This is a genomic window from Haloferax sp. DFSO52, assembly GCF_048158745.1.
GTDB lineage: Archaea > Halobacteriota > Halobacteria > Halobacteriales > Haloferacaceae > Haloferax.
The window spans coordinates 57,672-288,357 of sequence record NZ_JBLOPB010000003.1; the positions used below are offsets into that span (position 1 = coordinate 57,672).

Genomic DNA, 230,686 nt, shown 5'->3' on the forward strand with positions numbered 1-230,686 from the left:
CGAAGATTTACTGGCAGATTCGAGAGGGTGACCCGAACAGTCGCGGCACCAACCGAAAGAACATCCGTCACCGTATCGACGCTCTCCTCGACCGACTCGACACGGACTACGTCGACGTGCTGTACATCCACCGCTGGGACGACGACACACCCACCCGAGAGATGATGAAGACGCTCAACGGCCTCGTCGAGTCTGGAAAAGTCCACTACCTGGGCGCGTCGACGTTGCGGCCGAATGCGTGGAAAGTCGCGAAAGCAAACGAAATCGCTCGCGAAGAAGGATGGGAACCGTTCACCGTCTCTCAGCCACGCTACAACCTCGTCGACCGTGAAGTCGAAGGAGATTATCTGGAGATGACCCGTTCGTACGGAATGGCTGTCTGTCCATGGAGTCCGCTCGGACAGGGCTTCCTGACCGGGAAGTACACACGCGAAGATGGTCTTACGGGTGAATCCCGTGTCGCAGAGTCCACTCGGTTCGAGGAAGCGTACCTCACTGAAGAGAACTTCGACCTACACGACGAACTCGATGCGGTCGCAGACGAAGTCGGTGCGAGTCCTGCACAGACGGCCCTCGCGTGGCTCATGCACCGTGACGGCGTCACCGCACCGATCGTCGGTGCTCGGACCGTCGACCAACTGACTGAGAACCTCGCCGCTGCGTCGATCGAGCTCTCAGACACACAGGTCGCCCGGCTGACCCAGGCGAAAACTGGTCCGTACGCTGGGTTGTAGACAGCGCCAGTAGTCAGCACTCGGGAGAAGTCTGTTCAATATATAAACATTTTATCCGAAACGGAAGTCCCTATTCAAAATTAAAACCCCATATATATGGGCGTTCGATGGATATTTCGGCAGTTTACATCCGCGAAGCCACCGAGGGGTACGTTTGTATCGAAATTTGTGAGGACGGGAGATACTATGGTCCATCCGGTCTGAACTCTCACCGGTATCGAGATTTCAGAAGTTGGCTCGAACCGAACGACCTGTTATTTGTCGACGTCGAGTTCGAACTGGTTGTTCTCGGAGACAGCGTTGAGCACGACGCTCGTGTTCGACTCTCGGATATCTGCCTCGCTGAGAATCGCCTTGATGTGGTCGTTCATATCCTCTGTGTTTCGGAACTTGCCGATGGCGATAACGTCGTAGTTGCCAGTGACTTCGTAGACAGAGACCATTCGCGGTTGTGCTTTGAGATGGGCAGTGATGTCGGCGAGTGCGTCGCCCTCGACTTTCATTTGAATGACGGCGGTTACGTCGTATCCGAGTGCTTCGTAGTTCACACGCGGAGTGTATCCCTCGATGACGCCTTCGTCTTCGAGGTCGCGCAAGTGGTTCGAAATCGTAGTCACCGACACGTCGAGTTGTTCGGCAAGATTTCGTAGGCTCGTTCGGCCATCGTTGAGAAGAGCGTTGACCAGCTTCGAATCGAGATTTTCGTACGTCATTACAACTACCATCCACTAGGCCCATTAGAACTTTGCGAATGTCCAGCTTCGACTACTTATTGCGGAAGTAATCAACTAGCAGTGAGTTTGCCTCTGTGTGCTACGGTCCAATCGCTGGAAAGACACTGTGTGCCTGTCACACTACTAGACGCACGTTATGAGGTGAAACTACGCACCGAGATGGACACACGGCACCGACGCTACTCACGAACTCAGCCTCGCCGGCCACAGATTGTACTGAACGAAATTACCTGGCTGAGTTCGTATATGAAAGTAGAACACCCAAATATTTGATACATATGAAGTCATTAGACTGAATTTTCGCTCAACCCTGAAAGAGTACTATCCAGGAATATTACAACAAATAACAGGTTTTTGTTTTAGTATTCGAAAGATTTGACAATATTGTTGAGAGTTTCGTGAGATGTACGCGAGATGTGTGAACAAATAATTCGTTACTATCAAACCTATATAATGTATGGCTATTTTATTTGACTTCGTACGTCAGCGGATTGTTGAGGATGGTGACGAGAGAAAACCCTCCCTTCACCTAACAGAGAGGTCGTCGATGATTTTGTCAAAAACCGAGTTAATCCACACTATGTGAATAATTCCACATCCCACTCACGCAGTTTGAGTCACCTCGAGACAGGGATGGAGCAGCCAATAGCGTGTCTGCTGTAATTCATACCGCAAGCAAGAGTCAATATCGTTCTCCTTGTAGACTGTTCCAACAATCATGTCCAGTTTCGTAGCCGCAACAGTTCAGATGGACTCGAAGGACGACAAACGAGCCAACGTGGACAAGGCGCTCGACTTCATCGACGAAGCAGCATCGGCCGGCGCCGACTTCGTCGCACTCCCCGAGATGATGAGTTACATCGGTCCGGCAGACAGGTATCCAGACGTCGCAGAGTCACTCGACGGAGAGATAATCAACCAGTTTGCAGCCAAAGCGCGAGAACACGAGATGTACGTCCACACGGGGAGTTTCTTCGAACGAATCCCTGATTCAGACCGTGTGTACAACACGTCGGTGGTACTCAGCCCTGACGGACGTGTCCTCGACAGTTACCGAAAAGTCCACCTCTTCGACATCGAGATCGACGGGGCAGTCGAGTTTCAAGAATCCGCCACCGTTGCACCGGGTGACGAGGCTGTAACTGTCGAAACCGACCTTGCGACGTTCGGTCTCTCGATTTGCTACGACGTTCGGTTCCCGCTTTTGTACCAGACGATGGCGCATCGTGGGGCGAATGTCATGCTCGTCCCCGCCGCATTCACGATGTTCACCGGCAAGGACCACTGGGAGCCGCTGCTTCGTGCTCGCGCAATCGAGACACAGTCGTACGTTGTCGCACCGGCACAAATTGGTGAGAAGCCGTCAGCACCGACGACGTACGGGCGGTCACTCGTTATCGACCCCTGGGGGAACGTCATCTCGAAAGCAAAGGACACTGAGGAGATGATTGTGACGACGATTGACTTGTCGTATCTCGAAGATAAACGACAGGAGTTCCAGACACTTCGACATGCGCGACCTGAAGTCTACGACCGATTGTGAAGGTTTATCTGACACACATATTACTATAGACCAGTCAGAACACAAATAAAAATGAATATTTAAGGATTTCAATAGAATCAGATGATTCAACAATATGCGGAATAAATATTAAGAATAGATGTAGAATCGGACGTGGGTCTGGCAATTAAATTGAATTTTTAGAACCACCATAGGAATTCCATCATATTATATATCAAATTTATTAGTTACTGTGTAGATACAGTCTTCGATATCGATTACGTGGAAATATTGCCAATCTCCGTGGCTGCTATTCAAGTATGTATCTAGACAATTATTGTTTCCAACGACCAACTAGAGGCCCAGATTACAAACATACTCTTGTAATGACTGAATCTTTAGACTGACCCGCTTCTACGCCCGATGCAGTTAGTATTGCGTCCCGGATAATCGGACAGCCCTGGTTCTCTGACGAGCCGAAACGAAAGGAAATGGAGTGATACTCCATCACGAGAAGGCGATGTTGAGTTCGAGTTCGTTAGCAGCACCCAACAGGAGGTCTGGAAGATCGCTTTCGAAGAGCTCACCCTTCAACCGATGAGACGGACCAGTTACACTGAGACCACCGATTGGCCTTCCATCCGAATCGGTGACTGCAACACCGACGGCATGTGTTCCACACAGCGTCTCCTGATGGTTGAAACTGTACCCACGCTCCCGAATTTCCGCCAGTTCTGCCCGGAGAAGGTCGGGGTCGGTTATCGTCTTATTCGTCAACTGTTCAAATTCTGTCTGTTCGATGTAATCGGACAGTCGTGATTCGGGCAACTCTGCAAGAATCGCTTTCCCAGCAGACGCAGCGTACAGTGGAATACGACTTCCAATCCCCGGGTCAGTTTGTACGGCGTTGTCACCGACTGAACGTGTGAGATAGACTGCATCGTTGTGTTCTTCGACGAAGAACTGACATCGTTCACCAGTGGTTTCGGCGATTTCGGCTACTTTCTGCCGAATCAGGTCGTAGCCAGCGTAGGTGTCTCTCGCATTCATTCCGAGGTCGAGAAACCGCAGTCCGAGATGATAGCCGTCGTCACGGTGAACCAGATACCCGAGATCTTCGAGCGTTCGGAGGTGTCTGTGGACCGTACTTCTGGCGTATTCGAGTTCGGCAGACACCTCAGAGACAGTCAACCCTCGTCCCTTCTTCACACATTCCAGGACATCGAACAGTGTGCGTGCTGATTGGACGTTGGCAGGCACGTCGGGGGAGGCCGAATCTGGCATATAGGTGTGTATCAGATACCCGGATATAACAAGTTCGATATTATCGGACACTCGCGACAACAATACTATCGGTGCGTCCGGACGTCGATCTGCCCAGGTAACAGTGTGGTCGTGTTCGCTGGTTAGCGGACGCTCACTCTCGGCGTGTCACTGGCCACTTTGGCAGCCGTTAGAAAAGCAGGAGTCCGGTTTTAGAACCCGGTCGTGCCTTCGAGGAGGTGTTCTTCGACAACGTCCTCGTCGAGTTCGATGCCCAGACCGGGCGCTTCGGGAACCTCGATGACACCGTCTTGGATCAGTGGGTCGTCTCTGACGAGCAAGTCGTCCCACCAGTCGACTTCGAGCGCGTGGAATTCCAGGAGATCGAAGTTCGGAACGGCCGCACCGAGATGTACACACGCCATCGTCCCCACCGGACTGCACACGTTGTGCGGCGACATCGGGATGTAGTTCTCTTCTGCACGGTCTGCGATACGCATCGTCTCTGCGAGGCCGCCCACAGTCGTCGGGTCGGGCGTGACGATATCGACGCCGTGTTCGTACAGGAGTTCCGAGAGTTCGAACACACGGAATCGGTTCTCACCGGTCGCGACAGGTGTCGCAGTCGAGCGAGTCACCTCGATTTGAGCCGACATGTTTTCCGGCGGAATGAGGTCTTCTAACCACATCAGGTCGAACGGTTCGAGTTCTCGTGCGAGTCGCTTCGCACTCTCGACCGAGTAATCCCAGTGGCAGTCGAACGCGAGGTCGATATCGTATCCGATTTCGTCGCGGACGGCAGCGACGATTTCGCGTTTTTCTGCAATCGCACGGTTCGTCAGCCGGCCGTTGTACGGGTCGTTTTCGTTGTCTGCGGCCAGATCAAGGTCGAACTTTAGCGCGGAAAAGCCCATGTCGACCACTCGTCGGGCCTCCGCTGCGTACGCCTCGGGAGAGTACGCTTCCGCTTCGGCGTAGGCAGTTGCACCGTCTTCGACGGCGTACGCTTCGCCGGCGTGGCAGTCACAGTACATTCTGACTTCGTCGCGGTACTTCGAACCGAGAAGTTGGTAGACCGGGAGGCCGAGAATCTTACCCGTAACGTCCCAGAGCGCCGTCTCGAGACCCGACGCGGCAGTGACGACTTTGCCCGTCGTCCCTCCGTGTCCGGACATCTCCTGGAAGATGTAGCGAACGAGTCGCTCGACGTCGAGTGGGTTCTCACCGATGAGGAACCGTTTCGTGTACTCGACAAGTTCGGGAATGCCACCCCCACGGTACGATTCACCGATACCGTACTCGCCAGCATCAGTCTCGACCTTGATGAGGTTCCACTCGAAGTTTCCTTCGACGACACAGGCTTTGATGTCGGTGATCTGTACGTCTCGCTCGCCGCTTCGGTTCGTCGTCTGCTGTGAATAATTTCTCATACTTTGAATTCCTCAATCGCGTGTTCGTCTAACGGTACGCCGTGGCCCGGTGTCTCTGGGAGTTCGATTTCTCCGTCGGCGTTCGGTCTCAGGGGGTCTACGACGATATCGTCGAACACCTTCACGTCCATATCTCGGTAGAAGTACTCGATGAACAGGCCGTTCTCGATGCCGCCGAGCAAGGACGCGTGGAGATTCCAATTGTAGTGCGGAGCAATGGGAACGTCGTACGCCGCCGCATAGTTCGCAATCTTCAGCCACTCGGTGATGCCACCACACACCGTCGCATCCGGTTGGAGGATGCTCGCCGCCCCACTGTCGTGGAGTCTGGCGAATCGGTGCCGAGTGCCTTCGAGTTCACCCGTCGCGACCGGGTAGGAGAGCGCGTCGTTGACCGTCGCCATCGTCTCGACTTTGTCTATCATCACCGGTTCTTCGATGAAGTATGGGTCGTACGGTTCGAACGCTTGACACGCCCGAATCGCTTCGGTCGGCGACGACCAGACACCGTTCGCGTCGAGAAGCAACGTCCGGTCTGGCCCGATTTCGTCGCGGACGGCAGCGACTCGGTCGACCTCGTCTGAAACAGACCGTCGTCCAACTTTCATCTTGACCGTGTCGTGGCCTTCGCCGAGATATCGACGCATCTCGGCACGCAGCCCTTCGTGGCCTTTGTCGTCACGGTAATACCCACCGCTCGCGTACGTTGGGACTGATTCGGCGTACCCACCGAGAAGTTTGTGGAGTGGTTGGTCTGCCGCCTTCGCCTTCACGTCCCACAGTGCGATATCGACCGTCGAGATGGCGCGAAGAAGTAATCCTGCTCTCCCAATTTGGACGTTTCCGTCGTACATCTCGTGCCAGAGACGCTCTGTGTCTCGCGGGTCTTCGCCAACGAGAAGTGGTGCCAAAAGAGACTCTACTGCGTCCGAGATGAGTCCTGCTCCCTCGTAGCCGAGCGAGTAGCCAACTCCCTCGACACCGCAGTCAGTACGGATATGTGTTATCGCATGGTCTCGAAACGTCAAGGTCCGATTCGAAAACGAAACCGGAGACTCGAGTGGAATCTCGACTGGATACGATTCAACCTCTGTGATTCTCACGGGTTCAGCGGTGTTCCAGCCGCATAAAAGTCCTCACCTCTCGGCAACACGTGTTACCCCCGAACATATGTACACCCACTCCGACACAGGCAAGTATGGACTTCCCCACCCGGAGTGCTGTCGACGGGCTCATCGAGCCGCAGCAACTCCCGACGTTCGCCCGGGTTCGGTACGAACCACCATCTGAGCGTATCGAAGACCCACCGTCGGTTGCCCAGGCGGAACTCGACGACCTCGACGTACTCTCGACCCTCGACGATGGTGCTACCGTCGCCGTCGGCGTTGGAAGTCGAGGAATTCACGCAATCGACTCAGTCGCCAAATCCGTCGTCAGCAGAATCGAAGAGCGGGGGTTCGAGCCAGTTGTCGTACCAGCAATGGGAAGTCACGGGGGGGCAACTTCCGAGGGACAACGAGAGGTGCTGTCCGCATTGGGCATCACTGAGGAGTCGGTCGGTGCCCCAATCGACGCACGAATGGACACCTCCGAACTCGACACCGTAACTGTAGGCGAAACGTCGATGCCAGTCCACTTCTCCACGGCGGCGCTCGAATGCGACGCCATTATCGTCGTGAACCGTATCAAAGCGCACACGAATTTTACTGGCGAAATCGAGAGCGGGTTGTCGAAGATGACCGTCGTCGGCCTCGGCAAACAACACGGTGCAAAGTCCTTCCATTCGACGGCTATCAAAGAAGGCTACGTCGAGTCCCTCACGACCGCACTCGAGACGATTCAATCGACTGCCCCGCCGATTGCAGGTATCGCACTCGTCGAGAACTTCCACGAGGAGATTGCCCACGTCGAAGCGGTCTCGGGTTCGTCGTTCGTCGACCGAGAACCCGAACTCCTTGAGATGGCGTATGTGGAGATGCCGACGTTGCCGTTCGACGAAATCGACCTTCTCGTCGTCGACGAACTCGGAAAGGAAATCTCCGGTGCAGGAATGGATACGAACGTCATCGGCAGATACCGCGTGCTGAACGCACCCGACCCAGAACACCCGAATATCAAACTCATCTACGCGCGAGGACTCACCGAACGAACGAAAGGCAACGGAACAGGTATCGGCCTCGCAGACATCACGCGGAAGGCGGCAATCGACCAACTCGACCTGCAGAAGACCTACGCAAATGCGCTCACGAGTGGGTCGCTCGCGAAGATACAGATACCCGTCGTCTGTCCCGACGACGAGTTTTCGATTCGGACTGCGCTCGCTGCGGTAGGCGGATACGACCCCGAGACGGTGAGAATCGTCTGGATTCAGAATACGCAACTACTCACCGAATTCCGTGTCTCTGAACCCCTCGTCGACGAACTGCCCGAATCGGCGAACATCCGTGCCTCCGAATCACTCGTCTACGATGATGGAACTGCCACATTCACCGATGAAGACGAATGAAGACGAGAGTGCGGCCTTCGGTGCGGCCTCGGACCAGTAGCCCCCGAGTGGTGGATTTCCAACACTCCCTCGACTAGCGTTTCGGGTTGGAGTTCAGGATTGCACCCTTCGGAAACGTTTTCACACACTCTCCTGATTTATCGTTACATGAATTTAGAAATAGAAGGCAATGCGGCACTCGTGACCGCATCGTCGAGTGGACTCGGAAAGGCATCGGCGAAGGCGCTCGCCGAAGAGGGAGTCGACGTCGTCATCAACGGACGCGACGAAGAGCGACTCGCTGAAGCGAAAGCAGAAATCGAGGCAGTCGCAACCGGCGATGTCGTCGCCGTCCCGGGCGACCTGACCGATGCGGACGACACCGAGCGACTCGTCGAGAAGACCATCGAAGAGTTCGGCCGGCTCGACCACCTCGTCACCAGTGCCGGTGGCCCACCGTCTGGAGCGTTCTTGGATACCGACGACGAAGACTGGCAACACGCCTACGACCTCCTCGTCATGAGTGTCGTTCGACTCGCTCGCGCCGCAGAACCGCATCTCCGCGAAGACGGCGGCGGCACCATCGTCAACATCACCTCCCGGAGTGTCAAAGAGGCAATCGACAGTCTCGTCCTCTCGAACGCGGTACGGATGGGTGTCATCGGTCTCGAAAAGACGCTCTCGAAAGAGTTCGCGCCAGAGATTCGCACGAACGCTGTCCTCCCCGGCCCACACGAAACGTCTCGCATCGTTGACCTCGTCAACGCTGCCGTCGACCGTGGCGAGTACGATACCTACGAAGAAGGACTCGCAGACTGGTCGAAGAACCCACTCGAAAAAATCGGTGACCCTGAATCCTTCGGCACCACCGTCGCGTTCCTTTGCTCGCCCAAGTCGGGCCACGTGAACGGAACTGCACTCCCAATCGATGGTGGGACGACGGGCGCGAACCTATGAAGCCCGTTCAGTTCGACGAGGCCGAAAGCTACGAACCCGAAGACGGGTGGCGTCGGGTCTCGATGGCAGGGAGCGACCAGTTCTCGTTCGAGTGGTTCGAAAAGCCACCGGGACACAGTTCGCCGATGCACGACCACGAGAACGAACAGGTCTGCATCTGTCTCAAAGGAGAGCTGACCGTCGCAACCGAAGACGACTCGGTTACCCTCCAGAAGAACGATTCCGTGCTGCTCGAATCGTGGGAAGAACACCGTGTCGAGAACACTGGTGACGAGTTGGCGATCGGGTTAGACGTGTTCGCACCTGGTCGCTCGTTCGACTTCTGGACGGAGCGAGAAGAATGAAATATCTCGCCCGAACCGCGACCGGTCGCCCGTTACTGGGTGACGACGAGGGATTCGTTCCGCTCCGCGCTGTTCATCCAGACGCACAGAGCGTCCACGATGTGCTCTCGCGTGCCGCAGCAGGGACACTCGGTTCCGTCGATGATGCACCAGCGGACAGAGTCGATGCGGCTGACATTACGTTCGGGCCACCGCTCGAACGGTTCGGGAAATTCTGGGGAATCGGGCTGAACTACGCCGAACACGCGGGCGACTTAGACGAAGTTCGCCCAGACGAACCAGCGAGTTTCATGAAACCATCGACTGCGATGACCGGCCCCGGTGGACCGATTCGCCTCCCGCCTCTGTCACAGAGCGAACGAGTGACTGCGGAAGGCGAGTTAGCCGTCATTATGGGTCGCGCGTGTCGAAACGTCTCCGAAGGCGACGTCGACGACGTCGTCGCAGGATACCTCCCGGTCATCGACATGACCGCCGAAGACGTACTGCAACGCAACCCGCGGTTCCTCACGCGTTCAAAGAGTTACGACACGTTCATCGTCGTCGGTCCAGCGATTGCCGTCCCCGAATCACGTATCGAGTTCGACAACTTGACCGTTCAGACGGTCGTCAACGGAACCGTCGAAGCCGAGAATCAGGTCAAGAATATGCTGTTCCCACCGCGTGAAATCGTCTCGTTCCACTCGGACGTGATGACGCTCGAAGCAGGAGACCTGTTCAGCACGGGAACACCGGGGGCAGCGCCGATTTCGCCCGGTGACCACGTCGAAGCAGTCGTCGAGTCGATTGGGTCAGTAGACGCACCAGTGGTTCGGTAACCTCCTCGTCACGTTCCACCGGTCGTTTGTACTCCCGTTTACTCCTCGTTTGCTCTCCTCTCATTTACTCTCGTTTGCTCTCGATTCCTCTTTTTGGACGAAGCGACAGGATGTACAGAGAACCGTTGGGATACTGATGTATATCGAGACCACGGGAGGGGTTGGAGGATGGACATATGTCCGCAAATATCGCCGGATATCTCCAGAGAGCTTAGACATTCACCATAAACTATAAATACAGATATCGGGAATGTGTGTCTGTTAGCTACATACAATCATGGTTGATGATAAAATACAGCGACGGAAGTTTCTCTACGGAGCGGCAACTGCAGGCGTAGCCGGACTGGCCGGTTGTACCGGTTCGAGCGGGGGCAGCGAAGACTCCGGCAGCGACGGTGGCTCCGACGGTGGCTCCGACAGCGAAGACTCCGGCAGCGACGGTGGCTCCGACAGTAACCTGTCTCTCCGCGTCGGTACCTCCGGCGGCGGTACGAAGAACGTCGGTCTCGCAGTCGAGCGTGCTGTCAGCCAGCACAGTGACAGTCTCGACTACGCGACGGTCGAAAGTCCAGGATATGTCGGTACCATCTATCGGATGGAACAGGACCAGTTCAACGGCGGCATCACCGACAACAACTCCCTGAACAAGGCACTCAACGACACGGGGAGCTTCGAAGAGAAGTCGGTCGACGAGATTCCGTACTTCGGGTTCATGGCGTTCCCGTACAGCATCTACATCGTCGCACGTGACGGAACTGGCATCGAGACGTTCGACGACCTCGCAGGCAAGAACGTCTACCCCGCACAGCCAGGATACTCGACTCGTGCAACGACGCTCGACGTCTGGTCGCAAGAACCGACGAAGGAAATCTACGACCAGATGAACATCCAGAACATGGGTGTCAGCGACGCACCCGGTGCGATGGAAGAAGGTCGCATCGACGCCGCGATCGCGTACGGGACGCCCGGTGCCGGCTACACTGGCTGGGTGACCGAGTACGACGCCCGTATCGACGTTCACTACGTCGAACCGACGGACGCACTCAAAGAATCCGCCTCCATGTACGCTGGCGCAGGTTCCTCCACGGTCGCTATCGAGGACTGGAGCATGCAGCAGGACATCGGTACCGACGAAGTGTTCACGTGGGACCTCGAAGTCAACTACACCTTCACGCCCGAAGCGAACCCCGACGCAGTCTACGAACTGTGCCGCGTCGTCGACGAACACAACGACGCAGTCAACGAGGCAGAAGAGCAGTTCATGGACTTCGAGTCCACCTCGGACATGCTCAAGTCTGCCCGGTCGAACATCCCAGTTCACCAGGGTGCCGCACAGTACTACAAGGATAACGACGCGTGGGACGACAGCCTCACTGTCGGCGAATAAACGGAACGCCGAGAGGACGTGAATCCCAATTTTTCAGTAGACACGGGTGGGAAATTACAGCGTACTGAGTGAATATGAGTACACAGACAGACCAACAGAGTAGTTTGATATCGAAGGTCCTCCGGGGATTGGACGTTAGCGTCACAGCCAGTGCGATCGTGTTCTGGCTCATCGTCCTCTGGTGGGCACACTCACAGGAGATGGCACGCACCAAGTTCGGTGTCATCTTCGTCGGGGGAATCATGAGTGTCTACGCCATCGACCAGACACGTCAGGCACTCAAAGAAGGCGACAGAATCGACGCCGCGGTGTTGTTACCGTCGGCAATTATCCTCATCAGCGCATCGGCGTACTTCGCGGCGAACTTCCAGACAGTGTACGTCATGCAACAGGGATACGCGCTTGAACACGAGTATATGCTCGCGCGTATCATCATCCTCTCCATCCTCTACCTCACGTGGCGGGAGTTCGGTAATCTCTTCCTCGGCCTCGTCGGTGGTGCGATGATATACGGGATATACGGCAACTACGCGCCAGGTATCCTGAATCACGGTGGGATGACCGAATTGACGCTCCTGCAGGCACTCGTCACGGACCTCTATGGGTTCTACGGGAGCCTGACGCAACTCACCGCCGCGTGGATTGCACCGTTCTTGCTGTACGCCGGATTGCTGTTCGGCTACGGTGCGTTCGACCTGATTCTTCGGGTCGCCATCCAGTCGGGTAAGTACATCGAGTCCGGTGTCGCACAGACGGCCGTGTTGTCGTCGGCAGTCATCGGTTCGATCAACGGGTCGTACACCGCGAACGCCGCGATGACTGGCTCGTTCACGATTCCGACGATGATAGACAGCGGGATGAAACCCCACCGCGCCGCAGGTATCGAATCTGTGGCTTCGACGTCGGGTCAGGTGCTGCCGCCGGTCATGGGCGCGTCCGCGTTCGTGATGGCGTCGTACCTCGGTGTCTCGTATCTCGACATCGTCACCGCGGGCCTGATTCCCGCGGCGATTCTCGTCGCCTGTATCGGCATCGCCGTTCACTACATCGCGATTAGCGACACCAGCAGTCAGAATATGGACTTCGACGAGTTCTTCGACGACGAACTCTCGGGGCGGCAGAAGATGTTCGAAGGGATCAGGTTCGGAATCCCGTTCCTCGTCCTCATCTACCTGCTGGGTATCGTTCAGTTCACCGTGATGACCGCTGCGCTCTGGACAATCATCTCCATGGTCATCTGTGGCATCACGGTGCCTGTCATTCAGCGACTCGTCGACCGTTCGGAAACGTCGCCTGTAGCTGAGTTCACTCAGCAGGCGAAGAACACTGTCCGCGGGTTCCGCCGTGGGGCAATCATCCTCGCACCCATCGCAATCATCCTCGTGGCAGTCAACGGAGTCATCGACATCTTCAGTGTCACGGGTGTGCCGAACAAGATTGCACTCCTGCTCATCGACCTGTCGGGCGGCGTCCTGCTGTTCGCCGTGCTCCTGGCAATGCTGGTCGCAATCCTGATGGGTGTCGGCATGCCGACTGTCGCCGCGTACGTCATCGTCGCGATCCTCATCGCACCGACGCTCGTCGCCGACTTCGGCATCCCAGACATCACCGCACACTACACGGTGTTCTACGCGGCTATCTTGGCCGGGATCACACCACCAGTCGCGACTGCTGCCGTCGTGACAGCGGGTATCGCAGGCGCGAACTTCTGGCGCGTCTGTGGCGCGGCTATCAAGATTGCCGCACCGTTGTTCATCCTCCCCATCGCGTTCGTCTACAACCCAGCGATGATTTCGATGGACCTCGCGATGCCCGGCATCGTCGCCGGAACGCTGGTCCTCCTGGGAAGTATCTCGATGATTTACGGCCTCAACTACCCGTTCGCAATTAGTGCCGGTCGCCGTGTCGCACTGCGATTGTTCCTGACTGTCCTCGGGATGGTCGTAATGGTCTACCCAGGTCAGGTCGTGAAGTCCGCAGGAATCGTCGTCTTCCTCGGTATCTTCGTCGCCGAGAAGGTGATGACCGATGGCCGCAGCCTTCCGTTCACCTCGGGGGTGGACCAATGAGTGACGCAGACGGGTCCGCAGACAACGTCTCCGGTCTCGAAGAGTTCGTTCCAGAACCACTCATGCCCGTGTGGAACCGGTTCCAGGCGATTCAGGCGTTCCGCGATACCCACGGTGACTCGTACACCAAGGTTCTCGAAGCCATCGTCGCTGTCATCCTGACGGGTGGCTATCTCTACTGGCTCTTCCTCTTCTTTACGGCATAACGCCGTTCGAGGTCTCTGACCTCGGCATTTTTCTTTTTTCGTACGTACAGTTCGAGTAGGGTCACCGCGTCCGAGAGGCTTCGACACGTTCCGAGACACACCCTCGGAGAGAGGAGAGAGGAGAGAGGAGAGAGGAGAGAGGAGAGAGGAGAGAGGAGAGAGAACTGAACTAGTGAACGGTAGAGACTGACGTCAGGTATCGTGCCACGTTGCGGCCCGCTCGATATCGTGCGGAATGTGATTCGATTGTGTCTTCACGTCGTCGAGGTACGACTGTAGCTTCGGCTTAAACGACGGGTGAGCACAGTGTTCGATGATGCACTCAGCGCGTTCGACAGGCGATAGTCCACGCACGTCCGCGACTCCCTGTTCGGTGACGAATACGTCGATGTCGTGTTCGGTGTGGTCGACGTGGAAGGACATGGGAACCACCCGTGAGATATCTTTCCCAGCCAACTTCGACGGAAGCGCACAGACAGAGATCAACGCGTTTCGGTTGTAATCTGCAGAACCACCGACACCGTTCACCATCCGCTTGCCGCCGATGTGTGTCGAGTTGACGTTCCCGTAGATATCGAACTCGATGGCGCTGTTGACGCCGACCACCCCGAACTGGTCGATGAGACCGGGGTGGTTCGCGATATCTGCCGGTCGAAGAACGATATCTTCGGCGTATCGGTCGATATCGTCGAAGAGTCGCTGTTGGCCTTCTGCAGTGAACGCCATCGAAGTTGCACTGGCACACTCCAACCGACCGGAGTCGATCATATCGAGCAAGCCGTCTTGAATCAACTCTCCGAAGTAGACGACGTCTCTGTCACCGAAGTCGAGTTCCTGTAACTCACCCATCAGCGCGTTTCCGAGCGACCCGACACCAAACTGGAGATGGATGGCCTCGTCGAACACCGGCGACCGTTCCATCTCCGCAGAGAGGAACGACCGAAGGTTCGCTGCGATTGCCAGGTCGTCTTCAGTCGGGTCACGGAACGTGTACGTCGAGTCTGCACGGTCTGTTTCGACGACACCAACCAGTTTCGCCGGGTCGAACTCGACGTACGACTCTCCGATTCGCTCGCCCGGGCCAGTGAGTGGAATCGGTTTTCGGTTTGGCGGTGAGTCGGGTCGATAGATGTCGTGAATCGACTGCAGTTCGAGCGGTTGGGAGTGGTTGAGTTCGATGAGTAACTCGTCAGCAGCATCGACGAAGGCCGGAACTTGTCCGATCGAGGTAGACGGGACGAACCACCCCTCGCCGACGGCGACGGCCTCGACGACTGCGATGTCAGCGTCGACCATCCCACCGTACTGCACGTCGTCACCGATTGACGACGCATTTCGGTCGCTGAAGGAAATCTCACGATGGTTCGTCACAGACCGAGCGGTCCGTGAGGATTGATACGAGAATCGCCTGTCGATGGCACCGGACTCGACCAGGTCGACGTCGATTTCGTCGCCGACGTTTCCGCTGTGTACGACGGTCAATCGGAGATTTCGGTCGGAGTCTGCCAGTGTGAGTGGTATCGCTTTCGGATAGCCAACACTGCCAAACCCGCTCATGAGGACCGTCGCGTCTTCGGCGATGGTTGCCGCTGCTGTCTCGGCATCCACGACAGGGACATCGCCCTGTAATCGAGGCTCGATTGGTTCCTCAGGACCGTCTGCCTGCTTACGCACGGCTTCCCTCGACTGCCAGACAGCGGTGTTTTGTTGTCGGTTCGTCCTCGACGTCGATGGTGACTGTTCCGTCACCGGTGGTGAGTCTGCACATCGTCTGCGTAGCGGTAGCTGAGGTGAACGACTGCCGTTCACTCTCGCTGGCGGGGGAGTCTTGCGACTAACCCGAGGTCGATAGGAGACAGTTCTCCCAGTGTGTAATAAACGATGTGGTGGAATCGTCGGTAATCAAAATACGATGTGGTCGGGTCTTTGCTCAGCAGCAGAAGAAGACGATTGGAGAGAGCAGAAGGCGACCAGAAAGTGGTCAGCGTGAACGTCTTGCGGGCTTAGTGGAACGCGGGAATGCCAGTGAGGTCCTTCCCGAGGACGAGCGTGTGGATGTCGTGAGTCCCCTCGTAGGTGTAGACAGTTTCCATATTGGCCATGTGGCGCATCGGCGAGTAATCGCCCGTGATTCCGTTTCCACCAAGTATCTCACGGGCGATTCGCGTCTGGTTTCGGGCCATCCGCACGTTGTTCCGCTTGGCCATCGAGACGTGTTCCGGACGGAGGTTCCCGTCTTCTTTGAGTTCGGCGATTCGGTGGGCCAGCAGTTCAGCGAGCGTGATCTGCGTCGCCATCTCGGCGAGTTTCTGTTGTTGTATCTGGAATCCGCCGATTGGCTGTCCGAACTGTTCTCGGTCAGTTGCGTACTCCTGCGCCTCTCGGAAGGCGTCCTTTGCTGCACCGATGACACCCCAGGCGATGCCGTAGCGCGCCTGTGTGAGACACGACAGCGGCCCTTTCATGCCCTCGACGCCCGGAAGGACGCTGTCGGCCGGAACGCGAACGTTCTGCAGGGCGATTTCGCCAGTAATCGACGCTCGCAGAGACAGTTTGTCGTCGATTTTGTTCGTCGTGACGCCGTCGCGGTCAGTCTCGACGAGGAACCCTCGAACCGGCGCGTCTTCGCTGGACCGGTCACGAGCCCAAACGATTGCCACGTCTGCGATAGGAGAGTTCGTGATCCACGTTTTCGAACCGTTCAGAACGTACTCGTCGCCGTCTCGTTCGGCGTAGGTTTCCATGCTCGAAGGGTCGGAGCCGTGTTCAGGTTCGGTCAGCCCAAAGCACCCGACTGCCTCGCCGGTCCCGAGTTTCGGAAGCCATTCGTCTTTCTGGGCTTCGCTGCCGAAGGCGTGGATCGGGTACATAACGAGCGCACCCTGGACGCTGGCCATCGAACGAAGACCAGAATCGCCCGCTTCGAGTTCCTGCATGATCAGCCCGTACGCACGCTCACTCACGTTGGGAAGTCCGTATCCATCCAAGTTCGGTGCGAACAGGCCGAGTTCGCCGAACTCCCGAATCAGTTCTTTCGGGAACGTGCCTTCGACGAAGTGTTCTGCAATGTCGGGTTTTATTTCGTTTTGAACGAACTCGCGCACAGAGTCACGGATCATTCGTTCTTCGCTGGAGAGTTCACTCTCGAGGTCCGCATAGTCGAGCATTACTGAATCGTTCTGAGAACCAGTTAATAAATCTTGGTACAGGGTTTCGACATCCTGTTTTGACACAGACACGAGAGACGTTGTTGTGTGTATATACGGCCAGTAATAGGGTTCAAATTTTGATAAACTCGTCCGAAATTCGGCAGACAACGGTGCAAATCGTGTTCATGGCGACATATATTTCAGCGAGTCTCCTCTCTGTGGATAGGTAGCAATGATACACCACGACGTCACCATCGTGGGTGGTGGCTGTGTCGGGTTGTCGACAGCGAAGCATCTCTCCGAACAGACCGACCTCGACATTGCCGTCCTCGAGAAGGAACACCACCTCGCCGAACACCAGAGTGGTCGTAACTCAGGTGTTCTCCACCCCGGATTCAACTACCCACCCGATTCGAAAAAGGCACAGTTCGCAACGGAAGGAACGCGCCGGATGAAAGAGTACTGTGCGAAACACGACGTTCCGTGTGACGAACTGGGTGTGCTCGTCGTCGCCAAAACCGACCGGGAAGAAGCACACCTTGACGTACTCGCATCTCAAGCAGACGCGAACGGCGTCGAGTACGAGCGACTCGATTCACAAGCAGCGATAGCGGAACACGAACCTCACGCAGTTGGGCAGGCGGCATTCTACGCACCCGAAGCAGCATCCGTCGATTCACAACAGTATATCTACGCGCTCGCGCGGGAGATACAACAGAACGGTGTCTCACTCTACACTGGGCACGCTGTGGAGCGGATTCGTGAGCGCTCGTCCGGTTACCAACTGACCACGAGCAATAGTAATATCGAAACCACGTATCTCGTGAATGCTGCTGGACTCTACGCCGACACACTCGCACAACAGGTTGGCGTCGGAGACGGCTATCAAGTCATCCCCTTCCGGGGCGAGTACTACGAAGTGACGCCTGACCAATCCGAGCTCTGCAAAACGATGATTTACCCCACACCCGACCCTGAGCTTCCGTTCCTCGGCGTCCACTACACCCGACGGACGGACGGTAAAGTGATTGTCGGGCCAAACGCCGTCTTGGCCTTCGGCCGTGAAGCCTACGAGAACACAGACATCAACCTCTCAGAGTTCAAAGATATACTAGCATACGATGGGTTTAGAAAGCTATTGCAGTCTCAAACGATGCTTTCTGTCGCGTGGTCTGAACTGAACAAATCCTACCGGAAGAAGGCGTTTACGAAGGCTGCACAGCGGTTAGTTCCCGAAGTCGAAAACGACCACCTCCACAAAAGCTACTCTGGGATTCGTGCGCAACTCGTGAGCGACGACGGTGAGCTCGTCAAAGATCCCCTCGCTATCGAAACCGAAGACGCAGTTCACGTTCTCAACGCAGTCTCTCCGGGGCTCACATCCTCACTTCCGTTTGGCGAGTACGTCGCCGAGAAAATTATCGAACTGGACGACCGTTCGTCCTGCTAAAGCGGTAAAACTGATTTAGAGATAGATGTCAAATCTGTTAAAAAGACTATTGTATCAGTTGACAGATGAAATTTGGAATCTATTACTTACTCTCTATATCAGAGACGATAAATCACAGGTGGCCGTTACCACAGAACAATGAACCACGTCCCCGACGAAATTGTCCGGCTGGTTTCGAGCGAACCGTTGATGGCTCACCTCGCAACCTGTTCGGATGGTCGACCGCACGTCGCACCAGTGTGGTTCGACTACCACGAAGAAGACGAGAGTATAGAGCTCCTCACTGCCGGTCGAAAACTCGAGAACATCGGTGAAAACCCACGTGTTTCGCTCTCGATCCAGAAAGATGTCGACGGGGATGCACAGTGGCGAGTGACCATGCTCGGAACTGCGACTGTTATCGAATCTGAAGACGCAATTCGAGAGGCCACGTCTCGTATCAACGAAAAGTACGACGCAGGTGACGAATCGTGGCCTGAGAACAAACTCGTTCGGATATCGATTGGGACCGCAACGTCGGAAGTGTACTGAAAGCAGTAACCGAGCAAAATACGACGCAGTCAGTTTCTCATCGGTGGATGGGTTTATCAGATGGGTGGCCGACATTCGAATATGGCCGACCGTCAACCCTCGACTGATGCCCTCCGTCCGAGCGAGACGTATGACGGGCGGATTACGGTCCGACTGATGGACGACGAAGACGGTGTCGAAGAGGTTCGCTGTTCTTCGTACACTGATGCAATCGAACTAGTCAGAGAGAACCAAGACAATGTAGCGGCGGCGAAAATCATCGACAGAGACGACGATGTCGTCTTTACCTCGGCAGAGATGGATATCGACGTCTGGGAGGCGGCCTGGGAAAACGAAAAACGAAGCATGCGCGTCTCCGTCGAACCCCACGACTGTCCGTACGAGAGTATCTCGTGCTTTGCAAACGACCTGTGCGTCCAGTGCCAGATGGACGAAATTCAGTCGCGATGGTAACGTGAACCCGGTTTGTCGATTGCTGGTTCACTTGAGGCGGTCTGCTGCTCTAAGTACCTCGTAACAGGCGTTTATCTGGTGATATCCTACTTTCACCTCGGGCGTGTCGTCGAGGTCTGCATGGATTTCATTTTCACGAGTGAGTTTGAAGTACCAGTTTCCGTGTCCGCGATTCACCATGTGTTCCCATGCATACGACCAGATCTGGTCGTACCAATCGATGAACCGGTCGTCACCTGTGGTCTCGTGTAGTAGTACCGCCGCACCGATTCCTTCCGCGAGCGGCCAGTAGTACTTGTCTTCGACGATGGATTCTCCATCCCGGTCGAAGTTGTAGATGAACCCACCATACTCGTCGTCCCAGCCATTCTCGACCGCAGCGTCGAAGAAGTGGACTGCTCTTTCGACGAGCCAGTCTTCGTCGCGGTACTGTGATAGCGAGACGAGTAACTTACTCCACTCTAGGAGGTGACCTGGTTGGTATCCCCACGGCCTGAAGAGATGTCCCGGTTGGTCACGGTTGTACTCCCAGTCGAGGGCCCAGTCTTCAGTGTAGTGCTCCCACAGCAAGCCATCGCCCCGGTCTGCGAGCCTGAGAGCGAGGTTTTCTGCAATGGTGTACGCCCTGTCGAGATAGTGCTCGTCGCCAGTGTAATCGTAGGCTGCGAGGTGTGCTTCGCACATGTGCATGTTCGCGTTTTGACCACGATATGTCGATACTGGGTTCCAGTCGGCGTCGAGGTTCGAGCGAAACAGCCCCGGGTCGGGTTCCCAGAACTGTTCTTCGATTGTTTCGGTTACTTCTTCGAGATACTCGTCTACTTTGCCGATTCCTGCAGTTCCTGCAGAAGCCAGCGCGAACAGAACGAATGCGTGGCCGTACGTCGAACGCGTGGAGTCTTCGACAGCTCGGCCGTTCATCAGCCACGCGTACCCCCCAGTCTCTGCGTCTCGGTGCTGGGTTACGAGAAACGAGAGGCCATGTTCTGCTGCTTCTTCACACCACGTGGGACCGTCGAGAATCGAACCGACGCTGTAGTTGAAGATGAGCCGACACGTCGCTGGGAGTATTTTCGCCCGAGAATCGTAGACAGTACCATCGTGGTCACTCAGTTGTGGGATGTATCCTCCATAGGTGGTGTCGATACACGTCGGGTGGTAGAACTTCAGTAGGTTCGTGAGATGTTGGTACACCCAGCGTGGGTCTCTAAACACCGATGCTGACGGTCGAATCGAGTATGATGGGTCAGTCATTGTAATGGGGGCGTCGTGATTATTGTCTGAGGATTAATCAAAGAGGAAAATAAGGTTTTCCGCCCAGTCTGGGTCTTACCCGTGGCATCGCCTAATAACGAATCGTACGTGCTCCGTCTCTCTTGAATTTCGAACATAGCTTCTTTGAACTACACGCCTTATCTCGAAAACGCAATTCGGGGGGTTCGCTCGACGGAGTGCAGTCGGGAATTCGGCATGACTCTATTCGAGGGTCGTGAGACACCACCGACGTCGGTGATCGAAACTGCTGAGTATTCAGAAAACGACCCCTGTAATTTAACATCCGTCAATGTCAAGTAATACACATCATGTCCCACGCCGATGCGATTGAGTCCATCGAGATTCAGAACGTCGTCGCTTCCACTGAGATCGGCCTCGAACTCGATTTAGAGCGTCTATCGCTCGACTGGGAGGGCACGGATTACGATCCAGACAACTTCCCAGGGCTCGTCTACCGGACGAGCAACCCAAAGTCTGCGTGCCTCGTATTTCGGTCCGGGAAAATCGTCTGTACCGGTGCGGACAGCGTCGACGGTGTGAACACAGCGCTCGGGATACTGTTCAACGAATTCTCAGACCTTGGTATCCCGGTTCCAGAGGATCCAGAGATAACTGTCCAGAACATCGTCTCGAGTGCTGATCTCAGACATACACTCAATCTCAACGCTCTCGCAATCGGGCTCGGGCTCGAAGACGTCGAGTACGAACCCGAGCAGTTCCCCGGTCTCGTCTATCGTCTCGATGAACCGAATGTCGTCGTGCTCATGTTCGGGAGCGGAAAAATCGTTATCACGGGTGCGAAAGAAGTAGCCAATGCCGAAGGTGCTGTTGAGGTTGTAAGCGAACGAATTCGTGAGTTGGGGCTTCTCGGGTAACCGTTGAGTTGGACTGTTGGAGTTACGTTATTTTGTCCTCGTCCGTTTCTTCTTGTTCTCTATGTTTATCCCTAGATACTCCATCTAGATTGACTACTAGTCTAGAATACTACACACTTACTACTAGTCTTTGGAACTAGTAAACTAACTACTACTCTAGAATATTAGGCAAGAACTTCAGGAGAAGCGGGAGTTAGTTTAGACGATTGTAGAGATGAAGTGAACACACACACCTGCTTCGCGTTTGTAACAGGTACGAGAGACTCTAGTAATGATGAACACACACACCTGCTTCGCGTTTGTAAAACATCCGGCAACATCTGCCGCAACAGACTTCGTTTGAACCAGACCCCTCCCACTATTTCGCGTTACATTCGCGAGGGTAGTGTGTCTGAACACTGGCTGTTGGTCGGTGAGACCAGTCGAAATTACATTCGCGAGGGTAGTCTCCGACGACTTCGTATCGCTCGCTGACAGAGCTGACGGATCACGAGTGTTCATATTCGCCGGATAAGGGTCGCATTTTACATCCGCGAGGGTGGTCCCCCACGTAGATTGTTACATTCGCGGGTGTACCCTCCCAGCAATCATCGAGATGCTCCAGTTCTCCGTTTACTGACCAGCAGTTCGTGTGATATTCTGTACCCTAGACACGCCATCCTCGTTACAATCGCGAGGGTGGTGTCTGACGGAATACTTGCGCGACACCACTTCTGTTCCCTCTATTTCAAATCGAGTCCATACGGTAACCAATAACCCGAATCCCATCGGAGTTACAAACGCGAGTCTACCCTACTCACTTTTAATAGGAGTGGGTATGAATATCGAACTCATATGACGCCGAACGAGACTGATGGGGGTGGACGGGATCCACTGTTCCGTTACGACCAACCTATCTTCGCGAACGAAGATATCCTCAAAATTTCTCACCTCCCTGGCCCCGACAAGATTGTTGGCCGCGACGAACACATGTCGAAAGTTGCGCAAGCGCTCAACCCTGCAATCTTCGGGCGTGAACCGACTCACCTGTTTATATTCGGAAAGACCGGTTCCGGGAAAACACTCAGTGCTCGTCTCGTGAGCGAACGGTTACAGAGCGAAGCACGACGAGAGGATGTCAACGTCGAGATCGCGATCATCGACTGCGGTGAGCAGCACACTGAAGCGTCGGTCATCAAGACACTTGCATCACAAGTCAACGACCCATCGAAAAGTGGGATGTCGATTCCCGAACGTGGGCTTTCGACGGGTGACTACTACAACCGATTGTGGCGAGTTCTCGATACCTGTTCTGACGTCACTATCGTTATCCTCGACGAGATTGATATGCTTCGCGACGACGAAGTCCTGCGAAAACTTTCGCGCGCGGGAGAAAACCAGAAAATCGTCGATTCTCGGCTCGGAATTATCGGCATTTCCAACAAAATCGACTACCCCGAAGAACTGACTGAACGAGTCAAATCCAGTTTTGCTCACGACGAACTCGTCTTCCCCTCGTACGACGCGAACCAACTCCGCGAAATCCTCGAAAACCGGAAAGACGCGTTCAAGCCCGGGGTCCTCACTGACGACGTTATCCCACTCGCGAGCGCACTCGCCGCACAGGAGCACGGCGACGCGAGAAAGGCTATCGACATTCTCCGGAATGCAGGCCGTATCGCCCGAAAGGAAGGCGCCGAGACCGTCACCGACGACCATGTGAGAGCGGCGAAAGAGAAAAGCGAGGCGGACCGGTTCAGCGAACTTCTCGAGGGAACGGCAACTCAGTCAAAAGCAGTCCTTTACTCACTCGTGCTCCAGACCGGGGGTCGGAAAACTGCCGAGATTACGACGAACAAAATCTACCGCCAGTATCTCACCGTCGCTGAAGATCTCGATATGGACCAGTTGTCCGAGCGCCGTGTTCAAGAATTACTTCAGGAACTCGACTTCCTCAATGTCATCCAATCTGAAGTACGTGGTCGTGGACGCGGACAGGGGGTCCACGGAACACACCGACTTCTCGAAGATCCAGATATTGTGAAACGGGTCTTGCTCAGGGATAGTCGAATATCCACACTCGAATAACTCTCCACACCACTCCTCTTTCTCCTCTCCACACCACTCCTCTTTCTCCTCTCCACACCACTCCTCTTTCTCCTCTTTTCCTCACTACTCTTCGTCCTCCTTTTCCCTCTTTCCTCACGGCATTTGCTCACACTCGCAACATTCAAAGGTGAACCTACCTCTCTCAAAACTCAAATAATCCAAATTATCCAAAAACTCAGGGTAATTTGAATGTTGTAACTGTTTCTATTTCCTCGAACTATTTGGGTCCGTCTGGTAATTTTGAGCCTGTGTATCTCGTAGATACCGCACATGTTCAACACAAGTTAACTACACCGATCGTATTGATTATTCGAATAATTTAGAAAATCTGGACAATCTACATAGCTTGGATACGTGCATTCATAGACGCTATCAGTTAGTCGTTAGTGAATTATCTAAATAATTCACAGTGCCCAAGAGTCGCTTCTACAATGAATGTTCTCCAGTACCTGGCTGTTTTGAATAATATAGGCTGTGTAAATTATTTGGATAATCCACAAGTTCTGGGTATTCTATATAATTCTGATTCTTCAAAGACTTTGAATTCCACACTGAGCATAGGTTGTGTGGAGTATCCAGAGATCTCACTAATTGACGAGGGCGACAAGAATTCGCACAACCTACATCCTGTAAGCTATTCCAATTATTTGGACAAGATAGATACTGTGCGTAATCTGGACCACCCAAATTATTTAAGAAATGTAAATTCTTTCACTACCAGTCTGTGTGTTGAACCTCAGTATGATTTGTCGAGGCGAAGAACAGTGCTACGGTGTCATCAGCCTGCGCATTAAAAATCCCAACTCACCTAATCTACACAATCTGCATAATGTGGATAATCTTCTACTCCTCGTCGAGTTCTCGTTGTTCGAGCACACGTTCAACAATCAGGTCGGGATGTTCTGAGACGACCGAAAGCGCGGCGTTATGAAGCTCGCTCTTTTTGATGTTTTTCAGACCATGCTCACGAGTGAGTTCTCGCTCGACGTCGTAGGTGATGATGTCGTCGAACTCTGCTGCCACTTCTTCGAGGACGTAGAGGGCTTTGTGTACGGTTTCGTCGAATTCGAAAGCTGGTTTTTCTTTCGGAGAGGGATCTGCTTCGACTGCTGCTGATTCTTGTGGTTCGTCTTCCGGTTCTGGCTCGGGCTCAGTCGCAGGCTCAGCCTTCGAACTCGTGGCCGTGCTGTCTCCCATCGCTGCGTCCAGGTCTCCAAATGGATCGCTCATCGGTCTACCTCTCCTGTTTCGATGATTTCTGCTAACTCGTCGTAACACTCGAGTTGGTCACACGAACTGTCGTAATCTCGAAGTGGCATATGCTCACGAATCGAATCGTCGATAGCCGACCGGTGACGGATTCCCGGTTTTGGGAGGTCGTCGTCCCAGGTTCCGTTGTCGACTTCTTCGAAGAACGTTGGGTCGACGTATCCGAAGTTCGGTAGCTTCGAAGAAATATTCGGCTTCGAGACGAGCGCTTCTATGAGACGGCGAGTCGGTCGCGCGTGGTCGAGTCGGTCACGAAGGTCAGTTGGAACGACGGCGAGTATACGGAGTTCGAAGTGCTCTCGAGCTGGTTGAATCAGTCGTTTGACGGTCTTTTCGAGTCCCGAGAGTGCGCCAGATTCAGGCCGCATCGGCAACACCAAGTTCTGCGTTGCATACAGTGCGTTGTCGTTTAGCTTCCCACGCGCTGCAGGGCAATCTACGACGATGTAGTCATATTCGTCACCCAAGAGCGGGTCGACGACTCGCTGTTTGAGACGCGCAGACCCCATCATCACTCCACCGAGGTCGGATTCGACCTGCTCGATACGGTCGTTCGATGGCAACAGGTCGATTTCGAAGTCGGTGTCTAAAATCAGCTCAGTGGGTTCGAGCTCAGCATCGTCGAGGAGTACGTCGCCGAGATGTGCCTCTGAATAGAACTCGTCGCCATAGCCGAGGCCTGTGGTCGTGTGACCGTTTGGGTCCAAATCGATGAGGAGTACGTCGTTCTCTCGGTGGGCAAGTTCCCGTGCGAGGTTGATAGACGTCGTTGATTTTCCGATACCACCTTTCAGGAGACATACACTGACTGCGCGTGACATGGTGAGTGGGAGTTGTATCGCATTCAGTGATTGTCGCCATTCTTGAAATAATTATGGTTATTTTGAATGGGTGAATAATCTAGATAATCTAAATAATTTGAGAAACTCACCACACCTGCGATGCTATTTCACAGAGGAGAACATCCAAAGATGCAGAAATCAATTAATCCGCTGAGTTGGATAATTTGGATAATCTACTCAACCTTTGATTATTTCAATGTGTGCCTGGGGAATATTATTACAGGAGAACAGTCCTGCCAACGGAAAAATTATCCAAATAATCTAGATGTTTCTTGAAGTGATTCTCAAAACAATCACCCCTTGCCCGCTGAACGTTGTCTTCGAACGGCACCCATACTATTCGTATCGTTATTTCGACATTCAATATGATTTAAGCCACTGTTCCCCATATTCGGGATAGTGACAGATATTTCAGACTCTCTTCGGCTCTTGTTCGAAACAACAATCGAGCGCGATGGGAACCGGTACGTGGTCCCGATTCCGAAAGAACTCGTCGAGAATGGGTCGTTTTCGACGGCTGAAACGTATCGGATCGCCCTGTTGACGGCGGCCGCATCCGAAACCACTCAGCAACCCGACACGGTTTCCCCCTCAACTGAACCGGAGACGACACAGTCAGAGCAGGAATGGAACCGGACAGACTCAGCACCAAAACCATCGGCTTCTCACGCATCGGGTGCTCGAAGTCCACCGGTCGAAGAAGGTGACGTCCGAACGGTCACGATCGACACACTCGGTGATCAGGGCGATGGCATCGCGAAAGTCGAACGTGGGTTCGTCATCATCGTGCCGGACGCTCGCCCGGGAGATAAGGCCGAAGTCAAAATCACCGACGTCAAACAGACCGTGGCCTTCGCCGAGATGATCAGTGAGGCAACGGTTCGCTAACTTCGGAGCGTTACGATTTGGAGAGGCGCAACTGAAAACAAGACCCACTTCCACCATTTGCCAGTCAATTCTCACGAAAATCGCGGGTATCGGCGTCTGTTCGATACGGACGCGCTTACCTTTGGGACGGGATTTCCACTCACAAATCAACACGAAGAGCTGCCCGACTCTGTGGAAGAACGTCGACTCGCTTCTCTCGCAGAATCGCTCGGATTTGACGGACTTTGGGTCCGTGACGTGCCGACCTACTGGCCTTCCTTTGGCGATGCAGGCCAGACGTTCGACGTCTGGCCATGGCTTACACACGTCGCGTCGGCGACTGACGAAATCGCACTCGGAACTGCAAGTGTCGTCCTTCCGCTTCGACATCCACTTCACGTCGCAAAGGCAGCAGCGTCCGTAGACCAACTGTCGAACGGGCGGCTCGTTTTGGGTGTTGCATCTGGCGACCGCGACCCTGAATTCCCAGCCTTCGGCATCGACGCAGAAGACCGAGGAATGTTGTTCCGGGAGAGTGTGAACCTCCTCCGAACCGTTTGGCAGGAGGAATACCCGGTGGTGAAATCACCGTGGGGAAATCTCGATGGGGAACTGTCTGTCGTCCCCAATCCCACGACAGAGACGTTGCCACTGCTTCCGACTGGGTACGCCCGTCAGTCTCTCGAATGGATCGCTGACAACGGTGATGGCTGGATTTTTTACCAACTTCCACAGAACACACTGGAACGCTATCTCACAGATTGGCGTGATGCGGCAGGTCAGACGCCATTTACGATGGCCGTTCAAGTCGAACTTGCGGAGAGCCCAGACGCTGGGCCGGAACATATCCATCAGGGGTTCCGTGCCGGTACTGAGTGGTTCCGCGAGTACTTCGACCAGCTCGATGAACTCGGTGTCGACCACGTCATCGTTGGACTGCGTGGTGACGACCCCGAAAACGCGCTGACAACGTTCTCGGAGCAGGTCATGAAACAAATATAGACGTAGACTGCCCCGTTTGAGTGCGGTCAGAGTTCCCTCGTTGATTTGTAATATCGCCTCGATGTTTTGTTAGGCTCGCCCCATCGCGTTATTGGTCTTCGAACGGCGATTTCGCGTGTTCTGGGACCGAATCCGGTCGCGTCACGATATTCTCCCGGCCAATGTTTATCTTCGTGACGTCTCCCTCGTCGGCCATCCGCGAGAGGACACGACTCACTTTCGACTTCGACCACCCAGTGCCTTCGACGACGGCAGATTGTCGGAGCTGGCCGTCGTGCTGGTCGAGCAGTTTGAAGACACGTGCTTCGTCGCTTAGCGGCTCTTCAGGCGACTGTTGTGACTCAGTTGCTGGTTCACCCGACTGCGCTGGTGTTGTTCCTGCGTCTCTCTCAGGGCTCTGGGCAATCCTGACAATTTCATTCGGGAGTCGCACTCTCCCAGACGCGACTGCAAATCCGCCACCGATGAGTGCAACGAGGCTGAGAACGAGGATGACGACCATCGGTTGGATGGTGTCGATTGGGTTGATGTTCGACCCCGGTGCACTGTTCGGGTCCGTCCCTTCTTCGATTTCTGTTCCGTCACCGATACCGTCACCGTCGGTATCTCCTTGGTTTGGATTCGTGTTGGTTACCGTGACTTCTCTCCCATCTTCGAGTCCGTCACCATCGGTGTCGACCTCAGTTGGGTTCGTTTCGTACCGGTTCAGTTCTTCGTTATCGTTGAGTCCGTCACCGTCCGTGTCTTTCGCCGTCGGGCTCGTTTCGTGGATATTGACTTCTGGGCCGTCTTTGAGCCCGTCTTCGTCCGTGTCCTCGCTCGTCGGGTTAGTTTGGTACTGGTGGACTTCTTCGCTGTCGATGAGTCCATCGCCGTCGGTGTCTCCAGTCGTGGGGTCACTTGCGTACGTGGTGACTTCGACCCCGTCTTCCAGGCCATCGCCATCCGTATCGACTTCTGTGGGGTTACTCCCGTGTTCGTTTACTTCGACGCCATCGCTCAGTTCGTCACCGTCTGTATCGGTACTCGTTGGATCTGTCTCGTAGCGATTCACTTCGGCCCCGTCGTTGAGTCCATCAGTATCGGTGTCTGCAACACGGATACTGGTGCCATGTTCCAACTCGCGTTTGTTTCCGAGCGAATCCCCGTCTGCATCTCCTTCGGCAGGGAACACGGTGAGGGGGTGACTGGCAGATGTGACTGTCTCACCGTCTGCAGAATTGTAGACTTCGGCAACCAAGACTTGCTCACCGGTTGCGTTCACCGGCCACTCACTGACGTCGAAATTGGCCCGCTGTTCGGTCCCTGTTGCTTGAATCTGCTGACACCCGAGCGCAGTCGTAGCATCACCGCGTTCCGTGTGGACACAGACATCGTAGACTCCCTCTTGGGCGACCAACACGACGGAGATACTCGAAGGCTGCCACGCCGTAACGAACGTCCGCCCATCTTCGGACGCGACGACACCCGGTCCAGTGTGTTCGAGAGCGCGGATCTCGACGCCTGTCGCGGTTTGAGACACTGCAGGTGCGACACCTGCGATGAGGAGGAGGAAAACCACGATGAGGGTGAATCCAGACCGCGAGGCGCTAAGAGGTGGCATATTCTCGTTCAATGTTTTTCGATTCTCTGACCGTATAATATTTTGTTTATCTGTTTGAGGGCAAATAATCACAAAATAATGAATTTCTTCCCCCAAAGAAGTACATACCTTCCAATAGTTCTACGGGGGTTGCACACTCTCGGCTTCGATCTCAGAGACTAGTGTGTGAATCTGCCTGTTGAAACCGACACGAATCCCAATTCAAACTGCTCGTGGGGTAGTACGTTCGTCTAAAACAGTTCCAAAAACCCCGTGATAGCCTTCACTGAGGCGTTTGATGCCCTTCTGCTGGTTATTGGATACTGTCAACAATCCACTCGTAATCGGGCGTAAATATTCAATTAATCCGACTGAAACAGTCGAAACAGTGCATCGAAACTGTTGTCGGACGGAAAACTGTCGGAACGACTCTCCCCCATTATCATCCCTCCTCCTATAGGTGAGGATGCGATGTGCAACACACTGATTCGACGGCGGTTCAGTGCGGACGCAGCTGCGGTTACAGCCGCGTACGTTAGTTGCACAGACATTGGTCGTACCGACGATGTCGCCAACGGTCCCCAACCGGATCACGAACCCGAAGCTGGCGATACCGAGAACACCGATGCCACCCCCGTACCCGGTGAATTCGGCCCGAAGACTTGGCTGGTACCGCTCCCCGCGAGCAGTCAAGAGACGAAGACAACCTCGGCGTGAAATTCAGCGTAATTTCGATGGCCTCACCCATGGCCCCGAGGTACCCTCCCCAACCGAACCCGCGACAGCACCCTCCTCCAGGGAGTTGACGCGGGTACCCCCCAAAGAGTCCCTAACGGGACTTACCCCTACCCGCAACCCCCCCGCTGACGCAGTCCCCCCCACTGGACTCAACTGACGAAGTCCCCCCAAACGAGTCCACAACGGTATCCCGCTGATGCTGCCCCTCCCAACAAACTACCGCTGACGCAGTTTCTACGAGATTTACGAAAATAGAACCCACGAAGACGTTCAGTGTGGTACTCTATTAAAAAGAAGTTACATTCACGATTCGTGGGTATCGTCCGCAGATTCAACTACTCCGAGAGAGATGTATCCTATACTGAAGCCATGACGAAGCCAGTACTTGTTCACGGGCACGAGACGGAATCGCTCGATTGGGAGAGACTCGACTCCCTTCCACACGAGACACAAACAGTCGCAGTCTCGTGTGCCTCTGGACCCCGTCACGAATCGGAGTGGGTAGGCATCCCCATCGGCGAACTTCTCGATGTTTCCGAGGCCTCCCCAGACACGACGCACCTCGCGGTCACGAGCGACGACGACTGCCACGTCTACGTCGAAATCGGTGACGCGCTCTCTGGGATGCTTGCGCTAGAACAAGACGGAGCGCAGTTAGCGAAACCGAGGCTGGTTGTGCCCGGGATCGACGGAATGCGCTCGGTCAAAGAAGTCGTCGAAGTAGCGGCAGTCTCGTTGGACTCCGACACCGATCCACTGTCGCTCGAACGACATCCGAAGATAGACGACGCGGAGGCGTGATGGGAGTGTCGCCAGACGAAGTACGCGGTGTCGTTCTTGCTGGCGGCAAAAGCACTCGGTTCGGTGACCAGAACAAAGCGCTCGCACGCTTCGACGGAGACCCGCTTATTACACACGTCGTCTCGACGCTTCGTGATGTGACTGGCACGGCACCGATGCTGGCTGTCAGCTCCTCCGAACATGCCGACGATATTCTCGAACTCCACCCGAATGTCCCCTCAGTCTCTGACGACGCCTCCTTCGTGGGGCCGATCGCTGGGCTCTTCGCGCTCGCTGCAGAAGTTCGCACACCGTGGGTTGTCGTCACTGGGTGCGACATGCCGCTCGTCTCGCAAGAAGCAGTACTGACGCTTCTCGACCACGCAACTGCGACCGTCGATGCTGTGGTTCCGACAGCTGGGGGACATCGTGAACCATTGTTTGCCGCGTATCGCACAGCGTCGATTCGAGCATGCCGCCCGGAGATTCCCCATGACGCTGGGCCACAACGTCTCTTGGATGTCCTTCCAACTGTGAGATCCCTTCGTACCGACTCCTGGCCAGAACTGGCGACCGCTGTGACGAACGTCAATACACAGGCAGAACTTGCAGCCCTCACCGAGGAGTCTATTGCAGACAACTGTATTCGGTAGATGCCGGACCGATATTAGAGTCAGAGGCTGTTACGTTCGAGATGCCAGAATCACCCGGGCGATGAGCGGGATATCACGGAGATGCACGAGTTTTGAGAGTGACCGAATACTCCCGCTGTCAGCGCTCTCTAACTCGTCAGCGTCGATACGGCCGAGGTCTCGGATGAACGTGTCGAGTCGGTCGTTGGGCGCACTGTAGAGGATGTGACTGATGAGCAGTCGGATTCTCATCTTCGGTGCGACTTCGGTGTGCCACCGATCGTCGTAGGCTGACAAACTCGCTGCGGAGGTGTCTACTTCGTTGGCGATGAAGCAGTTGTCGGCAGTGATAGCCGCGGCCCGACCTGATTTCATACACGCGTTGATTCCTTCTCCCCAGACAGGGTCGACGGTGGGGACCGTATCTCCGATGGCCATGAAGTTGTCCGTACTCAACCGCTCTGGCAGCTGTAAATGTGCAGACCCACGATGGTGTCGCCCAGCGATGCGCTCTGCGTTCTCGAACCGCGGGTCTGACTCCAGCCAGTACGCTAGGTAGTCGTCGATACGCATCCCGTCGGTGGCGTACTTGCGAAAGGCGTCGTTTTGGAGATAACAGAGGCCGACTTTGGCGGTGTCCCCGCCAGTGTGAAATATCCACGAGTAGCCGCCGGGTGCGATATCGTGGTCGAGACGGAGCATCATCGCATCCGTCAGGTCAGCGTATCCGTCATGGTCGAGGTCGACACCATCCATCTCGTACTCGATGGCGATGGCCTGGTTTTTCCGTTCGAGTGTGCTCACACCGACTTGTTTCGAGAGGACTGCGGCTGGTCCTGTTGCGTCGACGACGATGTCGCCGTACACCTCGTTACTCCCTCCGTACTGGACGCCGACCAGTTCTCCGTTTTCGACGAGTGGCTTGTTGACGCGGGAGCTAAAGCGGTACTCCGCTCCTGCGGACTGGCCGTCTTTCACGAGGAACCGCTTGAACTTGGGGAAATCGAGGACGCCGCCTGGCTGATACTGAACGAAATGGTCGGTTGGGGATTCCAGAACGACGTTGTCGGTGTAGTTCATCACGACGTCGTCAGGAATCCCGAACGACGACAACATCGCCGGAAACGTTCCACCTGTCGATTTGTTGCTCTGCCGAGGGAACTCGTCTTCGCTCTCTGCTTCGAGGACGACGACGTCGTATCCTCGTCTCGCAAGGTCGCGAGCACACTGTGCACCCGCCGGGCCTGCGCCGGCGATTACAACGTCGAAGTGGTCTTGCTGGGAGTTTGGCATCGTTGGTCTCCGGTGAGGTTTGCCACCCACAATCTCTGTCGGTGTTCGAAATCGTGTTAGGGCAACGACGAGAGGGAAATTGAATATTGCGCCTATTCGAGTGTGAGAACGTTCCAATTTCAAAATGGTCAAACAGAACCAAAACTACGTCTCTATCTATATCAAAAAACAGTATAATAGTACAAAAACGAGGTGGCATAATAGTATCAAATTTCAGTATAAATTACCTGTACTGAAATACAGTAGTATAAATCCAAGCCAGATACAGGCCTAAACTACAGTATTCGTTAATGTACCTATCACAGATTTTTGATAGGTATCATGTATATTTCGGTTTGTATATGTGTTTTGAAAATGGATGTTTATCGTCGTCTTGGTGTCCTTTCGAGAACCTTCCACGATTTTGCGTGATTACATACGGGAGAGATACGATGAAAGCCACTCCCGTGTTATCTCGTCGTGCGAAACTGTCGACCCATCGTGTTCGGATGCAAACGATGCCGCATCGTCGACCGACGAAAACGGATGGAGTTCTTTGCCCATCCCGCCGTGAACGTCACTGTTCACGACGTAGGTCATCTCTGTGGCGTCACCAAAGGTATCTGCAGCGGTGTGCGTCGATATGAACGTCTCTCCTGCTTCTTCGACGAGGTCGTATTCGACGGTTGAGTAATCGGTGACGTAGATTGCGAGCGCCTTCCACCCCTGTCGCTCTCGGTCGAAGTGGTACGGGAACAGCCCCATACTCAGCGTGTGGAACCACGCGGGGTTGTCGTGGCCGTCAGGCGAGTTATCACGGTAGAATATCTGCCCGTTTGGACCGAAATGGTCTCCGATTATCATCCCGCCGGCGTCGTCTTGTTTGCCGCCAGAGAGGTCGATAGGCTCGGGAATCTGTTCGTCGTCCGCGCCTCCGCCACCAAGACAGCCAGCGACCCCGGTAACTGCGCCGATGCCGACTGCTTTGAGCAGATTCCGACGGGTTCGGTAGGTCTTACTCACCGAGTCTGTGGTTCTCGCGAAATCTGTAGCACCCGCGCAGTCTCTGGCTCCCGCGTAATCTGTGGCTCCCGCGTAATCTGTTGCCAGCCCATCAGTCGTTTGGGGCTCTGAATTGTTCATGGATGTCATACTCGTCAGAGGCTCCGTCGCCGAATTACCCGCGCCGCAACCCCGACAGGGACGACGACCCACGCCAGCGCACTGGCGACGAGAACTGCCGTCGAAAGGTCGGTTTTGGCGACGACTGCTGCCATCCCGCTGCCGGTCGCGTCGATTCCCGAGAGGACGAACACACGGAAGATATCGATCGGATTCGCGAGCACGAGACCTGTGAGTGCGACGTTCGGGAGATCGGAGGCGGCGATGAGTCCGAGTGCGGCGAGATCGTGACCGAAGACTAGCCACACCCACACGAGGAGCGCTATTCCGAGTGCGTGGGTCTTCTCTGCTGCCACGGTGGAGACGAGGACGCTGATAGCGAGGAACGCCAATCCCAGCGTGACGGCACCGAACAGGACGTTCGCGTACAGACTCCACGGAACCGTGTCGGCGCGGAGAAAGAGTGCGATGCCACCGATTCCGAATCCGATGGCCGTGGCCCCGACGAGAGACGCCGCACGTCCGAGGAACGCACCGGTGACGACCCGACCGCGAGAGACAGGGAGCGCGAACACCATATCGAGCCACCCAGTCTCTTCTGCACCGACGATGGTGTCGTACCCGTAGACCAACGCAGCGAGTGGGACGAGATACGTCGCCAGTGAGGCGAGGCTGACGATGACGGCATCGACCCGGACTGGCCCCGGTGAAGACCCGCCGAATCCGACGACCAGAAGCGAGAGGAGGCCGAACAGTGTCGTCAGCGCCAACGTCCACCGACTCCGAAGCGAGAGTCGGTACTCCAACTGGGCGACTGTGAGTATCTGCCCTGTGACCGGGAACCCGGCCCACCCCGAGGTCTCGGATGTACTGTCCAACGCTGCCGTCACTCCGCCGTCGGGTTCACGAATGGTGGTCGGTGGCTGGTCGTCGCTCATGCGCGTTCACCATCCGTCGTGGGTTGTCGTGATTCCGTCGTGGGTTGTCGTGATTCTGCCGCGGGTTGTCGTGTATTGTCCCCAATGTGGAGTTGGCCGAGGTCACCGTGTTGTTCGAAGTCGGAGAGCACCTGCTCGAAGACGCGTTCGAGCCCGGGTTCGCGGACGTCGTAGCCCTCGATTGGGACGGCCTCGGTGAGTTCGGTCAGCAGGTTCGGAACGTCGTCTGGGTTGCAGTCGACGAAGACCACGTCGCCGTCGTGGTCTGTCGAGTGAATCGACCCCCCGTTAGCAGTGGCGATTGCCTGCACGTCGTCGAGAGATGGTGCGTCCCCGAGACGAATCCGGACGCGAACCTCGTCGGTCAGCTCACGACGCAACTCGTCGATGTCGCCGATGGCTCGGAGTTGTCCATCGTGGAGGATGGCAACCCGCTCACAGAGTGACTCGATTTCCGAGAGGACGTGTGAGGAGATGACGACGGTGAGGTCAGACTGGGCGTCGAGACGCTCGATGACGCGGTGGAAGTCCGCGACTCCTCGCGGGTCGAGCCCTGCGGTCGGCTCGTCCAACAGCAGGATTCGAGGCCGAGAGAGGAGCGCAGCGGCCAGTCCGAGTCGTCGGGTCATCCCGTTGGAGTACCCGCCGACCTGCCGACCTGCCGCGTCCGAGAGTCCGACGACCGAAAGGACGGCGTCGATTCGACTCGCCGCCTCGGACAGCGTGTGCATTCGAGCGTGGAACGCGAGTACTTCTCGACCGGTAAGCGACGAGGGGAACCCCGCGTGTTCAGGCAGGTAGCCGACGATACTCCGAAGTCCCGGCCCGGCGGCCGACACGTCAGTTCCGGCCACCGACACCGTTCCGTCGTCCGGCCGGATGTGACCGACGAGGAGTTTGAACAGTGTCGACTTTCCCGCGCCGTTCGTTCCGAGGAGTCCGAAAGTCGTCCCCGATTCGACGGCGAGCGAAAGCCCGTCGAGTGCCGTTATCTCGCTATACTCCTTTCTTACACCGGAGACTTCAATCGCGTTCATAGTATCGTTTCCATCCTTCGTGGGGTGGTGAGGTGAGCGGGTGGTGGTCGACGATTCCAGGCACCTCGATGACCGGGAACGAACTCTCGGCCAGTCTGAGCGCGTCGAATGCCGGACTCGACGCGAAGACGGTGGCCTGCGGGTGTTCGTACGTGAGGCGTTCGACGAGACCCGACGGTCGATGCCGGATGTCGTTGACGCCGTCGTTGTCGACGTCGGAGTCACGCGCGTCGGACCAGTAGTTCCCTCGCGTGCTTCCGTTCCACTCCATGAGTTCGCCAACGAGTGCGCGAACCTGTTCGTCGTTGTTGATGAAACTGTTCTCGGAGACGTTCTCGCTGATGCTGCCGGCAGTGAAGTAGACGCCGACTCGGTTTTCGAGGAAGAGGTTCTCGGAAATCGTGTTGTTGACTGAGTTGAACACGAACATCCCGTTTTTGTTGCCGACGACCTCGTTTCCGCTGACTACCGAGTGGTCGATTCGTTTGAGGAAGATACCGTGTCCACTCGTTCCGCTGTTGTTCACGGCGACGTTTCCGACGACGTTGATGCGCTCTGAGAGCATCACGGCGTATCCCGCGTCGTTGTCGAACGCGACGTTGTCGACGAGGGTGCAGTCGTCTGAGTACATGTAGTGGACGCCGTACCGGAGGTCCCACAAGGTGTTGTTCCGAGCGGTCACGTCGGATGCCCACGAGTAGTAGATGCCGTCGCGTGCGTCGGTAATGCGGTTGTCGACGATGGTCGCCCCGTCCGATTTCCAGACTTGGATGCCGTTGCCACGGAACGACCGCGGTTCGACGCCCTCACGGCCGACGATGGTGTTGTTCTCGATGTGGACGCCAGAGACGCCGTTGAGCCAGATTCCGAACGTCGCGTCGGTCACGCGACTGTCGCGAATTGTCACGTCTGTTCCGTTGACCCAGATACCCGCATCGTTCGTGGAGGTGTCGTACCCGCCGTTGTACACCCACACGCGTTCGACCGTCACGTCGTCTCCATTGACCGTGAGGACGTTGCCAGACCCGTTTCCGTCGATTCGGGCGGTGAGACCAGGTGCCCCAACGAGCGTGATGTTCGACGTATTGACGACGATGCGCTCGTCGAACTCACCGCTGAGTCGAATTCTGTCACCCGGTTCTGCGGCATCGACAGCGGCCTGTAGTGACGTGTAGGTCTCGGTTCCGATGGTTGCAGTACCAGATTCAGTCGGCCCGTCGAACGAATACTCGTTCGGGACCGGTGCATCGAAGGCGACTGCAGTCTCTGTTTGGGACTGGGACGGGACGGTTGCAACGCCGATGCCGGCAGCGATGAGAACGACACTGGCGACGACGGCGAACAATCGACTCACCGGGATACTCATGTCTGTACTCACCCTTGTTTCGGTTTCACGCTCGTTCCATCGTCTTTCTCGGCACGGTCACTCGGTGAAGCCGTTCGAATCGAGCCCAGACGACGCCGAATCGACCCTGCGGCGGTCGAGAACGTGGCGTCAGTGTCGCGGTAGTAAAACGCGACGACGAGGAGACCTATGGCAACGATCGACATATACGCCCCTATTCCTAAACTGGAGAAGCTCGTGATGTTTGCCACTTCGTACTTCCCAACCAGTGGCGGTGTGAACGGGTCGACACCGATGACTGGCGCTTCCGGGTCGAGGTTGTGACCGGTCTGGTAGAGTCGGTACTGAATGTCGGCTACCATGACGGTAAACACGGTAATCGTCCCGAGGAGCTGGTACGTCAGACCACGCTTCAACTTCTTGATGGTGGGTGCGATTGCAACGAACGCACCGCCTGCAGCGACTGCGACGAACGCGAGCGGTCCGAGGGACCACTCGGGGACGTCGACGGCGGCCTGATGCACTTCGAAGTTGGGCTGCCAGTAGACCGGGTCCGGGTAGTAGAACCCGATGTATTTGTTGAGTCGCGCCATCTCGACGTAGTCTCCACTGATGCGTGGATACGCATACAGGTCCAGATGCAACACCTCGTTCGGATACTGGACCGCGTGAACGTTTATCGACCACATCGGGAACACCAGGGCAGCAACAAATAACAGCGCGGCTAGCACCGGCAACCCCCGGCGCAATTGGGCAAACTCTTCGAGACTCGGTGGTCGGTAGCTCATGGTCTAGCTTCTCGGCTCGACGATCATCCGCGAGCGCATCTCCAGGTGGAGTGCGCTGCAGAAGTACGTACAGTAGATCCAGTACACGCCCGGCTTGTCGGCCGTGAACGTAGCCTGCCGGGTGTCCTGTGGCGCGAGTGCGAGGTGGACGTTGTGTTCAGGGATGGCGAGTCCGTGAACGATGTCCTGACTGCCCTCGATGTTCGTCGCGGTGAGTTTGACCGTGTCACCTTCCTTGACTCTGAAGTCACGGAGACCGTACTCACTCCGCTTGACGGAGGTGTACACTTCGACAGTCTCGTCGTCGATGCGCTCGACCCGCGAGTTGCTCTCGGTGACGTACTCTTTTTCGCCCTCGTAGTCGGCTTTGTCCCACGTCGTCGCTGGCGATATCTTCTCCTTCGACGCGAAGATTGCGTCGTGCGGCTCTGGATACACCGGGTGGTCGGAGACGAGTTCCATGCCGCCGGTCTCGTCGTCCTTGTCGTTGCCGATGTAGATGAGCTGGTCGTTGTCCGGGTAGATCGGGCCGACAGGCAGGAACCTGTCTTTCGAGAGCTTGTTCAGAACGACGAGCCAATCACCGGTCGGCTCGGTCGACATCGCCTGCACCGCCTGGATGTGACCGGGGTTGTAGTGAACGTCTATCTTCCCGAGGATTGCCTCCTCGGACGCTTTCGGCGAGTTGATGGCCGTCTCGATATCCCACTTGACGACCTGCGAGTCGATGAACAGCGAGGTGTAGGCGTGTCCACGTCCGTCGTAGGTCGTGTGGAGTGGGCCGAGACCGACTTTCGGTTGGCCGACGATGACGTTCGCCGGGTCGGGTTCCGTGCTGAGTTTCTCGATGTCGATGATAGACACCGTGGGCGAGAGCTTTCCGGCGACCATTCCGTACTTGCCGTCCGGCGTGACTTCGACACAGTGCGGCGACTTCGGCGTCGGGATGTACCGAACGAGTGGCTCGTCACCCTGGTTGAGCGAACTGTTTTTCGTTCCGTCGACGATTGGAATGCCGTTGACTTCGCGGTAGTTCCCGGCGTCGACGGCAGCCTGAATTGCTGGGATGTTGAACGCCTTGACGAAGTCACGGTCGTTCTTCGTCATCTCTTCGACTTCGACGCCCTCTTCGTCGTTGTAGGCAGACGAGAGCGCCCATTTCCCGTCTTTGTCGGTGTCGATGATGTCGAGGTTGCCGTCGACTTCGACCTGCCAGAGAACCTCCATCGACTCGGGGTCGAGGGCGGACAGCAGCGAGACGTACTTGTCTGGGTTGTCCAGGTCGCGGCCGTCGTTCGGGAGCGGCGTTCGGAACTCGCTGTTGGCCAGAATGTACTCCGTGTCGGGGCTCTGGACACAGCACCCGTGGACCGATTGGACGTTCGGGATGTTGGTGATCGCGTCCGTCTCGAAGTACTTCAGGTTGATACGAGCGACACGTCCGTGTGCCTTGTCGTTGACGTACAGATACCTGCCGTCGTACTTCCCGTCGGTCTCGGAGAGGCCTGGGTGGTGGGAGTCGCCCCACTTGAAGTCACCTGCGTCTTCGAGCAGTTGGGTGGTTTCGTCGTCGAATCCGTAACCCTTCGCTTGCTCGGGGTTGAAGACGGGAATTCGGGTGAGTTCGCGCATCGACGGGAGGCCGTAGATGCGAAGGTCACCGGAGTGACCACCGGACCAGAAGCCATAGTATTCGTCGTGTTCACCCGGCGGGACGAAGTGGTCAGGAACGTCTCCAGAGCCGGTTTGGTTGGTGCCGCCACTGCTTGACCCACCGTTGTTCATGACGCCGGCGCAGCCGGCCATCGAACCGATGGCACCGACAGCGGCCCCTGCTTTCATGAAGTCGCGTCGGCTCAGACCGAGCGAGGGGAGTTCGAGAGAGACGGTACTCTCTCCTGCTGCCGTCTCGTTGGTGTCGGCCAGCACCTCGTTGAGTTGTTCCTCGTATTCGGTTACTGGGTCGCTCAGTTCGTCAGTAGTGTTGTCCGTGGATGAATGTTCAGTCATTTAGACTACCTCGATGGTCCCGACCATCCCGTTCAGCTCGTGGGGGATGCAGTAGTACTCGTACGTGCCTTTGGTTTCGAACGTGTGTTCGTACGTTCCACCTGCTTCGATGTTGCCCTCGTCTGGGTAGCCATCTTTCGCCGCCTGCTCTGAGTCGAACCCGCCGGTCGCGAAGTATTCCGCACCGTCCGGAATCTTGTCTTCGTATGCGGTCACTGTGTGACCGATAGAGCCGACGTTTTCGAACGTGACTGTCGTCCCCGCTGGAACTTCGATGGCAGCTGGTGCGAACTTCAGTTCGTCGTTCATATCGACGACGTCGGTCTGGGTTGCACCACTGTCGCCACCGCCTGATTCTTCGGTGGTGGTCGCCTCAGTCGATTCATTGCCACCGTCGGAATCACCATCACTCGCTGAGCCAGTACACCCTGCAAGTGCGATACTAGTCGCCGCTACGCCAGCGGCACCGAGTCGATGCAACACGTTTCGTCTGGTTCGCTTCCGGGACATCGTACAAGCGACGGTTTGCCTGTGATCTGGTTATATACCGTCCGTGATTCCAGAAGCTGGAGATGGTGGCGAACATGTTCGCCCCCTACTTGTGTCTCTCCGATACTATCGCTGAATTGGAGTGTTATTGTCTCACTCAGAGACTCGGGCCGAATATATTCGGCAGAGAACATAGTTCCATTTCCGATAATCTCCGTGTAGATAGCAGACGCCTCATCAAACGGTACGAGAGATGGCGTCTTCGAGTAATACGACCATGATACCGAATTTGGCCACAGAAAGTCGCACCGCAGGCAGACTCTCGATGCGTCCGACACGTGTTTGGACTGTCGCAGACGTGCCCACCGAGTCCGATAGCGGGCGGACTATCGGACGGGGGTGTCAGGGCCGATGAACAGCCTCGACGTTGCAATCGTCGGGATGAAGACGGCAACGCTGCTCTTCGGCGGTCTGGTGACGTTCGTGACCTACCAAGCGTTCAAGCAACGGGGCACGACAGCGCTGCGGTCACTCTTCGTCGGATTCGGACTCGTTACGTTCGGCTCACTCGCTGCAGGTGTCGTGCACCAACTGACGCCGCTTTCGTTCGATTACGCACAAGTGGTCGAAAGCGCACTCACTGTCGCGGGCTTTGCGGTCATCGCCCACTCGTTGTACACCAGCGCTGAGTGAGTGGTCCCGGGTTCGTGCCCTTCGAACGACTCTCTCGACTCTCGACTCTCTATACTCTCTCGAACGACGACACTTCGTGCTGAGAGTAATCCGAACATCATCGGGTAAAGAGCCAGCTAGGTCGACGCGCTAGTTGCTCTCATGAGTCGCGTTGACACCGGAATCGAGGTGAACACACTCGATGTCAGAGATATCGAGGGAGAACCGTTCGGCCCGATCATGGCCGCAGTCGACGAACTAGGTGCTGACGAGATACTGCTTCTCATCAATCACTTCGAACCCGTTCCACTCTACGATGTTCTCGAACAACGTGGATACGCGTGTACAACAGAACGCGTCGCAGACGACGAGTGGCACATCAAAATCACTTCGCAGTAACTGTCTCTCCCTTCGTCGGCGACACGAACCCACCAGACACAGACGATCAGGTCGCTTGACGTGCTCCAATTTCGACGAGCAATCGGATGAGAAGATATCCATAGCCGATGGCTCCGAGGAGGACCACTCCATCACCGAACGAACTCAGCACTGACCAACCTGCAAGCCGACCGACGACCGAGATGGTGAGTCCCACCACGAGTACGGCGATAGCCATTCGGGCGGTTCGCGCAGTTGCACCACGGAACCGGCCTGCTGTCGGCGGGTAGAACAAGAACGCGAACCCGACGACGACGAGTCCGAGAAATCCGAGTAGATTGAGTTGAAGATGCGCAGACAACGCTCCGGCCGGAACTGGTGAGCTATCGAACAGTGGTCCCGCCGCGACAGTGAGTCCGATACTGACGCCTGCGACGCCACTTCCAACGCCGGCGAGGATGCTCTCTGCCCCGACTCGACGCCGTTCAGAGCGAAAGTAGACGACGAGGTACAACGCCGCAAAGCAGATGAACGCCGTCGCCTCGGCTAGTGCACCGGCGACGAAGACTGACCCAGAACTCAATCCAAACGCGATGAGTACGGGGCCGAGTGCGCCGGCAGGAAGGACGACTGCGGTGAGTTCTTTCGGTGCCGGAACGCCGAGAAAGCGCGGAGCCAGTCGAACACCGAGCGTGAAGACGAGGAGGGCAGCGAATCCAGCGGCTAACAGATGCGTGATGCGAGGGAAATAGCCGTCTGTAAGTCCCGGAAGCGCTGTCGAACGAGCGACCAGTTCGTAGGCTCCAATGGCGAGATACGCGAACGCGACAGGGATGAACCGATTTGCATACCGGTCGACCCACTCGAACTTCGCTCTGTGGGTGCTCGTCCCCGTCTCGCCTCGCCGGAGTTCGTCGCCAACCGACCACAGGAGTGCTGCGATGAACACGCCGACACCGCACCCCCAGAGGAGTGCCCCTACAGTCTCGACCGATGGAGGGCCGACTGCGGATGCAGACAGTGCGAGCAGTATCGTCCCAGAGACGGACGATCCGAGGTGGACGACAGGGAGACGGTCTGTCGCGAGAACCGTGCCGAAGTACGAAGGCACCAGCAGATACGCCATGCCGAAGATGACGTGAAAGACGAATCCGAACAACGCGAGAATGACTTCAGCACGGCGTGAAACCCCTACGAGCGTGCCGAATCGCCAGCAAAGGAGAAACGCGACACTCACCAGTACGAACCACCGAGACCAGCGACTTCGGCTTGCACCAGTCATCGAACGTTTCCTCTCGTGTCTGTTTCCGTGTCGACACCTTGTAGGTTGAGGTGTTGGTGCTGTAGTGATTCACCGACCATCGCTCGGGACAACTAGTGGGGAGAGTAAGAAACAGTTCTACCCGAACACATTCGGGACAATCCTGACGCGGCGTCACTCAGTATCACCGGACATATGCCGAGAATTGACTTCGATGTCGAACGAGACTACGACGAGGACCGATTTTCTGCACAGGCAGTGTTTCGAAGCGACCGAACGAAAGTCATCTGTGGATTCTTCGAGCCGGGTCAGTTCATCCCGGTTCACGCCCCGTCGAGTGACCTCGTCATCACTGTTCAGTCCGGAACCGGGCTCGTCCGGGACGGCGAGACAGACCATCACGTCGCTCCCGGTGACAGTATCGTTGTCCCTGCAGACACGAACCGTGGAATCCGAGCAGGCGACGATTCGAGACTCGAAGTGCTGTTGGTCGTGACTCCTCCTCCGACCGACGAAGAACACGGCCCAGTCCGCCGAGGGTTGGCGACGAACGAGTTCGAGCCTCCGTTGAACGACGGGCAGTAACTGCGTTCACGAGTTTCTGAGAGACCACTGGATAGGGCTGGAAACGATTGGACACGGCTGTAATGGACTGCTTACTTGCCACTGGCGGTCTGTTTTCTCACGTCACTGGCGGTCTGTTCTCTCACATTCGACCACAACTGTGAGAGTTGCTCTGACGCCGACCGGTTCTTCGATGTCACGGACAGTTCGGGTGTTCCCGGACCTCCCGTCACGACTACTTCATCGAACCCGAGCGTGTATCTCGCCACTTACGGTTTGGTTGCCGTAAGCACCCAGTCAGTCGGTGTCTGTCGGTCGACGCTGAACCCATCGATTTCAGCCGGGCTGCAGTCGCTGAGCCCAGCGAGGAACTCTCTGACAGGCGTCGGGTCACGGTCGCTGACGAGTGTGAACGTCGACCCACTCTCGAGCGAGATGAACCTGTCTGCAACCTTCTCTCGTCGACGCTCCGGGGGGTCATCTCTGATATCGACGACGTCGTCGGGAACCTCGATATCCCACGCTGTCTCTGCTGCCTCGACGACTGCATCACCAAGCTGCTGCAATGCCGAGGGTACGTCGCCAGGGACGGGTGTCTCTTGAAACTCCGTCGAGAAAGGGAGGTGCGAGAGAACTGGCGCGTCGAGTTTCTCTTCTGGCGAACTGCCAGGGAACAGGTCGTGAGTGTCGCCGCAGGACGGACAGTCGAACGTTCCCATATTGACGACTGCACCGAGCACCGGGACGTCGTTGTCACGGAAGAGTTCGATACTTCTGGCCGTATCGTCGAGACTCGACTGAAATGGCGTCGTAACGACGACGACACCATCGACCGACACCTCCTGAAGCGTCGTCAAGACCACGTCACCAGTTCCCGGTGGCAAGTCTATGACGAGCGTGTCGTCGGCCCGCCAGGCGGTCGTTTCGAACAGTTCGGTCAGCGCGTCGTGGGCCATCGCCCCCCGCCACGCGAGCGGAGCACCGGACTCCATCAGTCCAACGCTCATTACGTCCAGCGTCGCGTCAGCCCCGGATGCGTTCACAGGCAGTGGGTTTCCGTCGTCGTCTGAGTGGATGGGCCCGGAGAGGTCGAGGAGCGACGGAACGTTCGGCCCGTGAATGTCGGCGTCGAACAGTCCGGTCGACCGGTCCGCAGCGAGCGCACAGGCAAGACCGGTCGAGACGGTGGACTTTCCGACGCCTCCTTTCGCGCTTGCGACAGCGATGATATTGTCGAACCCAGCGACGCCGCCGACTCCATTCGACGATGGAGCGACGGGCTCGACGTGTGCGCTCCCGACGTCTGCCACGTCGCGAACGGCCTGGAGCATCGCTTGCATGATCCCGCGGGCGTTTTCGTCGCCGAACTCGGTGACCGCGGCTTGGACTGTGACGCTTGTGCCGTCGATGTCTATCGATTCGACCAGTCCTGCCTCGAAGACGTTGACGCCGGCGTCGGGGTCTCTGACCGCCCGAAGTGCGGATTCGACACGGTCGTGAAGGGGCGGTTCGTCTTCGGAGTCGGAATCGGCCTGTTGGGGGTCTGTCATACTCAGAGGTTCGGCGTTCGATTGAGGTCGTCTTCACCAGGGAGCGTTCGGTCACGTTCGTCGAGGACGCCGGTGAACTGCCGGCGGAAACTCCCGGCGTCGACGTCTTTGGCACGCACTGCGGTCTCCCTGACGATACTGCGGTCGTCGTCTGCTAATTCGGTCAACGTCTCGGCTGCGAGTTCGTGGTCGATACCTCCGAGAAGGTGGGCGACCCACTCGCGAACCCGTTCACTTGGGTCGTCTGCTGCATCTACCAGAACGTCGAGCGCGCCTTCTCCTCGGAGTTTGAACAGCGAGACGAGTGCGTTTCGACGGACAGCGTGGTGGTCGTCGTCGAGTGTTGCTTCGATTGCGGCTTCGTGTTTCCCACGGTCTAAACGGTCGAGTGAGACCACGGCCTCGGCCCGAACCCACGGGTTTGGGTCTTCGGTCAGCACGCGTGCTGTCTTCGCAGCCAACTCGCCGCCGTGTTTCGTCAGTGCTTCGACGGCGAACTGCCGGACTTCGGCGTCGTCGTCTGTCGTCGCGGCACTGCTGAGCGCACGGACGATTGGGTCCTGCGTCTCTCGTTCGGCGAGTGCGAGTGCGGCACGGCGTCGTTCGACCACGTTCTCACCGGTGAGCGTCTCGAGGAGGTCGGTGAAAGCGTCGTCTTCGACTGGCTCCGTATCGCTCGCACCGAGTTCCTCTAGTGATGCTTCACCGATGGTGATGTCTCGGTCGACTTCGATATCTTCGAGACCCGCCGGCGTCTCACCGAACCCAGGACTCTGTTCTGGGTGTAACTGCGGGTCTGGCGGTCCGTCTGTTGCTTCTTCTTCATCTCTCATCTGTGTTCACCTCTCGAAGCAGTCGCGAAAAGCGCTACTGCGACGAGTACGCCCGATGCCCCGAGGAGTGTCGACGGGACACCGGCCGCGAGCAGTAGCGCCACACCGACTGCACCGTCTGTTCGTGTAGTGCGGAGCGCATGCGTCAAAGCAGTGATGCCTCCACCGACACCGAGTAAGACGAGGACGAGCGGGGTACCGACGACTCCCCCGCCGACGAGGAGGACTGCGCCTGCGACGTACGGCGCACTCGTCGCGAAACTGAACGTCAGAATCGCCGCGAGCGCACCGACGTACAGACTGAGCCTGTCCCACCCGACGAATACGGGCGAGACACCGACGCCCACTAACGCGACAGCGGACCCGAGTGGGCGTAACACCGCAGGTGCGACTCCCACTGTCGCTGCCAGTGAGAACGCGACACCGGCGACGAGGACGCCAGCGCCCCCCAGTTCTCGAACCGAGGAACTCACGTGGCCGTTGTATAGTCGGTCGTTCCACGACCAGACGACTATCCCTCCCCCGACGACGATTCCGATTGCGGCGGGATACCACGCGATGGGAGATGCCACCGAAATCAGGCTAAAGCTGCCGATGAAGGCGAGTCCGACTCGTTCGCTGACTCTATCGCTGCTCGCCGCGAGGAGGAACCCTGCCAGTGCAGGCCCGACGATCGCCACTGGCAGCCAGAGAACCACGGCTTCGGGAAGGCCGGCGGTGAGGTCACCGGGTGCGTTGTGTGCGACGCGATACAGCGTCACCGCCAGAACCGGTATCAACCCAAGCAGCCCGGCGAGGGTACGAATCGACACGTCTGCGGGACGCAGGTGTGACACTGTCGAGGCTAGTGACCCGCCTGCACCGGCCGATTCTTCCACGCGGCGACTACTCACTTCCCACCACCTCCTTCGTATCGCTCGGCGAGGTCCTGCTGGTCTGCGGTGACGAATCGGTCGACGAACGCAGCAACCTCACCGAACAGTGCAGTCCCCGGTTCTTCGGATATCCGCTCTGCGAGGCCACCGGTGACGACGTGGAGATGTCGGTCGCAAAGGTCGAGTCTGGCTTTCGCCACGTCAGCCGCCCCTGCTGCCTCCTGTCGGGCGAGATACCCCGCGAACTCCAACTGGTAGGGGAGGTAGTCGTGGTTATCACGGCTCGATTGGTCGATTTCGACCCCAAAGTAACTGTACGCCCGTGCAAGGTCGAGATTCACGTCGTTCCACGACGCTTCGGGCCGGTACGAGGATTCGTAGAGTGAAACGGCCGGCCCTTCGGCGTTGAGCGACCCATCGGTTCGGTCTTCGTATTCTGCGTATCCAACCGTGAACAGGTCGTTGAACCGCGCGCAGAGCGTGTCGTGGTCGTCTTCGACTGTGAGGTTCGGTGGATCGACAGCCAGGCCGGAGGCGTCGACGAGACGTTCGACCATCTCCTGAATCTCACCGGAGTTCAACCGTTCGTAGGTCGATTCGTCCGGCTCGTCGAGGAGTTTGGCCATGAGCGTGTACACTCCTCCTCGTGCGACGGCCGCTCGGTCGACGTGCTCGGGGTCGACTCGGTCGGCCGCGTCCGAGTCAGCGGTCATGTTGCCGTTTCGTTCAGTGTCTGTGTTCATTTGAGTACCCTCAGTTTTTCCGCACTGCCTGGATGGTCACCAGTGCGACACCCACGATCGCGAGTCCAGCGATGGTCCACAGAATCGACTCGTACGGGGGCCCTTGCGGTCCGGGACCGAACGGGAAGTGGTACCACTCGCTGACCGCTTTGCGGCCCGAGCGCTCCATGTGCGACCCGTTCCAGACGGCGAATGCAACGTCCACGTCGTTGTCACCGTCGAACGACGTGCGGTTTTCTGCGGTGGACTGAATCTCTCGGGACATTACGATGGTCCAGCGACCATCGTCGTAGTTCGTGGTCGTCTCGACGGCATTCGCTTCGAACTTCGTCGTGGTTCCGGGGCCACCGGCGAGTAACTCTTCGGTCTCCCCGCCGGCTTGCCAGTACCAGACGTTCACCAGATTGCGGTCGCTCCCCATCGAAATCGGAGGCCGTGCACTGGTGTTGACCGGAACTTGAACCGCTGCCGCATCGGCGAACTCACGTGGCCCCGTCGTGTTGCGGTCTGCGTCCCCATCTGCCCACGACATGCGAATGTACAGTCGCTCGTCTGTTCTGGCAGATTGGACGCGAACCGACTCGACGGACGTGTCGCTGGCATTTGGCAGTCCACTGGGTGCGCTCGCCATCGGAACGGAGACTGCTGGGACAGTATCCCACGCGGCACTCGTCGGTTCCTGCGGCTGGTCCGCGGACGACACCGTCTCGACCGGAATCTGGTTCGCCGGGCGGGCCGACACCATCGCCGGTCCGACCAGCGCGGACAGCAGCACCAGACAGACGACGACGGTTGCGCCGATTGCAGCCGTTCGTTGCTCACTCATCGTCGAACACCTCCAATCGGTACTTGCGTGCCGGATTCGTGTCGGTCAGCATGTCCAGTAGTTCGCTCTCTCCACCTCGGTTGACCTTGTCGCGCTCGCGCTCGATGGTGTCGAGCGCGTCGTGAACGCGGTCACCGAACAGTTCTTCCAGATAGGTTCGCGGGATGCGGTCGACGTTGACCGTTTCACCGTCTTCTGAGTGTTGCGGCGGCGCGAACGGCGGGATGTAGTAGACGTTCGGTTGCGTCTGGTACTCCGGATGGAGCGGCAGCGCAACCTCGTACTCGTTGACGAGTTTGTGGATGGGTCCTTCTTCGTCGTCGAGGAACCCAACGAGTCGAAGCTGTGGTGGACAATCTTCGGCACACGCTGGGGCGAACGTCTCGCCGTCCGGGCCTTCACCCTCGATGCGTGGGTAACAGAAGATGCACTTCTCCGATGTCTTCTGTGTCGCGTTGTAGTACACCTTCTTGTACGGACACCCTTCAACACAGTAGCGGTAGCCTCGACATCGCTCTTGGTCGATGAGGACGATACCGTCCTCTTCGCGTTTGTAGATAGCCTTTCGCGGACAGGCCTCCACACACGACGGGTGCGTACAGTGATTGCAGATTCGTGGGAGGTAGAAATAGTACGAGTTGGGGTACTCGCCTGCTCCCTGGTCTTCGTCCCAGTTCGGCCCCCACTCGGGGTTGGATTCGGGGCGAAGCGGTTCGTCGCTCCCGTTGTACATTATCTCCTGGTGGTTGAAATCCCAGGCGTCTCCGTAGTCTTCCTGACTCGGAATCTCGCCCGGCTGTCGTTCGTTGTGCGCTTCGGACTTCCAGCCACCACCTGATTCTTCCCAATTGCGTGGGTACCCCTTCCCGGGCTTGGTCTCGACGTTGTTCCAGTACATGTAGTCGCGGCCACCGCCTTCGGTCCACAGCGATTTACACGCGACCGTACACGTCTGACAGCCGATACACTTGTTGAGGTCCATCACCATCGCGACCTGATGGTCGATGCCCTCAGCGAGGTCGACTGACTGCGATTCTTGGTCTGTGCTCACGAGTCATCACCTCCCGATTTCCGCACGTCCACACGGACGTCGCTGTTGACACCCGTCGGACCCCAGTAGTTGGGGAAGAAGTAGAGATGTTCACCCGTATCCTCGGGATACTGAACCAACTGTGTCGGTTTCATGTACATCGGCACGAGCGTGTTGAAGTTGTTCCGACTGGCGTACTGGAACCGCTCCCACGAGAAGTTGTGTCGGAGCGTTCCCCGCTCGCTGCTCGGGTAGATTTTTGCCTGTACCTCGACTGCGCCCAGGTCGTTGAACACTTCGACTGTATCACCGTCTTCGATGCCGCGTTCTTCGGCGTCGTCTGGATTGATGTAGACGACTGGTTCGCCTCGCTGGAGGCGGAGTAGTTTCGAGTTATCCCGCCACGTCGAGTGAATCGACCAGCGGCCGTGCGGCGTGTTGTACTCCAGTGGGTAGTCGCCACCGGTGTTCTCTGGTCCTTCTTTGTGTGTCGGCAACTGCTCACCGAGTTCGAGGAACCAGTCGTGGTCGATGTAGTACTGCTGGCGTCCGCTGACGGTCGGCCACGGGTTCTTGTCCTGGACGAAGTCCTTCCACGGTGCGTACGCTTCGCCGTCCTCGATTTCGGAAGTCCAGTGGTCGCCCGCCTCGAGCAATCGTTGCGGTTGCTCGACTGTGTCTGCGAAGGTAATCTGGTCGTCGCTGTCTGCCGGGTTCGACTCCTCGGAGTGTTCGAGGATGAACTCACAGGCTGCGCGGTCGTCTGCGAGTGCACCGTCTTCACCAGTCTCCCAATCGCGGATGTAGTCGTCGTGGATAGACTGGAGGTCGATTTCGCGCCCGAACTTCCGGTCTGTAACGGGTTCGGCGCCCCGTTCGCGGGCGATTTCTTGAATCTTTTCGGCGAGTTCACGGAATATCTGCCAGTCAGTCTTCGACTCGCCGAGTGGTTCGACCGCCGGCGTGAACGGATGAACGTAGGTGTGCATGTCCGTCATCGAGAGGTCGTGTTTTTCGTAGTGACTCGCGGTCGGAAGCACGATGTCCGAGTAGAGCGCCGTCGAGTCCATCCGGAAGTTGATGTCGACGACGAGGTCGAGTTTCGGCCACAGTTGCTCTTCGACCGCGACGTTGCCTTTGGCCTGGTTGAAGTAGTTCCCCCGCCAGACGAACATCGTCGATGGGTCTGGGCGCGAGCCATCGTCTCGCTCTTCCGGATAGACGGGCATCCAACCGTTATCGATGGACTCTCGAATCTTGGCGGCCGTGTCCGGGTCCGTGTTGTCGAGAATTCCAGCGTGGTAGTAGGTCCACAGGGTCGTCGGAACACCGCGAACGCTTCCAGTTGGGAACGAGAGGACTTTCCACCCGTGGAACGTCCAAATCTTCTCTTGGCCGACGTAGTGGTCAAGTCCGGTCCCTTGCTCTCCGAGGTTGCCCGTCAGGGTGACGAGTAACTGGAGTGCGCGGTTCCCGAGATCGTTGTGGTACCAGTCGTTGACACCTTTGCCGTGGATGATCTTCGCCTTGTCCGCCTGTGCGAACTCGCGGGCGATTCGCTGGTGGGTCTCTTTGCCGACGCCGGTCTCCTCGTGGACCGTCTCTGGGTCCCACTTCGAGAGTTCGTCACGAAGCTCGGCCCACACTGTTCGCACACGGACGCTCCCATCCGCAGTTTGGACCGTCGCTTCGGCGTCGAGTTGTGGGTCGAAATCCAGTTCGATCGATTTCGAGTAATCTTTCTGGCCGTTTCGCTCACCCAGCGACCCTGGTGCCTCTCGCAATCGGCCACCAGAGTCGAGCATGAGGAACATCCACTCTGGACGGTCTGCAGTAGAGTTCACTGCCGGAACGTCGCTCGCCCGGAGGAACTTCCCGGTATCCTGCCGAACCAACAGCGGCATGTCGGTCTGTTCTTTGAGATGTGCTTCGTCGTACAGCTCCTCGTCGACGATGGTCCGCGCCATCCCGAGTGCCAGGGCTGGGTCGGCTCCGGGTTTGGGGCTAATCCACTCGTCGGTGTGGATTGCCGTCTGGGAGTAGTCGGTAAAGATTCCCACTCGTTTCGTACCGTTGTACCCCGATTCGAGGAAGTACTTCGCGTCGGGGATTCGCGTGACGTTGATGTTCGACCCCCACGCGATGATGTAGTCGGCGTTGTACCAGTCTGCACTCTCGGCGTTGTCGGTCTGGGTCCCCCAGGTGATGGGTTCCCCCGGCGGCAGGTCGGAGTACCAATCGTAGAACGAGTGGCTGACTCCGCCAAGCAGGTTGACGAGCCGAGAGCCACTGGCAAACGACACCGGACTCATCGCCGGAATCGGTGTGAAGCCGCTGATGGCGTCGTAACGTCCAGCCTGTACCTCGTCGATGACGTGTTCTGCGATCTCGGTGAGTGCTTCGTCCCACGAGATGCGTTTCCACTTGCCTTCACCACGCTCGCCGACGCGCTTGAGCGGGTGTTTGATTCGCTGTTCGGCGTTGACGTAGTCGGTGTAACACGCGCCTTTCTGACACCCGCGTGGGTTCGGGTCTGGGAGGCTTTCGTCGAAGCGTGGGTAGTCGCCGGCCTGTTCTTCTCGCCACACTTGCCCGTCTTTCACGTAGACGTTCCACGAACAACTCCCTGTGCAGTTCACGCTGTGGGTCGACCGAGAGACCGAGTCCCAGTCCCACTTTTCTCGATAGAGGTCTTCCCACTCTCGGTAAGGGTACTCCCCGATTGGGTTGTCGACGGGCTTCAGTCCTCCCATCTGGAACAGGTTGTCGTCGGAGGCTGCCGAACTTCCGATGCCGAGCAGTGACGCGACACCGATTCCTTGGAGCAGATTCCGCCGTGAGACCAGCCCGGTACTGTCTGCTGAGTCCCCCGGTGGGTCGCCTATCTGTGGTGAGTCGTCTGTCTGTTCGCCGGTCGTCGAATCTGCAACCGACGGTTCGTCTTGTCGCTGTGAGTGGTTGTTTCGGCTCATTGGTCTATGTGTACGAATATCGTCGTCAATGCCAGTCCTGCGCCGAGCAATCCGAGTGCAAGTCCGGTGAGTGAGTCGCCGCCCATCTCGAGACCAAGGGCGACGAGTGCCACACCGAGAAGTTTGCTGACGCGGTCGAGGTGTCGATACTGCTGTGCCGACAGTTCGATAGTCGGCGCGGTCGACCGAGCACCCGCATCAGTCATCGCCAGTCACCTCCGGGGACCGCCTGGATTCGTCGTTCTCTTCCCCGTTCTCCAACATCCGGTAGGTCAGGATACCCGAACCGATGGGTACGACGAACAGCGCAACAGTGAGAATCGGGTTGATGGCGCCTGTACCAACCCCAACTGCACGAGCGAGGAGGTTGTTCATCCCCGCGATGGAGGCAATCATGATGAATTGGACCGCTGCGATTCCAACTGCTGTTTGCCACGGCCGTCCGAGCGGGTCCGCCGTGAAGTGAACTGCCCGGTCGTGGTAGTCGATGAAGGGCCACACGGCGATGACTCCGAACACGATAGTCGGGAGCAGTACCCCGCCGACGAATTCGGTCGAGATGTGGATGCCGACGACTGGAATCGTGAAGCCCATCCACGACGGGAGGAGCTTCAACAGGCCGTACACCCACATCAAGAACCAGTCGGGCATGATGAGTTCGGGCGTTCCTGCGGGGTTGTTCGGTCCGTACTCTGCGATGTTGTGAACGGGCAGGAACCCAGCGAGAGCGGCGAGCGTCGCGAGCGTCAGGAAGAAGACCACGGCACTCACGGCTGTCTGATTCGGGAAGGCTGGAAGCCCGACCACGACACTGTCGTCGTCTTTCGCGACGACTGATTCGGTTCCACCGTCGCCAGCAGTCGAACTCTCTCGTGGGTGCTGCGTGGCCGGTGAGAGCCCTCGAACGTCGTGGTCTCGTGGGGCTTCGGTGTGCTTCTGTCTGATGAGGATCGCCATGTGGATGGCGAGTAACACCCCGATTGCAATCGGGATGATGAGCACGTGGATGAAATACAGTCTGGGGATGGTCGCACTCGATGGGAACGTCCCACCAAAGAACGCTTTCCCGACGAGTTCACCCACGAGCGGTATCGACGTGGCGAGGTTGTATCCGATACCAGTTGCCGTCGCTGCGAACTCGTCGAATGGGAGTGCGTACCCAGTGTACGCGGCACCCATCGAGAGGCCAGCCAGCCCGGTCCCGACAACCCAGTTTGGCTCACGCGGGTTGCGATACGCTCCGGTGAAGAACACCCTGAGCATGTGCAACCCAATCGAGGCGACGAACAGGTGTGCCGCCCAGTGGTGCATCCGTCGGATGAACATCCCGAATGGGATGTCGTACGTGATGTGGAGGACGCTCGCGTACGCTTCGGGGACTTCCTCCCCTTGGAACTTCGCGACACTGCCTTCGTACTCAACGTCGCTCGTGGACGGTTCGAAGAACATCCCGAGGAACATCCCGGTGAGGACGAGAAGGAGGAAGCAAAACAGTGCCACCTCTCCGAGGAGGAACGAGTCCTCTGCCGGGAACGCCTTGCCGAGGAACTCCCGCCCGCTGTCGAGGTCGAACCGGGAATCTAGCCAGCCGTAGGCGCGGGTTCCAGCGTCGGCAGTTCGCTCTGCGAGGTCATCGATTCGGGACATCACTCACCCCCCGGGCCGACTGGCCCGTTGAAGTCGCCCGTCGCGATGAGATACCCCTCGCTCGAGAGTGTAATCGGGAGTTGCGGGAGGCCTCGCGATGGTGGCCCTCCCACGACTGCTGCCGCGTCTGTCGAGTCGAACTTTCCGAAGTGACACGGACAGACGAGTATCTCGTCTTCTTCGTTCGACACCATACATCCGGCGTGCGTACAGACCTTCGAATAGGCCGTGTAGCCGGACACCATGTACTCCGTTTTGACGCTGTCGCCGTAGGCGTCCTCTGGGTGTCGGACCAGCAGCGTCGGTGCCTGCTCGATACCCGGCCGTGGCTCCGGAAATACTGTCAGAATCTCTCCTTCTGAGAGGGCGTTCTCGGGGACTCGATTTCCGTCGCCGTCGACGAGGTAGATTCCGTCTGAGTAGACGGGCCCGGTGTACTCTCGTTCGAATACGCGTGTCAACCCTGCAAGCGGTGCCGTGAGACTTGCGACGGCGGTGAGCCCGCCGACACTCGCGAGGAGTTTCGCGTAGTCGCGTCGGGCGAGCGATGCACGTGTGTCCGAGTAAATACTCGGTCGATGGCCGAACGACGCGCCCGTATTGCCCGTTGAACAGTCGGAACACTGACCGTCGCAACTGGTCGATTCTGTGTGGTGACTGTCTGGGTTCATCAGTGCCCCCTCCGTTCTGCGACTTCGACGTGGGGGAGGAACCACGCGTAGTACGAGACGGTAAGCAGTGCTAACGAGACGAACATCCCCATCGCGTAGACGCCGAAGTACTGCGTCCGAGCGAGTGTGAGGTACTCTCCGGTGAACAACGCCGCGAAGACGATCGAGAGAATGGTCAGCCCACCCATCGCCACGATTCCCTCAATCGCGTCCGATGCGTCTCGATACTCGACGACCCAGCGGTCGTCGGTCCAGAACCACGGAAGTCCAACCGACCCCCCGTCAGCGACTGCCGTGTTCTCTGTCTGTTCCCCTCTCACTGCAGAGTCCATAAACCGGTGGACCGCGGTCAACACTGCGACTAATCCGAACAGTGCAATCCAGACGATGACGCCAACTTGACTCGGTGCAAGTTTCTCGGGCGTGTCGATGATCTCCTGGAGTGGTTGCATCTCGGTGACGCTCTGGTCGATCTCGATCTGTTCACTCGGCGGTTCACCCTGGAGAGCGACGTACCACATCGGAAGAAGTACGGCGACGACCAAGAGCAAGACGACGAGAGTCTCGCGTCTCACAGACACTCACCTCGGTTCGGTGCTCGGTGCCAACCCTCCGCGTTGGGTACATTCTGTCGAATATCCCAACCGACCGCCATAAGGCTGCTTTTTGACATACTTCGACCCTATGAGATGGTATTGGTTAGAGAGGGGTAACGCCGTGACCAAAGGGCGCGGGGTCTTTAAATAAGAGCTGTCTTACTCAATCTATTTGATTTTACTCCGAACCTGACTCAAATAAACTGGCCTCTGTGTTCCCGTCCCACTGGAATCAGCAAAACCACTATTCTCCATGGATGCGAACGTTGAATCGTCATGGACAGCGGGGTACACAGTGAGATCGAGGTGACGGACCCATGCGCATGTCGACTCTCTGAAGTGTCTGCTGACGTCGATGTCCGCTCGATCACCCGTTCATCACCGGTTGATGGCGACACTGTCTCCATCGAGTTCTCTGTCGAAGAGGAAGTCGAGTATTCTGACCTTGATGAGGTGTTTCAGCACGACACGCAGACCGTCTACCGTTTCGAGTGCAATGCTGATTCGGAACCCGGTTGTGCGTGCGAATTTATCGAGAGTCACGGATGCCCCGTTCGCCACATCGAAGCTGAAAATACCAACATCGTTCTCTCGTTTTTCGCACCCGATATGGACGCACTTCGAGAGATCATCGTCGAACTCAAAACTGTCTTCGATGGTGTCTCACTCCGCCGACTGACACAGTCTGGCGGCCCTGAGACGAATAGTTCTCCGATATACGTCAATCGAGATACACTCACCTCCCGACAACAGGAGGTGTTGACAACTGCCCACCAGATGGGCTATTTCGAACATCCACGGACGGCAAATGCAACCGAGGTTGCGAAAGAGCTCGGAATCAATCGGTCGACTTTCACAGAACATCTCTCTGCTGCCCAGTCGAAACTACTCGACGCCATCCTCGACAGTTGATACCGACAACGAGCAGCCGAGAGAACCACCAGCTATTCTTTAACACCCCACTTGTGGTGGGCCCTCTTTGTAGGTACCAGATGGCGTAACAACGTGACGGTGGCTATCGTGTCAGAAAATTATGTGTTCGACTGCCCCAACTGTAGCGTCGAGATGGCTGTCGATAGAAACATCCGAGCGATGATTCTCGACGATGGCTGTGTGCTATGCGATGCGTCAGTCGTCGTTCACCACTTTTCTCGCGAGTGACCGCTGGTTATCGGTGTCTCCGAGTGATTCACTCTCTTCCCGACGGTGCTCCAAAATGGTTCGTCTGTGACTTCTCGGCTCAAATATTAAGCCACCTCACGGCGAAACGTAGTATATGCTACCGTGGTGGGTGGTCGTGAGCCGGTGGAGGCGACGGTCTGTTCATGACTGACGAGCAAGCGGCGACGATTGCTCGCGCTCTCGACGATGAACTCAGTACCGGCGCGTTCGACTCCACCTCCAAATCGACGGTAGATGCCGCGACAGAGTTCTTCCAGCGGCTATTCGTCGAGTTTCTCGACTTCGAGCCGACCACGTCACCTACTGACGATACCTCGTGGCAGACCCTTTCTACTCGCGAGTGGCTGCAGACATCCGACACGACGACTGCGCGTCTCATCGCTCGCGCTGACCCTTTCCGTGTCGTCTACGTCGAACTGGAATCGTTGACTCGATCTGCTGAGCGGCGAGTCGTCCGAAACCTCACTCGCGACGAATCCACGAAGGAGTGGGCAACAGCTGGAACTGTTCTCATCGTGTTCCACGCCCCAGACGAGACTGTCTGGCATCTCGTCACCCCCTACGACGAACACACTGCGGACTTCACCACTGGGCGTCTCGTTCTTCGTCGGTTCACGGTCGGTATGAAGACCACACACGGCCCAGTGGCGAACGCACTGGCCAGCATCGGTGCCGACGAACCCCGCCTCGCTGAACGTATCCACGAGGCATTCAGTGTCGAATCCCTCGTCCAAGCGTTCCACGAAGAGTACACACAGATGAGCGATGCGATACAGGCCGAACTTCGAGACCATGATGTGACATCAGAAGACGGTCACCGGTACGCTCACCTGTTGCTCACGCGGTTGCTCTCTCTGTATTTCCTCCAACAGAATGGGTGGTTTGGTGAGCGAACGGACTTCGTCGACTGGTTCCTCGACCGGTATCAGACGAATGGTGAGACTGAATCGTTTCACGAAACGTGGCTCTCCGCACTGTTTTTTGAGGGGTTGGCCCGTCCAGAAGGGGCCGCAATCGACACCGACCTCCCAACCGATGTTGCGACGGCACTCTCTGGACTTCCCCCCATCGATACCGGCCTGTTCGATCCAACAGACAGTGCCGAACGTGGAATCGTTCTCTCAGATTCCGTCTTGACGAGAGCCATCCGAACGTTCTCCGAGCGATACACCTACACCGCCACCGAAGCGAGCCCCTTCGATATCGACGTCGCGATCGACCCTGGGATGCTCGGGACGATTTACGAGACCTATCTTGCTGAACGAGAACGTGGTGAGGCAGGTATCTTCTACACGCCGAGAACTGAAGTCGACTTGATGTGCCGGTTGGCACTGTACGAACAGTTCTTGCGGCGACTGGACATGCCAGAGGAATCCTGCACGCACCCACTCGCCGAGCTCGTCTTTGGCGACTCGCACGAGTGGGACCACTCTAACGACTTCGACAGGGATGAACTCTCTTCGGTTCTTCGTGACCTCCGCGTGGTCGACCCGGCGTGTGGAAGCGGTGCGTTCCTCGTCGGAATGAACCAGGTCATGTCAGAACTCTCCGAGAAACTCGGGTACCCGCTCGGCCGAGACAGAACACGACGACGGGTCGACCAGAATCTCTACGGGGTCGATATCAAACCGTTGGCTGTCGACGTTGCAGCGTTCAGATTGTGGCTTTTGCTTGTAGAAGAGGACTCACACCGTCCGCCGACGACTCCTCACGTGCCGGACGTTTCGTTCAACCTTCGGGCGGGCGACAGCCTCGTCGAGACGCTGAGCCGAACGCCCGACCCACCACAACCCACTCAACAATCTGAAGTCAGTGACGACAGCACTGGGTTTCAGTGGAGTACCGATTTCGGCGAAGTGATGGAGGGTGGTGGATTCGATATCGTCATCACGAATCCACCGTACGTCCACCACCAGGATATCGTTCAGCACCACCTGCACGACGAGCGTCTCGACCAGTTGAGTCAGCCAGACCGTCAGTGGCTCAAAACAGCGTACAAAGACGAGTTACTCTCGTACGTTCGAGAGCGATTCGACATCGACCTCTACCGGCGAAGCGACCTGTATGTGTACTTCTTTTTCAAAGCTATCGACGTCCTCCGTGATGGGGGGACGTTGGCGTTCATCACGTCGAACACGTGGTTGGACAACTCCTACGGAAAGCGACTCCAACAGGGACTCCTCGAACTCACTGACCTCTCGTTCGTCGTCGACAACAGGGAGAGACGAAGTTTCGCGAATGCAGACATCAATACCGTCATCACGATTGCGAACAAGACACCTGAGCGAATGCTCCGTGGTGACGTTGGGTTCGTCGCCCTTGGGGCACCCTTCGACCAGGTGAATACTCTCTCGAATATGCGCGTGCTGGTCACCAACACGAATGCTGAGATGACGGACGCGGAGACGACGGACTCGGGGACGACGAGCACCACGTTCACGATGGCAACCGAACGAGGCCGAATGCGTCGGTTCGACGAAACCCGCGTGGTCTCTCTCGACGAAGAAGCACTCTGGCGGTTGGGTGGCGGCACGACTGCTTCGATTCCACACTCACACACCGAATCTGAGACTTTGACTCCTGGTTCAGTCGCTACTGGAACCTACACGGGGAACACGTGGGGTCAATTTCTCCGCGCTCCACCGACCTACTTCGAGTTGCTCGAAGCCGGTTCGGACGTGTTCGTCCCGCTCTCAGAGATTGCAACTGTTGGGTCGTATTTGAACACTGGTGGGGCGGACGATTTCTTCTTTGTCGACGTGGTGGACGGCGATCCGCAGACGGAGCCGTTTGTAACCATCCGAAATCGGGTGACGGGCGACACGTTCACCGTCGAATCTGCGTTCGTCCTGCCGTTTGTCGAGTCACCACGACAGGTGAGCCGAATCGACCTCTCGAAAGCGAGTTACGACACGTACGTACTCTGTATCCCGGCGGAGACTGACCTCACGGACACGGCGGTGGGTTCGTACGTCGAGTGGGGCGAAGGGACGGACCGACAGTATCACCGAACCTCTGGACGCAGCAAGGTCTCAAAGTGGTGGGTGCTCGGCCACCGAGGAGAGACGAGCACGAAAGTCGTCTGGCCAAACCGGCAGAATGCTCGACACTTCGTCGGATACAACCCCACACAGACTGTGACGAGTCGGTTCTATCGGTTGGAGCCCCGCGACGACGTGACTCTGAGCGCTGAAGAACTCGCAGCGTTGTTGAATTTCACACCGACGGCACTATTCACTGAAGTGTTGGCGAGTGCTGGGCTGGGACAGGGCGTCTTGGATGTCACTGGGACGACCCTGCGGCGGGTGCCGGTGGTGAACCCTGATGCGCTCTCGACTGAAAGCCGCGCCACAATTCTGGACGCATTTCGAACCATGTCCGAACGAGAGATGGGAACCATGTACGACGAACTCGGTGCGGAAACAGCAGTTGACGTAACGCTCAATGCCGTCTCCGCTGACCGAAGACAGTTAGACAGCACTCTGTTTGAAGAGTATCTTGGACTCAACAGGGATGTGCAGCGAGCGGTCTACGCGGCGATACTTCGAACCATCACTGACCGCCTCAACAAATCTCAAAACGTGTAAACGTGTGAGACCTCACCCCTGCATGGGATAACTGGTCCACTGAAACTCTGCCACTGAACAATGCCCTGTCGCTTTGAACAGACGCCGTGAACCGTTACGGACAGAAATTTTAGCGTAGGTGACTCACCGTGGTTCCTGGCTCACCGTCTCTTTAGCCACACCCCGAGGCCGACAGCGACGAGTCCAACGATGACGAACGGAAGGAAGCCGAGCAACGTACTCCCAGGGGTGGGTGTCGTGCCAGTTCCGTTTTGATTGGGTGCTTCGGTGGCGGGGCTCCCGAGCTTCGAGTTCCCTTCTTCGACCGTCACTTCGACGAGTTGACTGTTCACCGTAATCGTGTACGTCCCCGGCGACTCCAATCGTTGCTCGAGTGTGACAACCTTCGTCTGTCCGCTGGGAACGGCGACCGTGTGCGTCTTCGATTCACCGTCTACCAACCCGTACACCAGTTCTGCCGTCCCTTCGACGTTTCCAGTGTTGGTGATGGTTGCGATGAGTGTGACGCTCTCTCCCGGTGCAATCGTCGTTGCATCTGCCTTCAGGTCGATGAGCGTGATGTCTGCGCTCGGTTCACTGACTCTCGTCTCCACTCGTGACCCCCCGATTGCTATCGTGTACGTTCCGGGTGTCTCGTACCGGTGGTCGAACGTGACGGTGGCGTTTTCTCCCGATTGGAGTGTAAGCGTCCGCGACGAGATTACGTCGTCATCGACGGTGAAGTCGACTCTCACATCGCCGTCTGCGAGTCCGGTATTCGTCACGTCCGCTGTCACGGTTGCTGTCTCCCCGAGCAGCACATCAGTCTCTGTCGTGACGTTCGAGACGGCGGCGACAGGTTGGTTTATCCCAAGTGCGAAGTAGGAATTTCCTTGCGATTTGGCTCGAAGCACGTAGCGTCCGTCTGCTTCCCCCAGGAGTCTGGTTTCGAGTTGTTCCCACGCATCGTCGTGATATCTGTAGAGAGCGACGTTTTCGGGGACTGTCTGGCGGGCGTCCAGGTCGTCTTTTGCGACGGTGAGGTCTACCGTAGCCTCGTCGAGGTATCGGTCGAGTCCTCTGCTGATTTCGATTTGGAGATATAGCGGCATCTCGTCTGCGACGGCGGTTGTGGGGATGTCTTCGGGTTTCTCTGTAAACGATCTCACGTCCACCGTGAACGAGGGGATGTCTCTGGACATGGTGATGGTGAGGGTCTCGATATCCACGCCTGAACCGGCGGACATCGACTCCGGAAGCTCGAATTCGAGTTCTTCGTCTTCTTTTGCGTTGGTAACGTTGTACGTCACGTACGTCTCCGTCACCGCAGTCGTCTCGATTTCAGTTTCCGGTTCTGGTTCCGGTGTCTCGGTATCTACACTACTGCTACCACCCCCGCTGCTACCACTACCACCGCTACTTCCACCACCGCCTCCTCCACCGCTACGGACTGGTGTGGGGGTTGGTGTTGGTGTTTGAGTCGGTGTTGGCGTCGGTGTGGAAGTTGGCGTCGGCGTGGGCGTGGGTGTTGGTGTAGGAGTCGGTGTTGGTGTCGGAGTCGGTGTGGGAGTTGGCGTCGGCGTGGGCGTCGATGTCGTACACGCACCGGGTCTAATAGTCACTCGTTGGTCCAGGTTCAGCGTCGTTGTCGTGCCGTCTGCATCGATGAGCCTGAACTCCTGAATACGGTGTTGTCCACCACTCCACTCCCACTCTCCCCAGTGGTCGGCTTGTTCGTTGAACTCGGGAGTAACCGAAACGCTGCTCCCTGTGGCGAGATTCTCGAACCCGCGATAGGCACCGCCATCGTTTCTGTCGGGTCGCCACTTCCAATCGACTTTCGCCGTCGACCCATCGATTTCCCAGTCGTCGTCCTGCGCACCATTGCCATAGTAGTCGTCTTGGACGACCCATCCATCGCCCGCCGGTAGTCCACTAAACGTGAACGTTACAGTCCCCCCGTATGGTGAACTCCCGAGTTGGTCGTGGAGGACGACGAGGCTGACTCCCTGTGAACCGTGATAGAAGAAGATGTTGCTCACCCGGTTTTCTTGGAGGTAAACTGTCCCATACGACGAGTACACCCCGATTTGAGCCGTCTCGTGGCTTCGGTAGTCGTAGAACGACTGGACGGACGTTGTCCCGTCTCCGAGTGCCTCGACGGTATAGCACATTCCTCCTTGTTCGACGGCGTAAACCACTGCCTCCGACTGTTGCGCAGCGACTCCGCTAATCCCGGTGGGGAAGACCACCAGCAGCGCAACCACGACGACGACAAGCCGCCTCGACGAAATCACCGGACGACCAACCAGATTGTCGCCGACGTAACACTCGCAGCCGAACTAATCTGCCCGATCGGTTCTGCCGAGCGGAGAAATCCAGTTTGTGAAATTCTTTGGAGGGTCATTGTCGGTCTTGCTGAACAATACACATGAGGGTGTTTGGTTATAGGCCCGAAGACTGGTTGTTAGGAATCGACGGGTGGCTGTTATGCCTCGACGTAGTGGTCGTTAGCCTCCACAAGTGCTCCTTAACGAGAATGTAACCGGTACACCGGTGTGAACTGTGAGGATATTCTGTCAGATTATTATTATTAAGATGGGTTGACGGCAGACGACGAACTAGTGGAACAAGCACGATGGACAGTAATTCTCCACATTTTCTGTCATTCTCTCAATCAGTAAACAGTTCTTAAGCGTGTTGCTGTTGAATATGACTCACCTGACACACAGCCCGTGTGGACTGGTGAGTGAACCATGGCAACAATCACTTTCGCCCGTGACGGAGACTCGACTGCCGAAGAACCGGATATCTCCGCCCCGTACTGGTCTCGTATCGATGGCGCGGACGAGATGACCGCAATCATCTCCAACGAGGGCGAATAGCGATGGCAGTCGTCCTCGAATCACTGGCCACGCTGTCTGTTCTCGTCTTCGTCGTGACGAGCATGCTCGCGATGGGCTTGAGCCTGTCAGTTTCACAGATACTCGACCCGTTGAGAAACGCGAGTCTGGTTGGCAAAGCACTCGCAGCCAATTTCGTGCTGGTGCCCATCGTCGCCTACATTCTCGTCGCCGTCTTCCCCCTCACTCAGGGCCAGTCTATCGGCATCATCCTCCTCGCGACTGCTGCTGGTGCACCGTTCTTGCCCAAACTCGTCGAGGTCGCGAAGGGAAGTATCGCATTTGGGGTTGGGCTGATGGTTCTCTTGATGGTCGTGACTGTCGTATACGTCCCGCTCGTACTCCCGTTGTTACTTCCAGGAGTCGAAGTGAACCCACTCGATATCGCTAGTTCACTCGTCGTCTTGATGCTGATTCCGTTGGCAATTGGATTAGTGGTGAACGCGCGATACGACAGTGTCGCCGCCTCGCTACAACCCGTGATGTCGCAGACGTCGACCGTCGCGTTGGTCTTCCTCTCAGTGCTCATGTTGGTGCTGAACTTCGACAACCTCGTCAGCGTCATCGGCACCGGTGTCCTCCTCGCCCTGCTGGTGTTCGTCGTCGTCTCGTTCGCACTTGGGTACGTCCTCGGCGGGCCGAAAGCGGACACGAAGTCAGTGATGGGGTTGGGGACCGCACAGCGGAATATCTCTGCTGCGCTCGTCGTCGGTGCGCAGAACTTCCAGGATCCGGACGTGCTGACGATTCTTCTCGTCGGTGCGTTGATGATGTTGGTCGTCCTCATGGTTGCAGGCGGAGAGATTGGAAGACGTAGCGACCTTCCAATCGATATTGGAGAGGGCGTCGGAGACAGTAGTGACCGGCAAGTAGTTCCCGAGTGAGACTGCTTCCAGTACGGACTCTCACCTCGACTACCGTCGTCGACGCCGCGGCCCGGAGTCATCGTCTGACCGTGAACTTCGAAGTATATCGTTGTTGTCACTATCGATTCCCACTTTTTCGAGTTGTTGACGCCAGTAGGGGCTGTACCCCGGAATCGTTGGTTCCTGAAGTGTCCACTCGTCACTCAAGACGCGTTCGAGTTCGGCTTTGACGTCTTCGAGGAGGAGTTCGCCAACGTCCCTGCTGATCTCTCCGCGCTGTATCGTCTCACTGATGGCCTGGTATTCTGCGATAAGGATACGATGCTGTCCAAGACGCTCTTCGTGGTCGCGGATATCTGGATGGTTCTCCAACAGCGATTCGATTGCGACCTCGAGTTCGCGCTGTTCTTCCTCGTAGATCGTGGTGATGTCTTCGAAGACACTCGTGGGGATTTCGTCGTGTTCGAGCAGTTTTTCTGCACTTTCGAGCGCGGCGTTGACACCGTGTAGTCGGCCGATGAGTGCTTCGAAGAGTCGTTGTGGTGGGCGTTGTTTGCTAATTCCAACCCTGTCGATGACTCGGCCCATCGTTGGGCCATTGACGAGGAGGGTGAATGCGGCGACACCGAACACGAGTGCAGAAAGCTGTTCTGTGATGGGGCCGCTAAACGATTCTGCGACCCCGAGTACGAGTGCAATCGAGACTGAGGCATGAATCCCACTCCACGACAGGACGTGCTGGTATGCGCGTGAGATTGGCGTGGTGAGCCACCGATTGAGGGCACCGACCAGTGGGTAGATGACGACTGCTCGCGCGAAAAAGACGAGGACGATGGCAGCGACGATTTGTGGGGCGTACTCGACGAGGAGGTCAAAGGGTGTAATGATACCGAGTACGACGAAGATGAACGTGTTCGCGATGAAGGCCGCGTATCCCCAGATTGCCTCCACAGAGAAGTTCGTCTCCGGGGAAATTTCGGCCCGACTGGGGTCGCTCCCGAGGAAGATTCCTGCGGTGAGTGTTCCGATGACGCCACTACTTCCGAGGAGGTCGAGGAAGAGGTATACGCCGTAGGCGACGATGAACGAAAGGACGACGGCAGTGAGGTCGTCGTCGACCCGGGAGATGAGTTGGGTCGCGCCGTACCCGGCAGCACCACCGACGAGTGCGCCGCCGACGAGTGCGACGAAGATACCGACTCCGATGTCCGCGAACAGCTCGACGGGTGTTACGAGGTTCGACACTTCGACTCCCGTCGACTCGGCTTGGATGAACACAGCCAGAATCGACGAATAGACGACGATAGAAACACCATCGTTCAAGAGACTCTCACCCTCTACCAGCGTGTTGAGTCGCTCGGGAACGCCGAGGTCCTCGAAGACCGCGAGCACTGAGACAGGATCAGTTGGCATGATAATCGCACCGAAGATTATCGCGACGGCAAGTGAGAAGCCGAAGACCGCCTGGCCGACGACTGCGATAATCGCGATAGAAGCGAGGAGGCCAATCACGGCGAGTGCGAGAATAGGGACGATGTTCTCGCGGAACGCTCTGACATCGATGTTGATTGCATCGTTGAAGATGAGCGCCGGGAGCAAGGCGAGGAGAATCAGGTCAGATGTCAATTCGACTTCGATTGGGGAACCGATGATAGAGATGAGGAGCCCTGCGAGCAGGAGTCCAGTCGTGTACTGTAGTTTCGTATACCTGCTCGTAACGATGCCAACACCAGCAGCAATCACGAACAGATAGAGGACGGTTATCAGTTGCTCTTCGACCCCTGCCATACCTGTTATACTGTTCACATTTCAATAAAGGCTCGCTCTCGGCTCGAGTGGCGTGATCGCGTGGGTGACTGTCGCGAAATCTATCACCATTCGTATGAAATTTCGGACGGGAGTTAGAAAGAAAAGTACAATCTGACTCGGTACACCTGTTACCTCCAATTAGAATGTGTGAAATACTGCAAGACTGTACACTCTGTAAGGTTGTGAATAGTGTTTATCGCCAATACTGTCGATATATCACACACAACTGGAAACATCCCCGATTTCATACGACTGAGTGGGTTGAACGGCAACTGTATCTGTGTGGTTGTGATGGCAGGGGCCGTTGAGTCAGTAGTGCACAGTAGAAACATGACAGACCAAATATTCCGTGACTGATATTGGCCGAACGTACGAGGAATCTGCGGAGTGGTGGCCAACCCTACTCCGGGAACAGGACGGCGCTCCGAACGGCCTTCTGCAACGACTGTTCCACTACTGTACATTGCTCGCTGCCACGCAGTCGTTCGCTGACGGATCGTAACACTACTCGAACGCGATGTTGTCCATCTCTGGCTGTGCGTTCTAACACTGCTCGTTCGAGGTTACCGATGATTACAACAGGGAGACAATCACGAATCACAGCGTTCTCCAACCAGCAGTATCGGGGGATGTCAGCGTGATTCTTCTTGCCGTCACTGGAACAATCGACACAGTAACACAGGCTCTCGGAACGCTCCAGGGCATCTTTGTCACGGTGTTCATGGCTGGGACGATGGCTGTCGTCGGGATGCAACTGACACGTGGTGATGTCTTCCAGACAGTCAGGTCCTACAATCTACTCGCGAGATGGCTCCTGGCGAACGTAATCGCGGTTCCACTGTTTGCAATCTTCCTTTGGTTCGTGTTTGGTTTTTCTGAATCACTCTTGATAGGCCTTATTCTGGTTGCTGTCGCACCGGGTGCACCGTTTATTCCCCGACTGGTACTCATCGCGGGCGAAGACTCCAAGCTAGCATTGGAATTGACAGCCTCGTTGACCGTTGTCGCAGCAGTAGTGGTCCCGGTTTTAACCACCGCGATACTCCTGTTCGTCGATGTTCGTGAGGGCGTCTCACTCTTCCGGTTCCTCCTTCCGCTCGTGCTCGTACTCGTCGTCCCGATGGTTGTTGGGATGTCGGTGCGAGACCTCAGTCCCGACCTCGCAACTCGCCTGACGAAACCCGTCGCCATCGTTTCGAACATCGCGCTGCTTGCTACTCTCGCAGTTATCGTTATCCTCAACCCCGGCGGAATCATCCGAGTTCTGGTGTCGCTCTTCGGAACAGGGTCGTTGTTCGTCATTGCTTTGTTCGTCTTGGGGACCATCGCGATCGGCTGGTTCGTTGGGGGGCCGACAGAAGAAGGCCGACGAATTCTGGCACTCGCGTGTGCTGCTCGAAATATCGGCATCGCACTGTTCGTCGTAACTGTCGCATTCCCAGATTCGAATGCAGATGCAACCATCGTCGCGTACTTCGTCTTGATGTTCGTAATCTCTGGCGGCGTCGCGTATTACTGGGGCCGAACGAAACGGACGCTTCCGCTGGCGGCGTAGCTTTGCCCCTCGTGAGTTCGTTTATCGTCATGTTCTTCGCGGTGTTCGGTCTGTTCGCGATTCCGATGCCAGTTCTCGAAGGCTGGGTTGGTGCCCCCGTGTTACCTCGGTGCTGTCCTTTCGATGGTTTGGGTCTCGGGTGTTTCTCACGCGGTAACTGCTTCGAGTCTCACTTCTCATCGGTGCGGTGTCTGCGTTGTACTTCTCTGTCAACATCGGTATCGACCAGACCTATCGCGACCAGTTTTTCACACAACGTACGAACAGTGTCGTGCGTACCCTCGTTTTTCGAGAAATCTATCTGACACTCGTCGACCGAATCGAGGCATCGGAACCTGTTGTACGACCGTTTTCTCACTTCCAGGTGACTGGGTCTGCCCCATCGACACCGATACCTCCAGAGAGGTGAATTTGGTCTGGGTCCCGAGTAACCCCTTCCGTATTGAACCGACGAAGCACTTCAGCGATGTACTCACCACGGAGTTGGTTGAAGTGTGACCGTGTGGGTTCGGCCATCCACACCCGCGCTTTCAACCCGACGTAGGTCCCTTCGAGTTCCGCAATCCGAACACTGGGCGCAGGTTCTGAGAGAATCTTGGGAAACGAACCGGCTTCTTCGAGGATAATATCCGTTGCCCTGTCGAGGTAGTTGTACCCAACGTTGAACTGGACCGTGATTCGAAGCCTGTCGTACGCAACTGGATTGGTTATCACGGAGTTCGCCAGTTCTGCATTGGGGACTGCCACGAGTTCGTTGTCAAAGGTTCGAATCCTCGTAATCCGCAAATCTATCTGCTCGACTCGCCCCTGTTTGTCGTCCCACTCGATCCAGTCTCCAACGATGAAGAGTTTCTCGTTGATAATGTACAACCCGGCGAGTAGATTTCCGATAAGGTCGTTCGCTGCCAGACCGACTGCGATGACCACCGCACCACTCACGGCAGACATCGCAGTCAGAAATGAGCCAAACCCTGCGATGGCGAACGCCAACCCAAACGAGAGTATTGCGCTCGCGATTGCTCCTATCAGGCGGACGAGACTGGTTATCGATGGGTCGAACGCACGCCGTTGCATTGTTCGAATGATGTACCGAACGATGCCGTAGCGAGCGATAATGTAGGTAAGAACGAGTGTGAGAAAGAAGGCGATGATGTTGCGTAGCAAGTTCACTTCTTCACCTTCGAGAAGTTTGGCTACTGTATCAACCTGCATAATCAGTACTTCGGTCTGCATGAACAGTACTGGCTGGAGTGAGTGCAACCCTGTCATATCACTATGACGCTCCCAACGAGAAAATAGATTGCCAGAAGCACGCAGTGAGCAATCGATATGATATCTCGCAGACAATCCCCTATCAAAATAACAAATGAATTACCATTCCCGGTGGGGTTCGCATATCTATGGACCGACCTATTGGTTGACAATTAACGTAGTGGGTCCGGAACTATCTTGGAAATTTAATGAAGTTAATTTTATATTTCCTGTTCAACGTCGGTCGCTATTGCCGGACTTGTCAACGAAACATTGCTACGTGCCGATGGCTGACGTGACTCAATACGTCTGTTCTCCCAACGGGTGTGTTGAGAACTGACATAGCATTACGCCTCTCATGTCTACTGAATTGTCACGGTATCCTCGCCAGGTTATCTGCTGTTTTGATTCGAACGACCGAGGCACTAACTTATAATTTCACTTATTAAATGTCAGACATTACTTCCGGACCAAACCAATAGTTTGGCTGATACGAATGGTCGCGAGTGGTGTCGAGCGTTTAGTTCCACCTTCGGCGCGTTCTCTATCGATTGACTGCGATTCAACGGAGTACAACGTGCCACTGGACCGGGCAAATATGTCAACAGTATTGCCAATGAGATGACGACGTATATGTTGAAGAGTTATCTATTACGAGTGTATTCCTGTAATGGCGGCGTGGACACACGACACGTGAACAGAACGAAGGAGATGTAGTTCCAGTTATGCTGTTCGATGATTGTCTCTCCACCCACTGTGCCAATACTGATAACAATTTAACCATTCGCCTCTCCGGAACCAAGCGTCGGTTGCATTCCGGATATTAGTGAGAGAGCCTTTGAAACGGCCGTCTCAGTCAGTTGCCGAAGGTGTAGATTTCTGGACGGCCGAATAGCTATGTTCTCTCTGGCCGTCAGTGCGGTGTAAATTGGAGAATTCTGAACGTCCTTGTCGACTGTCACCATTCGTTAGTGGTTGTTACAGGATGACACAGGTGATTTTGTCTTAAATATTCGGCTCTTGGGAACTTCACTTGTTCACCTGCCATACTGTCTAAAATGGCCGGTTACACCGATGATACAACTCTGACCACGAGGGATTTGTTTCGAAACAACACTCGCTCACCACACGACGGAGGTACTTCTTTAACCTCCGGACACAGTGTCCATCGTATGGGTGAACACGACTCGTCCCACGGGCTCAAGACGACTGCTATCTCGTTAGAAATCGTCGAACACATCCTCGAATGCGAGGGTGCGACGATGAGCGAACTGGCAGAAATAACGGGCCACGCAAAGAGCACTGTTCACTCTCACCTGAAGACGCTCGCCGAGTTTGGGTACGTCGTGAATATCGACAACCGCTACCAACTTGGCGCGAAGTTCTGCCACCTCGGTGACTACGTCAGGACGAACAAGGAGTACTACAGAGTCGCACAGGAGGTCGTTGAATGGCTCGACCACGAATCGACGATGGAAGCTGACTTTGCTGTCGAAGAGCACGGTCGAATCGTCTCGCTCTACGGAGATCTCGATTTTTCGAACTCGACGCGATTCCTCATCGACGGCAGTCCGTTCCACGTCCACACCACGGCGTCGGGAAAAGCAATCATCGCCGAATATCCAGAGAGTCGCGTTCGAGATATCATCGACCGCTGGGGTCTCCCAGGCTCGACGGACGAGTCCATTACGACCGAAGAAGAGCTATTCGCCGAGTTAGAACGCGTCCGTGAACAGGGGTTCGGGGAGAATATGGGCGAAGCTATCGATGGGTTCTGGGCCGTCGGAAAGGCGGTGAAATCTCCTCGGGGTGGCGTCTACGGGTCGTTGAATCTGAGTGGCCCTGCGTATGTCGTGGACGATGAGACGAGAGCGACGCAGGTCGAGTTACTCGACGAGGCAGTCGACCGGTTCGAGCGAGGCATGAACGAGATGTACCAGTCCCGGTCGCAGACGGACGGTGGTGAGTCAAGTTGGGACTGACCGAGTGAACGAGTGAGCGGGGGTCGATGGGTTCAGGCGGGGACGGCAGACGACGGGACGACACCGTCTTCCGTCCAGCCGCGTCGGTCGTAATACTCGTCGAGCGCGTCCTCGAACCCGTCCAACTGGTCTTCGTACGGCAACGTGTCGTCGCTCCGGTCGAACCCTCGCTGGTTGTTGAAGTGCCGTTCGAGCGTGACGATTCGGTCCCCAGCGGCGAGCAGGTCGTCGAAATCTGCGCCGAAGAGCGCTTCGTAGCGCTCCGGGGTCATGTAGTCGCGGGAGAACTTGCAGACGATACCGCTGTCGTTCAATGCCATCTGATTTTCCTTCTCGATAAGCCGCTGTGGCTTCCCCTCGAACCCTTCTGGTGGATACGCGTCATCGTTTCCGACGAGTGGGTATTCCTGTGAGTAAAAGACGGCGTACATGTGGTCTGCGCCACGATTCGAAACAGCGTACGAGAGTCCCTGACCGTTGAGCACACGGCCTTCGTGGGCGGCGAAGTCCAATCCTTTCACGGTCCAGTCTTCGACACCAAGGTCGTCGTGGATTCGGGCGATACCCGCTGCGAGGTCGTCGCCGACTCCTTCGCGGAACGCGATTTGTTCCACGAGTTCGTGGATGAGGTCGACGTTACCGAACTCGTCTTCGCTCGCCAGATAGGCCGCGACGGTGTTTCCTGCCGAAATCGCGTCCAGTCCGTATCTGTCACAGAGTTCGTTCGATTTCATCACGTCGACGATGTCGTCGACGCCGGAGTTCGACCCGAAGGCCATCGTCACTTCGAACTCTGGCCCCTCGGTTTCGACGCCCGCTTCTTCGTCTTTCGTCGGGAGTTTACACGCGAACGCACAGGCAGAACACGTTCCTTTCTTGTACTTCTTCTTCTCGATTGCATCGCCGTTGATTCCCTCGGCGCCTTCGAACTGTTGTTCCGAGAAGTAGTACGACGGCAGACCATTCATCTCGTTGGCGAGATCCAACACTGCGACAGTCCCCTGTCGCTTCATGATGTGGTCGTCGGTGGCGGCCTCACGGTGAATCTCCATCTGTGACGACGGAATCTCGATATCTGGTGCCGAGTCGCCATCGAACGTAATTGCCTTCACGTTCTTCGATCCGAGCACGGCACCGAGTCCACCACGGCCGAACGCCCGCTCTTTACTCGTCATGATAGAGGCGAACCGAACCTCGTTCTCTCCTGCCGGGCCGATGACTGCGGTCTGGTCGGCACCGATTCCGTGTTCGTCGTCGAGGTACGCGACCGTCTCGGGAACGGTCGCGCCGGTGAGGTTGGGCACAGGTTCGAACTCGACACCGTCGTCGGAGACGTGGAGGACGAGCAGTTCGTCACTCGCCCCGGTGAGTTCGACAGCCGCGTGTCCCGTGGCCGCAATGTGGCGCGAGACGAACCCACCTGCGTTCGACGAACAGAGACCATCCGTCAGGGGTGACACACTGGTACAGTTCGTTCGGCCGGTGAAACTCATGTTCGACGACTGCATCGGACCTGTGGAGAAGTATATCCGGTTTTCTCTGCTGAGTGGTTCGACGTCGAACGGCACGCGGTCGTGTGCGAGTTTCGTCCCAACACCACGGCCACCAACGTACGACTCGAGTATCTCGTCGATGGATTCGGTCTGGGTCTCCCGCGCTTCGACGTCGATCGTCAGCAACGAACCCGTTGTGTGTAACATTGGCAAGAAGACGATGCGCGTGTCACTAATCGATTACGGTTACTTCACCCCTGACAGCGTCAGTCAAAACTGCTCTGTATCGGAACCAGATACTGTGTACGTCTTCAATACAAAACGTGGATAAATTATATATGATTGTTCCCCATGGGTGACACCATGGCTGCGGGTCCATCGATTCACGAGTTACACTTCGACGATGCCCCGGACGTTGACTCGGTTCCAGGGCCGAACTCGAAGCGACTCCTCGAAAAACAGCAGCGCATCGACAGCAGTGCAGTCGCATACCCCGAAGACATCCCGATCGCGTTCGACAGCGGAAAGGGGGCGACGGTCCGCGACGCAGACGGAAACACGTTCATCGACATGTTCGCCGGCATCGGCGTGATGAACGTCGGTCACGCGAATCCGTACGTCCTCGACGCCGTCCACGAACAGACCGACAAGTTCGTCCACACCGTGGATTTCCCGACTGAAGCACGACTCGAGCTCATCGAGAAACTCGACGAGATTGCACCGGGCAACCTCAGCGGGAACAATCGAGTCGTCTTCGGTGGGCCAACCGGAAGTGACGCCATCGAAGCGTCCATCAAACTCGCGAAATACAACACCGATGGCACAGGACTAGTTGCCTTCCGTGGTGCCTACCACGGCGCGACGAGTGGCGCGATGAGCCTCACTGGGAACAAGAGCTTCAAAAGTAACTACACGCCACTCCTTCCCGACGTAGTCCACGCACCGTATCCAAACACGATAGAACTGGACAAAGGACCACAGGAAGCGGTCGAACATTCGCTCGAAGAGGTCAAAGCAATCTTCGAAGACCCGTACGGTGGCCTTGCGAACCCTGCCGGTATCTTCGTCGAACCGATTCAAGGGGAAGGTGGCGTCGTCACTCCGCCCAAAGGCTTCCTGAAAGGACTTCGTGACATCGCAGACGACAACGACGTTCCGCTCGTCTTCGACGAGATTCAGAGTGGTCTCGGCCGGTCTGGACAGTGGTGGGCCAGCGAATGGTACGACGTGACGCCCGACGTGATGACGTCAGCGAAGGCACTCGGTGGAACTGGATTCCCGCTGTCGGCGACCATCTACCACGAAGACCTCGACACGTGGGGGTCGGGTGACCACGCTGGAACGTATCGTGGCCACGTCGTCGGCATGCGTGCGGGTACTCGCGCTATCGAGTACATCCAAGAACACGACTTGCTCGCCCATGCACGGGAACTCGGACAGTACATCAAGACACGTCTCTCTGAAGCAGCAGACGGGAACCCACGAATCGCAGACGTCCGCGGAAAAGGGCTCTTCATCGGCGCAGAATTCGTCGATGCGAACGGTAACCCCGACGACGAGGCGGCCGAGGCGTTACAGCAATACTGCTTCGAGCACGGTGTCCTCGTGTGGAAGGCCGGACGCTACGGCAACGTCCTCCGTCTGTTGCCGCCGTTAGTCCTCACGCACGACCTGGCGGAGACGGCACTCGACATCATCGTAGACGGAATCGAGACTGTCACCACCGAAACGCAGCGTCACTGACGCCCACTGCACGAACGTTCCACATATTCATGTCACCACAACGAATCACCACGGACGACGCACCACGAACTGACAACCCGTACTCGCAAGGCGTTCGAGCAGGAGACACACTGTACATTTCGGGATATGGGCCAGTCGACCCGGAAACGGGAGACGGTATCGAGGGCGACATCCAGGCACAGACTGACCAAGTGCTCGACAACATCGCTGCCGTCGTCGACGAAGCAGGTGGTGACGGACTCGACGACGTGGTGAAAGTCACGGTGTACCTCACCGACCTCGACGAGTACGACCGAGTGAACGAAGCGTACGGTGCACGGTTTTCAGACGTACCACCTGCTCGAGTCTGTGTCGAAGTCTCCAGACTGCCCGGTGACGTCCGCGTCGAAATGGACGCGGTCGCCTCTCTCGGAGACGGCCGCGCCGTCTCAAAACGTCCGCAAGACGATTAGTCGTCGAGTTCGTCGACTCGTCGGTCACGCGTGGCGTTCGCAGCATCGACGCGTTCGATGAACTCCGACATCTGTGCTTTCATATCTTCTCGCAACTCGGTCGCTGAGAAGTCGTTCGACTCGGCGAGAAGTCTGACGAACGCCTGGAGTTCTTCGTCCGAGAGACGCTCGAACTCACCAAATTCGAGTTTGTCGATAACTGCATCCACGTCGATTCGACCGACCGGTTCGACGTTGAAATCGACAGTCACCATTCGATAATCCGACCCCGCAAGTTCCTGTTCGGCTTTGTTGACACCCTCTGCCAGCATGTCTTTGAACGGTGTGTAGTAGCCCATGGTGCCGAGATGGAGGAATGCCAGCATGTCGGTAATCCCGTTTGTATAGGCTTCTCGGTCTTCGGCGTCGGGGTTGAACACCGTCTCTCGGTCCCGGTCTTCGAGCGATTCGAAGAGAATCGAAAAGTCGAGTATCGCATTTCGGAGTCGCCGTCGAATCCGGTTCCGCTTCTGTTTCTTCGAGTGCTCGGTGTAATCCGTCTTCCGACCGAGGAGGAACTCCCGGTCACTCGGCGTGAGGATTCCGCGACCCCTGTCCGGTGCGTAGGCGAGGTCGGCACCCCCATCCGCTCCGTCTGGCGTGTCGTTCATATACAGAATTCGTTTACAATGTCGAATAATGTTTGTGCATTACGTGCTCTCGAGGACACCCGCACCTTTGAAGCGGGTTTAATGAAATTATATCTACAGTAACTGTGTACGCATTAATTGCTCTGAGTTGCGCCGACATCGGAGCGTGTTCTCCATCTCCCCATCGACAAGATGTATGTCTATTTTCACGTATGGTGTCAACGAACAATATGGTACGGCGTGGAAATAAACAGTTATCGTAGTCGACGTCACCAGTAACCACAAATTTTATTGGAGATGTCATCCCTTGTCGTGACGTACGGCACCACGTGTCAAGGGTGCACTCCGTACGAATAATGACGATGTGTTCCACCCAACCCTACGCATACGACGGTCGTTGTGTCGCTCAGTTCGAGAACCACTCACTGACAGACGCGCTTGGAGGTGAGACGAATGAGCGCCTCTGACGGTGCGGTTTCGGAGTTCCTCGACGAAATCGAACCGACTATTTTCGCGTTCGGGGCGATTATCACGCTCCTGTTCGTCGTGGCGTTCAGCCTCAGTCCAGATGCGGCGTACAGAACGGTCGATGGAATTCGTGTCTGGATTCTGGCCCAGTTCAACTGGTTCTTCCTCATCGCGATGCTGGGGTTCGTCCTGTTCTTGGGCCTCGTGATATTCGGGCCGTGGGGCAACCTGCGTCTCGGAGAGAAGAAACCAGAGTACAGTTACCTCTCGTACTTCGCGATGATGTACTCTGCTGGCCTCGCAGCAGGCATCGTGTTCTGGGGGCCGGCGGAGGCGCTGTTCCACTACTCGACTGTGCCACCGATTTACGGTGCTGAAGCCCAGTCGGCGGCGGCGATGCCGCTGGCAGTCCAGTACTCGATTTTCCACTGGAGTCTCACACAGTGGTCCTGTTTCACCGTGATGGGGCTCGGAATCGGGTACTTCGTCTACAACTACGACGCCCCGCTTCGTGTCTCGGCGGTGTTGACGCCGATTCTCGGCGCAGACAACGTCGATGGCACACTCGGTAAAATCGTCGACATCCTCGCAGTGTTCGCGACGCTCGGTGGTGTCGCGACGTCACTCGGGTTCATCGGAAGCCAGTTCATCACCGGTCTCAACTTCCAGTGGGGCATCCAACTCGGTGACATCGGGACCATCCTCGTCATCACGGGCATGGTCGTCATCTTCACCGCCTCGCTGGTGTTGGGTGTCGACAGGGGTATCCGCCGCCTGTCGAACTTCAACATGGTCATGTTCCTGTTGTTGATGGGTGCCACGTTGGTGTTCGGTCCGACGGTCCGCATCCTCGAACTCGGAACGCAGGCGACCGGCGGCTTCATCGGTGATTTCTTCGAGATGGCGCTCTTCACGCAGGCCACCGTCGCCGGCGGTAACAAGTGGGTCAACGCCTGGACGGTGTTCTACTGGTTGTGGCCACTCGCGTGGTCACCGTTCGCGGGTCTGTTCATCGCCCGTATCTCCCGTGGTCGGAGTGTCCGTGAAGTCGCGTTCGCTGGTATCGGTGCCACGTCGCTCGCGACGATTCCGTGGTTCGCCATCGTCGGTGGCTCTGGCGTCCTCATGCAACACACGGGTGCTGCAAACGTTCTCGGACCAGTCTCTGAGTACGGTGAAGCCGTCTCGGGGTACGTGCTGTTCGGGAACCTCCCGATCGTCGGTCCCATCCTCCTGTTCGCGTTCCTCGTCCTCGTGACGACGTTCTTCGTCACGTCGGCTGACTCCTCGACGCTGGCAGTGTCGATGATGACGACTGGTGGCAAGAAGCACCCGTCATCCATCAACCGCATCTTCTGGGCAGTCCTCCAGGGTGCCGTCGCATCCATCCTCATGGTTGTCGGTGGTGTCCGTGCCCTGCAGTCTGCAGCGATTATCACCGGTGCACCGTTCGCGGTCATCTGTATCATCACGGTTCTGGGCCTCATTCGGTCGTTCCAGGACGACTACGGACCCTTGCTCTTGCAGGACCGGACGAATCTGTGGGGCCGGTCCCCCTCGGACGGTGACCGGAGGGCAGCGGCAGGCCTCTCGGGCCAAGACGACGACTAGTCTGCTATCGTCCCCGTCGGTGTGTGCCTCTTTTCGTCCGCCTTTTTGCTGCTACCCACCCCGAGACAGTACTCGACCCGATTTGTGGCCCAGTCTGTCGATGAGACTCTTCTCACCGTCTGATACCAACTTTTAATGTACGGTGTCGAGAATCGCTGCGTATGAATCGGGATACCGCGGTGCCAGACACAGCAACGCTGCCCGGTCCCAACGCCGAACGCTGGATAGAATTCCACTCGGAACACGCAGCACCGAGTGAATACTCCCACGAGTTCGTCTGGGACATCACGGCAGCGGCCGATGGCCCGTTCGTCACCGACGTGGACGGAAACGTCCTCTTGGACTTCACGTGCCACATCGGTGCCGCACCACTCGGCTACAACAACGAGAAGATACTCTCAAAACTCCGGGAGTTCGACCTCGTCGAACCGATGAAGATCGCTGGCCAGGATATGTACTTCGGGGCGGGACCGGACCCGGAGACGGCCGAGTTCCCCGGTGCGAGTCACCTGATGAACAAGCTGACCGACGTGTCGTCTCATTACGGGATGGATACGGTGTTTCTCTCGAATTCCGGTGCCGAAGCCATCGAGAATTCGATGAAAATCACCCACGACCACAAGCCCGCCGCGAAGTACGCCTATGCCTTCGAGAAGAGTTTTCACGGCCGAACGCTCGGGACGCTTTCTCTCACCAAGTCGAAAGAAGTCTACACGCGCCACTATCCAGAGATTGCAGGCGTCAAGACGATTCCGTTCTGTGAAGACTCGGCCTGTTCTGCAGACTCGTGTCAGTGTGGATTCTTCGCGGGCGACGGGTCACAGTTCCGAAACGCGCTCGCCCCAGAAGGTGGCCACGTCAACCCCGATGAAGTCGCCTTTGCGATTCTCGAACCGATTCAGGGGGTCGGCGGCTATCGCTTCCCGAACGAGGCGTTCATGGAAGAAGTCGGTGACGTGTGTGCCACCTACGACATCCCACTCGTCGTCGACGAGATTCAGTCTGGCGTCGGGCGGACGGGTGAGATGTGGGCCGCAGACCACTACCCAATCGAACCCGACGTTATCGCGAGTGCCAAGGGCCTCCGCGTGGGTGCGACCATCTCCCGGTCTGATATCTTCCCCTCTGAGAAGAACCGACTTGGGTCGACGTTCGGCGGCGGCGACCTGCTCGCGTCGATGCAAGGGGCACTCACCCTCGACGCAATCGAAGAGTACGACCTGCTAGACAACGCAACCGAACGCGGTCGGCAAGCGAAGGAACTACTCAGAGACGGAGCACCCGACCACGTCGTCGATATCCGTGGAAAGGGTCTCATGCTCGCCGTCGAGTTCGACACCCCAGAGCGCCGCAGCGCTGTCGTCGAGGCAGCGTTACGACGCGGCCTGTTGACGCTCGGTTGTGGAAAGAAGACGATTAGACTACTCCCACCGCTCGATGCCACCGAACGTGAAATCGAGATGGGTATTGGACTCTTCTGTGAGGCGATGGACGCCGTCGCGACAGAAGTATCCGCCTGACGCACGCGGGGGTGGTCAGTTCTCGTCCATCGAGGTTACCGGCACCGTCACGCGTTCTCGTCCAGTGAGTTTACCGCAACCATCACGCCATCGAGTTGCGAGAGCGAGTCGAGAACCGATTTCAGGTGGTCTGGGCCGCTTCCTTCGAGGCTAATCGCGACCGGGACACGATTTGGTGTGTCGTCGGCAGTTTTACGGACACGCTCGACGCTGTCGAGTTCGGCCCCCTGTTCTTCGACGGTTGCTGAAACGTCTGCGAGTACTGTGGGCCAGCCATCGAGTTCGAGTCGTGCGTCGACGTAGCGGCCGAGTTGTAGCAGCCCAACTCGGGTCAGTTCACCGTGTTCGGTGAGGTTCACGTTTCCTCCCGAGACCACTGCAGCGACCTGTTCGCCATCGACATCGAGAGCACCCGAGAGGAGTGCGGCAACGGGTGCTGCACCTGCTGTCTCGACCACGGTTTTGGCACGCTCTGCGAGGAGCGTCGTCGCGACGGCGAGGTCACTGTCACTCACCGAAACTACGTCGTCGACGCGTTCGCGGACGACTGCGAACGTCTGCTCGAGTAACCGAGCGTCGGCGATTCCTTCTGCGACGGTATCGACCTCCGAGAGCATTCGAATCTCGTCTGCCTCCATCGAGGGTTTTGCGTGTGCTGCGCCCGCTGGTTGGACGCCGACGATTCGAACGTCCGAATCGGATGCCTTCAGCGCGGTTGCGATGCCGGAAATCAGCCCTCCACCGCCGATCGAGACGAGGACTGTGTCGATGTCCGGTTCGGCTTCGAGGAGTTCGAGGCCGACTGTTCCCTGTCCAGCGATAACGTCGCCATCGTCGAACGGATGGACGAACTCCAATCCGTCTTTGTCGGCGAGTTCGAGTGCGTAATCGTACGACTCTTCGTAACGCTCGCCCTCGACGAGAACGGTCGCGCCATAGCCACGTGTCGCGTCGATTTTCGCCGCCGGTGTTATCTCCGGAACGACGATTGTGGTGTCGATGCCGAGTAATTGCCCTGCGAGTGCGACGCCCTGGGCGTGATTGCCAGCGCTCGACGCGACGACACCACGATTCTTGACAGCCGAGGGAAGTTGTGCCATGGCGTTGTACGCTCCCCGTATCTTGAACGACCCCGTTCGCTGCATGTTCTCCAGTTTGAGGTGGACCTGGCTGGCACCGCTTCGTCTCGCTATCGTCGTCGAACTGTCGAGCGGTGTTCGGTGGACGATGTCCGACAGTCTTCGCTGGGCAGCGTTCACGTCCGCAATCGTAACAACCTCGGATGCTGGGGGGACGGCGTCTCCAGTAACCGACTCTCGACTCATGGACGGTCTGTCGAGACTGATACGATTGCGTTCGAGAGAACCGAGACGCCCGTCTCGAGGCTTCGTTCGTCCACGTCGAATCGAGGCGTATGGTGACTCGTCGGGTGGTCGGTCCCAACGATGCTGTAGCACGCGAGGCCGCCTTCTTCCTGCACGCGCTTCATGAGGAACGTTGCATCTTCACTCGCACCGAAGTCTGCCGTCGGGAGGATACGGTCGACGCTGTCGACATCTTCGGCAGCGCGTGCGACGACGTCGACGAGTTCTGGGTCGCTGTCGGCCCGAGGGCTTTCACTCACCACCTCGACGGTTGCGTCACAGTCGTGCATCTCTGCGGCCGTCTCGAACTTCTTCGTGAGTTCGGTCTTCGCGTACTCCATCAGTGCCGTTGTCTCACCGCGTGCCTCCGCGATAGCTTCGACATCTTCTGCGATGATGTTGCTCGCGGTGCCCCCTTCGACACGGCCGACGTTGACGCGAGTCATCCCAGCAGAGTGTCGTGGAATCGCGTAGACGTTGCTGATGGCGGTTCCGAGCGCCTGAATGGCGTTTGCACCCTGTTCTGGAGCCTTGCCTGCGTGTGCGGAGTCGCCCTCGATTTCGACGTCGATGTGACACATCGCCAGTGGGCGTTCGATACCAGCGACGACCTCTCCCGTGGGGTGGTCGAGGCCGACGTGAACAGCGAAGAAGTAGTCGATGTCGGCTGCGTACTCACTTCGTGCCATCGGTGCCCCGCCGCCGGAAACCTCTTCGGCGGGTTGGAAGAAGACGACGAGCCGCCCCGAAAAGTCACTTCGCTTGATGGCGTCGATCGTCGCCAGCCCCCACGTCATGTGCGTATCGTGACCGCAGGCGTGCATCGTCTCGCCAGTTTCGGACCGGAATCCTTCGTCAGCAGGCGTGTGTCCGTCGGCAGCAGATTCGTCGATGTAGAGGCCATCGATGTCGACGCGGAGCCCGACAGTCGGCCCATCTCCGAGTTCGACGACGGCCACACAGCCAGTGTTGCCACCGCGTACCTGTTCGAGAATCGCTGGGTCAGCTCCTCTGTCGAGCGCACGGTCGTACCACTCGTCGAGCACCTCGTCTTCAGGGACGGCCATCCTGTCGGCTGGGTCGTACGCGTCGGGCCCGATCGCTAACTCGTCCACACCGATTTCGCGTAACTCTTCGATGAGTCGGGCAGTCGTCCAGAACTCGCACCATCCCGGTTCGGGGTAGCGGTGGAACGCTCGGCGTAGCTCCGCCAGTCGCGTGCGAACACTGTCGTCCATGTGTCGTTGTAGCATGTTCCACACACTTAATGATAAACGGTATCCGTGGATGACAGATACGCAAAAGGACTAAGGCGAACCCTTGCAATCGGTCTATCAACGATGCGCCGGATTGGTCACACACGTTTTCCGGGGCCGCGATTGACTATCCGACGTACCAAGCAGCACATATGACCGAGACAGATGTCGTCGTCCTCCGCGAGGGGACAGAAGGCCTTTCGATGGAATCGTACGCAGATGCACTTCGCGAGCGGCTCACAGACCGTTCAGTCACACTCGCTCGCACACCAAAACAGGAACGTGAACTGATCCCTGACGCGCGCGTTGTCACCGGTATCACGATAGACGAAGGGCTGTTGGACCGGGCCGAGCGACTCGAACTGTTCGCATGCACCTTCGCCGGAACCGACCACGTTCCAATGGACGCACTCGCGGACCACGGTGTCGCTGTCACGAACGCCGGCGGCATCCACGCACCGGGTATCGCCGAACAGGCAATCGGAAACATGCTCGTCTTCGCTCGCCGTCTTCACGAAGGATGGCGGCGCAAACAACACGCTGAGTGGCGGCACTTCCAATCGAGCGAATTCACCGATAGCACGGTGACCATCGTCGGACTCGGCTCTATCGGGCAGGCAATCGTCAAACGATTACAGGGCTTCGACGTCGACACCATCGGGGTTCGGTACACTCCATCGAAAGGGGGGCCGACAGACGAAGTCGTCGGATTCGACGACGACGCGATTCACGACGCACTCGCCCGAAGTGAGTACGTCGTCCTCGCCTGTCCGCTCAACGACCTCACCCGCGGACTCATCGGAGATGATGAGTTCGCGACGATGCGAACTGACGCCGTCCTCGTCAACACTGCCCGAGGGGGAATCGTCGATACTGACGCCCTAGTCTCAGCGCTCCAGTCGAACAAGATTCGTGGCGCTGCCCTCGACGTGACTGACCCCGAACCCCTCCCACAGGACCACCCGCTCTGGACGCTCGAAAACTGTCTCATCACGCCCCACACGGGTGGTCACACCCCGAAGCACTGGGACCGCCTCGCCGACATCGTCGCCGAAAACCTCGACCGACTCGACAGTGGCGAACCGCTCCACAATCAGGTTTCAGCACCGAATCAGTGATCGCTGATGGCTTCGCAGAACCCGACCGACGACCCACGAACCGACTACGACTACGTCGGTGGTGACACCAGACGCAGCGGACTCGTCTCCGACCTCACGCAACTCGTCGACGGTGACGTTCGGTTCGACGAGTACACCCGCCAGCTGTACGCGACCGACGCGTCGTCGTACGAAGTGCTGCCCATCGGTGTCGTCATGCCGACGTCGACTGACGACGTTGCAAACGTCGTCTCCTACTGCGCGGACCGCGAGATTCCGGTGTTGCCGCGTGGTGGTGGAACGAGTCTTGCAGGGCAAGCCGTCAACGAGGCTGTCGTCCTCGATTTCTCACGACACATGGACGACGTGGTGGCAGTCGACCCGGACACAAACACGGCAACAGCCGAAGCAGGAACCGTCCTCGCATCGTTGAACGCCGCCGCCGCAGAACACGGACTCAAATTTGGTCCCGACCCTGCCGCGGGTGACCGGAGCGTCATCGGTGGCGCAATCGGCAACAATTCGACCGGTGCGCACTCGTTGGTCTACGGAAAGACCGACTACTACGTCGAAGCCTGTGAAGTCGTCCTCGCTGACGGGACGGTCCACCGGTTCGGAGATATCGCAGTCGACGAACTCAGGTCGAAAACAGACCCCGACGCTGAAGCGTGGGGGGCAGACGGCCCACCCAGTCCACTCCTCCCGCGACTCTACGCTGAAGTCGTCCGAATTATCGACGAGGAGGCGGACGAAATCGACGCTCGCTATCCCGACCTGAAACGGAACGTCTCCGGCTATAATCTGGATAATTTGGTTGCCGAGTACCGGGGAGCGCGACCAACTGCAGACGGATCAGCAATCGACCCGGAGAGTGAACCGGGGAGCGTCAATCTCGCACGGTTACTGGCTGGGAGTGAGGGGACGCTCGCAGTCATCACCGAAGCGACCGTCTCACTCGAACCGATTCCGGAGACCAAAGCCGTGGCGTTGCTCACGTACGAAGACGTGTTCGACGCCGCCGCCGACGTCGCGCCGATACTCGAACACGACCCGGCGGCGGTCGAACTTATCGACGACGTTCTCATCGACCTCGCACTCGAGACGGCAGAGTTCCGCGATGTCGCTGCATCCCTTCCAGAGGGAACACGCGGTGCCCTTCTCGTGGAATTCTACGCCGAGTCAGACGACGATGGCCGACAGAAAGTCGCCGACCTCCTGGGCGAACGCGCCCCTTCAGTAACGCCCGAAGTTGCGCCTTCAGACGACGTCGAACCAGCAGCGGATGCCCGCGCGTTCGAGGCGCTCGAAGCGCACGACCCGGAGGCCCGTACTGGACTGTGGAAGATGCGGAAGGCCGCTGCCCCGATTCTCCTCTCTCGAACGACCGACGAGAAACACATCTCGTTTATCGAAGACTGTGCGGTGCCAGCCGAACAGTTACCAGCGTACGTCGAACGCTTTCGTGAAGTCATCGACGACCACGACGCGAACACGAGTTTCTACGCTCACGCCGGCCCGGGCGTGCTCCACGTTCGGCCACTCGTGAACACGAAGACGGTCGATGGCCTCGACTCGTTCGAAACCATCGCCGACGAGATAACCGACTTCGTCGTCGACGTCGGTGGGTCTGTGTCTGGCGAACACGGTGACGGCCGCGCTCGAACCCAGTGGAATCGCAAACTGTACGGCGACCGCCTCTGGAACGTCTTCCGCGACCTGAAGACTGCGTTCGACCCCGACTGGCTCCTGAACCCGGGACAGGTCTGTGGCGACGTTTCGATGACGGAGAATCTGCGATTCGACCCATCGTACGAGTTCTCTCCGTCGTTCGACCCCGAACTCCAGTGGGAAACCGACAACGGATTCCAGGGGATGGTCGAACTCTGTCACGGGTGCGCTGGCTGTCGCGGCGATCAGGACACTCGTGGCGGTGTGATGTGCCCGACGTATCGTGCCGCCGAAGAAGAGAGCCTCTCCACCCGTGGCCGTGCGAACATGCTTCGGCACGCCATGAATGGTGACCTCGATGAAGACGCTCACGACGTGGAGTTCATGCGCGAGGTTCTCGACCTCTGTATTGGCTGTAAGGGCTGTAAACACGACTGCCCGAGTGAGGTCGATATGGCCAAACTCAAAGCCGAAGTCGAACACGCGCACCACGAGTCCCACGGTGCGAGCGTCCGGTCACTCCTGTTCGCCGAGATAGACAGACTCAACGAACTGGGCTCACGTCTCGCTCCGCTGTCTAACTGGGCGGCGAAACTTCCGGGGGCTGGATTCGTCACCGAACGTGTGCTCGGCATTGCGAGTGAGCGGTCGCTCCCGACGTTCCATCGACAGCCGTTCGAAGACTGGTTCGAACAACGTGGTGGGTGTCGCGTCTCGGTGTCCGAAGCCGACCACAGGGTGCTCTTGTTCCCCGACACCTACACGAACTACATCCACCCGGCGGCAGGCAAAGCCGCAGTTCGGGTCCTCGAAGCGGCGGGCGTTCACGTCTCGATTCCCGACGACGTCACGTCGACGGGCCGGCCCGCACACTCGAAGGGGTTCATCGACCGCTCTCGTGACCGCGCTGCGACAAACGTCGCTGCACTCGCTCCGAAAATTGCGGATGGATGGGACGTCGTCCTCGTGGAACCATCCGATGCCGTGATGCTTCAGTCCGACTACCGCGACCTGCTCGGCGGCGGCACCGAGTCAGAGGCAGCTAACGACCACGCTGTCAGTTCCCAGATGGTCGACGCAGTAGCGACGAACACCTACGGAATCATGGAGTATCTCGACTCGAAGCGTCTCGACGAGCACCTTTCGCTGTCGTCCCCGTCCGAACATCTCACCTATCACGGCCACTGTCACCAGAAGGCGACTCGGAAAGACCACCACGCTGTCGGCGTCCTTCGGCGTGCCGGATACGACGTCGACCCGCTCGATTCGGGTTGCTGTGGGATGGCCGGGTCGTTCGGCTACGAAGCCGAGCATTACTCGATGAGCAAGGCAATCGGCGAGATTCTCTTCGGGCAAGTCGAAGACAGTGACGGGGATGTCGTCGTCGCCCCCGGCGCATCGTGTCGGACGCAACTCGAAGCCCGAACAGCGTCCGCGACAGAACCACCGCACCCCATCGAGAAACTGGACGACGCGCTCACGCACTGACCGCCAGCTTTCTCTCCGTCGACGGTTGATATCCTCGGCCTGTTGCGTGCGCCGCTCGTCGCGGAGGTGGTCTGTGTGTAGTCTCAGAAATGGAGTAATGGGGTATGAGAAACCCGAGTTGACGGCGCTGAATTTGCGGGTCTTAGGTGCTGAACAGTTCGCGTGGGAAGTTCGCGAGCGTCTCTGCACCGTTCGACGTGACGACGAACGTTTCGCTCAGTTCGACACCGAAGTCGTCGAACCAGAGGCCGGGAATCATGTGGAAGGTCATGTTCTCTTCGAGCACCGTCTCGTCGCCGGGACGGAGACTCGCCGTGTGTTCGCCCCAGTCCGGGGGATAGCCCAGCCCCATCGAGTAGCCGATGCGGTCTTTCTTCTCGATGTCGTACTTCGCGATGGTGTCTCGCCAGGCTTTTTCGACTGCTTCGGCGGTGACTCCCGGTTCGGCGACGTCCAGCGCCGCCTCGATGCCTTCGACGACGATTTCGGCTCGGTCCTCCATCTCACTCGGTGGGTCTCCGACGTACGTCGTTCGGGCCAACGGTGAGTGATACCGGTGCCGACAACCAGAGAGTTCGATGATGACTGGGTCGCCGTTTTCGAATCGGCGGTCCGTCCACGTGAGATGTGGCGTTCCGGTGTGGTCACCCGACGGCATCAGCGGGACGATAGATGGATAGTCGCCACCGTACTCGTCGGTGCCGTCGATGAGTGCCGAGTAGATGGCTTCGGCCGCTTCGTACTCTGGGACGCCCTCTGCAATCGTCTCCAGACCGGCATCCATTGCGTTTTCGGAGATGCGTGCGGCCTGTCGCATGTATTCGAGTTCTGCGTCCGACTTCTTGATTCGGACCCAGTTCACGAGGAGCGTCGTGTCCTCGAACTCGGCTTCGGGGAGGTTCTGTTGTAGACGCGTGTACGACTTCGCTGTGAAGTAGTAAGCGTCCATCTCGAGGCCGATACGACCGTCAGACACTCCGAGGTCTTCGAGCACTGCCGCGACGAAGTCCATCGGGTGTAAATCATGTGGTGACTGGACGTGGTCGTCGCTGTACGGGAGGATACTCTCTTCACTGAGGCTGGTGGTTGCACGTGCTCCATTGGCGTCCATGTCGCGACCGACCCACACGGGTTCGTCTCGGTCCTGTGTGACCACGACGCCCTGGTGGACGTAGAACGACCACCCGTCGTAGCCAGTGAGATAGTTCATGTTCGCTGGGTCGCTCACGAACAGTGCGTCTAGCCCTCGTTCTGCCATCCGTTCTTTCGTTCGGGCGATGCGTCTTTCGTACTCGCTGCTCTCGAAGACGGCGCTTGGCATGCTAACTTCTACCAGATAGTCGTCAACCCACTGTAAAAAATTTTTGTGTACTACGACGACGATAACTGTGTACCGGCCCCCACGCGAAACCCGTACAGGGCACTCTCGTCAATGCTCTCGCTCACTTGTGTCAGTAATGTCTGGAATATTTAATACTAATTTTCATGAGATACTGTGGCATACGTGCATGCTGTTCGATAGGAAAAGTGAGTCGAGCAGTGGAATACAGTGATTCAATCGAGAGACTACACTTAATCTGTGAAAGTTCGAACAGATTTTTCAAATAAACCGTGGGAAAAACATTCGCCCAGATTTCTTATTGTCTTGGTGACTTATCTGGAAAAATATATGATGGCAAATATGTAATGAATATTATCAATGTATCTCAGAGAGAACACGTCGGAGCCAGACCAGACCGTTTCTGTGTGGTCTTCGGCCAGCAGTCTCTTTCGTATCCCGTCTCTCACCACTTGACAAGCTTGCTCTCTCTTCAATAGCTTCTCGAACGTTTCTCTGGTTATGGGATATTATGCTGACGCTGGGTCACACCGAACTGATGTGGTGTTCCCAGCATACGGTCCAATCGATTCGGTACTGAGTTTCGTCGTATTCTACATCTTCGTCACTCGAGCGACGCCGACGATCGTCGACGTGTTTTCGTCCATCACTGGCCTGTCGCCCTCGGCTATCGGATTTGGTCTCGCTGGATTCCTTTGGTTCATCCTCGTGGTGACACTACTCGACGTGGTTCGTCGACAGTTCGCCGCCGCCGGATTCGGCTCTCGTCAGAGCACAGAAGAGCAAACCAGACAGGCCGGTGTCCCGTCTGCGTCGCGTGCAGTCTTCTACCTCGTGGTCGTTCTCGTCGGCGGCGTCGTCGCGGTGTGGTCGTTCGAACCTGCCGTGGCGGCAGGAATCGGCCTGATTCGGATGGTCGGAACGCTCGACACCGGTGCGTTCGATATCGTGGGATTCCTCGTGATGATTCTCTTCTTCGTCTCGTTCGGGGCGGCGACCCGCGCACTCGACCGGCTCGTCATCGGTGGCGTTCGTGCCGTACTGTCGTGATGATGACTCACCAGGCAAGCGCGAACTACGATACGAACTGGCTCGGTCGACTCGCTGTGCAGTATCTCGAAGCTCTCCTTCAGCCGAGGGTGGGATTCTTGCCGTCGAGTTTCAACATCTCGTTGATATCGAAGTCACCGGGGTGGTCGTCGAACCTGCGGGGACTCCACTCCGGGTAGTCGTGTTCCTCGTCGCAGACAACAGCTGCAACGGCTTTGCCGACTGCGGGTGACCGCATGAACCCGTGTCCCTGTAACCCTGCCGCGAGGACGATGTTGTTCGGTCCTGACTCCCCACCAGGTTCGTCCGGTGGTCGCCCAACAAGCGGTTTCCCGTCGGGGGTCGCTGTACAGAGCCCAGCCCACGCGTTTTGGATGCCGACGTCCTCGACTGGTAACCCTCGCTCGACGACGTCGCTCGTTTCGACGAGGAAATCGAAATCAGCCGTCTGTGTGTAGGCATCTGGGTCAGACTCCACTTCTTCGGTCCCATCACCGACGAGGAGTCCACCGCTCTGTTCCGACCGGAAGTAGACTCCCTCGTGTGCGTCGTACACCGTTCCGATTTCGAAGTCGACGGGGGTCGTCACGAGCGCCTGTGCGCGATACGGTTTCACTGGCACCTCGATGTCTGCTAACTTCGCGACGCGAGATGTCCATGGGCCTGCGGCGATGACGACGACATCAGTCTGAACCGCCCCTGCCTCGGTTTCGACGGTTGGTGGCGACGAACGGTCGATTCCCGTCACCATCGTCCCGGGTCTGTAGTCGATACCGTTCGATTTCGCTTCGTCGAGGAGTGCTGTCGTGAACGTGTGTGGGTCCGCATACCCGTCTTCAGGGGCGTAGGTTCCGACCGTGACCCCGTCGATAGAAAACGATGGATAGATTTCCTGAATCTCGTCGGGGTCGACTAGGCGAACATTTGCGCCTTCTCGACGCTGCATCGACACCTCAGCTTCGAACGTCGACCGTTCAGATTCAGTCCCGGTCCGGAGGAATCCCACTTCGTGATACGTGAAGTGGTTGTCCGACGCAGAGAGTTCACGGAAGAAGTCGAGACTGTACTTCATCGCCCGAACGTCTGTGGGCTCGTGCAGTTGGGTGAAGATGAGTCCCCCTGCTTTTCCCGTCGTCTCTCCCGCAGCGTGGCCCTTGTCGAGTAGCGTTACGTCTACACCTCGTTCTGTGAGGTGGTACGCGGCGCTGACGCCAATCGCACCTGCCCCGATAATCGTCGCGTGTGTCATGGATTCGCTTCCCAACCCGATAGTTACCGTTTCATGGTATCTCTTCACACCCTACTTATCAATTGTCTTGTCTAGCGTATTCCTCCCAAACTTCTCCGTTCAGTCGGGTAATTATACCCTCTCCACACGGGAACCGAAGACCAAAGTTGTAATGAGATGGATGATACTGAAACCGAGCTTCTTCGAAGAATTGGAGCCCCGCTTGAATCGCTGACGCTGTCCACACTGTTCGAAAGACGAAAATGATGGTCGATTGCCCGAACGATGCTTCAGGCGTCCGGCCAGCGCTCGATGTAAATCGCCTTGTCTGTGTAGAAGTGAATCATATCTTCGCCCTGGGCGTGTAAGTCGCCGAAGAACGAATCTTTCCACCCGCCGAAGTGGAAGAACGCCATCGGTGCGGCGGTGCCTGCGTTGACCGCGAGGTTCCCCGCTTCGACTTCGTGTCGGAAGCGCTTCGCGTCGCTGCCACGGTCAGTGAACAGACTCGACGCGTTGCCGAAGTCACTTCGGTTGACCAGGTCGATGGCGTCGTCGAAGTCGTCTGCTTCGATGAGCGCGAGGACCGGCCCGAAAATCTCTTCGCGAGCGATGGTCGCGTCTGGGTCGACAGCCCCGAAGATGGTCGGTCCAAGGAAACTCCCTTCGGCGGGAACCTCTATCTCCCGCCCGTCTAACAGCACGTCTGCCCCCTCATCGACGCCAGTCTCGATGTAGTCGAGGACGTTGTCACGATGCGGACCGGAGATGAGTGGGCCCATATCTACGTCGTCGCTGAGGCCATCTGCGACGGTCATCTCACGTGCTTTTTCGACGAGTTTGTCTGCGAACTCGTCGTAAACCGCGCTCTCGACGACGGCGACGGGATTCGCGAGACATCGTTGGCCGGTGTTTGCAAATGCGGACCCGAGCGTCTGTTCGGCGGCGAACTCTAAGTCGGCGCTCGCTGCGACCACGATGTGGTTTTTCGCACCCCCCTGTGCCTGGACGCGTTTGCCGTGCTTCGCCGCGGATTCGTAGACGTATTTCGCGACTGGCGTACTGCCGACGAACGAGATTCCCTCGACGCCGGGGTGTTCGATGAGCGCGTTGACGGCGTCTGCGTCACCGTTGACGAGTTGGATGATGCCGTCTGGGAATCCTGCCTCGTCGACGAGTTCGACGATGCGCTGGGCGGTGACTGGCGTCTTCTCGCTCGGTTTCAGGATGAATGCGTTGCCCGTGGCGACGGCGTACGGGAGGAACCACAGCGGAATCATGCCGGGGAAGTTGAACGGCGTGACGGCCGCGAAGACACCGAGTGGTTTTCTGACGGCAGTTTCGTCGATTTCAGGTGCTGCGTTCGGGAGGTGGCCGGCCTGCATCATCGACGGGATGCCACAGGCGACTTCGACGTTCTCGATACCACGGCGGAGTTCACCTTTCGCCTCCTTGAACGTCTTGCCGTGTTCTTCGACCAGTGCCTCCGCGAGTTCGTCCTGGTGTTCTTCGAGGAGGTTCTTGAGTTCGAACATCGGTTGAATCCGCTGTTCGACAGGTGTGCTCCGCCACTCCTCGAAGGCGGACTGTCCGGCCTGTACGGCCTCGTCTACGTCTTCAGGCGTCGAATAGTCGATCGTCGCAACGGTTTCGCCGTTCGCTGGGTTCTGTACCGGTTCTCCGGCCGGGCCGGACGCTGGCGTCCAGTGGCCATCGATGTAGTTCTGTAGTTCTCTGGTCATCTGTGTCGGAATTCGTCTGCTTGGCTGTCGATACGTCGAGTCTGTATCTGGTCGATACCCCGAACCGTGTCGCGAATCGACGATGGTCTGTTCGCCCCCGTGTCGTGTGCAACGTTCTTCATCGAGTTCGCGGTCCACACCATGTCAGTAGTCAGTATAGTTCATCATGACCGATTTGATCTGGGTCATCGATTCGAGGTGCCACTTGCTGCCGTAGCGGCCACCGGACCCGCTTTCGCCGTATCCACCGAACGGCAGGAGTCGTTCCCAGTAGTTGTTCGTCTCGTTGATGAAGACACCACCCGCTTTCAACCGATTTGCGGCGTCGTGTGCCAGTTCGAGCGAGTCAGTGAAGATAGCGGCCTGGAGGCCGTATCGCGACCGGTTTGCGATTTCGATGGCTTCGTCGTAGTCGGCCGCTCGAATGACCGGTGTAATCGGCCCGAACGTCTCTTCTTCGGCGACTGCCATCTCTTCGGTGACGCCTTCGAGGACTGCTGGGTCGAAGTAGAGCCCATCAGTGTCACCGCCGGTTCGGAGTCTTGCACCCTTGGTGACGGCGTCGTCGACGTGCTCTGTGGCCTTCGATTGTATCCGTTCGGAGACCATCGGCCCCATGTCGACGCCCTCTTCGAACGGGTCGCCCAGAACGAGTTCTTCTGTCTTCTCGACGACGGCGTCGACCAGTTCGTCGTGGACTCCATCTGTGACGATTACACGCTCTGTTCCACAGCACACTTGCCCAGCGTTCCAGTTGCTCCCGACGACGATGGACTCCGCCGCGTGGTCGATATCGGCGTCGTCAAGGACGATGATGGGGTCTTTGCCCCCCATCTCGAGCAGGCACTGCGCGTTTCGCCCGGCAGCGGTCTTTGCAATCTGTTGGCCAACTTCAGTACTCCCGGTGAATGCGATGAGACGAACATCGTTGTGTTCGACGAGCGACTGTCCAGTCTCGCCCGCCCCGGTGACGAGGTTGAACGCGCCGTCTGGGAGACTGGATTGGGCGAACGCCTTTGCGATATGGTACGCTGTCAGTGGTGTCTCCTCTGCGGGTTTGAAGACGACTGGGTTCGCCGTCGCGATTGCGGCGTAGATACTTCCACCCGGCACTTCGAGTGGGAAGTTCCACGGACTGATGACCGCGCACACGCCGTACGGTTCGCGTTGCGTGTAGGCGAAGCGACCACGATGTTCAGATGGGACGACGTCTCCGAAGAGTCGAATTGCGTCGTGGCCGTAGTCATCACTGGAGTTGATGACGTACTCTGTCTCGTCGTACGCTTCGTGGAGCGGTTTCCCTTCTTCGCGGACGATTCCGGCCGCGATTTCGTCTTCGTGTTCGACGAAATACTCCGTCACTTCGTCGAGCACTGCTGCACGCTCGAACGCCGTCATCTCTTCGAGCGCTCGCTGGGAGCGCCGTGCCGCCTCGACCGCACGCCGTACGTCGTCGGCAGTGCCGGCCGGAACGGTGTCGATCACCTCCCCTGTCACCGGCGAGTCTACGTCGATACCCTCGTCTCCCGTGGAATCGACCCACTCGCCATCGATGTAAAGCTGTCTCATGTGAGTTACTCACACAGATGGGGAGGCCTGGCAAAAATCTTTCTGAGTATTCAGACAAAAACTGAAAAGACTTCGGCTACTGTGCTGTCTGAGCGAAGTCCTGGATATCGAGGCGCGCGAGTAACTCGTCTGTGGGCACGCCGTCGGACGTGTAGCCACGTTTCTCGTAGTAGTCGTCGAGCATCGTCGCGAACTCCTCTTCTGTGATGCGGTTTCCGTCGGCGGGACCGCCTGCTTCGAGCGGTTCGGTGAACCGACTCGGCATCTCGTCTTCGTCGCGGCCGAACCCTTCTCGCACGTTGAAGAGGCGGGTCATCGTCCACGCCCGTTCTCCAACGGTTTCGAGGTCGTCGACTGTCACCTCGTAGCCGAGTTCGTTCAGCCACTCTGCTACTCGTTCGTAGTTGTACGCCGTGAAGTCACAGGTGACCATGCTGAACGTCAGCGCGTTTTCGTCCTGGTCTTCGATGACTGCGTCTGCCATACCGTCGGTTCCGAATGGGTCACGGCTTCCGCCCATGGCGTCACTTCCGATCGGCCACGCACGCTGGTGGCAGCCACCTCGGTCACTCGTCGCGTACGCGAGGGCCATCCCGAACGAGGCACGGGGTTCGTAGGCTGGCAGTTCCATCCCTTTGACCTGCACAGCAGCCTCCCGGGCGTGGTCGTCGTCGAGTTTTTCGGCGGCGAGTTTCGTTCCTTCTGCGAGGAGGTCGCCAACTTCGTTGTCTCGTGACGAGATGTCCTCGATGAGTTGGGCGGCCGCTCGGGCGTCGCCCCACGAGAGGTCGTAGTCGATGATGCCCGCTTCGACACACTCCATCGCGAACGAGATGACGTTGCCGAGGCTGATGGTGTCCATCCCGAGCGTGTCGGCCCGGTGGGCGAGTTCCGTGATTCCGGTAACGTCCGTGATGTCCGTGTTCGACCCCATCATGCCGATGGTTTCGTACTCCGGCCCCCAGTCGACGTGTGCGTCTGGGAACGCTGCGCCTTCGACATCGGCACCCGAGAAATCGACGACGTGGCCACACGCGACCGGACAGCCGTAACACGAGTCGGTCGTCTGATGGCCGACGCTGAACGCGTCGATGTTGATGTCTTCGACGTCTGGGACCGTCCCTTTCGTCCAGTTGTGAGTCGGCAACGCACCGATTTCCTGCGTCCAGTCTGGGATGAGTTGGGTCCCGCCGTCGCGGGCCCACGCGACTTCGTTGTCCGTCCCGAGTCGTTGGGTGTGCTTGATTCGGAGTTCTTGGGTGTCGGACTTCGGCGGGCTGTCGGCGGACGCGACGACGGCTTTGAGGTTCTTCGACCCCATGACTGCACCCACGCCCCCACGGCCTGCGTGGTGGGTGCCCTCGTCACTCGAAATCGTCGCGTAGCGAACGAGGTTCTCTCCAGCAGGGCCAATGGCGGCTGTTTTGGTCTCTCTGCCCTCGAACTGTCTGGCAGTCTCGTCCGTCTTCATTCCCCAGAGATGACTGGCATCCTCGATCGTCACGTCCTCGCCAGAGACGTCGAGATAGACCGGGGACTCGGCCTTCCCTTCGACGACCATCCCAAGATAGGATGGGAGTGCCCACCTGAAGCGCGCCGGGAAATGCCCCCCAGAGTACGAGTCTACAAAGGTTCCAGTGAGGGGCGATTTTGTAATCGCCGCGTAGCGGGACGTCCCGGGTGCAAAGCCGGAGAGTGGCCCGAACGAGAAGATGAGGACGTTCTCCGGTGAGAGTGGGTCAGTATCCGGGTCGAGTTCGTCGAGGAGAAGCGCAGCACCGAGACCCTTCCCAGCGATGAACCGGTCCCGATACTCCTGCGGGACTGTCTCGGTCTCCACTGTTCGGTCTGTGAGGTTCACACGGAGAAGGTGGGTGAGCGCTTGCACCTCGTCTGTCTGCACGACACGTTGTGACATACACGCACGGTTCGAACAGACTTACCTTATAATTTTCCGAAAAATCTACGACAATAGGCGAAGACAGACGAGAAACGTTCGACAGTGGACGAAAGTGGTGCCTGCTGACTGTGTCCGCCGTGTGGTGGATACTTCAGCGGACGGGTTGTCCGATTACCGGACGAGTGTGACCGCGTTCGACGCATCCCACCCGACTCGGATGCTGCGGCCGATGGAGAGATAGTCGTCCTGGTCGGTCAACTGGAGGTCCACGGTGAGTTCGCGTCCGTTCTCCAGTCGAACGACGAACTTCCCGAGATTCCCTTTGTAAATCTCGTCGATGACTTCGGCGCTGAACTCGTTGTCCAGTCCACGAGCGTCGTCACCGAGCCGAATCTTCTCTGGCCGGATGGCGAACGCATCGTCACCGGATGCTTCTTCGTGCGGGTTCACACGGAACGTGAGATTCCCGTCGGTGATGGTCGCACCGTCGGCGTCTTCTGCGTACGACCCGTGGATGAGATTCGTCTCCCCGATGAAGTCGGCGACGAACTCGGACGCGGGTTCTTCGTAGATTTCGGTCGCGGTGCCGAGTTGTTCGAGTTGTCCCCCGTTCATCACCGCGATTTCGTCACTCATCGTCAGCGCCTCTTCCTGGTCGTGTGTGACGTAGACGAACGTGATTCCGAGTTCCTCCTGCAGATTTTTCAACTCGACTTGCATGTTCTTTCGAAGCTTCAGGTCGAGTGCCCCGAGGGGTTCGTCCAGCAGAAGCACGGTCGGTTCCGTCACGAGTGCCCGAGCGAGCGCGATGCGTTGTTGTTGGCCGCCAGAGAGCTCCGAGATTTCACGGTCTGCCATCTCTGGTAGTTCCACCAGGTCGAGAACGCGCTGGACGCGCGATTCGATTTCTTCGCTTCCGTGTCGACTCACGAGGCGCTTGAACGCACCAGCGAGTCCAGACGACTGCGTGGCGGTCGACCCTCCGTCTGCGGCGGTCCGTTCGCCCGGAATACCTTGCATCTGCAACCCGAAGGCGATGTTCTCTCCGACGGTCATGTGGGGGAACAGCGCGTACGACTGAAACACCATACTGGTGTCTCGCTCGAAGGGTTGGAGGTCGTTTATCCGCTCGTTGCGAAGGTAGACGTCACCCTCACTGGGCGTTTCGAATCCCGCAATCATGCGGAGCGTCGTCGTCTTCCCACAGCCTGATGGGCCGAGAAGGGTGAGGAACTTCCCCTGTTCGACCTCGAAACTCACGTCCTCTACGGCGGTCACATCTCCGAAATACTTCGAGACGCCGTCGAGTCGGACGTCGTAATCGGACATCCTCAGCTGTCACCTCCGAGCCGTATCTTGTGGGTCATCTATGCGTTTTGAATCTCCGTCCAGGCTTCGCTGTAGAGCTTCGTCGCCTGTCCGACGTTTTCGATGAACTCGAGCTGTTCGAAGACGTCTTCTGGTGGGTAAATCGCAGGGTTGTTCAGCGCTGCCTCGTCCACGTACTCTTTCGCCGCCGCGTTCGGCGTCGGGTAGTAGAGGTAGTTGGCAATCTCCGCGTTCATCTTGGCGTTCAGCAGGAAGTTGGCGAACGCGTGCGCTGCGTTCGGACTCTTGGCCTCTTTCGTGACTACAGCGGTGTCGACCCAGACGACGCCACCCTCTTGTGGGACGACGTAGCTGATCGGGGAATCTCCGTCTTCGTAGAGCTCCCAGTATGCGACGAACGCGTCACCGGACCAGCAGTGAAGGGGGCTTGCTTCCTGGTTCTGGAGTGCTGCGGCACGTGACACCGACGAGTAGGTGAGCAGAAGCGGCTTCTGGTCCATGAGGAGCTGCTTCGCTTCCTCGATTTCTGCCTCATCGGTCGTGTTGAGGGAGTAGCCGAGATACTTGAGCGCGGCCCCGATGGTCTCGCGCATGTCGTTGAGCATCGTCATCTGCCCTTCGTACTGCTCGTCCCACATGACCTCCCACGAGGGCGTTCCTTCGATATCGGGCGTCATCTCGGAGTTCCACGCGACACCGCTGGTTCCCCAGAAGTACGGTGCGGAGTACCGTTCTTCGCCCGGGTCGTACGGGGCTTCGTCCCTCCACATCGGTTCGAGGTTCTCCCAGTGCGGAATCTTCCCCGTGTCGAGCGGTTGAACCAGGTCCTGGCTGACCATGATGTTCACCATATAGTCGCTGGGGAACACGATGTCGAACTGACCTGTTCCGCCCGCTTTGAGTTTGTTGAACATCTCCTCGTTCGACGCGTAGTTGGAGACGCTTACGTCGACACCGTACGCTTTCTCGAAGACTTCGACGGTACCCGACGGCCAGTAGTCGGTCCACTGGAAGACGTTGAGTTTGTCCTCCAGTGGGTAGTCGAGTTCTGGAAGTCCGTACTCTTCGCGAACCGATGCGTCGCCTCGGTCTTCTTGCGGAGTTGCTGTGTTCTGTTCTTCCGTCGTCTCTTCTCCGCCATCGCCGCCACTGTCGCCGCCGGAGCCACTGTCGCCGCCAGAGTCACTGTCGCCGCCGTCGCCGGTACATCCAGCAAGTCCGGCGATGCCGCCGACACCAACTGTGCCTGTGGCCTTCAGGAACGTACGCCGAGTCGAATTATCTTCAGGATTCATGGTAATTGGTATCAGTCTTCTTGGCAATGGTAGACGTGGGCCATAAACATTTTGGTGATCAATATTTGTGGTTGTCTGAATCTTCCGTTTACCACGTGATTCCCTGAATTTTCTGCGCTAATGCAATCACGATGAGGGTTCCAACGAGGATGAGCGTCGCGATGACGTTCACACCCGGTGAGATCCCCTGTCGGACCATCCCGAAGAAGAAGATCGGGAGCGTGTTCTGATTGCCGATGATGAAGAACGTCACGACGAAGTCGTCGAACGACATCGCGAATCCGAGGAGCGCACCGGCGATGATGCCGGGTTTGATGAGTGGCATCGTCACCCACCGGAACGTTTCGAGTTCACTCGCACCGAGGTCCATCGCCGCTTCTTCGAGTGTACGGTCGAACGACTGCAACCGTGCGAGGACGATGACCGTGACGTAACTGATGTCGAACGCGATGTGGCCGATAATCGCCGTGACGATACCCTGTTCGATGCCAACGATGTTGAAGAACAACAGCAGCGAGATTCCCATCACGATACTCGGGATGATGAGTGGCATGTAGACGACGCCCTGGAGCAAGTTTCGCCCAGTGAACACGTATCTATCGAGCGCGAGAGCGAGCATCGTTCCGAACAACACGGAGACGGCGACGGTCACGATGGCGATGATCAGTGAGTTCTGGAGTGCAACCCACGCCTGATTCGGGTCGACCCGAGCGATCGCCTCTCCGTTAAAGAGCGCTTCGTACCATCTGGTAGTGAACCCGTTCCAGACGATAGCCGTCCGCGAGTCGTTGAACGACAGTGCAATCATCACCGCAATCGGGACGTAGAGGAACAGGTAGACGACCCCCGTCTGAGCGGCGAGCGCCTTCTTCCCGTGGCTTGCCATCAACCGGGAGCGCCAGACTTTGAACTTGGAGACGTTCATATGAAGTCGCCTCCCGTGCCGCGCTGGTACGCCCAGAGTGCGCCGAACATGATGATCATCAGGATGAACGCCGCAGCAGAACCGAGCGGCCAGTTCCCAGCGGCCCCGAACTGTGCTGCGATGAACTCACCGATGGTGGCCGTGCTCGCACCACCGAGTAAGTCAGGAATGACGTACGCGCCCACTGCGGGAATGAATACGAGGATGCTCCCGGCGACGACTCCCGGCATCGACAGGGGAAGCGTCACGTATCGGAAGGAGTCCAGTCGGTCTGCCCCGAGATCCATCGCCGCTTCGTTGAGTTCTGGGTTCAATTGTTCGAGACTCGCGTACACGGGGAGAATCATGAACGGAACCCAGATGTAAACGAGACCGAACTGAACGGCGAAATCCGTGTACAGAAGCTGCACGTCACTGGCGATGCCGAGCATCGCGAGCAAGTTGTGGATGAGGCCGTTCTTTGCGAGAAGAATCTTGATTGCGTAGACGCGAACGAGGTAGGACGCCCAGTACGGGAGAACGATGAGGGCGATGAGCGTCGTCTGCCAGCGCTGATCTGCGTGACGGGCGACGTAGTACGCCATCGGGTAGCCGAGGAGCAACGAGACGACTGTCGTCAAGGTTCCGAAGTAGAGACTTTTGAAGAGTAACTGGACGTACGGTGTCGGCTGGGTCGTCGCAGGATTAGAGACGAACGGGACGAAATGTCCAATCGCCCACGCGATGCTGATCCAGATCGTTTCGAGGATCGTTGCTCCGTCTGGGATGAAGAACGTCGTGTACTGCTGGAGGCCGAGATATTCGAACCCGAGGAGCACTTCCCCGAACGCACCTCGCTCACCGAAACTGAAGTACAGCATCACTGCGAGCGGCGCGAGGAAGAAGACGGTCAACCAGAAACTTGCCGGGAGGATGTTGGTAACCAACCCGACGTACTTGTGACGACGGACCCGGGTGAGCAAGCCCGGCCCTACATCCGTGGTGTTCGTTGCCATACTAGAGTCTCACTACCACGCAACGTTGTTAGGAGGCTAAATAACTTTTCACTAAGGGGGGCATTCTTCCGATGTTTTCTCTGCCCAACTACGGAAATGCCAAATATTCGCCTGTATTCGCATTGTTTTTCATGGCAGAGGTGTAATGGAGGTCCATGTCTGACACCGAGCACTCGTCGACCAAACTCGATGAGGTCGACCGAAGTGTTTTGAAGATCCTCCAATCTGACGGCAGAACTGCCCTCTCGGAAATCGCCCGCCGTCTCGACATGGGGAGTGCGACGATACACGAGCGAGTCAGGTCACTCGAAGAACAAGGCTACATTCGCGAGTACCGGGCAATCCTCGACCCGAAACTCCTCGGCATCGACCAGGTCGCGTTCGTTCAAGTCGAGACGATGGCCGGTCGGTTCTCGGAGGTTGCAGAGCGCCTCGCGGAGTATCGCGAGGTGCAAGAAGTACACGAGATAACGGGCGACGCCGACCTCCTCTTGAAAGTGCGCGTCAAGGAGACAGATGACCTCTCGGACTTTCTCGCGAGACTCGGTGAGTCAGAGGGGGTCCGAAAGAGCGCGACGAACGTGAGTCTCCGGACTGTCAAAGAGGACGGTCGCCTCGACCTGAACGGCCAATGAGCGAGTTCTCACCGGGCGTTCGGAGTGAAGTTGGAACCTTAGAGAGTGTGCTCGTTCACGAACCCGGCCGCGAATTTACGTCCGTCGTGGACCCTGACGCGTGGGGGTGGGATGGCCTCCCTCGTCTCAAACAAGCCGCAAAAGAGCACCAGAAACTCGTCGAGACGCTGGAATCACACGGTGTCGAAGTCTACGAACTCGGTGAGACAGAACAGATACTCGCCGAGTCACTGTTCGTCCGCGACGTTGGCTTTGTCGTCGAAGGTGGCGCAGTCATCGGGCGGATGAGTGACCAGATTCGAGATGGTGAGGAACATCGACTCACGTCTCGCCTCGTCGAGATGGATATTCCAATCTACCACACCGTCCATGCCGGGGGCAGGTTCGAAGCTGGTAACCTCATCTGGTTGGACCGAGAGACGGTCGCAATCGGGCGGTCGAAGACGACGAACACAGAGGGCATTCGACAGGTTCGAAGCGTCCTCGACACCTACGACATCGACATCACCGAAGTCCCAATATTCGGGAGTACCAAATCGACGGGACAGACTCACCTCGCGCTGGTGTTCAATATGGTCGCTCCGGACCTTGCACTGCTCTACCCGCAGGCAGTCCCGACTGAGTTCCGGGAGTTCCTCGAAGACCGTGGCATCGAAATCATCGAAGTACCAACTCGGGAGCAACGCAACATGGTGACCAGTTGTATCGTCGTCGACGAGGAAACCGTCGTTATCTCTGCAGGGAACCCCGTCACTCGGAGTGCGCTGCAACAACGTGGCTTCGACGTCATCGACCTCGATATCCGCGAGATCAGAAAAGCCAGAGGCGGCCTCAAAGGACTCGTTATTCCACTCGAACGAGCGTAGTCTGACTGCGATTTTAGCTCACTCGGACTCTCCAGACACTGATCGCTTACTGGGTTGAGATGAATACATGGCGCGAGTCGGTCAGAAGAGTGTGCTAATTGAGGTGGTTGCGGGTTGAAAATGTTGGACGTGTGCTACACAACTGACACTTGCTAGTGAATGGCCCGGAGACATATCGACGACGGTGGGAAGGTCCGCAGCGCTTCAGCTAACTCGGGATACTCGCGCTCAAACACGTCATCCGGGGTCGGTTCTGTTATCTCCCGTAGTTCGAACCCAGCATCGAGCAGTGGCGAGATGACACCCTCGATAGAACGACGATAATAGGTTGCACGGTTGGCCTCTTCGTGCGGATTCCAGACAATGTCGTAGCGTTCCGTTTCAGCGTAGTTCGGTGCAGGTGGCCCAGTCTCGACTATCGCGTCAATGTCTGACTCGTCGCCGACGGTCGGATACGTTTCATTCAGAACGATCTGGTAATCGTGGACTGGATTGTGTGTAGAGACAACGAGGACGCCCCCGTCGACCAGAACCCGGGCGAACTCTTCGAGCGGAGTGGTCAGGTCGTTGAGGTGCGAAAATACGTGCTGACAGAGGACAAGGTCGATGCTATCATCTTCAACGAAATCGATTCCGGTACTGAGGTCCCCCTGCACGAATTTCGCTTCTGGAACTTGTTCTGTCGCCACCTGAACCATTCGCTCACTGACGTCGATACCGATTACGTCTGCGCCCTGTTCGACGAGCCTCGCAGAACAGTCCCCGGAACCACAGCCGGCATCGAGGACACGACGGCCAGTGAGGCTCGGAAGCATCGCCTCGAGTGACGGCCAGAGGAGTTGTGCTTTCGACGGGGTCTCCGCAATTTGCCTCCAGTATTCGGCGAGTTCGTCGTAGTGATTGGCGATACGAGGGTCGGGTTCGTCCATACCGAACCTGCGAAGAGCGAATGCAAATATCGCACTGAATTTACACAAAAGCGACCGGTGACACAAGCATTATCAGTGGCAGACATATCGGACACGTACCCGGTACTCCGCTGAGGGTGGGAGAGGCTGTGAGAGCAAGAGCGGGTGCTTGCTGCGGTCGGTCGCTCATTTCGCGAACGTGGTACTCAACGGATACTCCTACTGGGGAGTTGACTCACCTATCGCCCGCGTTACCGAAAGCTGGAATTGTGCTGCATATCCCCTCTGTATTGAGTATGTAACACCTCTCTCTCAGATAGTTCCGCACCCCCAGAGTATCGTAAATCGGTGCTGTTCCTCGAAGGTATGAGTCGGTCTGTCTCTAGAAGACTGCCTCGATGCTCTCGCGAAGGACGGACACTGCTTCGTGTATCTCTGCTTCTGTGACACACAGCGGTGGCGACAAGACGAGTTGGACGTCAGGCCGTGCTGACCCGAAGATGATGCCGCGTTTCTTGGCTTCGTTTCTGACTGCCCCGACGGGATTCTCTCCTTCGTCGACGCGTGGGTCGAAGAAGTGCTCACCCGCCTCTGGGTCTGCGAACTCCACGCCCCAGAGGAGTCCACGGCCGTGGACGTCTCCGACGACGTCGTAGTCGGCTTCGACTCCTCTGAGTGCATCTTCCATGACCGGAGCGAGGTCACGGGCGTTCTCGAAGAGGCCGTCTTCGTAGGACTCGACGGCAGCGACACCGGCGGCACAGGCGACTGGGTGCCCGGCGAACGTCTGCCCGACAGGCATCCCTTCTTCGTCGAGGAACTCCGCAATCTCACTGCTCGTGATGACGCCCCCGAGCGGAACGTACGCCGACGTGACTCCTTTCGCAAAGGTGATCATGTCTGGTTGGACGTTCTCGGTCTGGATACCGAACCACTCACCACAGCGGCCAAATCCGGCGATGACCTCGTCGGAGACGAGGAGGATATCGTACTCGTCGCAGATTTCGCGCACGCGCTCGAAGTACCCCGGTGGTGCAGGGTACGCACCGCTGGTGCCGGCGATTGGTTCGGTGATGAGCGCCGCGATGGAGTCTGGCCCCTCGTTCTTGATGACCCATTCGAGGTGGTCGGCCGCCTGTTCGGCGAGTTCTTCCGGTGTGTCGGCGTTGAACGGGCCACCGAAGTCGAGTGGTGGGAGGAACTTGGTGTGGCCGGTCACCGCACTGTATCGTTCGACTTCGGCACGCGTCTGTGGGTCGCCGGTCAGTGCAGACGCACCGTAGGTAGACCCGTGGTACGAGCGCCATCGCGTTAGAATCTTTGGAGCGTCCTGATAGGCCCGTGCGATTTGCATGGCAGACTCGTTCGCTTCGCTCCCCGTCACAGAGAAGAACACGTCGGTCAAGTTGTCGGGGGCGCGGTCTGCGAGCAAGGTGGCGAGTTCGTCTCGCGAGTCGTTGCCGAGTGCCGACGAGACGTATGGCACGTCACTCGCCTGCGCAGTCATCGCGTCGACGATGCGCTGGTCCGAATGGCCCGCGTTGACGCAGTAGAGTTGCGCCATGAAATCGAGATAGGCGTTCCCGTCTTCGTCGTACACGGTCGCATCTTCGGCGTCGACGAGGGAGATCGGCGGACTGTCCGGGGAATACCAGTGAGGGATTGAGTGACTGTCCATGCACACCCCATGGATACCACCGGAATAAACTTTTGTACACTGCAGAATATCCGATGGTCTTTCGGTGATTGACAACGCAATCCGAAGACCACCGTAACGTGTATGGTCCACTAGAGTGTGCGAGGCGTATGCACGAAGCGCGCGACAGTGCCCAGTCGAACGCGTCCCTTCCACAGGAACCAGTGGACGTAGTCGTCGTCGGTGCAGGCGTCATCGGTTGCGCCATCGCCGACGCACTCGCCACCGACCACGACGTGGTCGTCCTCGACAAGTCGGGAGTTGCAGCGGGTGCAACCGGGCGGGCCGCCGGTGTCATCACACCGACGTTGTTCTACGGAGACCACCCCGACGTCGCACGGTACGCCAACGAGTTCTTTCGGGCCTTCGACGGGACGAACGGATTCGAATTCACTGAACGGCGACGCTACGACTACGTCGTTGAGGAGGAAGTCGACTCGGCACGAGCACGTGCTGCGACGCTTTCAGACCACGGCTTTCCGGTCACCTATCTCGAAACCGACGCCGTCGAATCGGAGGCCCCGCGACTCAGACTCGACGACTTTGCCGGTGCAGTCCGCTACGACGACGCTGGGTGGGTCGACCCCTACACGCTCGCGACCGCACTGAAACAACGGGCAAGCGACAGCGGTGCGACGTTCTTACTCGACAACGAGGTCGTCGCAGTGTCCCCGAACACGGTCGAACTCTCTGACGGAGAGATTCAGGCCGACAATGTCGTCGTCGCCGCTGGGTTCTCGACGCCTGATATCCTCGGTCGACCACTTCCAATTCGGCCCTACCGAACCCAGTGTGTCGTTCTCGAACCTGCTGCGGCGCTCGACGACCAGTTCCCAATCGGGCGTGTCGGCAGCGAACACCTCTACTTCAGACCGGAGCACAACGGCGACTTACTCGTCGGTGGGTCCCACGACATCGTCTCGGACCCGGCGGCCGTGAGCAGGCAGGCAGACGAATCGTTCGTCAAGGAAGTTGCACTCACCATCCCCGGGTTGGTCCGCGGGTTCGAAGATGCTGGCTTAGTAAACGGGTGGGCAGGTGTCGATAGTGCGACGCCCGACGCGAGACCGATTCTCGACCGTGTCGGCGATATCTTCGTGGCGGCCGGATTCAACGGCCTCGGCATCCTTGCCTCACCGATCGCTGCGGAGACTATCCGGAGCCACATTACCGGCGAACCAGCGGCGTTCGACGTTGCTCCGTTTTCCTTCGACCGGTTCGCCGACAGTGGATCGGATTTCGAGTTACGGACGACGTCCGACGTCGGACGCTGATACAGCCGCCCTCTAATATGTATTTACGATTTTTAACCTCGTATTCCAGAGATATTTTGGCAAGACGCTAGAACAGGCAAAGGTTTATTGAGAGGATACCCGTCAAAGGGAATGATGAGTCATGGTGACAAACAGCAACGACCGGACCATGCTGCGCGATTCCGGGAGCAGACACCGGAGAGTCGGTCGTTCCACGAACATGCGGCGAGTGTAACGCCACTCGGTGTCGAGTCAAACGTCCGTTCGTTCGAACCCTATCCGTTCTACACAGACCGCGCGGAGGGGTCGTACATCTACGACGTAGACGGAAACGAATACCTCGACTTCCTGCTGGCGCTGGGCCCAATTATCCTCGGGCACAACCACCCAGCCGTCGTCGAGGCTGTCCAGGACATGGCCGAAACACTGGACGTGACTGCGACGCCGTCTCCCATCTCCATCGAGTTCATGGAGAAAGTCGTCGAGATGACGCCGTCCATCGAGACGGTTCGGATGGCGAACTCGGGAACCGAAGCGACGATGCACGCGATTCGCGTCGCGCGCTCGTACACGGGGAAAGACAAGATTGCCAAACCAGAGGGTGGCTACGCGGGTGCACACGACTACGCGCTCCAGTCTGTCTACGCGAGCGAGGAAGCGATGGGGCCGGCGGACGAACCGAACACCGTCTCGTACGGGACCGGTATCCCGGATGCGGTTCAAGAAACCGTCGTTCCCATTCCGTTCAACGACAAGGAATCAACGGAGAAGATACTCCGCAAACACGCGGACGACATGGCGGCGGTCATCATCGAACCCGTCATGTTCTCGTGTGGATGTCTGAAACCCCGCGACGGCTATCACGAGTTCCTCCGCGAACTCACCGAAGAACTCGGCATCGTCCTCATCTGGGACGAAGTCATGACCGGATTCCGTCTCGGCCCGCAGTCCGCACAGGGCCGACTCGACATCATGCCGGACATGACGACGTTCGCGAAAGCCGCCGGCGGTGGCTACCAGGTCGCTGGCTTCGGTGGCAAAGAAGAGATTATGGCCGAAATCATCCCGCCGGGGAAGGGCGAAGGCGAGAAGTGGAATACGTCTGCGTTCCACGGCGGTACCTACAACGGCCACCCAGTCGCTGCCGCCGCCGGCCTCGCGACCCTCGAAGTCCTGGATTCAGGCGGTGTGTACGAACACATCGACCGACTCGGTGACAGACTCTTCACGGGGCTTCAGGACGCTGCCGACGACGTTGGCCTCCCGGTGAACGTCCAACACATCGGAAGTATGGGGCAGGTCTACATGACCGACCACGATATCCACCGATACCGCGACACCTGGCACGCAAACGGAGATCAGTTCGCAGACTGGTGGCTGGAGGCCGCTGCGGACGGCGTCCTCTTCGGCAACCCGATGCAGGGTGAGCGCTTCTTCACGACGCTCACGCACACGGAAGAAGAAATCGACCACGCAATCGAGGTCGCCGAAGACGCCTTCCGCGCCGTCAACCACGAGTACTAGTCGATGGACGAGGACTCCCACCCAGAGAACGCGGATGTCGTAATCGTCGGCGGAGGCGTCATCGGATGTGCCGCCGCCCGACTCCTCGCGACTGACCACGACGTCGTCGTCGTCGAACGCGGGCAACTCGCTGCCGAAGCGACAGCGCTCGCCGCCGGAGAAGTGACGATTACACCGTCGTACACGGACTATCCGGAAGTCGGAACGCACGCCCTCGAGTTCTTCTTGGAATACGACGGGACCGGTCAGTTCCACTACGAAGCCCGAGAGAGCGTCGAAATCGTCCCGACAGCGCGAATCGGCGAAGCCCAACGCCGGAGCGAACGCCTCGCGTCTGAAGGGTACGACGTGGAGTTTCTCGATGCCGACGAAGTCGAATCTCGATTCTCTGGTTTGGACCTAGAAGATGGATTCGATGGCGGTGTTCGACACACCGAAACCGGGTTCGTCGACCCCTACACCTTTGCGACGACGCTCGCCGCCGACGCGACTGAACGGGGCGCGACGTTCCTCACCGAAACCGACGTCACCGAGATACTCGTCGAAGATGACGTCGTCGTTGGCGTCGATACCGACGCGGGACGTATCGACGCACCGACCGTCATCGTCGCGGCGGGGTGGCGAACCTCGCTCTTCCTCGACGATATCACGCCCATCCCAGTGAGACCGTACCGTACCCAGTGTATCGTTCTCGACCTCGACACAGACGTCGGTGACGACTTCCCGATGGGATGGATTCCCGGAGAACACGTCTACTTCCGCCCGGAACTCAACGGTGACTTGCTCGTCGGCGGGTGGTCCTTTGCGACCGACGACCCAGTCGGCGCGAGTGGTAATGCGGACGAAGCGTTCATCCAGCACGTCGCTGACCTCGCACCTCGGTTCTTGGCTGACGGTGATACCGCCCGGTTCGTTAACGGCTGGGCCGGCGTAGACGGCGCGACCCCTGACACGCGACCGATTATCGATGCCCCCGCAGACGCACCTGACGGACTCGTGGTCGCGACGGGGTTCCATGGCCGTGGCATCATGACCGCCCCGGTCGCCGCGACGCTCGTCCGGAGTATCGTCACTGGAGAGGCGACCGACCTTCCTCGTGAACCGTTCGCCATCGACCGATTCGAAAGCCGTTCTCGTGACTTCCGCTTCGTCTCGATTAGTTCGGGTGACGAATCGTACGAAGACGACTGACCCACCGAACTGCGGGGGAGTCACCCTTCGGTGGCAATCGGGCAGACGTGACTTGAGGATTTCATTTAACGTCTCCGCAGACGAATATCGTGTATGTCACTGGACGTCGAGAACCCCAGTTCTCCAGACTTGACGAATCGCGGGACGCCAATCGAATTTTCCCCCGACGAGAGCATCGGCAGCGAGGCTGACTTTCGACGTGCTGAGTTAGAGGAATTCCTCCACGACGGCGCGTGGAAGGAAGCGTTCGAAGAGTGGGCGGTGTACACTGACCTCTCGGACAGGGAGTACGAGCAGGTTCTCGACCTCGGACTCCTCGACCAGGTCGATTTCTTTTGGGACCCGTCAGCGTCGAGAGTTCGGTTCGCAATCCCGCCGATACCGCACGAGTGGCCCAACGGGACTGACATCTCGTCGAAAGTGAGCGCCGAGTTGACTGACCTCGGGCAGACTGTCGTCGAGATGCTGGAAGATGGGTACATCGACTGGGCGTCTGACGAACGCGCAGAGCGAGTCTGGTCCGAAGAGAAGTCCAGTGAAGAGTCGACGCTCGAAGAGTAGCGGCGTTTCCCTTCGTCGTCGACATGTCACTGTGTGGAGGCGTCCAGTCGCCGTTCGGTTTGCCCCGGCCACTGGGGTGGACCCTGGACCGACCAACAGTATTTGAGTCCGGCAGTTGTAGGGTGTGCATCTCGCGCATGAAGTCCTACCCGACATCACCCTCCCTCGAAGAGGCCCCGACAGCGTTGCTTTCGAGTGGCCACCTGTGGCTTCGTGAGTACGTCTCCGGCCTCAGGATGCGATTTCGGATGGATTCGTCTGGGCTCATCGGCTTTGGTGCAGAAGAACGAGTCTTCGACGACGTTCCGCCGCCGTACCAACAGGCAGTCAGACACGTCGAAGAACAGTTTGACCGCGAGGCATTCTACGACGCCGTCGACGACCCGTCTTCGTACGTCTTCTTCGGTGTTGCACCGGCTCGCGTCGGTATCGACTACGACTGGCCACGAGTCCCCCCGTTCTTGGGGTGGGCGCTCTGGACAGACGACAAAGACCGATTCGTGCCGATCGATACCGCTGAACGCATCTTCGACCGACTCGGCCTTCACCCAGTGAACACCTTCGAAAAGGAGGTGAACGTTCGCGATTTCCACCCGGAGCGGTACACCATTCCAGATTCTGCGTGGTACGACGGTCCGGCAGTCGCTGTTCTTGTTGAGAACCGCCGTGGTGGTCACGCCGTTCTCGAGAACCCTGCTATCGAGCGTACCGATGATTCGGAACCAATCTACGGTGACCCTTCGGAAGTGGTACCGTCTCTCGTCACAGCGGAGCGAATTGAGCGTGCCAGTGAGGCGATCGAAACCCGAGGAAAGGCAGTGACGACTGACGAAGTCCGTTCACGCGTGTTCGAGATGATCGCCAGTGAAGAGTTCGACAGACTCGACGCTGGCAGTATCGATTGGCGAACCCTTCGCTCTGAAATCGGGTCAGTCGTCGCGGAGCGACTCGGCGAGACGGCGGGACACTGACCCGGCAGTCGAGGGATGTCGTTCCGAGACGACTCCGGGGGGCCTTTACTTTCTGACTGCAAATACCATCCATGGACTCGGACGAAAACCATCGCGGGTGGGCTGAACGCTCGGGAGCTTTTTCGCCGGCGTACTACGCCGACATTGGCCCAAACGAAGTGAGCGAAACACTCGCTACTGTCTTCGACCTCTACCTCCCTGACGACGCCAAAATCCTCGAAGTCGGATGCAGTTCTGGCCGTCATCTCGCGCACCTCCTCGACCACGGGTACGAGAACCTCACGGGTATCGACCTCAACGACGAATCGTTCGAAATCATGGCCGAGTATTATCCGGAGTTGGCTGAGACTGGGACGTTTCTTACAGGTGCAATCGAAGATTTCGTGCCCGATTTCCGTGATGGCCAGTTCGACGTCATTTACTCAGTAGAGGCACTCCAGCACGTCCACCCAGACGATACATGGGTATTCGAAGAGTTGGCCCGGGCCTCTGCTGACCTCGTAATCACGGCCGAAAACGAGGGGAACAGTCCTCAGCGCGGGCGACACGGTGCCGAGGTGAGTTACGTCAACGACGAGTTCCCACTGTTCCACCGAAACTGGAAGCAGGTCTTCACCGAGATCGGTCTGGCCCAACTTCTCGAAGAACCGAGTAAACGTGATACAGTTCGCGTCTTTCGAGTGCTCTGACCGGTTTTCTGACCGTGACTCGTGGCCACCGTCGAATCGTCTCGTGATGTAACCGAAATCAAAACAGCGAGTCAACAGCCGATTTATAACGTCTAAGAATATCGATAATTAATCAGAATTATATTATTTGATAGGTATTGATGGTGTGGCAGGCGTCGTTGTCTATGGTACCCGGCTCTGCACCCGCAGCCACCACGTATATCGGTTCTCTACAAACTGGCTCAGAGACTATCTCACACAGTTTGCAGATAGAAGACTGGAACATTCTCTGAAAGTACGAAATAGTCATTCAACCCCTCAATCGCGTACTATCGGCACTTTGGACCCCTCAGTGACTGCGTCTACTGTGCATCCTACGCTGCCACGTTGAGGGGGAGATTAGTATGATTTCATGACATACTCAATAGTATGGCAGTTTGAGCAATGATTTCGTTTCAGCACCCGTACAGTACGACCATGAGTCGAGAACGTGGCGCTGCCGACCGCATCCGAGATCTCTTCGACGATCTGGAGATCGGTTGGTGGGCGTTTGCACTCGTCGTCGGGTCTGTACTGGTGTTCATCGGATGGGTGTATCTGCCGTGGATAATCTTCGGCTTGTTCATCTACTACGTCGCACGACCAATCGAGACGCGAGTCGAACGATTCGCGCCGTCGAAGAACATCGCTGCAGTCGTGACGCTGCTACTCGTCGTCGTCCCGATAGTCGTGATTCTTGGTACTGCGATTCTTCTGACTGTGGCCGAGATTAGTCGTTTCCTCACGACCGAAGTTGTCGCACAGATCAATGCATTCCTCCCAGTCGCTATCGGTGCCTTGCCAGATGACCCAGTCGAACTGGTTCGGCAACTGGGCGAACTGTTCAGTGGAGGGGCGATTCAAGATGCATTTGGGTCGCTGTCACGGACGGTCGGTTCTGTCGCTTCCGGACTGTTCAACGCCTTCCTCTCACTCCTCTTTGCCTTCTTCCTTCTGCGAGAAGACGACCGACTCGTCGCGTGGTTCCACGCGAACATCGCAGACGAGAACTCCGAAGTCGTCCGATACCTTTCTGCGGTTGACGAGGGGTTAGAATCGGTCTACTTCGGATACACGGTCACCATCTTCGTCGTCATCATCCTGTCGGCGCTCGTCTACCTCGGGTTCAATCTCATCGCCCCTGCGGGACTCGAAATTCCGGCACCGATTCCGCTGGCAGTCATCACGGGACTGTTCACCATCGTTCCACTCGTCGGCCGGAGTATCGTCTATGCAATCGTCACTGCGTATCTCGTCATCGTCGCACTCCAATCGAACCCCTCGTCGCTCTGGTTCCCGCTCCTGTTCGTCGTCGTGATGGAACTCCCGTTCGACAACCTCATTCGAATATACATCCGTCCAGCGCTATCTGGCCGGTTGTTTCCGATGGCCCTCATCGTCTTCGCATATCTCGTCGGCCCACCGCTGTTCGGGTGGTACGGTATCTTCTACGGGCCGTTCCTCATGGTCGCCGTCGTGCTGTTCCTCACGTTGAAGTTCCCCAGAATGCTTCACCGTGCTGAAGATGAGAACCCGGTACAGTCTGCTGAGCCACCGACAGAGTGGGAAGTAGACGAAGGCCAAACGCGACTCGACGACGACCGAACCGACTTCGACGAACCGGTGGGAACCTCGGACTGACCGCTCGACACGGTCGACGTCGATGAATCTCTGTGCGTAGTTACACTGAGGTGAGTCTCTACATGTCTGGACAACGTACTGACGTGTATGAGCGTCATTTTAGAGTTCTCGATTGATGCCGGAGATTTCGAACTCGGACAAGTGTTGCGTGGACCTCCCCCAATGCACATCGAACTCGAACGGGTCGTTCCGACAGGCGATCTGGTGATGCCGTTCGTTTGGGCGACGGGGAACGACCACGAGGCATTCGAAGAGGCAGTTCGGAGTGATTCTCGTGTCAGAGAGTTACTGGTACTCGATTCGGTTGGTGAGAGTCACCTCTACCGAATCGAGTGGGATAGCTCTTCGACGGCACTGATTGAAACAATCGCAACCACTGGTGCCACTGTCCTCGAAGCCCGAGGAGACGACGAATGGCTATTCCGCCTCAGGTTTCCCGACCACGACGCACTCTCGAAATTTCACCAAATCATCACCGACCGAGACATCCCTATCTACGTCGAACGGACGTTCACCCTCACCGGCGATACGGGTCATGGCTACAGATTTGACTTGACCGAGGAGCAACGTGAAGCCCTCATTCTTGCACTCAACCGAGGGTATTTCGAGACACCGAGCGACGTAACCCTCGACGACTTAGCCAGTGAACTCGGAATTAGCCGACAGGCGCTCTCACACCGAATTCGCCTCGGGAACGAGAAGATTCTCCGTAGTACACTGTTGACGACGAAAGCACCCGTCGAATGATCGAGGCTATTTAACGAGGTTGACGGGTAAATGTCGAACCTCAACAGTGAGGCGTGCGAAGGACAAGTCGATGGTGGGAAAGACAATGTCAAGCAGGTCAGCAAAACGTGAGCCGACCGCCAGTAACGTATTCGATGCACTCGCTAATCGACGTCGACGTCAGTTACTGTTCTCACTGTTCGATGCGGATACCGACACCGACGAAACCATCGACCCGGTCGAACTTATCGCTGATGTGGCTGAGATTCCAGACTCCCAGGCGACCTCGATCGAATTACACCACGTCCACCTCCCCCAACTCGACACACTGGGATTCATCGAGTGGGATTCAGAAACGAACGAAGTCGGACATGGTGCTGCGTGGGACGAGATTGCGCCCGTTCTCGACCTGTTGCAATCGAATCAGGACAGGTTCGCGGAAGAATTACTGTAAAAATACGTCTTCGGTGGCTCGATGGGTCGCTGCCACCGTCGATACCGTTGGTTCTCTATTCTCTCGCCATGATTTGGTCCATGGCGGCTTCGTGATGCACGAATGGTTCACCACTCACGTCGACGGTCACTCGTGTGATGTCACCGGTGAATACGAACGGGGTCTGGTCACGGTACTCGTCGGTGACCGCGTTGACGGCATCGCGGCCGCAACTCAGGCCAGCAGTCAGTCCCATCGAGTTCGGAATCGTCGTTGGGATGTCGCCTTCTCCGACCTGCTCGTCACCGTAGTAGAGTCTGACGGTCGCGGGGACGCCTTTCCCTTCACTCATATTGGGCTCGCCGGTGGCATCGAACTCCATTCGGACCGATATCTCCCCCTCCGGAAGCGGCTCGGCGGCCACGATTTCGTACTCCTCGACACCCACGTAGTTGTGGACGTAGCACAGGCGGTTGTCTTTGACGTACAGCGAATAGCCACCAGACCGAGCACCGTGAGCGAGGAGGACACCTTCGACCCCACCCTTCGGGACTGTGATGTCTGCCGTGATGCTGTGGTCGCGGTTGAGTACCCTGACAGCGGCGTTCTCTGGAACGTGCTGGGTTCCCGGATAGTAGACGTATCGGTCACGGGCTTTGCCGGGTTGGGGCCGGGGTTCAGCGAGGCGCTGAATGCCACGTCCGTCCAGTGGAAGGACGTTGTGCTTGCCAGCCTCTGTCCACCACAACTGAGCGAGTTCGAGTACCTTCTCGGGGTTTTCGGCCGCCACGTCGTGTGCTTCCGAGAAGTCCTCACGAAGATTGTACAATTCCCACCCGGAGTCTTCGAGCGTCGTCGTCGAGAGGTCCTCGGCCGTCATCACTTGACCGAGTGGCCACGGGTGGACGGCGCGCCAGCCGTCGTGATAGATGGCGCGGGTCCCGAGCATCTCGAAGTACTGGGTCGTGTGTCGTTCGGGGGCGTCTGGCTCCTCTACGGAGTAGGCGAAACTCATCCCCTCGATTGGAGACTGTGTCACGCCCTTGATTTCGTCGGGGGCGTCGATGCCGACCAGCTCGAGGATGGTTGGCACGAGGTCTATGGCGTGGACGAACTGGCTGCGAATCTCGCCACGAGCGTCGATTCCATCGGGCCACGAGACGACGAGTGGGTCGCTCGTCCCGCCGCGGTGGGTCTCTCGCTTCCAGCGTTGGAACGGCGTATCACCGGCCCACGTCCAGCCCCACGGATAGTGGTTGAAGTACTTCGGTCCGCCCAATTCGTCCATCGCTTCGAGGTTCTCTTCGAGAGACTCCGGAACGTTGTTGAAAAAGCGGTTCTCGTTCACAGAACCGGTGGGTCCACCCTCTGCACTCGCGCCGTTGTCGGAGACGACCATCACGAGCGTGTTGTCGAGTTCGCCCAGCTCTTCGAGGTAGTCGAGAACCTTTCCAATTTGGGCGTCGGTGTGTTCGAGGAAGCCCGCGAACACTTCCATCATCCGGGCGTACAGACGCTGTTCATCTTCTGAGAGAGAATCCCAGTGCGGAACGTCTGGGTTGTGCGGCGAGAGGTCTGTGTTCTCGGGAACGATGCCGAGTTTCTTCTGTTGCTCGAGAATTTGCTCACGGGCTTCGTCCCATCCCATGTCGAACTTACCTGCGTACTTGTCGGCCCACTCTTTCGGAACCTGATGTGGTGCGTGACACGCACCCGGACAGAAGTACGTGAAGAACGGCTTGTCGGGGTCGACTTGTTTGGCGTCACCGATGAACTGGATGGTGCGCTGAGCGATATCTTCAGTCAGATGGTACCCCTCTTCTGGCGTCGTGGGTGGCTCGGTCTGATGGTTGTCGTGCACCAATGTGGGCGTGTACTGGTCGGTGTCGCCACCGAGGAACCCGTAGAATCGGTTGAACCCTCGTCCGAGTGGCCATTGGTCGTAGGGGCCGGCTGCACTGCCTGCCTCTGCAGGTGTGAGGTGCCACTTTCCAAGGGCATACGTGTTGTAGCCTTGCTCGACGAGCATCTCCGAAACCATCCCGTTTTCGTGCGGGATGTGGCCGTTGTAACCAGGGAAGCCGGTCGAAATTTCGGTGATTCCAGCCATGGCGTTCGAGTGGTGATTGCGGCCGGTAAGCAGACACGACCGCGTTGGCGAGCAGAGAGCAGTCGTGTGGAAGTTGTTGTACCGAAGGCCGTTGTCTGCCAACCGGTCGATGTTCGGCGTGTCGATGAGGCCACCATAGCTTCCCAACTGGCCGAATCCAACGTCATCTAGGACCACCATCAATACGTTCGGGGCATCTTCTGGGGCCCGCGTTTGTTCAGGCCACCAGGGCTCAGATTCGTCGTACGTGCGGCCAATACGGCCGTGGAATTCTCGGTTGGACATTTAGTATACGCTCCACCCTGTAACCGAGAGTCGTGTCGATACTGAGAACCCACTCTAACAAGAACTGGACTCACACCACCACCTTATCCCCTCGGCGTTTGGGTTGACTTGAATATCTCTTGGAAAAACAATAACGGTTTTTCAGGTAAAACATGAATGTCCGATACAGAAAAATAACCATAGAAACTGAACGAGTGGGAAAGCTGACTGTCTCACGCTTGATTGCCTCTAGCGGTCTGTAGACTCCCTTCCCATTCTGCCGAGAATTTCGTCGGAGACTCCGGTCAGGTGTGCAGTCCCAAAGATAGCGACTAGCAGGCCACCAAGTGTGTTGTACATCAAGTCGAGAACTGTGTCGTCGAGCCCGTACTGTGTGAGGACCTCTTCGGCCCCAAGTAGTTGGGAGACGACACCGATGTAGAACTCGAGGAGTTCCCACATCACACCGAACGCCATCACGAAGATGAGCAGGTAGGCGAACATGAACCGCGGCGGCATGTTGATGTGTTCTGTGTGTACCATCAGTGCCCGCGTGACTGCGTATGCAGCACCTGCGACGAGAGACGACGACAACGCGTGTGTCATGTGGTCCCACCACCAGACAGCCTTGTACGGACTCAGGAAGTCGAGTCCCGGGAGTGGAAGCGTCCCGAATGCGTGCAGGAACATCGCGAGAGATATCCAGAGCACGATACCGACGTTCATCGTAAAATCGTACCTGCGCTTGAGAACCCCCGGAAGGAGGGTCACGAGAAGCCCAACACCTGCGTTGACGAAGACACCACTGTTACCGTAGTAAAGCCCCAGCGCGAAGATGATGAGCATCAACACCTGGAGGATGCGCACGACTATTCGCTCGACTCTACCGCCCTTCTGGACCGGTTGCTCGGCGATCATGCGACCACCTCTGCATCAGGCGTCGCCTCGAGATTTGCCTTGAGTTGTCTTCTGAAGTACCAGCGGAAGAGCAATCCACCGACAACTCCAGCGATTACTGCTGCGGTGAAGATTATCATCAACTGGTCGTTCGTCTCGACGAATGCAGTTCCGAGATACTGTGCAGAGATGGCGGACCCCACTGCCCAAAAGCCAGCGAACGCCATGGTCGCCAGGGCGACGAAGAAGATGGCGAATCGTGGCGTCATTCGAACTGTGGTCGTCATCTGAAGCGCGACGACGACGAGCATCGAGAGGGTGGCGATGCTGAGGCCGATGACGATGTCAGTGAAGAACGCTGGCCGCCCGACACCGAGTACTAACGGGAGTGACGCAAGCAACAACAGCGGCCACGATACTGTTCGAGTCCACGATTTGTTGACCGCTGCAGGTGTGATGGCGACGAGTGCGGCGACTGCTGCAATCGCCATCACGACGAGCAGGCCTGCGAGGAAGCCAATGACAGCCAGGATGGCGAGGACAACGGTAATCGCCCACGCGATTGCAGCATTGACTTTCTCGTCACGAACGAACCACTCTTCGGGTAACTGTTGACTCATGATAACACTCCGCTGAACCCAGTGATGAACGATTGAACACCGACTGATTCGATATATTAGTTGTGCCACATTTAGATAAAGATTAGTGAGAATTCACTAGTTTATTGGCCGCATTCATTATGAAATAGTGGATATTCTCGATTGGAGGAACGCACATTTATTCGGTGTCAGACTGTTCTCTATACTGACAACTGGCTCTCGACGAGATGTGTGAACTGTCGTCTTGCGTGCTCTCATCGACACCAACGAGCGTATCCCAACATCAGAGACGCCGGCGTGATAGCGGAATCTCCCCGGTCACAGAGTCAGTGGATAGCGTGAGAACCAATGGAATACAGAAGAGAAAACCGATGACAGGCGGACCGATTCGACGACGGACATCCTCCAGACAAAGCGGACCGCGGAAGCGACGGAGTCCTCTCACCCACCGAGCGATCATCGGTTTATTGGTGATTATTGTGGTGCTCGCAACGGTTCCGGGGGTCGCGAGTGCGAAGACACAGGTTGGGCCAACCGTCGTCGTCGACAGGGGTGAAACGGTTTCTGACGACCTGACGATGGCAGCCGGGACGATACTCATCCTCGGAACCGTCGATGGAGACGTCACTGCCCTCGCGGGCGATGTCATCGTTGCAGGAGAGGTGACAGGGGACGTAACCGCCCTTGCGGGACGAATCGAGGTGACGGGAACCGTCGGTGGGAAAGTGACCGCACTGGGTGGTGTCACCAGTGTCGCAGGCACAGTCGGAGACGGTATCGATACAATCGGCGGTGCACTGACCGTCTCCGGTGATGTTTCAGGGACCGTCGATGCCATCAGTGTTCTCGTGACTGTCGAAGACGACGCAACGATCACTGGGCGGTTAGAGACCACCGCAGTCAGAACGCTGGTCAACGGCTCTGTACTCGGAGGCGAGGACTCACAGGTGACTCAATCGCCCGGTGGAGCGACTAATTCGTCACGTGTCTCCGGACCACGGTCTGCCTTGGTGTCGACGATGACCGAGTCGACGGTCATCTGGTCCGCAACACTCGGATTGAAACCACCCACGGCGTTGGCTCTCGGGCCACTGCTCGTACCCGCTCAGATTCTCCCGTTCGGTATCTCGTTCCTCGATGCGTACGGGTTCTTCGTCAACCTACTTCTGGGCGTGATACTCGTCGGGGTGCTTCCACAGTTTTCGACTCGGGTCGCAGCTGCCATCGTTCGGTATCCAGTCCGGTCTGCTGGGTTCGGACTTGCAACAACCATCGGTGCACCAATCGTACTCATCCTCCTTGGCGTCAGTCTCTTCGGCCTGCCGCTGGCACTTGCTGGTGGTGCAATTTTCCTCGTCCTCTGGTGGGTCGGTGCGATTTACGGTCGGGTTGCAGTCGGTGTTTGGATTCTCGAGTCGGTGCCACGTCTGCTCGCAGCCGCGGGTATCGAACGTGAGCCAATCCAAAACAAGTGGGCCAGTCTCTTCGTTGGTGTGTTCGTCGTGGGACTACTCGTCTCACTGCCAGCAATCGGCGCGGTCGTCGATACCGGGGTTGCCGTACTCGGAGTTGGTGCACTCGTCCATCTCGCCTACCGAGCATACGACAGAACGGAGCGAACCGAACAACGAGGATTGGAAGCATCCGGACCGCACAGAGGAGACTGATTGCTCTAACTTTGGAAACGGACGCTGAGTGAGATTTATGTCCGCACGTGTTATACAATTGACGTAGCGAATTCCGAATGTCGGGTGTCAACAGGTACCCGAACAGGGTGGTCCTGACTCCCCGATGCCGAGAGCTTCACCATGAGCAACAACCCAACACAACACGACGAAACTGCCCCGACTGACCCACCAGATGAGGGGATGATTTGGATACCGGGTGGGACGTACACGATGGGGTCAGACGAGTTCTACCCCGAGGAAGGCCCACCGCGTGAGGTGACCGTCGATGGGTTCTGGATGGACGCTCACCACGTAACCAACGAGCGGTTTGCGGCATTCGTGGACGACACTGGGTACACGACGTTCGCCGAACGCCCGCCAAATCCAGACGACTACCCGGATGCAGACCCAGACCTCCTCGTTCCTGGCTCCGCCGTGTTCACGTCCCCAACTCGCCCGGTGAACCTCCAACACCCGAACCAGTGGTGGTCGTACGTCCCCGGTGCCGATTGGCGGCACCCACTCGGACCCGAGAGTAGTATCGAAGCGAAGATGGACCATCCAGTCGTTCACGTCACTTACGAGGATGCTGTCGCATACGCTGCGTGGGCCGGGAAAGACCTACCAACAGAGGCTCAGTGGGAACGTGCTGCCCGTGGGGGGTTAAGACAGAAGCGGTTCGTCTGGGGTGACGACCACGTTGTCAATGGAAAACTGATGGCAAACACGTGGCAGGGACAGTTCCCGTACCAAAACGAAGAACTCGACGGCTACAGACGAACCTCGCCTGTCGATGCGTTCCCACCAAACGAATACGGCCTGTACGACATGGCTGGAAACGCGTGGCAGTGGACCCGTGATTGGTACAGCGACGACCCAGAGGCGGGATCCAGTGATTTACCAGCGTGTTGCACGCCAACCAATCCACGGGGAGTCACAGAAGCACAGAGCATCGACCCTCACGACCAGTCACAAATTCCCCGGAAGGTGCTCAAAGGTGGGTCACATCTCTGTGCACCGAACTACTGTTTCCGGTATCGTCCAGCAGCGCGCTATCCAGAACCAGTCGACACGTCGACGAACCACGTGAGCTTCAGGTGTATCGTCGAGGTGGCATGATCGAGACTCACCGGTGTCACTCTGTTCGTCGGTCTTGTGTTGCTTTCATAACCGTCTGTGACAACCGACCAACCTTCTCAATCGAATTCGTCCACCGGTGAGTAGGTCGTCGATGACTCTTCACCTTCGGTATCTTCACCTTCGGTATCCGAGTGACTCCATGCAGAACCGACCACTGTCCGTGCTGGAATCGAATTTTCGATCTTTGGCTTGAGTGTGAGAAGTTTCTCTAACAGCGTCAAGTCGCTTGGATTCTCCTTGTCGATGCGATGGTATTCGATTGCGACACCGTCGTCGTCAGCGGCGATTACGAAGTAGTTGAGACGGAACGACGAGTAGAAGACTAACGGGAGAATTCCCAACACGACAGACTTGCGGTGGAGCCTCTTTAACCAGGTTCCTGTGTTGATGACCGCACGGTCGGCAATCTCAGTGAGGGATGCGCGATGCGTGTGGCCGTAGACGAATACTGCGACGTCGGGATGCGCTTCGAACACTTCTCTGGCCCCGTCGATATAGTAGTCTGAGATTGCCTCCGGTTCACCGGGTTGCACGAGTCCAAATCGTTCGAGTGTCCGTCGAACGTCTCTCACGACGAAGAACAGCGGAATCGAGAGGAAGACGAGTATCACGACAATAACGGCATTCACGACGAGAACGATATCGAGCAGAACGCCGGCGATCCCGATGAATCTAATAAACGAATTGACGACATCGAGTGGTTCGGACCAAATCCCGAGGACCGAGAGGAAGAATAGCAGTAGATACAGGATACTGATGTTAAACGTAAGGAGGAACGGAAGCGATGCGTACCGTAAGAACGGGCTCATCTCTCGGTAGAAATACTTCGATATCATCCACTCTGGAATCTCCGTCATCGGGGTCACCGATTGGATATCTTTGAGCCAGTTGAACTTCCCTCTCGCAGATAGCTTCCCCGCACGACTCGTGATATGTTGGTTCACGAAATACCCCGGTGGGTTGGCATAGGGGTTCCCGAAATCGGGGCTCTTGTTGTTCGGGTCGCGTTGCTGTCCATGTTCTATCCAGACTACTCGGTCGCCGACAGGGCGTGTGATAACGACTTCCTGTTCGAGGGTCACGTTGTACGCTGCCAACCGGTCGACGTACTCAGGGTAACATGCGAGTTCGTAGTCGTGATTCCCCGGAATGAACGTAATCGGTATCCGCTCGCCAGTCGCCCGAAGTTGCTCGAAGATATCTGGGTAGCGTTCGACGAGGGCGTCGAATTTGTCGAGGCCATCGAGTTCGGTGAACTCCCACAGCCCAAATGCGTCTCCATTGACGATGAGTTCTGCATTCTCGTCGCTCGCTTGGAGCTCACTGAGAAATTCGATGAGTTCGTCCTTGAACTCGACGTTCTGAAGTTGTTCATCTCCGCCAATGTGCAAGTCACTGATGAAATAGTATTTTTTCTCGCCTGGGTGTGTGGCATTACTGGACATCACGCTTGTTTGGGGCTGGGGGTGTAGCGAACGGTGTCTGTGAGAACTGCGAACAGCGAATTCCCGACAAGTAGATAGCCGGTTCTAGCGCTGAAACCAGAACTGTTGAGAGGTTCGAGAACCCATTCGTCGAGCATGTTCGATATACACCCTCTCGTGGCATAACAATTCACTATGGACCGTCGGTGTCTGAAATTTCCATTTGGGACTCTCGTGTCGTCTCGAAGCGGTATCTCCTTGTTTTCACGAATCTCTACGACTATCTTCATTTACAGATGTACCTTTGTAACGGATAGTTAGGACTTCTGGTAGATGTGACGGAGACTCCACTACTGGGTTTCGAATGGATTGTTTCGAAATCATTGTCTGACACAGCAAGCCGAGTGGTAACCTGACTAATAGATTGTATTCTAAATAAATTGTCAGCATTCCGATTTTTCTATCTATTACTGATGTTTGACATCAGGAATCAATCGATAAACTAGTGAATATCTAGATAATACGCTATATAACATGTGTAATTCTATCATATTCCTGCAAAAGATTGTATTCTAGGTGACCTGAATAACTGCGGTCATGGGCGACGATATCAATTCTCATAGTCAATTTCGCTAAACCTCAAAAATTTTGCCAAATATGTCGGCAATGGTATACACGACTAACTGGTCAGAGTTGACGGTCCGTCGTTGGGCTCGGTTGTGTGTGGAGAATCTTCGATACCAATGCCTGTGTTGGAGAACACGGTACGACCCGACCTGCGCAGATATTCAACAATTTCCACCCACCGATATCTATAAACAGATTGTTTCGGAATAGTCGGCCGTGCCCGAATACGAATACATAGAGACAGAGCTAGCGGACCGCATCCAGACGATCACACTCACCAACGAAGCGTCCCTCAACGCGCTAAACACTACCTTACGCGAGGAGTTGGAAGACGCCCTCTTGCGTGCAGAGGACGACGATGAAGTTCGTGTTGTCGTCCTCACTGGTGCGGGGAGAGCGTTCTCGTCGGGGTACGACTTCGGGGAGGAAGGAACCAAAACGATGGACGATTTGATAAAATCGTCGTACACCCACCTCGATACGATTTACAACCTGAACCTCCCCGTGATTGCTGCCGTCGACGGATATGCACTTGCAGGCGGGTGTAATCTGGCGCTCGTCTGCGACCTGACGATTGCGACTGAACGCTCCGAGTTCGGGTTCCCGGACGTTCACATGGGAGAACTGCCACCACGGCTGATTTTGCCCTACGTGACTGACTCGTTGAAACACGCGCGAGAACTCCTGTACGGCGGCAAGCACATCAGCGCAGACACCGCCGAAAAGATGGGACTGATAAATCGCGTTGTCGAAGACGAAGATGCACTTTGGGACGCTGTCGAGGAAGAAGTTTCACACATCAAGAAGACGCCCAGTTCCGTCGTCAAACTCTTGAAAGATACACTCAACGACATTCAGGAGACACAGGGCTATCGCTCGAACTCTGCTGGACAGATAGACGAGTTCCTCTTCGCTGTGACGTCCGAGACCGAGACTGCACACCGCTTCCACGAAATTGTCGAGGAAGAGGGTGTGAACGCAGCTATCGAATGGATGAACACCGCAGAGAAAGATTAGTGACAGAAACAGACGGCCTCTGGCGGTGAGTCACTCACCTATGCACCGAGTCGACTGCTGCACACACTGGTTTGATGTCGGTGCCGACCATCGACACTGCTTGAATTGCCCCGAGAACGTAGATTATTCGACTAATTGCCGAACTGAGTTTCGGCCGCCGATGAGTATTCTGGGTGTCATTGAGCACTGAGTTCGAGACTCGAATCGAGTATCGAAAGCCCGTCTTCGGTCGCGACCACCGGATTGATGTCGAGTTCCTCGATTGCAGGGTTGTTCGCGACGAGGGTGGAGACCGTACGGAGTAACTCGACCAGTTCGTCTCTCTCGACTGCAGGGAGGTCACGTGGCCCATCGAGGAGCGCCTGGGCTTCGATTTCGTCTATCATCTCTCGTGCATCGTATTCGGTGACTGGGAGTGCGCGAAACGCGACATCGTTGATTGCCTCGACGAGAATCCCCCCGATTCCACAGGTGACGACAGGTCCGATTTCAGGGTCGTCTACGACGCCCACCAACAGTTCGATTCCGTTCGGAACCATCGGTGAGACGAGGACGCCCTCAATTCGTGCGGACGGGTCGTACTCACTGGCATTCGTTCGGATTTGGTCGAACGCGTCACGGGCTGACTGTTCTCCCTCGACACCCAACTTGATGCCCCCTGCTTCGGTTTTGTGGACGATATCTGGGGACGCAATCTTCATCGCAACCGCTTTCTCGAAACCGTCTGCAATTTCGACTGCCTCCTCGGCCGTTTTCGCGAGTTCGAACGGCGTTACTGGAGCATCGTACTCTGCGAGTACCGTTTTGGACTCGAACTCTGAAAGCGTCGTCCGTCCCTCTCGGATCGCATCGGCGATGACCGAGTTCGCGTTCTCGTCGGCTTCGATGTCGAAATCCGACTTCTCGTCTGCGTGAGTCAGGTGGTGGCCGTAGTCGGCGAGTGCTTTCAGTGCTGCAACTGCCGTGTCGACTTCTTCGTACACTGGGACACCGTTCTCTGAGAGATACTGCAGTGCAGTCGAGCACCCGAGTTCATCCCAGAGACTGTTGAACACGACGGGCTTTCCGACTTCGTCTACCATCTCTGTAATCTTTCGGGCGATGCCGAGGTCGCGTTCTGGTTCGACATCGAATCCAGTGTCGTCGTGAGTCCACCAGCATTCCTCGTAGCCGAGTGCACCACCTGTGAGTAGCAGCGCGTCGACGTTTGGGTCTTCGAGAATATGACGGGCCGTGTCGTACCACATCGTCTCGTGGTCTGACATCCCCATCACGTCGACCGGATTGGTGAGGTTGGGAGACAGTTCGTACAGCTCTTGAAGCGTCTCCTGGGTTTCTGCGGACAAATCCGGAACTCCGAGTCCAGCACGTTCGATCGCGTCGGCCGTGACAGTGGCGTGACCCCCACCGTCAGTGAGTACGGCCACGTTCGGCCCGTCCGGAATCGGGCACGTCGTCAGTGCTTCTGCGACGGGAACGAGGAGATCTACGCTGTCGAGTGGCTGAATGCCGGCCTGACGGTACGCTGCTTCCACCACGTCGACGTCGCCAGCGAGCGATGCAGTGTGAGACATCGCAGACTCCCTCCCTTCGGCGGTGCGCCCAGATTTGTAGGCGACGATTGGTTTTTCGCGAGAGACGCGACGGGCTTCCCGGAGGAATGCTCGGCCATCGTTCATTCCTTCGACGTACACGACGACACCGTCAGTGTCGTCCGCTTCACCGAGGAACCGAAGATACTCGTAGAACTCGAGGTCTGTCTCGTTTCCAACACCGATGTTGTAGCTGAATCCCACGGTTCCGCTGTCTTCAGCATCGACCGAGAGCGCGATACCCATGTTTCCAGACTGGGTTATCATTCCCAGATGACCCGGTGTCGTCCTAATTCCGCCCAGAAGATGGACGTGTTGGTGGACGAAATCGGCACCCTGAATGTTTGGTCCGATGAGCCGGACGTTTGCGTCTTCGGCGGCCGCTGCGAGTTCATCTTCGAGAGACTCCTCACCGACTTCACCGAAGCCAGCAGTGTTGATAACGGCTCCTGCGAGGCCCGCTTCACCGCACTCACGAATTGCATCCGGAACGTACTGGGCTGGAATTGCGATGAACGCCAGATCGACCTGTCCGGAGATGTCGAGGACAGACGAGTATGCCGGCAATCCGTGCACCTCGTCGTACTTTGGATTTACCGGATAGATGTCTCCCTCGTATCCCCACCTGAGTAGATCTGAAATCGTGTAGTGGCCGCGTTTTTCGGGATTCTGTGACGCCCCGATGATCGCGATGCCACGTGGATTAAATAGTCGCTCGAGTTGTTCCATTGCTCAGTAACAGTGAGAGCGTTATCTAATAGATTGGGGTTGTGTCACACACTGACAAGCAACCTCGGACAATCTGTTTCTGTTGAATGTACGGACGAATGGGTTGCGGAGTTCGAATCCCCTGTCATCCACATTTCTCCTGCCTCGTACACGGAGATAAACTCGAACATTTCACACATGGTGAAACACATTTTGGGAACATTGAGAACACTGACCATCTCAGTCGTATTGGCGTCGGTGTTTCACACATAGTGTATTTTCCCGTTCTGACGTTCGATTTCTGGGTATACGTTACAGTGGTATCTTTGTAATTCTTTGACCCCTGCTATCTCAATACAGGGGACGTACCGGAACGCGTGTGCCGGGTTTCTCGCTTCACCATGTGTGAAATAACTGGTGCTTCAGAACGACGTTCCGGCCCACGAACTGTGTGACTGTTGATTCTCTCGACCGACCGTGCTCGTTATCTCTGTCCTGCTGGAATGCAGTCTGGCTATACGAGTTCCTCAGTGTGACTGAAAAATAGTGCCCGTCGTGGTATGAAGAGCCAATCTGTCCCGAAGAGGGACTATTACCTGGATTGCTGTTCGGCTGCTATTTTCGGTGCGATATTCTTGAATGCCTCGATGGTTTCGTCGACGTGTTCTTCAGTGTGCTGGACACTGATAGTCCACTGTTGGCGAGCGCCGTACGGATGCGGAATGATTCCTTGATTGACCATCCCGAACCAGAACAGGCGGTGGAAGTCGTCGTCGATGTGTGCCATGAACTCCCGGTAGTTGGTGATGTTCGCGTCGGTGAACTGGACCATCCCCTGAGAGTTGACGTTCCGAACCTGCCCCGTGATTCCCGCATCTTCCATCACGTCTTCGTACCCCGCTTTCATCTGTTCACCAAGTGCGTTCACGTGGCGGTAGGCATCGTCGGTCAGCACGTCACGAAGTGCCGTTACCAACGCTCGCAAAACGAACGGGTTCCCGTTGTAGGTCCCGTAGTGCCAGGCGTAGTCGTTCGCAATTTGGTCCATAATGGCGTGTGAACCACCGAACGCCCCGACTGACGTCTCTCCGCCGATCGACTTCGCCATCGTCACCATGTCGGGCTGAATCCCGTAATGGTCGGCAGCACCACCGGGGGCGACCTTCACACCAGTCTTCACCTCGTCGAAGATGAGAACGATACCATACTCTTTACAGAGGTCTTTGATTCCTTTGAGATAATCTTGCTGCGGAGGCGTCACCGACTTATTCAACATAACCGGCTCGACGATGAACGCGCCGATCTCGTTTATGTTGTCCCGCATGATTTCCTCTGTCGCTTCGAGGTCGTTGAACGGCGCGACTTCGACCGTTTCGACTGTCTTGTCTGGAATACCGTGGCCGTCGGACACCTTCATCGGTCGGTTCGGATGGCCTACTTTGCCCGCTGGTGGAGTTCCACTCACCATCACGTAATCGTGGACACCATGGTAGGTTCCTTCGATTTTCAGGAGTTTGTCGCGGCCCGTGTACGCACGCGCCATCCGAATTGCGTGCATCGTCGCCTCGGTCCCACTGTTGGTGAACCGAACTTTCTCGAGCGCACTCCATCGTTTCTTGAGTTCCTCGGCCGCCGCTGCGAGTAACTCGTGGGGCATGGTGTACAGCGTCCCCTTGTCGAGCTGGTCGTGGAGTGCTGCCGTTATCTTTGGGTGGGTGTGTCCACAGAGCCCCGCCCCGTTGTTCATATCGTAGTCGAGGTAGCGATTCCCATCTACGTCCTCGAGATAGGCTCCGTCACTGTGGTCGATGTAGAACGGGTAAGGGTCGAACTGACGTGAGGTGCTCGCAACACCACTCGGGATATGTTCACGCGTCTCGTCGTGGAGCGATTCACTGGTTGGCGTCCGCTCCCGGTACTCGGCTTCGAGGGTCTCCCAGTAGGCCATACCAGTGGTGATACATGTCTGAATAATAAGTGTGTGGGGGGTAATACCACACACCGATGGCTGGGTTCGACGATACCCGGATTCCGACCGTGACTCACGGTCAGGATTTATGGTATGGGATGACCCACCGTAGCAGTGATGACAGGTTCTGACACTGATTACGACGTCGTCATCGTTGGAGGCGGTGTAGCCGGCTGTGCATCGGCGTACCATCTTTCACCCGACCACGACGTCGCCATCGTCGAACGAGGCCAGATAGCCGGTGAGGCGTCCGGGTTGGCAGCGGGTCTCGTCGCACCCACACTGTTCCACGGTGAACACCCTGACGTTGCGCGCTTCGCGAACAAGTGGTTTAGAGCGTTCGACGGGACGCAGAATTTCTCGTTTCACGAACGCCCACGAATCGAGTTCATCCAACCAGACAGCGAGCGGGCTGCACGTGACCGCGCAGCGAACCTTTCGGCCAAGGGATTTCCGGTCTCTTTCCTCGACCCCGCCGAAGTAGAAGAAGCGTATCCCTGGTTCGATGCATCACGGTTTGCCGGCGTCGTCGAGTACGCTGACACGGGCTGGGTCGACCCGTACGAGTACACTGTAGCTCTCCAGAAAGCTGCCGAGGAGCGCGGTGTCGACGTGTTCAGAAACACGCCCGTACGCGATGTTTCTGCTGATGACGGGGTGGCGACAGTCGAACTCCCAGAGAGTTCACTGTCTGCGGAGTACTGTGTCATGGCCACCGGGTGGCGGACGCGTGAGTTCCTCTCCGGATATCTCGACCTCCCCATTCGCCCATTCCATCTGCAGTGTGCAATGCTACGGCTGGAAGAACCACTCGACGAAACCTTCCCGCTCGGCCGCGTCGCCCGGGAAGAACTCTACTTCCGCGGTGAACTCAACGGTGACCTCCTCGTGGGCGGCGGAGAATATCTGGAGGATACTCCCGAAGTCAATGCGTCCGGTTCTGGAACTGACGACGAGTTCCGTCTCCACGTCGCGAGTACGATTCCAACCGTTATCCGCGGCGCTGAACGGGCAGAGTTCGTCGATGGGTGGTCGGGTGTCGACGCAGCAACCCCTGATACTCTCCCACTCCTCGGGTCGTCGGCGGCACTCCCAGACGAAATTGTCGTGGCGACTGGACTCAACGGCCTCGGGATGGTGAACTCACCAATCGCTGCGGAAACGATTCGCTCTTACATTACGGGAGCGGAAGCAGCGTTTTCGGTCGAACCGTTCGCTGTCGATAGATTCGATGGCGGCGGGGCTGATTTCGAGTTGCGTGGAACGTTCGAGATGGAAGGTGCCGGTCGATAACCGTTGGCAAGGGCTACTCCTCTCCGAGTCGGCTCTGGGACATCGTCCCTTCCATGTATGGGTTGGGTGTCCGTTCGGACGAGAGAACCCGCCTGACTGTTCACTTACCCAAAGAGTTAGTATCGATGGATACCGTGTCACGTTCACACATGGGAAGCGAAAGCTACGACGTTGTAATCGTCGGTGGCGGCATCAACGGATGCGTGGCGGCTAAGTTCCTCGCAGCGGACCACGACGTACTCGTTCTCGAAAAAGACCAGATTGCGGCTGCAACGACCGCAAAGGCGTCGGGACTGATCTCAGTTGCTCACGACTACATCGACCATCTCGAGGCAGCGAAGTACGCTGCGGACTTCTTCGACGAGTACGACGGCACGGGGGATTTTGTGTTCACCCAGCGAACGAACCTCCGTCTTATCCCACCGGGAACAGAGGAACTGGCACGGTCTGAGGCAGCACAGATCGAGGAGCATTTCGAGATGGACTATATCGAGTCCACGGGTGAAATCGAAGATAGATATCCCGGTGCCCTCGAGTTGGACCCATTTGTCGGTGCCATCGAAGTCGAGCAAGGTGGGTGGGTCGACCCGTACACGTTGACGATAACGTACAAGGAGGATGCTGAAGACGCCGGTGCTGATTTCGAGACAGGTGTCGAAGTGACCGGTGTCACCACAGAAGACGGTGCCGTAACCGGTGTCGAGACCACAGATGGGTCGTACACGGCAGATACCGTCGTCGTCGCGATGGGATGGCACACAAAGGAGTTCGTCTCTGAGTGGGTCGACCTCCCCATTCGCCCTTTCCGCTACCAGTGGGTCAATCTCGAGGTTGAGCGCGACTTCCCTGACTACTACCCTGTCTGCTGGGACATACGGAGTGGACTGTACTGGCGGCCTGAACACAACGGTGACCTCCACGTCGGCGGCGGAACGTACTACGTCGACGAACCGGGCACAGTGCGGTCGACGCCAACCGAGAGTTTCAAACGTCACGTCGCGATGACCATTCCCGAACAGGTAACAGATGTCGAGGACGCTCGCATCTCCAGCGGAGATACGTGCCACATTGGTGATACGGCAACTCCCGACGAACGACCTATCCACGACGCTCCTGACGACTGCCCCGATGGGCTCGTTATCTCGACGGGGATGCACGGGTTTGGAATCATGGGCTCGCCTGTCACTGGTGCTGCTGTGCGTTCTCTCGTCACCGGCGAGGATGCCCCGTTCCCCATGTCGAAGTACACGCTCGACCGATTCGACGACGGTCCACAGGACTGGACTGTGACCTTCATCAACGAGTCACCGGACGATATCGGTGTCTGACGGGAGCGTCTGCAACCCCGATTTGCGGTCGGTACGGGTCCCACGTTCTTCGTCATGCACTCGATTGACAGGCCCCTCCGAGAATCATCGAGAGCGTCCAGGCTGAGCCCAAGAGCGAATGTTTCGAAATCAGAACCGAGCGATTCGGGAGTCCAGATTCCACACGACTATCGGTCGGCCCACCACTGCACAGCGTCGCTTATCTCGAAGGCTTCGTTCCCTCGATACCGTGTCGGGTCGAACGCAGCGGGGTCGACGAGTGGATCAGCGCCGACGAGGAGGTCTGCGAGCAATCGAGCGCCAAATGGACTATTGGAGATTCCTTCTCCGTTGAAGCCAGCACACACGTAGATCCCTTCGATTTCGGTCTCTCCGATGTACGGATAGCGGTCGGGTGTCGCAGAGACGCGGCCTGCCCAGTCGTCGTGGAGTGTTGCGTCCTCGAGGAACGGAAGTATCTCTGGGGCCACCTCACCGACCTGTCGGAGGAAGGGGACGCTGGCGCGATTTCGAAATGACTCGAGGTCCGTCACAGGTGTCGTGGTTCCGCCACCGAACAGTACTCTTCCTTCAGGAGTCGAACGGCCGTAGACGCTCAAATCTGGCGCACTCCACATGGGGGTGTCTACGGTTTCTGGTGGGTCGAGTATCGCAATTTGGCTCGTCCGTGGTCGCAACGCGACGTCGGTCCCCGCCCGCTGGAGGAGTCGTTTGGTCCACGCACCGGCAGCGACGACCACGTTGGGTGTTTCGTACGTATTGGTGGTCGTTTGGACGATGATTTCACTTCCTTCGACATCGAACTCACACACCTCTTGGTGCTCCAGTGCGACGCCCTCGTCACGGGCAACTGAATGGGCCGCGAGCGTCAACTGTTTCGGATCGGTGTAGACCGCGTCTGTGAAACTCAGCGCTCCCGTGACGTTGTCAGTGGCGAATTCCGGTTCTCGCGCTGCCAATTCGTCGGCGGTCAACAGTTCTGTCTCGATCGTCGTCGATTCGTGTTCCGAACGGAGGTGCTCCGCTCCTTCGTCACTGTACGCGATAGAGTACGAGTTGGTTCTGTGGAACGTGAGGGCATCGTATTTCCGCTCGTACTCTTCGTAGAGTTCGCGCCCGAGTCGTGAGGCCTCCGCGCCGAACCGCTCGTGCCGATATATCGTCAGATTCCCCGCTGCTCGGCCGCTGGCTTTGCTCGCGGGTGCATCGCGTTCAAGAATGACGATGTCGTCGAGCCCAGCACGGGAGAGTTGAACTGCACAGTTTGCACCGACGATGCCACCGCCAACGACTACGGCGTCGACATGTGTGCTAGTCATTTGCTCACAATTACGCACGAATTGGATAAGTGTTACGGGACCGAAGTTCGGCCCAAACTGGGACCCGAGATTATGCGTCCGTGGTCTCGATTTCCGTCTCGATAGCCTCCTTCGTATCGAGTAGTTCGTCGATGATCTGCTGCGGGACGGTCTCTTCGAAATGGTAGGTCGGCCACCCCACGGTGATAGACCCAATTATCGTCCCATCAGGTGCGGTGATGACAGCACCGATGTTATCGAACCCTTCGACGATTTCTTGTTTCGCTCTGGAGTAGCCTCGTTCTTGAATCTCCGCCAACTCTTCGTACAGGTCCTCACGGCGTGTGATAGAGTACTGCGTCGATTGTGGGAGTCCCCACTCTTCGACTATCTCTTCGACGCGCTCTTCCGACATCGCTGCAAGCATCGCCTTTCCGGAGGCCGTACAGGACATTGGATAGTACGTCCCGACGTTCAGATTAGAATCCGCGGTTGGATATCTCGTGAATGTATACCCCGTGTCGATGACCGAGACGACACGGCCGTGTTCCTCGACCAGAAACTCTGTCTCTAACTCGAGGTGCTCTGCGAGTTCGAGCACATTTCGTCTCACCACCTCGATATAAGGGATGCTTTGGGTTGCAGAGACCCCGTGTTTGACGAACTTCATCCCCAGTGAATACTTCCCATCCCTCTTGACGAGGGCTCCTTCGTGCTCAAGTGTCGCCAGGTGATTGAGCGCCGTACTGTGTCCGATATCGAACTCGGTGGCCACATCTGTCAGCCTCGCACTTCCCTGTTCCTCGACGTACTCGAGAATACGCAGTGAGCGTATCGTCGATTGAACCAACCGCCCGGAACCGGTGTGAGTCATTATCGATGAATGGGCCAATTACCTGATAAAGATGTCTCGGTGTGAACGACGCTCCGAACCCCAACTCTCGAGGACGTAATCCGGTCACGAGAACGGAGAACGTGGCAATCGAAGAAAAGTATAACCGTCCAATCTGAGAACGTGGCTCTATGCCTCGAACTGAGTCATACGACGTGATTGTAGTCGGGGGTGGAGTCATCGGATGTGCGACAGCACGAGAACTCTCCACCGACCACGACGTCCTCGTCTTGGAAGCCGGTTCCGCTGGTGGTGACACGAGTCCGAAGGCGTCCGGTCTGATTACGACCATTCCAGACTTCCCTGACTATCCCGACGCCTGCGCCCACGCGATGAACTTCTTTCACTCGTACGACGGGACCGGTCAGTTCTCGCTGACACAGCGACCAGGCATTCAACTCGTCTCCGCCGAAGAGGAGTCGTGGGGTCGTGAACACGCCGCGAAGATGGCCGGGTATGGATTCGATGTGACGTATCTCACTGCAGCAGAGATCACAGACCGGTATCCTGACGCATTCGTATTGGACGAGTTCGTTGGCGGCGTGGAGTTCGTCGATTGTGGGTGGGTCGACCCGTACACGTACACGATGACCCTGAAGGCTGACGCCGAGGACAACGGTGCCCGATACGAGACGGACATGTACGTAGAGGCGATTGAGACGGAAGACGATACGGTGACTGGTGTTCGCGTAGACGGGGAGACGATAGAAGCTGAACACGTGGTGTGTGCGACTGGCTGGCGGACACGTGGGCTCCTCTCTGACCTCGTCGAAGTTCCGGTCCGACCGTTCCGCTGGCAGACGGTGAATCTCGATGTGACTCGAGAGTTCGGCGAGGCGTTCCCGATGGCGTGGGACTCACACTCTGGGATGTACTGGCGACCCGAACACAACGGTGACCTCCACATCGGTGGGGGCACGTACTTCGTCGATACTCCTGAGGACCGCCGCAGCACCATCACCGAAAGCTTCCGTAAAGCAGTCGCAGAAACCGTCGTTGAGCGCGTCAAAGACGTCGAAGACGCACGAATCAAAAGCGAGGACTGCTGTCCGTCTGGAGATGCAGCCACGCCTGACGATGTGCCGATTATCGACGCACCTCCCGAAGCACCTGATGGCCTCGTCGTCGCAATCACAGGACCCGTTGGCGGGATTATGTGTTCGCCGTTTGTCTCCACAGCCGTTCGTTCCCTCATCACCGGGGAATCTACACCGTTTCCAGTTGAGCCGTACCGACTCGACCGGTTCGAAGCCCGGTCGGCAGACTTCGAGTGTGCTCACGTCACGGACCGGACGGTCCCTACCGAATGAGCAGACGAATCTCGAACATCCCAGGCGCGGTCGATGGAGTCTGTTCCTCGCTACGGACGAGGGGATGTCGGAAGGCTGCGTCGAGTGTTCGGTGTGTGTGCTCTGAAAAATCCACACGACCGAAACTCTTCTGCGGTAGCCCCGTAATGTGTCGATATGAGTGGGGAACACCCAGAGAACCGTGCCGATGATGTCCGATATTCACCGCGCGCCGTCGAAGACGACGACTGGATTACAGCGTTTCTGACACAGCAGCCGACTTGCGTACTTGGGCTCGTAGACGAGGGCTCTCCGTACGTCGTGAACCAGCTCTTCGTTTACGACCCGACAGAATACGCAATCTACCTCCATGGAGCGATAACTGGCAAGACGCGGACGATCGTCGAACAGAGTGATTCCCCTGATGCGAGCCTGACGGTGAGTCGAATGGGGCGGTTGCTCCCTGCAGAGAACCCCGTAGACTTTGACGTTGAGTACGCGAGTGTCGTTGGGTACGGTGAGATTTCACTCGTTGTGGATTCGGACCAGAAGCGTCGTGCCCTCGAACTACTCATGGCCAAGTTCGCACCACACCTGACCTCTGGTGAGGACTACAACCCAATCGCAGAGTCTTCTATCGAACGCACGTCGGTGTATCGGGTCGACATCGAGGGGTGGAGCGCGAAGCGGAACGAAATGGAAGAAGCGTTCACTGGCGCGTACGACTTCACTGGCGGAGAGAGTACAGAGAATAGAGAGTAGATAGCGACCAAACGATTGGATTCTGTCCCTGAATCCACTATCTCTGTTTGGTTCCGCTAGGGTGGTCCATCTATTCCCAAACTAGAGCGTTTATCAATACCCAACATTTGTTGTTCCTTGGAAGATATTATTTGAAATGTCTGGGTATTGGTCAGATATGTGGTGTTTAGCTACAATATTAAATTAACTGATAGTATTTGGAGAGTGTTTTCTAACTATTTTGGAAATGTTTTGATTATAATTCAATATAGAAGAATTCACTCTATTAATATCTGGCTGCTCAGTACTTTTAATTATATTAATAAGCATGAATCATAATTTCTGTCAAATACCCATCCGTCCGATTGGAACGACGCCCAGGTACGGCACTGTCCCCCGTGTGGGCACGCATTCTGTGAGGGCTGTTTGCCGGTGTCCATCTGAATTAGCATCTTACAATTACAATCCTACTGCTGTAAATTACCAATTACAGACCTAATATTGTAATAGAAGATCTGTATCACAGGGGTGTTCACTGGGGGTACGCCAGGTTCAGTTCGATTTCGTTGGCTAGTCCGAGCATGTAGTCAGGAATCTCCGATTCTAATTGTGACCCTTTGAGACGGAACGAAGGACCGGAGACACTCAATGCTCCCAGAACGTCGCCATCGGCGTCTTTGACGTGAACGCCGACAGCGTTGAGTCCAGCGAGGTTCTCTTCCCGGTTGAACGCGTAGCCACGCTCACGGATTTGGTCGAGTTCTTCGAACAGTGTCTTTTCGTCGGTAATCGTGTGCTCAGTCACCGGTTCGAGGCCGTGTTGATCGATGATCTCCTTGACTCGCTCACGGGGCATGTGTGCGAGAATTGCTTTTCCAGCGGACGTGGAGTGAAGCGGGATGTGCTTTCCAACCCCCGAGTCGGTCATGACCGCCCGGCTTCCCGTCTTTCTGTATATGTAGACACCTTTGCCTTCCTCTTCGACAATGAACTGTGCTCGCTCTTCGAAACGGACAGCGAGGGCCTCGACGTGCTCGACGAGAGTGCGATACTCTGGTTGGAGATTTCGGACCTCTTCACCGAGTTCGAGGAATCGCAAACTCAACCGATACGTGTTGTCTGTTTTGACGACGTACCCCAGGTTAGTTAGTGTCGTAAGGTGGCTGTGAATCGTACTCTTGGCGAGGTCAGTCTCTGCTGTGAGGTCGGCGAGACTCATGTTCCCACTTCCCCGAAGCCGTTCAATGATGCCGAACGACAGTTCGACTGAGCGGAGATTTGAGTCCGTATGTGGGATTTCGTCCATATGCAACGGTAGATATTAACTCACATGTATTAACAGTATCTCTATCTCGATTTTTCGTTCGAACACTGTGTGATTCATCAACAGTTTCACCATTCGCCCCTGCCGAACGTGGCGTAGTCACATTTTCTGAACGTCTGGAGTGTGTCAACGTATGCCAATAGACACGATTCGACTCCTTCCGTAAGAATTCGTCCGTCGGGTGTAGCGGATCTCGTTCAGCAATGATATCACAATCGTACCGAAATCGTCCACTGTCGTTCGGCAGGGTTGAATGGTCAAAATACAGGGTTTAATCGTCACACATGTTAGTTGGTGTCTGTTCCACTCATCGCGTTCAAAATTGGCTAAAATGTAACTCACCGATGCTCAATACGAACGGGGGAGTCCCAGAACTTTCTCACCGAGATAGTTCAGAACTAACTCTTGGGTGATGGGTACTAAGCGTGTGAGTCGGGCCTCACGGAAGTACCGCTCGACGTCGTACTCGCTCGCAACGCCGAACCCACCGTGGGTCTGGACGGCAGCGTCGGCCGCTGCGAACGCGGCTTCTGCTGCCAGATACTTCGCCATGTTCGCTTGTGCGCCCACTGCCGCGCCAGTGTCCTCGTCGACGATGGCGGCGGCGTTGTAGGTGAGCATCTTCGCAGCCTGTATCTCGGCGTACGCTTTCGCCAACGGGTGTTGAATCGCCTGATTTTGCCCGATTTGACGCCCGAAGACGACGCGCTCTTTTGCGTACTCCACGCCCCGTTCGATTGCAAGTTCGCCAAGACCGATGCACTCTGCGGCGATGACGAGCCGTTCTTCGTTGAGGCCATCCAACACTTGATAGAACCCGTTTCCTTCCTTCCCGATGAGGCAATCGGCGGAGAGACGAAGATCGTTGAACCAGAGTTCGTACGCGTGGACTGCGTTACTCGCAGATTTCGGGATTGCCTTCATTTCGAGGCTCCCTGCAGAGACAGCGTCGTCGATGTTGACGAGGAACATCGAGATTCCACGGGTTCGCTTTTCCACTTCTGATTTCGGGGTCGTTCGGGCGACCAGCACGATGTAGTCACTTGCATCGACGCGAGACGTCCAAATTTTCTGGCCGTTGATGACGTACTCTTCGCCCTGTTTTTCCGCAAACGTCTCGATGGATGTCGAGTCGGACCCTGCATTCGGTTCGGTGAGCCCGAACGACTGGATCGCAGTCTCACCGGCCGCCACGGATGGCAGGAGTTCGTTCTTCATCTCGTCGCTCCCATAGCGAACGATTGGGACAGAGTTGTAGATTCCACCGTGAATCGACTGTGCAGCAGCGAACCCACCCCCGGCTGCCGCAATCTCTTCCATCATCACAACCACTTCGGGAGTTCCCATTCCAGCACCCCCATACTCTTCAGGTATCAAAACGCCAAACCAGCCGTGTGCTCCTAGTTCGGCAACGAACTCGGTGGGATACTCTCCGTCTTCGTCTTTCTTCCGCCAGTACTCGTCGTCGAAGTCGTCGCAGATATCCCGGATACTGTCTCTGACGAGACGCTGCTGGGCTGATAGCTCAACGCTCCCTGAGGTTACCGTCTTCATTAGCGCCCGTTGGATTGAGATTTGAATAAATCTATGGGCTCGTTGGTCTTCAACGACATATCTCAGGAGATCCGTGTCTTCGAAGGTCACGGCCTCCGAGTTGCTGTTAGAATCTGTACACAACGTTTATCCTATTTTCAGTCAGACCTGTAGTGTGATTCGATGAGTGGCACAGAGAACCGACACTGTAGCTGGACCTCCGCTCGACTAGAGCGGACTCCAAGTGAACGATGAGCAGGAACATCCCGGTCACAGAACGCGTCGCTGACGGACTTCCGCTCGGCTCTCCGGAGGACGCAGCGGCACGTATCGGCGACGAAGACACACTCGTCTTGAGTGGATTCGGGCGCGCAGGTTACCCGAAAGACGTTCCACTTGCGCTTGCTGCGAGTGAGAGAGACCTGTCACTGACCGTCATCAGTGGTGGCAGCGTCGGGAGCGAAGTCGATACGGCCCTCGTCGAAGCAGGCGCAATCAAGCGACGGTTCCCATATCAGGCGACGCCAGAAGCACGGTCTGCGGTCAACGAAGGGGCAATCGCATTTCACGACCGGCACATCTCCCGCCTCGGCGACGAAGTCACATTCGGCCACTACGGAACTCCAGACGTCGCACTCGTCGAGGCGGTTGCTGTCGGCCCCGACTGGCTCATCCCCACAACCTCTGTCGGTCATACCCCTGAGTACATCCACAGCGCATCACGACTCATCGTCGAGGTAAACGATGCACAACCACTCGAACTCCAACTCTTACACGACGTGTATTCGCGAACGCCTCCGCCGAACCGTGAGCCGATTCCACTTCCTGGTCCTGGCGACAGAATCGGTTCGTCACGTATCAAATTCGACCCAGAGAAACTCGAGATGGTCGTTCGGACTGACAGCCCAGACAAGTCCTACACGTTCAGAGAGCCCACAGAGACCGACCGGCGGATCGCACACAATCTCGCAACGTTTCTCGCCGACGAGGTCGAACGAAATCCGATGTTCGCTTCGGCAGTGAATCTGCAGTTCGGTGTTGGGAGTCTTGGAAACGCCCTGATGAGCGCATTCAACGACGTTGAGTTCGGCGACCGAACGGTTGCGTACTATGGCGAAGTCATACAGGATGGACTCCTCGACATGATCGACGACGATAAACTCGTGTCCGCCAGTGCGGCCTCGCTTGCGCTCTCCAGAGACGGTCAAGAGCGCCTCTTTGCCGACGTGGAACGATACGCTGAGCGAGTCATCGTTCGCAATGCTGCTGTCTCGAACAATCCATCACTCATCGACCGCTTCGGCGTCATCGGTGTCAACAGCGCACTCGAGGTCGACCTCTATGGCCACGTCAACTCGACGCACATTGCCGGCACACACGTCGCCAATGGCATCGGGGGGAGTGGAGATTTCACTCGGAATAGCGGCCTCGGCGTCATCGCACTCGGCTCGACCGCCAAAGACGGGGCGATTCCACGTATCGTTCCGATGGTTCCGCACGTCGACCACACAGAACACGACTTCTCGATAGTCGTTACCGAACAGGGCGTTGCTGACCTTCGCGGACTTTCGCCTCGTGAACGGGCCGAGGTGATGATTTCCGAGTGCGCCCATCCGTCGTTCCGCGACGACCTTCGAGCCTATCTGAACCGGGCTGATTCGCGCGGCGGGCACATCCCTCACGACCTCGCAACGGTCTTCGACTGGTACCTCGATTGACGGGCTCCGCGTCCTCGAATCGCTGTACAGTATTTCTCCCGATGCAAACGTTGGTATAGGATGGCTGCGTGTTCACGCATGGCACACATGACTGAAGAGACCGACCACGAACGACGACTCGCGAATGGCTGGCAAGGACGATATTACGAGGATTTCACTGTTGGAGACATCTACAAACATCCCTACGGTCGCACAGTGACCGAGACGGACAACGTGTGGTTCACCAATATCACGATGAATCTCAACCCGATGCATTTCAACGAAGCGTACGCTTCCGAGACCGAGTTTGGTGAGATACTCGTCGACGGCACGTTCGTCATCGCACTCGCAGTGGGGATGAGTGTCATCGACGTCTCGGCAAATGCGACTGCGAACCTCGGATACGACGAAATCCGACACCACGCACCTGTCTACCACGGTGACACACTCTTCGCCGAGAGCGAGGTTCTCGAGAAACGCGAGAGTTCCTCTCGCCCGCACGTCGGTATCGTCACGACCGAACTCAGGGCGTACAACCAGGATAACGTCCTCGTGTTGTCGTTGAAACGAACCCCGATGGTACTGAAACGAGAACACGCACAACCCACAGCGGCAAAACCGACAGGATGGCCCGAAGGTATCGGAACCCAACCGTCGGACTTATGACTGGGTGGAACAAAATCCGAATGCGGGGATAAAAGCCGAGACACTGCTGTCAGAGGCACTCACTTGAGTCGGATACTGCTGTCAGAGGCACCCACTTGAGTCGGATAGTATTTCATGGGAGTCGGGTCGTTCCCGACTCGCACGCTGGTTCGCCACCGACCGAGAACGCATATATAATTTGAGCGTGTCGTGCTAGCGAGGAACATGAAAATCAAGGCGATAAATCCGAATACGACCCTCGAGATGACAGAGAACATCGGACGTGTCGCAGACCGGTACACTCAGGACACGACCGAAATCATCGCCGTGTCACCAGAACGAGGCCCAGTGAGTATCGAATCGTACTACGACGACTACCTCGCAGTCCCTGGATTGCTCGAAGAGATTCTCACGGCCGACGACGATATCGATGCGTTCATCGTCGCGTGCTGGGGTGACCCGGGGATCGAAGCGTGTCGAGAAGTGACGGACAAACCAGTCGTCGGCATCGCCGAGGCATCGATGTATATGGCGAATATGCTCGGTGCGAGCTTCTCGGTTGCGACTATCCTTCCTCGTGCGCGTGACTTCATCGAAGCCGCGGTCAAAAAGACGGGGATGGAATCGAACTGTGCGTCGGTTCGGTGTACCGACCTGACTGTCATCGAGACGGAGACAGCCCGCGAGGCGACTATCGAAGGCTTACTGGAGGTAAGCTGGGAGGCTATCGAAGAAGACGGTGCCGAGGTAATCTGCCTCGGGTGTGCGGGCATGGGTGGGCTCGACGAGGCGCTCGAAGCGGAACTGCCAGTTCCGGTCATCGACAGTGTTGGTGCGGCGGCCGTTCTCGCAGAGTCACTCGTCACGCTTGGGAAGTCTACGAGTTCGGTCATGACCTACAAGCGACCCGAGTCAAAGCTTCAGCGAGGCTACCCAGACCACTTCCAGTTCGGTGACGAACCACCGATGGCTGACGACTGAAACTGGTCTCCTTCTGCGCTCGCACCCCGCTAGATATAATATTGGTGTGTGTGTCATTCTCAATGATGACTCGTGAAATAGACCCGATTACCCTGTCGGTCGTCCAGGGTGCATTGGAAACAGCACAGCGTGAAATGACGACTACGATGATGAACACAGCGCGGTCGAGTGTTCTCAACATCGCTCGAGACTATTCGAATGCATTGTTCGATGCCAAAGGGCAGATGCTCATTCAGGGACAGGACATCCCGATTCACCTCGGAAGTCTCATGCCGGCGACCAAGACGATTATCCAGCGGTTCGCAGACGACATCCAACCGGGGGACGTGATGTATCACAACGACCCCGCACACAGCGGGAGCCACATTCTCGATTGCTGTATGTACAAACCGGTCTTCGTCGACGACGAACTCCACTACTGGACAGTCTCGAAAGGGCACGTAACCGACATCGGTGGGCCGGTCCCCAGTGGATACAACCCGGATGCGACCGAGATATACGCCGAAGGGCTCCGTATCCCCCCGCTCAAACTGTGGGATGCAGGGGAACTGCGTGAAGACGTTCGTGACCTGTTGCTCGCCAACGTTCGCTCAGAGGAAGATTGGAAAGGCGACTTGAACGCGCAGCATGGAGCGGTCCAAATCGGTGAACGCCACCTGAAGCGACTCGTCGAACGATACGGAATCGAGACCGTCAACACCTGTTTCGACAGGCTGCTCGACCGTGCAGAAGAGCAGATGCGCGAGGAGATAGAGACCATCCCAGACGGGACGTACACCGGGACGTCACCGCTCGAAGACTCCGGACACGGGCTGGGTGAGATAGACATCACTGCGCATGTCACCATCGACGGCGACGAGGCACACATCGAACTCGAATCCCCTGAGCAGGTCCCATACTACATCAACTCGTACGAAGCCAACTCGATGAGCGGTGTCTACCTCGGGTTTATGATGTTCATGCAGCTCGACCCACCATACAACGAGGGGCTCTATCGCCCACTGACGGTCGACGTCGGTGAACCCGGGACGATGACGAACGCCACGGAACCAGCACCGCACGTCAACTGTACCACCACCCCAAGCGAGACGATTACAGACGCGGTCCGGACTGCGCTCGAAGCGGCCGTCCCGGAACGTGCGGTCGCCTCGTGGGGGCACACGAGCGGTGTCAACGTCGCTGGGACGGTCCCAGAGACTGGGAAGGCGTACACGACGATGGTGCTCGCCTCCATCATCAGCGGCGCGGGTGCCGCCCACAATATGGACGGCTGGCACTCCCGCGGTCCACTCTGTTGTTTCGGTGCGCTCTCCAGCGGCGACGTCGAAATCATGGAGCACATGTACCCATTCATCCTTCACCGATACTCGCTCCGTCCGGATAGCGGTGGAGCAGGCCGACAGCGCGGTGGCTGCGGAACTGTGTGGGAAGTCGAACCCCGAGACCACGAGATGCAAATCATCATGTGGGGTGAAGGGCGGAAGAACGAGACGCCGAACGCACTCGGGTCGTACAACTCCCTCGAACGACCAAAACTCGGCTTCGTCGAACACGAACGCGAAGACGGGAGTATCGAAGAGTATCGCGAGAATACGATCTTCGGGGTGAACCCTGGAGAACGGTGCCGGAACTACAACCCCGGTGGCGGTGGCGTGGGCGATCCATTGACTCGCCCCGTCGAGAACGTCGTCGAGGACGTGAAACAGGGAATCGTCACCCCAGTTGGGGCCTACGAAGAGTACGGCGTCGTCATGCACGACGACGGCACACTCGACGACGAAGAGACCGACAAGGTCCGGAAATCCAGAAGTAAACGGTCTGAGTCTGCCACTGCCGGAGGTGACGCCTGATGTACCGGCTTGGCATCGATAGCGGTGGGACGTTCACTGACTTCGTCCTTTCGGGTGAGGACACGCTCAACGTGTACAAGACGCCATCGAAGCCGTCAGACCCCTCACAGGCCGTCCGTGACGGTCTCGAACTCGTCGCCGACGACCTCGATACGGATATCGCCGGGCTCCTCTCGTCTATCGACATCATCATCCACGGCACGACGGTGGCGACGAACGCAATCATCGAACACACCGGGGCGAAGACCGGTCTCATCTGCACGGCGGGCCACGAGGACTCACTCGAGATACGGCTCGGACACAAAGAAGACGGTCACCGGTACGACATGGAGTATCCGATGGCCGAGATGCTGGTCCCACGCCACCTCCGGATGCCTGTCCGTGGTCGCATCCTCTCGGACGGCTCTGAGTACGAACCCCTTCACGAAGACGACGTCTACAAGGCCATCGAGCGCTTCAAACACGAAGGTGTCGAGGCTGTCGCCGTCTCGTTGGTCTGGTCGTTCGCCAACACCGACCACGAAAATCGCGTGGTCGAAATCATCGAAGAAGAGCTCCCCGACGTCTACACGTCAGTCTCTTCGACCGTGCTTCCGCAGGTGCGTGAGTACACCAGAACGAGTACGACGGTCGTCAACGCGTACGTCAAGCCGACGCTCGACCAGTACGTCGAACAGGTGGACGAGTATCTCGACGAACACGGGTTCGACGGACAGATTCGGTACATCCAGGCGAACGGCGGAATCGGAAGTAGTGAGTCGCTGAGAGCACGGCCGGCCTACGCAATCAACTCCGGCCCAGCAGGCGGCCCTGCTGCAGGACTTCATCTTGGACGGCAGTTTGGGTCCGAAGACGTCATCACTATCGACATGGGTGGGACGAGTTTCGACGTCAGTCTCACACGTGACGGTTCGACCGAGATTCGCAAGGACTTCGACCTGATGCGGTATCGAATGGGGCTTCCGATGCTCCAGGTCGAGACCATCGGTGCAGGTGGCGGGAGTATCGCGCAGTTAGACCGAGGGGTGCTGAAGGTCGGCCCTGAGAGCGCTGGCGCAGACCCGGGTCCAGCCTGTTACGACCGCGGTGGAACACGTCCGACGACGACGGACGCGCTCGTCGTCCTCGGATACCTCAACCAGACCGAACTCCTCGGTGGCCGAATGGCTATCGACGCTGATGCCTCTTGGCGAGCGGTAGCTGAACACATCGCCGACGAGTCGCAACTCGACGTCGAGACTGCTGCCGCAGGCATCCTCGAGATTGTGAACAAGACGATGGTCGACGGAATTCGACAAGTGAGCATCGAGAAAGGCCACGACCCCCGTGACTTCACGATGGTTTGCGGCGGTGGTGCTGGCCCGGCGCACGCGACTGGGTTAGCCGACGAACTGGGCATCGGGAGAGTACTTGTCCCGAAGACGGCGAGCGTCCTCTGTGCGTATGGTGAGGTCGTCTCTGATTACAAACACAACACACTCGCATCCTACCCATCTGCAATCACCGCTGTCGACCCTGACGACCTCGAATCGGTGTTCGCGGCGCTGGAAGCCGAAGGCGTCGAACAACTCCAAACGGAGGGTATCAGCGACGACGACATCAGCCTGAAGCGTGTCTTCGAGATGCGGTACCAGAACCAGATCAAAGAGTGTGAGGTCGAGATGCCGGCCACCGAAATCACCGAAGAGTGGCTCTCAGAGCTTCGTGACGCCTTCGATAGACGCCACGAGGAACTGTACACCTACGCCGAACCCGAGACTGCTGTCGACCTCATCAACATCGAGAGCATCGCCTACGGCGCGGTCACGCCGCCAGACGTCGAAGGGGTTCTCTCGTCCGACAACGAACTGTCGGACGCGATATCGGGCACGCGCGACGCCTACTTCGAGCGCGCAGGTGGGTTCGTCGAGACGACTGTCTACGATGGGTCACTCGTCCCAGCGGGGGCCGAACTCGACGGCCCAGCTATCGTCGAAGAAGACACGACGACTATCGTCGTCAACCCGGGATGGCACGCTCGACTCGACGAGTCTGGCGTCTACGAACTCACGGTCGGAAACTGAGTTCACTGCGGAATTTTTTCAAAACGAAAGCCGGACGAAGTGCGCCGGTCAGTTCTGTGCGATTTTACTGATGTCGACGAACCGCGTCAGGACGTAGACGACAGCGAAGATAATCACGAGAAGCGCGATGGAGAGCGCTGCTGCGTCGGGGTAGTTCAGCCCGTTGTTGACGGAGAGGTAGATGAGCGTCGTAATCGTCCCCTTCCCTCCAGAGAGGAACTGTGGGATGGTGAAATCACCGATAGAGAGGACGAACACGAAGATGATACCGATGACGACGCCTGGCATACTCAGTGGGAGTGTGACGTATCTGAACGTGTCGATGGGGTCCCCGCGAAGCGTCTCGGACGCATCCAGCAGGTCCTCGTCGATCTGCGAGAGCGAGATGAATATCGGAGCGGCCATGAACACGATGTAGGCCCCGAGATACCCGACGATCTGTGAGAACGGCGAGAACAGGAGTGCCTCTACCGGTGTTTCGACGAGGCCCCACTGGATGAGGAGTTTGTTGATGACGCCGGTCACCCCGAGGATCGGGTACCAGCCAATCGTGCGAATGACCGCAGAGGTCCAGAACGGAATGACGAGGAACAACAACAGCAGGATGCCGCCGTTTTGGCTGGTGTAAAACCGCAGGTAGTACGCCAACGGGTACCCGAAGATGAGCGTCACGACAGTGACTGCACCGCCGATGAGCAGTGACCGGATGAAGACGTCGTAGATGGTCGGTTGGAAGACAGCCTCCCACGCGTCGAGCGTGAACGTGAACTCGACGTTGAAACTCGAGTACGTGAGGAAGCTGTAATAGAGAATCACTACGAGAGGGGCGAGCAGGAAGATGAAGAACCACAGAACCGTCGGTCCTACAAGTATCTGCACCTCTCCGAGACGGGCACCTCGAAGCCGGGTGAAGAGCCCCTCACCGGCTTCTGCTTGCTGGTCTGCCTGTTCTGAACTCACGGCCGGGTTGCTATCTGACATTGTGTGATATCGTGTGCAAAAATTTAAATCCGTTTTCGTTTAGGCGCTCGTGAACTGTTTCCACAGTTCGAGCATGTAGTCGGCGTTGCTGGGCCAGATCTGGAAGAACCCGATGCGGTCGATACGTTCTTCGACAGGGCCACTGTTGCGCACCTGGCCGTTCGCGTCTGGTTCTCCTTCTTCCATCGACCAGTCGTACTGTTGTGGGTCGAACAGGCCCGGTTCGTCGACGGCCTGGTAGGTTGCTTGGCCTTCGTACGCCCAATCGTAGTACTCTGGGCCCATCCCCTGACCGGATTCGTCGGAGCCATCGCGGACGAGTTCCTTGTTCGGGTAGTGCGGGACAGAGTAGCCCCATCCCTGGATGTATCCGGGGAACCACGCACCGTAGTGAACGTCGTTGATGAGGGTGTGGACCACGTCGACGTTGTTCCGGTTCGTTGCGCCGGGGTTCAATGGCGCGATGCCACCGTACCAGTAGCGGTATCCTTGGACACCTGCACTCATCGTCGCGTACGTGCAGGGGGTACCTGCGCGGCGCACGTCGAGACAGGCGGGTTGCCAGATGTCGCCGAGGACTGCTTCTTCACTGGACATGAGGTTGACCGAATTCCCGTACGCGACCCACGTCGACCGGAACTGTCCTCGCTGTTTTTCTTTGATGAGGAAGTCGACTGCCGCGTCGAGTTGGTCTTCGGTTGGGTTGTTCAGGTCACCAACGTTTCCGTCGATCATGTCGTTGTCCAACATGTGCATCAGCGCTTCGGGGATGGTGATTGCCGACGTCGCACCCATCGCGACTTTCCCTTCGTACTGTGGGTCGAACAGGGCACTCCACTTGTTGACTGCCGACTCGTCGACCAGTTTCGGATTCAGGCCAATCGCGTCGAAGTTGTACACGTGTGGCGGGAAGAGGAGTTCCGTTCGTTCGTCGTCAGCCCACAGTTCCTCGAGAATCGTGTCGGTCTGTGCGCCAAGATACCCTACACGTTCTCCGGGGTCCGTGAACAGTGGGGTAATTTTCTCTTCGTCCCACTTGTCGAGTGAATCTTTCGGCACCGTGAGGCTGGCGTTGTTGTCTTTTGTGATTGCGCCCGCCCCGGAAGTGTCGATCGAGAACGCGTCGAACGTCTCGCGGTCACCACTGAGCAACTTCTGCTGTGTCGTCGGGATATCAGCATTCGTTACCTCGATGGGGATATCTGTGATTTCGGTGAACTTCGAACTTTGTCCGTCGCGAACTGCCCATGCTGGACCCATCCAGCGCACTGGTCGTTCGCCAGAAGAACCACCGCCGCCGCCGTTGCCCGAGGTGGTCGTACCGTCAGAACCACCGCCGCCGTTTCCTCCTCCGTTGGTGTCTCCGCCGTTGTCGCCGCCTCCAGTGCAACCTGCGAGTGCAAGTGTCCCTGATGTTGCGCCGACGCCCAACATGAAGTTACGTCTACTGATACCGCGTGACATGATACCATTTGTGACTGCTATGTACTTAACCTTTCACCTATTGGCGCCCGTATGTTGGATAATTTCGGGCATCAATGCCAAATTTTGAACAACGTACGGACAGAATTTTTACACTACTGGATTCCCGTGGCGACGAAAGAACTAACGATGTCGTTGGTCGATGTGAGGTATGCGACCAGAAATCGTAGTTCTCAGCACAGGGGGAACGATTGCAAGCACGTCAGGAGCGGGGGGTGCAACCCCACAGAAACGCGGTGCCGAACTTGTCGACGCAGTTCCGGAACTCGAATCGTATGCGAATCTGACTGTCACCGAGGTCGCCCACCGACCGAGTTTCGACATGGACTTCGAGACCATTTCTGCACTGCGTGAGGCAGTGGTCGAGGCAGTTGGCGATGGCGCTGCTGGTATCGTCGTCACGCACGGGACGGACACGATGGAAGAATCGGCGTACGCACTCGACCTGACGCTCGATGTCGAGGCACCCGTCGTGTTCACCGGAGCACAGCGTCGTCCTGACGAGACGAGTTCGGATGGTCCGGCTAACTTACTCACCGCCGTGAGGCTCGCAGCGCACGAGAAGCTCGTGGGTGAGGGAGGCGTATACATCGCGTTCGACGAGGAACTCCATGCCGCCAGAGACGTGACGAAGCAGCACACCAGTAAGTTGGACACCTTCGGCTCACCAGACAAGGGACCAATTGCGGCGACGACCCGTGAGGGAGTCCGATTCTTCCGAGCACCCGGCAGTCGGTCAGTAGACATCCAGACGACTGAGCCAACAGCCTCCGTGGAGATGGTCAAATCGGGTGTTGGCGTCGGTGCTGAACAGATAACGCGTGCCGTCGATGCAGGTGTTGACGGGCTCGTTATCGAGGGGACCGGTCTCGGTAATGTAACCTCTGCGCTCGGAGACGCCATCGGGGACGCCATCGATGCTGGCGTCGTTGTCGTCGTGACGTCTCGGTGTTCGGCAGGCGCTGTAAGCGGTGTCTACGGGACCGGTGGTGGTGGTGCGACACTCGCGAACCACGGCGTCGTGTTTGGTGGCGATTTGCCGGCCCACAAAGCTCGACTGAAGCTCGTGTACGCATTGAGTGTCGGTGGCGACCACGAATCTGTAGCCGAACTCTTCGACGAGTAGCGATCAAGATATCTTCATCCGCTGCGACAGCTATTTGCTGTTTCCTGTGGTGGTTGTTCACATGTCTCGATTAGCGGGCAAAGTCGCTCTCGTGACGGGAGCGAGTTCTGGAATCGGTAACGCCATCGCAACGACGTTCGGTCGAGAAGGGGCCAGTGTCGTCGTCGCCGACGTCAGACGAGAACCCAAACTCGACACAGAGCGGTCAGTGTTCGACAACCTCGACGACGTCGGTGCCGACTACACGTACGTCGAGATGGACGTGACCGACCCAGAGCAGATTCAGCGTGCGGTCGACACCACTGTTTCAGAGTTTGGTGGCCTCGACGTTCTCGTCAACAATGCGGGCATTTACTACCAGTATCCTGTCGGCGAGACACCGCTGGACGAATGGGACGAAATCATGGACGTGAACCTCAGAGGGCTCTTCCTCTGCTGCAAGATGGCGCTTCCACACCTCCGCAAGAGCGAGAATGGGAAGATCATCAATCTCTCGTCGATTCTGGGCCTCGTCGGAGCGGGCAACAGTGGTGCCTACTGTGCATCGAAAGGTGCGGTCTCGAACCTCACCCGGCAGATGGCTCTCGATTACGCGACAGAGGAGATAAACGTGAACGCACTTGCCCCGGGTATCATCGAGACGGCCCAGAACGCAGAGTGGCGTGAGAACGACCCTGAACTACTGGCAGACTGGCAAGCCTCGACTCCGTGGCCACGTTTCGGACAGCCTGAGGACGTCGCAGATGCCGCACTCTTTCTCGCCAGCGACGAGAGCGACTTCGTCACCGGTCACATTCTGAGTGTCGACGGCGGCTGGACGGCCTGGTGAGTCTCATGACGCTCACACTCACCATCGGCGACGAATCCTACGCCATGACGCTGCTCGAGGACGAAGCCCCGGAGTCGGTTCGCGTGTTTCGTTCTCTCCTTCCGCTCGAATCAGAGCTCATGCACGTTCGCTGGAGCGGCTATGCGGTCTGGGTCAACATCGACGACGAAGACCTCGGTGATGTTCCTCGAGAAAACCACACGGTCTACCCATCTCGTGGCGACGTTCTCCTCTACCCCGGCTACCGAAACGAACAGGAGATTCTCATTGCGTGTGGGCCAACCTGTTTCAAGAGTCCAGCGGGCGAACTCGCCGGAAATCACGTGGGAATGCTCGATGCCACCCGCGAAGAACTCGCAGCCCTCGAAGTACGAACACTCCGAGACGGCGTCCAGAAAATCACCATCACCGAGTGAGGTGACGGTATCGAAAAGTCGCTTTTTTGGTACCTGGTTAGCTGTTCCGCCCGCGGAAGACGAGGATGCCAGCGATAGCGATGAGGAGTGTCGAGGCAATCGTCGTGATGCTTCCCAGCGCGAACAGGTCGGGCGTCGCCCGGGTCGCCGACGCGATGGAGAACACTTCCAACGGCATCGTGTTCTCGTTTCCGAGCAAGAGGAGACTCCGCGTCGCCTCGTTGTACGAGAGGGTGAACGCGAACACGGCCGCCCCGAGCACCGTCGGCGCGATCTGTGGGAGAATAATCTGCCTGAGGACCGTGATGTTGTCCGCACCCATCACGCGAGCGGCCTCTTCGTTTTCAGCGAGATTCGGTGGGAACCCCGCGAGTAAGACGATCACTGCGAACGGGAGGGTCCACACCACGTGGACAGGGACTGCGAGCCAGAGACTTTTGCTGAGGCCGAGCAGTTCGTTCAAGAACAGCGTCGCGCCGACACCGTAGGTGATGCCCGGCGTGATAATCCCGATGATGAGTAAGAACAGCAGTCCACGCTGTCCCCAGAAGTCGTAGCGGTACGCGAGCGCCGCGGCCGTCCCCAGTACCGTCGTAATAACCATCACCACGACAGCAAGTTGGAGCGACCGTCCAACTGCCTCTATCATGGAGTCCGTCGCCAAGAGCTCTGAATACCATCTGGTCGTAAACTCGACGAACGGGAACGTCAGTCCGCCAGAGTTGAAGGAGAACGCGATGATCGAGAGGATTGGGAGGTAGATGTACAGCGCTGCAAGGGCAAAGTACGCGATGAGAACGTACTTCATGTTGACTCGTTCGACGACCGACGCGAGGCCAGACCCGTGGGTTGCCTCGCTGGTCCGCGCGGCTTTTGTTGACATCTAACACGGAGAAGACCGTCCACCACTATAAATCCTCAGTTCCTGCACTCTCGAATCGTGACATACGCTAGTGCATTGCGTCACCACCATCAGGGCTCAGCGTCTGTCCTGTGTAGTACGCACTGTCGTCACTTGCGAGGAAGACTGCGGTCGGAACCACGTCTTCGACACGGCCGAGACGTCCCATCGGGAGTTCGGCCTCTTTCGCGGCCCGCCACTCCTCGGAGAGGTCCCCGAGTAAGTCTGTCTCGATGGGGCCCGGTGCGATGGCGTTCACCCGCACTGTTGGTGAGACTTCTCTGGCAAGCGCCCGTGTGAACGCGATGACCCCACCCTTCGCCGCCGAGTAGTGAACCAGTTCCGTTGCACCCTTGATTCCCAACTGTGATGCGACGTTGACGATGCTCCCCCGCCCTGCGTCGAGCATTCCGGGGAGGAAAAACCGAGTCGTGAGAAACACTCCACGGAGGTCGACGGCCATCACTTCGTCCCACATCTCGACCGGCATCTCAGCCAGCGGCGACTGTGTGACGATACCTGCATTGTTGACGAGAATCTCGACTGGACCGTGGGCGGACTCGAACGTCTCGACCATCGCTCTGACACTTGCTTCGTCGCTCACGTCGCCTTCGAGCGTAACCGCGTCTCCACCGGCGGCACGAATCTCGTCGACGACGCTAGCCGCCTTGTCCGCCTCGGCCGTACTTGGTGGGTGATTGACTCCGACTGTTGCTCCTTCTTCGGCTAATCCCTTCGCGATACCGCGGCCTATTCCACTGCTCGCTCCTGTCACAACCGCTGATTTGCCGTCGAGTGACTCCATGGGTGTGAATCACACCCATAGTGCAAAAGTATTCACTCCGTCTTTCGACCGTAGACACCTCACAGAACCCGCTGAAAGAGTTATATCGCCAATCGTTGAACCATACGCGTATGTCTGCGGATAAGCGAGCAACGTACGAACGCGCGAGTATGGACACACGAGTCGGGTACGGCGACCATCCAGCACTCCTTGTCGTCGATTTGCAGAAGGGGTTCACGGACCCTGAAAATCCCCTCGGAGGCGACTTGACGGCCGTCGTCGAGCGAACGAACCGGCTGCTCGAAGCCGCACACGACAACGACGTCCCTGTGGTTTTCACGCGCATCGTCACCAGCCACGAGAACGGTTCCGATTACGGCATCTGGATGGAGAAGATTCCTCGACTCGATACACTCGTTGTGGGGAGTCAGTGGGTCGAGATAGACGACAGACTCGCTGTCGCGGATACCGACCACATCCTCGACAAACGGCAGGCCAGCGGCTTCCACGGAACAGAACTCTCGTCGATGCTCGTCGCGTGGGGAATCGATACACTCGTGGTCACGGGTTGTACGACGAGTGGGTGCATCCGCGCATCTGTCGTCGATGCCTGTGCGAACGGTTATCGGACGATCGTTCCCGAAGAAGCAGTCGGTGACCGAGCAATCGAGCCTCACGAGTCGAATCTGTTCGATATGAATGCGAAGTACGCAGACGTTCGCCCCGTCGACGAAGTCGTCTCGTACCTCATCGATCGGTGACGGGAACCCCCGACGAGATATCCTTATTTTTCGGTCATGTACGTGGCGAACACGTCGATAACCTCCTCGACGTTCGGGCCGAGAGAGTAGAGGGACGCTTCCGTACAGCCTGCATCACAGTAATCTGCGACTTTCTGTACGCAGTCTTCCGGAGTGCCCGCTGCCACGATGTTCGTGACGACGTCGTCCGAAACTAACCGACTCGCACGTTCGATATCGTCGGCCTTGGCGGGCCATCCACCGAGTTCTTCTTCGATTTGTGCGCCGAGTTCGGGGTCGATGCCACAGTTCTCCCGAATGTGAGGTTGTTGCCCGATGTACTGGGTCACGAGTCCACGAGCGTTGTCGATGGCGACGTCACGGTCTTCGTCCATCGAGACGGCGATTAACTGCGGGCGGTCCACGTCGTCGATGTCTCCTCCCTGTTTTTCGACGCCTTTCGTCAGCGCCTTCATCGCCTGCTCGTTGTGTGATGGCGGAATCAGGTAGTTCATATAGACGCCGTCGATGATTCCCTTCCCGACGAGTTCGCCGGACATCTTGTTCATCGTGAGCCCGGTCGCACCGATGTAGATCGGGACCTGTCGAGGTTTCGCGTCCGACCGCACGAGGTCTAACTCGATATCGTCGACCGAGATGAACTGGCCGTCGTAGGTTACGTTCTCGAGGTTGAGGAGGCGACGAAGGACCGTACAGTACTCCCACATGTACCGAAGCGGGTTCTGTCGGTCGATACCGACTTTCGATGCGAGTGGGTCCCACCACGCGCCGATACCGAGCATCGCTCTGCCATTTGAGAGTTCGTGCAGCGTCGAGAACGTCTGGGCCATCAACGCGACGTTTCGCGTGTAGCAGTTGGTCACACCGGGTGCAAACTTGATGCGGTCTGTCACTTGCGAGTACGCACCCATGACCGTCATCGCGTCTCGAACGAGACGTGACTCACCCTGCCAGACCGTATCGAATCCCTGCTGTTCGGCGTACTGTGCGTATCGGATTTCGTCGCGGATGTCTGGCCGCTCCCAGTTCCAGATACCGAGGCGCTCGAATTCTGGGTCGCTCATTCGACATCACCGCCTGCGAGCGTCACAGCAGCGTTCGCCAGTGTCGATGCCGCTGCATAGCAATCGTCCCAGCTCGTATATTCAGATTCGTTGTGGCTCTTTCCGTTCTCACTGGGGGCGAACACCATTCCCGTATCACAGACGCTGTGCATGTGTGTCGCGTCGTGGCCTGCACCACTGAAGATGCGCATACTATCTAATCCAAGGGCGTCCGCTGCGGCTTGGACTGCATCGACACACTGGTCAGCAAACTCGACCGCAGGGGCCCGCATTCGTTCTTCCCACTCCCAGTCGATTCCTTCGCGTTCGGCGGCCCACTCTGCCTCCTGAAGGACGCGCTGATACGCCTCTTCGATAATTTCGTCGCTCGGATCACGGAATCCCCACGTGAACGTCACTTCGTCTGGGATAATGTTGATAGAGTTCGGCTTGACGTCGACATAGCCGGTGGTTCCGACAGTTCGCTCACCGAGTGTGCTCGGAATCCGTCGAATCTGGGTGATGACATCCGCCGCAGCAACGAGTGCGTCCTTTCTGTAATGCATCGGTGTTGGCCCCGAGTGGTCGGCTTCTCCGTAGAAGGTCACCGCACCCCACGTGAAGCCGACGATGCCGGTGACGACGCCGACCTCTTTTTCGTTTTCTTCGAGGTACGGCCCCTGTTCAACGTGCAGTTCGAGATACGCTTCGTACGCTTCTTGCGGTTCTGCCGGGACGTCTCCTCTGTACCCGATTCGGTCCAGTTCCGCTTCGAACACCTTCCCGTTCGCGTCAGTCTTCGCGTACTCGCCTTCCAGCGAGTGGGCACCCGCCCAGACACCGCTTCCTTGCATCGCTGGTTGGAACCGCGACCCCTCTTCGTTAGTCCAGTTGACGATTTCGACAGGATGGACCGTCTCTACGTCTTCGTCGTTGAGTGTCCTGATGAGTTCGAGTGCGCCGATAACGCCCAGCGCGCCGTCGTAAATCCCTCCATAGGGTTGTGAATCGAGATGCGAGCCGACGAGCACCGGTTTCGCATCCGGGTCGGTTCCCGCACGCCGACCGAACATGTTACCGAACTCATCGATTCGGATATCGAGACCCTCCGCTTCCATCTGCGTTGCGAACCAATCACGAATCTCCTTGTCGTCATCAGACAGGGCGAGGCGGTGAAGGCCACCACCGTCGGTGGCCCCGATTGTGGCCTGCTCTTTCATCGTTGCGACGAACCGCTCTCTGTCTAACCGGATTGTCATACTAGACTGTGTTCAAAATGATAGATAAATCTTTGTTCCATCGTGACACGGCAGCCAATACCAAACAGCGACGACGAAAAGAACCGAGAGGGATCCGCGGCTTATTTCCCGAGAATATCGGTGTCGAGGTCGATGCCTTCGACGACACTCGTCTGTTCGAGGATGATGGTGTTCTTGGTGTCCCATCCGACCGTCACTCGGTCTGAATCGACTTCGAGCTTGTCCTCCGATTTCAGTTGAATCTCTTGTTCTCCGTCGTCAGTCTCGGCGAAGAGGATAATCTGGGTCCCACTCCCAGACTGGTAGATGACATCCTCGACACGACATTCGATTGTGTTATCGGTGTCGTCACCAAGTTTGACGAACTGCGGACGTACCGCAAAGGGAATTCGCTTCCCGACGACGTCTTTCGGTTGTGAGTGTAGGTTTGCGGTCGAAACGGTGAACTCACCGAGTGTAGTCTGCACTGTTGCGACCGACTCGTCGTCGGACAATCCGGTGATTTTGCCGTCGAACATGTTGGAGTCACCGACGAACGCAGCAACGAACGCGGTGTTCGGTTCGTTGTAGACTTCTTCGACTGGCGCACTGTGTTCGATCTTACCACCGTTCATGACGATGACCTGGTCTGCGAGGCGCATGGCTTGCGTCTGGTCGTGCGTCACGTAGACGAACGTCGTGTCGAGTTCGCGGTGGATGCGAAGGAGTTCTCGCTCCATCCGCTTTTGAAGCTTGTAGTCCATGTCTCCCAGCGGTTCGTCGAGCAACAGGAGCTTTGGCTCTAACACGAGACTCCGTGCAAGCGCAACCCGTTGTTTCTGCCCAGAAGACAGTTCTTTCGGCGGCCGCGTTCGGAGTTCGTGGAGTTGCATCATCTCGAGGACGTTCTCGAGGCGTTCGTCGATGACGTCCTTTGGAAGCCCCATCCGCTTTGGCCCGTAGATGATGTTTTCTTCGACAGTCAGGTGCGGGAACAACTGGAAATCCTGAAACACGAGCCCGATGTCACGTTCGTAGGTTGGCGCATGCGTGATGTCTTCTCCGCCGAGGATGACTTTCCCCTCTGTGGGCGGGATTTTCCCGACGAGTGAGTGCAGCGTCGTCGACTTACCGCACCCGGACGGACCGATGATGACACAGAAATCTCCCGCCTTTATTTCGAAGTCGATGTCGTCGACTGCGAGGGTTCCATCAGGGTAGATTTTGGTTAGTCCCTCTACTTTGAGGACGTTTTCTCTGTCGTCGATGGTGGTCTGGTGTTGCGGTTCAGTTTTATCGTCGAGATTTGCGTTAGACATTATCACACCTCCATGAGGTCGTCGACGGTAACTGTCTCGACCACGCTAAGCGTACTGTAGGCGACGCCGTCGTCTGCGTTCCAGCCGATTTTCGTTCGGGTTCCGTACGCTTCGAGCGGGACGTTCCCACTGACGACGATCTGGAAGTCTTCGGCGTCACCGTCGAGTGACACGGTAAACTCGGTTCGTTCCCCAGTGTAGGTCCGCCCCTGGACTGTCGCCGGCAGTTCGTTGTCCAGTTCAGCGGACCCTTCACCAATGGTTATGTCTTCGGGTCTGACGAGAACCATCACCTCTGTTCCGACGTCAGGGCTTTCACCGCGGGGCTTTGCGACGATTTCACCAACTGGCGTGTCGACGCGAACGTTGGGGCCGTCGGCACCGACGACCTGACCTAATAGCGGGTCCGAATCACCGATGAACCGGCCGACGAACGCGGTTGCTGGATTCTTATACACTTCGTCAGGGGTTCCAATTTGCTCGATCATTCCCTGGTTGATTACCACGAGTTTGTCGGCGAGTTTGAGAGCCTGATCCTGGTTGTGGGTGACGTAGACGAACGTGCTCCCGAGCGTCTCGTGGATCCGGCGAATTTCGAGTTCCATCCGCTTTTGGAGTTTGTAATCGAGGTCAGCCAGTGGGTCGTCGAGAAGCATGATCTCGCACCGTCGAACGAGGTTCCGTGCAAGTTCGACCCGTTGTTGCTGACCGCCACTGAGTTCCGAGGGAAGACTATCTTTTGTCTCTGTAATCGCGAGCAACTCCAGTGTGTCGTCGATTCGCTGCTGGATTTCTTCGTTGCTGAAATTCTCGCTCGACTGGCGAAGGCCGAATGCGACGTTCTCTCCGACGGTCATATGTGGAAACAGCCGTTCTTCGAAATCCTGAAACACATACCCAAGGTCTCGATTTTCGACCGGGATACTGTCGACACTTGCTCCATCGACCATTACCTCGCCGCTGTCGAACGATACGAGGCCAGCGATACACTTGAGCAGTGTCGACTTTCCACTCCCACTTGGTCCCACAATGACACAGAGTTCCGATGGCTCGATTGAGAAATCAACCCCTTTGAGAACTTGTTCGTTGGAAAATGACTTTTCGAGTGAGACGATAGATATGGCATTCTCACTCATGTTTACGGCACCCATGGTAGTCGAATCGAGAACAGCGAATTTAATACTTTTGGGGCGATTGCATCACTTCGATATACCGAGAATCCGCCTCGATATCGATGGTATCCTCCGTATTCGGCGTATTTACTCGTTCCAGGAACTATCGCGTCTGAATTCTGTCACCCCATTTTGAATACCGTACATGGAACCGGGAGGCCGAGAAGAATCTCCTGACTGGTGCTTCCCATGAGCGCCTTTCCGGTCGGTGACCGTCTTCGACCGCCGATGAAGACGTGGTCGATATCGTGATTTTCGACGTACGAGACCACTTCTGTTCCGGGATTGCCGACCACACCAGCGATCGTCAACTCGAGGTCAGCATCTCGAACGAGATGCGCTGCCTCTCTGACCTGTGTGTTTCGTTTTGCGATATCAGTGGGGTCTGCGGATTCGTATCTGAACTCTTCGAGCCGTTGTTCGAACTCACCTTTCGGGTACACGCGGAGCAGCGTGATTTTCGCGCCGAGTGCGGACGCAATCTCGACGGCGTGTTCGGTTATCTCCTCGACGTGCATTCGCTCCTCACCGATTGCAATGAGAATATTCTCAATCATGTGCTTGCTCGAATGCTTCGACGAACGGTAGCATAAGTGTGTGCCCGAAAAATGATGTGGAACCACGGTAGCTGCGAGACGTCTCGCACACCTGGGACTACGTCAAATCTTTCTTAAACGTATAGCAGTAGCGGTCGTACCCAACGTGTTCCTCGTAGAATCGGTGCGCATCGTCTCTCCAGAGACCAGACGCGAGTTCCACCACTGCGCAGTCGTGGTCTGCCGCCCATTCTTCGATGAACGACAGAAGTCGGCGACCGTGCCCCTCAGACCGTCGGTCTTCGCTCGTGACGAGGTCGTACACCCACGCGTGTTTCCCGTGATAGAGCGTCGTCGACATTCGGACGCCACCGACTGCGAGGATATCGTCATCCTCGAAGAGGGCGAACATCCGATAGCCCTCTCCAGCCATCGTCCGAAGATATCGAAGGTACGTCTCTTCGTCGACAGGGCGCAGTTCCGAGAGGACTGGATAGGCATCCATCCACTCCGATTCGTTCGTCAGTTCGTCAATGCGGGTCTCAGACATGGGATTCGCCACTATCTGTGACACAGAGGGCGGTAATAAATGGAACCGCCCACCACAACCGAGGTGCCTAGAGGCGGTCGAGAAGGTCGTGTTTCTTCGCTTCGAACTCTTCGTCAGAAAGCGCACCGCGGTCACGAAGTGCAGCGAGTCGTTCGAGCGCATCGAGTACATCTCCGGTTGTCCCGGCGCTGTCGGTAGCGGTCTGCGATTCGTTGACCTGCGTTTCAGCGAAATCGACAGCAGCAGTGCACTCGTCGACAGACGTCGCCGATGGGTACGACACGTACGTGACGTCGGGCGTCTCGACTCGGAGTCGATTATTCTGACCGACCGTCTGGAGGCTCACTGTTCGAATGGTTTCGTACGGTGCTGTTCGTATGTCGACTCGGGTCGGGTATTGAACGACGAACCGAACGGCACGGTCAGTAAAGAGCGTATATGCAGACCCATCTCGACCTGCCATCTTTCGCATCGGCTCTTCTCCGGTCACGATATCCAGCATCGTCCCTTCGAGAAGGTACTGTGGGCGTTCATCTTCGTCGACGATATCCCAGAGCGATGCCGACCCTGCACCGGCCACAGCTGCAAGACTCGCTGCCGTAACTGACTCACCCGCTGCTCGGTCGGCAAGGGCGGACAATGTCTCCCCATCGGCCGAAAGGACACCGTCGTGCCGCTCTGATTCGGTCATTGACTACCGAGAGGATATGCACCCAATTGGTTCTTTCGCGTACGTGGCGGTTCGTCTGCAAAGGGTGAAAACGAGCGACTGGGCTGATGTACGCTGATAGAAACAGATAAATCGTAGAAAGGGAATGTCTCCATGGGTATGCATAGCAATAGCAATAGTGGTGCTGGAATTCGTGTCGGCGTCGACGTTGGCGGCACGAACACTGACGTCATTCTCGTCGCAGGAGACGACGAGTATATTTTCAAGACGCCTTCGACGGACGATCCGTCCGTCTCGACAGTTACCGGCATCACTGAAATTTGTAAAATAGCAGACATCGACCCGTCTGACGTAGACCAGGTTCTCCACGGCACGACGGTGGCCACGAACGCGCTCATCGAGAATGAGGGTGCTGAGACGGGACTGTTGACGACGAAAGGATTCCGGGACGTCCTTCACATCGGTCGCCATCGCAAACCACACAGTTTCTCTTTGCAGCAGACGATTCCGTGGCAAGAGAATCCGATCGTCAAACGGCGACACCGGAAAGAGGTGACAGAGCGAATCCAGCCACCTGGCGAAGTTATCACACCGCTCGATGAGGATGAAGTCCTCCAGGCGACGGAGGAGCTCGTCGCCGATGGCATCGAGTCTATTGCGGTCTGTTATCTCCATTCGTATCTCAACCGTGACCACGAAACCCGAACGAAAGAACTGATTCACGAACACTATCCTGATATTCTGGTCTCGACTTCGAGTGAGGTTGTAGCGCAGTTCCGAGAGTTCGAACGGTTCACGACGACAGCAATCAACGCCCGCCTCGAACCTGTCATGTCTACGTATCTCAACCGGCTGCAAGAACGCCTCACTGAAGAGGGGTTCGACGCAGAGGTACTGATTATGCAGTCGAATGGCGGGATGGCGAGTGTCCAAAACGTTGCCAAGAAACCGGTGACGACACTCGTCTCCGGACCTGCTGCGGGTGTTCTCTCGGCGGAGTTCGAAGGAAACAACGTCGGCAAACCGAACCTCATCATGTTGGACATGGGAGGAACGAGTGCGGACATCTCCGTCATTCCCGGTCGCGTCCTCGAACGTGACCCCCGTGACAGTACTGTCGGTGGATATCCAACAATCTCACCGATGCTCGACATCGCGACGATTGGCGCGGGTGGCGGGTCTATCGCGTGGTTCGACGGCGCGATGGGTTTCAACGTCGGGCCAAAGAGTGCCGGAGCAAACCCCGGACCCGCCTGTTACGCACTCGGAAACGACCAGCCGACAACGACGGATGCACAGGTCGTCCTCGGGCGAATCGACCCCCAAACGTTCCTCGGCGGGAACCTCGACCTCGACCCGAGCCTTTCGCGGGACGCGCTCCAGACGCAACTCTGTGACCGTGCCGATCAGGTTCGGTTCGAGACACCAGAGCGGGCCGCGCTCGCCACGCTCGAAGTGGCGAACACGAACATGTACCGTGCAATCCGCGAACAGACCGTTCAACGCGGATACGACCCTCGCGAGTACACGATCGTCGCCTTCGGTGGTGCCGGTCCAATGCACGCCGCGAGCATCGCAGACGAACTCGAAGTCGGGGCCGTCTTGATTCCGCCGTCACCCGGTATCGCGTCAGCACGTGGGCTTCTCACTGGAAACGTCAAGTACGACTACCAGCAGACTGTCAGTAGCCCACTCGAGGAAGTCGACGGCAACTTCATCGACGAGGCGTTCGATGCGCTGGTTGCACGTGGCCGTGCGCAACTCGAACGAGACGAAATCGACGATTCACAGTGGTCGTTCCGCCGCTCTATCGATTGTCTGTACGAAGGACAGGGATACGAATTGAACGTCGACTTCGACAGCACCGATGGCGACTGGCATGGACGAGTGCGCGAGCGATTCGAGGCGAAACACGAGACTGAGTACGGACACTACTTCGAAAACGACCCGGTCGAACTACTGAACCTTCGCGTGACGGCTGTCGGCGACATCCAGTCGTACGTTCCGGCCAGCCTCGACGAAGGCGACGAAGACCCATCGGCGGCCCAGACGACCGAGAGTACGGTGTACTTCGGAACGTCCGACGCACCGGCCGAGATGACTGTCCCGAGATTCGACCGAGAAGAACTGAAAGTTGGAAACGCGATTTCCGGCCCGGCCATCGTCGACGAGTTCGACAGTACGGTGGTCGTACATCCCGGCTGGACGGCAACCGTTCTGGCCAACGGGTCTATCGAACTGCAGAAGGGAGACTGATATGAGTACAGAAAGCCACGATAGCGACGACAGCACGTACGAACCGAGCGCAGCGGATATCCTCCGTGAGCGAAACATCGACCCGGTGACGATGCAGGTCATCGGCGGCGAACTCGACACCATCGCCCAGGAGATGGCCTACAAACTCATCCGGTCGTCGTACTCTTCGATTATCCGAGAGAGCGAAGACATGGGTGCGGGCATCTTCACCACTGACTGTCGTGAACTCTGTGAGAGTGACTCCACACCGATGCACGTCGGGTCACTCATCGGGTATCTCGACGGGATGTACAAGACGTTCGAAGAACGTGGAATCGAGCGAGAAGAGGCAATCAACGAAGGCGACGTCTTCATCCACAATCACCCGCACTACGGGGCGAGTCACTCACCCGACATCGCTGTTGCAGTGCCCATCTTCTACGAAGGTGAGCACATTGCCTGGGCAGCCAACACTGCACACCACCTCGACATCGGGTCGGCGACACCCGGCCTCGCCATCGACCTCGAAGACATGTACGCAGAAGGAAGCCTCTTCCGTGCGACCAAGGTCTACGACGAGGGAGAACGGGTGGACGAGATTTGGAATTTCATTCAGGACAACGTTCGGACACCACGAGAGGTCATCGGCGACCTGCAGGCGCAGATTTCCTCGTGTAACGTCGGAAAAGACCGGTATCTCGCGCTCGTCGAAAAGTATGGTCTCGACGAGATTCAACAGGCAGGTGAGGCGCTCATGGACTACGCCGAGGCGCTCCTTCGCAACGAGATTCGGAAGATACCCGACGGCACGTACTACGCCGAAGATTACCTCGACGACGATGGCCGCAACCGCGGTAAGCGACTGAAAATCGCAGCAGAGGTCATCGTCGACGGAAGCGACATCACCGTCGATATGAGCCAGTCGGCTGACCAGACGCCAACTGGATACAATATCCCGTTCCACGGCTCGACAGACGTCTGTATCTACTTCACGATTCGGTCGATACTGATGGATACGTTCGTTCGCGACGAGTATCTCCCACAGAACTCTGGGACGTTCGAGCCGGTTCATCCGAAAGCGAGGCCGGGTTGTATGTTCAATCCGACGCCACCGACGTCAGCATTCGCACGCATCAACCAGGTGGACAAGATGAGCGACCTCATCATCCAAGCGCTGGCCGAAGCAATTCCTGACAAAGTGTGCGCCGGTACCTGCGGCCAGGTGTACTTCGTCAGTTACGGTGGGACGAACGACGCTGGCGAGTACTGGGTGTATCTCGAAGTGAACGAAGGATCGTACGGCGGACGACCGAATGCAGACGGCCTCGACGCAGTCGATGCCCTCGTCCACAACACGAAGAACCGGCCGGTCGAAGATATCGAACTCTCACACCCGATGCGTGTCGAGCATTACAGTCTCCGCGAGGACGGCCACGGCGCTGGCAAGCACCGCGGAGGTCACGGCATCGTCCGCGAGTCGACCTTCCTGACGAACGCGGTGATGACCATGGAAGGCGACGGCAACACCTACCGGCCACACGGGCTGTTTGGCGGTGGCGAGGGGACACATGGCGACCTCAAGCATATCAGAGCCAACGGTGAAGTCGTCGACCTCAACTCGAAGGAGTCCGGCTACAAATTCGAGGCAGGCGACAGAGTCCTCATCAAGACGGCGAGTGGCGGTGGATACGGCGACCCACACGAACGCCCGTCTAAACAGGTATACGAAGACTACCTCGATGGGCTCGTCTCGGCCGAAGATGCCAGAGAAAACTACGGAGTCGTCATCGAAGACGGTGAACTCGACGTGGCGGCGACGGCTGAACTTCGGTCTGCTTGAACTTCGGGTGCCTGAACTTCGGTCTACCTGAAGTACCGGTTCGACCTGGACGCACTACTCGGCCCACTCGATACTGGGCCATGTCACAGTCTACCACAATCTTTTTGAGACTGTCTCATAGACTAACCGATGCGTCGAACACCGAGTGGTACCGACGCGCCCCAACGAACCGAAAGACGACCAACCAGCGACGCCCGGCATCGTGCCGGGCACCGTGCCACAGAATCACACAACGTTTTATCGGCTCACTCCGAAGTGAGTCCGTATGTCATCTCCGCCGCGGGTACACGCTGAGCACCCAGAGCAGACGCTAGCCACGTTCGTCTCGAACCTGACATTTGCAGACGTTCCACCCCAAGCTATCGACACAATCGAACGGGCGTTCGTCGATACTGTGGGGGTAACACTGGCGGGAGTCCGCGCCGATGCCGGTGCCCGTGCCGCCAGTGTTGCCACGGCACTGGCTCCCGGTGGAGACGGCGTTTCCGTCCTCGGGACCGGTGAGAAATCCTCACTCACAGACGCCACACTTGCAAACGGGACTGCTGGCCACGCGCTCGACTTCGACGACCTTTCGTGGGCGATGGACGGCCACCCGAGTGTTCCGCTCGTCGCACCAATCCTCGCACTGGCTGAGCAGCTGGATTCGTCGGGAGAAGACGTTATCACTGCGTTCGCCGCTGGATTCGAGACGGAGTGTTACGTTTCCGAACCGATTAGCCCAACCCACTACGAGCGCGGGTGGCATCCGACATCGACGTTCGGGACGTTTGGCGCGACAGCGGCGGCAGCGACGCTTCTCGAACTCGATGCCAGTGAAACACAAACTGCGCTCGCCATCGCCGCATCGATGCCGTCTGGGATAAAACGAAATTTCGGGACGATGACGAAACCGCTTCACGCTGGTCTGGCTGGCCGGTCAGGTATCACAGCAGCACTCCTCGCCGCAGAGGGATTTACCGCTGAAGAGACCGCCATCAGCGGGTCTCGTGGGTTCTGGGACCTCTACGCCGATGGTGCACAGCGGCGTGCAGACCCACCCGGTGACCCGTGGCGACTCGTCGAGACGGGTATCAGTATCAAAGCGTACCCGTGTTGTTACTTCACCCATACATCCATCGCTGCTGTCGAAACGCTCGTCGAATCACACGGTCTCGCCCCCGAAGACATCGACAAACTCGAGGTTGTCACGTCACGAGGTGCGGGTGACGCGCTCGTCTATCCGGAACCGAAGAGTGGCCTCGAAGCGAAGTTCTCGATGGAGTACGCGGTCGCGTGCGCGGCCACCCGTGACAGAGTCGACCTCGACGCGTTCACCGACGACGCACTCGACGACCCGACAGTCGACCGGGTTCGTGCGTTGGTTACCTTCGACGTGGACGAATCGCTCCCGTACAAATCGAATCACACCACCGTTCGCCTCACGACGTCTGATGGGGAGACGGTCGAAGCGTCACAGTCGATACCGCCGGGAACGCCAGACACACCGCTTTCGGAAGCAGAACTCCGGGCAAAGTTCCTCGACTGTGCGACCCGTTCTGTCTCCGCTTCGGTGGCTGAGACGACGTTCGACCGACTGTTGTCGCTTCGTACCGAACCAAGCGTTCGGGACGTGCTCGCACCGCTCTGAACGGCTGGAGTAGATGGTAAAAATGGCTGCTCGTTCGTGAGCCGATTCTCAGGGAGTGTTGTTCGACTCAGTTGCTGTTACGGAACTCGTTGGCAACGTCGTCCATCAACTTGAACTCGACACCGGGTTTCGTCATCATGTGCTGAATCAACTGTTCGAGTCGCATGATGCGGTGAGCCTGGCCGATGACCTGCGGGTGCATCGTCAGGATAAACACGCCGTTGTCGACGTTCTCGTGCATCCAGTCGAACTGGTCGTACCACCGTTGGAAGATCGAGTCTTCACTGACGTAGCCCATGCGGTGTGGACGCGCCCAAGTGAACGTAAACGGTGGCCAGTCGTCGCGCTGCCAGGAGACGGGAAGTTCGACGATATCTGTTGGTTCGCCGCGGTCGTATGGGCCGTCTTCTGGGGCACTCCACCCGCCGTAGGTGTAGTGTGGTGTGAAGTCGGATGCCATCTTACTGGAGTCCCACTTGATACCGATGTCTTGGAGGATATCCAGTGTGTTCTCCGAAAAGTCCCAGGCCGGTGAGCGATAGCCGGTTGGTTTTCGGCCGGTCAGGTCGACGATGCAGTCGACAGCGCGTTCGACGTCCGCACGCTCGTCTTCTTCACTCTCGAACGTCGCAGGGCCTGTGTGACTCCACCCGTGATGTTGGATGTCGTAGCCACGGTCCCACACTTCTGCAGATATCTCTGGGAAGCTGTCGATCGTGTGCCCGGGAACGAACCATGTCGCTGGAACGTCGTACTTGTCGTGTAAATCGAGCAGGCGCGGTGCGCCAACTTCTGCTCCGAACACACCTCGGGAGTGTCTGGTTGGCATATCCCACGAGCCGTAGGACCACAACCACGTCGATACTGCGTCGAAATCGTATGATAGACAGACGGTAGCCTGTGCCATGGTACGATTATACGTCCCACTGCGACTGCTTAAGTGTTTATTGAGTTGTCAGAATTGGAGATAATTTGCTGGACTGCGGAGGGGTGGCCGAGCAGACAGTCTATGTGTCCCACCGAGTTCCGGGAGTTTCTTCGAGGTAGTCCAGATGTTTCTCAGCACGGTCGTCGTAGATAACGTCGTCCGGTCCGAGTGGCTCTTTCGTGAACGTCGCATCGATTGCATCGTCGACGCGAAGGATGAGGTCTGTCACTTCGCTCGCACTCACGAGCATCCGATATTTGTAGGCAACTGGGTCGAAGACACCGACGTCAGTCGCACTGGCAACCGACCCTGCAGGAATGACAAATCCCGCATCCCTCTGGCCGTTGACCTGCGCAGCACGCAGGTCAGCGATGAGAGTCAGTGGGTCGTAGCCTGCATTCCGAACGAGGGTTGCGACAATCTCCTGTAACGCATCGGCAAATGCAACGACTGCGAGTTGCGCACGTGTGTCGAGTTGCGTCGCCCGGTCACGCACGGCTTCGGCCATCTGGAGTTCGATTGCACCAGCACCCGGTACGACGCCCGGTTGTGCGGAGCCAAGTCCTCTGCTCGCCGCCACCGCAGCTGCTGCCTTTCGAATCTCTGTCGCTGCTTGGTCGGCAAGTTGCCCCGACACGCCGTGGACGACCATTGCGACAGAGTCTGCGTCCTCACACTCGTCGAACACAGTCATGTAGCGGTTCTTTCGCCGCCCTCGCCGCGGCGACGTTCGTTCGATAGAAACGACACCAGCGTGACCGAGGTCACTCGCTTCGACATCGGTCGGGTTCCGGACGAGGCTTGCACCCGTCGCGAGTGCGACTTGCTTCATTTCGAGCGCGCTCACGGAGCGAATACCGAGAATACCAGCATCTGTGAGCAGTCGCTGATATTCGGCGTTTATCCCGAGGCGTGTGACGACGACGTCGATGCCGAGAGAGACGTACTGGTCGACGAGCGCTCGGCGACGCGACGCGTAGAGCTCTCGGACATCTCTCAACTGGTCTGGTGACTGCAGGTCGAAGACCGCGTCTTCGTCCCACTCGGGGTCTTGCAGCCCACCAGTCGTGTGGCCATCGAGAAGGAGCACCGTCGCGTCTTCGACTCGTCTGGGCATCTCGTCGTTCGCTCGTGTGTTCCTGTCGAGAACTGCACCACGGACGAGTCTGGAAGACGCCAGGTCGCCCTCACCGAGACATCGAACGACGAATGTCTTCTCTGTTGGTCGTCCGATTTCGTCGACTGCATCGACTGCCATCCGTGCCCACGCATCAGCGAGTTCACCGATATCGTTTCCTGTCATCGCAGACCGTGCGACGGCTTGTTCGGTCGCCCGCTGGTCGTCAAATGTAGAGAGTAACCGGTTCTGCGCAGAGAGAACGTCTAACGCGGTTTCGACCGCGATTCCATACCCTTCCCGAATATCGTGCGGGTGGAGACCGTCGTCTATGAGATTTTCTGCCTCGTCGAGAAGCGCACCCGTAAGCACGACTGTCGAGGTGATTCCATCGGGGATGTCTTGCCCTTCGATAGCAGTGGTTCCGGGCCGTTCTGGCCCGAGGACCCGACGGACGATGGGCGCGATCGGATGTTCGATTGGGAGTTCTTCGAGCAGTGTTGCACCGTCTCCCGTCACGGTGAAAATGTCGATCGGAGCATCACCTCGGTTTACCGGTTCTGTCTGACTCGCCAGCTGGTTGACGACGAGTTTGTCGTGGGACCGAGGGCCAAGTGAACTACCGAGAACGTTCGCCATCGCACGGACGGCGATACAGTTCGCGTGTGGAAATCGTGGAATCGGTGGGTCTTCGGTGACACTCGCCGGTGAATCGGCCGAGAGTCTGTCGTTTTGGTGAAGACTACTCATCTATCGGTACCTATCTCTCTGAGAGTAAAAGGTTGTTCCCCGATAACACGTACCAACTACTGACAAGACGGGGGCGCGTCCCCGGATTTCTCAGACGCTCCAGTCAGGAAGGGTGCGCTCTATGAACTTCCCGTGGCCGGGTGACCCGACGATTTCACCGTCTTTGGCGACGAGTTCGCCTCGCACGTACGTCTGTTTGACTCGACCTGTTACCTCTCGGCCTTCGTAGATGGAGAAATCGGCTTCAGACGCGTTGTCTGCTGCGGTGATGGTGTACGTCTCGTTCGGGTCGAACAACACGACGTCGGCGTCCGTTCCGGGGTTGAGATTGCCTTTGTTCGGCAGTCCGAAGATTTTCGCTGGATTCGTGCTCATGACGCGAACGAGGAACGGGTAGGAAAAGCCACGGTTGTTGACCGCTTCGTCGTGAACGACCGGGAGACTGGCTTGTAACCCGTTCGCGCCGAACGTACTCTCCCACCAGTTCTCGACGTTCTTGCTCTCGAGTTTGTACCCACAGTGGTCGGTCGAAACGACGTCGAGTGAACCGTGGCGGAGGTGTTCGAACATCGCTTCGTTGTCGTCTGGCTTGCGAATTGGCGGCGCAATCATCGCTTGATTCCCGAGTTCTCCGTAGATCGAATCATCGAGTACGAGATAGTGCGTACAGGTCTCCGCGCGGACCATCGACCCGTCGCCACGGAAGTCGGCGAGTACGTCGGCAGCCTTTCGGTTGCTCGTGTGGATGCCGTAGTACTTCGCACCCGCTTCTTGCGCCATTCGAACGGCGTCCTCAGCGGACATCGCTTCTGCATAATCCGGCCGCGACTGCGGATACCACGTTGGGTCACCCTTCCCCTCTTCTTGGAACAGCGCCGTCAGTTCGTCACAGATCGAGGCGTCCTCAGTGTGGAAGACACCGACTGCATCCAACTCTGCGATACGCTCCAGAACGCGGTTCATGAAGCCGTTTCCAAGCCCAATCTCGTAGGCGGTGAACATCTTGAACGATGTGACGCCCGCGTCGATGACATCCGCTAATTCGTCGAGTACCTCGGGGTCCTCTCGTGTAATTGCGCCGTGAAGACTGTAGTCGATGAGTGCTGTCTCACCCTTCTGCTGTTTTCGACGGACGCCTTCGAGCAAGGTTCCCTCGGCATCGAAGGGGCTCAGGTCACCGAGCCATGCCTGCCAGGCGAAGTCGATATACGTCGTAATCCCACCGAGTGCTGCGGCACTCGTTCCGGTTTCGTAGGTGTCGACTGAGAACTGGTCGTCGATGTGGACGTGCGGGTCGATCATGCCCGGCATGACCAGTAGGCCGGTTGCATCGACAACCTCGTCGGCGTCCGGCATCGAGTCGGCATCACCCACCGCGACGATTGTTCCATCGTTCATGGCCACGCTCGCTTCGAACATGGCTGAGTCAGTTACGACTGTCCCACCGTTGATCACGGTATCTACTGCCATACTCAATGACACCACGTACCAATACAAAAACGTTGACCCCCGGATTGCTCTCCTTTAGTCAGCGACGCGCTCTACCGACCGAGCGACTTGCAGAGCACGCATATCTTCGAACTGGGGTGCGACCACCTGTGCGCTCACTGGGAGGCCATCGATAGTCGTAACCGGAACCGAAACTGCCGGTGTCCCGGCGATGTTGAATGGGGCGGTGTTGCCCAGGAGCGGAATAAAGTCCTCTCGAGTAGTCGTCTCTCCACGTTTGGGTGGGAGGGCACGGAGCGTCGGTGTAACGATGGCATCCACCTGTTCGAATACGGCTGTGAGACGTTCACCAAACGCGATGCCTTCGTTGCGCGCTGCCGTATACGACGCCCCACCTGTCGTTGCATCCAGGAATGCAGGTGGGAGAATCCGTCTCGCGACGTGTTCACCGAGTCCCCCGTCCCGAGCCCGTTCGAATGCGTCTCGAAGTTCTTCACTGTAGCCGGTCCCCTGGCCTCTGACGATGCCGTTTCCAGCGAGTAACCACGAGAACTCTGCAGACCCAATGTTGAGGTAGGCGGATTCTGTCTCTCCCAGGTCGAGTTCGACAGACTCGACAGAGACGCCGACCTCTTCGAGTCGGTTGGCAACCTCGCGGACCGCCTGTGCCACCGACTCGTCGGACCGGTCGAACGGTGAGTCTGGGATCCCGACAGTCAACCCTTCGGCCGATTCGAGGGCGACATCCACATCATCAGCGGTCAGGGGCCGATTGGCCGCTGTCGGGTCTCGTGGATCAGGTCCTGCCATTGCTGCAAGCGCGTTCGCTCCTCCCTCTACAGACGTGGTAATGGGGCCGATAGTATCGAGTGACGGGGCGAAGTCGACGAATCCGTACCGTGGGACGAGTCGATGGGAGGGTTTGACACCGACGACACCACAACAGGCCGCAGGAATCCGTATACTCCCTCCTGTGTCGCTCCCGAGTGCGACATCGACAGTCCCCGCCGCAACAGCAGCAGCACTCCCACTCGAAGACCCACCGGCAACTCGGTCAGGGTTACGGGGGTTCGTCACGTGGCCAAAGTCGCTGAACTCCCCAGTCGGCCCCATCGCAAACGGCTCCATGTTGGCTTTGCCGACGAGCGTTGCTCCCGCATCCAAGAGGCGGCTGACTGCGGGTGCGTCGAACGATGGGACGAGAGAGTAGGCTTTTGACCCACACGTCATCTCAAGGTCGGCGACAGCGATGTTATCTTTGACCGCGACTGTGACCCCAGAGAGAACGCCAGTATCAGAACCGACACGCGACTCGTCGTAGACAGCAAGGAGAGCATTTTCGGCATCATCTGCGGCGTGGCCACGGTCGGTGCCGTTGTTCGCGGTCGCCTCGAAGCTTCCGTCCGCTGCAGAGTTGGTCGACTCGGCGATTTCGGCGAGCAGTTCGTCCGAAAGCGTGAATCCGAGACGTTCAGCCTGTGTCCGCATCTCGTCGAGAGAGACTCCGGTCATGGGCGCTCGATCCACTGTCTTCGAAGGAATCGTACTCGTGAGGTTGGGGATGTATCTCCCCGTGACTGGACGCGTCGCTGTAGTATGTGTCTGCGTGCCATGGATACGAGTCTAAGTCAATCCTCTTAACTTCGACGACGGAATGCACCGATTCACTGCCTGCTCTGAGGTTACTCCACTCCCGTCGTCAATATTCGAGGAGCTTCGAACGCATCGCCGAAGAGAGGTTCGCAAAGACCCCCGTGTTCGTGGTCAACTCTTTCATCACGAATCGCGAAGACGTCTCGTCGACGCCTTTGATACTCACGACTTCGTCGATGAGGGTGTTCATCTGGTCGCGATTCTGGAGTCGTGAGATGATGACGAAATCTGCGTCACCCATCGTGTAATACACCTGCTGAACCCCCGGGAGGGCTTTGAGTTGCTCACCGATGTCGTCGGCGTACCCCTTTTCGTGTGCGACAGAGACCTCGGTTATCATCACCATGTCGAGCCCGAATGCGACAGGGTCCAGTTCTGCAACAGTTCGCCGAATGACGCCCGACTCGCGAAGTTTTGTCAGTCTGTAGTGGACGGTCGATTTGGATATTCCCAGTTCGTTCGAGAGTGTCTCGAGACTCACGTCGAAGTCAGATTCGATGCGTTCGAGCAACGCGAGGTTGGTCTCGTCGAACAGCAGGGGCTCTTCGATACTGCCTGACATGGTAGACGTTTGCACTGGAGTGAAAAATAGCTACCTCTCGCGAGCACGATGATGACCGCCGACTGAGTCAGGCAATCATCGCGTCGTCCGAGATGCGTAGCGCCTCGTCGAGAACCGCAACCGCTTCGTCGATTTCGTCAGGCTCGATGACGAGCGGCGGTGCGATGATGAGGGTGTTTATCATGTTGGCAACGTACACTCCTTCGTTCCACGCGTGCCCAGAAACCTCGTCGACGACGGTCTTTCCGGGCGATATCTTGTCCTTTCGGACGCCGAAGGGGACACGTTTTTCGGAGTGTTTCGTGAGTTCGATGCCGCGGAACAGTCCGACACCGCGAACGTCGCCAACGCTTGGGTGGTCTGCTGCGAGTTCATCGAGTCGCTCCCCAAGGTAGTCGCCGACTTCCCGTGCGTGGTCGATGAGGCCATCTTCGATGTACGTCTCGACAGATGCACGACCGGCCGCGACCGCGACCGGGTGTCCTGAGTACGTGTGTCCATGGCAGAACATCGTGTCTTCGAAGAACGATGCAATCTCGTCGGTGACGATGGTCGCGCCGAGCGGCGCGTACGCCCCCGAGAGACCTTTCGCCATCGCCATGATATCCGGCGTGACGTCGAAGAGGTCACACCCGAACCACTCACCAGTGCGTCCGAACCCGGCCATCACCTCGTCACAGATGAGGAGTGCGCCGTGTTCGTGCGCAATCTCCTTTAATCGCGGCAGATATTCATCCGGTGGGACGAGAATACCGTTCGACCCAACGACGGGTTCGACGAGAACGGCTGCGACTGTGTCGCCTTCGAGCATCAACATCTCCTCGATGTAGTCGAGGCTTTGCATCGGCTCGAGCGTCGACCCGTACGCGTACGGGTCAGGTGCTTTGATGACGCCTGGAATTCCCGGTTCTGCGGGGAGTCGGCGAGGGTCGCCCGTCACGCTAATCGAACCATAGGTCGACCCGTGATACGAGCGGTATCGTGAGACGATTTTGTACTTGCCAGTGTACATTCGCGCGATTTTAATCGCTGCCTCGATCGCTTCAGTTCCTGACGTGGAAAAGAAGGTCTTCGAGAGGTTTCCGGGAGTGACTTCAGCGAGAAGCTTTCCGAGTTTGGCGCGGTTCTCGGTCGTCATTCCCGGCGCAAAGTACGCTCCTTTGCGGGCTTGTTCTGCCATCGCATCGGCGACACGGTCTGCCGAGTGACCGAGGTTCGAGCACATCAACTGCCCCGAAAAGTCGAGCCGCTTGTTTCCATGTGCATCCCGGAAGTACACACCCTCAGCGTCGACGATTTCCGTCGGTTTGACCTCGTTTTGGTACGACCACGTTCCGAAGACGTACTGTTTGTCCATCCGTTCGATTTCGTTCAGGCCGTCGTCTTGGTCGACCCGCTGCGATTCTTCACTCGACATGAGATGCTTCGAGATATACCGAGCCCCCTGATTAATCTTTGGGACACGAGAACGAATAAGATAAAACGTCCGTCTTATTCGACGTGGAATTAGAAAACGTTCGAAAACTACTTCGATATTAGAATTTTATTCACCGTAAATTTATGGTCGGGTAGAGTGTTTGGCGACTCATGGCAGTAGTAGAATCCCTCACGGCAGATGGAACCGTTCAGAACTACGTGAACGGGGAGTGGCGACCGTCTGATAGCGAGGACGGACAAGACGTCATCAACCCTGCAACTGGCGAAACGCTCGCGTACGTTCCGTTCAGTACTGAATCAGAGATTGACGATGCGATAGCGGCAGCAAACACCGCGTTTCAAACGTGGCGGTCGACCCCCGTCGAAGCGCGAATCCAACCGCTCTTCCGGTTCAAGATGCTGCTCGAAGAACACCAGGACGACCTCGCTCGAATTCTCGTTCAAGAACACGGGAAGACGCTGGCTGAGGCAACGGGTGAACTTCGTCGGGGGATAGAGAACGTCGAAGTCGCCTGCGGCATCCCGTCGATGATGCAGTCTGGGTCGCTCCTCAACGCCGCACCGAACATCGACGAGAGTGCGGTCCGACGGCCACTCGGTGTCTTCGTCGCCATCACACCGTTCAACTTCCCGGGTATGATTCCACTCTGGTTCCTCCCGTATGCCGTCGCAACCGGCAACTCGTTCGTCCTGAAGCCGAGCGAGCGTGACCCGCTCGTCGCCCAGCGTCTGTTCGAACTGGTCGACGAGGCAGGCTTCCCAGATGGTGTCGTCAGCCTCGTCAACGGCGGTGCGGACACCGTCAACGCGCTCATTCAACACGACGACGTCGCAGGTGTCTCGTTCGTCGGCAGTACGCCAGTGGCGAGACACGTGTACGAATCCGCTGCCGCTGCCGGAAAGCGGGTCCAGGCGCAGGGCGGTGCGAAGAATCACGTCATCGTGAGCGACAGTGCGAATCTCGATTTCGCAGCGGAGAAGACACTGTCGTCTGCGTGTGCCTGTGCAGGTGAACGCTGTCTTGCGAACGACGTTGTCCTCGTGCACGAGGATGTTTACGACGAGTTTGCCGACAAACTCGTTGCGGCGGCCGATGCGTTCACCGTCGGCTACGGACTCGACGACGGCGTCGACATGGGCGCACTCATCACGCCAGAACACGAACAGCGCGTCCGAGAGTTCATTCAGACGGGTATCGACGAGGGAGCGACGCTCCTGCGCGACGGGAGAGAGCTCACCGTCGATGGCTACGAAGATGGAAACTTCATGGGACCGACTGTCTTCGGTGACGTGACTCCGGACATGGTCATCGCTCGTGAGGAGATTTTCGGCCCCGTCGTCGGTCTCGCTCGGGTCGCTAACTTCGATGAGGCACTCGAGGCACTCAACGCGAGTAAGTTCGGAAACGCTGCGAGCCTGTTCACCGAACGAGGGAGTGAAGCTCGCCGCTTCCGCCACGAGGCAGAGGCCGGGAACCTCGCGGTCAACGCGGGCACTGCCGCGCCTATGGCGTTCTTCCACTTCGGTGGCCAGAAAGACTCGTTCTTCGGCGACCTCCACGCACAGGGCGAAGACATGATTCACTTCTACACGGACAAGGCCATCTACATCGAGCGCTGGCCAGACGAGTCGATGTGAGCACTGTCTTCGAACAAAAATTCCAGTTGGAGTCCGGGTTAGTCGAGTTCGATTTCGACTAAATCGTCACCGGCTTCTATCGCTGCTTCGTTTTCGGCGAGAATCTTCGAGACGGTTCCACTCGCGTCGGCTTTGATATCCTGGAAGCTCTTCATCACGCCGACGACACCGATGACGTCGCCTTCTTCGACGTGGTCACCTTCTTCGACGAACACGGGGTCGTCTGGGTCTGGTCGACGGTAGAATACTCCTGGCATCGGGGCTTTGATTGTCGTTTTTGTCATCTGAGGTCCTGTTGATAGTGTGGGTTTAGTTTCTGGACTGTCTGTCGGTGATGAGTATACCTCATCATCTGATTACTTAGTTGTTCGTTGCCACTGTGTCGGCCGTGTCGGTCAACGTCATGTGAGCACGTCGCGGTCACGGCGTGAGTGAGTTCCGGATGGTTTCGAGCGTCTCCGTCCGGGTCGCTCGGGCAGCGAGTGCCTCTTCGAGCGTCACCGATTCGAAGTACACCGGTTGGTGGGTTCGTCGTTGCGACAGGAGGTCTCTGTCTGAACTGATGACCGTTCCAACCGTCGCATAGCCACCGCCGGTGACAGCGTCCCGCATCAACACGATTGGCTTTTGCGGCACCTGAATCGACCCGACGGGGTAGCCGAGGTCGACGACGTTGGACGGGTCAGTCCCGGCACCGAACGGTTGCTCACGCGGCTTGAAGTCGATTTCAGGGCCTTCGAGCCGGTATCCAACGCGGTCGGCTTCGGGTGTCACCTTCCACTCAGCGTCACAGAGTTCTGCTTTGCTCTCGTCGGTGAGGCGGTAATCACAGAGTCCGAGGACGATTCTGATGTGGTCTTCGTCGTCGTAGTTCGGAATGTGCTCGTCGGCGACTGTGTTTCCGACGAGGTGACTGCGGTCAGCGTCTACATCTCCGAGGTCGAGTGTATCACCGTCTTCGAGCGTCCTCCCGTCGTAGCCGCCGATCCCAACGAGCGTGTAGGTCGAACGACTCTCCATGACTGGTGTGACGTCGATACCGCCGGCGACTGCAAGATACGTCCGTGCACCGTTCGTCGCGAACTGAAGCGAGAGGACGTCGCCTTCGGAGACTGCAATCGTTTCCCACATCGAGACGGGTTCACCATTGAGTTCGGGGGCCATCTCGGCACCGGTGATGGCGACGACCGTATCTTCGGTGAACTTGAAGTCGCTTCCTTGGTAGGTCATCTCGACGGTGGCATCTCCGCTGTCGTTGCCAACCAGATAGTTGGCGACGGTGTGTGCGAACTGGTCCATCGCCCCAGACGGTGGCATCCCGATGTGATAGTGACCGTACCGTCCCGTGTCCTGAATCGTCGTCGAGAGGCCGGCTTCGAGTACTTTGATCATTAGTCTAGCACCTCCACGAGCTGGGCGTTGTACTCGTGTGGATTCTCGAAGAACTCCTCGGGCGAGAACTCGACCGCTTCGATGGTGTATTTGTACGTCCCGTCTTCGATTTCCTCACGAATCGCGTCGTACTCGGTCCGGTCGATACGTCTGAAGTTCAGGATGTCGCCCGGGTTGGGAAAGACCATGGAATCCTCGAAATCTGGGAGTTGTTGGTCGACGTCGAGAACCTCCAATGGCGTCCGTCCGAACAACTGATACCCACCTGCCCCATGCACCGGGTAGATTGCGGTGAACGCCCCACCGAACCCGACTGCGCGTGACGGAGTCGCCGTCCGCGGTTGCAGATATTTTGGCACCTCAATCTGTTCTTCGCGTGGGACCATCTGGAAACACCACGGGAGGCCGGGAACGAACCCAACCATCGTCACCATGTGCGGTGCGCCAGCGTGTGCGTCGATGAACTCGTCGGCGCTGTCGAAGCCGTTGATTCGGGCGGAGTACTCTAGGTCGGTGGCGTCTGGATCCTGGTGGTTATCACGGAACTCCATGAGGGTTTCGTGCGTCCACGGGTCGTCGTACAGGACCGGAAAGTCGATGATTCGCGTATCCCACTGGTACTCAGACAGGTCCGTCTCCCGTTCGATTTGTTTCAATTCTTCGACCAGGTCGGTCGGAGCGAGTTCGTCTGGGTCGAAGTGAATCATGTACGAGGCGTTCGCTGGGCAGATTTCGATGATTCCAGATAGGTTGCGCTCCCGTATCTGCTGGGTAATCGCCATGGCCTCGAAGTTGGCATCGAAGCTCATCTCCTGGTCGAGTTCGACGAAAATGTAGTCATCGCCACCATACTCGTATCGAGGAGAGAGTGACTCTTTCCGCTCAATTCTTGCAGTCATGGATTGTGTTATCATATTTCATCCTCTGAACCTATATCTACCGATTCAGTTCATCTACCTCCCTAGTTACAGAGACGAGAGACAACCCACCGAGTAGATTTCGTACACAATCCAAGGAGTGGTCTTTCCTGAGCCGTGTGCATCTATCACCACTTCGAGCACACATTTCCGAAGAACGTGGCCAATATTGACCTATTCACGTGAGGTTGACTGGCAATCTGTTGGAAATCAATTCACTCTCACTGAACAGAATCCGACACGTGTCTTAGATGTTAGACCAGCTCCAACACTGGATAAGATATTTAACTCCGTATGGGAATTGTGCACACGTCTACGAGCACAGACATGGAGACGCTCACCACGACCACAGCGGAGAATCTACCGGTAGCCAGGGGTCACCGAGACGTACCGAGCGTGACCCAGCACACGTTGTCCGACACAGACACTTCGATAATACCCGCTTCGGGAGTGTTCGAGCCCTCGATACCACCCCGTGCGGTTCACAGTCGACCCCGGTAGACAACCACTGAAACTCCAAATGACACTCACCAGTTCACCTACGTATGTTCGATAAAATTCTCGTTGCAAACCGTGGCGAAATCGCCGTCCGAGTGATACAGGCGTGTAAAGAACTCGGCGTCCAGGCCGTTGCAGTCTACAGCGACGCCGACGAGGACGCCAAGCACGTACGACACGCGGACGAATCGTATAACATCGGCTCTCCAATCGCGGCCAAGAGTTATCTCGACCAGGAGAAACTCCTCGACGTTGCCCGAGAGGCAGGCGTCGACGCGATCCATCCGGGGTATGGATTCCTCGCGGAGAATGCACGATTCGCTGAACGAATCGAAGCCTCCGAGTTCGAATGGATTGGCCCACCAAGTGACGTCATGCGTGCGCTCGGTGAGAAGACAGGTGCCAGACGGATTATGCAGGAGGCCAACGTCCCCATCGTCCCGGGGACGACGGAACCCGCAACAGGACCAGCGGACGTCCGGGCGTTTGCCGACGAACATGGCTATCCGGTTGCCATCAAGGCAGATGGCGGCGGAGGCGGCCGCGGGCTCAAAGTCGTCGAGCGAGCCGAAGACGTCGAAGAGTTATTCAAGAACGCAAAACGAGAAGGCGAGGCGTATTTCGACAACGCCGACGTCTACGTCGAACGATTCCTCGAGAATCCGCGACACATCGAAGTCCAGGTTCTGGCCGACCACCACGGCACCGTTCGGCACCTGTGGGAACGCGATTGTAGTATCCAGCGTCGTCAGCAGAAACTCATCGAAGAGACGCCATCTCCGTCACTGACTCCCGAGGTTCGGAGTGAACTCTGTGAGGCTGCCCGGCGTGGTGTCGAAGAAGCAGGCTACGTGAACGCGGGGACTGTCGAGTTCCTCTACGAAGATGGCGAGTTCTACTTCCTCGAAGTCAACACGCGGATTCAGGTCGAACACACGATTACAGAGGCCGTCACAGGGATCGACCTCGTCAAGTGGCAGATTCGGATTGCCTCGGGTGAATCCATCTCGTTCGAACAAGACGAGGTGACGCAGTCGCAGGCGGCGATGGAATTTAGAATCAACGCTGAAGATCCGTTCTCGGATTTCGCACCGATGCCGGGGACGTTGGACATCTATCGCCCCCCACGGGGCATCGGCGTCCGCATCGACGATGGTGTCGACGAAGGCGACGGCATCGCGCCGTTCTACGACTCGATGTTCGCAAAGTTCGTCGTTATCGCTGAGACCCGCGACGAGGTCGTCAAACGTGGACTGCGTGCACTCGACGAGGCAGACATTCAGGGGATACCGACGACGATTCCGTTCCACCAGCACGTTCTGACGGACGATGTCTTCTTGTCGAACGAACATACGACGAAATACGTCGACGAACAGGTGACGTTGGAGGGGGATTCGGCGTAATCGTTACTTGAGGGCGAGTCCGCTCTCACTCAGTCACTGGTGAGGATGCTGTCTCTGAGCGTCTGCACCGTAAAATCACGCAATGGATGTGGTTCGTTCTTGATCGTCGAGATGACGAACTTGGAACTGGTACGTTCGACACCATCGATAACCTCGTACTGTTCGATGAGTTGCTCAACTTTGTCTCGACTCGGGAGGTGCGCAATGACGATGAAGTCTGTGTCGCCCATCGTGAAGTAGACCTGATTGACTCCCTCGATGTTGCTGAGTGCGGTACCGACAGTTTCGTGATATCCCTCTCGATACTGTGCATCGACTTCGGTGATGATAGTCAAATCGAGGTTGACCTTCTCGAGGTTGACGGCGAACAGATCGTTCTTTATTATCCCGTCTTCACGGAGTTTCTTGATACGGTAGTGAACGGTGGATTTCGGAATCCCAGTCGCGTCTCCGACGGCTTTCGGACTCGGGTCCTCCAGTTCGAACACCGCGTTTAGAATATCGATGTCTCGGTCATCCATTGACTCGGGTCCTCGAAAGCGGGAGATATCTCATCGCTGCCTCCCAGAGTGGTCGATACCGCATTCTCGAAAGAGACGATGCATCGGGGAGGAAAATTGCATTCATTTCCTACCTCGGTCACACGATTTCCGTGAGTGGTACAATTTCGATACCGTGCACTTCGACACGGTCGTGAATCGTCTCTAGAAGCTCCACTGCGTTCGGCCCATCGCCGTGGATACAGATGCTCTGTGCGGGAATCTCTATTTCTTCCCCGTTCGCAGCCTCCACGACTCCGTCGGTAACGATGCTCACGAACCGGTCAGCAACGACATCCGGGTCTTTTGGCACGACTTCCTTTTCGACGATAAGGCTTCGGTCAGCGTTGTACTGGAGGTCTACGTACCCTTCGAAGACGGCACGAAGGTCGTCGTACTCCTGGGCAACCTCGTAGATATTCATGTCCGTGGCCAGATAGATGAGGTCGGAATCCACGGCGAGCATCCCTTCCATAACTGCACGCGCGTGGTCGGGACTCTCAGAGAGCATCGAGTACATCGCACCGTGTGGTTTGACGTGCTGGAGGGATGTGCCGTACTGGTCAGCAAATGCACTGAGCGCGCCGAGTTGGTACGTCACGTAATCTTTGAGTTCTTGCGGCGTTGCGTCCATCTTCCGACGACCGAACCCCACCTTGTCGGGCAAGCCTGGGTGGATACCGACGCCGACACCGTGTTCGGCAGCCAGTTCGACAGTCTCACGCATTACGTGTGGGTCACCTGCGTGGTATCCACCAGCGATGTTCGCAGACGTGATGTACGGCATCACCTCGGCGTCACGTCCCATCGTCCAGTTGCCGAAACTCTCTCCCATATCGCAATTGATGTCAACTGTTACCATGCGTATACTCGATAGCAACTTCCAGCAATATAGATTGTGCCCCTGTTGGAGTGAGACGACTCCCACAGAACATGGTGCGAATTGTGGTGTTGAAATTAAACGAAATCCTAGAATACTCTCTGAGCTGGGACGTTACAGAACCTATATAACGAACTCACACAAGTGGTAACGTATGACAGTGGGTCCACCAATCTCAGAACTACACTTTGACGACGCACCATCCGTCGGTGCGGTACCTGGTCCGAAGTCGAAGCATCTTCTCGAAAAACAACAGCAAATCGATAGTGGGGCTGTCGCATATCCAAACTACATTCCCATCGCGATGCACGAAGCGAAGGGCGCAACGCTCCGCGATGTCGATGGAAACACGTTCATCGACTTCTTCGCAGGAATTGGTGTCCTCAACGTCGGTCATTCGAATCCGTACGTTCTCGAGGCAGTCGAAGAACAGACCCGCCAACTCGTCCATACGATCGATTTCCCCACGGAAGCTCGTCTCGAACTCATCGAAAAACTCAACGAGATTGCACCGGGAGAACTCCCAGACTCGAACCGAGTTGTGTTCGGTGGTCCCACAGGGAGTGACGCGATCGAAGCGACCATCAAACTCGCCAAGTACAACACTGGCGGTGATGGGCTCATCGCGTTCCGAGGCGCATACCACGGTGGGTCCTCTGGAGCGCTCAGTCTCACTGGTGGAAAACAGTACAAAGAGGCATACACACCACTACTGTCTGACGTCCATCACGCGCCGTATCCCTATCCGTTCCTCCAGGGGATTTCGGAGGATGAAGCCGTCGAACGCGCCATCGAAAACGTTCGAGAACTCATCGAAGATCCGTATAGTGGGCTCGCAAACCCCGCTGGTATCTGGGTCGAACCGATTCAAGGCGAAGGCGGTATCGTCGTTCCACCGGCGGACTTCCTCCCACAACTCAGAGAGATTGCCACCGAAAACGACATTCCGCTCATCGTCGACGAAATTCAAACTGGAATCGGACGAACTGGGAAATGGTTCGCGTCGGAGTGGACCGATGTGACACCGGACGTGATGCCGATGGCAAAATCACTCGGCGGTATCGGATTACCGCTGTCAGCGACGATGTACCACGAAGACCTCGACACGTGGGGGCCGGGAGGACACGTCGGTACGTGGCGTGGAAACATCCCTGCCATGCGTGCAGGGACGCGAGCAATCGAATACATCCAGTCTCACGACCTCCTGGAACACGCTCGTGAACTCGGTTCGCTCATGCGGACACGACTCCGAGAAGTTGCGTCCGAGACGGAACAGATCGGTGAGGTTCGCGGGAAAGGATTGTTTACTGGCGTCGAGTTCGTCGACGAGGATGGGACCCCCGACAAAGACGTGGTAAAGCACATTCGAACGTACTGTTACAAACACGGTGTCTTGGTCTGGAGTGCAGGTCGATACGGAAACGTCCTCCGCCTCATGCCACCACTCGTGATAACCCGAGAGCTGATGGACACAGGGATGGACATCGTCGTCGAAGCGATCAAAGAGAACACAGGCCAATAACACAATGAGGACGAGCAGTGAAGCGAAATCCAATGTCCCAAATTCTTGTTTGGCAGAGTAACCTAACGTAATCCAGAGATACTGCTTTTCGGGTTGGCCGGTAGATTCGTCAACACGAGTCATTCCTGAACGGAGAGTCAACCCGCACTCGACGAAGTCTATTATCTCCCTTTGTCATAATTTCGGCAACCACAATAGTTTTAAGAACAAACAATACTGATTGGGTTCTAATTCCAGAATTTTGCCATCTTGGTCTCTTTTACTGAAACTGTTTAAAACAAAAATTTTTAAATACGCATATTTCATCGATTGCAATTCAGTCCGGATACTTATTCAGCACTGGGAGAGTGCAAAATTCTAACTTAGAAATGGTTCAATGTTCAATTACATTCTTACCCACTAGTAATGGGTTTATTTCCATGGTGTATCTATCTCTTTGGTGAGCGGGCACATTCACGATTGAACTATCTCGTTGAATGGAGAGAAACTTGCAGCACGTATCGCTCAACTTGAGGGCCGATCGTAATCCAAGTCACACCTGGTTGATATAGCGGCCGAAGCGTGAATCGACGTACGATATCCCGAGTCATTATTGTCTATTATATACACAACCATATGACTTTCTTAACACGTGTATCGTAATATTGAATATATTTGGCCGCTGTGTACCCACAATCGGTTATGACTGGAGACCAAAAAGGAAGGCGGCGAAAATCAAAGGTCGAGCGGGTGATAGAGCAGTACGATTTAGATGAGTTTGGAGAGACGTTGGCTCGGCGATGGACCGCTCCTGAGGACAGCGACAGCCTTAGAGATTTAGCTGACTTTATGAACCAAGAAGTACTCGATGCTGCGTTACACGAGGCCGACGCAGATGTTCTCGAAGGAGAAGTAGAGAACATGTACGCACTGCTAACGGACGATGGCACAACTGAGGGGATGCGAGTTCAAGCGAAGAACACACTTCAAACGAAAGGAGTAGACGTCGAGCAACTGCTCTCTGATTTTATCTCGCACCAGGCAGTGTACACGTATCTAACCGACGTTCGAGGTGTATCAAAGGAGACAAAATCTACAAATCGAATCGACAGTGTAATCCAGTCGGTACAGAAGCTTCGAGGCAGGTTGGTCGCTGTGATCGAGCGGAGTCTTAGCTCTCTTCGGAACACGGATAAACTACGTCTTGGTGATTTCGACGTTCTCGTCGATACGCAGATATACTGTAGAGACTGCGGGACCCAGTACGAAGTCGTTCAGTTGCTTGAACGAGGTGGGTGCGATTGTGGTTCTGAGACTCCCTCAGAATAATTACATTACACAACTATCTCTGTAATTCTAATGATGACTCCCCCTGAGGATTTATCGTATAGTGGTTTTCGTAGGATGGTCTGAGTTCAGAACAGATGGCCAAATCGAAAGACCACCTTTCGGTCGAAAAGATTGGTGGCATCGGCGAGCTCTCGACGTGCTCGAGTACGACAACCTCGAACAGATCTGGATCGAGCCGACGAGAAACGGGTTCGTGGCGGTCGAAAGGAGGTCACGAAGACAGTCTTCGAGTTGCACGTGATTCGAACGAACGAAGAGGGTGTGAGCTACGAAGATTCTGTGGCGCATCTCTCCGAGTCAGAACGCGAAGTTGCGGACCTCGTGTTCGCGCTCGCTGGATACCTCATTCACGACGGTACGAAACAGTCCCGTTCATGGTCCTCGACTCGCTCGAAGCTATCGACTCGGCTCATATCTCCCGGCTCGTCGACTACTTTGCGGACGATGCTGACTACCTCGTGGTCACACTGCTCGAAGAGGATGCTCAGACAGTCGACAGTTCGTATCCGAGATATTCTCCCGCGTAAAATCTCGGAGTCACGATTTTTTCTTCGACCGATAGAGGACAACCCCGTCTATTGGAGAACCAAGACCCTCTGCAGAGATCTCGATACTATCTATCGAACTTGTGGCTCAGGGACACACAACTTTGGAAGGTGGACGTGATGCGTGTCTTTTGAACGGGGTGATGAATATATCAATAATTATACTATTTATAGTAAATAACCAGTATTTGATATTACATTTGGCAATCTACCACTGTCTATGCTTGCATCTCCTTGCTCGGCCATCGTCGATCAAGCGCTCGATGTGGCCAGAGGTGATTGTGTTATGTGAGAGAACACGACCGATTGCCGTACACGTTGCCGATTTTTCACCCACAAAGTCTGGAAATTACCGGCCCATTTTTCCGTGTAGGGTCCACTTAGGAACAAGTTCCAGTCGATGTAATCTCCCCCGAGTGTGTGACCCGAGCCGGGTGAGAGCAGTCCGGATGCCGAACTAATTAGCGAGGAACGGAGTTTCGGTACGGTCAGACAGAAACAAAGGCAACAGAACCGACGCCGTGGCGACGACACAATGGCACGCCGAGAATCAGTTTTCGTCGATAGCTATCTCCCGATCTCAACAATACCAGACATCATCTCGGACTCGACAGCGATTTCTTCGACTGCGACGTTCGAAGGCTGGGCCGTCGGGGAATCACCACCAGGTGAGCAATTTCTGTATGTAGTTCCAAACGGCAACTGGTATCCTTCGACACCAAATTCTGTGAGTACTGTCTTGCCCCTTCGAGTAAACCCGTGGTTATAGTGTTCTGAACCCCAACTCATATCAGATGTTTAATTATCCAAAATAATTGATACTTTAGGTTATTCGAGATACATACTGTGGAAGAGACAGTCCGTTAGTGGAGTACTGTCAGCGTGAACTGCTCTCTCTCTCCGAATACTCTGTCTCGTCTCTTTTGATAGGCGGGTTCCTTGAGTCCCCTCCGTAGGTTTACCACACAGAGGAAGACGGAGACGTGACCTCACGACCTTCTCAGTCCAGTCAGAACAGTACAAAATCGACTGCCTGAAGAGCTCTGTGGTCGGGTCGTGTACCACTGTTCTGTCCCTTCACAATCCACGCGGGGTATCGCTTCCCCGTCGTTCTCCCAGATGGTTACGAATCGAACGTAATTACGCCCTTGATGACCTCCGGTTCCATCGACCGCTGGAACGCCTCGTCGATATCGTCGAGCGGCGATTCGAATTCGACGATACCTTCGACTTCGACGAGGTTGTGTTCAAGCAGGTCGATAGCCGTCGAATAGGTGTTCTTGTAGCGGAACGACCCGAGGATGTCGAGTTCGTTGTCGATAACGTCGAGCACATCGAAGGGGACGGTCGCCTCACTCGCGAGGCCGACGAGAACGACGGTACCGCCCCGCCGGACGACGTCGATGGTTGTCTGGATGGACGGCACAGCACCGGATGCTTCGATGACGACGTCGACACCGGCAGCGTCCGTATACGCAGATACGGCAGTTTTCAGGTCGTCCTCCGCGACGTTGACCGCGAGATCGGCACCACGGTCCCGAGCGAATTCGAGTTTTTCGTCGACGATATCGGTCAGGATGACATCGGTGGCTCCGGCCGCTCGGGCCGCTTCCATCACCAGCAACCCAATCGGTCCGGCACCGGTCACCAGTACGGTGTCGCCGGTTCCGACGTCGCCACGCCGACAGGCGTGGATGCCGACGGAAAGTGGTTCACAGAGAGCGCCCGCTGTAGTCGAGACGTCCGCGGGGAGTTTGTAGGCGAAGTCTGCCGGCCACGACACGTACTCGGCGAAAGCACCGTCGTGTGGCGGTGTCGCCATGAATCGAACCGCTTCACAGAGGTGGTAGTCGCCCTCTTTGCAGTGCGAACACCGTCGACACGGAACGCCCGGTTCGAGCGCCACACGATCACCCGGTTCGAGTGTTGAGACGTTCTCGCCAACTTCGACGACTTCGCCCGCACTCTCGTGGCCGAGGACGAGTGGGTTCTCGACGACGTAGTCACCGATGCGGCCGTGTTCGTAGTAGTGGACGTCTGAGCCACAGATACCGACGTCGCTTACGGCGACGAGGACGTCATCGGGACCCGGTGACGGTCTGGGGCGCTCTTCGTGTTCGAATTTTTGAGCATCGACGAGTACTGCAGTTCGCATGGATTTGAGTTCAGGAGAGAGCTATTAATAATTGAGGCCTCGGACGACCACGCACCGGCAGGCCAGACGGCAACGTCCCACTCTGGGACTCCTCCGCCTTCGTGGTGTCGTGCTGGGCGGTGCGAGTGTCCCTCTGTCTCTGGTTGCTTCGGAAGGTAAGATACGAAATGGTGGCCGGATTCGACTACATCTGTTCGTTCAAGGCGACTTCCGCTTCCGAGTCGAGCCGCCGCTGGTGAATCGTCTCTCCAGTTGCGGTGTCGAACAGGTGAACGTCGTCGCCGGGTATCTCGACGGCGACGTGCTGACTCTCAGAGATGGGGCGTTGACCGTCGGTCTCAACGACGAACGTCTGGTCGGTCTCCTGTGCTGTCGGTTGGAGATAGACGTAGGAGATACTCCCCATCGGTTCGACGACGTCGACCACGGCCTCGAATCCGGTGTCGGCGGTCGACTGGTCGTGGATGGTGATATCTTCCGGTCGAGCACCAAGGACGACCTCGTTTCGTTTTCCGACCGAGGACTGCATCTGTTGGGTGAGGTCGTAGTCGAAGCCGTCGGCACGGAGGGTCCCCCCTTCGACCGATCCTTCGAAGAAGTTCATGGAAGGCGACCCGAGGAACCCGGCGACGAACTGGTTTGCAGGGCGGTAGAAGCACTCTAAGGGGGTGCCGACCTGCTGGAGCTCACCGTAGTTGAGTACGACCAACCGGTCGCCCATCGTCATCGCCTCCGTCTGGTCGTGCGTGACGTACAGCGTCGTCACCCCGAGGTCGTTCTGGAGACGGTTTATCTCGGTCCGCATCGACGCCCGAAGTTTGGCGTCGAGGTTCGACAGCGGTTCGTCCATCAAGAAGACGTTCGGGTCGCGGACGATTGCGCGGCCCAGTGCGACCCGCTGTTGTTGGCCACCGGAGAGTTCTCCGGGTCGGTTGTCGAGCAGATTTCCGATACCCATCATCTCTGCGGCGGAGGTGACTTTCTCTTCGACTTCTTCTTCCGAGAGATTCGTCGACATCTTGAGACCGAACGACATATTCTCTTCGACGGTCATGTTCGGGTACAGCGCGTAGTTCTGGAACACCATCGCGATGTCCCTCGCGCGCGGGCCGAGTTGATTGACCACCGTGTTGCCGATGGCGACGTCACCCTCTGATTGCGTTTCGAGTCCCGCGACGATTCGCATGAGCGTCGACTTCCCGCTCCCAGATGGACCGACGAATACGACGAACTCACCGTCTTCGATGTCGAGTGATATCTCGTCGACGGCGACGACCGCCTCCCCACCGTCTCCAAATCGTTTCGTCACATCGTCTAACGTGATTTTAGCCATTATTGTTCCTCCGTGGTGCGGCTACCTGTCCCCGCCGCAGGGGGTGTGATTCGTGGTCTGTACGTGTCGTCACTATGTGTGAGTCTCATTCTTTGATCACCACACCGAAGCTCAGACCGGCTGCGAGGTACTTGTTCACCGCGATCAGGAAGATCACGATCGGGATAATCATCGCCGTCGAGGCGGCCGCGAGCATCCCCCACTCGATGGAGCGTGACCCGATGAACGAGTAGACGAACAGCGTCACCGGCACCGCCTTGAAGTTCGTCAGCACGAGGCCGAACAGGAGTTCGATCCACGCGAAGATGAAGCTGATAATCGCGACCGAGAAGATGCCGGGTTTGGCTGCCGGCAGGACGACTTTGCGGAAGCCCTGGAACCGAGTCGCTCCGTCGACGCGGGCGGCCTCTTCGAGCGTCTCTGGAATACCGTCGAAGAAGGCCTTCATCACCCACACCACCAGCGAGAGGTTGATGCTGACGTACATCAGCACCATCCCGATGCGCGAATCGAACAGGTTGAGCGACCGGAAGATGACGAAGAACGGGATGACGACCGCGATGGGCGGAAGCATCCGGGATGAGAGTATCCACACGAGCACGTCCCGCTCCATCGGGATGTCCCAGCGTGAAAGAACGTAGGCGGCTGGAACGCCGATGAGCAAGACGAGTATGACGGACGCCGACACCATGAGGACGCTGTTGGCGAACGCCGCCATGAACTGGCCGTCCTGCGCGAGTTGGATATAGTTGTACACCGTCGGCAGGAAGATCCAGTCCGGCGGGAGCGCGTTCGCCTCTCCCGGTGGCTTGAGCGACATCGACGCCAGCCAGTACAGCGGGAACAACACGACGAACGACCAGCCCAGCAAGAGGGCGTGACGAGCCACACGAACGAGTCGCTCCTTTGTGTCCTTGTCGAGACGTTGTGAACTAATCGCGGCGTCGGGCTCTTCGACCGCCATCAGTCCCACACCCCCTTGAAGCCGACTTTGGCGATGACGATGTTGGCGATGGCGATGACGAAGACGAGGTACACAACTGCGATGGCAGCTGCGACCCCGGGTGAGTTGTTGATGAACATCTGCTCGTAGATGTTGATACTCACCAGTTGCGTGGCCGTCCCCGGCCCACCCTGTGTCAATCCGTAGACGACGCCGAAGGTCCGAAACAGGTCGATCATCCTGATGAGAGTGGCGACGAACACCACCGGCTTCATATATGGAATGATGACGTGGATATAGCGTCGCCACAGCGGCGCACCGTCAACCCGTGAGGCCTCGACGAGCGTGTCGGGCACCGACGACAGGCCGGCGTAGAAGATGATGAACATGAACGGCGTCCAGTTCCACGTATCGAGGAGGATTACCGTCAGTAACGGAATCTCAGAGAGGAATGCGGGAGCCGTAAACGGGGTCACCGTGTTTATCATGTACGGGATGATCCCAATTTCACTGTTCAGCATGATCCGCCCGATGGTCGCGAGCGAGACGGGTGCGACGGCCATCGGGACGATGAACAGCACCCGGTAGAACGACTTCGCTCGACCTGATTCCACGCCGGTGACGAGTGCAGCCAAGACGAAGCCAAGGAGGCTCTCTAGGACCAACGCACTGACGACGACAGTGACCGTGATGACGAACGAGTGGATCGCGCCACCACGGGTGAATGCCGTGCGGAAATTTTCGAGCCCGACGAACTCGGCCTGGAAGACGTTGAGGGTGGGTTCGGCTATCAGGCTCAAGTAGAGGTCGTAAGCGCCTGGGAAGAAGGTGATCGAAACCATCACCAGCACCATCGGCGCCATGAACCAGTACGGGAGGTAGTCGTTCCACAGATCCCGCAGTCTGGCGAGGCCCTGTGCGTTGGTCGTTTCTGTCTGTGTTGGTGTGCTCATGAATGCGTATTCAAAAAATTATCCACGTGTGATTTACTCCTCTGTGCCTCAGTTGTAGATGTCTTCGGCGGCCTTCGCTGCGTCCGTCATCGCCTTCTCGGCAGGCTTCTGGCCAGCGATGGCTTGCTGGAGTTCCTCCGAGTACCGCTGTCCCCACTCGGGGTACTTGCGGTCGAACGGGTCCGGCGACGAGACCCGAAGCGATTCGAGCGAGGCCTGTGCGTAGTCCTCACCGACTTTCTCGCGGTAGTCGTCGTTCTCCCAGACCGACTCCCGCACAGAGAAGACACCGCTGCTCTCCACGTTGATCCAGGTGTCGGTCGGCGGCGACGTCGCCCACTGCATGAACAAGAACGCCTGCTCGGAGTTCTTCGCGTTCTTTGAGGTCGAGATTTGCCAGTTGAACGCGTTGGGGTTCAGCTCTCCGCCTTCCGGCTTGGGTACCTTCGAGATTCCGACGGTGTCGGCCACTTTCGACTCGTCGTTCGTCAAGCCGCCCCAGAACATATTTGCGTCAGCGACGATGTGACCAGCACGGCCCTGTTGCATCGTCGTGAGGACGTCCGACCACGTCTGAGTCGATGCGCCCTGTGGTCCATAGTCCTGGAGCAGGCTGGAGTAAAACTCCGCTGCTTCGATTGTGCCCTGAGTGTCCAGTCCCGAGTCGTTCGGGAAGTCGGACCAGAGCTTGGTCCCCTTCTGGCGAAGAAGTGTGTTCAGGATGTAGATGTTCATCCCGTACCCCTTCTGGCCGCGACCGGCCGTCCCGACGATGTCGTCTTCCTCTTCGTTGATGACCTTCGCGTTCTCACGGTGATGTTCCCAGGTCTCGGGGACTTCGAGGCCGTGTTTGTCGTAGAGGTCCTTCCGGTAGAACTGGGTCTGGACTTCGACTGTGATCGGCAGTCCAGTCCAGGAGTCGCTGTACCCGCCACCGTGTGCCTGCCACCGGGACGACTCGAAGAGGTCGTTCGGCTTGTAAAAGTTCTCGTCGTACAGACTGCCGTCGTTCATGTACGGATCGAGGGGCTGGAGCCAGTCCTCGTGTCGGTACTGGTTGACCACCTGGTCCATGAAGAAGACGTCGAACTGGCCAGCACCGGTACTGACGTCAGTCTGGCGCTTGGTCCGGAACTGGTTCTCGGGGAGAATGTTCCAGACGACTTCGATTCCGGTGAGTTCCTCGAACACCGGGATGGCGGGCTTGATGGCCGACACCCACGGATGCTGGACTGCGCCGATATTGATCTGCGAGCCCTCGAACTGTTTCCAGTCGATGTCTGCGTCTTCGTATTTGCTCAGTGGGATAGCGAGGTCATCCGACCCCTCACTTCCGTTACTGTCGGTGGATTCACCGCTGTTCTGTGACTGTTCGCCGCCACGGGTACACCCCGCGAGGCTGCCTAGTACACCTAAACTCGTTGCCCCTGCAGCTTTCAGAAACCGTCGCCTGTTGTGTTCACTGGTCATGCCTGTTAGCCGTGTACTCAAACCAAGATAATCATCATAATTAATTCTTTCCCCCGATAACGAGTCGACCAGCTTCGGTTCTCAGTCACGACCGACCACGGATATTTAATTGTTCCAACGCAAACGTGTTACTGAAATGAATTGCGACCTCACAGGGAAGACGGCACTCGTCACCGGATCAGGGAGAGGAATGGGACGAGCGTCCGCGGAAGAACTGGCGCGAAACGGTGCGGATGTCGTCATCAACGATATCGACGCAACTGTAGCCGACGAGACTGCAGCGGACATTCGCGAACTCGGCGTCGACGCGATTGGCGTTCCCGCGGACGTAAGTTACGAAGCAGAAGTGGCTGCAATGGTCGAAACAGCCACGGACGAACTCGGACCAGTCGACATCCTCGTCAACAACGCAGGCGTAGGCGATTCAGGACCGTTCATGGATGAGACGTATGACGAGACCTTCGAGCTGAACCTCGACGTGCACCTCCGTGGAGCGCTGAACTGCACCCGGGAAGTCGTCGACGGGATGGTCGAACAGGAATACGGGAAGATAATCAATTTCACGTCGATCCACACGAAGAACGGCGTCGGAATGTCGCCCGCGTACGACGTCGCAAAGTACGGTCTTCTCGGGTTGACGAAGAGCCTCGCACTCGAACTCGGGCGCGAAGGAATCCGAGTCAACGCCGTCGCCCCGGGGTGGGCCAACACGAGAATGACCGAGGGATTCAGTGACGCGGTCACCGAACAAATCCTCGACAACAACCCGTTGGGGAGATTCGCTGACCCCGAAGAAGTCGCCGCTGCGGTTGCTTTCTTGGCCGCACCGGCGAGTGACTACATCAACGGCCACGAACTCCGCGTGGACGGTGGACAGGTTCCAATCGATAGCTGGCGACTGGACAATCGGTAGGCACCACCGTTGGCAGTCCCATTGGGGTGACACCAATATTTATGTACACAGTCCGATTGTGTTTGCGTTGAGTCAATCCGTGCAGTGACTCGGTCTCGACTTCGGCCGGAGACGCGTTCTTCGCTTCCGCCGTCGAGAGCAACCGAGTCTCACGACGAAACTAGAGCAATGACACAGATACACAACTCAGACACTCGAACTGAAAGAGCAACGAGCACCGGCACGCGGAGGCTCCGATGCGCGTAGCGTCACTGACAGACGTCGGTAAGATGGAGGTGCGTGAGCGAGAACAACCGAAACCGGAACCGGACGAGGTCGTGTTACGCGTCGGCGCGTGCGGCGTCTGTGCTACCGACCTCCACATGTACCACGGTTCTTACGCCGTCGACTTCCCGATAGTACTTGGGCACGAAAGCGCCGGAACCGTCACCGAGATCGGCGACGAAGTCAGTGGACTGGAGCCCGGTGACCGCGTCGCCATGAACCCCGCAGTGCCGTGTAACAACTGTTCGTACTGCAAGCGAGGAGAAACGAATCTCTGCGATAGCGCGACCGCGATTGGCGGTGCTGGCGACCGAATCATCGATGGTTCATTTGCCGAGTACGTTCGGGTCCCTGCGGGCAACGTCGAACAGATTGGCGACTTACCGTTCCGTCACGCAGCGCTCGCGGAACCACTCGGTTGCTGTATCCACGCTGCCGACCGGAGTGGTGCCGGTCAGGCAGACAGCGTCGCGCTGATCGGAGCCGGACCGATTGGTCTCTTGATGCTGCAGACACTCCGGAACCGCGGTGCGAGCCCGATTGCGGTGTCGGAACTCGACCCTGAACGCCGCGAACTCGCCGCCGAGATGGGTGCCGACATCGTCGTCGACCCCAACGATGGCGACCCCGTCGAAACGATCCGAGAGGAGATTGGCGAAGTCGACGTTGGCATCGAAGTCGTCGGACTGGTTCCTACCATTCAACAAGCCTACGATGTGACCGCCAAAGGAGGAAATACCTTAATCGTGGGTGTCCCAAAACAGGGAGAGACGATGGAAATCAACCCGTTCGACATCTACTACAACGATCTCGATATCAGGGGTACCTTTGCCCTCACTCAGGAGACGTTCGAACGGGCAGTATCGCTGCTCAGGCAGGGTCGTATCGACGTCGACACAATCGTGACAGAGGAGATCGGCCTCGAAGACATCCCGAGAGCGTTCGAACGAATGGAGAATAACGAGGGGCTGAAAAAAGTCGTCGTTCCCGGTGACGGCGAGTAACGTACCTGCTTCGTCCCACGCTATTTTCTTCCCCTTGTACAGTTATCTCTTGGGCACCATCACAGGCCAGTCCGTACGAACGGTTCCTCGGTAGCTGTCAACAGCGATGTGGATCGGTATCACGACGAGTGGTGTTCGCGATGACTGAGTGAACCGTCTTTCTCATCGATTACGCACACTCACGACGATATCGTTCGCTTCGGTATCGCTTGTCAGTGAACTCAGATTGAACGGTGCCCGAAAAGTGATCAGGGGGGCTCACACCAGATGTGCTTCCACGAGTGGTTTCTGGCGCACACTGACGGTCACTTGTTGGGTGATTGAAACCACTCATTTTCGATTAATTCAATGACCGAATGCGTAAAATCTACAGTAAACGATATGTCTGGTAACAATTTCCATGATGGCATGACTCTTGTTAGAGATGTACACACCAGAAATCGAAAGGGCTAGTGATTTACTTATAATCGCACGTATCGAACTTATTTTAATTTATAATATGCAACAATGAGTGACACTCATCACCCAGATACCTGTGTGGAGTGGCCTGTCGAATCGGTGGGTACGAGTTGTCATCGTGACTGCGTTCGCTGAGGACCTCCATCGAATGTTCAGGAGTACGGATGTTCTGCACCACCCATTACAGTGATACACCTGTAATGAAAAACGTCGCAGACTTCACAATTCTGCTCTCTCAATTGTGTCGGTTCCATTTACGGTAGTACATCTGTAATAATTGATTCCCTATGGATGCGATTCGTCTCTACTGATTCGTTGCTCACAGATCGTTGCTCGGCAGTCCAACAGGGTCGAGGAGTCTCTTCGTTCTCGATCTGAAAAATCTCGAACAGATCTGGACTGACCGCTGTCTCGAGTGGCAGGTCCAGACGAACACGTACGAAATGGGTGTCAGTACTATGATTTCGGCCACGACTCTCGCTTATTATTGACTGAAATATCTTGAACTAACCTAGAGATAAGCGATAGTAAGCAACTCTGCAGACTATCCTAATACTGTCGTGAACGTTCTGAGGACAGGATTCTACACATGTAGGTTGTTACCACACCACTCACTGAACATAGATATTGCGTATTACGCAGTTGATTTAACAAAAATTGGCGAATAGTAATCATGTGGGTCGCCCAAGCAACGCTCCAATACGAGCAGTAACCGACCGCTCGCCCCAATATTTTTATTTTCCGTCGGTGAATTCAGAGCGATGCCTGATTACAGTGCCGACTTCAGCGACAGTACCGTTGTGGTCACCGGAGCGACGTCCGGTATCGGACGCGAAATCGCCATTCGGTTTGCCGATGCGGGGGCGACAGTCCTAAACGCCGACATCGACGCCGAACCAAAAGACGCAGAGACACCGACCCACGAGGTCATTCGTCAACGAGGCGGGACAGCGGAATACGTACAGACCGACGTCTCGAAAGCGGCAGATATTCGGGAAGCCGTGGAATACGCTCACGAGTACGGCGGGGTCGACGTGATGGTGAACAACGCCGGTCTCTTCATCGGTGGCGGATTACTCGATATCTCAGAAGATGAGTTCGAGAAGATACACAACGTCAATGCCAAAGGGGTCTTCTTTGGATGTCAGGCCGCCGCCCAGGATATGATCGACCGAGGTGTCGAAGGAGCGATCGTCAACACGGCGTCGATCAGTTCGTTCGTCGCCCAGCGCGAGCAGATACAGTACGATTCGACAAAAGCCGCGGTGAAGATGATCACGCGCGGTGCTGCCCTCGAGTTGGCGGACCACGACATTCGCGTGAACGCAGTTGGCCCCGGGCAGATTGCGACAGAGTTCATCGACGGCTGGTCAGAGGAAGCACCGGAGGCTGCCGCGAGCGATGGGCTGATCAAACCGGTCCCGCTCGGCCGTGCAGGGAAACCTGCGGACATCGCGGGAGCAGTACTCTATCTCGCCAGCGATGACGCGGCATACGTCACCGGAGAAGTGCTCATGGTCGACGGCGGTTGGCGAGTGATCTAAACGGTACCGACGGCCGGGAGAACTATTATATTGGTGGACACAGTCAGGCTATCCGTAGCCAATGAACACTGCCAAGCTTCTCGATACTCCATCGGGGAATGCAGTAGTTGTAGCGCTCGACCACGGACTGAGCCTCGGAGCCCCAGAGGGCTTTAAGAAACCAGAGGCGACTCTCGAAACGGTCCTCCGCGGCGAACCGGACGCGGTTCTCGTCGGGCCGCACTTCGCCCGCCACTATTCAGACCAACTGAAGGAAGCCGACGTCGACATCATCCTCACGGCTGACGTCGTCACCTGGTCGACCAGTCCGGGTCGTGACCACGGTCAAGACCTCTGGACGGGAGCCTTTGACACCGAGTTTCTCAAGGAACTCGACCCAGTGGGCGTCAAGACGGTCCTCGTCTTCGGCCGTGACGACAACGAGACCTTCCGTCGGAACGTAGAGTACGTCAGTCAACTCTCCGAAGAGTTGCGCAATACCGATATTCCGCTCGTCGTCGAACCCGTTATGTGGGGTGAACGTATCCCTGACCAACTGGAGACAGACCCCGAGTTCGTCGCAGATGCGATGCGAATGGGATGGGAGTTCGGAGCCGACATTCTGAAGGCACCGTACACCGGTAGCGTCGAGTCGTTCGAGCCGATCGTGGAGAATGCACCCGTCCCCGTGATGATACTGGGTGGGCCGGCGACTGGAACCACTCGTGGAATGCTCGAATCTGTCGAAGGGGCGATGGACGCCGGTGCTCGTGGACTAATGATTGGACGGACGATTTGGAAGTCGGACGATCCCGAGCGGACCGTCGAGGCACTCATGTCCATCGTCCACGATGGCGCAACAGTCGACGAAGTCTGGGGATCCGCGGAGTCTGCCGCTGTCCCTGACGGGGGAGAAAATTAAATACCTGTCACGGAAACACAGTTCTATGACTGGTGCATCGACGCGGCGACCTCGTGTTCGCTGGGGTGTGACGAGATGACTACACCCGAGGAGCGTCGTCGATCAGTAACCGAGTTGATCACGAAACACGGTGGTCTTTCGGTCGAAGAACTCGCCTCGCGTCTCGAGGTGTCGCCATCGACGATACGACGTGACCTGTCTAACCTCGACGAGAGGAATCTCGTCGAGCGAACCCATGGTGGGGCCGTCCCAGTGACGAACGTCGGTGTCGAGCGGTCGTTCGACCGGCGGATGGTCCAACATCTCGAACGCAAACAAGCGATTGCGGAACGAGCAGCCAAGGAGGTCCAGAACGGGCAAGTACTCTACTTCGATGCAGGTACGACGACGATGCAGGTCGCCAAGGAGTTCACGAACGACGACTCGATTATCTCCGTCACGAACTCCCCGTTATTACTGCCCGAACTCGCGAAAGAAGGAGGGACAGTCAAATCGACAGGGGGTGAGTACCGTCCCGAGACCAAGGCGCTCGTTGGCCCGAGTGCAGAGGAATATATCCGGAGTTCCCACTTCGACCTCGCGTTCCTCGGTATCAATGGAATCGAACTCGACGGGACGCTCTCGGCACCGAACGAGTCTGAAGCGGAACTCAAACGCCTCGTGGTGGAACACGCCGCTCGGACAGTCGTCGTGACCGTCACCCAGAAGTTCGACGAACAGAGCTTCCGACGATTCGGCTCGATCGAAGACGTCGACCTCTTCATCACCGAAAGTCGAGTCCCCGACGACTACCGCGACTTGTTCGAGGAGACGGCACTCGTCGAAAATCTCTACAGGTAACCTGGGCGCAATACTTATTTTTCAGGCGTCGGTGGCTTACCACATGTTTGGTTCGAGAGAGGTTATCGACCTCACCAACCCGATTAGCGCAGGCATTCCAGTGTGGCCGAGTTTCCCGCAAGTCGAGCTCGAACAGACGTCGATCGCCGCACGTGATGGATTTACCATGGAGCGCATCGAGATGCGGAGTCACACGGCGACCCACATCGACGCGCCAGCACACTTCATTCCCAATGGCAAGACGTTGGACGACTTCTCCATCGAGCAGTTCATGGGCGAAGGCGTGGTTATCGACTTGACGCCGAAAGAACCCGAGGAAGCAATCACCCGTGCTGATATCGAAGCGTACGAAGCGGACATCCAACAGGGTGACGTCGTCATGCTCCACACGGGCTGGGACGAGTACTACGGCCAGACTCCCGAGTACCTCTTCGAGTTCCCCTACTTGACCGGGGAAGCCGCGGAGTACCTCGTCTCGCTCAACCCGAAAGCGGTTGGGACGGAGGGAGGGAGCGTCGGCGGCTGGTACGACGAAGTTCCCGCTCATGGTCCAACAACCGACGTCCACCCGGCCGACTCACACCTCCCGCTGCTGGAGAACGATATCATCCCCATCGAGGAAGTTCGCAACCTGGACGAGGTCCTCGATGGCGCCGACAGTCGGCGTGCCGATTTCTTCTTCCCGCCACTCAACGTGCAGGGAACGGGTGGCTGTTCAGTCCGCGCCTTCGCGCTGGTTTAGTCGCCTGTCGTCGAAGAGAAAGTTCTCGGCCTGATTTCAGACCATCTCGGCGGCGATGGCCACTGCGTCGAGCATGCTCTGTTCGGACGCGACTCCCTCGCCGGCGATGTCGAAAGCCGTTCCGTGGTCGACACTCGTGCGGATGATCGGAAGTCCGATAGTGACGTTGACGCCGCTCACTGCGTCGTCCTCGCCAGTGAACCCGAGCATCTTGATAGGGATGTGCCCCTGGTCGTGGTACATGGAAACGACACAATCGAACTCACCGGCGGCCGCGCGGACGTAGACCGTGTCGGGTGAGTAGGGGCCTGTCACGTCTACACCCGTCTCGGCGACGCGTTCGACGGCCGGTTCGATGTGGGCTGCTTCTTCGTCACCAAGGAGTCCACCGTCACTCGCATGGGGGTTCAATCCAGCAACTGCGATAGTCGGGTCGTCGATGCCGAGGTCACCCAACGCCTCCGCAGTGACCCGAATCGTCGATTCGACTCCCTCAGTTGTAAGACTCGAACATGCCTCTTGCAACGGTATGTGCGTGCTCACGTGTGTCACCTTCAAGTCGTCTTCGACGAGCATCATCGAGTACTCTTCAGTGTCAGTGTAGTCTGCGAGCATTCCCGTGTGGCCTGCGTACTCACTTCCTGCCATTCGAGTTGCCTGCTTGTTGATGGGGGCGGTGGTGATTGCGTCGATTTCCCCTGCTTGAGCTAGTTCGATTGCTCGCTCGATGTACGCGAGACTCGCTTCACCGTTCGCTTCCGAGAGTTCCCCGTACTGGTGGTCGCTGACGTTGGCCAAGTCTACGACGGGCAGTACGTCGGGGTCGCCGTCTGCTTCTGCTGGCGACGTCACGCGTCTGACGGAGAGGTCGGGCGCGAATCGATTGGCCGCGTCGACGAGCACCGAGCGATCCCCGATGACGACGACCCTCGCAGTCTCGACCAACTGTGGGTACGCTTTGACGATGACTTCGCTTCCGATACCTGCGGGGTCACCCATGGTAACCCCGATGGTAGGACGTTCTTCACTCATTAGCAAGACCGAGACGAGCGAGCGACTTAATTATTGCCTGCTCGTCGCCAAATCCGCCAGCCTTCGTGATGACCGTCGCACCGTCTGCAACGCCACCGACGACGGACGCAAGTGGAATTCCCGGTTCAACGGCGTCGCCAGACATTCTGAGGGCCAGCGCTTCCAATCGGTCGAGGACGGCGATGGCTGTCGCCCCACCAGTGAGAAAGAGATTCGAAGGCTGACCATCTCGGACTACATCCGCAGCAGCCGTTGCGAGGGCATCCGTGACCCGACGCCGGACCATCGTATCGTCGACGCCGGCCTGTTCACCGGCTGCTAGTGTTCGCTCGACGTCGCTTCCGTTCTCAGCACTGTGCAGGAGGACGCCACCATGTGTATCGACAGCGGCCATCCCTCGCGACGAGAGGTCGGCACCGGCAGCAGACGGGTCGGTCACAGCCAACTCGAGATCGAGTTTCCGACGGCGTTCTCGTGAGAGACCGTCGATTTGCGCCAGCGTCTCTGGAGCGACACTCCCAGACACTCCGACGGCGGTTCGAGTCTCGTCGATATCGATTCCCGTGCCTGATGCAGCCCCCGGGACGAGGATGTGACGGGCAAGACCGCCCGAGCCAACGAACAGGCATTGCTCGGTGAGGTCAGCACCTGCGTTCGCCACCGCGGTCAGGTGCGCTTCAGTCAGAGCGTCACAGGTGACGACCAGTGGTTCGTCATCCGAACGCATCGACACCAGCGCTTCTCGAACGGCAGCGCTCCCACGGGCGACTACCTCGACGCCCAGATGTTCCGTCGCGTACTCACTCTCCGCGAAGAACTCGGAGAGTGCGTCGTGTGGAGGCGGGCGCTCGGCGTCTTGCCCGGCGGGCGTGTCAGTTACCAGTTGCCCGTTCACCAGGTGATATCCACCCGCCGTCAAGCGGCCGTTGGCGGGGAACGCAGGCGCGACGAGAACGAAGTCTGCACCCACAGCCTCGAGTGCCGCTTCTACCTCGACCCGGACGTTCCCGCGGAGCGTCGAGTCGACCTTCTTGAAAACGACAGCTTCGTCGGCTTCTTCGAAAGCGGTCTGTACGCGTTCTGCAGCCACTTCTGGTGCCGCGTATCGCGACTCCGTGTTGACGACGAGGACGTCGCTCTCTGGCATCGAGGCGTCGTGCCGGGGTGAAACCACGACGCGGGTGTCGTATCCGCGCTTCGCAAATTCGTGGCCTGCATCACAGCTGCCGGTCAGGTCGTCAGCGACGACCACACACTGGGTCACGGCTGTCCCTCAAATTTTCGCTGATCTCGGCTGTCCAGGAGTGGAACGTACCGGTTCATAGTCTGTATGATGGATGCGCCGTAAAGAAAGGTTCGCACGCGTTCGTCTTCGGGTTCGATTGCCCGCTCTCAGCGCATGCTTCAGTGGGTTACCAGTCCAGTGGGTTACCAGCCGTATCTTCTGACCTGGCTGGCCGATCGAGATGAGACGGGAGTAACACCTAAGGTGGTCATGTGTCTTCGTGTAGATACCAATGGAGTTCGATTTTCCAGACCGTGACCGGCTGGAAGCAACCAACGACGTCGAGGTATCCGACTTACCCCGCGCGTACCGAGTGAGTCGGGCCCGAGACCAGCCGACCATCACGGACGTTGCGGAGGCCGCACGGAACGCGCTCGACGACATCCCGGAGGTAGAAGCACTCGAACCGGGAAGCACTGTCGGCATCACAGCTGGGAGTCGTGGAATCCACGACCTTCCCGCCGTCCTCGAAGCGATCGTCGCCAAACTACAAGAACACGACCTCGACCCGTTCGTGTTCCCTGCGATGGGGAGTCACGGTGGGGCGACCCCCGAAGGGCAGCGTGAGACGCTCAAAGCACTCGGAATCACACCCGAACGCCTTGGCTGCGAGATTCGTTCCTCGTTGTCCGTCGAGGAAGTGGCGACCGACTCTCAGGGATGGCCCGTCTACGCGGCCGAAGATGCACTCGAAGCCGATGCGGTCCTGCTAGTGAACAGGGTCAAACTCCACACCGACTTTCAGGGGGATATCGAAAGCGGTCTCTGTAAGATGGCCGTCGTCGGACTCGGGAAGCAACGTGGGGCCGACACGATGCATAACGCTGCACTGGACCGAGGCTTTGCGAATGTAATCCCGGAGTGGGCGGGTATCCTCGTGGACGAGACCCCCATCGTTGGCGGAGTCGGCATCATCGAGAACGCTGCCGAACGAACAGCCGCCATCGAGGGTCTCCCCGCACACAATATCCTCGAAGAGGAACCGGAACTCCTCTCGCGGTCAGCGGAGCTCTTCCCAGAACTCCCCGTCGACGACCTCGATTTGCTCGTCGTCGACGAGATGGGCAAGGAAGTGAGCGGAACAGGACTCGACACGAACGTCGTCGGTCGGGTCTGGTTCCACGGCCAAGCCGAACCGGCGGAGCCATCGATGACCCGCGTCTACGTTCGCTCTCTCACCCCTCCTTCCCACGGCAACGCCCTCGGAGTCGGGCTTGCGGACCTCGTTCACCGCGACCTCGCGTCGGAGATCGACTTCGGAGACACGTACGTCAACATCGTAACCAGCGGTGAGTCGTCTCGTGCGAAACTCCCGTTCGTCGTCCCCAGCGACGCGACGGCGTTCGTCCTCTCAGCGTCGATGACCGGCGTCTCCAGTGCCGACGAGCTCCGAATCGCTCGCATCGAGAACACGATGACGCCCGACGAACTGTGGGTATCGGAGTCCGTCCTCGAAGAACTTGCCGGCCGAGATGACATCACCATCCACGAAGACCGACCGTGGACGTTCGACGAGGAGGGGAATCTCACGATGCCATTGGATTCCGAGTCTCCCGACTGAGACTGAGGTATTCGTTCACGTCCATTTATTCGAACAGTGCTCTCCGGGGTAAACACCCGAACCACCGTTACCTATTTATTATTGTATTTGACATTTCCTATTATTCCGCTATTCAGAGTCGCATTCCTATGACGACAGACCTCACCTCCTGTTCTCCTTCACGATTAAAGATTTATTAGATGGTGACGTGAGTATTCACTAATGGTTGACAGCGAGAGCACCCCGAGTGAAACGGCCGAGAGTGTTCGTTCCTGCCGCGAGCAGTTCTCGACCCAACCTCGGGACCACACAGTTCTGTTTGGTTTCGACGGCATCATCGACACGGTCCGCGAGATGATTGCAGAACGGGAAAGCATGGAGACGGTGTCACTCATACGAGAACTGGACACCCTCGGAACGAAGATCGACGACTCCGTGGCTTCGGAAACGTCGCTCACCATCGAATGGATAGATCGCGGGACACGGACAGGGGGGCACGTCTGCCATCTTTCACGCGTCTTCGGCCGATGGGGGTGCGACCCGATAATGGTCGGGACGTTCGGCGATCCGATGCGGTCGGAATTCGAGGCTGCGTTCGCCGAGAACACGACGTACTCCATCGGTGAGCCCGGAACGACCGATGCGGTCGAATTCAACGATGGGAAACTCATGTTGACCCAGGCAGGTGACTACCGTGAATTAGACTGGGAGACACTCGACGACCGCCTCGGTCACGATATCCTCGCCGAGCAGCTCGAAGAGGCTGACCTGTTCGGGATAGGCTACTGGTCGATGATTCCAAATCTCCCAGAGATCCTCACCGGACTGGCTGACGACATCTGGCCAACCCTGTCGAACCCCCCATCGAACGTCTTCTTCGATCCGGCCGATATCCGCAACCTTACGCAGGAGCAGTTTGCGCACGGCTTCGATTCGTTGCAGTCCCTGAACCAACGGGTGCCCGTGACGCTCAGTGCGAATCGAGGCGAGACTCAAGAACTCATCGCGAGTGGCGGTGGATCGGTCGACAATGGGTCGATGCTCGACCTTGCGGCGACTGCACGTGATATCGTCGGGGTCGATACGGTCGTTTCACACGGTGCAAGTGCGTCGGCGATGGTCACCGACCACGAGCAGGCTTTGGTGGAGACACTGCACATCGACGAGCCGGAAATCGTGACCAGTTCGGGAGACCACTTTAACGCAGGAGTGTGCCTCGGGTTGTTAGAAGGGCTCGACGTCCAAGCGACCACGGCGCTGGGGAACGCAGTGGCTGGTTCGTTCATTCGAAACGGTGAGTCGCCCACGTTGGCGACGGTCGAATCGTTCCTCGAGGAGTATGAAGAACACGTCTAACACATCGTAGCGCTTGTTCAGACTGGAATGTAGTATCACACGCAACGTACTTTTCTCGAGATATTCTGATGGCCGACAGAACAGCACAAATATCTCTCTTGGTCCAAACCGTGTCGGTGGAATTTCACAGATTTAATATAGAGAAATAGGATACATCCCAACTCCACGTTCTCATGCCCTGTTTTTACTAATTGCACTTGTGTGTTTCCCACTCCCACATAAGCCAAAATGTTAACAAAATGGTGGGAAATCGTAGAACGATGATAATCACACATTCAGAATTACCCGAACAAAGGGCAAGAGGGTTACTCCCCAGAGAAGGCGTGTTTCTGGGGTCTATCCAGGGGGTTGGACGCGGACGTTTGGTCTATCGAGGAAGTTTGAGAGAACACAACGCTGCAAGAGCTCCCAGATAACTCTCCACCAACTAGCCGTTGTCTACTTGCAGGACATCGCACGAAGCGAGATCACGTCAGGTGACGAGGACACTGATGGCCCGGCGTACAGTTGGCTCACAAAACACGGATATTGGTAACGGGAGATTACAACGTACGAGGGTTGTCGTCATATCTTTCGGTACAGAAGTAACGAGATCAATTCTATTTTCGTCTTACCGGTCTGGTTCACTACGATGTTCTGTGTACCAGCGTGGTTCGGGCCATTGAAATCCGCCCACGCGGTAGACGTCGAAGACTCCTTGCTCGATATCGTCTCGGATGATCTCAACAGTCTCCTCTTCGAGACTCACGAAGTGACAAAGCGGGTGGCCCGGATACGTGACCGCGTTCTCCGAGACACCGATGACGAGACCAGTCGAAGGGGCACGGACCACTTCGACGTGGTCCTTGAAGTGGTCAGAGATGGTGAATAACGTGTCACCCTCTTCGACGAGTGGGTGCGGACCCCACTCCATCTCGACGAGTCCAGCATTATCAGCGCGAAGCCACCGCTTTTCGCCACCACGGGCAATCACACGAGTCCATCCAGGCCACGAAACTGGTCGGTCGGGGAGAACGTCATGTTCTGCAAGTACGCTTGCAACGCAGTGAAGCGCCCGATCGAGATGTGCAGTCTGGAACCGGAGCGCACGTCCCATCTCCACCGTAACTGTCGGAATGCCGTCACTGCAAGCAACTCTCCGTAGGGTTCCAGCCGAACCTTCGCCATCCAGAATAACACTTGTCCCGAACGCTCGGGCGACCCGTTCGACTGCCGGGTCGCGCATGTCTGCGCGGACGTGGTACATCGTCGCTCGATTGCGCGTCGACGTGTGGAAGTCGAGGCCGAGGTCGCACTTCGAGATGAACTCCTCGTAAATCGTATTCGCGAGCCGCTTGGCCATCGTACTGCGCGAATTTCCCGGGAAGGACCGGTTGAGGTCCTCGTCGTAGATGGGGACGTACCGCTGTTGTGCGAGGAACCCCGGGACGTTCAAGACGTGGAGACAGACAAGTGTCCCGTCGATCGCTTCGGGAGCGTACTGATTCGCCACTTCCTGAACGATTTTGACGCCGTTGAGTTCGTCACCGTGGACCGCAGCGGTGAGAAAGACGCGCGGTCCGTCCGACTCACCGTTGATAACCGTAACAGGAATCTCGATGGGGTCACCGTGATACGTCTCACTGCACTCGAAGCGGAAAGTTCGCTTCTCACCCGCCTCGACGGTCTGGCCACCGAGGGAAATCGAACCTGCGGTCATCGTGACGCCTCCGTGGTGCGAGAGGTGGACTCGTTCGGTTCATGTTCATCGGTGGCCGTGGTCGAGGCTACCGAAACCGTGTCCTGCAATCCATCGACTTCGACAGCTCCAGCGAATTCGTCGCCATCGACGAGCAGGGTGTTCATGCCGAAAGGTCGACCCCCCTGAGTCGTCGGGCGTTCACCGCGACGATGATGGTCGACAGCGACATGAACACCGCGCCGATTGCTGGCGACAGGAGGATGCCGATGGGTGCGAGAATCCCAGCGGCGAGTGGGAGCGCAAAGACGTTGTATCCGGTCGCCCAGACGAGGTTCTCCTGCATCTTCCGGTAGCTCGCCTTCGAGAGTTTGATGAGGCGGACGACGTCCAGTGGGTTGTTGTCGACGAGGATGATATCACCGGACTCGATGGCGACGTCCGTGCCCGACCCGATTGCGATACCGACGTCAGCACGAGTCAACGCTGGTGCGTCATTGACGCCGTCACCCACCATCGCGACCAGTTTTCCTTCGGACTGGAGCTGTGCAACTTTCGTGTCTTTTTCTTCGGGCAGAACCTCAGCGAAGTACTGGTCGATCCCGAGTTCTTCGGCGACTGAACGTGCGACGTCTTCGGAGTCACCCGTCAGCATCGCCACTTCGATACCCATCTCGTGCAGCGCATCGATAGCTCGACGACTCTCATCGCGAATGACGTCTGCGAGCGCGAACGCTGCAACGATTTCGGACTCACCCTGAACGAGATAGATGACGGATTGTGCATTCGCTCCCGCTTTGGATGCGAACGCTGCAACATCCTCTGAGCGCTCGATGTCGAGCGTCTCGATGAGATTCGGGCCACCAACATGTACTGTCGAACCGTCTACAGTCGCTTTGACGCCGAGGCCACGGAGGTTTTCGAAGTTCGACACACTCGCTCGTCGGATGCCACGTTCTTCTGCGGCGTTCCTGATGGCGCGAGCAATCATGTGCTCTGAGTCGCCTTCGACACCGGACGCAACTTCGAACACTCGTCGTTCGTCCCAGTCTCCCGCAATCTCGACGCTGACGACCCCCTGTTCACCTTTGGTGAGGGTGCCTGTCTTGTCGAACATCACGATATCCAGATTTCGGGCTTCCTCCATGGCGATTCGGTCGCGGATGAGCATTCCATTCTGGGCAGCCGTCGACGTGTTGATGGCGACGACTAGCGGGACTGCGAGACCGAGGGCGTGAGGGCAGGCGATGACGAGGACGGTGACAGCACGTTCGAGGACGTTGATGTTGAATCCAATTGCGACGGTCCACGCGATAGCCGTGATTCCCGCGACTGCCAGTGCGATATAGAAGAGCCAGCCAGCCGCTTTATCCGCGAGTAACTGTGTCCGAGACTTCGACTGTTGGGCCTCCTCGACGAGACGCATGATTCCTGCCAGGGCCGTCTCGTCACCGGTCTTCGTCACGCGGACGCGAAGACTCCCGTCTTGATTGACTGTTCCAGCGATGACCGATTCGCCGGGTTCCTTGTCGACCGGTCTCGATTCACCGGTAATCATCGATTCGTCTACTGACGAGTCTCCTTCGACGACGTCGCCGTCCGCGGGGACAGACGCACCCGGGCGAACGAGTACGACATCGTCCTCGATGAGTGTCGAAACGGGGACTTCTTCGGTATCTCCACTTTCAGTTACCCGCTCAGCAGTATCTGGCATGAGTTTCGCCAACTCGTCGAGTGCACCCGAGGCCTGTCGGACCGAGCGCATCTCCATCCAGTGGCCCAAAAGCATGATGTCGATAAGCGTGACCAGTTCCCAGAAGAACGGCGTCGTCCCTTCGATGAACAGACTGGCCAGCGAGTAGACGAACGCGACAGTGATCGCCAGTGAGATGAGCATCATCATCCCCGGTTCACGGTTTTCGAGTTCCGTGCGGGCCATCGAGAGGAACGGAAGGCCACCGTATGCGAAGATAACTACCGACAGAACTGGGGTAATCCAGACGCTCCCCGGGAACGTGGGTGCGGTGTACCCGAAGACATCCTGAATGAACTCGCTGAAGTAGATGACTGGAATCGAGAGGACGAGCGAGACCCAGAACCGCTGTCTGAACATCTGTTCGTGTCCGGTGTGGTCGGTATGGGCTCTGTGGTCGTCGCCATGGTCGTGCATCTCAGGAACGTGTTGTTCGTGTTCCTGATGCGCGCTGTGAGAGTCGTGTACGTGCTCTTCGCGTTCTTTGTGCTCTTCGTGTACGTGGTCTCCTGTTGAGTGGTGCGTGCGTCCAGCACCATCTTCGTGGGGTGTTTCGGTACTCTCGTGGTGGTGCTCTTCTTCCGGATGTTGTGATCCGTTCGAGTGATTGCGGTTGGTGTCGTTCATATATTGTCTAACGTTCTCTATGCACATGGAGTTGTCCGAGAAGAGAGCACACCAGTACAGAACCCACAACTCAACGGTGCTTTCGAAGTAACTCTCAACCCGATGCAACACTGAGAGGCGACTGTATGCCGACGAACTCCACTATTCGCCTCCTCCGACACGCTACACTCCTCGTGGCGTTCGAGAACACCACATTCCTCGTCGACCCGATGTTGGCGTCTCCCGGTTCGAACCCACCGATACAGGATACACCGAATCAACGCGACAATCCACTCGTTCCGATGCCTGCCGTCGACTTGACGTACGATGCTGTCGTGGTCACGCACCGTCACACGGACCATTTCGACGAGGCTGCAAAAGGAGCGCTCGAAACCGACGTTCCGTTGTTTTGTCAACCGGCCGAAGCGGAGGCATTCGTCGAAGACGGCTTCACAGATGTCCGGCCAATCGATGACGTAGCGGTATTCAACGGCATCATCATCTACCGAACCCCCGGCCGGCATGGACACGGCGAACTCGCAGAGAGGATGGCACCAGTTTCAGGGTATGTCTTCGATTCTGACCAGACGCTCTACATCGCGGGAGACACCATCTGGTACGACGCGGTTGCAGAGACACTCGACCGGTTCGACCCCGACACGGTCGTCCTCAACGCCGGCGAAGCGCGATTCACTCACGGCGAACCGATTACGATGGGAGTACCAGATGTCGCTGCCGTTCGGGAGGCGACCGGCGGCCAGGTCATCGCCGTCCACATGGAGGCCATCAATCACTGTTTGCTCACGCGCGACGAGTTACGAGCGAATACAGAGAACGTCCGCATCCCAGACGACGGCGAGCTACTCACGCTATAACCGACTGACGACCCTGCTTGACTTCGTCCTCTCGCCAGAGCCTCTGAACGGACGAGAAAGCCCCTCTTCGAGAGTTGGAACTCTCGATTTGAAACTGGACGTCGGATAATCCTTCTCAGACACAGATGGCACAGACGTTCCGACCTGCCATCGGTGAGTGGCCACCCGCGGTGAGGTTTTTCAGCAGTCGACCCATACTTCTCTCTAATGGCAGAAATCGATGTCGACGACCTCCTCCCGAACGAGCGCGTTAAACAATCCGTGCTCGCTGGAGACGTGACACAGCTCACTCGCGGCGCGTCGAACCGCTACGCCGACGAAGGCGATACCTTCGAACTCGACGGTGAACCGTTCGAGATAGTCGGCGTCACGAAACGAACACTCGGTGACTTCACTGATGCCGACGCCCGAAGAGAGGGGTCGCCATCGCTCGAATCCTACAAACAGCGGATGGAGCGCGTCCATCCCGGTCCCTTCGAATGGGACGATAGCGACGAAGTCGTCACCTACAGATTCGAGCGGCAACAGAACTCGTGAGCGAGAGTGTGGGGTTCAACAGAATCACGAAGCGGGTGGTGACGTGACCAGTGAAACACTCCCAGTCGAACACCTCTCACCACTCGCAACGCTCGTCGACGAGGTACTCGCACGCGTCGGATACGAGATGGCCACCGTCACCAGGATCGTCGACGATGCTGTCCCCGGATACGGTGGCCTGTTCGACCCTGCGACCACGTCGACAGAGTTGCGGCGAGCGCTCGAAGTCCTCTTGGAATCAGGAATCTCTCGGCCACCAGCACCCAAGCAGACAGGCGAATCCTTTATCCTCTACGTCGATGGGAGTTCACGCGGCAACCCGGGGCCCGCGGGTGCAGGTGCTGTCATCATGGATGCCGAGGAAAACGAACTCGTTCGTCTCGGTCGCCCCGTCGGCTCTCACTCTGGAAATAACATGGCCGAGTATGTCGCTCTCCAACTCGGCCTGTCGCAACTGCTGGCACGCTACGAACCTCGCGATTTAGAGGTACGTATCGACTCGATGACAGTCATCCGCGACGTCTGGCAGGGCGACGACCCGACTGAGCCAGGCGTCGAGGCGTATAGTGAGGCTATCGAAACGGCTCTGGCATCCATCCCGAAACACCGGTACACGCATCTGGCAGATAGTGACTCGAACCCCGCGGATGCGCTGGCGACAGTCAGTGCCGACATCGCAGCGCTTGGGCCCTGAGGATGTACTGGTGCAATCAGGTATCTTACAATCTCTGTGCGACGACGAGTGTTTCTTCCGTTTGAACCGATTTACGGGGGTGGTAGAGCCCCTTCAGGACACCCACCACCCTCGCGAATGAACACGCGAGCCCTCAGAAGAGTAGGAACACCGGAAAATATCCGCCCACGTCGCCTGAATCCGCCGAGGTTATCACTCGCGTCGAGAACCGTCTCTCATGGAAATCGCAGTTACGGGTGGACGTGGTCAGACTGGACGGTGGGTCGTCGACCAACTCGTCGAAGACCATTCGGTCACGTGTCTCGACCTCGAGCACCCCGGTACCGGCGGCCATCCAGAAGTCGACTACCTGGCACTGGACCTCACAGACCAGGGAAGCGTGTTCGACGTACTCACAGACCTCGAACCGGACGCTGTCGTCCACTGGGCGGCGATTCCGGCTGCTGGAATCAAAACCGGTGTCGACACGTACAGAAACAACACACTTGCAGCACACAGTGTTCTGACGGCCGCCGGTCGTATCGGCGCACAGGTCGTACAGGCGTCCTCAGACGGTGCGTATGGCTTCTTCTTTGCCGACGAGACGCCAGTTCCGGACGAACTTCCAATCACCGAAGAACACGCACTTCGGCCAGAAGACGACTACGGACTCTCGAAAATCGTAACTGAAGAAATTGGGAAGACGATTGCACGACGCGACGATATCTCCGTTACATCGATTCGTCCATCGTGGATTCAACTCCCTGGTGAGTACCCGTGTCGTGACGACGAGTACACTTCGAACCTCGACGCAGGTGCTGGAAACTACTGGTCGTACGTAGATGTTCGCGATGTCGCTGAGATGGTCGAAGCCGCGCTCACAGCCGAGGTAGATGGACACGAGGCGTTCAACTGTGTCGCCCCAGACAACGCGCTTGGTCGTCCACTTCGAGAACTAATGATAGAGCAATACGGAAGCCTTCCAGAGAACTGCTCTGTCGAGGGTGACGCGTCAGCGTACGATACCTCGAAGGCCAGCGAGGTCCTCGACTGGGAACCCACTCGGTCGTGGCGAACCGCCGCCGACGAATCGGTCGACATACCGACCATCTGAGCCAACACAGAGAATCTGAGCTTACATCGAGAATTCGAGCCCACACCGAAAATCTGGGCCCACACAATCACTCCGTACTGTTGAGCAGTACTGCCCGCCCTATTCTTCCATCACGCCCTTGACTATCTCGACGATGTCCGACTGCGAGAGTGGGTCGATATCGACGCGGCGTGCGTTAGCAGTGTAGAAGATACTCGCCGACACGTCCCGGTTCGAAAACCAGTCATTCAACACGTGGTAGTACACACTGAGCTGTTTTCGATATTCGTCTTCGCCGTGCCGACCAAGGTCGGTCTTGAAGTCCACGATTTCGACGTCGTTGGGGCGAATGTGGACGAGGTCGACGATTCCCGAGATTGTAACCTGTTCGCCATCGACAGTGAGCGGGAGATAGGCAGTCTCTTCGACACGGAGTTCACCATCGAGTGAGTCGATAAACTCCTTGATGTGCTGCTCATTGTCGTTCGATGGCTCGACAGCTTCACCGAGTGCATACCCCTCAGCGAACTCGTGTGTGCGTGTTCCGAAATCGGTGCCTCTGCCGTCTTCGACCCCCTCGAACACGTCGTCTCGCATCAGGGTGTGTGGCGAGTGTCCGATTGGTCCATCTGGGGTCGGGATAGAAATCTGGAGGTGTGCCTGTGTCGTTTCACTGACGGCGGCAGCTTCGACAGCGGGTTCGACCGTCTCGATTTCGACTGGTAACGCTTCGAGGAATGTATTGGGCGTCTCACCCGCCGAAAAGATGACGTGGCTTTTCGCGCGGGTAATTGCCACGTAGAGGAGTCGTCGCTCTTCGTCGTATCCACGCGGAAGGCACTTCCGAAGAACGTCGGTCCGCCAGTTGTCGTAGTTGTGTGGGTAACCGTGGTCGTCGTCGTAGTGTTTCCGCTGTCGCAGTCCAATCGGGTCGTCAAACGTAATCGCGTTGCTGTTCCCGCTAGACGGCGGAAATCGACGGCTGTTCATATTCGCGAGAATCACGATTTGGTGTTCGAGCCCTTTCGCCGCGTGGATGGTCTGGACAGTCACCGAGTTCGTGCCAGCGCTCGCGTGAACCTCCTGTGTGCTTCCGTCTTCGATTCCACGTTCGATGAACCGAATGAGGTCGCCTCGAGTTAGCGTCGTCGCGTTGTGGACTGACTGAATCGTCGTCAACAACACGTCTGCATGGACTCCGTCGAAGTCGTAGCGGGAGAAGACACGCTGCGCAACGCCACCGACTGACGCTACCGACGCCAGAGACGTTTTGAACGCCTCCATGGCGGTGGGATACCCTTCGGTATCGAGGATGTGTTTGACTTCGTCGAGCGTGTAGCCTGCGGCTTCGAGAACGACTGCCCACCCACGTTCCGAGTCGGAATCGAGGATACGCAACCACGCTAACAGCAGTTTCGCGTGGTCCGACCGGAACAACTCGATCCCACCTTCGTACGCCATCGGCAACCCGTACTGCTCTGCGGCAGAGAGCAGTTCTCTGCCAAAGTCTCGTGTCCGAGTGAGGACAGCGATATCTTCGTAGTCAGGAACGCGAAGTTCGCCGTCTGCTTCGACCTGATACGCCTCGTTGCCCACGATATCCTGAATTTTCGTCAACACCGCTTCGTGCTCGTCTTCGTGTTGTATCGCCTCGATGTGTGAGTTCTCGTGAGACGCGTTCGACGAGAGCGACACGATTCGGTCTTGAACCGTCTTTACGTCGATGCTCTCTCTGCTTGCCGCGGGAGTCACGAGGCTGTGTTCGGAGAAATCGAGAATGGCCTGTGTCGAGCGGTAGTTCTCTACGAGTTCGATATCGGTAATTGGCCGCGTCGTCCACGACACACGCTCGTAGTCGTCGTTCAATTCGCCGACGAACCGGTCTAATCGGGATTCGAACTCGGTGATGTTCTCAACTGCGGCGTACTGGAAGGAGTAGATACTCTGTTTCCAGTCACCGACGACACAGATGTTGTTCGTCTCGGCCAGGAGGAGTGCGAGTTTGAACTGAATCTCACTCGAATCCTGAAACTCGTCGACCATCACATACTCGAAGGCGATGTCGTCACGGAGTTGGTGGTCTTCACAGAGCAAGACGAACGCGAACAGTTGGAGGAATCCAAAGTTGAGATAGTTACGACTGAGTGCGAATTCGAGGTACTCGTAATAGACGTCGTGGACGAAGTTTGTGAGGTCCGTTCGGTCTTCGTCGAACACGGTGTTTGCCAGTTCACTTGGCACTTGCTTCGTCCCTCGACCACGTATTTCAGCGCGGTCGGGCGCGTCTGGGAGGTAGCATCTGTTGGTCCCGTATCGACTGAGTTTCGACCGAAGTTTCGACTGCTTGCGTCCATCGTTTCGAGGCTGATTTATCTCGTCAAAACGGGCGCGGAACGCTTCGAAATCGCCATCCAGATGTCGCTCGCCGTTTCGGTACCACCCATCAGCAGTCGGAAAGACCCCTTTGGCCGCGAGTTGATTGACCAACCCGAGCAGTTCGACCGGGTTGGTAACCGCACGGAAGAAGTCGTCGTACTCGGGATGGTCGTCGCTGAATCGTCTGATGTATTCGCGGAACTGTGCTCTTTCGACGTTCTCATCTTCGAGGACGCGCGTCGACCCAGTGATTCGGTCGTCGATGCCGAGATGTGTCGGGGCCTCGAATCCGTGTTCCATGAGGATATCGTGACAGAGGCTGTGGAACGTCTGAATGGGTGCGTCAGCGAGTGCTCGCATCCCGTAGGAAGAGTGTGAGACGATTCGGTCTTTCATCTCTGCGGCCGCGTTGTTCGTGAACGTCACGAGGAGGACATCCTCTGGTTCGACGCCGTCTGAATCGACGATTTCGGCGTACCGACGGGTGACAGTGAACGTCTTTCCAGTCCCTGCGCCAGCATCGACGACGTGAATTCCGTCTGTGCTCTCGATGAGTTCTCGTTGTTGGTCGTTTGGGTCGGTCATCGTGATTCCCCCTCGAGAATGCAGTCGCGATTGTTCACGTAGCGATAGTTCGGGTCGCCACCGAGTCCTCTGACTGGGAAGCGTTCGCCACCTGCACGTCGAGCGTTTAGCTCCGAGAGGCGTTCGTGGACGAACTCCTCGAACGCCTCGACATCGTCGCTGAAGTAGTTCCGGTTTCGAATTCGAAGGAGGTGTCTAAGCGCTTGTCTACAGCCGTTTTTGACGTATTTGTAATCGCCAACGTCTTCGACCATCCGTGCTGTCAGTGCGTGTCCGAACTCAGAGTCGACGAGTTCGTCGATATCACGCGTGTCCGGGAACTCGTATTCGTCGACAACTGCCCGATACACCTCGTAGTCGGACTTCGAGAACGTCTTGTTACAGTCGTTCGCGGCGTCTTCTTCCAGTTCGGTGAAGGTCGCTGGACGTGCGATATACTCCTCGAACGTGGCTGGGTAGTACGTCACCGTCGTGAGACAGTCGTCAAGTGACCCACCGCCGGCAACCACGTCGTCGAGTGTTTCGAGGAAGTGGACGAACGTGAACCCGAGCGTTTCGTCTGGCGTGACTGTGCGCTGATGGGCAAGGTACAACAGCGCCTGGAAGTTGGGCGTATCACTCGGTGGGTCTAGCGCCGACTGCTTGATTATCGAGGTGGCAGACTTCTTCGACCCACTCTTGTAATCGACGAGATGCGTCGGACTCTGGACGAAGTCGATTTTGCCTTTCAGTCCGAGCGCAGCGTTCTCGAACCATCGTTCGGTGTTCGCGGACTCGATTGGCTTCTCGAAATAGTCGGCAAAGAAATTCGTGCCCCATCGACCTGTGGCGACGCCGCCGTCACCGACTGCTGGATTCGCATCGAGGTAGTCGACGAGGGTCTGGACGCCGATGCGATATTTCGTGCGTCGAACCGCTCTGTCGACACCCCGGAGGAATGGGTCGACCTCCTCGAGAATCACGTCTGCAACCTCGTCGAGTGTGTCTTCGGTGACGGTGTCGGGGTGACTCACGTAGAACTCTGCGAAGTCGTGAAAGAGGTTTCCTTCCTCGAAGTAGTCCTTGTCGGGGTTGTCGAGGAGGCGGCTGAAATAGTAGTCTCGAGGTGAGTTGACGTACGTGTTCAGACTGGACTGGCTAATCGTCTCGACTGTCTCTGGCTGAACATCGAGTGGGTCTCTCTCGAACCCATCATGTGTCGCCCGATACGTCCGTGCGTACTGTTCGGAGTTGAGGTCACTGAAGCGCTCGAACGCTTCGTCGAATAGCTCCTCGAAGTACAGACAGGGTGTCACAGGCGACCCACCTGCGGTATCCTGGACGAGGTAGTACTGGTCGACACCGTTCTGGAGCAAGAGTTGGAACTGGTGGATGTTGCGCTCGAACGCCCGGTCGCGATCGACCCACGGCCGACGTGGTGACGAACGCGTCCACCCTTCGTCGAGGCCGAGATAGAACACGACCGGTCTGTCGACGTGCGCGGCAGATTTCGCGTCGGCTAACAGAACACCCTCGTTTTCGCGCTCGACGGGGACCTCGTACGACTGCAGGTAGTATTCGAGGCGGTCGACCGCATCTTCGGTTACGAGGTCGTCTCGAATCCCGAGTACTGCGAGTTCGTCGCGAAAGGCGTCCAGCGTCGACTCTGTGACCGTCTCGTACGCTTCGAGGGCGTCCTCGAACGTGTACGTACGAATCTCAGTACTGAATTCGAGGAGCCACTCGACATCCTGGTGGTCGACCTCAGAGAGTCGTTTTTCGTCGTGTTCGATATCGACGGCCATCCCGAGTTGGGTAAGGAGTGGCCTGACGTCTCCAATCCGCGTATCTCGACCGGCATGTGCGCTTCTGAGTAGTTGAAGAAATGCTCGATGGTGTGGGTCGTCTGTGAATCCGGGGCCACCGTAGTAAGGAATGTCAGCTGCTTCGAGTGCCGATTCGATGAGCGAAGAGTACTGACTGGAAGCATCGAGGACGACACCGATTTCTCCTGCATTCGCTTCGGTTACGGTGTCGAGTACGGCATCGACGATTGCGGCCGGAGAATCCAGAATACGAAACGGGGGATAGTCGAACGAGTCGTCGGTAAAGGGGTCGATGGTGTCGTAATCGGCTGGGAGAATCGACCGTTCGAGCGTGGTTAATTGTTCGAATCCAACGACTGCGACCGATTGGTCAGCGTCGATAGTATACTCAGTCAGGCGGCGGGATGTCGTGTCCATCTCCTCGATGCGGTCGACAGCAATTCGTGTTGCGTCGGTTGCATACGAGTCGTATTCGAGGATGGCGTCGGCGGTCCCCTGGTACTCCCAGCACTGTAGGATGTTCCCGACGGCGAATGCAGTCTCTTTCCAGTCGAGCGTCGTCGTCTGGATAATTTCGAGAAACGCGAGACGGTCCTCTGCTTTCTCCCTGCGTCGGGCCGCGAGACGTCGGGGTGTTATCGCGAACGGCCCGAAGTGTGGCGTGTCGAGGCGGCGATTGAGTGCGCTCGCCATCGGCGCGTCGGGCACGAGTACGAGGTCGTACTCCTTGCACTCTTCGTAGAGTGCATCGAGTGATTTCGCCCGCGTAATTGACATGACGTACGGGACTCACGTCCGTCGTAAAAGTGTACTGTTGGGTACACAGTCACCAACGAACTGAGTGCGGACACAGTTATCGCGGATTCAGATATTCCAGTCACGCGTGAGCGAGTACAGGAGACGACGCGTTCGAGGGATAGCGTGATATCTGACTAACACCAGTATTCTGTGTAATGAGATTATCCCGCACGGGAATCGTGGTCCTTACAATCCTGTTGCTCGCGGTTCCTGTGGTTGCACACGTCCCGAGTTTCCCCGTCGACAACACGACGCCAGAACGGGCGGTGAGCGTCCCAGATGCGGTCAAATCGTGGTCGTTCTACGACCGCCTTGGGCCGGGTGAGGTCAAGTACTACCGTATGTCGTTAGAGGCGGGCGAGCAGTTGCGGGTCGGAACGTTCACACCTCAATCTGACGAGTTCACACCGTCATTCGTCGTCATGAGTCCGTCTCTGGACGAAACAGGAGACGTTCCAACAGGGGTCACTGTCCCCGAGGGAATGGGTGCAGTCGTCGTCGAAGGAGAGCGACCCGACAGCGCGTCGTACGAACCCTTTGCACCGTCAGCAAACTACCAGACGGCCAGCATCACCATCCCCGTCGAAGAAGAGACGACGTATCTGGTGGCAGTCTACGACCCAGTGCAGCGGTCGGGCCCTGCTGGCGTCACAGTTGGTTACAGGGAAGCGTTCTCGGTTTCCGAGTACGTAACCGTCCCGTTCGACCTCGTTCAGACACACCTCTGGGAAGGACAGCATCCGCTCGTCGTCGTCGGACCATTTTTCTTCGTCGTCATCGGTGGCCTCGGGTATCTTCGAAGTCGGTGGAATCGCACGTGGACGAATACCCCTGTTCGGGTCGCCCTCGGCGTTGCTGGATTGGCAATCGTCGCGAGCGGAGTGAACACGCTCGTTCAGATGATACTCGCGGTGGCACAGACCGGTCCGACACCTGCTGCATTCGTCACTACAGCGTTCGTCGTCGTCCCACTCGTCAGTGGTGGATGGGTGGTGACGGTGGCACTCCGTGACGAACTCACACTGTCCCCGGGAACGCGTGGTGGACTCGTCACGTCAGGTGTCGTCTCACTTCTGACGTGGGCCGGTTTTATCGTCGGACCGGCAATTCTCGTTGCTGTCGCGGTGATTCCAGAACGGTTGGTCTCCGGAGAGTGGACCGAACGGCGACCTCGCCGTCAGGATTCAGAGTGAGTGGCACCACTGTCCGACTCTTCTGTCGTGGTGTCTGGCCGGTTTATCACGCTGCGTCATCTCGACACACCTTCTCGATACTTCTTCTCGGTCACTGTGACGACGCTCTCTGGTGGCGCAGAAAACAGTTTGTCGTCGGTGACTCCCCGAGCGTGACGCTCAGGCCAGCACGATTTCCAGCGCGTCCATCACACGGTCGACCTTCTCGATCTCGGCGTTGTAACCCATGTGGCCGACGCGGAGGATGTCGTTTGCGAGGTCGTCAAGGCCAGTCGAGAGGACGACATCGTGGTCTGCTTCGAGTTCTTGCTGGACGGCCTCCGCCTCACCGGGGAGGTGGAACGCCGTCACCGTCGGGGCACTTCGGTCGCTATCCGGATAGAGTTCGAGGCCCAGCGCTGCACCGCGGTCACGACAGTGTGCGGCGACCGCTTCGTGGCGTTCGTAGACCGAGTCGAGACCCTCTTCGAGCAGCATCGACAGCGATTCGTCGAGTGCAACGACGTTTGCGACGAGGTGCGTGTACGGGAACATCTCGCTCGTATCTCTCCACGGAAGGAGGTTCGTGTAGAGCGATTTGGGGTCGCGCTCTTCTGCAACGTCCCACGCACGGTCACTGACGGCGACAGTCGTCAGTCCCGGTGGTGAACTGAACGCCTTCTGTGACGCGCCGAGGTTGATATCGATGTGTTCGCTCGGGACGGGCGTCCCCCCCAGCGAGGAGACGGCATCGACGATGGTCAAAACTTCGTGGTCGTGGAGCAGTTCGAGAACGGGGCCGATGTCGTTGAGCGTTCCCGTTGGCGTCTCACAGTGGACCATCGTCGCAGCCTTGTACTCACCTGTTTCGAGGGCTTCCTCCACAGCGTCGACATCGAGTGAGTCGGTGTAGTCGGCACCGACGAGCGTGGGTTCTCCACCGTAGTTTTCCACGAAGTCCGCGAATCCATCGCCGTAGAGACCGTTCGAGATACAAAGCACGTCGTCGCCGGGGGCGACTGTCGATGCAATCGCCGCTTCGAGGCCGAGGATACCCTCGCCACCCATGACGATCACGTCGTCGTCAGTGTCGTAGATTGTCTGCAGCTTCTCACAGACGTCGTCGTACAGGTCGAAGAAAGACTGTTCGACGTCTGGATTCGGCATCGGCTCACTCAGTCGGTCGCGAACCCGTTGCGGGACCGCCGTCGGGCCGGGTGTCATCTGCATGGGTGGTCATTTCGTGTGCGGAAAGTTAGCCATAGGGGATTCGGTCGCTGCCTCCGCGAACGGGAAGACACAAAAGCCAACCAACAGAGATGAAGGTATGAGCAAACTCTCGCCCGCGGACCTCGACCGATACATCTTCTCGCGGACGGGTGCGGCTAACGACGACTTGCTCGTCGGCGCTGGCTATGGCGAAGACGCCGCGGCCGTCGCAACCACCGAAGGCACGATGGTCATCAGCAGTGACCCGATTTCACTCGCCGCAGAGCGAATCGGAACGCTCGGCGTCGCGATTTCGAGCAACGACGTTGCTGCCTGTGGTGGAATGCCCGAATGGCTCGTGAGCACGATTCTCCTTCCCGAACCAGACACAGACCTCCTCGACGAAATCACCGCCCAACTCGACGCCGAAGCGAGACGGTTAGGAATCACAATCGCCGGCGGTCACACGGAAACAGTCGCTGGGCTTTCTCGACCACTACTCTCGCTGACGTGCATGGGGCCGACCGACCGGTACATCCCAACGTCGGGTGCAGAACCCGGTGATGTAGTCATTCTCACGAAAGGTGCCGGTATCGAAGGAACCGCCGTTCTCGCGACGGATTTCAGCGCAGACCTGGAAGCTTCCGGCGTCGAGCGCGAGACTGTGGACCGTGCTGTCAAATTCTTCGACGACATCAGCGTTCTTCCCGAATCAGTCGTTCTCTCTTCAGTTGCAACGGCGATGCACGACCCGACAGAAGGTGGTGTCCTCAACGGACTGGTCGAACTTGCCTGTGCCTCTGGAGTCCGCATCGACGTGGCTGAGACTGACGTTCCCGTCCGACCCGAAACTCGGACACTCTGTGCGGCGATGGACGTCGACCCGATTCGGATCCTCGGGTCGGGTGCGTTGCTCGCGACGGTTCCAGCAGACGACGTAACGTCGACGCTCGACGCACTCGACGCCGAAGGAATCGAAGCGACGGCAGTCGCAACAGTCCAAAAAGCAGTTGACGAAGACGCAGTCGGTGTCGTCTACGACGGAGAGCAATACAGAGACGACGTCGAAGACGATATGTACGAACTCTGGGACTGATTCTCAGTTCTCCAGTACCGACCCAAGTTCTGTACTACACATGCTTGGGGGTGAAGTAATGTAGGTGGCCCTCAATCTCGGGCTATGGCACTTGATAACGTTGACACACTCGAATGCACACTCTGCGGGGAGAGGTACGACCCTGCGCAGATAATCTATACGTGCCCGAACCACGAGGGTGTCGCGGGCATCCTCGAGGTCAAATACGACTACGACGTTATTCACGACCGGTTCGACGCACCGCTGAACGGGGATATTGCGAGCCAGTGGAAGTATCGCGCCTTCCTGCCGGTCGATACCGGTGCAACGCCGGTGACGCTTGACGAAGGTGGGACGCCCTTACTCGACGCACCTCGGCTGAGCGACGAACTCGATGTGTCTGTCCGCGTCAAGAACGACGGCCAGAACCCGACGGGCTGTTTCAAAGACCGCGCGACGAGCGTCGCTGTCACGAAAGCCCGTCACGCTGGTCGAGATGTCGTTACGTGTGCGTCGACAGGCAACGCTGCGGCCTCGCTCGCAGGCTACGCGGCGCGGGGTGGACTCGATTGTCGTATCTTCGTGCCGGCCGCAGCCCCCGAAGGGAAACTCGTTCAACCTCGTGTCTACGGCGCAGACGTACTCGCCGTGAATGGAAGCTACGACGAGGCGTACGACCTGAGCTTAGAGGTGACCGACACCTACGGGTGGTACAATCGGAACGCCGCCATCAACCCGTTCCAGATCGAAGGAAAACGGACAGTCGGTCACGAACTCGCGGAGCAGACACAGGACGACATCCCCGACTGGGTCGTCTTTTCGATGGGTGATGGCTGTACGATCGCCGGATGCTGGAAGGGTCTCAGAGAGTTCGCCGAACTCGGCTACGTCGACGAGACGCCGAAGATGCTGGGCGTTCAACCAACGGGTGCGAGCGCAATCCACGATGCGTTCCACGAGTACGACGACATCGACACTGTTGCGGACACACTGGCAGATGCAGTCGCCGTCGGTCGTCCACGGAACACACTGAAAGCCTGCCGAGCGCTCGAAGAAAGCGGTGGGACCGCACTCACAGTTACCGACGACGCGATTCTCGAAGCTGAGACCCTCCTCGGGCGGACAGAAGGCATCTACGCTGAGCCGGCAGGTGCCGCCCCGATTGCAGGCATCCGGGCCGCACGCAAACGTGGGATCATCGACGCCGACGAGACTGTGGTCGCCGTCGTCACCGGGTCTGGACTGAAAGACACTGCGGGAGCGAAGCAAGCAGTCGGCCCTGTAACCGAGATATCACCATCTATCGACGACGTGGCTGCAGTGTACGGAACTGCTCCTGACACACTCGGTGACGACACGAGGCCGACGCGATGAGCGAGACACGTTCGAACTCGGACGAATACCCGACAGAGCTGCTTGACCTCGCGGCCACGTTAGTCCGTCACGAATCAGAGAATCCGCCAGGAAACGAACGAAACTGTGCCGAGTACGTCGCCGACTGGTTCGACCACCACGACATCGACGCGACACTCCTCGAAGAACCAGACCCCAACCGACCGCAGGTCGGCGCACGTGTCGGCGATGGGAAGCCGACGCTCGTCTTGAACGGCCATCTCGACGTTGTTCCCGCCGGTGACCACAACGAATGGACCCACGACCCGTACGCTGGCATCGTCGAAGACGGTCGCCTGTACGGCCGAGGGAGCGTCGACATGAAAACTGGTGTCGCCATCGCAATGCTCACAGCCTACAATCTCCGCGAAGAGATTACCAGCGGGGAACTGGAGGGCTCACTCGTCGTGCATGCCGCAATGGGAGAAGAGACAGCAGACCCAGGGACGAAGTCACTCCTCGAAGCAGGCTTCGACGGTGAGTACGGCGTCGTACTCGAACCGACCGAACTCAGGGTCGCGACGAGCGAGAAAGGGATGGCGTGGTACGAAATTAGCTGGCCGGGCGTGCCAGCACACGCGAGTAGACCCGACGAAGGGCACAACCCTATCCCTGAGCTTCGACCGATACTCGCCGCCATCGAAGCGTACGACTCTCGGTTACGCGAACGAACCGACCCATTGTGTGGACACGCATACGCCACAGTCACGCAGGTGAGTGCTGGTGTAGGTGCAAACAAAGCTGTGCTTCCGGAACAGGCCAGCCTCAATCTCGACCGGCGTATCCTCCCAGAGGAATCTATCGAATCGGCGGACGCAGAGGTCGACGAGCTACTATCGAACCTCCGAGACGAACACGGCATCGACGTCCAGTGGGAGCGTCACGAGACGTATGCATCGGCGTCCATCCCGGTAGACCACCCACTCGCAGAGATATTCCGTGAACAATCGGCAGCGGTCGCGGGTGCCGACACTGACCCGTGGGGTATCAAAGCGTCTACGGACGTTCGAGACTTCATCAACAGCGCTGGAATCCCCGCAATCACGTGGGGACCGGGGAGTCTGGCACAAGCCCACACCATCGACGAGTACATCGACGTCTCCGCAGCAGAGGCTGGGATGAACATCCTCGAACGAACGACACGAACGCTTCTCGGCGAACCAATCCTGGAAGAATCGAACTGAAGTCGCTGACTGCCCTCAGTTTTCCACAGTGCCGTCGAGATTATTTCGAATATTTCGATTCCAAATTAATCACACGTTAAACGCCGCTTCCAACTTCTCGTACATCCGCCGTCGGCGGGCCTTTCGCTCTTGTTCTCTCGACAGATAGTTTCGAAGGACCACCTCTGTCGACGAACTCCCCTGATCTTCAGCAACACCCTCTAGTCCTTCGAGAACTTCCCCGACGGCCTCTTGATACGCCGAATACCAGAATCGCCGACCCATCTTCGGCGTCGGTGTGTCCCCGTCGACGACAACCCCTGCTCGGTCTGCGAGTTGCTTGAATCGGCGGCGGACTGTGCTCACCGAGACGTGGCCCGTCGACGACGAGCGAGATGGGAACAGATACCTGTTCCACGTAGTTCGGTCTGCCAATCTGTCGATTCTGTCGGCAACGATATCGACACCATACAGCAACGTCACCTCACCGGGGCCGTTCTTTCGTTCTCCGTCCCCAAACGAGAGGTGCGGGTCATCAGCGTCGAGAACCACTTGTTCAGCGTGCAACGAGGCGACTTCAGACGGTCTGAGTCCCCACCCTGCAAGCGCGACGACGAGCAACTCTGCTTCGGGTGCGTCCACCTCGCCGTAGATACGTCTCACCTGCGACGCCGAGAGCGCTTGTGGGTCTGGTTCACTTGCTTCCCAGCCAAACTCCTCGCCAGCCTCTGCAATTGGGTTGTACTTCGCGTACTTCCGGCGTTTCACGAAGGAGTACCATGCTCTGGCGACGTGCAAATACTCGAGTTTCGACCGATCAGTCGACAGGTCTTCGTCAAAGACGTCGAGGACGGCGAGACAGCGCTCGATTTCTCTGGGCTGTGTGTCGAGTTCTGTGAGTGGTTCCAGCAGTGCGTCGGTTTCGTGTAACTCACGATAGGTGCGAACCCACTTCGACAACCGGGTTCGGTGGGTATCGACCGTACTTTCTGCCCGACCTCCGCGAGTCGAGATCGACGTGAGGTATGCGTCTAGTGCATCGACGGTGGCATCGTGGTCGATTCCCCACTCCCATTCGTCAGCGTCGTCGTCTTCGAGTCCAACGACGTCGACGAAGAACTGAGTAAGCGTCAAGTCGTGATGTTCGCGAAGCGCGTACGCGATTCCACTAAATCCATGTTCTGTGAGCCACTCGTATCGAGGGACGTCTCGATCTTCGTCGTAACCATCACGAAGTCGCTTTGGAGCAATATCTTGCCAGTAAATGTCCACAAGTTCATCGAGACTCTTCTGAGACCACTTGTACCGGCGTTCTCTGGTCGTTTCCTTCGAAGGTGTGTCTTCGGGGGCTGAACCCCGGGAGTCAGAGCGTTGAGTCACGCATTCACACCGGCGAGTAATCCACCTGCTCTGTGTGGGGGTGATTCTGAATCTGAGATTTTCATTGGTTTCTGATATTCTCCCATCTAGTTAATACCTTGGCTTATGCGGGAGTGCCACTGACACAACTCCGATTAGTAAACACGGGGCATGAGAACGTGGTTTGTTGATGTATCGTATATCGCTATATCAAATCTGTAAAATTCTGCCGATCGTGTATCGGGCTTCACTGATGACATCTAAGCCGGTGACAATCTACCGGATACGCTCCGTGACAGCGATCCTAGCGAGCGTCAAAAATGTGTTCGCAAAGCGGTGTTCGCCGAATCAAGGATTTGGATCTGAGTTTCAATGGTTGATGATATCGTAACGTTCCGCTTAGCGGTGGTGCCTTGATTCACTTCTGTCGTTCCACCAGGACCAGGGGACGTGGTTTGAGGTACACGTGTGGCTGAATAGGTGTGGTAGCAGGGGCAACCACACGTCTGATATTTGCCACCTATGGCACGGTGGGACAGAATCGTATTTCTTCTTCGATCACTCCTCTTGTTCTGTCAGGTATTCACGAGTTCACATCGAGGTCTCTGACCGAATGTGCTCATCGTTCTCCGTTTCCGAAGACGTATGTACTAACATGGGCATCTATTATAAAAGTTCCTGCGGTTAGGGAACATGTCCTCGGTTTCACGCACTCCGACGGTGATTTTAGGGTCATCCGGGACGGTGAGCCCAACTGCTCAGTCGGGTGCTCTCTTCTGTGTTCACTCACGTTTGCATATCTCTGGAGATGTTTTACGATAGGGCAGGTGCCCGTTCGTGTACTGGGCCGTTCTTCTCTTTTAGCCGCCCCCCAGTCCGGTCTTTGTGAACCGCGAGTACTTCGCTGACGATACTGAGCGCAATTTGGACAGGTTCGCCACCACCTAAGTCCAGACCGACTGGAGTTGCGATCCGTTCCAGTTGTTCGTCGCTGAACTCCTGTCCTTCGTTGGCAAACGCTGTTTGCATCTCTTCGAATCGCTTGCGTGGACCCATCAGACCGACGTACGGAACGGCAGAATCAGTCAACAGTGTCTCCAGCGCGAGTCGGTCGTCGATAAAGTTGTGCGACATCAGTACCGGATACGTCAACTCGTCAGTGTAGTCCGCGATGGAAGTCGGGTGAGAAGAGACCACCTCGTGTGCGTACTGGAATTCGTCGGTTGACGATTTCGCCCCACGAGCGGATGCAACGACAACCTCGAACCCAACGTCTCGCCCTACTCGAGAGACTGGATGGATGTCGTTCTGATTCCCGAAGAGTAACAGTCGTGGTGCCGGGTCGATTCGTTCGGTGTATATCGTCACAGACCCGTTTTCGGTCGAAACCTCTGCACGGGATGTTCTACTGTCGTCGGCCACAGATGAATCGAGCGCCGCAACAACAGAGTCAGAGAGCTCCCTGGTTTCGGTCTCGACTCGAGTTCCGTCCGGTCCACTAACGAGTCGGTCACCAATCGAGACGGCAGAGTCGTCTGCGTCGATAACGGTGTGAACCGTGGCGGATTTCCGCTCACCGATCAACTCGAGCGCAGCACCGATGGATTTGTCGACCGGTTCAAACAGAATCGAGATGATACCGTTACAACCGATACCGAGTCCCCACTCGTCGTCGTCCGTCAGGTCGTAGATTTCGAGTTGTGGTTCTGCAGTCTCGAACACGTGTGTGGCGTCCTCGATAACGGTCCCTTCCAGACAGCCAGCAGTTACTGCGCCAAGACTCTCCGAATCAGCCGAAATCAACATCTTTGCACCGGGGCGACGGTACGCCGACCCTTCGACGTCGACAATCGTCGCCAACACTGTCTTCTCACCGGATCCAAATCGTTCTCGGAGGGAGTGGTAGAGTGCTGTTTCCGAGACACTCCACGGATCCGCGTGTGGTGACCGGTCCATACTGATAGGTCCGTACGTGACGTATATTTACTTTACCCCGTAGCGGAGTTACTGTCTCTGCTGTAGAACGGTACATCAATGGCCGGGGGCAGTCGCACTGAGACAACTCGAACGGTCGAAATCTCTTTACTCGCGCTCGGTGAACTCCGCGTCGTGAAACTTCACCAAACATTCCTGATGACATCGGACCTCGAACGGTCGAAAGCGTTCTACGAGGCGCTTGGGTTCGACATCCTCGAAGAAGGCTCGCGGTCAGTCGCCTTCGAGACGGGAGCAGCACAGCTAAAAATTGAAGCGGACTTCGGCGAGGCAGAACTCGCAGCATTCGGCCTCGAACCACCGGGTGAACGCCGTGGAGATGGCGTTATCATCGTCGTCGACGTAGACGACGTCGATGCAGTCAGTGAGAACGCAGAAGCAGCGACCGCAGCGTACGGTGGCGACGTGTTAACGACTCCCCGCGACGTCGATTGGGGGCGACGTCTCATGTTGGTCGAAGACCCGGATGGGTACGTCCTCGAAATCTCCCAACCACAGTAACCGGTCGTTTGCAACCCACCCGTCTCACGGTGTTTCTTCGAGGCGTTCGGGGTGGAAATAGCTCATTCCTGCTCGCGTCGCCGCGGTGCAGTCGCGTTGATCGTCACCGATGAAGACAGCGTCTCCTGGGCGTACGCCGAGTTCCGAGACACAGAGTTCGAGTGGCTTTGGATGTGGTTTTTGTTCGAACAGGGTTTCACGTCCGACGATAACGTCGACAGCGTCAGTTACACCGAATCGTTCGAGTGCGATCTCTGCAGCGACGACCGAATTTTTCGTACAGACGCCGAGAGGAGAGCTGAGTTCTGAGAGTGTCGCGAGTGTCGTCAGAGGCGACGCGTGACGGGCACCGTCGACCTCTGCAGATTCGAGAATCGTGAGATAAGATTCGTACACATCATTGTCACGCGCAACTGTTCCGAGGTCGGACTCCGAGGCGAAGAGGTCGCCTGACACGTACGACCCGAGGAGGTCGTCGAGGTCTGCTCTCACCGCGTCCCAATCGACCTCGAGGTCGACGAGTGTTTGGTCGAGGTCGAAGACGACGGCGTCGAACGAGTCGAGCCCGTCGACAGTAACAGTCGGACCGCCAGACAGACACCTGTCGTCTCTCCGTGTGAGCTCGATTGTGTCACCGTCTGAGATATCTAATACCGTTCGAAGGGAGACTGGTGCGAGAATCTCTATCTGGTCGTCAGGATAGCCTTCGATGATCGGGACGATGACGGCACTGTGGACCCCCGCCACGTCGCACTCGAAGAACTGAACGCCTTCACAGACATCTCCAGCCTCCTCGATGTCCCGAAAGGTTTTGCTCGGAAACTCATCGGCTACTCTGCTTCCAGTGAGGTTGAACGTCCCCGGGAACGGATCGAAGCCTAACTCTTCGACGACGAGGTCAGAAATACTAGAGACGAACCCTGCGGCCTTCCCGGCCCCCGTCGAAACACGTCCTTGCATAGCAATCGATTACGCTCCCAGGGTGATTAACTATCGGGTGACCCAGCGGGAATACAGTTGCCCGATTTGGGAACGTATCCACGACAATACTTTATAGCCTTACACCGACGTTCACGTATGCCAAACCGAGTGGTTATCGGGATGACCGGCGCGACCGGTCAAATCTACGGAATTCGAGCGTTAGAGTTACTAGAGCCGCTGGACTGCGAAGTGCATCTGATTCTCTCGAATGCGTCGAAGATAAACATCAAGCAGGAGGCTCGCTACGACGTCGCCGACATCGAAGCGCTGGCGGATGTCGTCCACAGCAACAAGAACATCGGAGCGACGACTGCGAGCGGTTCGTTCAACACGAACGGGATGTTGATCGTCCCGTGTTCGATGAAGACGCTTTCAAACATCGCCCACGCCGCGTCCGGCAGTCTCATCACACGCTCTGCCGACGTAATGTTGAAAGAACGACGCCCCCTCGTCGTCATGCCGCGTGAAAAGCCATTCAATCGGATTCACCTGAAGAACATGCTCGAAGTGACCGACGCCGGTGGAATCGTCTTCCCACCGTTCCCGTCGTTCTACCAGCAACCGAAAACCATCGACGAGATGATTACCCGGACGATGGCCCGTGCGCTCTCGCATCTCGACGTCAACGTCGAATACGACGAGTGGGAAGGTATCGCACCGGACGAATAAGGGGGAGAGATTGTCTGAACTCCCAGATACGCAGTCTCTCATCGAAGGACGGTTTTTCACGTACTGTTGTAAGAGCGGGTTTCACGTACCGTTGTAAGAGCGGGTTTCACGTACTATCGTCGACACTCTCTCCGAGAGTAGTACGGTTCGAAAAATGGGCGGGTCGACAGGTGATTCAGTCTTCGAGCTCTTCGGTGGAATCGACCGCTCGGTTGACAGCCGAGAGGATAGACTCGTACCCGGTGCAGCGACAGAGATTCTCCGCCATGTACTCCTGAATGACCTCGTCGTCGATCTCTGCTGACTCGTTAATCATCGATTCGGTCATCACCATCATCCCCGGCGTACAGTACCCACACTGGAACCCTTCTTCACATTGGAAGGCGTCTTGGACAGGGGACAACTGGTCGTCGCTCCCGAGTCCCTCGACAGTCGTGACGGACAACTGGTCGATGTTGACTGCGAGTTCCTGACAGGAGCTCACCGGTCGCTCGTCGACGAGGACGGTACAGCAACCACACACGCCGACGCCGCACCCTTCCGTCGTTCCGGTCATCTCGAGGTCCTGACGGAGGAACTCCACGAGTGTCTGGTTGGGGCGAACCGTGTTGGTGCGCTCTTCCCCGTTTAGTTCGAAGGATATCTCCACCTGCGAGGAAAACTTGCTCTGGTTGTCGGTGGACATTAGAGGTCCCCTCCCTCAATGGCCGCCAGAACACGTTCTGGCGTCAGTGGAATTTGATCGATGTGGGCTCCCGTGGCGTTCGCGACTGCGTTGATGATCGCAGGGGAGACGGCGAACGAACCGGTTTCGCCGACTCCTTTCGCGCCGAACGGTCCTTCTTCGTGTGCTACTTCGACGATGTGATTTTCGACAATATCTGGCATATCTTTGATGGACGGAATCTTGTAGTCCAAGAGTGTTTGATTGACTTGTTGCCCGAACTCGAAGATCATCTCTTCGGTGAGCGTCTGGCCGAGTGCGTGGGCCGCACCGCCCAGTATCTGTGCTTTGACCCGCTTCGGGTCGATTGCCTGGCCCACGTCGGCTGCATTGTGGAGTTCCTTGACGTCGAGTTTGCCGGTCGCAGTGTCGATATCGACAACCACACCGCTCGCGCCGAAGAACCAGAAGATAGCTGGGTCATCGCTCGCACCAGTTTCTGGGTCGTGGTGTCCGCCAGAGGTCACGTAGTGACCGCGGGCGACGAGCGTTCCGCCGGCCTCACCGTACAACGTCTTGACGGCCCGTTCGAACGACATCGACTGCGCGCCATCCGCGGTCCGAATCTCACCGTCTTCGACGACGATGTCGGACACGGCCGTGTTCCACGTGTCTGCTGCGATGTCTGTGAGCTGGTCCTTCAGGTCATCGACTGCTTCGATGAGGGCGTTGCCCATGTGGAAGGTCGACCGACTCCCGGCCGTAATCGTGTCGAAGGGAGACGTGTCTGTGTGCGGTTTCGCAACGGAGACACTGTCGATGTCGATTCCAAGCCCTTCAGCGGTGATTTGAGCGAGCGTCGTATCGACACCCTGTCCGATTTCGACACTGCTTGAGTGGACGGTTACGGACCCGTCACCGTGCATGACGACGATGGCACCGGAGGCTGACGGAGTGATACACGCCTTGTAGCCGCAGGCGAACCCTTTCGCCCGGACGACGTCTGGGTCGCTCGGTTGCTCGACTTCGGCATCCCAGTCCATCGATTGCCTCACCGCGTCGATACACTCGATGAGGCCGACAGACCGAACGGGTGCTCCCGTGGCGTGAATCGACCCTTCCGTGTACCCGTTGGCCCGCCGAATCGCAATCGGGTCGAGTCCCAGTTCGTGGGCGATTACGTCCATCTGCGATTCGTACGCGGTGACGAGCTGTGGGACACCGAATCCACGGAACGCTCCCGCAGGAGGCTTGTTCGTGTAGACACAGTGTGAGTCGATGTGGACGTTGTCGAGTTCGTACGGCCCAGCGGCGGTGTACCCCGATTTTTTCGTGATTCGGGGTCCAATCTCCGCGTAGGCACCGGTGTCGTAGTACACGTCACACTTTCGAGCGAGAAGTTTCCCATCGTCGTCGACGGCCGTCTTCAGCGACACCTTCGTCTCGTGACGGATGTTCGTGACGAACGACTCTTCGATGGACTGTTTGAGTTTCACCGTGTGACCGGAGACGTACGCACAGAGCGCGAGTAATGGCTCTGTCTTGCAGTACAGTTTCGCACCGTACGACCCGCCAACTTTCGGGACTTCCACGCGGACTTTCGACTGCGGAAGACCGAACATGTTGGCGACTTCGTTCCGGACGAAGTGCGGACTCTGGTTCGGCGTCCAGAGGTGGATGCTCCCGTCGTTTTCTGCGCGTGCGACACCGACGAACGGTTCGAGCGGCATGTGCTGGACGTGGGGCGTCCGGTACGTGTTCTCGAAGATGTGGTCCGCCTCTTCGAACACAGAATCAACGTCGCCGCGGCGAACGTTGAACTCGAATGCCTGGTTCGTGTCACGCCCAGATTGCACCTGACCGAGGTCAGGGAAGGTTTCTGCGGCCGTGAACGAGTCGTGGACGATGGCCGCGTCGTCGTCGAGCGCATCGTCGATGGATTCTGCGAAGTCGTATTCGTCGTAGGTGATGTCGACGAGGTCGATTGCCTCTTCAGCGATGTCGGGTTCGTCTGCGATGACTGCAGCGACAGCGTCACCGATGAAGTGGACCTTGTCGAGCGCTAACACGGGTTGGTCTCGAATCGCTGGGCCGAACATCGGGTTGTAGCCTTCGTCCTCTTGGAGTCGGTAGACGTCCTCACGCGTCACGACTTTCTGGACGCCGGGGAGTGCGTCGGCGGCCGACGTGTCGATGTCGACGATGTCGCCGTGTGGAATCGTACTTCGGCAAATCTTCACGTGCTTCACGTCGGCGAACTCGAGGTCGTCGCCGTACTCGATTGTTCCCCGAACGATCTCCTCCGAGTCGAGTTTGCCGACCTGATGGCCGATGCTTCGGAATGGGTTCTCTTCGTCTTGGTCTACCTTTTGCATTGAACTCATTAGTTTGCCTCCTCGTCACGAATTGCACGGAGGGCACGTCCAGTGAACTCTCCAGCCATCCGTTCTTTGTACGCTGCGGACCCTCTGATGTCAGACGAGGGTGACGACTGCTCTCGAGCGAGTTCCGCGACCGCTTCGATCGCCTCGTCACTCAACGACGAATCGATGACGTCATCGATTCCCTCGACAGCCATGATCGAGCTCTTTCCAACCGAGTTTAGCAGCACGCGAACGTCGCTGAACGCGCCGTCTGCTTCGACGGCGAACGCTGCGACCCCGACACAGGGCCAATCGACCTCCGAGAAGTAGCGATGTTTGAGATAGACACCGCGTGTGTTCTCCTCAGGGACTGGAATCGTGATTTCCGTGATGAGTTCGGCGGGTTCGAGCGCTGTGTCGTAGTAGCCGCGGATGAACTCGTCGACTGGGAGTCGCCGTTCGTCAGATCCGGTACTGAGACAGACTTCGGCATCGAGGCCCGCGAGCACCGGGGGGAGGTCGAGGTGCAAGTCAGCGTGGGCGAGGTGCCCGCCAATCGTCGCCGTATTTCTGACGCGGACACCGGCGATGTTGCCGAGACATTGAGAGATTGTCGGGAGATGTTCGACGATCGGCTCCGCTCGCTCGATGTCAACCATCGGCGTGAGTGCGCCGATTCGAACCACGTCGTCGTCGAGGGTGACGTAGTCGAGTTCCGACTTGAGACCACGGATATTGACCAATCGTTCGGGCGCGTAGATACCCTCTTTCATGACGATACTCAGCGCGGTTCCACCGGCGATCGGTCGGCTTCCCGGATTGTCAGCGAGAATTTGACACGCCTCCGAGACAGACTCCGGAAACGCCATTTCGAAACGCTTCATGCAGCCTTCCCACTCGCAATCTGTTCTTGAATGTTCTCCAAGAACTCGTCGGTCAGTTTTTCGCACTGGTGGGTGAACGCACTCTCACCGAGAGAGCCAAGTCGACCGCGGATGGCGAACTGAATGGTCATCGTTCCGTTGGTCGTCGTGTCATCCCCATCGAGTTCCAAATCTCCGGAGACGGTAGCCGAACCCGGCATGCGTCCTGATGGGGTTGCTTTCCCTTCGATCTTCATGTACTCCAGGTCCGTCCGTTCGACGATTTCGACCTCGGTATCGAACGTCAGACTCGTGTACGCGACGTCCACGCCGACTTTCGCCTCGAACGTATCTTCGTCAAGCTGTTCGACGCTCTGGCAGTGGGGGACACACGCTGCGACTCTGTCGGGGGTGTTGAAAAACTCCCAAACTTGCTCTACGGGGTGACTGATTTCAAACTCTTTAGTAACCTCTGGCATTAGTACGCCAGTACCCCCTGCTCATTGTTAATGTTTTCCATGGTTTATACTGTATGTTGACGGGCGAAGGAGAAACGACGGGTAGGACGGCTTCAGAGCAAACTTTGGAGTAAATCTATCACGATACCATCCCAGAGCCGGGCTGACAGCACCAAGACGAAGACGTAGTAAAGCCCAACAACGGCGAGGAGCGTGTACACTGCTATTCGTACGTCTCGTTTGTAGACGTACACGAACAGCGGAACGAGGAGGAACGACGCGAGGAATCCGAACAACCAGATGGCGAAGATAAAGCCGGCAATCCATCCCACCATCTCCAGTTCGCGTCGCGTGTTCCGACTGCCATCGGTATCGGCCGCGCCAGCAGGGTCATCAGAGCTGTGGCTGAACACACTGGTCGCCCCGATGTTGATTTTGTCACCGTATCGCTTGAGCAGTGACTCGATGGTGATGAGCCCGACGAGTAACACCGTCGCGATCAACGGGAACAGTCGCGCTTCACGGCTGTACGATAACGCCGTGTATATCAGGAGAATCGTGTACGAGAGCATTGCGAGCATGAACAGCGAACGGGAATGTCGCTTGATCGTCGCTCCCAGTGGTGTGGTGTCGGTTGACATGCCGAGTATATCCTGGATGTCGAAGCAGTTGCATAAATAGACTTCGCCAAAGGTGCCGCAGTCGATGAGCGTTCTATACTAGAACAGTAGTGGGTGTTTCTCGTCTCCTCAGCCCACTTTGGTTCTGTGTCTTCAGTAACGTCGAAAGTACGTTTGAATACGACTGGGGTCGCTCGTCCGACAGAGTGCGAGTGTCAGAAGTATCCGTGCCTTCGACGGTGTGAGCGTATCTCCCCAGATGAATTGGGCGTCAGTCAGGTAGGTGCTTGCGGGCCATCCTTCCGTCCCTCGATGACTCACGACGACGGGAATGCCGGCTTCAACCGCACGTTCGAGCGCCGCTCGTTGGTCTGGCTTCCCATCACGTTTGCTGGCCGCACCAGTTGGAAACGCGGCGAGGACGATACCATCGACTCCTCGTTCGACCGCTGCGTCGACCATCGAACCGTCGTCGTCGACGGCGGCATACGAGATAACTACACTCGGGAACGCCGCTCCGTCGCTCGGTGGGACGAATGGGGGATCATCAGTGTGGATTCGGTCGGGGGTTCGGTAGAACCCAACGTGACCATACTTGTCGACGAGCCCGATTGGCCCGAAATCACTGGATTCCCACGCATCGGGCCGACCGCTAACGAGTTTCGACACGTCACGAGCGGCGTGAATTTCGTCGTTCACGACGACGAGTACTCCTCGTTCCCTCGCGTCGGGCGTTGCGACCGTTCGAACGGCGTCGAGGAGGTTCCGATTACCGTCGGCACCCTGTGTCCCGTAGTTTCGCTGGGCTGCTGTCAGGGCGATGGGGACGTCAGTTCCAACGGTCAATTCGAGGAAGTAGGCCGTCTCAGCCGTCGTGTTCGACCCGAGAGTCACGACGATACCGTCAGGCGAAGACTCCGACAATACCCGTTCGATTTCGTCTCGGAGAGCCACCCAGTCATCGAAGTCGATACTGCTCGACGCCTTGCTCCGTACTTCTTTGACGGTCACTTCCGCGATTTCGTCCAGTTCTGGAATCGAATCCACGAGTTCGCCACCGGAGATATACCCTGATCTCTCGGGCGGGTTGGCGATTGTTCCTCCCATCGTCAGGAGTACTACTGTTGCATCAGTCATGTTGAGCGGTAACACACCATCTGATAAAAGAGTACACCTATCCTCGTCCCCAGATGTCCGAGGGCCACAACCTCAGCCATAGACGAGTCGAGTGTTGAACGATAAAACGCCGGTATGAACCCTTTCGGTCATTTACGTCACTACGCACGCGGTTCAAATGTCATCGTATCACAGAGGCCCAGCAGACACGATTCCACCCTATAGAATCCCTCCCGTTGTATATATTACAGATAAGAGAGGAGAGGAAGCGGCGATGTATTTCATTTGGGGGGTTTTTCTCCGATCTATAGGACGTTAGTCAGGTGAATACCAATCGAACTGGACAGCTCCGTGCGGTTATTTTGGAACTGTTGATTTTCTCTGTTACGGACCAATTCCACAGAGCGGAAAATTGTGTGTTGGTAGTTCACAAGCAACAAGCACCGGTATGATTGGATAGAGTTTGGTATTCTACTACTTTTACAATCGTATTCTTGTAATGGACATCATCCCGTGTCTCGGGGGGCACCTGCACAGAGAACTTCCACGAGTCGGCGTCTCGCATTCGCTCACCACAGTTCACGTCCATAACAGTGTGGCTTGGGACGGAATCAATCGCAACGAATGACTACTAGTTGTCACACAACGGACGATGTCACGCAGGTACTGGTCGTGTGTTTCAATCGGCTAGGATCGTAAGTTGAGAGACCAACCCGAGAGAGATAACTCGTCGAATGCGGTGCATCGAGCCGAGTTGGGGGATCTGTAATTATCTAGTATGTGGGTTTGGATTCCACCTAGCAGAAACACAACGGGGGCCCAGATCCTCGGATTGTAAGCTACTGAACGATGTCGATGAATGACTTCCAGCACTCGTCCAGCGAGTAGAAGGGAGAGTCATCAATAATGAATCAGTCGAACAGGACTCTGTCCCACTGATGTCAGCGGTGATGTCGTTCGTCGTTCGGTATCTCCCCCTTGTCTATCGGTCTCTCACCGTTGGAGTTTGAGATAGACGAGAACTGTTTCCGCCGGGTGGAATTCCAACGTGTGGAATTATATATAATGGGCCCATATCCTGAGGTA

The 230,686-nt window shown here is 57.2% G+C and carries 190 protein-coding genes and 1 pseudogene (2 of these 191 only partly in view); 88 read left to right on the forward strand and 103 right to left on the reverse strand.

All coding sequences use genetic code 11. The annotated features are described in order from the left end of the window. A protein-coding gene (locus ACK3SC_RS16350; protein ID WP_416841300.1) for an aldo/keto reductase crosses the window boundary here: on the forward strand, window positions 1-734 show its 3' portion. It extends 277 nt beyond the left edge of the window; only the last 734 of its 1,011 coding nucleotides appear in the window; the start codon falls outside the window, past its left edge; it ends in the stop codon at window positions 732-734. 254 nt (window positions 735-988) lie between these two features. Here ACK3SC_RS16350 and lrp read toward each other — a convergent pair whose 3' ends face one another. Next, window positions 989-1,447 carry an HTH-type transcriptional regulator Lrp gene (gene lrp / locus ACK3SC_RS16355; RefSeq protein ID WP_416841301.1) on the reverse strand — a complete coding sequence of 153 codons (459 nt, stop codon included), beginning with the start codon at window positions 1,445-1,447 and terminating at the stop codon, window positions 989-991. Between the two features lie 739 nt (window positions 1,448-2,186). Here lrp and ACK3SC_RS16360 point away from each other — a divergent pair. Further along, a complete protein-coding gene (locus tag ACK3SC_RS16360; protein WP_416841302.1) occupies window positions 2,187-3,011 on the forward strand; it encodes a carbon-nitrogen hydrolase family protein in 825 nt (274 codons plus the stop codon). A 465-nt stretch (window positions 3,012-3,476) separates the two neighbouring features. Here the strand turns inward: ACK3SC_RS16360 and ACK3SC_RS16365 are convergent, their stop codons facing one another. The 3 genes from ACK3SC_RS16365 to ACK3SC_RS16375 form a co-directional block, all read right to left on the reverse strand. Further along, window positions 3,477-4,253: an IclR family transcriptional regulator gene (locus ACK3SC_RS16365; RefSeq protein ID WP_416841303.1), complete on the reverse strand. Its 777-nt coding sequence runs from the start codon at window positions 4,251-4,253 to the stop codon at window positions 3,477-3,479. A 191-nt stretch (window positions 4,254-4,444) separates the two neighbouring features. Next, entirely contained in the window at window positions 4,445-5,662 is a 1,218-nt protein-coding gene (locus ACK3SC_RS16370; protein ID WP_416841304.1) for a mandelate racemase/muconate lactonizing enzyme family protein, read from the reverse strand. Next, complete coding sequence (locus ACK3SC_RS16375) at window positions 5,659-6,765, reverse strand: mandelate racemase/muconate lactonizing enzyme family protein (RefSeq protein ID WP_416841305.1); 1,107 nt, start codon at window positions 6,763-6,765, stop codon at window positions 5,659-5,661. Before ACK3SC_RS16375 ends, ACK3SC_RS16370 begins: the two co-directional genes overlap by 4 nt. A gap of 95 nt (window positions 6,766-6,860) precedes the next feature. Between ACK3SC_RS16375 and ACK3SC_RS16380 the strand changes: the two genes are divergently transcribed. The 7 genes from ACK3SC_RS16380 to ACK3SC_RS16410 all read left to right on the forward strand — a co-directional run bounded on the left by ACK3SC_RS16380 (window position 6,861) and on the right by ACK3SC_RS16410 (window position 13,928). Next, on the forward strand, window positions 6,861-8,168 hold the full coding sequence (locus tag ACK3SC_RS16380; protein ID WP_416841306.1) for a DUF362 domain-containing protein: 1,308 nt from the start codon (window positions 6,861-6,863) through the stop codon (window positions 8,166-8,168). A gap of 147 nt (window positions 8,169-8,315) precedes the next feature. After that, on the forward strand, window positions 8,316-9,104 hold the full coding sequence (locus ACK3SC_RS16385) for an SDR family oxidoreductase (protein ID WP_416841307.1): 789 nt from the start codon (window positions 8,316-8,318) through the stop codon (window positions 9,102-9,104). After that, on the forward strand, window positions 9,101-9,448 hold the full coding sequence (locus tag ACK3SC_RS16390; RefSeq protein WP_416841308.1) for a cupin domain-containing protein: 348 nt from the start codon (window positions 9,101-9,103) through the stop codon (window positions 9,446-9,448). Before ACK3SC_RS16385 ends, ACK3SC_RS16390 begins: the two co-directional genes overlap by 4 nt. Next, a complete protein-coding gene (locus tag ACK3SC_RS16395; RefSeq protein WP_416841309.1) occupies window positions 9,445-10,266 on the forward strand; it encodes a fumarylacetoacetate hydrolase family protein in 822 nt (273 codons plus the stop codon). Before ACK3SC_RS16390 ends, ACK3SC_RS16395 begins: the two co-directional genes overlap by 4 nt. A gap of 277 nt (window positions 10,267-10,543) precedes the next feature. Beyond that, window positions 10,544-11,653: a TAXI family TRAP transporter solute-binding subunit gene (locus tag ACK3SC_RS16400; protein ID WP_416841310.1), complete on the forward strand. Its 1,110-nt coding sequence runs from the start codon at window positions 10,544-10,546 to the stop codon at window positions 11,651-11,653. A 74-nt stretch (window positions 11,654-11,727) separates the two neighbouring features. Further along, complete coding sequence (locus tag ACK3SC_RS16405; protein WP_416841311.1) at window positions 11,728-13,722, forward strand: TRAP transporter permease; 1,995 nt, start codon at window positions 11,728-11,730, stop codon at window positions 13,720-13,722. Then, complete coding sequence (locus tag ACK3SC_RS16410) at window positions 13,719-13,928, forward strand: hypothetical protein (protein WP_416841312.1); 210 nt, start codon at window positions 13,719-13,721, stop codon at window positions 13,926-13,928. The genes ACK3SC_RS16405 and ACK3SC_RS16410 overlap by 4 nt, the downstream gene beginning before the upstream one ends. 192 nt (window positions 13,929-14,120) lie before the next feature. Here the strand turns inward: ACK3SC_RS16410 and ACK3SC_RS16415 are convergent, their stop codons facing one another. Beyond that, entirely contained in the window at window positions 14,121-15,602 is a 1,482-nt protein-coding gene (locus ACK3SC_RS16415; RefSeq protein ID WP_416841313.1) for an acetyl-CoA hydrolase/transferase C-terminal domain-containing protein, read from the reverse strand. A 329-nt stretch (window positions 15,603-15,931) separates the two neighbouring features. After that, the gene (locus tag ACK3SC_RS16420) at window positions 15,932-17,095 is read right to left on the reverse strand and encodes an acyl-CoA dehydrogenase family protein (protein ID WP_416841314.1); all 1,164 of its coding nucleotides are present in this window, start codon (window positions 17,093-17,095) and stop codon (window positions 15,932-15,934) included. 214 nt (window positions 17,096-17,309) lie between these two features. On the opposite strand from ACK3SC_RS16420, the gene lhgO reads away from it, so the two are divergent. From lhgO to ACK3SC_RS16435, 3 genes are all read left to right on the forward strand, one after another. Beyond that, a complete protein-coding gene (lhgO, locus tag ACK3SC_RS16425) occupies window positions 17,310-18,527 on the forward strand; it encodes an L-2-hydroxyglutarate oxidase (protein ID WP_416841315.1) in 1,218 nt (405 codons plus the stop codon). A 138-nt stretch (window positions 18,528-18,665) separates the two neighbouring features. Beyond that, window positions 18,666-19,058, forward strand: coding sequence for a pyridoxamine 5'-phosphate oxidase family protein (locus ACK3SC_RS16430; protein ID WP_416841316.1), 393 nt, complete (start codon window positions 18,666-18,668; stop codon window positions 19,056-19,058). A gap of 81 nt (window positions 19,059-19,139) precedes the next feature. Continuing rightward, on the forward strand, window positions 19,140-19,511 hold the full coding sequence (locus tag ACK3SC_RS16435; protein WP_416841317.1) for a hypothetical protein: 372 nt from the start codon (window positions 19,140-19,142) through the stop codon (window positions 19,509-19,511). Between the two features lie 27 nt (window positions 19,512-19,538). On the opposite strand, the gene ACK3SC_RS16440 is transcribed toward ACK3SC_RS16435, so the two are convergent. After that, window positions 19,539-20,765, reverse strand: coding sequence for an AGE family epimerase/isomerase (locus ACK3SC_RS16440; protein ID WP_416841318.1), 1,227 nt, complete (start codon window positions 20,763-20,765; stop codon window positions 19,539-19,541). 329 nt (window positions 20,766-21,094) lie between these two features. Between ACK3SC_RS16440 and ACK3SC_RS16445 the strand changes: the two genes are divergently transcribed. Together ACK3SC_RS16445 and ACK3SC_RS16450 are read left to right on the forward strand one after the other, a co-directional pair. Further along, window positions 21,095-21,661 carry a TATA-box-binding protein gene (locus ACK3SC_RS16445; protein ID WP_416841319.1) on the forward strand — a complete coding sequence of 189 codons (567 nt, stop codon included), beginning with the start codon at window positions 21,095-21,097 and terminating at the stop codon, window positions 21,659-21,661. Window positions 21,662-22,495: 834 nt separating this feature from the next. Beyond that, window positions 22,496-23,728 (forward strand): Cdc6/Cdc18 family protein, encoded by a 1,233-nt coding sequence (locus ACK3SC_RS16450; RefSeq protein ID WP_416841320.1) that lies wholly within the window; start codon window positions 22,496-22,498, stop codon window positions 23,726-23,728. Window positions 23,729-24,592: 864 nt separating this feature from the next. Here ACK3SC_RS16450 and ACK3SC_RS16455 read toward each other — a convergent pair. Both ACK3SC_RS16455 and ACK3SC_RS16460 read right to left on the reverse strand, forming a co-directional pair. Then, window positions 24,593-24,979, reverse strand: a complete 387-nt coding sequence (locus ACK3SC_RS16455; protein ID WP_416841321.1) for a hypothetical protein — start codon at window positions 24,977-24,979, stop codon at window positions 24,593-24,595. Beyond that, window positions 24,976-25,839: a ParA family protein gene (locus ACK3SC_RS16460; RefSeq protein WP_416841322.1), complete on the reverse strand. Its 864-nt coding sequence runs from the start codon at window positions 25,837-25,839 to the stop codon at window positions 24,976-24,978. The genes ACK3SC_RS16455 and ACK3SC_RS16460 overlap by 4 nt, the downstream gene beginning before the upstream one ends. Before the next feature lie 420 nt (window positions 25,840-26,259). Between ACK3SC_RS16460 and ACK3SC_RS16465 the strand changes: the two genes are divergently transcribed. Continuing rightward, window positions 26,260-26,748 (forward strand): TRAM domain-containing protein, encoded by a 489-nt coding sequence (locus ACK3SC_RS16465; protein ID WP_416841323.1) that lies wholly within the window; start codon window positions 26,260-26,262, stop codon window positions 26,746-26,748. A 57-nt stretch (window positions 26,749-26,805) separates the two neighbouring features. Continuing rightward, window positions 26,806-27,729, forward strand: a complete 924-nt coding sequence (locus ACK3SC_RS16470; protein WP_416841324.1) for an LLM class oxidoreductase — start codon at window positions 26,806-26,808, stop codon at window positions 27,727-27,729. Window positions 27,730-27,817: 88 nt separating this feature from the next. Here the strand turns inward: ACK3SC_RS16470 and ACK3SC_RS16475 are convergent, their stop codons facing one another. After that, a complete protein-coding gene (locus tag ACK3SC_RS16475) occupies window positions 27,818-29,332 on the reverse strand; it encodes a binary toxin-like calcium binding domain-containing protein (protein WP_416841325.1) in 1,515 nt (504 codons plus the stop codon). Between the two features lie 1,086 nt (window positions 29,333-30,418). Here ACK3SC_RS16475 and ACK3SC_RS16480 point away from each other — a divergent pair. Further along, window positions 30,419-30,850: a molybdopterin-dependent oxidoreductase gene (locus ACK3SC_RS16480; RefSeq protein ID WP_416841326.1), complete on the forward strand. Its 432-nt coding sequence runs from the start codon at window positions 30,419-30,421 to the stop codon at window positions 30,848-30,850. Further along, window positions 30,850-31,482 (forward strand): molybdenum cofactor guanylyltransferase, encoded by a 633-nt coding sequence (mobA, locus tag ACK3SC_RS16485; RefSeq protein WP_416841327.1) that lies wholly within the window; start codon window positions 30,850-30,852, stop codon window positions 31,480-31,482. Before ACK3SC_RS16480 ends, mobA begins: the two co-directional genes overlap by 1 nt. 30 nt (window positions 31,483-31,512) lie before the next feature. Here mobA and ACK3SC_RS16490 read toward each other — a convergent pair whose 3' ends face one another. The 8 genes from ACK3SC_RS16490 to ACK3SC_RS16525 all read right to left on the reverse strand — a co-directional run bounded on the left by ACK3SC_RS16490 (window position 31,513) and on the right by ACK3SC_RS16525 (window position 40,483). Further along, a complete protein-coding gene (locus ACK3SC_RS16490; RefSeq protein ID WP_416841328.1) occupies window positions 31,513-32,754 on the reverse strand; it encodes a digeranylgeranylglycerophospholipid reductase in 1,242 nt (413 codons plus the stop codon). 411 nt (window positions 32,755-33,165) lie between these two features. Next, window positions 33,166-33,756, reverse strand: coding sequence for a nitrous oxide reductase accessory protein NosL (locus tag ACK3SC_RS16495; protein WP_416841329.1), 591 nt, complete (start codon window positions 33,754-33,756; stop codon window positions 33,166-33,168). 134 nt (window positions 33,757-33,890) lie between these two features. Next, the gene (locus tag ACK3SC_RS16500) at window positions 33,891-34,793 is read right to left on the reverse strand and encodes an ABC transporter permease (protein WP_416841330.1); all 903 of its coding nucleotides are present in this window, start codon (window positions 34,791-34,793) and stop codon (window positions 33,891-33,893) included. After that, the gene (locus ACK3SC_RS16505) at window positions 34,790-35,830 is read right to left on the reverse strand and encodes an ABC transporter ATP-binding protein (protein ID WP_416841331.1); all 1,041 of its coding nucleotides are present in this window, start codon (window positions 35,828-35,830) and stop codon (window positions 34,790-34,792) included. Before ACK3SC_RS16505 ends, ACK3SC_RS16500 begins: the two co-directional genes overlap by 4 nt. After that, the gene (gene nosD, locus ACK3SC_RS16510; RefSeq protein ID WP_416841332.1) at window positions 35,817-37,196 is read right to left on the reverse strand and encodes a nitrous oxide reductase family maturation protein NosD; all 1,380 of its coding nucleotides are present in this window, start codon (window positions 37,194-37,196) and stop codon (window positions 35,817-35,819) included. Before nosD ends, ACK3SC_RS16505 begins: the two co-directional genes overlap by 14 nt. Window positions 37,197-37,204: 8 nt before the next feature. Next, window positions 37,205-37,963 (reverse strand): hypothetical protein, encoded by a 759-nt coding sequence (locus ACK3SC_RS16515; RefSeq protein ID WP_416841333.1) that lies wholly within the window; start codon window positions 37,961-37,963, stop codon window positions 37,205-37,207. Between the two features lie 3 nt (window positions 37,964-37,966). Further along, on the reverse strand, window positions 37,967-39,973 hold the full coding sequence (gene nosZ, locus ACK3SC_RS16520) for a TAT-dependent nitrous-oxide reductase (RefSeq protein WP_416841334.1): 2,007 nt from the start codon (window positions 39,971-39,973) through the stop codon (window positions 37,967-37,969). Continuing rightward, complete coding sequence (locus ACK3SC_RS16525) at window positions 39,974-40,483, reverse strand: plastocyanin/azurin family copper-binding protein (protein WP_416841335.1); 510 nt, start codon at window positions 40,481-40,483, stop codon at window positions 39,974-39,976. It lies immediately after the preceding gene. 390 nt (window positions 40,484-40,873) lie between these two features. Between ACK3SC_RS16525 and ACK3SC_RS16530 the strand changes: the two genes are divergently transcribed. Both ACK3SC_RS16530 and ACK3SC_RS16535 read left to right on the forward strand, forming a co-directional pair. Then, window positions 40,874-41,155 (forward strand): hypothetical protein, encoded by a 282-nt coding sequence (locus ACK3SC_RS16530; RefSeq protein ID WP_416841336.1) that lies wholly within the window; start codon window positions 40,874-40,876, stop codon window positions 41,153-41,155. A 141-nt stretch (window positions 41,156-41,296) separates the two neighbouring features. After that, window positions 41,297-41,533: a DUF2249 domain-containing protein gene (locus ACK3SC_RS16535; protein ID WP_416841337.1), complete on the forward strand. Its 237-nt coding sequence runs from the start codon at window positions 41,297-41,299 to the stop codon at window positions 41,531-41,533. Between the two features lie 46 nt (window positions 41,534-41,579). On the opposite strand, the gene ACK3SC_RS16540 is transcribed toward ACK3SC_RS16535, so the two are convergent. Then, window positions 41,580-42,749 (reverse strand): hypothetical protein, encoded by a 1,170-nt coding sequence (locus ACK3SC_RS16540; RefSeq protein ID WP_416841338.1) that lies wholly within the window; start codon window positions 42,747-42,749, stop codon window positions 41,580-41,582. Between the two features lie 219 nt (window positions 42,750-42,968). Here ACK3SC_RS16540 and ACK3SC_RS16545 point away from each other — a divergent pair, with 219 nt between their 5' ends. Continuing rightward, window positions 42,969-43,358, forward strand: coding sequence for a cupin domain-containing protein (locus tag ACK3SC_RS16545; RefSeq protein WP_416841339.1), 390 nt, complete (start codon window positions 42,969-42,971; stop codon window positions 43,356-43,358). 248 nt (window positions 43,359-43,606) lie between these two features. Here the strand turns inward: ACK3SC_RS16545 and ACK3SC_RS16550 are convergent, their stop codons facing one another. From ACK3SC_RS16550 to ACK3SC_RS16605, 12 genes are all read right to left on the reverse strand, one after another. Beyond that, window positions 43,607-44,887: a P-loop NTPase gene (locus ACK3SC_RS16550; RefSeq protein ID WP_416841340.1), complete on the reverse strand. Its 1,281-nt coding sequence runs from the start codon at window positions 44,885-44,887 to the stop codon at window positions 43,607-43,609. Between the two features lie 2 nt (window positions 44,888-44,889). After that, complete coding sequence (locus ACK3SC_RS16555; RefSeq protein ID WP_416841341.1) at window positions 44,890-45,720, reverse strand: HEAT repeat domain-containing protein; 831 nt, start codon at window positions 45,718-45,720, stop codon at window positions 44,890-44,892. Then, entirely contained in the window at window positions 45,717-46,613 is an 897-nt protein-coding gene (locus ACK3SC_RS16560; protein WP_416841342.1) for a hypothetical protein, read from the reverse strand. The genes ACK3SC_RS16555 and ACK3SC_RS16560 overlap by 4 nt, the downstream gene beginning before the upstream one ends. Next, entirely contained in the window at window positions 46,610-47,338 is a 729-nt protein-coding gene (locus tag ACK3SC_RS16565) for a molecular chaperone TorD family protein (protein WP_416841343.1), read from the reverse strand. The genes ACK3SC_RS16560 and ACK3SC_RS16565 overlap by 4 nt, the downstream gene beginning before the upstream one ends. A gap of 10 nt (window positions 47,339-47,348) precedes the next feature. Continuing rightward, window positions 47,349-48,164 carry an ethylbenzene dehydrogenase-related protein gene (locus tag ACK3SC_RS16570; protein WP_416841344.1) on the reverse strand — a complete coding sequence of 272 codons (816 nt, stop codon included), beginning with the start codon at window positions 48,162-48,164 and terminating at the stop codon, window positions 47,349-47,351. Beyond that, the gene (locus tag ACK3SC_RS16575) at window positions 48,157-49,215 is read right to left on the reverse strand and encodes a 4Fe-4S dicluster domain-containing protein (protein WP_416841345.1); all 1,059 of its coding nucleotides are present in this window, start codon (window positions 49,213-49,215) and stop codon (window positions 48,157-48,159) included. Before ACK3SC_RS16575 ends, ACK3SC_RS16570 begins: the two co-directional genes overlap by 8 nt. Then, entirely contained in the window at window positions 49,212-52,166 is a 2,955-nt protein-coding gene (locus ACK3SC_RS16580) for a molybdopterin-dependent oxidoreductase (protein WP_416841346.1), read from the reverse strand. The genes ACK3SC_RS16575 and ACK3SC_RS16580 overlap by 4 nt, the downstream gene beginning before the upstream one ends. After that, window positions 52,163-52,372, reverse strand: a complete 210-nt coding sequence (locus tag ACK3SC_RS16585) for a hypothetical protein (protein ID WP_416841347.1) — start codon at window positions 52,370-52,372, stop codon at window positions 52,163-52,165. Before ACK3SC_RS16585 ends, ACK3SC_RS16580 begins: the two co-directional genes overlap by 4 nt. Continuing rightward, complete coding sequence (locus ACK3SC_RS16590; RefSeq protein WP_416841348.1) at window positions 52,365-53,813, reverse strand: cytochrome b; 1,449 nt, start codon at window positions 53,811-53,813, stop codon at window positions 52,365-52,367. Before ACK3SC_RS16590 ends, ACK3SC_RS16585 begins: the two co-directional genes overlap by 8 nt. Continuing rightward, window positions 53,813-54,484: a ubiquinol-cytochrome c reductase iron-sulfur subunit gene (locus ACK3SC_RS16595; RefSeq protein ID WP_416841349.1), complete on the reverse strand. Its 672-nt coding sequence runs from the start codon at window positions 54,482-54,484 to the stop codon at window positions 53,813-53,815. Before ACK3SC_RS16595 ends, ACK3SC_RS16590 begins: the two co-directional genes overlap by 1 nt. Further along, on the reverse strand, window positions 54,484-55,059 hold the full coding sequence (locus ACK3SC_RS16600) for a hypothetical protein (RefSeq protein ID WP_416841350.1): 576 nt from the start codon (window positions 55,057-55,059) through the stop codon (window positions 54,484-54,486). Before ACK3SC_RS16600 ends, ACK3SC_RS16595 begins: the two co-directional genes overlap by 1 nt. Before the next feature lie 399 nt (window positions 55,060-55,458). Further along, window positions 55,459-55,623, reverse strand: a complete 165-nt coding sequence (locus ACK3SC_RS16605; protein WP_416841351.1) for a hypothetical protein — start codon at window positions 55,621-55,623, stop codon at window positions 55,459-55,461. 66 nt (window positions 55,624-55,689) lie between these two features. On the opposite strand from ACK3SC_RS16605, the gene ACK3SC_RS16610 reads away from it, so the two are divergent. Together ACK3SC_RS16610 and ACK3SC_RS16615 are read left to right on the forward strand one after the other, a co-directional pair. Further along, entirely contained in the window at window positions 55,690-55,992 is a 303-nt protein-coding gene (locus ACK3SC_RS16610) for a helix-turn-helix domain-containing protein (RefSeq protein WP_416841352.1), read from the forward strand. 413 nt (window positions 55,993-56,405) lie between these two features. Continuing rightward, a complete protein-coding gene (locus ACK3SC_RS16615) occupies window positions 56,406-59,849 on the forward strand; it encodes an Eco57I restriction-modification methylase domain-containing protein (RefSeq protein WP_416841353.1) in 3,444 nt (1,147 codons plus the stop codon). Window positions 59,850-59,989: 140 nt separating this feature from the next. Here ACK3SC_RS16615 and ACK3SC_RS16620 read toward each other — a convergent pair whose 3' ends face one another. Further along, on the reverse strand, window positions 59,990-62,125 hold the full coding sequence (locus ACK3SC_RS16620; protein ID WP_416841354.1) for a PGF-pre-PGF domain-containing protein: 2,136 nt from the start codon (window positions 62,123-62,125) through the stop codon (window positions 59,990-59,992). Window positions 62,126-62,584: 459 nt separating this feature from the next. Here ACK3SC_RS16620 and ACK3SC_RS16625 point away from each other — a divergent pair, with 459 nt between their 5' ends. Together ACK3SC_RS16625 and ACK3SC_RS16630 are read left to right on the forward strand one after the other, a co-directional pair. Further along, window positions 62,585-62,713: a hypothetical protein gene (locus ACK3SC_RS16625; RefSeq protein ID WP_416841355.1), complete on the forward strand. Its 129-nt coding sequence runs from the start codon at window positions 62,585-62,587 to the stop codon at window positions 62,711-62,713. Between the two features lie 2 nt (window positions 62,714-62,715). Beyond that, window positions 62,716-63,615: a bile acid:sodium symporter family protein gene (locus ACK3SC_RS16630; protein ID WP_416841356.1), complete on the forward strand. Its 900-nt coding sequence runs from the start codon at window positions 62,716-62,718 to the stop codon at window positions 63,613-63,615. A 30-nt stretch (window positions 63,616-63,645) separates the two neighbouring features. Here the strand turns inward: ACK3SC_RS16630 and ACK3SC_RS16635 are convergent, their stop codons facing one another. Continuing rightward, entirely contained in the window at window positions 63,646-65,385 is a 1,740-nt protein-coding gene (locus ACK3SC_RS16635) for a cation:proton antiporter (RefSeq protein ID WP_416841357.1), read from the reverse strand. A gap of 658 nt (window positions 65,386-66,043) precedes the next feature. Here ACK3SC_RS16635 and ACK3SC_RS16640 point away from each other — a divergent pair. Next, entirely contained in the window at window positions 66,044-66,961 is a 918-nt protein-coding gene (locus ACK3SC_RS16640; protein ID WP_416841358.1) for a bile acid:sodium symporter family protein, read from the forward strand. A 354-nt stretch (window positions 66,962-67,315) separates the two neighbouring features. Here ACK3SC_RS16640 and ACK3SC_RS16645 read toward each other — a convergent pair whose 3' ends face one another. After that, on the reverse strand, window positions 67,316-68,230 hold the full coding sequence (locus ACK3SC_RS16645; RefSeq protein WP_416841359.1) for a mechanosensitive ion channel family protein: 915 nt from the start codon (window positions 68,228-68,230) through the stop codon (window positions 67,316-67,318). A gap of 1,154 nt (window positions 68,231-69,384) precedes the next feature. On the opposite strand from ACK3SC_RS16645, the gene ACK3SC_RS16650 reads away from it, so the two are divergent. Next, window positions 69,385-70,194: an IclR family transcriptional regulator gene (locus ACK3SC_RS16650; RefSeq protein ID WP_416841360.1), complete on the forward strand. Its 810-nt coding sequence runs from the start codon at window positions 69,385-69,387 to the stop codon at window positions 70,192-70,194. A 32-nt stretch (window positions 70,195-70,226) separates the two neighbouring features. Here the strand turns inward: ACK3SC_RS16650 and ACK3SC_RS16655 are convergent, their stop codons facing one another. Then, window positions 70,227-71,894 carry an aldehyde ferredoxin oxidoreductase family protein gene (locus ACK3SC_RS16655; RefSeq protein WP_416841361.1) on the reverse strand — a complete coding sequence of 556 codons (1,668 nt, stop codon included), beginning with the start codon at window positions 71,892-71,894 and terminating at the stop codon, window positions 70,227-70,229. 156 nt (window positions 71,895-72,050) lie between these two features. Here ACK3SC_RS16655 and ACK3SC_RS16660 point away from each other — a divergent pair, with 156 nt between their 5' ends. Both ACK3SC_RS16660 and ACK3SC_RS16665 read left to right on the forward strand, forming a co-directional pair. Further along, window positions 72,051-73,430: an aspartate aminotransferase family protein gene (locus ACK3SC_RS16660; protein WP_416841362.1), complete on the forward strand. Its 1,380-nt coding sequence runs from the start codon at window positions 72,051-72,053 to the stop codon at window positions 73,428-73,430. A gap of 29 nt (window positions 73,431-73,459) precedes the next feature. Continuing rightward, window positions 73,460-73,882, forward strand: coding sequence for a Rid family detoxifying hydrolase (locus ACK3SC_RS16665; protein WP_416841363.1), 423 nt, complete (start codon window positions 73,460-73,462; stop codon window positions 73,880-73,882). Here ACK3SC_RS16665 and ACK3SC_RS16670 read toward each other — a convergent pair. Continuing rightward, the gene (locus ACK3SC_RS16670) at window positions 73,879-74,532 is read right to left on the reverse strand and encodes a hypothetical protein (RefSeq protein WP_416841364.1); all 654 of its coding nucleotides are present in this window, start codon (window positions 74,530-74,532) and stop codon (window positions 73,879-73,881) included. The two genes, ACK3SC_RS16665 and ACK3SC_RS16670, sit on opposite strands and share 4 nt — an antisense overlap. 432 nt (window positions 74,533-74,964) lie before the next feature. Here ACK3SC_RS16670 and ACK3SC_RS16675 point away from each other — a divergent pair, with 432 nt between their 5' ends. Together ACK3SC_RS16675 and ACK3SC_RS16680 are read left to right on the forward strand one after the other, a co-directional pair. After that, the gene (locus ACK3SC_RS16675; RefSeq protein WP_416841365.1) at window positions 74,965-76,590 is read left to right on the forward strand and encodes a BCCT family transporter; all 1,626 of its coding nucleotides are present in this window, start codon (window positions 74,965-74,967) and stop codon (window positions 76,588-76,590) included. Window positions 76,591-76,751: 161 nt separating this feature from the next. Next, window positions 76,752-78,110: an aminotransferase class III-fold pyridoxal phosphate-dependent enzyme gene (locus ACK3SC_RS16680; RefSeq protein ID WP_416841366.1), complete on the forward strand. Its 1,359-nt coding sequence runs from the start codon at window positions 76,752-76,754 to the stop codon at window positions 78,108-78,110. A 47-nt stretch (window positions 78,111-78,157) separates the two neighbouring features. Here ACK3SC_RS16680 and ilvA read toward each other — a convergent pair whose 3' ends face one another. Together ilvA and ACK3SC_RS16690 are read right to left on the reverse strand one after the other, a co-directional pair. Next, complete coding sequence (gene ilvA, locus ACK3SC_RS16685; RefSeq protein WP_416841367.1) at window positions 78,158-79,435, reverse strand: threonine ammonia-lyase; 1,278 nt, start codon at window positions 79,433-79,435, stop codon at window positions 78,158-78,160. After that, window positions 79,432-80,712, reverse strand: a complete 1,281-nt coding sequence (locus tag ACK3SC_RS16690) for an amidohydrolase (protein WP_416841368.1) — start codon at window positions 80,710-80,712, stop codon at window positions 79,432-79,434. The genes ilvA and ACK3SC_RS16690 overlap by 4 nt, the downstream gene beginning before the upstream one ends. A gap of 170 nt (window positions 80,713-80,882) precedes the next feature. Between ACK3SC_RS16690 and ACK3SC_RS16695 the strand changes: the two genes are divergently transcribed. Both ACK3SC_RS16695 and ACK3SC_RS16700 read left to right on the forward strand, forming a co-directional pair. Further along, window positions 80,883-81,848, forward strand: coding sequence for an NAD(P)-dependent oxidoreductase (locus ACK3SC_RS16695; protein WP_416841369.1), 966 nt, complete (start codon window positions 80,883-80,885; stop codon window positions 81,846-81,848). Between the two features lie 6 nt (window positions 81,849-81,854). Beyond that, window positions 81,855-84,983 carry an FAD-binding and (Fe-S)-binding domain-containing protein gene (locus ACK3SC_RS16700; RefSeq protein WP_416841370.1) on the forward strand — a complete coding sequence of 1,043 codons (3,129 nt, stop codon included), beginning with the start codon at window positions 81,855-81,857 and terminating at the stop codon, window positions 84,981-84,983. 142 nt (window positions 84,984-85,125) lie between these two features. On the opposite strand, the gene ACK3SC_RS16705 is transcribed toward ACK3SC_RS16700, so the two are convergent. Beyond that, a complete protein-coding gene (locus ACK3SC_RS16705; RefSeq protein WP_416841371.1) occupies window positions 85,126-86,304 on the reverse strand; it encodes a M24 family metallopeptidase in 1,179 nt (392 codons plus the stop codon). Between the two features lie 519 nt (window positions 86,305-86,823). On the opposite strand from ACK3SC_RS16705, the gene ACK3SC_RS16710 reads away from it, so the two are divergent. Beyond that, window positions 86,824-87,372, forward strand: a complete 549-nt coding sequence (locus ACK3SC_RS16710) for a hypothetical protein (protein WP_416841372.1) — start codon at window positions 86,824-86,826, stop codon at window positions 87,370-87,372. Window positions 87,373-87,451: 79 nt separating this feature from the next. Here the strand turns inward: ACK3SC_RS16710 and ACK3SC_RS16715 are convergent, their stop codons facing one another. From ACK3SC_RS16715 to ACK3SC_RS16750, 8 genes are all read right to left on the reverse strand, one after another. Continuing rightward, window positions 87,452-88,621, reverse strand: a complete 1,170-nt coding sequence (locus ACK3SC_RS16715) for an NAD(P)/FAD-dependent oxidoreductase (RefSeq protein ID WP_416841373.1) — start codon at window positions 88,619-88,621, stop codon at window positions 87,452-87,454. Window positions 88,622-88,890: 269 nt separating this feature from the next. Further along, entirely contained in the window at window positions 88,891-90,342 is a 1,452-nt protein-coding gene (locus ACK3SC_RS16720; protein WP_416841374.1) for a CoA-acylating methylmalonate-semialdehyde dehydrogenase, read from the reverse strand. A 144-nt stretch (window positions 90,343-90,486) separates the two neighbouring features. Continuing rightward, entirely contained in the window at window positions 90,487-91,911 is a 1,425-nt protein-coding gene (locus tag ACK3SC_RS16725) for an aldehyde dehydrogenase family protein (RefSeq protein WP_416841375.1), read from the reverse strand. 76 nt (window positions 91,912-91,987) lie between these two features. Beyond that, a complete protein-coding gene (locus ACK3SC_RS16730) occupies window positions 91,988-93,829 on the reverse strand; it encodes an aldehyde ferredoxin oxidoreductase family protein (protein ID WP_416841376.1) in 1,842 nt (613 codons plus the stop codon). Between the two features lie 153 nt (window positions 93,830-93,982). After that, complete coding sequence (locus tag ACK3SC_RS16735; protein WP_416841377.1) at window positions 93,983-95,140, reverse strand: ABC transporter ATP-binding protein; 1,158 nt, start codon at window positions 95,138-95,140, stop codon at window positions 93,983-93,985. Window positions 95,141-95,178: 38 nt separating this feature from the next. After that, entirely contained in the window at window positions 95,179-96,435 is a 1,257-nt protein-coding gene (locus ACK3SC_RS16740; protein WP_416841378.1) for a polyamine ABC transporter substrate-binding protein, read from the reverse strand. A gap of 88 nt (window positions 96,436-96,523) precedes the next feature. Continuing rightward, window positions 96,524-97,360, reverse strand: a complete 837-nt coding sequence (locus tag ACK3SC_RS16745) for an ABC transporter permease (RefSeq protein ID WP_416841379.1) — start codon at window positions 97,358-97,360, stop codon at window positions 96,524-96,526. Then, window positions 97,357-98,355 carry an ABC transporter permease gene (locus ACK3SC_RS16750; RefSeq protein ID WP_416841380.1) on the reverse strand — a complete coding sequence of 333 codons (999 nt, stop codon included), beginning with the start codon at window positions 98,353-98,355 and terminating at the stop codon, window positions 97,357-97,359. The genes ACK3SC_RS16745 and ACK3SC_RS16750 overlap by 4 nt, the downstream gene beginning before the upstream one ends. A gap of 155 nt (window positions 98,356-98,510) precedes the next feature. On the opposite strand from ACK3SC_RS16750, the gene ACK3SC_RS16755 reads away from it, so the two are divergent. Then, window positions 98,511-98,990 carry an Lrp/AsnC family transcriptional regulator gene (locus ACK3SC_RS16755; RefSeq protein ID WP_416841381.1) on the forward strand — a complete coding sequence of 160 codons (480 nt, stop codon included), beginning with the start codon at window positions 98,511-98,513 and terminating at the stop codon, window positions 98,988-98,990. Further along, window positions 98,987-99,856, forward strand: a complete 870-nt coding sequence (locus tag ACK3SC_RS16760; protein WP_416841382.1) for a dimethylarginine dimethylaminohydrolase family protein — start codon at window positions 98,987-98,989, stop codon at window positions 99,854-99,856. The genes ACK3SC_RS16755 and ACK3SC_RS16760 overlap by 4 nt, the downstream gene beginning before the upstream one ends. A gap of 152 nt (window positions 99,857-100,008) precedes the next feature. On the opposite strand, the gene ACK3SC_RS16765 is transcribed toward ACK3SC_RS16760, so the two are convergent. Both ACK3SC_RS16765 and ACK3SC_RS16770 read right to left on the reverse strand, forming a co-directional pair. After that, on the reverse strand, window positions 100,009-100,785 hold the full coding sequence (locus tag ACK3SC_RS16765) for a class I SAM-dependent methyltransferase (RefSeq protein ID WP_416841383.1): 777 nt from the start codon (window positions 100,783-100,785) through the stop codon (window positions 100,009-100,011). Between the two features lie 361 nt (window positions 100,786-101,146). Further along, window positions 101,147-102,442: an aspartate aminotransferase family protein gene (locus tag ACK3SC_RS16770; protein ID WP_416841384.1), complete on the reverse strand. Its 1,296-nt coding sequence runs from the start codon at window positions 102,440-102,442 to the stop codon at window positions 101,147-101,149. Window positions 102,443-102,570: 128 nt separating this feature from the next. On the opposite strand from ACK3SC_RS16770, the gene ACK3SC_RS16775 reads away from it, so the two are divergent. The 9 genes from ACK3SC_RS16775 (at window position 102,571) to ACK3SC_RS16815 (ending at window position 111,488) form a co-directional block, all read left to right on the forward strand. Next, a complete protein-coding gene (locus ACK3SC_RS16775) occupies window positions 102,571-103,734 on the forward strand; it encodes an NAD(P)/FAD-dependent oxidoreductase (RefSeq protein WP_416841385.1) in 1,164 nt (387 codons plus the stop codon). A gap of 114 nt (window positions 103,735-103,848) precedes the next feature. Continuing rightward, window positions 103,849-105,237, forward strand: coding sequence for an aspartate aminotransferase family protein (locus ACK3SC_RS16780; RefSeq protein ID WP_416841386.1), 1,389 nt, complete (start codon window positions 103,849-103,851; stop codon window positions 105,235-105,237). Window positions 105,238-105,240: 3 nt separating this feature from the next. After that, the gene (locus tag ACK3SC_RS16785) at window positions 105,241-106,428 is read left to right on the forward strand and encodes an NAD(P)/FAD-dependent oxidoreductase (protein WP_416841387.1); all 1,188 of its coding nucleotides are present in this window, start codon (window positions 105,241-105,243) and stop codon (window positions 106,426-106,428) included. A gap of 93 nt (window positions 106,429-106,521) precedes the next feature. Beyond that, a complete protein-coding gene (locus tag ACK3SC_RS16790; protein WP_416841388.1) occupies window positions 106,522-106,989 on the forward strand; it encodes a hypothetical protein in 468 nt (155 codons plus the stop codon). Window positions 106,990-107,237: 248 nt separating this feature from the next. Then, entirely contained in the window at window positions 107,238-107,960 is a 723-nt protein-coding gene (locus ACK3SC_RS16795) for a hypothetical protein (RefSeq protein WP_416841496.1), read from the forward strand. Between the two features lie 71 nt (window positions 107,961-108,031). Next, window positions 108,032-108,649 (forward strand): class I SAM-dependent methyltransferase, encoded by a 618-nt coding sequence (locus ACK3SC_RS16800; protein ID WP_416841389.1) that lies wholly within the window; start codon window positions 108,032-108,034, stop codon window positions 108,647-108,649. Between the two features lie 456 nt (window positions 108,650-109,105). Next, a complete protein-coding gene (locus ACK3SC_RS16805) occupies window positions 109,106-110,308 on the forward strand; it encodes an AI-2E family transporter (RefSeq protein ID WP_416841390.1) in 1,203 nt (400 codons plus the stop codon). Between the two features lie 87 nt (window positions 110,309-110,395). Beyond that, window positions 110,396-111,055 (forward strand): helix-turn-helix domain-containing protein, encoded by a 660-nt coding sequence (locus ACK3SC_RS16810; protein ID WP_416841391.1) that lies wholly within the window; start codon window positions 110,396-110,398, stop codon window positions 111,053-111,055. Window positions 111,056-111,140: 85 nt separating this feature from the next. Further along, window positions 111,141-111,488 (forward strand): hypothetical protein, encoded by a 348-nt coding sequence (locus ACK3SC_RS16815; RefSeq protein ID WP_416841392.1) that lies wholly within the window; start codon window positions 111,141-111,143, stop codon window positions 111,486-111,488. A 55-nt stretch (window positions 111,489-111,543) separates the two neighbouring features. Here the strand turns inward: ACK3SC_RS16815 and ACK3SC_RS16820 are convergent, their stop codons facing one another. From ACK3SC_RS16820 to ACK3SC_RS16830, 3 genes are all read right to left on the reverse strand, one after another. Beyond that, window positions 111,544-113,757 (reverse strand): sulfatase-like hydrolase/transferase, encoded by a 2,214-nt coding sequence (locus ACK3SC_RS16820; RefSeq protein ID WP_416841393.1) that lies wholly within the window; start codon window positions 113,755-113,757, stop codon window positions 111,544-111,546. A 333-nt stretch (window positions 113,758-114,090) separates the two neighbouring features. Then, on the reverse strand, window positions 114,091-114,759 hold the full coding sequence (locus tag ACK3SC_RS16825; protein WP_416841394.1) for a hypothetical protein: 669 nt from the start codon (window positions 114,757-114,759) through the stop codon (window positions 114,091-114,093). Beyond that, window positions 114,756-115,358, reverse strand: coding sequence for a hypothetical protein (locus ACK3SC_RS16830; RefSeq protein ID WP_416841395.1), 603 nt, complete (start codon window positions 115,356-115,358; stop codon window positions 114,756-114,758). The genes ACK3SC_RS16825 and ACK3SC_RS16830 overlap by 4 nt, the downstream gene beginning before the upstream one ends. 458 nt (window positions 115,359-115,816) lie before the next feature. On the opposite strand from ACK3SC_RS16830, the gene ACK3SC_RS16835 reads away from it, so the two are divergent. After that, complete coding sequence (locus ACK3SC_RS16835; RefSeq protein WP_416841396.1) at window positions 115,817-117,004, forward strand: bactofilin family protein; 1,188 nt, start codon at window positions 115,817-115,819, stop codon at window positions 117,002-117,004. A 141-nt stretch (window positions 117,005-117,145) separates the two neighbouring features. Continuing rightward, the gene (locus tag ACK3SC_RS16840; protein ID WP_416841397.1) at window positions 117,146-118,123 is read left to right on the forward strand and encodes a formylglycine-generating enzyme family protein; all 978 of its coding nucleotides are present in this window, start codon (window positions 117,146-117,148) and stop codon (window positions 118,121-118,123) included. Window positions 118,124-118,200: 77 nt separating this feature from the next. On the opposite strand, the gene ACK3SC_RS16845 is transcribed toward ACK3SC_RS16840, so the two are convergent. Continuing rightward, entirely contained in the window at window positions 118,201-119,589 is a 1,389-nt protein-coding gene (locus ACK3SC_RS16845; protein WP_416841398.1) for a metallophosphoesterase, read from the reverse strand. 822 nt (window positions 119,590-120,411) lie between these two features. Between ACK3SC_RS16845 and ACK3SC_RS16850 the strand changes: the two genes are divergently transcribed. Then, complete coding sequence (locus tag ACK3SC_RS16850; RefSeq protein WP_416841399.1) at window positions 120,412-121,212, forward strand: enoyl-CoA hydratase/isomerase family protein; 801 nt, start codon at window positions 120,412-120,414, stop codon at window positions 121,210-121,212. A gap of 176 nt (window positions 121,213-121,388) precedes the next feature. Here ACK3SC_RS16850 and ACK3SC_RS16855 read toward each other — a convergent pair whose 3' ends face one another. Continuing rightward, window positions 121,389-123,533 carry an acetate--CoA ligase family protein gene (locus ACK3SC_RS16855; protein ID WP_416841400.1) on the reverse strand — a complete coding sequence of 715 codons (2,145 nt, stop codon included), beginning with the start codon at window positions 123,531-123,533 and terminating at the stop codon, window positions 121,389-121,391. A gap of 571 nt (window positions 123,534-124,104) precedes the next feature. Next, entirely contained in the window at window positions 124,105-125,460 is a 1,356-nt protein-coding gene (locus ACK3SC_RS16860; protein ID WP_416841401.1) for an aspartate aminotransferase family protein, read from the reverse strand. Window positions 125,461-125,598: 138 nt separating this feature from the next. On the opposite strand from ACK3SC_RS16860, the gene ACK3SC_RS16865 reads away from it, so the two are divergent. Beyond that, window positions 125,599-126,774, forward strand: a complete 1,176-nt coding sequence (locus ACK3SC_RS16865) for an NAD(P)/FAD-dependent oxidoreductase (protein ID WP_416841402.1) — start codon at window positions 125,599-125,601, stop codon at window positions 126,772-126,774. A 149-nt stretch (window positions 126,775-126,923) separates the two neighbouring features. Next, complete coding sequence (locus ACK3SC_RS16870) at window positions 126,924-128,102, forward strand: NAD(P)/FAD-dependent oxidoreductase (protein ID WP_416841403.1); 1,179 nt, start codon at window positions 126,924-126,926, stop codon at window positions 128,100-128,102. Window positions 128,103-128,269: 167 nt separating this feature from the next. Here ACK3SC_RS16870 and ACK3SC_RS16875 read toward each other — a convergent pair whose 3' ends face one another. Beyond that, window positions 128,270-129,421, reverse strand: a complete 1,152-nt coding sequence (locus ACK3SC_RS16875; protein ID WP_416841404.1) for an NAD(P)/FAD-dependent oxidoreductase — start codon at window positions 129,419-129,421, stop codon at window positions 128,270-128,272. 70 nt (window positions 129,422-129,491) lie between these two features. Next, window positions 129,492-130,274, reverse strand: a complete 783-nt coding sequence (locus ACK3SC_RS16880) for an IclR family transcriptional regulator (RefSeq protein ID WP_416841405.1) — start codon at window positions 130,272-130,274, stop codon at window positions 129,492-129,494. 149 nt (window positions 130,275-130,423) lie between these two features. On the opposite strand from ACK3SC_RS16880, the gene ACK3SC_RS16885 reads away from it, so the two are divergent. Then, window positions 130,424-131,602 carry an NAD(P)/FAD-dependent oxidoreductase gene (locus ACK3SC_RS16885; protein WP_416841406.1) on the forward strand — a complete coding sequence of 393 codons (1,179 nt, stop codon included), beginning with the start codon at window positions 130,424-130,426 and terminating at the stop codon, window positions 131,600-131,602. Between the two features lie 156 nt (window positions 131,603-131,758). Beyond that, on the forward strand, window positions 131,759-132,343 hold the full coding sequence (locus ACK3SC_RS16890) for a pyridoxamine 5'-phosphate oxidase family protein (RefSeq protein WP_416841407.1): 585 nt from the start codon (window positions 131,759-131,761) through the stop codon (window positions 132,341-132,343). A 511-nt stretch (window positions 132,344-132,854) separates the two neighbouring features. Here ACK3SC_RS16890 and ACK3SC_RS16895 read toward each other — a convergent pair. After that, complete coding sequence (locus tag ACK3SC_RS16895) at window positions 132,855-133,628, reverse strand: IclR family transcriptional regulator (protein ID WP_416841408.1); 774 nt, start codon at window positions 133,626-133,628, stop codon at window positions 132,855-132,857. 366 nt (window positions 133,629-133,994) lie between these two features. Then, window positions 133,995-135,200, reverse strand: coding sequence for an acyl-CoA dehydrogenase family protein (locus ACK3SC_RS16900; RefSeq protein WP_416841409.1), 1,206 nt, complete (start codon window positions 135,198-135,200; stop codon window positions 133,995-133,997). Between the two features lie 230 nt (window positions 135,201-135,430). Between ACK3SC_RS16900 and ACK3SC_RS16905 the strand changes: the two genes are divergently transcribed. The 5 genes from ACK3SC_RS16905 (at window position 135,431) to ACK3SC_RS16925 (ending at window position 142,415) form a co-directional block, all read left to right on the forward strand. Then, window positions 135,431-136,897, forward strand: coding sequence for an acetyl-CoA hydrolase/transferase C-terminal domain-containing protein (locus tag ACK3SC_RS16905; protein WP_416841410.1), 1,467 nt, complete (start codon window positions 135,431-135,433; stop codon window positions 136,895-136,897). Window positions 136,898-136,984: 87 nt separating this feature from the next. Further along, a complete protein-coding gene (locus ACK3SC_RS16910; protein ID WP_416841497.1) occupies window positions 136,985-137,542 on the forward strand; it encodes a MaoC family dehydratase in 558 nt (185 codons plus the stop codon). Window positions 137,543-137,746: 204 nt separating this feature from the next. After that, window positions 137,747-138,502, forward strand: coding sequence for an aspartate/glutamate racemase family protein (locus tag ACK3SC_RS16915; RefSeq protein WP_416841411.1), 756 nt, complete (start codon window positions 137,747-137,749; stop codon window positions 138,500-138,502). 65 nt (window positions 138,503-138,567) lie between these two features. Continuing rightward, window positions 138,568-140,352, forward strand: a complete 1,785-nt coding sequence (locus tag ACK3SC_RS16920; protein ID WP_416841498.1) for a hydantoinase B/oxoprolinase family protein — start codon at window positions 138,568-138,570, stop codon at window positions 140,350-140,352. Next, on the forward strand, window positions 140,352-142,415 hold the full coding sequence (locus tag ACK3SC_RS16925) for a hydantoinase/oxoprolinase family protein (RefSeq protein ID WP_416841412.1): 2,064 nt from the start codon (window positions 140,352-140,354) through the stop codon (window positions 142,413-142,415). Before ACK3SC_RS16920 ends, ACK3SC_RS16925 begins: the two co-directional genes overlap by 1 nt. Before the next feature lie 48 nt (window positions 142,416-142,463). On the opposite strand, the gene ACK3SC_RS16930 is transcribed toward ACK3SC_RS16925, so the two are convergent. Both ACK3SC_RS16930 and ACK3SC_RS16935 read right to left on the reverse strand, forming a co-directional pair. Next, window positions 142,464-143,396 (reverse strand): ABC transporter permease, encoded by a 933-nt coding sequence (locus ACK3SC_RS16930; protein WP_416841413.1) that lies wholly within the window; start codon window positions 143,394-143,396, stop codon window positions 142,464-142,466. A 39-nt stretch (window positions 143,397-143,435) separates the two neighbouring features. Further along, window positions 143,436-144,860, reverse strand: coding sequence for an extracellular solute-binding protein (locus tag ACK3SC_RS16935; protein ID WP_416841414.1), 1,425 nt, complete (start codon window positions 144,858-144,860; stop codon window positions 143,436-143,438). Window positions 144,861-145,029: 169 nt separating this feature from the next. Between ACK3SC_RS16935 and ACK3SC_RS16940 the strand changes: the two genes are divergently transcribed. The 3 genes from ACK3SC_RS16940 (at window position 145,030) to ACK3SC_RS16950 (ending at window position 147,249) form a co-directional block, all read left to right on the forward strand. Then, entirely contained in the window at window positions 145,030-146,004 is a 975-nt protein-coding gene (locus tag ACK3SC_RS16940; protein WP_416841415.1) for an asparaginase, read from the forward strand. Between the two features lie 61 nt (window positions 146,005-146,065). Further along, complete coding sequence (locus ACK3SC_RS16945) at window positions 146,066-146,833, forward strand: SDR family NAD(P)-dependent oxidoreductase (protein WP_416841416.1); 768 nt, start codon at window positions 146,066-146,068, stop codon at window positions 146,831-146,833. A gap of 5 nt (window positions 146,834-146,838) precedes the next feature. Next, on the forward strand, window positions 146,839-147,249 hold the full coding sequence (locus ACK3SC_RS16950; protein ID WP_416841417.1) for a DUF3830 family protein: 411 nt from the start codon (window positions 146,839-146,841) through the stop codon (window positions 147,247-147,249). A 37-nt stretch (window positions 147,250-147,286) separates the two neighbouring features. Here the strand turns inward: ACK3SC_RS16950 and ACK3SC_RS16955 are convergent, their stop codons facing one another. Both ACK3SC_RS16955 and ACK3SC_RS16960 read right to left on the reverse strand, forming a co-directional pair. Then, window positions 147,287-148,132, reverse strand: coding sequence for an ABC transporter permease (locus ACK3SC_RS16955; protein ID WP_416841418.1), 846 nt, complete (start codon window positions 148,130-148,132; stop codon window positions 147,287-147,289). Between the two features lie 67 nt (window positions 148,133-148,199). Continuing rightward, window positions 148,200-148,955: an SDR family NAD(P)-dependent oxidoreductase gene (locus ACK3SC_RS16960; RefSeq protein ID WP_416841419.1), complete on the reverse strand. Its 756-nt coding sequence runs from the start codon at window positions 148,953-148,955 to the stop codon at window positions 148,200-148,202. Window positions 148,956-149,065: 110 nt separating this feature from the next. Between ACK3SC_RS16960 and ACK3SC_RS16965 the strand changes: the two genes are divergently transcribed. Further along, window positions 149,066-149,695, forward strand: coding sequence for an isochorismatase family protein (locus ACK3SC_RS16965; RefSeq protein ID WP_416841420.1), 630 nt, complete (start codon window positions 149,066-149,068; stop codon window positions 149,693-149,695). Between the two features lie 23 nt (window positions 149,696-149,718). On the opposite strand, the gene ACK3SC_RS16970 is transcribed toward ACK3SC_RS16965, so the two are convergent. From ACK3SC_RS16970 to ACK3SC_RS17000, 7 genes are all read right to left on the reverse strand, one after another. Continuing rightward, window positions 149,719-150,759: an LLM class flavin-dependent oxidoreductase gene (locus tag ACK3SC_RS16970; protein ID WP_416841421.1), complete on the reverse strand. Its 1,041-nt coding sequence runs from the start codon at window positions 150,757-150,759 to the stop codon at window positions 149,719-149,721. Further along, entirely contained in the window at window positions 150,756-151,997 is a 1,242-nt protein-coding gene (locus tag ACK3SC_RS16975; protein WP_416841422.1) for a Zn-dependent hydrolase, read from the reverse strand. Before ACK3SC_RS16975 ends, ACK3SC_RS16970 begins: the two co-directional genes overlap by 4 nt. Before the next feature lie 101 nt (window positions 151,998-152,098). Beyond that, on the reverse strand, window positions 152,099-153,295 hold the full coding sequence (locus tag ACK3SC_RS16980; protein WP_416841424.1) for an ABC transporter ATP-binding protein: 1,197 nt from the start codon (window positions 153,293-153,295) through the stop codon (window positions 152,099-152,101). Window positions 153,296-153,297: 2 nt separating this feature from the next. Further along, window positions 153,298-154,446, reverse strand: a complete 1,149-nt coding sequence (locus ACK3SC_RS16985; RefSeq protein ID WP_416841425.1) for an ABC transporter ATP-binding protein — start codon at window positions 154,444-154,446, stop codon at window positions 153,298-153,300. 143 nt (window positions 154,447-154,589) lie between these two features. Next, the gene (locus tag ACK3SC_RS16990) at window positions 154,590-155,024 is read right to left on the reverse strand and encodes a universal stress protein (protein WP_416841426.1); all 435 of its coding nucleotides are present in this window, start codon (window positions 155,022-155,024) and stop codon (window positions 154,590-154,592) included. A 97-nt stretch (window positions 155,025-155,121) separates the two neighbouring features. After that, the gene (locus ACK3SC_RS16995; protein ID WP_416841427.1) at window positions 155,122-155,553 is read right to left on the reverse strand and encodes a GNAT family N-acetyltransferase; all 432 of its coding nucleotides are present in this window, start codon (window positions 155,551-155,553) and stop codon (window positions 155,122-155,124) included. A 67-nt stretch (window positions 155,554-155,620) separates the two neighbouring features. Next, the gene (locus ACK3SC_RS17000; protein WP_416841428.1) at window positions 155,621-156,244 is read right to left on the reverse strand and encodes an SHOCT domain-containing protein; all 624 of its coding nucleotides are present in this window, start codon (window positions 156,242-156,244) and stop codon (window positions 155,621-155,623) included. 138 nt (window positions 156,245-156,382) lie between these two features. Between ACK3SC_RS17000 and ACK3SC_RS17005 the strand changes: the two genes are divergently transcribed. From ACK3SC_RS17005 to ACK3SC_RS17015, 3 genes are all read left to right on the forward strand, one after another. Continuing rightward, window positions 156,383-158,479, forward strand: coding sequence for a hydantoinase/oxoprolinase family protein (locus tag ACK3SC_RS17005; RefSeq protein WP_416841429.1), 2,097 nt, complete (start codon window positions 156,383-156,385; stop codon window positions 158,477-158,479). A 1-nt stretch (window position 158,480) separates the two neighbouring features. Next, window positions 158,481-160,298 (forward strand): hydantoinase B/oxoprolinase family protein, encoded by a 1,818-nt coding sequence (locus ACK3SC_RS17010; protein ID WP_416841430.1) that lies wholly within the window; start codon window positions 158,481-158,483, stop codon window positions 160,296-160,298. Between the two features lie 265 nt (window positions 160,299-160,563). Then, window positions 160,564-161,928, forward strand: a complete 1,365-nt coding sequence (locus tag ACK3SC_RS17015) for an MmgE/PrpD family protein (protein ID WP_416841431.1) — start codon at window positions 160,564-160,566, stop codon at window positions 161,926-161,928. A gap of 67 nt (window positions 161,929-161,995) precedes the next feature. On the opposite strand, the gene ACK3SC_RS17020 is transcribed toward ACK3SC_RS17015, so the two are convergent. The 6 genes from ACK3SC_RS17020 to ACK3SC_RS17045 form a co-directional block, all read right to left on the reverse strand. Then, entirely contained in the window at window positions 161,996-162,835 is an 840-nt protein-coding gene (locus ACK3SC_RS17020; protein WP_416841432.1) for a polysaccharide deacetylase family protein, read from the reverse strand. 100 nt (window positions 162,836-162,935) lie between these two features. Beyond that, window positions 162,936-164,723 (reverse strand): TCP-1/cpn60 chaperonin family protein, encoded by a 1,788-nt coding sequence (locus tag ACK3SC_RS17025; protein ID WP_416841433.1) that lies wholly within the window; start codon window positions 164,721-164,723, stop codon window positions 162,936-162,938. Window positions 164,724-164,813: 90 nt separating this feature from the next. Further along, on the reverse strand, window positions 164,814-166,193 hold the full coding sequence (locus tag ACK3SC_RS17030) for a dihydroorotase (protein ID WP_416841434.1): 1,380 nt from the start codon (window positions 166,191-166,193) through the stop codon (window positions 164,814-164,816). A 54-nt stretch (window positions 166,194-166,247) separates the two neighbouring features. Further along, the gene (locus ACK3SC_RS17035; protein WP_416841435.1) at window positions 166,248-167,684 is read right to left on the reverse strand and encodes an amidase; all 1,437 of its coding nucleotides are present in this window, start codon (window positions 167,682-167,684) and stop codon (window positions 166,248-166,250) included. A 187-nt stretch (window positions 167,685-167,871) separates the two neighbouring features. Further along, on the reverse strand, window positions 167,872-168,387 hold the full coding sequence (locus ACK3SC_RS17040) for an Lrp/AsnC family transcriptional regulator (RefSeq protein WP_416841436.1): 516 nt from the start codon (window positions 168,385-168,387) through the stop codon (window positions 167,872-167,874). Between the two features lie 67 nt (window positions 168,388-168,454). After that, window positions 168,455-169,804: an aspartate aminotransferase family protein gene (locus ACK3SC_RS17045; protein WP_416841437.1), complete on the reverse strand. Its 1,350-nt coding sequence runs from the start codon at window positions 169,802-169,804 to the stop codon at window positions 168,455-168,457. Between the two features lie 170 nt (window positions 169,805-169,974). Here ACK3SC_RS17045 and ACK3SC_RS17050 point away from each other — a divergent pair, with 170 nt between their 5' ends. Beyond that, the gene (locus ACK3SC_RS17050; protein ID WP_416841438.1) at window positions 169,975-171,462 is read left to right on the forward strand and encodes a CoA-acylating methylmalonate-semialdehyde dehydrogenase; all 1,488 of its coding nucleotides are present in this window, start codon (window positions 169,975-169,977) and stop codon (window positions 171,460-171,462) included. A gap of 38 nt (window positions 171,463-171,500) precedes the next feature. On the opposite strand, the gene ACK3SC_RS17055 is transcribed toward ACK3SC_RS17050, so the two are convergent. The 3 genes from ACK3SC_RS17055 to ACK3SC_RS17065 form a co-directional block, all read right to left on the reverse strand. Next, window positions 171,501-171,746 (reverse strand): acetyl-CoA carboxylase, encoded by a 246-nt coding sequence (locus tag ACK3SC_RS17055; RefSeq protein WP_416841439.1) that lies wholly within the window; start codon window positions 171,744-171,746, stop codon window positions 171,501-171,503. Between the two features lie 136 nt (window positions 171,747-171,882). Further along, window positions 171,883-172,854 carry a biotin-dependent carboxyltransferase family protein gene (locus tag ACK3SC_RS17060; RefSeq protein WP_416841440.1) on the reverse strand — a complete coding sequence of 324 codons (972 nt, stop codon included), beginning with the start codon at window positions 172,852-172,854 and terminating at the stop codon, window positions 171,883-171,885. Further along, entirely contained in the window at window positions 172,854-173,753 is a 900-nt protein-coding gene (locus ACK3SC_RS17065; RefSeq protein WP_416841441.1) for a 5-oxoprolinase subunit B family protein, read from the reverse strand. Before ACK3SC_RS17065 ends, ACK3SC_RS17060 begins: the two co-directional genes overlap by 1 nt. Before the next feature lie 563 nt (window positions 173,754-174,316). On the opposite strand from ACK3SC_RS17065, the gene ACK3SC_RS17070 reads away from it, so the two are divergent. Beyond that, window positions 174,317-175,672: an acetyl-CoA carboxylase biotin carboxylase subunit gene (locus ACK3SC_RS17070; protein ID WP_416841442.1), complete on the forward strand. Its 1,356-nt coding sequence runs from the start codon at window positions 174,317-174,319 to the stop codon at window positions 175,670-175,672. Between the two features lie 29 nt (window positions 175,673-175,701). Here ACK3SC_RS17070 and ACK3SC_RS17075 read toward each other — a convergent pair whose 3' ends face one another. Further along, on the reverse strand, window positions 175,702-176,193 hold the full coding sequence (locus tag ACK3SC_RS17075) for an Lrp/AsnC family transcriptional regulator (protein ID WP_416841443.1): 492 nt from the start codon (window positions 176,191-176,193) through the stop codon (window positions 175,702-175,704). Window positions 176,194-176,311: 118 nt separating this feature from the next. Next, complete coding sequence (locus ACK3SC_RS17080; RefSeq protein ID WP_416841444.1) at window positions 176,312-177,073, reverse strand: LamB/YcsF family protein; 762 nt, start codon at window positions 177,071-177,073, stop codon at window positions 176,312-176,314. A 172-nt stretch (window positions 177,074-177,245) separates the two neighbouring features. Here ACK3SC_RS17080 and ACK3SC_RS17085 point away from each other — a divergent pair, with 172 nt between their 5' ends. The 3 genes and pseudogenes from ACK3SC_RS17085 to ACK3SC_RS17095 all read left to right on the forward strand — a co-directional run. Continuing rightward, on the forward strand, window positions 177,246-178,613 hold the full coding sequence (locus tag ACK3SC_RS17085; protein WP_416841445.1) for an aspartate aminotransferase family protein: 1,368 nt from the start codon (window positions 177,246-177,248) through the stop codon (window positions 178,611-178,613). A 681-nt stretch (window positions 178,614-179,294) separates the two neighbouring features. Then, a complete protein-coding gene (rdfA, locus tag ACK3SC_RS17090; protein WP_416841446.1) occupies window positions 179,295-179,921 on the forward strand; it encodes a rod-determining factor RdfA in 627 nt (208 codons plus the stop codon). Between the two features lie 151 nt (window positions 179,922-180,072). Beyond that, a pseudogene (locus ACK3SC_RS17095) lies at window positions 180,073-180,469 on the forward strand (chromosome segregation protein SMC); the annotation flags it as partial. 1,141 nt (window positions 180,470-181,610) lie between these two features. Here ACK3SC_RS17095 and ACK3SC_RS17100 read toward each other — a convergent pair. The 5 genes from ACK3SC_RS17100 to ACK3SC_RS17120 form a co-directional block, all read right to left on the reverse strand. Beyond that, window positions 181,611-182,642, reverse strand: coding sequence for an NAD(P)-dependent alcohol dehydrogenase (locus ACK3SC_RS17100; protein ID WP_416841447.1), 1,032 nt, complete (start codon window positions 182,640-182,642; stop codon window positions 181,611-181,613). A gap of 184 nt (window positions 182,643-182,826) precedes the next feature. Further along, on the reverse strand, window positions 182,827-183,975 hold the full coding sequence (locus ACK3SC_RS17105) for an ABC transporter ATP-binding protein (protein ID WP_416841448.1): 1,149 nt from the start codon (window positions 183,973-183,975) through the stop codon (window positions 182,827-182,829). 85 nt (window positions 183,976-184,060) lie between these two features. Next, window positions 184,061-184,939 (reverse strand): carbohydrate ABC transporter permease, encoded by an 879-nt coding sequence (locus tag ACK3SC_RS17110; RefSeq protein WP_416841449.1) that lies wholly within the window; start codon window positions 184,937-184,939, stop codon window positions 184,061-184,063. Further along, the gene (locus tag ACK3SC_RS17115; RefSeq protein ID WP_416841450.1) at window positions 184,939-185,871 is read right to left on the reverse strand and encodes a carbohydrate ABC transporter permease; all 933 of its coding nucleotides are present in this window, start codon (window positions 185,869-185,871) and stop codon (window positions 184,939-184,941) included. Before ACK3SC_RS17115 ends, ACK3SC_RS17110 begins: the two co-directional genes overlap by 1 nt. A 48-nt stretch (window positions 185,872-185,919) precedes the next feature. Then, entirely contained in the window at window positions 185,920-187,341 is a 1,422-nt protein-coding gene (locus tag ACK3SC_RS17120; protein WP_416841451.1) for an extracellular solute-binding protein, read from the reverse strand. Between the two features lie 136 nt (window positions 187,342-187,477). Between ACK3SC_RS17120 and ACK3SC_RS17125 the strand changes: the two genes are divergently transcribed. From ACK3SC_RS17125 to ACK3SC_RS17150, 6 genes are all read left to right on the forward strand, one after another. After that, window positions 187,478-188,254, forward strand: a complete 777-nt coding sequence (locus tag ACK3SC_RS17125; RefSeq protein WP_416841453.1) for an SDR family NAD(P)-dependent oxidoreductase — start codon at window positions 187,478-187,480, stop codon at window positions 188,252-188,254. A 236-nt stretch (window positions 188,255-188,490) separates the two neighbouring features. Further along, entirely contained in the window at window positions 188,491-189,522 is a 1,032-nt protein-coding gene (locus ACK3SC_RS17130) for a zinc-dependent alcohol dehydrogenase family protein (protein ID WP_416841454.1), read from the forward strand. A 1,220-nt stretch (window positions 189,523-190,742) separates the two neighbouring features. Beyond that, window positions 190,743-191,525 (forward strand): SDR family NAD(P)-dependent oxidoreductase, encoded by a 783-nt coding sequence (locus ACK3SC_RS17135; RefSeq protein ID WP_416841456.1) that lies wholly within the window; start codon window positions 190,743-190,745, stop codon window positions 191,523-191,525. Between the two features lie 61 nt (window positions 191,526-191,586). Then, window positions 191,587-192,426: a class I fructose-bisphosphate aldolase gene (locus tag ACK3SC_RS17140; protein ID WP_416841457.1), complete on the forward strand. Its 840-nt coding sequence runs from the start codon at window positions 191,587-191,589 to the stop codon at window positions 192,424-192,426. A 75-nt stretch (window positions 192,427-192,501) separates the two neighbouring features. Continuing rightward, window positions 192,502-193,266, forward strand: coding sequence for an HTH-type transcriptional regulator GlpR (gene glpR / locus ACK3SC_RS17145; RefSeq protein WP_416841458.1), 765 nt, complete (start codon window positions 192,502-192,504; stop codon window positions 193,264-193,266). Between the two features lie 43 nt (window positions 193,267-193,309). Continuing rightward, window positions 193,310-194,008 (forward strand): cyclase family protein, encoded by a 699-nt coding sequence (locus ACK3SC_RS17150; protein ID WP_416841460.1) that lies wholly within the window; start codon window positions 193,310-193,312, stop codon window positions 194,006-194,008. A 36-nt stretch (window positions 194,009-194,044) separates the two neighbouring features. Here the strand turns inward: ACK3SC_RS17150 and pdxA are convergent, their stop codons facing one another. Both pdxA and ACK3SC_RS17160 read right to left on the reverse strand, forming a co-directional pair. Beyond that, window positions 194,045-195,040, reverse strand: coding sequence for a 4-hydroxythreonine-4-phosphate dehydrogenase PdxA (pdxA, locus tag ACK3SC_RS17155; RefSeq protein ID WP_416841461.1), 996 nt, complete (start codon window positions 195,038-195,040; stop codon window positions 194,045-194,047). Next, window positions 195,033-196,304: a four-carbon acid sugar kinase family protein gene (locus ACK3SC_RS17160; protein ID WP_416841462.1), complete on the reverse strand. Its 1,272-nt coding sequence runs from the start codon at window positions 196,302-196,304 to the stop codon at window positions 195,033-195,035. The genes pdxA and ACK3SC_RS17160 overlap by 8 nt, the downstream gene beginning before the upstream one ends. 253 nt (window positions 196,305-196,557) lie before the next feature. On the opposite strand from ACK3SC_RS17160, the gene ACK3SC_RS17165 reads away from it, so the two are divergent. Next, window positions 196,558-197,886 carry a DUF362 domain-containing protein gene (locus tag ACK3SC_RS17165; RefSeq protein ID WP_416841463.1) on the forward strand — a complete coding sequence of 443 codons (1,329 nt, stop codon included), beginning with the start codon at window positions 196,558-196,560 and terminating at the stop codon, window positions 197,884-197,886. Window positions 197,887-198,087: 201 nt separating this feature from the next. Next, the gene (locus tag ACK3SC_RS17170; protein ID WP_416841464.1) at window positions 198,088-199,221 is read left to right on the forward strand and encodes a PfkB family carbohydrate kinase; all 1,134 of its coding nucleotides are present in this window, start codon (window positions 198,088-198,090) and stop codon (window positions 199,219-199,221) included. Between the two features lie 610 nt (window positions 199,222-199,831). On the opposite strand, the gene ACK3SC_RS17175 is transcribed toward ACK3SC_RS17170, so the two are convergent. From ACK3SC_RS17175 to ACK3SC_RS17185, 3 genes are read right to left on the reverse strand one after another with little or no spacing between them, the layout of a single operon-like run. After that, entirely contained in the window at window positions 199,832-200,920 is a 1,089-nt protein-coding gene (locus ACK3SC_RS17175) for a succinylglutamate desuccinylase/aspartoacylase family protein (protein ID WP_416841465.1), read from the reverse strand. Further along, window positions 200,917-201,066 (reverse strand): hypothetical protein, encoded by a 150-nt coding sequence (locus ACK3SC_RS17180; protein ID WP_416841466.1) that lies wholly within the window; start codon window positions 201,064-201,066, stop codon window positions 200,917-200,919. Before ACK3SC_RS17180 ends, ACK3SC_RS17175 begins: the two co-directional genes overlap by 4 nt. Next, complete coding sequence (locus ACK3SC_RS17185; RefSeq protein WP_416841499.1) at window positions 201,063-203,012, reverse strand: copper-translocating P-type ATPase; 1,950 nt, start codon at window positions 203,010-203,012, stop codon at window positions 201,063-201,065. The genes ACK3SC_RS17180 and ACK3SC_RS17185 overlap by 4 nt, the downstream gene beginning before the upstream one ends. 392 nt (window positions 203,013-203,404) lie before the next feature. Between ACK3SC_RS17185 and ACK3SC_RS17190 the strand changes: the two genes are divergently transcribed. The 4 genes from ACK3SC_RS17190 (at window position 203,405) to ACK3SC_RS17205 (ending at window position 206,457) form a co-directional block, all read left to right on the forward strand. Continuing rightward, window positions 203,405-204,133: an MBL fold metallo-hydrolase gene (locus ACK3SC_RS17190; RefSeq protein WP_416841467.1), complete on the forward strand. Its 729-nt coding sequence runs from the start codon at window positions 203,405-203,407 to the stop codon at window positions 204,131-204,133. Window positions 204,134-204,340: 207 nt separating this feature from the next. After that, window positions 204,341-204,670, forward strand: coding sequence for an ASCH domain-containing protein (locus ACK3SC_RS17195; protein ID WP_416841468.1), 330 nt, complete (start codon window positions 204,341-204,343; stop codon window positions 204,668-204,670). Window positions 204,671-204,713: 43 nt separating this feature from the next. After that, window positions 204,714-205,364: a ribonuclease HI family protein gene (locus tag ACK3SC_RS17200; RefSeq protein ID WP_416841469.1), complete on the forward strand. Its 651-nt coding sequence runs from the start codon at window positions 204,714-204,716 to the stop codon at window positions 205,362-205,364. Between the two features lie 217 nt (window positions 205,365-205,581). Next, window positions 205,582-206,457, forward strand: coding sequence for an NAD-dependent epimerase/dehydratase family protein (locus ACK3SC_RS17205; RefSeq protein ID WP_416841470.1), 876 nt, complete (start codon window positions 205,582-205,584; stop codon window positions 206,455-206,457). Window positions 206,458-206,556: 99 nt separating this feature from the next. Here the strand turns inward: ACK3SC_RS17205 and ACK3SC_RS17210 are convergent, their stop codons facing one another. Then, window positions 206,557-209,397, reverse strand: coding sequence for a UvrD-helicase domain-containing protein (locus ACK3SC_RS17210; RefSeq protein ID WP_416841471.1), 2,841 nt, complete (start codon window positions 209,395-209,397; stop codon window positions 206,557-206,559). Continuing rightward, complete coding sequence (locus ACK3SC_RS17215; RefSeq protein ID WP_416841472.1) at window positions 209,394-211,979, reverse strand: PD-(D/E)XK nuclease family protein; 2,586 nt, start codon at window positions 211,977-211,979, stop codon at window positions 209,394-209,396. Before ACK3SC_RS17215 ends, ACK3SC_RS17210 begins: the two co-directional genes overlap by 4 nt. 176 nt (window positions 211,980-212,155) lie before the next feature. On the opposite strand from ACK3SC_RS17215, the gene ACK3SC_RS17220 reads away from it, so the two are divergent. Continuing rightward, complete coding sequence (locus ACK3SC_RS17220; RefSeq protein WP_416841473.1) at window positions 212,156-213,193, forward strand: hypothetical protein; 1,038 nt, start codon at window positions 212,156-212,158, stop codon at window positions 213,191-213,193. 159 nt (window positions 213,194-213,352) lie between these two features. On the opposite strand, the gene ACK3SC_RS17225 is transcribed toward ACK3SC_RS17220, so the two are convergent. Then, window positions 213,353-214,402 (reverse strand): pyridoxal-phosphate-dependent aminotransferase family protein, encoded by a 1,050-nt coding sequence (locus tag ACK3SC_RS17225; RefSeq protein WP_416841474.1) that lies wholly within the window; start codon window positions 214,400-214,402, stop codon window positions 213,353-213,355. A 97-nt stretch (window positions 214,403-214,499) separates the two neighbouring features. Between ACK3SC_RS17225 and ACK3SC_RS17230 the strand changes: the two genes are divergently transcribed. The 3 genes from ACK3SC_RS17230 (at window position 214,500) to ACK3SC_RS17240 (ending at window position 218,032) form a co-directional block, all read left to right on the forward strand. After that, window positions 214,500-215,477, forward strand: coding sequence for an AIR synthase family protein (locus ACK3SC_RS17230; protein WP_416841475.1), 978 nt, complete (start codon window positions 214,500-214,502; stop codon window positions 215,475-215,477). A gap of 84 nt (window positions 215,478-215,561) precedes the next feature. Beyond that, window positions 215,562-216,830: a threonine synthase gene (thrC, locus tag ACK3SC_RS17235; protein WP_416841476.1), complete on the forward strand. Its 1,269-nt coding sequence runs from the start codon at window positions 215,562-215,564 to the stop codon at window positions 216,828-216,830. Continuing rightward, entirely contained in the window at window positions 216,827-218,032 is a 1,206-nt protein-coding gene (locus tag ACK3SC_RS17240) for a M20 family metallopeptidase (RefSeq protein WP_416841477.1), read from the forward strand. Before thrC ends, ACK3SC_RS17240 begins: the two co-directional genes overlap by 4 nt. Before the next feature lie 69 nt (window positions 218,033-218,101). Here the strand turns inward: ACK3SC_RS17240 and ACK3SC_RS17245 are convergent, their stop codons facing one another. Together ACK3SC_RS17245 and ACK3SC_RS17250 are read right to left on the reverse strand one after the other, a co-directional pair. Then, on the reverse strand, window positions 218,102-219,283 hold the full coding sequence (locus ACK3SC_RS17245) for a site-specific integrase (RefSeq protein ID WP_416841478.1): 1,182 nt from the start codon (window positions 219,281-219,283) through the stop codon (window positions 218,102-218,104). Window positions 219,284-220,183: 900 nt separating this feature from the next. Then, the gene (locus ACK3SC_RS17250) at window positions 220,184-221,326 is read right to left on the reverse strand and encodes an XdhC family protein (protein WP_416841479.1); all 1,143 of its coding nucleotides are present in this window, start codon (window positions 221,324-221,326) and stop codon (window positions 220,184-220,186) included. Between the two features lie 153 nt (window positions 221,327-221,479). Here ACK3SC_RS17250 and ACK3SC_RS17255 point away from each other — a divergent pair, with 153 nt between their 5' ends. Next, window positions 221,480-221,866, forward strand: coding sequence for a VOC family protein (locus tag ACK3SC_RS17255; protein ID WP_416841480.1), 387 nt, complete (start codon window positions 221,480-221,482; stop codon window positions 221,864-221,866). Between the two features lie 24 nt (window positions 221,867-221,890). On the opposite strand, the gene ACK3SC_RS17260 is transcribed toward ACK3SC_RS17255, so the two are convergent. Continuing rightward, a complete protein-coding gene (locus ACK3SC_RS17260; RefSeq protein WP_416841481.1) occupies window positions 221,891-222,826 on the reverse strand; it encodes an HAD-IA family hydrolase in 936 nt (311 codons plus the stop codon). Window positions 222,827-222,943: 117 nt separating this feature from the next. Here ACK3SC_RS17260 and ACK3SC_RS17265 point away from each other — a divergent pair, with 117 nt between their 5' ends. Then, the gene (locus tag ACK3SC_RS17265) at window positions 222,944-223,516 is read left to right on the forward strand and encodes a UbiX family flavin prenyltransferase (protein ID WP_416841482.1); all 573 of its coding nucleotides are present in this window, start codon (window positions 222,944-222,946) and stop codon (window positions 223,514-223,516) included. Window positions 223,517-223,691: 175 nt separating this feature from the next. Here ACK3SC_RS17265 and ACK3SC_RS17270 read toward each other — a convergent pair whose 3' ends face one another. The 6 genes from ACK3SC_RS17270 to ACK3SC_RS17295 all read right to left on the reverse strand — a co-directional run bounded on the left by ACK3SC_RS17270 (window position 223,692) and on the right by ACK3SC_RS17295 (window position 229,621). After that, window positions 223,692-224,201 carry a (2Fe-2S)-binding protein gene (locus tag ACK3SC_RS17270; protein ID WP_416841483.1) on the reverse strand — a complete coding sequence of 170 codons (510 nt, stop codon included), beginning with the start codon at window positions 224,199-224,201 and terminating at the stop codon, window positions 223,692-223,694. Further along, the gene (locus tag ACK3SC_RS17275) at window positions 224,201-226,564 is read right to left on the reverse strand and encodes a xanthine dehydrogenase family protein molybdopterin-binding subunit (protein ID WP_416841484.1); all 2,364 of its coding nucleotides are present in this window, start codon (window positions 226,562-226,564) and stop codon (window positions 224,201-224,203) included. The genes ACK3SC_RS17270 and ACK3SC_RS17275 overlap by 1 nt, the downstream gene beginning before the upstream one ends. Then, window positions 226,564-227,427, reverse strand: coding sequence for an FAD binding domain-containing protein (locus tag ACK3SC_RS17280; RefSeq protein WP_416841485.1), 864 nt, complete (start codon window positions 227,425-227,427; stop codon window positions 226,564-226,566). The genes ACK3SC_RS17275 and ACK3SC_RS17280 overlap by 1 nt, the downstream gene beginning before the upstream one ends. Next, window positions 227,424-227,885: a CoxG family protein gene (locus tag ACK3SC_RS17285; protein WP_416841486.1), complete on the reverse strand. Its 462-nt coding sequence runs from the start codon at window positions 227,883-227,885 to the stop codon at window positions 227,424-227,426. The genes ACK3SC_RS17280 and ACK3SC_RS17285 overlap by 4 nt, the downstream gene beginning before the upstream one ends. 92 nt (window positions 227,886-227,977) lie before the next feature. Continuing rightward, window positions 227,978-228,505 (reverse strand): tripartite tricarboxylate transporter TctB family protein, encoded by a 528-nt coding sequence (locus ACK3SC_RS17290; RefSeq protein ID WP_416841487.1) that lies wholly within the window; start codon window positions 228,503-228,505, stop codon window positions 227,978-227,980. Window positions 228,506-228,637: 132 nt separating this feature from the next. Continuing rightward, a complete protein-coding gene (locus ACK3SC_RS17295; protein ID WP_416841488.1) occupies window positions 228,638-229,621 on the reverse strand; it encodes an asparaginase in 984 nt (327 codons plus the stop codon). Between the two features lie 1,064 nt (window positions 229,622-230,685). On the opposite strand from ACK3SC_RS17295, the gene ACK3SC_RS17300 reads away from it, so the two are divergent. After that, window position 230,686, forward strand: partial view of an IclR family transcriptional regulator gene (locus ACK3SC_RS17300; RefSeq protein ID WP_416841489.1) — a 1-nt sliver only. 761 nt of this gene lie beyond the right edge of the window; only 1 of the gene's 762 nt is visible here; only part of the start codon is in view: it crosses the right edge, with 1 base visible at window position 230,686; its stop codon lies beyond the right edge, outside the window.

Coding starts and splice junctions, on each gene's coding strand:
- lrp (WP_416841301.1), bottom strand. CDS start 1,447: ATGACGTACGAAAATCTCGATTCGAAGCTGGTCAACGCTCTTCTCAAC.
- ACK3SC_RS16360 (WP_416841302.1), top strand. CDS start 2,187: ATGTCCAGTTTCGTAGCCGCAACAGTTCAGATGGACTCGAAGGACGAC.
- ACK3SC_RS16365 (WP_416841303.1), bottom strand. CDS start 4,253: ATGCCAGATTCGGCCTCCCCCGACGTGCCTGCCAACGTCCAATCAGCA.
- ACK3SC_RS16370 (WP_416841304.1), bottom strand. CDS start 5,662: ATGAGAAATTATTCACAGCAGACGACGAACCGAAGCGGCGAGCGAGAC.
- ACK3SC_RS16380 (WP_416841306.1), top strand. CDS start 6,861: ATGGACTTCCCCACCCGGAGTGCTGTCGACGGGCTCATCGAGCCGCAG.
- ACK3SC_RS16385 (WP_416841307.1), top strand. CDS start 8,316: ATGAATTTAGAAATAGAAGGCAATGCGGCACTCGTGACCGCATCGTCG.
- ACK3SC_RS16390 (WP_416841308.1), top strand. CDS start 9,101: ATGAAGCCCGTTCAGTTCGACGAGGCCGAAAGCTACGAACCCGAAGAC.
- ACK3SC_RS16395 (WP_416841309.1), top strand. CDS start 9,445: ATGAAATATCTCGCCCGAACCGCGACCGGTCGCCCGTTACTGGGTGAC.
- ACK3SC_RS16400 (WP_416841310.1), top strand. CDS start 10,544: ATGGTTGATGATAAAATACAGCGACGGAAGTTTCTCTACGGAGCGGCA.
- ACK3SC_RS16405 (WP_416841311.1), top strand. CDS start 11,728: ATGAGTACACAGACAGACCAACAGAGTAGTTTGATATCGAAGGTCCTC.
- ACK3SC_RS16410 (WP_416841312.1), top strand. CDS start 13,719: ATGAGTGACGCAGACGGGTCCGCAGACAACGTCTCCGGTCTCGAAGAG.
- ACK3SC_RS16420 (WP_416841314.1), bottom strand. CDS start 17,095: ATGCTCGACTATGCGGACCTCGAGAGTGAACTCTCCAGCGAAGAACGA.
- lhgO (WP_416841315.1), top strand. CDS start 17,310: ATGATACACCACGACGTCACCATCGTGGGTGGTGGCTGTGTCGGGTTG.
- ACK3SC_RS16430 (WP_416841316.1), top strand. CDS start 18,666: ATGAACCACGTCCCCGACGAAATTGTCCGGCTGGTTTCGAGCGAACCG.
- ACK3SC_RS16435 (WP_416841317.1), top strand. CDS start 19,140: ATGGCCGACCGTCAACCCTCGACTGATGCCCTCCGTCCGAGCGAGACG.
- ACK3SC_RS16440 (WP_416841318.1), bottom strand. CDS start 20,765: ATGACTGACCCATCATACTCGATTCGACCGTCAGCATCGGTGTTTAGA.
- ACK3SC_RS16445 (WP_416841319.1), top strand. CDS start 21,095: ATGTCCCACGCCGATGCGATTGAGTCCATCGAGATTCAGAACGTCGTC.
- ACK3SC_RS16450 (WP_416841320.1), top strand. CDS start 22,496: ATGACGCCGAACGAGACTGATGGGGGTGGACGGGATCCACTGTTCCGT.
- ACK3SC_RS16455 (WP_416841321.1), bottom strand. CDS start 24,979: ATGAGCGATCCATTTGGAGACCTGGACGCAGCGATGGGAGACAGCACG.
- ACK3SC_RS16460 (WP_416841322.1), bottom strand. CDS start 25,839: ATGTCACGCGCAGTCAGTGTATGTCTCCTGAAAGGTGGTATCGGAAAA.
- ACK3SC_RS16475 (WP_416841325.1), bottom strand. CDS start 29,332: ATGCCACCTCTTAGCGCCTCGCGGTCTGGATTCACCCTCATCGTGGTT.
- ACK3SC_RS16480 (WP_416841326.1), top strand. CDS start 30,419: ATGACGAAGCCAGTACTTGTTCACGGGCACGAGACGGAATCGCTCGAT.
- mobA (WP_416841327.1), top strand. CDS start 30,850: ATGGGAGTGTCGCCAGACGAAGTACGCGGTGTCGTTCTTGCTGGCGGC.
- ACK3SC_RS16490 (WP_416841328.1), bottom strand. CDS start 32,754: ATGCCAAACTCCCAGCAAGACCACTTCGACGTTGTAATCGCCGGCGCA.
- ACK3SC_RS16500 (WP_416841330.1), bottom strand. CDS start 34,793: ATGAGCGACGACCAGCCACCGACCACCATTCGTGAACCCGACGGCGGA.
- ACK3SC_RS16505 (WP_416841331.1), bottom strand. CDS start 35,830: ATGAACGCGATTGAAGTCTCCGGTGTAAGAAAGGAGTATAGCGAGATA.
- nosD (WP_416841332.1), bottom strand. CDS start 37,196: ATGAGTATCCCGGTGAGTCGATTGTTCGCCGTCGTCGCCAGTGTCGTT.
- ACK3SC_RS16515 (WP_416841333.1), bottom strand. CDS start 37,963: ATGAGCTACCGACCACCGAGTCTCGAAGAGTTTGCCCAATTGCGCCGG.
- nosZ (WP_416841334.1), bottom strand. CDS start 39,973: ATGACTGAACATTCATCCACGGACAACACTACTGACGAACTGAGCGAC.
- ACK3SC_RS16525 (WP_416841335.1), bottom strand. CDS start 40,483: ATGTCCCGGAAGCGAACCAGACGAAACGTGTTGCATCGACTCGGTGCC.
- ACK3SC_RS16530 (WP_416841336.1), top strand. CDS start 40,874: ATGAACAGCCTCGACGTTGCAATCGTCGGGATGAAGACGGCAACGCTG.
- ACK3SC_RS16535 (WP_416841337.1), top strand. CDS start 41,297: ATGAGTCGCGTTGACACCGGAATCGAGGTGAACACACTCGATGTCAGA.
- ACK3SC_RS16545 (WP_416841339.1), top strand. CDS start 42,969: ATGCCGAGAATTGACTTCGATGTCGAACGAGACTACGACGAGGACCGA.
- ACK3SC_RS16550 (WP_416841340.1), bottom strand. CDS start 44,887: ATGACAGACCCCCAACAGGCCGATTCCGACTCCGAAGACGAACCGCCC.
- ACK3SC_RS16555 (WP_416841341.1), bottom strand. CDS start 45,720: ATGAGAGATGAAGAAGAAGCAACAGACGGACCGCCAGACCCGCAGTTA.
- ACK3SC_RS16565 (WP_416841343.1), bottom strand. CDS start 47,338: ATGAACACAGACACTGAACGAAACGGCAACATGACCGCTGACTCGGAC.
- ACK3SC_RS16570 (WP_416841344.1), bottom strand. CDS start 48,164: ATGAGTGAGCAACGAACGGCTGCAATCGGCGCAACCGTCGTCGTCTGT.
- ACK3SC_RS16580 (WP_416841346.1), bottom strand. CDS start 52,166: ATGAGCCGAAACAACCACTCACAGCGACAAGACGAACCGTCGGTTGCA.
- ACK3SC_RS16585 (WP_416841347.1), bottom strand. CDS start 52,372: ATGACTGATGCGGGTGCTCGGTCGACCGCGCCGACTATCGAACTGTCG.
- ACK3SC_RS16590 (WP_416841348.1), bottom strand. CDS start 53,813: ATGTCCCGAATCGATGACCTCGCAGAGCGAACTGCCGACGCTGGAACC.
- ACK3SC_RS16595 (WP_416841349.1), bottom strand. CDS start 54,484: ATGAACCCAGACAGTCACCACACAGAATCGACCAGTTGCGACGGTCAG.
- ACK3SC_RS16610 (WP_416841352.1), top strand. CDS start 55,690: ATGGACGCACTTCGAGAGATCATCGTCGAACTCAAAACTGTCTTCGAT.
- ACK3SC_RS16615 (WP_416841353.1), top strand. CDS start 56,406: ATGACTGACGAGCAAGCGGCGACGATTGCTCGCGCTCTCGACGATGAA.
- ACK3SC_RS16625 (WP_416841355.1), top strand. CDS start 62,585: ATGGCAACAATCACTTTCGCCCGTGACGGAGACTCGACTGCCGAAGAA.
- ACK3SC_RS16630 (WP_416841356.1), top strand. CDS start 62,716: ATGGCAGTCGTCCTCGAATCACTGGCCACGCTGTCTGTTCTCGTCTTC.
- ACK3SC_RS16635 (WP_416841357.1), bottom strand. CDS start 65,385: ATGGCAGGGGTCGAAGAGCAACTGATAACCGTCCTCTATCTGTTCGTG.
- ACK3SC_RS16645 (WP_416841359.1), bottom strand. CDS start 68,230: ATGACAGGGTTGCACTCACTCCAGCCAGTACTGTTCATGCAGACCGAA.
- ACK3SC_RS16650 (WP_416841360.1), top strand. CDS start 69,385: ATGGGTGAACACGACTCGTCCCACGGGCTCAAGACGACTGCTATCTCG.
- ACK3SC_RS16655 (WP_416841361.1), bottom strand. CDS start 71,894: ATGTTACACACAACGGGTTCGTTGCTGACGATCGACGTCGAAGCGCGG.
- ACK3SC_RS16660 (WP_416841362.1), top strand. CDS start 72,051: ATGGCTGCGGGTCCATCGATTCACGAGTTACACTTCGACGATGCCCCG.
- ACK3SC_RS16665 (WP_416841363.1), top strand. CDS start 73,460: ATGTCACCACAACGAATCACCACGGACGACGCACCACGAACTGACAAC.
- ACK3SC_RS16670 (WP_416841364.1), bottom strand. CDS start 74,532: ATGAACGACACGCCAGACGGAGCGGATGGGGGTGCCGACCTCGCCTAC.
- ACK3SC_RS16675 (WP_416841365.1), top strand. CDS start 74,965: ATGAGCGCCTCTGACGGTGCGGTTTCGGAGTTCCTCGACGAAATCGAA.
- ACK3SC_RS16680 (WP_416841366.1), top strand. CDS start 76,752: ATGAATCGGGATACCGCGGTGCCAGACACAGCAACGCTGCCCGGTCCC.
- ilvA (WP_416841367.1), bottom strand. CDS start 79,435: ATGAGTCGAGAGTCGGTTACTGGAGACGCCGTCCCCCCAGCATCCGAG.
- ACK3SC_RS16690 (WP_416841368.1), bottom strand. CDS start 80,712: ATGGACGACAGTGTTCGCACGCGACTGGCGGAGCTACGCCGAGCGTTC.
- ACK3SC_RS16695 (WP_416841369.1), top strand. CDS start 80,883: ATGACCGAGACAGATGTCGTCGTCCTCCGCGAGGGGACAGAAGGCCTT.
- ACK3SC_RS16700 (WP_416841370.1), top strand. CDS start 81,855: ATGGCTTCGCAGAACCCGACCGACGACCCACGAACCGACTACGACTAC.
- ACK3SC_RS16705 (WP_416841371.1), bottom strand. CDS start 86,304: ATGCCAAGCGCCGTCTTCGAGAGCAGCGAGTACGAAAGACGCATCGCC.
- ACK3SC_RS16710 (WP_416841372.1), top strand. CDS start 86,824: ATGGGATATTATGCTGACGCTGGGTCACACCGAACTGATGTGGTGTTC.
- ACK3SC_RS16715 (WP_416841373.1), bottom strand. CDS start 88,621: ATGACACACGCGACGATTATCGGGGCAGGTGCGATTGGCGTCAGCGCC.
- ACK3SC_RS16720 (WP_416841374.1), bottom strand. CDS start 90,342: ATGACCAGAGAACTACAGAACTACATCGATGGCCACTGGACGCCAGCG.
- ACK3SC_RS16725 (WP_416841375.1), bottom strand. CDS start 91,911: ATGAGACAGCTTTACATCGATGGCGAGTGGGTCGATTCCACGGGAGAC.
- ACK3SC_RS16730 (WP_416841376.1), bottom strand. CDS start 93,829: ATGTCACAACGTGTCGTGCAGACAGACGAGGTGCAAGCGCTCACCCAC.
- ACK3SC_RS16735 (WP_416841377.1), bottom strand. CDS start 95,140: ATGTCCGATTACGACGTCCGACTCGACGGCGTCTCGAAGTATTTCGGA.
- ACK3SC_RS16740 (WP_416841378.1), bottom strand. CDS start 96,435: ATGAATCCTGAAGATAATTCGACTCGGCGTACGTTCCTGAAGGCCACA.
- ACK3SC_RS16745 (WP_416841379.1), bottom strand. CDS start 97,360: ATGAACGTCTCCAAGTTCAAAGTCTGGCGCTCCCGGTTGATGGCAAGC.
- ACK3SC_RS16750 (WP_416841380.1), bottom strand. CDS start 98,355: ATGGCAACGAACACCACGGATGTAGGGCCGGGCTTGCTCACCCGGGTC.
- ACK3SC_RS16755 (WP_416841381.1), top strand. CDS start 98,511: ATGTCTGACACCGAGCACTCGTCGACCAAACTCGATGAGGTCGACCGA.
- ACK3SC_RS16760 (WP_416841382.1), top strand. CDS start 98,987: ATGAGCGAGTTCTCACCGGGCGTTCGGAGTGAAGTTGGAACCTTAGAG.
- ACK3SC_RS16765 (WP_416841383.1), bottom strand. CDS start 100,785: ATGGACGAACCCGACCCTCGTATCGCCAATCACTACGACGAACTCGCC.
- ACK3SC_RS16770 (WP_416841384.1), bottom strand. CDS start 102,442: ATGGACAGTCACTCAATCCCTCACTGGTATTCCCCGGACAGTCCGCCG.
- ACK3SC_RS16775 (WP_416841385.1), top strand. CDS start 102,571: ATGCACGAAGCGCGCGACAGTGCCCAGTCGAACGCGTCCCTTCCACAG.
- ACK3SC_RS16780 (WP_416841386.1), top strand. CDS start 103,849: ATGAGTCATGGTGACAAACAGCAACGACCGGACCATGCTGCGCGATTC.
- ACK3SC_RS16785 (WP_416841387.1), top strand. CDS start 105,241: ATGGACGAGGACTCCCACCCAGAGAACGCGGATGTCGTAATCGTCGGC.
- ACK3SC_RS16790 (WP_416841388.1), top strand. CDS start 106,522: ATGTCACTGGACGTCGAGAACCCCAGTTCTCCAGACTTGACGAATCGC.
- ACK3SC_RS16795 (WP_416841496.1), top strand. CDS start 107,238: ATGGATTCGTCTGGGCTCATCGGCTTTGGTGCAGAAGAACGAGTCTTC.
- ACK3SC_RS16800 (WP_416841389.1), top strand. CDS start 108,032: ATGGACTCGGACGAAAACCATCGCGGGTGGGCTGAACGCTCGGGAGCT.
- ACK3SC_RS16805 (WP_416841390.1), top strand. CDS start 109,106: ATGAGTCGAGAACGTGGCGCTGCCGACCGCATCCGAGATCTCTTCGAC.
- ACK3SC_RS16810 (WP_416841391.1), top strand. CDS start 110,396: ATGAGCGTCATTTTAGAGTTCTCGATTGATGCCGGAGATTTCGAACTC.
- ACK3SC_RS16815 (WP_416841392.1), top strand. CDS start 111,141: ATGTCAAGCAGGTCAGCAAAACGTGAGCCGACCGCCAGTAACGTATTC.
- ACK3SC_RS16820 (WP_416841393.1), bottom strand. CDS start 113,757: ATGGTGGTCCTAGATGACGTTGGATTCGGCCAGTTGGGAAGCTATGGT.
- ACK3SC_RS16825 (WP_416841394.1), bottom strand. CDS start 114,759: ATGATCGCCGAGCAACCGGTCCAGAAGGGCGGTAGAGTCGAGCGAATA.
- ACK3SC_RS16830 (WP_416841395.1), bottom strand. CDS start 115,358: ATGAGTCAACAGTTACCCGAAGAGTGGTTCGTTCGTGACGAGAAAGTC.
- ACK3SC_RS16840 (WP_416841397.1), top strand. CDS start 117,146: ATGAGCAACAACCCAACACAACACGACGAAACTGCCCCGACTGACCCA.
- ACK3SC_RS16845 (WP_416841398.1), bottom strand. CDS start 119,589: ATGTCCAGTAATGCCACACACCCAGGCGAGAAAAAATACTATTTCATC.
- ACK3SC_RS16855 (WP_416841400.1), bottom strand. CDS start 123,533: ATGGAACAACTCGAGCGACTATTTAATCCACGTGGCATCGCGATCATC.
- ACK3SC_RS16860 (WP_416841401.1), bottom strand. CDS start 125,460: ATGGCCTACTGGGAGACCCTCGAAGCCGAGTACCGGGAGCGGACGCCA.
- ACK3SC_RS16865 (WP_416841402.1), top strand. CDS start 125,599: ATGACAGGTTCTGACACTGATTACGACGTCGTCATCGTTGGAGGCGGT.
- ACK3SC_RS16870 (WP_416841403.1), top strand. CDS start 126,924: ATGGGAAGCGAAAGCTACGACGTTGTAATCGTCGGTGGCGGCATCAAC.
- ACK3SC_RS16875 (WP_416841404.1), bottom strand. CDS start 129,421: ATGACTAGCACACATGTCGACGCCGTAGTCGTTGGCGGTGGCATCGTC.
- ACK3SC_RS16880 (WP_416841405.1), bottom strand. CDS start 130,274: ATGACTCACACCGGTTCCGGGCGGTTGGTTCAATCGACGATACGCTCA.
- ACK3SC_RS16885 (WP_416841406.1), top strand. CDS start 130,424: ATGCCTCGAACTGAGTCATACGACGTGATTGTAGTCGGGGGTGGAGTC.
- ACK3SC_RS16890 (WP_416841407.1), top strand. CDS start 131,759: ATGAGTGGGGAACACCCAGAGAACCGTGCCGATGATGTCCGATATTCA.
- ACK3SC_RS16895 (WP_416841408.1), bottom strand. CDS start 133,628: ATGGACGAAATCCCACATACGGACTCAAATCTCCGCTCAGTCGAACTG.
- ACK3SC_RS16900 (WP_416841409.1), bottom strand. CDS start 135,200: ATGAAGACGGTAACCTCAGGGAGCGTTGAGCTATCAGCCCAGCAGCGT.
- ACK3SC_RS16905 (WP_416841410.1), top strand. CDS start 135,431: ATGAGCAGGAACATCCCGGTCACAGAACGCGTCGCTGACGGACTTCCG.
- ACK3SC_RS16910 (WP_416841497.1), top strand. CDS start 136,985: ATGACTGAAGAGACCGACCACGAACGACGACTCGCGAATGGCTGGCAA.
- ACK3SC_RS16915 (WP_416841411.1), top strand. CDS start 137,747: ATGAAAATCAAGGCGATAAATCCGAATACGACCCTCGAGATGACAGAG.
- ACK3SC_RS16920 (WP_416841498.1), top strand. CDS start 138,568: ATGACTCGTGAAATAGACCCGATTACCCTGTCGGTCGTCCAGGGTGCA.
- ACK3SC_RS16925 (WP_416841412.1), top strand. CDS start 140,352: ATGTACCGGCTTGGCATCGATAGCGGTGGGACGTTCACTGACTTCGTC.
- ACK3SC_RS16930 (WP_416841413.1), bottom strand. CDS start 143,396: ATGTCAGATAGCAACCCGGCCGTGAGTTCAGAACAGGCAGACCAGCAA.
- ACK3SC_RS16935 (WP_416841414.1), bottom strand. CDS start 144,860: ATGTCACGCGGTATCAGTAGACGTAACTTCATGTTGGGCGTCGGCGCA.
- ACK3SC_RS16940 (WP_416841415.1), top strand. CDS start 145,030: ATGCGACCAGAAATCGTAGTTCTCAGCACAGGGGGAACGATTGCAAGC.
- ACK3SC_RS16945 (WP_416841416.1), top strand. CDS start 146,066: ATGTCTCGATTAGCGGGCAAAGTCGCTCTCGTGACGGGAGCGAGTTCT.
- ACK3SC_RS16950 (WP_416841417.1), top strand. CDS start 146,839: ATGACGCTCACACTCACCATCGGCGACGAATCCTACGCCATGACGCTG.
- ACK3SC_RS16955 (WP_416841418.1), bottom strand. CDS start 148,132: ATGTCAACAAAAGCCGCGCGGACCAGCGAGGCAACCCACGGGTCTGGC.
- ACK3SC_RS16960 (WP_416841419.1), bottom strand. CDS start 148,955: ATGGAGTCACTCGACGGCAAATCAGCGGTTGTGACAGGAGCGAGCAGT.
- ACK3SC_RS16965 (WP_416841420.1), top strand. CDS start 149,066: ATGTCTGCGGATAAGCGAGCAACGTACGAACGCGCGAGTATGGACACA.
- ACK3SC_RS16970 (WP_416841421.1), bottom strand. CDS start 150,759: ATGAGCGACCCAGAATTCGAGCGCCTCGGTATCTGGAACTGGGAGCGG.
- ACK3SC_RS16975 (WP_416841422.1), bottom strand. CDS start 151,997: ATGACAATCCGGTTAGACAGAGAGCGGTTCGTCGCAACGATGAAAGAG.
- ACK3SC_RS16980 (WP_416841424.1), bottom strand. CDS start 153,295: ATGTCTAACGCAAATCTCGACGATAAAACTGAACCGCAACACCAGACC.
- ACK3SC_RS16985 (WP_416841425.1), bottom strand. CDS start 154,446: ATGGGTGCCGTAAACATGAGTGAGAATGCCATATCTATCGTCTCACTC.
- ACK3SC_RS16990 (WP_416841426.1), bottom strand. CDS start 155,024: ATGATTGAGAATATTCTCATTGCAATCGGTGAGGAGCGAATGCACGTC.
- ACK3SC_RS16995 (WP_416841427.1), bottom strand. CDS start 155,553: ATGTCTGAGACCCGCATTGACGAACTGACGAACGAATCGGAGTGGATG.
- ACK3SC_RS17000 (WP_416841428.1), bottom strand. CDS start 156,244: ATGACCGAATCAGAGCGGCACGACGGTGTCCTTTCGGCCGATGGGGAG.
- ACK3SC_RS17005 (WP_416841429.1), top strand. CDS start 156,383: ATGCATAGCAATAGCAATAGTGGTGCTGGAATTCGTGTCGGCGTCGAC.
- ACK3SC_RS17010 (WP_416841430.1), top strand. CDS start 158,481: ATGAGTACAGAAAGCCACGATAGCGACGACAGCACGTACGAACCGAGC.
- ACK3SC_RS17015 (WP_416841431.1), top strand. CDS start 160,564: ATGTCATCTCCGCCGCGGGTACACGCTGAGCACCCAGAGCAGACGCTA.
- ACK3SC_RS17020 (WP_416841432.1), bottom strand. CDS start 162,835: ATGGCACAGGCTACCGTCTGTCTATCATACGATTTCGACGCAGTATCG.
- ACK3SC_RS17025 (WP_416841433.1), bottom strand. CDS start 164,723: ATGAGTAGTCTTCACCAAAACGACAGACTCTCGGCCGATTCACCGGCG.
- ACK3SC_RS17030 (WP_416841434.1), bottom strand. CDS start 166,193: ATGGCAGTAGATACCGTGATCAACGGTGGGACAGTCGTAACTGACTCA.
- ACK3SC_RS17035 (WP_416841435.1), bottom strand. CDS start 167,684: ATGACCGGAGTCTCTCTCGACGAGATGCGGACACAGGCTGAACGTCTC.
- ACK3SC_RS17040 (WP_416841436.1), bottom strand. CDS start 168,387: ATGTCAGGCAGTATCGAAGAGCCCCTGCTGTTCGACGAGACCAACCTC.
- ACK3SC_RS17045 (WP_416841437.1), bottom strand. CDS start 169,804: ATGTCGAGTGAAGAATCGCAGCGGGTCGACCAAGACGACGGCCTGAAC.
- ACK3SC_RS17050 (WP_416841438.1), top strand. CDS start 169,975: ATGGCAGTAGTAGAATCCCTCACGGCAGATGGAACCGTTCAGAACTAC.
- ACK3SC_RS17055 (WP_416841439.1), bottom strand. CDS start 171,746: ATGACAAAAACGACAATCAAAGCCCCGATGCCAGGAGTATTCTACCGT.
- ACK3SC_RS17060 (WP_416841440.1), bottom strand. CDS start 172,854: ATGATCAAAGTACTCGAAGCCGGCCTCTCGACGACGATTCAGGACACG.
- ACK3SC_RS17065 (WP_416841441.1), bottom strand. CDS start 173,753: ATGACTGCAAGAATTGAGCGGAAAGAGTCACTCTCTCCTCGATACGAG.
- ACK3SC_RS17070 (WP_416841442.1), top strand. CDS start 174,317: ATGTTCGATAAAATTCTCGTTGCAAACCGTGGCGAAATCGCCGTCCGA.
- ACK3SC_RS17075 (WP_416841443.1), bottom strand. CDS start 176,193: ATGGATGACCGAGACATCGATATTCTAAACGCGGTGTTCGAACTGGAG.
- ACK3SC_RS17080 (WP_416841444.1), bottom strand. CDS start 177,073: ATGGTAACAGTTGACATCAATTGCGATATGGGAGAGAGTTTCGGCAAC.
- ACK3SC_RS17085 (WP_416841445.1), top strand. CDS start 177,246: ATGACAGTGGGTCCACCAATCTCAGAACTACACTTTGACGACGCACCA.
- rdfA (WP_416841446.1), top strand. CDS start 179,295: ATGACTGGAGACCAAAAAGGAAGGCGGCGAAAATCAAAGGTCGAGCGG.
- ACK3SC_RS17100 (WP_416841447.1), bottom strand. CDS start 182,642: ATGCGAACTGCAGTACTCGTCGATGCTCAAAAATTCGAACACGAAGAG.
- ACK3SC_RS17105 (WP_416841448.1), bottom strand. CDS start 183,975: ATGGCTAAAATCACGTTAGACGATGTGACGAAACGATTTGGAGACGGT.
- ACK3SC_RS17110 (WP_416841449.1), bottom strand. CDS start 184,939: ATGGCGGTCGAAGAGCCCGACGCCGCGATTAGTTCACAACGTCTCGAC.
- ACK3SC_RS17115 (WP_416841450.1), bottom strand. CDS start 185,871: ATGAGCACACCAACACAGACAGAAACGACCAACGCACAGGGCCTCGCC.
- ACK3SC_RS17120 (WP_416841451.1), bottom strand. CDS start 187,341: ATGACCAGTGAACACAACAGGCGACGGTTTCTGAAAGCTGCAGGGGCA.
- ACK3SC_RS17125 (WP_416841453.1), top strand. CDS start 187,478: ATGAATTGCGACCTCACAGGGAAGACGGCACTCGTCACCGGATCAGGG.
- ACK3SC_RS17130 (WP_416841454.1), top strand. CDS start 188,491: ATGCGCGTAGCGTCACTGACAGACGTCGGTAAGATGGAGGTGCGTGAG.
- ACK3SC_RS17135 (WP_416841456.1), top strand. CDS start 190,743: ATGCCTGATTACAGTGCCGACTTCAGCGACAGTACCGTTGTGGTCACC.
- ACK3SC_RS17140 (WP_416841457.1), top strand. CDS start 191,587: ATGAACACTGCCAAGCTTCTCGATACTCCATCGGGGAATGCAGTAGTT.
- glpR (WP_416841458.1), top strand. CDS start 192,502: ATGACTACACCCGAGGAGCGTCGTCGATCAGTAACCGAGTTGATCACG.
- ACK3SC_RS17150 (WP_416841460.1), top strand. CDS start 193,310: ATGTTTGGTTCGAGAGAGGTTATCGACCTCACCAACCCGATTAGCGCA.
- pdxA (WP_416841461.1), bottom strand. CDS start 195,040: ATGAGTGAAGAACGTCCTACCATCGGGGTTACCATGGGTGACCCCGCA.
- ACK3SC_RS17165 (WP_416841463.1), top strand. CDS start 196,558: ATGGAGTTCGATTTTCCAGACCGTGACCGGCTGGAAGCAACCAACGAC.
- ACK3SC_RS17170 (WP_416841464.1), top strand. CDS start 198,088: ATGGTTGACAGCGAGAGCACCCCGAGTGAAACGGCCGAGAGTGTTCGT.
- ACK3SC_RS17175 (WP_416841465.1), bottom strand. CDS start 200,920: ATGACCGCAGGTTCGATTTCCCTCGGTGGCCAGACCGTCGAGGCGGGT.
- ACK3SC_RS17180 (WP_416841466.1), bottom strand. CDS start 201,066: ATGAACACCCTGCTCGTCGATGGCGACGAATTCGCTGGAGCTGTCGAA.
- ACK3SC_RS17185 (WP_416841499.1), bottom strand. CDS start 203,012: ATGTTCAGACAGCGGTTCTGGGTCTCGCTCGTCCTCTCGATTCCAGTC.
- ACK3SC_RS17190 (WP_416841467.1), top strand. CDS start 203,405: ATGCCGACGAACTCCACTATTCGCCTCCTCCGACACGCTACACTCCTC.
- ACK3SC_RS17195 (WP_416841468.1), top strand. CDS start 204,341: ATGGCAGAAATCGATGTCGACGACCTCCTCCCGAACGAGCGCGTTAAA.
- ACK3SC_RS17205 (WP_416841470.1), top strand. CDS start 205,582: ATGGAAATCGCAGTTACGGGTGGACGTGGTCAGACTGGACGGTGGGTC.
- ACK3SC_RS17210 (WP_416841471.1), bottom strand. CDS start 209,397: ATGACCGACCCAAACGACCAACAACGAGAACTCATCGAGAGCACAGAC.
- ACK3SC_RS17215 (WP_416841472.1), bottom strand. CDS start 211,979: ATGTCAATTACGCGGGCGAAATCACTCGATGCACTCTACGAAGAGTGC.
- ACK3SC_RS17220 (WP_416841473.1), top strand. CDS start 212,156: ATGAGATTATCCCGCACGGGAATCGTGGTCCTTACAATCCTGTTGCTC.
- ACK3SC_RS17225 (WP_416841474.1), bottom strand. CDS start 214,402: ATGCAGATGACACCCGGCCCGACGGCGGTCCCGCAACGGGTTCGCGAC.
- ACK3SC_RS17230 (WP_416841475.1), top strand. CDS start 214,500: ATGAGCAAACTCTCGCCCGCGGACCTCGACCGATACATCTTCTCGCGG.
- thrC (WP_416841476.1), top strand. CDS start 215,562: ATGGCACTTGATAACGTTGACACACTCGAATGCACACTCTGCGGGGAG.
- ACK3SC_RS17240 (WP_416841477.1), top strand. CDS start 216,827: ATGAGCGAGACACGTTCGAACTCGGACGAATACCCGACAGAGCTGCTT.
- ACK3SC_RS17250 (WP_416841479.1), bottom strand. CDS start 221,326: ATGGACCGGTCACCACACGCGGATCCGTGGAGTGTCTCGGAAACAGCA.
- ACK3SC_RS17260 (WP_416841481.1), bottom strand. CDS start 222,826: ATGCAAGGACGTGTTTCGACGGGGGCCGGGAAGGCCGCAGGGTTCGTC.
- ACK3SC_RS17265 (WP_416841482.1), top strand. CDS start 222,944: ATGCCAAACCGAGTGGTTATCGGGATGACCGGCGCGACCGGTCAAATC.
- ACK3SC_RS17270 (WP_416841483.1), bottom strand. CDS start 224,201: ATGTCCACCGACAACCAGAGCAAGTTTTCCTCGCAGGTGGAGATATCC.
- ACK3SC_RS17275 (WP_416841484.1), bottom strand. CDS start 226,564: ATGAGTTCAATGCAAAAGGTAGACCAAGACGAAGAGAACCCATTCCGA.
- ACK3SC_RS17280 (WP_416841485.1), bottom strand. CDS start 227,427: ATGAAGCGTTTCGAAATGGCGTTTCCGGAGTCTGTCTCGGAGGCGTGT.
- ACK3SC_RS17285 (WP_416841486.1), bottom strand. CDS start 227,885: ATGCCAGAGGTTACTAAAGAGTTTGAAATCAGTCACCCCGTAGAGCAA.
- ACK3SC_RS17290 (WP_416841487.1), bottom strand. CDS start 228,505: ATGTCAACCGACACCACACCACTGGGAGCGACGATCAAGCGACATTCC.
- ACK3SC_RS17295 (WP_416841488.1), bottom strand. CDS start 229,621: ATGACTGATGCAACAGTAGTACTCCTGACGATGGGAGGAACAATCGCC.